The organism is Caulobacter sp. GW821-FHT12F03 (assembly GCF_058806855.1).
Genome location: NZ_JBXAQC010000004.1, coordinates 55,290 through 269,474 on the forward strand (window position 1 = coordinate 55,290; position 214,185 = coordinate 269,474).

Consider the following 214,185-nt stretch of genomic DNA (forward strand, 5'->3'; position numbering starts at 1 on the left):
GGACGGGTTCTGGCCCTGACCACCGTCAACGGCGTTCCGACTGTCCAGGCCGCCGTGTCGGACGGCCACCGGGCCCGGCGCGGCGCGTTCGCCCTCGACTTCAGTTCCCGGGCGGCGGTGCGGCTCACCCATGCGGCCTTGATCCCGGCCGGCACGAAGGCCGACGCCGCGCCGCGCGGCCTGGCGCCGGGCCGCCTGAGGGCCCTGTCGTTCGACGGCGCGCTCTACGAGACGGCGTCGGCGGCGCTCGCGCCCGACCTCGACCCGGCGCTGGCCGGCGCCCTGGGCACGGACCTGTGGTCGCGCTGGCGCGTCCGGCTCGACATCGGCCACGGGCGGCTGGTGCTGAGTCCCCAATGAAAAAGGCCCGGGATCGCTCCCGGGCCTTCGTCACTTGCGGTTCGGAGAGAGCCTAGTGGCTCTCGTTGCGCCACACCCGGCGATAGCTGGCGTAGAGCAGGCCCGAGAACAGAAGCAGGAAGATCATGACCGAGAAGCCCATCTTCTTGCGGTCTTCCATGTGCGGCTCGGCGGCCCACATCAGGAAGGCGGCGACGTCTTCGGCCTCCTGCTTGACGGTCGACTTGGTGCCGTCGTCGAAGCTGACCTTGTCCGGCGACAGCGGCGGCGCCATGCCGATCACGCCGCCGGGGAAGTACTTGTTGTAGTGCTGGCCCGGCGACAGCGTCACGCCGTGCGCCGGCGGGCCGAAGCCCTGCAGCAGGCTGGCGATGTATTCCGGGCCGCCTTCGCGCGCCTTGGCCATCAGCGACAGGTCGGGCGGCGCGAGGCCGCCGTTGCTGGCCTTGGCCGCGATCGCGTTGGGGAACGGCGACGGGAAACGGTCGGCCGGCGTGGCGGGGCGGGTGATGGCGTCGCCCGTTTCGCCGTCGATGTCCGGAACCTGGATGTCGGCGGCCAGGGCCTTCACCACGGGGTTGTCGTTCGCGTTCGGATACTTCGGATCGAAGAACGGACCGCCCGGGTCGCCAAGGTTGCGGAACGCGACCAGGTTCATGCTGTGGCAGGCCGAGCAGACCTCGCGATAGACCTTGTAGCCCCGTTGGAGCTGGGCCTGATCGAAGCGGCCGAACGGACCTTCGAAGCTGAAGGCGACAGCCATCGGCTCCTCGGCCTTGCTGTTGGCAAGGGCGGGTCCGCCGACGAGGAGCAGGGCCGCCGCGAGCAGAGTGACTTTGCGCAGCATCGGGGCTCAGTCCTTGTGTTCGCCGCCGAGAACCGGCGAGGAGATGGTTTCAGGCGTCGGCAGGGGCTTTTCGATCAGCCCGAGCAGCGGCGTCACCACCAGGAAGTAGGCGAAGTAGTAGAGGGTCGAGATCCGCGACAGCCAGACGAAGCTGTTGAGGTCCGAACCCAGGGGCGTGATGTTGGTCACCAGACCCGGGATCACCTGGTCGTCCGGCAGCTTGGCGCCGCAGAAGCCGAGGATCACGCAGACCACCAGGAAGATGAAGAAGTAGAGCTTGGCCTGGGGCCGGTAGCGCATCGACTTCACCTTGGAGGTGTCGAGCCACGGCAGCGCGAAGATGCAGACGATCGCGCCGAACATGGCGATCACGCCCATCAGCTTGTCCGGGACGGCGCGCAGGATCGCGTAGAACGGCAGGAAGTACCATTCGGGCACGATGTGCGTCGGGGTCACCAGCGGGTTGGCCGGGATGTAGTTGTCCGAGTGGCCGAGCGCGTCCGGCATGAAGAACACGAACGTGGCGAAGAGGATCAGGAAGACGCTCATCGCGAAGCCGTCCTTCACCGTCGCGTACGGGGTGAAGGGCAGGGTGTCGGACTTGGACTTGGGATCGATGCCGGTCGGGTTGTTCTGGCCGACCACGTGCAGCGCCCAGACGTGCAGGACGACGACGCCCGCGATCATGAACGGCAGCAGGTAGTGCAGCGAGAAGAAGCGCTTCAGCGTCGGCTCGTCGACGGCGAAGCCGCCCCAGAGCAGCGTCGTGATGGCGTCGCCGACCACCGGGAAAGCGCCCAGCAGGTTGGTGATGACCACCGCGCCGTGGAAGCTCATCTGGCCCCAGGGCAGGACGTAGCCCATGAAGGCCGTGGCCATCATCAGCCCGTAGATCACGCAGCCGAGGATCCACAGCACTTCGCGGGGCGCCTTGTAGGAGCCGTAGTAGAGGCCGCGCAGCATGTGGATGTAGACGGCGATGAAGAACATCGAGGCGCCGTTGGCGTGGGTGTAGCGCAGCAGCCAGCCGTAGTTCACGTCGCGCATGATGTGCTCGACGGAGGTGAAGGCGCCGGCCGAGCTGGCCGTGTAGTGCATCGCCAGCACGACGCCGGTGAGGATCTGAACGCCGAGGCACAGCGACAGGATGCCGCCGAAGGTCCACCAGTAGTTCAGGTTCCGCGGCGTCGGATAGTCGACGAAGCTGTCCCAGACGAGGCGGCCGACGGGCAAACGCGCGTCAAGCCAGCGAGAGAAACCGTTCTTCGGTTCGTAGGTCGAATGTCCGCTCATCTCTATCAGCCGATCTTGACCTTGGTGTCGGAGAGGAAGGCGTACTCGGGCACCACGAGGTTCTTCGGCGCGGGACCCTTACGGATCCGGCCGGAGGTGTCGTAGACCGAGCCGTGGCAAGGGCAGAACCAGCCGCCGTAGTCACCGCCGCCGACCGTGGGCACGCAGCCCAGGTGGGTGCAGGAGCCGACGAGGATCAGCCACTCGGGCTTGCCTTCCTTGTGGCGTTCCGCATCGGTCTGCGGATCCTTCATGGCGGCGTGGTCATCCTTCACCGCGGCGGCGATCTGTTCCGTCGTCCGGTTGCGGATGAACAGCGGCTTGCCGCGCCAGTTGATGACGACCTGCTGGGCCGGTTCGATCTTGGTCAGATCGTACTCGACGCTGGCGAGGGCCAGGGTGTCGGCGGAGGGATTCATCTGGGCGACAAACGGCCAGATCGCCGCGACCCCGCCGCCGGCGGCGGCGGTGATGGCGGCGATATGAATGAAGTCGCGCCGGGAGGGATCGTCTCCGGCGACGGGGTTGGTTGCGTCCGCGGCGGTGTGGGCCACCTTGAGATCACCCTTCGAAAAGGCCGCGACGACAGGCGCGGCTCGCAAATCCTTGCGGTGCATCGTGACCGGCGCGCTTGGCTTACCCCATAGTGGGTTATGCCCCGCCCCGTAGATGCCCCGTGGCAGGACCGATTAGTGCGCGCCTCGCCCAATTTCAACAGACCATCGCGAGAATATGGATATCCGCGCCGCATGGACGCACGCGGGAGAGGCTGTAAAAGCCGATTCATGACCGACAACGCCCTTCTGGAAGACCGCAAGGCCCGCGCCCGGGCCTGGTTCGAATCACTCCGCGACCAGATCCTCGACGCCTTCGAGACGCTCGAGGACGAAGCGCCCGCCGATCTCTACCCCGGCGCTCCGGGCCGCTTCGAGCGCAAGCCCTGGGTCCGCGAGGCGGGCGGCGGCGGCGTGATGTCGATGATGCACGGCCGTCTGTTCGAAAAGGTCGGCGTCCACACCTCGATGGTCTTCGGGACCTTCACCCCGGAAATGGCCGCCAATATGCCGGGCGCGAAGGAGGACCCCAGGTTCTTCGCCACCGGCGTCAGCCTGATCGCCCACATGGCCAGCCCGCGCGTGCCGGCTGTGCATATGAACACCCGCTTCATCTGCACCACCCAGGGCTGGTTCGGCGGCGGCGGCGACCTGACCCCGCTGCTCGAGGTCCAGCGCCGGCAGGACCACCCCGACACCCTCGCCTTCCACGCCGCCATGAAGGCCGCCTGCGACGCCCACGACCCGGCCTGGCACGCGAAGTACAAGGCCTGGTGCGACGAGTACTTCTATCTGGCGCACCGCAAGGAGCCGCGCGGCACCGGCGGCATCTTCTACGACCACCACGACAGCGGCGACTGGGATCGCGACTTCACCTTCACCCAGGACGTCGGCAAGGCGTTCCTCGACATCTATCCGAAGATCGTCCGCGGCCGCATGGCCGAGCCCTGGACGGCCGAGGAGCGCGAGGAACAGCTGGTCCGCCGCGGCCGGTACGTCGAGTTCAACCTGCTCTACGACCGCGGCACCACCTTCGGGCTGAAGACGGGCGGCAATGTCGAATCGATCCTCAGCTCGATGCCGCCGTCGGTGAAGTGGCCCTAGGGCCCGCCGCAACCCAACATTACAGGAGTTTATGTTGAACGCCGTTATCGCGGCGCATATTCGCGTTTTTCAAGTCCCCGCCAGGCCACAGGCGCGGGAGGAACATGAAAAATCGGTAAGAATATGAAACTCTACTCTGACTCCATGTCCACGGTCTGCCGTGGAATCCTGCTGTTCATTGCCGAACACCAGATCGATATTGAAGTGAACGAGGTTCGCCTGTTCATGGGCGAGCATCAGACGCCCGAATTCATGGCGATCAACCCGAACGGAACGGTGCCGGCGCTGGTCGACGGCGATCTGCGCCTGACCGAATCCTCGGCGATCCTGAAGTACCTGGCCGACCGCTTCGGCTCGACGGCCTATCCGGCGACCCTGGCCGAGCGCGCGCGGATCAACGCCGCCATGGACTGGTTCAACACCGGCTTCTACCACTGGTTCGGCTACGACGTGGTCTACTGCCGCGTGCTGCCCAAGTACGCCCTGGCCACGCCGGGCGCGATGGAGGAGTACACCGCCCGCGGCTACGAGATGGCCTCGCGCAAGCTGGCGGTGCTCAACGACCACATGCTGGCGGGCAACGCCTATGTCTGCGGCGACACGATCACCCTCGCCGACTATTTCGGCCTGCCGCTGGTCGCCCTGGGCGAACTGGTCGACTTCGACCTGTCGCCCTGGCCGAACGTGAAGGCCTGGGTCGCCCGCATGCAGGCCCGGCCCGACTGGCCGGCCATCGACGTCGCCTTCCAGGGCTGGAAGTCCGCCGTCGCCCAGGCCGCCTGACGGCGCGAGGCGGTGATGGACTTCTCCGATCCCGCGCCGCGAGGCGCGTTCGACCTCTATGGCCCGGTTCACAAGGGCCTGCGGATGGCGCACGCCAACCTGCTGATCCGGCTCGGCGCGGCCGAGCTGGAGGACGGGCGGGCGCTGCGCGGCCTGCTGGCGCACCTGCGCGAGCACCTCGATCTGTGCGCCGAGCATCTGAGGCATGAGGAATCGGTGATCCACACGGCGCTGGCGCAGCATGCGCCCGGCGCCGTGGCGGAGCTGGAGGGACTGCATCGCGCCCACCTGGCGAGCCTGCCGGACCTGGTCGCCCGCATCGACGCCCTGGAGCACGCGACCCCGGCGCAGCTGCGCAAGGCGGGCCGGGCGCTCTATCTGGCGTTCTCGCGCTTCGTCGCCTCGGACCTCGTCCAGATGGCGCACGAGGAGGAGGTGCTGCTGCCGCTTCTCCAGGCGCTGTTCGACGACGGCGCGCTGATCGCCCTGAAGACGCGCATCGTGCTGAGCATGACACCCCACGTCGGCGCCGGCATGCTGCGGATGATCATCCCGGCGGCGCGCCATCGCGAGCGGCTGTCGCTGCTGCGGGCCGTCGGAGCGTCGGCCCGACCGGACATCTTCGAGGCGCTGCTGCGGGAGGTGGTCCGTCCCAGCCTCGCCGATCGCGAATGGCGGCGGCTGGCCGACGAGCTGCTGACCGACGTGCTGGTCGAGGCCGCCTAGTAGGCCATGCCCTGGGCGACGGACTTCAGCCGTTCAACGGCGGCCATCCGGTCGTCGATGAAGTCGAGGTCGATCCACCAGTCCTCGATCTCGCGCAGCACCTGGCCGACCATCGGCCCGCGCGGCACGCCGGCGTTGACCACGTCCTCGCCGGTCAGCGGGAAGGCCGGCGGCGTCCAGGTCTCGGCCAGCGGGATCAGCGCCCGCCACTGGTTGGCGGTCGCCGGACGGTCGGACGCGGCCCAGGCCAGCCGGACGCGGTCGGCGAAGGTGCGGCCGCCGAGGCGGTAGACGGCGCGGCGCGTCTCGCGCGGGCTCATCCAGGAGACGATGCGCGGCTCGTGGCCGGCGGCGGCGACCAGCCGGTCCTTCAGGGCGTTCGACAGGCGCAGCCGCTCGGCCGTGTCCTGCGCCACCTTCGGATCGTCGGGCAGCAGGCTGGCCAGGCGCAGCTCGGGATCGATGTCGAAGAAATGCTCGGCCTCGTTGGCCACCAGGTTCTCGAACCGGGTCAGGGCCTTCACCTGCGGCAGCACCGCCGACAGCACGCTGGTCGCGGCCATCAGGCGCAGGGCGGCGCGGGGATCGGGGGCGGCCAGCAGCTTGAGCAGCTCCTTCTGCGTCCGCTCGGCGGCGCGGCCGGACAGCATGCCCTTGAGCGCCTTGCAGGCGGCCAGCGCGGCCTGGTCCGCGTCGCCCCGGCCATACCAGGCGTGGAAGCGGAAGAAGCGCAGGATGCGCAGGTAGTCCTCGCGGATGCGGGTCATCGCATCGCCGACGAAGACGATTCGCCCGGCCCGGGCGTCGGCGACGCCCTGGCCCGTCGGGTCGAAGATGCGGCCCTCGGCGTCGGCGTAGAGGGCGTTGAGCCGGAAGTCGCGACGCACCGCGTCCTCTTCCCAGCTCTGGGTGAAGGCGACCACGGCCCGGCGGCCGTCGGTCGAGACGTCGCGCCGCAGGGTGGTGATCTCGAACGGCCGCCCCTCGGCCACGGCCGTGACCGTGCCGTGGTCGACGCCGGTCGGCACGGCCTTGATCCCGGCCGTCTCAAGCGCCTCGGTGACCTGGTCGGGCGTCAGGGTGGTGGCGATGTCGATGTCGTCGATCGCCTGCCCGAGCAGGCTGTTGCGCACGCAGCCGCCGACGAACCGGGCGCAGCCGGCGTAGCCGCGGGCCTCCAGCGCGGCCATCACGGCGCGGGTCGCGGAATGCTCCATCCAGGGACGGACGCCGATACTTTCAGTCGAAACCATGCGGAGGACTTAGGGCGCCTGCCCGGCGCTGAAAAGCGGGACCTTGCCTTCATTTCAGGCGCCGGGTCCGATCAGGCGACGGCGGCTCCGTAAAGCCGGTCGTAAAGCGCCCGCAGCATGCCGGCCGTGGCGCCCCAGATCAGCTGGTTCTCCCAGGTCATGGCGTAGAAATGCCGCCGCTGGCCGTCGGGCATGTCGTAATGGCGACGCTCGTAGTTGGCCGGGTCCATCAGGAAGCCGAACGGGGTCTCGAAGATCTCCGCCACCTCGTGGGGGTTGGGCCTCAGCGGCAGGTCCGGCGGCACGAAGCCGACCACCGGCGTCACCAGATAGCCGGTGCCGGTGCGGTAGGGCGTCGACAGACCGGCCAGCGACACCTGGTCGCGCGCCAGCCCGATTTCCTCATGCGCCTCGCGCAGGGCCGCCTGCTGCACCGTTTCGCCGGGATCCAGGCGTCCGCCGGGAAAGGCGACCTGCCCCGTGTGATTGCGCAGCGTGTCCGACCGGCGCGTAAGCAGCACCGACAGGCCGGCCTTGCGCTCGACCAGGGCCACCAGCACGGCGGCCGGCTTGGGCGCGTCGAGCACGGCCGGGGCCATGTCCGGATTGAGATCGAAGTCCGAGCGGGGCGGATGGCGGTCGCCGGCGGGGTCGTCCAGCGGGTCGAGATGCTGTCCGATCCAGTCGCGCAACGCGGCCGGCGAGGCATGCGGGCTCACAGCCGGTGCGCCCCCGCCGGTCCAACGGCGAACCAGGCCCCGTTCGAGGTCACGCCCAGCGCCGGCCCCTCCGGCGTGTCGCGCTCGGTCGCCAGCTCGACCAGCTCGTAGAACACCGGCCGGGCGATCAGCGCCTCGAGCCCGCGGCGGACGTGCAGATAGGGGCGCGGCTCGCCGGTCTTCGGATCCATCTCGACGCGGATGGCGTTGTCGGGGCCGGCCTCGACGGTGTCGCCGACGTTGGTCTGGAACACCAGGGCCTCGCCCGCGCGGTCGACGCGGATGGCGATGAACGGCGCGTCCTCGACAACGATCTTCATCTTCTCGACCGGCGTCACCAGGTGGAAGCCGTCGGGGTCCTTGCGCAGCACGGTCGAGAACAGCCGCACCAGCGCCTCGCGGCCGATCGGCGTGCCCTCGTGGAACCAGACCCCGTCCTTGCGGATGCGGATGTCGATCTCGCCGCAGTGGGCCGGATTCCACAGATGCACGGGCGGCAGCCCGCGGCCGGGCGCCTGCTTCGCCGCGGCGATCACGCCGTCCAGTCCGGGTTTCACGTCAGTCATGTCGACAGTGTAGATGCGCCTCGCGCCGGGGAAAGCAACTGTCGGGGGACATGTACCGTCTCGGGTGCGGGTCCCTTCCCGCTTCCAAGCCTGTGGGGACACGCATTGAAGTCGCATGTCCCAAGCCGGAGCCTGTCCCCGGCTAGCGGGTCACAGGGCCCGCCAGTCCATCCGCCCCGCCCTCGCGCAGGGCCTTCAGCAGCACCCGGCGCTGGTCGACAGGACCGGGCATGCGTACGGCCCTGGCCGGGGCGGCGTCGAAGCCCACCCGGCTGAAATAGGGCGCGTCGCCGACCAGCAGCACGGCGGGCCAGCCGGCCCTGGCCGCGGCGTCGCAGGCCATCTCGACCAGCGTCTGTCCGATGCGGTGCTTGCGCAGCTCGGCCTCGACCGCGATCGGTCCGAGGAACACCACCGGCGCGCCGCCGATGGCCACCGGCCACAGCCGCACCGAGCCGACCAGCGTCTCGCCGTCCCAGGCGGTGAACGACAGCTCGGGGATCACCCGGTTGCCCTCGCGCAGGCGGTCGGCCGCCTTGGCGTGGCGGCCCGGGCCGAAGGCGCGGTCGATCAGGGCGTCGATGCGCGGCGCGTCAGCCGGCTGCTCGGGGCGATAGGTGATGGCGGTCATGGCAAGCTCGAAGCGGAAAGGCGGGAACGGCCCCGCGCCTCTCGGCCGGGGGACTAGACTCGCGCTGATCCAGCGCGGCGGATCGTTCGTCGGAGGCTGCGCATCGCGCCCTCGCCCTTCTCGCCATCAAGGGGCCGCGACTTAAGGGCCGCGCCCGGGCGCGTCAACGGCTGTTGCGGCCCCGGCCCGCGCGGGCGAATGTGCGACGACCCATGTCCGACTCCCCCGACCTCCCCGAACCCGACACCTCCCTGCGCGCGCTGCTGCGCCAGCGCGACTTCGTGCTGTTCTGGCTCTCGCGCTTCGTCGCCGTGCTCGGTGTGCAGATCCAGGGCGTGGCGCTGGGCTGGCACATCTACGCCGTGGCCCGCGACGATGTGCACATGGACGTCAAGCGCGCCGCCCTGACCGTCAGCATGATCGGCCTGGTGTCCTTCCTGCCGGTGCTGCTGCTGGCCCTGCCGGCGGGCGAGATGGCCGACCGGCACGACCGCCGCCGCATCCTGCTGCGCTGCTACCTCGCCGAGATCGTCGTGGCCGTCGGCCTGGCCGCGGTGACCTTCCTCGGCTGGGCCTCGATTCCGGTGCTGCTGAGCGCCGCGGCCCTGTTCGGCACGGCGCGGTCGTTCTTCTCGCCGGCCAGCACGGCGCTCGGGCCCATGCTGGTGCCCCGCCCCCTCCTCCCGCGCGCCATCGCCTGGCAGTCGCTGGCCTGGCAGACCGCCTCGATCGCCGGACCGGCGGTCGGCGGCATCCTGGTGGCCATCTCCCCGACCCTGTCCTACGGCGTGTCCGCCGCCCTCTATGTCGTCGCCGGCGCCTGTGTGCTGCTGGTGCGCGGCAACGCCCAGCCGGAAGTCCAGCCCGGCTCGCGCTGGGCGCTGATGAAGGAGGGGCTGGCCTATGTGTGGAACAACAAGATCGTCTTCGGGGCCATCTCGCTCGACCTGTTCGCGGTGATTCTCGGCGGCGCGACGCTGCTGCTGCCGGTGTTCGCCAAGGACGTGCTGCACGTGGGCGCGGAAGGCTTCGGCCTGCTGCGCGCGGGTCCGGCCATCGGCGCGGCGGCGGTCGCCCTGTGGCTGGCGAGCAACCCGATCCGCAAGAACGCCGGGGTGATCATGTTCTCGGCCGTGGCCCTGTTCGGGGTCGGCACACTGATCTTCGGCCTGTCGAAGATCATGTGGATCTCGATGGGCGGGCTGATCCTGCTCGGCGGGGCGGACATGATCAGCGTCTACGTCCGCCAGACGCTGGTCCAGCTGGCCACCCCCGATCACATGCGCGGTCGGGTGGCGACGGTCTCCTCGCTGTTCATCGGCGCCAGCAACGAACTGGGCGAGTTCGAGAGCGGCATCGTCGCCCGCTTCCTGGGCCCGGTGGGCGCGGCGGTGTTCGGCGGCGTCGGCGCGATCATCGTGACGGGCGTCTGGGCGAAGCTGTTCCCGGCCCTGCGCAAGGCCGACCGGCTGACGTGATGCAGGTTGCGTGGTTCGACACGCAGCCTGCGGCTGCTGCTCACCATGACGTAGACCAAATGCACGTCATCCTGAGCAGGCGCGAAGCGCCGTGTCGAAGGACGCAGCTTGCCTAACGCAGCGTCGCGCGCTTAGACGGCTGCCACACGGCAAAAATCATCCAAGGGAGACCCGCCATGGGCGTGCTTGAGGGCAAGGTTGTTCTGGTTACCGGCGCCGCCAACGGCATCGGCAAGGAGTGCGCCCTGCTGGCGGCCCGCGAGGGTGCGAAGGTGGTGGTCAACGATCTCGGCGGCGGGCTTTCGGGCGCCGACGCCGGCGACGCCGGCCCCGCGCAGCAGACGGCCAACGAGATCGTCGCCGCCGGCGGCGAGGCGGTGGCCAACTCCGACAGCGTCACCGACATGGCCGCGGTCCGCGGCATGGTCGAGCAGGCCATGGACACCTTCGGCGGCCTGCACGCGGTGATCAATCCGGCCGGCATCCTGCGCGACAAGATGTTCCACAAGATGGACGACGCCGACTGGGACGCGGTCATCGCCGTCCACCTCCGCGGCGCCTACAACGTCAGCCGGGCCAGCGTCGAACACTTCCGTGGCCAGGGCGAAGGCTCCTACATCCACTTCACCTCGACCACCGGCCTGATCGGCAACATCGGCCAGGCCAACTACGCCGCCGCCAAGCTCGGCGTGGCCGGCCTGTCGCGGATCATCGCCATGGAAGGCGCGCCCAAGGGCGTGCGCTCCAACGTCATCGCGCCGTTCGCCTGGACCCGCATGATCGCCTCGATCCCTGTCACCGACGAGGCCAGCGCCCTGCGCGTCGGCCGGATGCGCGACTCGATGCGCGCCGACCAGGTCGCCCAGCTGGCCATCGCCCTCGCCTCGCCAGAGGCGAAGGACGTCACCGGCCAGATCTTCGGCGTGCGCGGCAACGAGGTGGTGCTGTTCGACCAGCCCCGCCCGATCCGCTCGATGGCCAAGGTCGAGGGCTGGAGCCCGCGCTCGCTGCTCGACGTCGCCCTGCCGGCGATGAAGAACAGCTTCTTCGACACGGGCGCCTCGGCGTCGGTGTTCCCCTACGATCCGGTCTAGGACCGACTCGCAGCCGCCGAGGGTGGGGCGTCAACCCGCCTCACCGGCGCCACGCGGCCATCCCCAACCCGGCCCTTCGGGCCACCCTCCCCCTGAAGGGGAGGGAGACATCTCGGAGCCTCCCATGCGTCGCGTCGCCATCGTCAGCCCCATCCGCACCGCGGTCGGCAAGTTCCAGGGCGGGCTGTCCAGCCTGACCGCCGGCGAGCTCGGCGCGGTCATCCTGCGCGCCATCGTCGACCGCACGAAGCTCGATCCGGAACGGGTCGACGAGGTGATCTTCGCCCAGGGCTACGGCAACGGCGAGGCCCCCTGCATCGCCCGCTGGTCGCTGCTGGCCGCCGACTTCCCGATCAGCGTGCCGGGCTACCAGCTCGACCGCCGCTGCGGCTCGGGCCTGCAGGCGATCATCGACGCGGCGATGATGATCCAGACCGGCGCGGCCGACGTGGTCATCGCCGGCGGCGTCGAGAGCATGAGCAACACCGAGTACTACAGCCTCGAGATGCGCAACGGCGCCCGGGCCGGCTCGGTGACGATGCACGACCGTCTGGCCCGCGGCCGGGTGATGAGCCAGCCGATCAGCCGCTTCGGCGTGATCAGCGGCATGATCGAGACGGCCGACAACCTGGCCCGCGACTACAACATCACCCGCGAGCAGGCCGACGAATACGCGGTCATGAGCCATCAGCGGGCCACGAAGGCCTGGGCCGACGGCAAGTTCGACGACGAGCTGGTCAAGGTGGCCGTGCCGCAGAAGAAGGGTGACCCGGTCATCTTCGAGAAGGACGAGGGCTACCGCCCCGACGCGACGATGGAGTCGCTGGGCAAGCTGCGCGCCATCGAGAAGGACGGCGTGGTCACCGCCGGCAACGCCAGCCAGCAGAACGACGCCGCCGCCGCCTGCCTGGTGGTCGCCGAGGACAAGCTGGACGAGCTGGGCCTGGAGCCGATGGGCTGGTTCCACAGCTGGGCGGCCGCCGGCTGCGATCCCTCGCGCATGGGCATCGGCCCGGTGCCGGCCGTCGAGCGCCTGTTCAAGCGCAACGGCCTCGGCTGGAAGGACATGGATCTCGTCGAGCTGAACGAGGCCTTCGCGCCGCAGGTGCTGGCCGTGCTCAAGGGCTGGGGCTGGGACGACCGCGACAAGCTGAACGTCAATGGCAGCGGCATTTCGCTCGGCCACCCGATCGGCGCCACCGGCGGTCGCATCCTCGCCAACCTGCTGCGCGAGCTGCACCGTCGGGACGGCCGGTACGGCCTGGAGACCATGTGCATCGGCGGCGGCCAGGGCATCGCGGCGGTGTTCGAGCGGGCGTGAATAAGGGCGTAGGGGGTAGGGAGTAGGGCGTAGTTCGACCAGTTGATGCTGCCGGCGCCGCGCCTACCCTCTACTACTCCCTACTCCCTACTCCCTACTCCCTACTCCCTACTCCCTACTCCCTACTCCCCCACCGCTCCCGCCACTGATCGGCCGTCACCTCCCAGTAGAGCGATGTCCGCGTCGTCCCGTCCGGCCGGACCGCCTCGCGCGTGCCCATGCGCACGAACCCCGCCGCGTCGATCAGTTTCGCCGAGCGGACGTTGTCGACGGCGGCGGTCAGGCACATCATCCGCACCTTCAGCGCCCGGAAAATCCAGCCGAAGGTGTGCAGCGCCCCGGCGCCGCCCTGACCGCCGCTCTGGCGATCCGCGCGCAGCGCCCCGGCCAGCTCCGCGGCTGACCGCTCGGGCCAGATGCTGACGCAGCTGTAGCCCGCGATCTCGCCGCTTCCGTCGCGCGTCAGGATCAGCAGCCGCCGCCCCTCCCGCCGCAGGGCTTCGGACTCGGCGATCCAGCGGGCGACGTTGTCCAGGCTGAACGGCCGGGGCAGGTCGTAGATGGCGTCGGTGACGCGCGGGTCGGCGAGGAAGGCCGTCAGGTCGGCCGCGTCCTCCGGCCGGGCGAGCGACCGGCCCGGCCCCAGCCCGTCGAGGTCGGCCGCCAGCACCGCCGCCCGGATCGCCGCCGCCTCCGCGGGCGGGACCTCCAGCACGGTGTCCGGCGGCGCGCTCATGACGCGGCCAGGCGCTCCAGCGGCGCGCCGGTCAGCCGGCGCGTGGTCCAGCCGTCGAGCGTCTCGGCCCCCAGCGAGTCGTAGAAGGCGATTGACGGCGCGTTCCAGTCCAGCACCGCCCAGTCGAGGCGCGGCAGGTTCTCGTCCCGGCAGCGCCGCGCCAGGCCGGCCAGCAGCGCCTTGCCGGCCCCGACGCCGCGCGCGGCCGGCTCTACGAACAGGTCTTCCAGATAGATGCCGTGCCGGCCCCGGAAGGTGGAGTAGCTGTAGAACCAGACCGCGAAACCGACCGGCCGGCCGTCGAGTTCGGCGATGTCGCAGAACACCCGCGGCGCGACGCCGAAGAACGACAGCTCCACGTCCCACAGCGTCAGATCGGCTTCGTGGCGCAGCTTCTCGTACTCGGCCAGGGCCTGGACGAAGCCGAGGATGACCGGCGCGTCGCCGGGGTGAGCGGGTCGGATGTGGAGAGACTGGACCATGGCCACGAGTCTAGACCTCCCTCCCCTTCATGGGGAGGGTGGACGGACGAAGTCCGGACGGGTGGGGAAGCCGCCCGCCACCCCGCCCCCTCCGGCACGGCCCCTTACGCCCCACCCTGACCGCTTCGCGGTCTGTCCCTCCCAATGAGGGCGAGGGGGAGGGAACCCTCACCCCGCGCCGACCGTCTCCACCGACAAGGCCCACAGTCGCTCGGCGCTGTCCGGGTCCAGGGCGTGCGGCATGACGCCTTCCCACGGCGTCGCCTGGGACCAGGGCAGGGCCTGGTTGCAGTTCTCGAGATACAGCCCGCCGACGCCCTCGAGTTCGGGCCCCACGGCCGCCCAGACGCTGGTCGAGGCGCCCTGCTCCGGCGTCTTGAAGCCGTCGCGGATCTTGCCGGTCGCCTCGTCGATCCAGCCCAGGGCGACCATCTCCTCGTGCGGCAGGTGCCGCTGCAGCGGGGTCATGATGCCGCCCGGCATGACGGCGTTGGCGGTGATCCCGCGATCCTTGAACCGCCTGTGGAAGCCCACCGCGAACAGGGCGTTGGCCGTCTTGGCCTGGCCGTAGCTCTCCCACTTGTCGTAGGGCCGGGTGACGTAGTTGACGTCGTCCCAGTTGATGTCCGAGCGGCGGTGGCCGATCGACGACAGGCTGACCAGCCGCGAGGCCTTTCCCGCGCCCTTCGCGCCGGCTTCCAGCGCCGGGGCCAGCAGATTGCCCAGCAGGAAGTGACCGAAGTGGTTGGTGCCGATCTGCATCTCGAACCCGTCGTGCGTCCGGTCCAGCGGGCAGGCCATGACGGCGGCGTTGTTGATCAGGATATGCAGGGGCTTGTCGCCCCACCGCGCGCCGAACGCGCGGATCGAGGCCAGGTCCGACAGGTCGAGCATCTCGAACCGGGCGCCGGGGCCCTTCGCCGTCTTCGCGATGTCGCCGATGGCGGCGGCCGCCAGGTCGGGCTTGCGGGCGGCGATGACCACGTCGGCGCCGGCCTCGGCCAGGGCCCGGGCCGTCTCGATGCCGATGCCCGTGGCGGCGCCGGTGACGATGGCGGTCTTGCCGGTCAGGTCGTGGCCCGCCACGACCTCGCGCGCCGGCGTGAAGGCCCCGAAGGGCGAGGTGATGCGGTCGGTCATGGGTCAGTCCTCCCTGGAGAATTTGGCGGCGACGGCTTCCAGCCAGCGGGCGACGACGGCGGCGTCCCCCTCCGACAGGCCTTCGCTCAGGCGTTGGTTGAGATCATCGAGCAGGGCCACGGCCCGCTCCCGCGCCGACCAGCCCTGGGCGGTCAGGTACAGGCGCTGGCCGCGTCCGTCGGTCGGGTCCGGTCGCCGCTCCACATATCCGGCGCGGGTCATGCGATCGACCAGGCCGGTCATGGCCGACGGGGCCACGTCCAGCGCCTCGGCGGCGTCGCCGATGGCCGCGCCGTCCGATCGGCCGAGGAACAGCACCAGGCCCGCCTGGGCGGACGTGACCCCCTCGATCTGCGCGGCCTCGGCCTCCACCCAGCGCTCGACGCGTTTCTGGGCGGCTTTCAGCAGGGCGTAGAAGACGGGGCGTTCGGTCATCGAACGCCACTATATGCTTCACATGCGAAACATCAAGTTCACATGTGAAGCAGTCACCCCGCCCGGTACCAGATCACCCCGTCGGCGTCCGGCTCCGCCAGCGCCTTGCCGCGCTCGATCAGGCAGTTCAGGTGGGCCAGGCTCTCGCCGGTGGCCATGCCGACCAGTTCGGGACCGATCGGCCGGGCGAACAGGGCGCCGAACACGTCGACGGCGCGCTTCGGCTCGGCCAGCGACTTCTCCAGCCGGCCCAGCGACCGCTCATGGCCGGCGATCAGGTGATCGAGCCGGGCGTGCAGGCCGTGGAACGGGTCGTTGTGCGCCGGCAGAACCAGAACCTCGTCCGGCACGGCGGCCTTCACCTTGGCGCAGGACGTCATCCAGTCGGTCAGCGGATCGGCGTCCGGCTCGGTCGGAAACACCGACACGTTCGAGGAGATGCGCGGCAGCACCTGGTCGCCCGAAATCAGCAGCTTCAGCTCCGGGCAGTAGAGGCAGGCGTGGTCCGGCGAGTGGCCATTGCCGGTCACAATCCGCCAGGTCCGGCCGCCGATGTCGAATTCCTCCCCGTCGTTCAGCCGGCGATAGCTGTCGGGCAGTTGGTAGATCGCCTTGCCGAAGCCGCCGAAGCGCGCGCGATAGTTCTCCAGCGCGTCTTCGTCCCAGCCGGCGGCCTTGTAGAAGCGCATGCCGTCCTCGGGCGCCTCGCGGCCGGTGTCGGCCACCAGCATGCGGCACTGCAGGTACTCCAGCCGCGTCATCCACAGCCGGCACTGGAACTTGCGCGTCATCCAGCCGGCGAGGCCGATATGGTCGGGATGCAGGTGGGTCACGATCACCCGGGTGATCGGCTTGCCGCCCAGCGCGTCCTTGAACGCCGTCCGCCAGGCCTGGGAGGTGTCGCGGGTCTGCATGCCGGTATCGACCACGCACCAGCCCTCGCCGTCGGCGATGGCCCAGACGTTGATGAACTGCAGCGCGCCGCCCAGCGGCATGCGCAGCCACATGACGCCCGGAGCGACTTCCACGGCTTCACCCGTTCCGGGTGTGGGACCCGTTTCGAAGGGGTAGTCCAGTTTCGGACGCCGCACCTCGGCCGCCGTTTCCTCGATTCCGTCCCGCAACGCCCTGCACTCCCCATGAACGCGGCCATCATCGGCCGTTCAGCCCCGCGCCGCAATTCCGCCAGCGGGTTGCGTGACCTTGACCCCCGAAAAAAGCGCGCGTTTAAGTCCGCGCGAGGAATCTGCCAGGAGACAGAACAATGCGGAAAATCGGGATCGGCCTGGCGGCCGTTCTGGCCCTAGCCATCATGGCGCCCGCCACCATGGTGCTGGCCGCCAAGAAGCCGGCTGAAGCGGCCGGCGGCATCGACGCCAAGTCGCGCGAAAAGGGCATGGCCGAGGCTCCGGCCATTGTCGCCGCGGCCGGCCTGTCGTGCACCGTCGCCGACGCGCGCTGGATCGGCGCCGACCCGAAGACCAAGAGCGGCTACTACGAAATCGCCTGTAACCCCGGCCTCGGCGGCGTGCTCGTCGCCACCGCGGGCAACGCGACCCCGCCGCAGTTCTACTCCTGTCTCGAAACCGGCAAGCCGGGCGCGGACGGCAAGCCCGGTTCGCTGGCCTGCAAGCTGCCCGGCAACGCCGACCCGGTCCAGGCGCTCGCGCCGTTCGTGGCCAAGGCCAACGCCGGCTGCGACATCGACAAGGCCCGCTCGATCGGCTCCAGCGCGCACAACTCCTACTTCGAGGTCGCCTGCAAGAACGGCTCGGGCCTGATCATCGCCACGACCAACCCCGCTGACGCGACCAAGGAGGTCAAGGCCACCACCTGCCTCGCCTACGAGCCCGGCGCGAACCTGTCCTGCCAGCTGACCACCCGCGAAGCCCAGCTCGCCATGGTCGACTCCCTGGCCGCCGCCGCGGGCAAGAACTGCGTCGTCACCGACAAGCGCTACATCCTGGCCGCGGTGAACGGTTCGACCTACTTCGAAGTCGCCTGCCAGAACGGCAAGGGCTACGTGCTCGAACGCGCCGCCAACGGCTCGCTGGCCCGCGCCATCGACTGCGCCAACGCCCCCGGCGGCGCCGAATGCACCCTGACCGACTCGCGTCAGGCCATGACCGAACAGGCCGGCCTCTACACCCGCCTGGCGACCAAGGCCGGCTTCCCCTGCAAGGTCGAGAAGTACGCCCTGTTCCCGTCGCGCGGCAAACCCGAGGAAGTGGTCGAGCTGAAGTGCTCGGATCGTCCCGACGGCGGCGTCGGCGTGTTCGACGCCAACGGCGGCGGCAAGGTCTACAACTGCCTGATCGCCGAGCTGGACGGCTACGGCTGCAGCTTCACCCCGAAGGCGGCTTCGGTGGTCAAGATCAGCAGCGACCTGCGCGCGCTGGGCAAGGGCTCCTGCGTGGTGTCCGACGCCCGCGTGATCGGCAAGACCGCCACGGGCGACGGCTTCCTGGAAGTGGCCTGCTCCGACGGCCTGCCCGGCTGGGTGATCAACTATCCGGCCAAGTCGGACACGCCCAAGGAAGTGCTGAGCTGCAAGCAGGCTGCCGGCATCGGCGGCGGCTGCAAGCTGCCGACCAACAAGGTCAGCAACTGATCACACGGCTGATCTGAACAGACGAAGGCCCGCCGGAGCGATCCGGCGGGCCTTTTTCGTTGGCGGGTGGTCCTCCCCTCGCAGAGGGGAGGGGGACCCTGCGGAGCAGGGTGGAGGGGACAGCGCCGGGCTTGCCGGAAAGACAGGAATTCCGGATGGGGCCGCTGACGTTCGCGCCGCCCCTCCACCAGCCTCCGGCTGGTCCCCGTCCCCGCTACGCGGAGAGGAAGGCTAGCGCTACAGCGCGGCCTCGATGAAGCGCGGGCCGGTCTGGTTCATGGCGCGGGCGAAGGCGTCGTCGAATTCCTCGACCGTCGTGCAGCGCTCGGCGGGCAGGCCCAGGCCGCTCGCGAGGCTCACCCAGTCGATGCGCGGCGAGCCCAGGTCGAGCAGCTTCTTCGCCGCCGGGCCGGGGTTGCCTGCGCCTGTGCGGCCCATCTCGATGTTGAGGATGCGGTAGGCGTGGTTGGCGAACACCACCACGGTCACGTCGAGCTGCTCGCGGGCGATCGTCCACAGGCCCTGAACCGTGTACATCGCCGCGCCGTCACCGTTCAGGCTGAGGACCTTCTGGTCCGGACAGGCCACGGCCGCGCCGATGGCCAGCGGGATGCCCTGGCCGATGGCCCCGCCGGTCAGGCACAGCCAGTCGTGCGGCCGGGCCGTGCGGGTCGACTGGAACACCGGCAGGCCGGCGGTCACCGCGTCGTCGCTGATGATCGTGTTGTCCGGCATGTGCCGGGCGATCGAGGCGCCGATGGTGTAGGGGTTCTGGGCCCCGACCGGCATGTCGGGCAGCTTCAGGCCTTCGACCGGCGAGGATTCCGGCGCGTCCAGCGCATCGGCCAGCGCCTGCAGCGCGCCGATGCCGTCGGCGTCGCGGCCGCACAGGCTGGCCGTCTCGCAGCCCTCGGGCGTCAGCAGGCTGGGCCGGTCGGGATAGGCGAAGAAGGCCACCGGCTCGGTGGTCTCGACCAGCACCATCAGGTCGACGCCCTCAAGGTCGGCCAGGGCCATCTCGCCGAAGTACATCATCTTGTCCGGCGCGAACCGGCCGGCCCCGCGGGCGATGCGGGCGACGAAGGTGTCGGTCAGCACCCGCACGCCGGTGGCGGCGATGCGGCCGGCCTGGCGCACCCCGGCGTCGAGGCAGGTCGAGCCGCCCATCAGGATCACCGGCTTCTTCGCCGCCCTGATCCGCGCGGCGATGGCCGCGGTCGTCTCGGCCGAGACCTGCGCGCGCGGCGCGGGCGTCAGCACCGGCCCGACCACCGTGGTCTCGGTCCAGGCGCTGTCGGCCGGCAGGATCAGGCTGGCGCAGCCGCCCGGCGCGCCGAAGCTGGCCTTCACCGCCTCGGCGGTCAGCGGGCCCACGTCGTCGGCCGTCTCGGCCGACTTGACCCACAGGCTGTTGGGCGCGGCCCAGCCGGCGATGTCGGAGTTCAGCGGCGCATCGTACTGCCGGTGATAGGTGGCATGGTCGCCGATCACGTTGACCAGCGGCGTGCCGGCGCGGCGGGCGTTGTGCAGGTTGGCCCCGCCGTTGGCGTAGCCGGCGCCCAGGTGCAGCAGGGTGCAGGCGGGCCTGCCGGCCATCCGGCCGTAGCCGTCGGCGGCTCCGGTCGCCACGCCCTCGAACAGGCACAGCACCGACCGCATGCGCGGCTCGCGGTCCAGCGCCGAGACGAACTGCATCTCGCTGGTGCCCGGATTGGCGAAACAGGCGGTCACGCCGTTGTCGGCGAGCGTGGTGATCAGGGCGTCGGCGCCGTTCATGGTCTTCTCCGTTCGGGGCAGCAGGCCACCCATCCAACATTTCGCGCGCCACGCCAACGGGCGGGCGCCTCCTCCCGGGTCAGGCGAGGATCTTTCCGGGGTTGAGAAGGCCCAGCGGATCGAGCGCCGCCTTCAGCCGGCGCATCAGGGCGATCTCGGCCGGCGAGCGGGTCAGGTCGAGGTGACCGCGCTTCTGCAGGCCGACGCCGTGCTCGGCCGAGATCGACCCGCCGAGCGCCTTCAGCGGACGATAGACGATCATCTCCGCCATATGCCGGTGCCCGGGAGTCAGGGCCGGGACACGGGCGATGATGTGCAGGTTGCCGTCGCCCAGATGGCCGAACACCATCGGCGGCCCGAGGTCCGGCCAGCGCCCGGCAAGCGCCGCCTGCACCGCGCCGACATAAGCCTCCATCGCCGGGATCGGCAGGCTGACGTCGAAGGTCACGATCGGGCCGTTACGCGCGGTCTGGGCCACGTCGTCGCGCAGGGCCCACATCGCCTCCCGCTCGGCGTTCGAGCGGGCGAGGACGGCGTCGGCGATCTCGCCGTCCTCCAGCGCCGCGCCGAGGCAGGCCTCGAACCGCGCTGCGTCGACGGCCGGATCGGCGCCCAGGCTCTCGACCAGCACGTACCAGGGATAGCGACCTTCCAGCGGCGGCCGGCCCCGCGCCGGGGCGCTGGTGACCAGATCGTGGAAGTCGGCCCACATCACCTCGAAGGCCGACAGGTTGCCGCCCAGCCCCCGCTCCAGCCGGCGCAGCAGCCGCGGCAGGTCGTCGAAATGCTCGACCCCGATGAAGGCCGTGTCCTGGCTGACGGGCGCGGGCCGCAGCCGCAGCACCGCCCGGGTGACCACGCCCAGCGTGCCCTCCGAGCCGATGAACAGCGGCTTGAGATCATAGCCGGCGTTGTTCTTCAGCAGCGGGTTCATGGCGTCGATCACCGTGCCGTCGGCCAGCACCGCCTCCAGCCCCAGCACCATCTCGCGCATCATCCCGTAGCGCAGCACGCGGTTGCCGCCGGCGTTGGTGGCGATGTTGCCGCCGATCGTCGCCGAGCCGCGCGAGCCCAGATCCAGCGGCAGCAGCAGGCCCTCCTCCGCGGCGGCCTCGCAGGCCGTCTGCAGGATGCAGCCGGCCTGGACGGTCATCGTCCCGGCGCCCGGATCGACGCGCTCGATCGCCGCCATCCGGTCGAGCGACAGGGCGATGGCCCCGTCGGCCACGCAGCCGTCGACCAGGCCAGTGCGACCGCCCCAGGGCACGACGGGGACACCCGTCTCCGACGCCAGCCGCAGCACCGCGGCCACCTGCGCCGTCGAAGCCGGCCGCACCACCGCCAGCGGCTGGCCGAGACGCGTCCAGGGGCTCTGGAACCGGTCGGCGCCGTCCGCGCCGTCCAGCACTGCGTCGGGCGCCAGGACCTGCTGCAGCCTGTCGATAAGGGTTGTCATGCCCGGCGCCTCCCGTGTTTGGCGGCGACCCTAGGCGACCGTGTCGCGCGGCGGCTTGATCCAGACCAATTTCGGCTTTTGCCGCCGCGCCGAACCGGGCATGCAGGAAAAACGGGGGGAAACGACCATGACACCACGCGACACGGTGGCCCGCTGGGCGCTGATCGGCTCGATCCTCGGCGGGGTGAGCTACATCGCCGCCTGGGGCCTGCCCCTGCCCGCGCCGCTGGAGCTGGCGTGGAAGGGCACGGGCGTCGGCCTGCTGGCGGCATACGCGGCGCTGAAGGCGCGCGACCGCGACGGCTGGCTGCTGACGGCGGTGATGACGCTCGGCTTCCTCGGCGACGTGCTGCTGGGCATCCAGTTCATCGTCGGCGCCGTGGCCTTCCTGATCGGCCATCTGGTCGCCGTCCGCCTGTACCTGAGCAACCGCCGCCCGGCCCTGAGCCGCAGCCAGGCGGCGCTGGCTCTGCTGCTGGTCCCCGCCTCCGTGTTCATCGCCTTCATGCTGCCGGCCGACCGGGCCGCCGCGCCGGGCGTGGCCTTCTACACCGTCGGGCTCTCACTGATGGCGGCGACCGCCTGGACCAGCCGTTTCCCCCGCTTCACGGTCGGGATCGGGGCGCTGATGTTCCTCGTCAGCGACCTGGTGATCTTCGCCAAGATGGGCCCGCTGCCGCACAATTTCCTCACCGAGCTGGCGGTCTGGGTCCCCTACTACGGCGGCCAGCTGCTGATCTGCGCGGGGGTGGTCAACGCTCTACAATCTGAGACGTAGAGTCCTCCCCAGCTTTGCTGGGGAGGGGGACCGCCGGAGGCGGTGGAGGGGAGTCGGTGCACCGACGCCCCTCAGTCAGGCTCCGCCTGACAGCTCCCCACGTTGTGGGGAGCATCGACGTCGTTCAGAACGCCATCACCCCGTCATCGGGCGCCGCCGCGAACAGCCGCGCCAGCTCGGCCGGCCGGCGATCCCGCGCCAGGGCCTGGTTGATGTAGCCCTTGTCGGTCAGCTCGCCGCTTGCCGCGTCAGGCGCGCCGTCGAGGATCAGCGCCCGCCAGATCCGGCCGCCGCCGCCCTTCGCCGCCGCGTTCATCTTCTCCAGCCCGGCGCGGATTACCGCCCGCACCTCTGCCGGGTCCGGGTGGCGGGCATTGAAGCCGGGGTCGAGGAACAGCATCAGGCCGACGCCCTCCTGTCCCTCGCCGCAGACGATGGCGTCGCTGACGGCGCCGCCGATGGCCGAAACGGCCGTGACCCGCAGGGCGCCGGCGGCCACGAACGTCCCGCTGGCCAGCTTGAAGTTCTCCACCAGCCGGCCATCGAACATCAGCCCCGCTTCCGGATCGGCCGGGTCGATGGCCCGCGCCGCGTCGCCGAGGCGGTAGAATCCCTCCTCGTCGAAGGCCTCCGCAGACAGGCCGGGCTCGCCGAGGTAGCCGGGCGAAACCTGCGGCCCCTTCACGCGGATCTCGAACTTCTCGCCGGCCGGGACCAGCTTCACCGCCGTGCCCGGCACCGGCAGGCCGATCATCCCGCCCCGGCCGTTCAGCCAGTGGATGTTGCAGGCCGTCGGCCCGGTCTCGGTGGAGCCATAGCCCGTGGCGAAGGTCACCCGCTCGCCGATGGTGGCGATGGCCACGGCCTGGACCCGGTCGATGATGCTCTGGGCGATCGAGGCGCCGCCGTACTGCAGCACCCGCACCCGCTTGAAGAAGGTCCGCGCCAAGGCCGGGTCGGCCTCCAGCGCGCTGGCGAACAGGGCCCAGCCGGCCGGGACCATGTTGTGGTAGGTCGGCGAGACCTCGTTCAGATTGCGCACCGTTTCGGCGAACCGGCCGGGCGTCGGCTGGCCGGCGTCGATGTACAGCGTGCCGCCCCGGTGCAGCACCATATGCAGGATGGCGTTGGCCCCCAGGCTGTGGCTCCAGGGCGCGGCGTTGACCACCACCGGCGGGTCGGGATCGTCGAAACAGGCGGCGATCTGGGCGGCGTTGAAGGCGATGTTGCGGTGCAGGCCTATGACCGCCTTCGGCCGGCCCGTGGAGCCGGAGGTCAGCAGCAGCTTGGCCGTGTCGTCCGGCCGGGCGACGAAGGCGGTCGGCGACGAGTGCAGCAGGTCGGTGAAGGCGATGTCGGTCGGCCGGGCGTTGGCGCTGGCCACCACCGGCAGGCCCCTGAGGAAGTCCGCCTCCAGCGCCCCGGCGAAGGCCGCCGCGTCGTCGGCATAGACCGCGTCCGGACTCAGCACGCCGCAGGCGTAGGCCAGCCGCGACAGGTCGGCGCCGGCGAGGCCGTACTGCGGCGACACCGGCGCCACCGCCACGCCCAGCGCCATGGCCGCGTAACAGATCAGGGCGTGGTCGACCGTGTTGCGCGCGAGGATCAGCAGGCAGTCGGCGCGTTTGAGGCCCAGGCCCTTCAGCCCTCCGGCGAGGGCAGAGACCTGCTGCAGCGCCGTAGCGTAGTCGACCGTCCGCCAGCCGTCCCCGGCCCGCTCGGCCAGCCAGACCCGCTCCGGCGCCTCCGCGCTCCAGCGGACCAGCGCGTCGAGCGTGGTGGTGAAACGCCCGTCGACCGGCGTCGGATTGGCCAGCACCAGCGACCCGTCGGCCCGCCGCTCGACATCGAGCCGGCGCGGCGCATAGCGGGCGTCACGAAAGGGTGCGGTGGAGAGCGCGGTGTTTCCGTCCATGCGGCCGGTTATCGGGCGCCGTTCAGAGCGATTCAATCCTCCCCAGCAACGCTGGGGAGGGGGACCATGCGGAGCATGGTGGAGGGGAGTCGCTTCCCTTGCAATTCTCGATAATGCCCTTATTACTTGTATTTATGCCCGCCACCTCCCGAGCGATCACATTCGCCCGGCGTCTGCGCAAGTCGCTGACGCGGTCCGAAGTCGCCCTCTGGTCGGCGCTTCGTGGAAAGCGATTGGCCGGCCTGCGGTTCAGGCGCCAGCATCCCATCGGTCCGTACGTGGTCGACTTCTATTGCGCTCAGTACAGGCTGGTCGTCGAGGTAGACGGCGCGGTGCATGCGGAGGACAGCGTGGAAGAGCACGATGTCGACCGCGATCAGTGGATCGAGCGACAGGGGATGCGGATCGTCCGAATTCCCGCCGGTCTTGTGTTGTCGGACATCGGCGCGGCTTTGGCGCTGATCGCGCAAGTCGTGAAGGCGTCATCGGTGCGGTGCCCCCCCCTCCACCGCCTCCGGCGGTCCCCCTCCCCACTGCGTGGGGAGGATTTCCGGATATCAGCTAGCTTCCCAACGTCTCCCCGAACCGCACCGGCTTGCCCCGACCATGCGCCACGATCTCGTCGTCGCGCATGACGGTGATGCCGCGGACGATGGTCGCCACGGGCCAGCCCCTGGCCTCGAAGCCGTCGAACGGGGTCCAGCCGACGCGGCTGGCCTGGTCGGCGTGGCGGATGGTGCGGCGGGCCTTGAGGTCGACGATGGTCAGGTCGGCGTCGAAGCCCTCGGCGATGCGGCCCTTCTCGGCCAAGCCGAACACGCGGTTGGGGCCGTGGCTGGTCAGGTCGACGAACCGCTCCAGCGTCAGCCGGCCCTCGGCCACATGTGTCAGCATGATCGGCACCAGAGTCTGCACCCCCGGCATGCCGGACGGCGAGGCCGGATAGGGCCGCGCCTTCTCGTCGGCGGTGTGCGGCGCGTGGTCGGAGCCCATCACGTCGGCGACGCCGGTGGCGAGGCCCGCCCACAGGGCGTCGCGGTGATGCGCTTCGCGGATCGGCGGGTTCATCTGGGCGTAGCCCTTGAGCCGCTCATAGGCCTCGGGTCCGGCCAGGGTCAGGTGCTGCGGCGTCACCTCGACGCTGGCGACGTCCTTGTTGAGGGCGAGGAACTCCATCTCCTCGGCGGTGGTCACATGCAGCACATGGATGCGCTTGCCGGTCTTGCGGGCCAGGCCGACGAGGCGGCGGGTCGAGCGGATCGCGCTCTCGGCGTCGCGCACCTCCGGGTGGCTGGTCCAGTCGCCGGTGCGGGCCAGCGACCGGCGCTCCTCCAGCCGGTACTCGTCCTCGGAGTGGAAGGCCGCCCGGCGGTTGATGTGCTTGAGCACCTCCTCGACCCCGGCGTCGTCCTTGATCAGCAGGGTGCCGGTCGAGGCCCCCATGAACACCTTGATGCCGCAGCAACCCGGCAGCCGCTCCAGCTCGCCGAGGAAGCGCGCGTTCTCGTGCGTGCCGCCGACGTAGAAGGCGTGGTCGCAGCTCATCCGCCCGGACGCGCGGCGCAGCTTGTCGGCCAGGGCGTCCGGATCGGTGGTCGTCGGCTCGGTGTTGGGCATCTCGAACACGGCCGTGACCCCGCCCAGCACGGCGGCGTTGGCCCCGGTCTCGAGGTCTTCCTTCCATTCGAGGCCCGGCTCGCGGAAGTGCACCTGGCTGTCGATCACCCCCGGCAACACCGTCAGCCCGGTCGCGTCGATGACCTCGCCCGCCGAGGCCTGCGACAGGTCGCCGACGAAGGCGAACTTGCCGCCCCGGATGCCGATGTCGGCGATCCCGCGCCCCGCGTGGTTCACCACCTCGCCGCCGCGGATGATCAGGTCGTAGGTCTGGGTCATTTCAAAATCCGCTCGTCCCGGCGAAGGCCGGGACCCAGGTGTTTTAGCGTTTGGCGCCGCGCTTTCCAGAAAAAGCCTGGGTCCCGGCCTTCGCCGGGATGAGCGGCTCCTAAACGTCGTGCGCCCGCGCGGTCGCGTCCAGCAGCTCCCGGGCCGTCGCGACCACCTGGTCGACCGGCAGATCCATCATGTGGCCGATGGTCTGGTTGAGGCCGGGGTCGATGGCCTTGAACTGTTCGAACTCGCGCGGGCCGCGGACCACGCGGGTGTCGGGGCCCCACGGGGCGTAGAGCCGGTCGTCCGACGGGCCGAACAGGCCGATGGTCGGGGCGCCGGCGGCGGCGGCCAGATGCATCAGGCCCGAGTCGTTGCCGATGAACAGCCGCGCCCGCTTGAGCACCGCATAGGCCGTCAGCAGGTCGAGCTGGCCGGTCAGGTCGATGACCCGGTCGCGCGGCAGGGTGCGGGCCAGCGGCTCGACATAGCGCACGTCGTCCGGCCCGCCGAGAATCAGCAGACGCCCGCCGGCCATCGGCCCGCCTTCATCGAGCAGCTCGATGGCCACCCGGGCGAAGCGCTCGATCGGCCAGGTCTTGCCCAGCCAGTTGGCGGCCGGGCCCATGGCCAGGATCGGCCCGCCCTCGCCCAGCAGTTCGACGGCGCGGGCCTCGATCTCGGCGGAGGTGAACAGGAACGGCGGCGGCGGGTCGTCCTGCAGCGTCAGCAGGGCGGCGGCCTCGATGACCTTGTGCACCGGCTCGCCCGTGGCCTTGCGGTGCACGGCGCGGCGGTCGCGGCGCAGGAAGGTGCTGGTGGCCGAGCCGCGCATGTCGATGACCAAGGCCCAGTGGGTGTGGCGCACCTGGTTCCACAGCGACAGCCAGTGGCCCGAGCCCTTCTGCTTCTGCATCACGATCAACCGGTCGAGGCCGGGGACCTCGGCGAACAGCGGCGCGGCGGCGGGGCCCACGGCGATGGTGAACCGCGCGCCGGGCGCTTCATCGGCGAGCTTCTTGATCAGGCCGGACGCCAGCACGGCGTCGCCGATCCGCGAGGGGCCTATGAACAGAATCGGGAAGGGCTTGATCGCCATCGGGACACCTTAGACTGGCGAGCACTGGCGTTACAGCGTGCGAAAGGCCACATCGGGTCCATGAGCGAAACACCGAGCTACGCCCTGCTGCGCGACCGGGCCCTCGTGGCGGTCAGCGGACCCGACTGGCGATCCTTCCTGCAGGGCCAGCTGACCCAGGATGTCGAGACCCTGAAGGCGGGCGAGCTGCGCTTCGGCGCCCTACTCTCCCCCCAGGGCCGGCTGCTGTTCGACCTGTTCATTCTCGGCCGCGAGGACGGCTGCTGGCTGGAGGTCGCGGCCGACCGGCGCGAGGCGCTGATCGCCCGGCTGTCGATCTATCGCCTCCGGGCGAAGGTCGAGATCGTCCCGCAGCCGGGTCCGGTGGTGGCCCTCTGGCATACCGGGCGCGGCGAGCCGGGCTTCGCGCCCGATCCCCGCCTGCCGGCGCTGGGCCATCGCGGCCACGGCGACGTCGAGCCCCCCGGCGTGCGCGCCGACGCGGCGGCCTGGACCGCCCACCGTCTGGCCCTCGGCGTGCCGGACACGGCCGACTACGGCGACGACAAGACCTATCCGATCGAGGCCAACTTCGACCTGCTGCACGGCATCGACTTCAGGAAAGGCTGTTTCGTCGGCCAGGAAACCACCAGCCGGATGAAGCGGCGCGGCCAGATCAAGAGCCGCATGCTGCCGATCGCCTTCGCCGGTCCGCCGCCGGCCTTCGGCGCCGAGGTGCTGAACGGCGAGCTGCGCGCGGGCCAGGTGCTGTCGGGCGTCCCCGGCCGCGCCATGGCCCTGCTGCGGCTCGACCGCGTCGAGGACGGCGCATTGACGGTGGACGGCCGGCCGGTGACGGTCGAGCGGCCGGCCTGGACCTTGGCCTGACCGCTCACCCGCCCCGGGCGAAAATCTCCGGCAGCGCCGCCTGCAGCGTCGAATAGTGAGACAGACCCGGAAAGGTCCGCATTTGCGGCGCGCCCGGCAGCGCCGCCGCCAGCGCCCGCGCCATGGCCGGCGGGGTCCAGCTGTCGGCCTCACCCTGCCAGAGCGTGACAGGATGGGTCAGGCCGGACAGCCGCTCCGGCGTCCAGGCGACATAGCCGAGCACCTCCCGCCGATAGCCCTTCGCCCCGCCGGTCAGGCCGTGGGCAAGGATGCCCTTGATGATCGCCTGGAACGCCGGATCCCGCGCGAGACCGGCGTCGGCCCCCGCCGCGCCGGCGAAGATCTGGCTGAACAGCAGGCCCGGCGCGACCCGCGCGAGAGCGCCCTGCACCCCGGTCAGCAGGCCAAACAGGCCGGGGCCGCGCGCCGCCAGGCCGAACACCGCCCCGCCCGCCATGTCCGGCAGGAAGTCGCCCAGACCCAGCGGAGCGGCCGGCGACACGAGATCCAGCCGCACATCGCGGTCAACGATACGCAGCGCCACCTCGATCGCCACGACCGCCCCCAGCGAGAACCCGACCAGCCGGATCGGCCCGGCGGGATACCGGGCGAGCACGGTCGCCGTCAGATGGTCGAGATAGCCTCCCAGCGGCAGGTCCGGCCGGTCGGTCGCCCGGTCCGGCGCGAACAGCCCGCCCGGCACGCTCCCCGCCGCGACCAGCAACAGCTCGTCCGGCGACCCCGGCTGGCCGTGGAAATAGACACACTGTTCCGCCATTCGCCTGCCCCGACTCGCCCTTGCCCCACCGTAGCACCGCGGCCCCGATCAGACGCGCGAGCGGCCCTGTGTGTGACATCAATGCCGGCGATGCGATGCCCCGCGACAGCCGCTAGACTGCCCCCATGACCGACTCACTGCCCCGCTGCGCCTGGCCCGGTACGACCGATCAGCTCTACCTCGCCTATCACGATGAGGAATGGGGGGTGCCCGAGTACGACTCCCGCACCCTGTGGGAGAAGCTGGTGCTGGACGGGTTCCAGGCCGGGCTCGCCTGGATCACCATCCTGCGCAAGCGCGAAGCCTTCCGCGCGGCGTTCGACAACTTCGACCCGGAGAAGGTCGCCCGCTACGGCGAGGCCGACCGCGCCCGGCTGATGGCCGACGCCGGCATCGTCCGCTCCAACGCCAAGATCGACGCGGCCATCGGCGGTGCGAAGATCTGGCTCGACATGCGCGACCGCGGCGAGGACTTCTCCGACTTCCTGTGGGACTTCGTCGGCGGCCAGCCGATCCAGAACCACTGGCCGGACATGGCGGCGGTGCCGGTGAAGACGCCCGAGGCCGAAGCGATGGCGAAAGCGCTCAAGAAAAAGGGCTTCAAGTTCGTCGGCCCGGTGATCGTCTACGCCTTCATGCAGGCCACCGGCATGGTCAACGACCACATCGGCGACTGCTTCCGCCGTGAGCCCATCAGCCGTATGACGCGGCCATGAGCGCCCTGCCCGACCTGATGCTCGAACTGGCCTGTCCGGCGCCCGTCTGCGGCGTGGACGAGGCCGGGCGCGGGCCGCTGGCCGGGCCGGTCTGCGCCGCGGCGGTGATCCTCGACCACGCCCGCATCCCCGAGGGGCTCAACGACTCCAAGAAGCTGACGGCGAAGATGCGCGAGTCGCTCGACCTGGAGATCCGCCAGACCGCCGTGGCCTTCTGCGTCGCGTTCGCCAGCGTCGAGGAGATCGCCGAACTCAACATCCTGCACGCGACGGGCCTGGCCATGTGCCGCGCCATCGAGGGCCTTGCCGTCACGCCGGCCTTCGCGCTGATCGACGGCAACTACAAATTCAAGCTGCCCTGCGAGATCAAGACGGTGGTCGGCGGCGACGGCCTCAGCCTGTCGATCGCCGCCGCCTCGATCCTCGCCAAGACCGCCCGCGACCGGCTGATGGTCGAGATGGACGCCCTGCATCCCGGCTACGGCTTCGCCGGCCACAAGGGGTACGGAGCGCCGACGCACCTAGAGGCGTTGAAGCGGCTGGGACCCAGTCCGATCCATCGCATGAGCTGGGGCGCCCTGAAGGCGATGTTCGAGGAGGCCTGAGGCGTTGAACCGCCGTGAACTGCTCGCCCTGTCGTCCGCGGCCGTGCTGACGGGGGCCGCGGCGCCCGCGCCCTTCAGCCCCGACACCGTCATCCGCGCCGCCAGGACCCTGGCGCGCCATCCGTTCTCGCCGCAGCAGACCGTCCTGCCGCCCGCCCTGGCGGGGCTGGACTACGACGGCTACCGCCGCATCCGCTTCGTCGAGGACCACGCCCTGTGGCGCGGGCTGGGCCTGCCGTTCCAGGCGCACTTCTTCCATCGCGGCGGCCTGGCCACGGCCCGGGTCGAGCTGTTCGAGGTCGCCGACGGCCGCGCCTCGCCGATCCGCTATTCGCCGTCGCTCTACGCCTTCGGCGATCCGCCGCCCGAGGGGCTGGAGGCCTTCCCGGACCTCGGCTTCGCCGGCTTCCGGCTGCTGTCGCCGGTCAACACGCCCGACAAGTGGGACGAGATCGCCGCCTTCATCGGGGCCAGCTACTTCCGCGGCGTGGCGCGCGGCGGGTCCTACGGCCTGTCCGCCCGCGGCCTGGCCATCGGCGCCGGCGAGGCGGAGGAGTTCCCGGTGTTCCGCAGCTGGTGGCTGGAGCGCCCCGCCCTCGGCGCGACCGGCGTGGTGCTGCACGGCCTGCTCGACAGCCCGAGCCTGACGGGCGCCTACCGCTTCGTGGTCACGCCCGGCGAGACGACGATCATGGACGTCAGCGCCACCCTGTTCCCGCGCGGCGAGGTCGCGCGCGTGGGCCTCGCGCCGCTGACCAGCATGTTCCTGTTCGACCAGGAGAGCGCCCGCCGTTACGACGACTTCCGCCCGGCGGTGCACGACTCCGACGGCCTTGCCGTGGCCGACGCGGGCGGGCGGCGCATCTGGCGACCGCTGGCCAATCCGCCGGCCACCCGCGTCAGCACCTTCCCCGGCGCCGCCGGCTTCGGCCTGATCCAGCGCAAGACGGCCTTCGCCGACTACGAGGACCTGGAGGCCCGCTACGACCTGCGCCCCAGCCTGTGGGTCGAGCCGCTCGGGACCTGGCCGGCGGGCGCGGCCCGGCTGGTCGAGCTGCACGCGCGCAGCGAAGCCGAGGACAACATCGTCGCCGAATGGCGGTTGGACGGGGCGCTGGCGGCCCACACGCCGGTCGAGGTCGCCTACCGCCTGCACTGGGGTCCCGACGGGACCGACCCGGCGATGGCCCGGGCCCACGCCTGGCGCGCCGGCGCCGGCGACGCCGACGGCTGGACCCGGCTGCTGGTCGACTTCGGCCCGGTCCCCGGCGGCGCGGACGGACTGGAGGCCGCGATCGACCTCAGCCAGGGCGAGATGCGCGCGCCCGTGGTGCAGGCCAACCCGGTGACCGGCGGCGTGCGACTGGCGTTCAACTTCCGCCCCGGCGATGACGGGACGGCCGACATCCGCGCGCAGCTCACGCGCGGCGGCGTCGCGGCCTCGGAGCTGTGGGCCTATCCTTGGACGGGGTGAGCGGTCAGATCCCCATCTGCCGCGCCGCCAGGTCGCGCATGATTTCCTCGGACCCGCCGCCGATCGCGTTGACCCGCACCTCGCGGTAGATCCGCTCGACCCGGCTGCCGCGCATGTAGCCGGCGCCGCCCATGATCTGCATCGCCTCGCGGGCGCAGTATTCCATGGTCTCGGTGGCCTGGACCTTGAGCAGGGCGATCTCGGCGATCGGCGACTCACCCGCCTGGATCCGCCAGGCCAGCAGTTCCAGCCAGGCCTGGGTGGCGTTGATCCGCTTGTACATGTCGGCCAGCTTGTGGCGGATCACCTGGTGGTCGGCGAGGCGCTTGCCGAAGGTCTTGCGCTCGCGGGCCCAGTCGATGGCGTCCTCGAGGCAAACCTTCGAGAAGCCGATCGCCCCGGCGGTCATGCCGATCCGCTCGCCGTTGAAATTCTGCATGATGCCGGAGAAGCCCATGTTCTCCTGGCCGATCAGGTTTGCGGCCGGCACCCGCACGTCGTCGAAGAACAGCTGCGCCGTGTCGGACGCCCACCAGCCCTGTTTCTTCAGCGGCTGGCGGCTGAAGCCCTCGCGTTCCCGCTCGATCAGCAGCAGGGAGACGCCGCCCGCGCCCTCCCCGCCGGTGCGCACCGCGACGGTGTAGTAGTCGGCCCGCATGCCGCTGGTGATGTACATCTTGCTGCCGTTGACGACCCAGTCGTCGCCGTCGCGGCGGGCGGTGGTCTTCAGGTTGGCGACGTCGGAGCCGCCGGTCGGCTCGGTGATGGCCAGGGCCGAGATCTTCTCGCCGGACAGCACCTGCGGGATGATCCGGTCCTTCATCTCCTGGGAGCCCATGCGGCGGATCGGCGGCAGGCCGATGCCGTGACTCATCAGGCTGGCGTTGACCCCGCCGGCGCCGTGGCGGGCCATCTCCTGGCTGGTGATGATCGACATGAAGGGGTCGGTGGCGACGCCGCCGTATTCCTCGGGCCAGCCCAGCCGCAGCAGGCCGATCTCCGACGCCTTCCTGTACAGCTCGCGGGGAAACTCGCCGGCCTCGTCCCAGTCGTTGACGAACGGCATGATCTCCGCCTCGACCCAGCGCCGCAGCGTGTCGCGCCAGGCCTTGTGGTGCGGCTCGTAGAACGGGCTGGTGCGGCTGTCGTCGAGCGGGGCGAGCGGGCTGGTCATGACGTCTCCGGATCCTCCGGCGCGTCTGGTCGCGCGCCTTCGGCCGAAGGTGTCAGGCCTTCCGTTGCGGGAGTCGAGGGGCCGCGCGCCTACCGGCTGATGAAGCTCTCGAACCCGCCGTAGATCATCCGCTTGCCGTCGAAGGGCATGTCGGACTGCCACTGCTGCATGCGCGGGTCGGTCATGACCTTCGCGTTGATCTCGTCGCGCTTCTCGCGGGACTCATAGGTGATCCAGGAGAAGACCACGACCTCGTCGTCGGTCGCCTGCACCGCGCGCGGAAACGACGTCAGCTCGCCATAGGGCACGTCGTCGGCGAGGCACTCGACGTAATTGAGCGCGCCCAGCTCCATCCAGACCTCGGCGCCCAGCGCGGCCATCTTCCTGTAGTCATCGAGCCTGCTCCTGGGGACCGCGAGCACGAAACCGTCGACATAGGGCATCTGAGCCTCCTTGGGTTTGCCTGACTCAAAGGACGAACGACCGCCCGCGGATCCGACATGCCTGCCGATTAACTCCTCGCTAACCACGTCAGCGAACGCCCCCTTAACCGTAACGCCCCCAGATTCCTTGGACTCTCTTGTGTTCGGGAAATCAGACCATGGCGTTCGGCGCGGAAACCATCATCCAGGGCGATTGCATCGAGCAGCTGCGCAAGCTGCCGGACAAGTCGGTCGATCTGGTGTTCGCCGATCCCCCCTACAACCTGCAGCTCGGCGGCGATCTGCTGCGGCCGGACAACAGCAAGGTCGACGCGGTCGACGACCACTGGGACCAGTTCGCCAGCTTCAAGGCGTATGACGACTTCACCCGCGCCTGGATGGCCGAGTGCCAGCGCGTCCTGAAGGACGACGGCGCCCTGTGGGTCATCGGCAGCTATCACAACATCTTCCGCGTCGGCACGGTGCTGCAGGATCTCGGTTTCTGGATTCTCAACGATGTGGTCTGGCGCAAGACCAACCCAATGCCGAACTTCAAGGGCACCCGCTTCGCCAACGCCCACGAGACGCTGATCTGGGCCGCCAAGAGCCGCGGCGCCAAGCGCTACACCTTCAATTACGACGCCATGAAGATGGCCAACGACGACGTGCAGATGCGTTCGGACTGGACCCTGTCGCTGTGCACCGGCGAGGAGCGGATCAAGGGCGCCGACGGCCACAAGGCCCACCCGACCCAGAAGCCCGAAGCCCTGCTCTACCGCGTGATCCTCAGCTCGACCCGCCCCGGCGACGTGATCCTCGATCCGTTCTTCGGCGTCGGCACCACCGGCGCGGCGGCCAAGCGGCTCGGCCGCCGGTTCATCGGCATCGAGCGCGAGAGCGAATACATCGCCCATGCGAAGGAACGCATCCGCAAGGTCATCCCGGTCGCCCCGGCCGATCTCGAGGTCATGGGCAGCAAGAAGTCCGAGCCGCGCGTGCCGTTCGGCACCATTGTCGAGGCCGGCCTGCTGCGCGCGGGCGACACCGTCTGGTGCCCCAAGGGCCAACGCTCGGCCAAGGTCCGCGCCGACGGCTCCCTGGCCATCGGCGACCTGACCGGCTCGATCCACAAGGTCGGCGCCATGGTCCAGTCCCAGCCCGCCTGCAACGGCTGGACCTACTGGCACTTCAAGTCCGACAAGGGGTTGGCGCCGATTGATGTGCTGCGCAGCAAGGTCCGGGCGGAGATGGCGGCGTAGAGCCTGCGTGGTTCGAGACGCTCGGCTGAGGCCTCGCTCCTCACCATGACGAACGGAAGTGAAGCCCACCAAAGCCCGTCATCCTGAGGAGCGATCCCTCAGGATCGCGTCTCGAAGGACGCACGCGCTACCCCAGCCCCTTGCGCGCCGCCTTGAGGAACACGCTGGGCAGCGCGCCCAGCCCCTCGCGCGGCGTCCACTCGGCGTCCATCGCCCCCTCCGCCCGGAATACGCGGAGCGTCAGGGAAAAGTGCGTGAACACGTGCTCGATCTCGCCGGCGTCGCGCCAGAGCCCCGCCACCGGCGCGGCCGCCACCGCCTCATCATCCGTCCACGGACGATCCCGCCAGTCGCTGGTCGGCAGGCCGAGCATGCCGCCCAGCAACCCCTTCGGCGGCCGCCGCGTCAGCGCCACGTCGCCGTCCCGCGTCAGCAGATACGCCACCCCGTACCGCCGCGGCCGGTCGGCCTTCTTCGTCTTGCGCGGGAAGGTCTCCGGGTCGCCCCGCGCGAAGGCCGCGCAGAAGGCTGACACGGGGCATCGGTCGCACAGCGGCGCCTTGGGCCGGCAGACCGTCGCCCCCAGGTCCATCAGCGCCTGGGCCCAGTCGCCGGGGCGGTCGGCGGTAACCAGATCCCCCGCCAGCCGCTTGAGTTCCGGCTTGCTGTCGGGCATCGGCGCTTCGACCGCGAACAGCCGGGCCATGACGCGCTCGACATTGCCGTCGACCACATTGGCCTCGCGATCGAAGGCGATCGCGGCCACGGCGGCGGCAGTATAGGCGCCGACGCCTGGCAGGGCCCGCAGCCCTTCCTCCGTATCCGGAAACACCCCGCCGTGATCGGCCGCCACGGCGCGCGCGCAGGCCAGGAGATTGCGGGCGCGGGCGTAGTAGCCGAGCCCGGCCCAGGCGGCCATCACCTCGCCATCGGCCTCGGCGGCCAGGTCGCCGACCGTCGGCCAGCGGCGCGTGAACGTCAGGAAATAGGGCGTCGCATGCGGCACGGTGGTCTGCTGCAGCATCACCTCCGACAGCCACACCCGGTAGGGATCGGCCCGCGCCGCGCTGCCCGGCCCGGCCCGCCACGGCAGGTCGCGGGCGCCGGCGTCGTACCAGGCAAGCAGGGCGGCGCGGAGGGCGGGGATGTCGGGTGCGGTGGCGGTCATCGGGTTTGGAGACAGGGCGTAGGGCGTAGGGCGTAGGGCGTAGGGCGTAGGGAGTAGCCGACCGGTGACGCGGAGAGACAGCGAAATCCGCGCTGCAACTACTCCCTACTCCCTACTCCCTACGCCCTACGCCCTACGCCCTACGCCCTACTCCTTTCGCCCTGACCTAGTCCGGCCGCCCCGAACCCCCTACACTGCCCCCATGCCGCCCCGCCGCCCGCTCCCGACCGTGCAGGAAGCCGCCGAGATCCTCTCGCGCCGGCGTTCGCGGCCGATGCCCAGGCCGGCGCCGCCGGCCGGTCGGGCGCTGGGCCCGGTGCTCAAGGCGCTGGAGGAAAAGTTCGGTCAGGGTCCGGGCCAGCTTCAGCTGAAGTGGAAGGAAATCGTCGGCGAGACCCTGGCCCGGCACACCGAGCCGGTGAAGCTGGTCAAGGCGCGCGGCAACGCCCCCGGCGTGCTCGAACTGCGCGTCGCCGGCCCGGCGGCCGCCATCGTCCAGCACCAGGCCCCCGAGATCCTGCAGCGCGTGTCGCTGATCCTCGGCGAGGGCTCGATCAGCAAGCTGCGCATCATCCAGGGCGCGATCCGCGCCACGCCCGGCCGGACCCAGGCCCTGCGCCGCCGGCCGAAGGGCCCGCTCGACGCGGCTGCCGAACAGGCCCTGGCCGAGAGCCTGGCGGGCCAGCCCGAAGGTCCGCTGCGCGACGCCCTGATCCGGCTCGGGCGCGAGACACTCCGCGGTCGCGGCGGTTGACAAACACAAGTCCGGCGGGCTGTTGCGCCAAACAAACGCCGCCTTCTTGGAACCTGTGGAATCGGGCTCTAATCACAGTTTGAACTTCGGGGGATATCCCACCATGCGCAGCATCGCTCGCCGATCCGTCCTGGCCGCCGCCGCGGCCATCGCCACCCTCGCCCTGGCCGCCTGTGGCGGCGGCGGCGGCGCGGTCACCGCCGACGACATGAGCCTCGGCAAGGCCGACGCCCCGGTCACGGTGATCGAATACGCCTCGCTGGCCTGCACCCACTGCGGCCGCTGGGAAAACGACGTCTTCCCGGCCTTCAAGACCAAGTACATCGACACCGGCAAGGTGCACTACGTGTTCCGCGAGTTCTCGACCTCGCCGCCGGAACTGGCCGCCGCCGGCGCCATGCTGGCCCGCTGCACCGGCAAGGACAAATACTTCACCACCGTCCAGGCCGTGTTCCACGCTCAGGAAGAGATCTTCACCACCGGCGACATCCGCGGCCCGCTGCTGCGCATCGCCGAGACGGCCGGCATGACCGAGGCCGACTTCGACAAGTGCGTCGGCGACGAGAAGGCCCTGGCTGCCTTCAACGCCCGCGTCGAGAAGTACGCCAAGGAAGCCAAGATCGAGGGCACCCCGACCTTCTTCTTCAACGGCGACAAGTACGACAAGGGCGAGATGTCGATGGCCGAGATCGACGCCGCCTACGCCAAGGCCCTGGCGGCCAAGAAGAAGTAGGGAAGGTCCCCCCGGCCCGTGCACTTCCAGAGGCTTCGCCTTTCCGGGTTCAAGTCCTTCGTCGATCCGACCGAGTTCCGGATCGAGCCCGGACTCACGGGCATCGTCGGGCCGAACGGATGCGGCAAGTCGAACCTGCTGGAAGCCCTGCGCTGGGTGATGGGGGCCAACTCCGCCAAGGCCATGCGGGCCGGCGGCATGGACGAGGTGATCTTCAACGGCGCGGGCTCACGCCCGCCGCGCAACCACGCTGAAGTCACCCTGACCATCGACAACGGCGACCACACCGCGCCGGCGCAGTTCAACCAGCACGCCGTCATCGAGGTGGTTCGCCGCATCGACCGGGGCGAGGGCTCGACGTACCGGGTCAACGGCCGCGAGGTCCGCGCCCGTGACGTGCAGCTGCTGTTCGCCGACGCCTCGACCGGGGCCAACTCCCCGGCCCTGGTCCGTCAGGGCCAGATCAGCGAGCTGATCGCGGCCAAGCCGCAGAACCGCCGCCGCATCCTCGAAGAGGCCGGCGGCGTTTCCGGTCTGCACACCCGCCGCCACGAGGCCGAGCTGCGGCTGCGCGCGGCGGAGACCAACCTGAACCGCCTCGACGACGTCATTCGCGAGCTCGACGCCTCGCTGGCCCGCCTGCGCCGCGAGGCCCGCCAGGCCGAACGCTACAAGAAGCTCTCGGCCGAGATCCGCGCCGTCCAGGGGGCGGTGATGTTCGCCCGCTGGACCGAGGCCCGCGACACCCTGCTGCGGGTCGAGGAGGAGTCGACCAACTCCGGCCGCCTCGTCGAGGAGACCGCCCGCGCCGCCGCCGCCGCCACCATCGAGGCGCAGAAGGCCGAGGAGGCGATCCGCCCGCTGCGCGAGGAAGAAACGGTCGCCGCCGCCATCCTCAACCGCCTGGCCATCGAGAAGGACCGGCTGGAGCGCGAGCACGAGACGGCCGCCGCCGAGGTCGAGCGGCTGACCAATGAACTGGCCCGCATCGACGTCGACACGGCCCGCGAGACCCAGATCATCGAGGACGCCGCCGCCGCGCTGGAGCGTCTGGCGACCGAGCTGATCGTCGTCGAGTCCGAGGTGAAGTCGGCCCCCTCTCGCCTGCCGGAGCTGCAGGCGATCCTGAAGGCCGCCGAGGACGCCCGCGCCGCCGCCGACCGCGAGGTCGAGAACCTCGCCGCCGGGGTCGCCGCCGACGAGGCGCGCCGCAACGCCGCCCGGGCCCGGGTCGCCGACGCCGAGAGCCGCCTGAACCGCACGGTCCGGGCGCTGGAGCAGGCCAGGGCCGACCGCGCCGCCATCGGCCCGACCGTCGACCCCCGCGCCGCGGAGGCCGCCGCCGCCTTCGAGGCCGCCACCGCCGCCCTGGCCGCCGCCCGCACGAAGCTGGAGGCCGCCGAAACCGAACGCTCCGACGCCGCCCGCGCCGAGGGCGCCGCCCGCGACGCCGCCCGCCAGCTCGAGGACAAGCTCGGCCGGCTGAAAACCGAGGCCCGCGGCCTGGCCCAGCTGTCGGCCCCGCGCGGCAAGAGCGGCTTCGCCCCGGCGCTGGACACCGTCACCCCCGACCGCGGCTACGAGGCCGCCCTGGCCGCCGCGCTCGGCGATGATCTGGAAGCGGCGCTCGACGCCAAGGCCCCGTCCTACTGGGCCGGCCGCGACACCGAGGGTCCGAAGTGGCCCGAGGGCGCGACGCCGCTGGCCCCGCTGATCAAGGCCCCGCCGGAACTGGCCGCGCGCCTGGCCTACACCGCTCTGGTCGCCCGCGCGGACGGCGAGCGCCTGAGCAAGACGCTGCCCGCCGGCGCCCGGCTGGTCTCCCGCGAGGGCGACCTGTGGCGCTGGGACGGCTTCACCGCCCGCGCCGAGGCCCCGCGCCCGGCCGCCATCCGGCTGGAGCAGCGGACCCGGCTGGCCGAGGTCGAGGCCGAGATCGAGACTCTGACTCCCGCCGCCGACACGGCGACGGCGACGCTGAAGGCCGCCCAGGCCCGCTTCCGCGCCGCCGAGGAGGCCCTGCGCGACACCCGCCGCGCGCCGCAGGACGCCGAGCGCGCCCTGGCCACGGCCCGCGACACGGTCGAGCGACTGACCAACGAGGCGACCCGCCGCGACGCCCGCGCCCAGTCGCTGGACGAGACCATCGCCCGCTTCGACGCCGAGCGGCTCGAGGCCGAAACGGCGCTGGCCGCCGCCCGCGCCGACGCCTCGGAGGACGGCTCGTCCGCCAACCTGTCGCCGATGCTCGACGCCGCCCGGACCGCCGCCCAGGTTGCCCGGGAGGCTGCCTCCCAGGCCCGCGCCGCGGTGGACATCGAGACGCGCGAGCGCGACGGCCGCGCCCGACGACTGGAGACCCTGCAGCGCGACCGCGACGACTGGGCCCGCCGCCAGGCGGCCGCCCGAAAGCGCGTCGACGGCCTGATCGAGGCGCGCCAGGCCACCGACGCCGCCCTGCTGGCCGCCCGCGAGGCGCCGCGCACGCTGGAAACGCGCACCGAGAAGCTGCTCGACGAATACGCCATGGCCGAGGCCCGCCGCGCGAAGTCGAGCGACGCGCTGGAACAGGGCGAGGCCGCCCGCGCCGCCGCAGACCGCGCGGCCCGCGTCGCCGACGCCGCCGCCGCCGAGGCCCGCGAGCAGCGCGCCGGCCTGTCGGCCCGTCTCGACGCCGCCCGCGAACGGTTCGGCGAGATCGCCGGCAACATCCGCGAGTCGGCCAAGATGGAGCCCGAGGAACTGGGCCAACGCATCACCGAGGAGGCCATCGCCATTCCGGGCGACGCCGGCGGGGTCGAGGCTCACCTCTACGCCCTCGAGCGCGACCGCGACGCCATCGGCCTGGTCAACCTGCGCGCCGAGGAAGAGGCCACCGAACAAGGCGCCCGCGCCCTGACGCTGAAGACCGAGCGCGCCGACCTGACCGGCGCCGTGGCCAAGCTGCGCGAGGGCATCGAGGAGCTCAACGCCGAGGGCCGCACCCGTCTGCTGGCCGCGTTCGAGATCATCAACGGCCACTTCCAGGCCCTCTTCCAGGCCCTGTTCGGCGGCGGCGAAGCCGAGCTGCGGCTGATCGAGTCCGACGATCCGCTGGAAGCCGGCCTGGAGATCTTCGCCTGCCCGCCCGGCAAGCGGCTGTCGACCATGAGCCTGATGAGCGGCGGCGAGCAGGCCCTGACGGCCTCGGCGCTGATCTTCGGCGTGTTCCTCGCCAATCCCTCGCCGATCTGCGTGCTCGACGAAGTCGACGCCCCGCTCGACGACGCCAACGTCGACCGCTTCTGCGCCATGCTCGAGGAGATGCGCGCCCGCACCGCCACCCGCTTCATCACCATCACCCACAATCCGGTGACGATGAGCCGCATGGACCGCCTGTTCGGCGTGACCATGGCCGAACGCGGCGTGAGCCAGCTGGTGTCGGTGGACCTGCAGACGGCCGAAGCGCTGGTGGCTTAACCCCCTTCCTCTCCGCGAAGCGGGGAGGGGAACCATGCGAAGCATGGTGGAGGGGCGGCCCGAAACTGGCCGGAAAGTTCGGAATTCAGGATGGGGCCGCTGGCGTTCGCGCTGCCCCTCCACCGCCCTCCGGGCGGTCCCCCTCCCCACTTCGTGGAGAGGAAGGAACGCACCCCTACCCGACCGTCCTGAACACCCCTGCCCGCGCCACCGACGAGGCCGGCGGCTTGCCGATCAGGCCGCCGACCCACTGGGCGGTGTCGATGAGGGCGGCGATGTCGAGCCCGGTGTCGAAGCCGGCGCGGTCCAGCATGTAGGCCAGGTCCTCGGTGCCGATGTTGCCGGTCGCGGCGGGCGCGAAGGGGCAGCCGCCCAGGCCGCCGACGCTGGCGTCGAGAATGGTCACCCCGGCCTCGACGCTGGCGTAGGCGTTGGCGATGCCGGTGTTGCGCGTGTCGTGGAAATGCATGCGCAGCGGAATGTCGCCGATCACGGCCTGCACGGCCTCGACCCGCTTGCGCACGACCCAGGGGTCGGCCACGCCGATGGTGTCGGCCAGGGCGATCTCGTCCAGGCCGGCGGCGACCATCTCGCGGACGATAGCCACGACCTGGTCCTCGCCGACCTCGCCGTCGAACGGACAGCCGAAGGCCACCGAGACCGTGCCGGTGATCGGTGGGCCGCCCTCGGCGTGCTTGCGCGCGGCGATGGCGGCCATCGTCGCGATCTGCTCGGCGACCGAGGCGCCCTGGTTGCGGATGCCGAAGCCGTCGCTGGCGCAGACCACGACATTGGCCTCGTCGCACTGGCCGGCGACGCAGCGGTCCCAGCCGCGCATGTTCAGCACCAGGCCGATGCGCGAACGGGCCGCGTCATGCGGCAGGGCGGCCATGATTTCCTCGGCCCCGGCCATCTGAGGCACGCGGGCGGGATTGACGAAGCTGACCACCTCCTGGCGGCGCACGCCGGCGGCCTCAAGCCGGCCGATCAGGTCGAGCTTCTGGCCGACGTCGAGAACGGTCTTCTCGTTCTGCAGGCCGTCGCGGGCGCCGACCTCGACGATGTCGATGCGCCGGCCGCTCACGGTTGCACCGGCTGGACGGGGGCGGCCTGCGGCTCGCCGCGATAGAGGGTCAGGGTCATGTCGTCGCCATTGGAATAGTCCACGCCCGAGATGGTCCCTGCGGGGCGCGGGGACAAGCCGGCGGCCTTCAGCGCGGCCAGGAACGCGGGCTGTTCCTTCTTTTCAACGATCGCCGGACGCCCCGCGACGATGGCCGCGGCCGCCTCCTTCGCGCCGCCGAGGCCCGTGGTCGTGCCGAGCGCGAACACCAGGCTGGGCTCGGCGTAGCCGGCCACCTCCACCGGCCCCGGCACGACGCCGGCGCGCGGCGCGAGGCCGGTGCTTTCCATGGCCATGGCCAGCCGCTGCGACATCCACAGGGGCTCCAGTCGCGGGGCCAGCTGGCCGAAGAAGGCCGCGTGCGCCAGCAGGCCCATGGCGCAGACGGCGACCAGCGCCGTGCCGGCCGCCTTGCGGAAAATCAGCACCCCGCCGGTGATGGCGGTGGCGACGAACAGGGCGACGGTGATCGCGCCCCAGGTCAGGTCGGCGCTGTCGCCGTACTCGGCGAGGCCGGCGATGCTGAGGACGGAGAACACCAGACTGGCGAAGGCCAGCACGGCCACCCCGGCGATGCGCGTCCTGCGGCCGAGCGGTTCGCGCAGGGCGGCGGCCATCAGCATGAACAGCGCCCCCTGGGCCGGCAGGCTGTAATGGGCCAGCTTGGTCGGCAGCAGTTCGAACATCAGCCAGGTCGGGATCAGCCAGCACAGGGCGAAGCGCACCCCCGGCTCGGTGCGCGCCTTCCAGCCCAGCACCAGCCCGGCCGGCAGCAGCAGGCTGCCCGGGAAGGTCAGCATCGGCGAAAGGAAGGCATGGTAGCCGAACAGGCCGCCGTGCCGCTCATGCCCGCCGACCAGCTTGGGGGCCAGGTCGCCGCCGATCGCAGCGCCCCAGAAGGCCCCGTCGCTGGCCACGGTGATGGCCCAGGCCCAGGGCCCGACGATGGCCAGCACCAGCAGCGGGCCCCAGCTCCAGCCCATGGACTTCGCCCAGTCGATCTTCCGCTCCGAGCCCCACAGCGCCAGCCCGGCCATCAGCGCCACCAGCGGCCCCACCGGGCCCTTGACCAGCGTCGCCAGCCCGACGCCGAGCCAGAACAGCAGCTTCGTCCGCCAGCCGACCGGCGGCCCGCCGCGGTGCGAAAACCAGATCCGCCCCATCGCCGCGAGCGCGAGCGTCGTCGTCCCGGCCAGAACGGCGTCGGTCTTGGCGATGCCCGCCTCGGTCGACAGCAGGAAGCTGGCCCCGAACATCGCCCCGGCCAGCAGGCCCGTGCGGGCGCCGAAGAACACCGTCGCGCCCCAGGCGCAGGCGGCGGCCGCCAGCATCGCGCCGAGCAGCGACGGGATGCGGTAGGGCTGGATGTCGCGATCGGCCGCGTCCGACACCGCCGCGACGCTCAGCGCCTGCAGCCAGTGGATGCCGACCGGCTTCTTGTCCCGCGGCTGGTCCTGGTAGTTGATCGAGACGTAGTCGTCGGTCTCGAGCATCTGGGCCGTGGCCTGGGCGAAACGCGATTCATCGCGGTCGAGCGGCGGCACGGCCAGCAGGCCCGGCAGGCCGGCGACCAGCGCCACCAGGGCGGCCAGCAGCGGGCCGCGCCAGCCGCGGCTCCATTGGTCGAGAGGGGATCCGAGAGTCATGGAACTCTTGATAGCACGATCCTCCCCTCCGCCGTCTTTTCGGCTATAGGGAACCATGACCGAAAAGACTCCCGCGCCGCGCCGCAAGGCGCCTGCCGCCCCCAAAGCCCCCGCAACGGCCGCCGCGAAGGCCGCGCCGAAGACCGTGGCCAAAGCCGCCCCGGACACGCCCGACTTCTCCGTCGTGGTGCCGGTGTTCGACGAAGGCGGCGCGGCGCCGGCCCTGGCGCGCGAGATCGCCGGCGCCTTCGCGGGCACGAGCTTCGAGATGGTCTTCGTCAACGACGCCAGCCGCGACAACACCCTGGCGCTGCTGACCGAGCTGAAGCGGGAACTGCCGATGCTGCGGGTGCTGTCGCACCGCAAGAACGCCGGCCAGAGCCGCTCGATCCGCACCGGCATCATGGCCGCCCGCGCGCCGATCGTGATCACCCTCGACGGCGACGGCCAGAACGACCCCGCCGACGCCCCGCGGCTGGCCCAGGCCCTCAAGGCCGGCCCGCCGGACCTGGCGATGATCGGCGGCGAGCGCGTCAAGCGCCAGGACAGCGCGGCCAAGAAGATCGCCTCGCGCTTCGGCAACGGCGTGCGCAACTGGCTGCTCAAGGACGGCGCCACGGACACCGGCTGCGGCCTGAAGGCCTTCCGGCGCGAGGCCTTCCTGCGCCTGCCCTACTTCGATCACATCCACCGCTACCTGCCGGCCCTGATGATCCGCGAGGGCTACCAGATCGGCTTCCAGCCGGTGAATCACCGCCATCGCGAGACCGGGGTGTCGAAGTACACCAACTTCGGCCGGCTCAAGGCCTCGGTCAGCGACCTGCTCGGCGTCATGTGGCTGCAGTCTCGCGCGCGCAACCCGGGCGGTGCCGACGAGGTTTGACACTTTCCAGTTGTTCTGGTTATGTTCCGCCGAAAGGTGGCGCATGGCCTTCGCGGAATTTGATCGCCGCGCGCGGTGGACGTTCGCGCAAAGAATGAAGCTGGGCGTGCAAATGCTCACGACGTTCGCCTATGCCTCTCTGGGCATATCGGTTGCCGACCCGGTTCTGAAGGGCGCGGCGCTCAACGTGGGCAACCTGGCGGCATTCGCCTTCGGTCTGGTTTGCACGTTCCTCGCGCTGTATCTTGTGCCTCAGGGAGAACGCGATGGAGCCCTTTGATCTCTCGGACGCTGGCGTCCTGATCGGTTTGGTGGGCCTTTCGATCGGCGCCTACTGCCTGTACCTGAAGTACAGGATCGATGGCCTCGACCGCATCATCGCCGAGAAGGAAGCGGCGCTGAACGCGCCTGAGCAACCGGCCGCCACGCCCCACTGAGGCGAGCCCGCTTCACCCCACGGCCGAAAGGCGTTAACCGTTGCGAACCGGGGTTATCCGGGTTGGGGGAGATCTGCCCATGTTCGCCGCGTTTCCGCTGCTGGCCCTGCCGGTGCTGGTCTACAATCTGGTGGCCCTGACGCTGCAGGGCGGGTTCGGCTCGCAGGCCGCGAGCGCCCGGTTCACCGAGCCGCTGTTCACCGTGTCGATGACCTCGGGCTCGCCCTGGCCGGTGAGTCTTTCGGATCTGCTGCTGGCCGGCGCCCTGGTGGTGCTGTTCATCGAGCTGCTGAAGTCGACCACCAGCCGGCGGATCGCCATCATCAATCACTCGCTGTCGATGATCCTGTTCATCGTCTGCCTGGTCGAGTTCCTGCTCGCGCCGGCCTTCGCGACCTCGACCTTCTTCCTGATGACCCTGATGGTCCTGCTGGACGTCCTGGCCGGGTTCATCGTGACCATCGTTGCCGCCCGCCGGGACATCGACCTGGCCGGCGCGGGCATCGACGGCCACTGATCTCAGGTCAGGACGGTAAAGATCAGGGTCACGACGGCGACGTCCAGAAAGCGGATGGCGAACAGGGACACGGGAGCGCTCCAGCGTTGGATTCACTTCCGGTTAAGCAAGACCCGCGCCAGTTTGCCGCCTGATGGCCCTGTTCTTCGATCAGCTCTGGTTTGACGCCCGCCTCGCCGAGCGGGGCCTGACGCGCGGCGTTCTGGCCGCGGTCACCGGCATGAGCGAGGCGGATCTGGCGCTGGTGTGGAAAGACCAGCGCGAGCTGTCGGCCGCCGAGGTGGCCGCCCTTGCCGAGCTGTTGGGGGTCAGCGGGGCCGAACTGGCCGACCGGGCCGGGGTTTCCACGCCCACGCCGGGCGCGGACCCGCTGGCCCGCATCGCCGCGCTGGAACGACGGGTCGCGGCGCTTGAGGCCGAACTGGCCCGCCGGCGCGACTAGATTTCGGTCTTCCGCAGCAGGCCCTTGGGCGGGCGCCGGTCGTCCGGGCCGGAATATTCCGTCTCGAGATAGGCCGCCCGGGCCTGGTCGATGACCGGCTGGCCGCCGCGCAGGCCGCGCTTCTGCCCCGTCTGGCCGTAGACCTGGGCGGTGAAGATCGAGGCCCCGGCCGCCGGCGGCGGGTCGGCGATGTCCTCGGCATGGACGGATTCGATCACGACCGGCAGATTCGTCCCCCCGTCAGCGGATGCCGCGCGGGCGGCGTCCTCCACCCGACGGCGGGTCTGGCGGCGTTCAAACGGACGAACGGGATCGACGGCGTCGGTCATGGTCGAAACCTAACGCGGCGAGGGTAAAGAAGTTCTCAGCCCTTGGACGCCAGCTTCTCGAGCTGGGCCTGCATGGCCGCCATCTGGCGCTTGAGATCGGTCAGCGCCTCGTCGCTCCCGGCCGCGGGCGCCTCCGCTGGCTTGGCCGCGGCCTCGCCTTCCTCGGTGCGATTGCCGTAGCCGCCGAAGGGCGAGAACATCTTCATCGCCCGGTCGAACAGCACCATGTTCTGGCGCACCTGCTCCTCGTAGGCGCCCAGGCCCGTGGCGCTGAGGCCGGCGCCGGGGGTGATGACGCCGAACTGGCTGCGGAACTGCTCCTGCTGCTTGGCGAAGTTGGCCAGGCTCATCTCCAGGAAGCTCGGCACGAACGCCTGCATCTGGCCGCCGTAGAAGCCGATCAGCTGACGAAGGAACTGGATCGGCAGCAGGTTCTGGCCGCCGCCGCGGTTCTCTTCCTCGAAGATGATCTGGGTCAGGACCGGGCGGGTGATGTCCTCGCCGGTCTTGGCGTCATAGACGACGAAGTCGACGCCTTCCTTGACCATGTCGGACAGGTGCTCAAGCGTGACGTACGAGCTGGACGCGGTGTTGTAGAGGCGGCGGTTCGCGTACTTCTTGATGACCACGCGATCGGCGCCGTTTTTTTCTCCGGCGGCATTTTCGCCGGACTGGGGCTTCTCGGACATTTCCATTCCCTGAAGAGCGCTTTCCCGCGCCTTTTCGCACCGCACTATCGCGGAAGCAAAGGCATGACGGAAGTAGCGTTTTGCTGCGCAGCATATTGCGCTGCAAAATGATCAGGTGACGAACCCCGCCCGTCTATGCAAGGTGCGGCCCTACACAGAAAATTGAGCGTTCCGGGCTCGTACCGCCGGAGCGCCGCGCAGGGAACGACGGAGAAATTTCCATGAGCGACATCGTTATCGTTTCGGCCGCCCGCACCCCTGTCGGGTCGTTCAACGGGGCCCTGTCCAGCCTGCCCGCCCACGAGCTGGGCAAGATCGCCATCCAGGCCGCCGTCGAGCGCGCCGGCATCGCCGCCAGCGACGTCGACGAGGTCATCATGGGCCAGGTGCTGCAGGCCGGCGCCGGCCAGGGCCCCGCCCGTCAGGCCGCCATGAACGCCGGCATCCCCGCCGAAAGCCCGGCCTGGAGCCTCAACCAGCTGTGCGGCTCCGGCCTGCGCGCGGTCGCCCTCGGCGCCCAGCAGATCGCCGACGGTTCGGTCAACATCGTCGTCGTCGGCGGCCAGGAAAGCATGAGCCAGTCGCCGCACGCGGCCAACATCCGCAACGGCCAGAAGATGGGCGACCTGAGCTTCGTCGACACCATGATCAAGGACGGCCTGTGGGACGCCTTCCACGGCTACCACATGGGCCAGACGGCCGAGAACATCGCCGTCCGCTGGCAGATCACCCGCGAAGACCAGGACCGCTTCGCCGTCACCTCGCAGAACCGCGCCGAGGCCGCCCAGAAGGCCGGCAAGTTCGCCGGCGAGATCGCGCCGGTGACGATCAAGGGCCGCAAGGGCGACACCGTCGTCGACCAGGACGAATACATCCGTCACGGCGCGACCTACGAAAGCATGTCGGGCCTGCGCCCCGCCTTCACCAAGGACGGCACGGTCACCGCCGCCAACGCCTCGGGCCTCAATGACGGCGCCGCCGCCCTGGTGCTGATGAGCGCGGACGAGGCGAAGAAGCGCGGCCTGACCCCGCTGGCCCGCATCGCCAGCTGGGCCAGCGCCGGCGTCGAGCCGGAAATCATGGGCACCGGCCCGATCCCGGCGATGAAGAAAGCCCTCGACAAGGCCGGCTGGACCGTCGCCGACCTCGACCTCGTCGAGTCCAACGAGGCCTTCGCGGCCCAGTCGCTGTCGGTCGTCCGCGAGTTGGGCCTCGACCCGGCCAAGACCAACGTCAACGGCGGCGCCATCGCCATCGGCCACCCGATCGGCGCCTCCGGCGCGCGCATCCTCACCACCCTGCTCCACGAGATGAAGCGGTCCGGCGCGAAGAAGGGCGCCGCGACCCTCTGCGTCGGCGGCGGCATGGGCGTGGCGATGTGCGTCGAAGCCGTCTGAACCAATCAAGAAACTCAAAACACTATCTGCAGGGAATGAGCGCATGAGCAGGGTTGCATTCGTCACGGGCGGGACCCGGGGCATCGGCAAGGCGATCGTCGAGCGGCTGAAGGCCGACGGCATGAAGGTCGCCGCCGGCTATTCCGGTAACGAGGAAGCCGCGGCCGCCACGGCGAAAGAGCTGGGCGTGATGGTCGTCAAGGGCAACGTCGGCCACTTCGAGGACTGCGCCCGCGCCGTGAAGGAAGTCGAGGACGCCCTCGGCCCGATCGAGGTGCTGGTCAACAACGCCGGCATCACCCGCGACGGCTTCTTCCACAAGATGACCTACGAACAGTGGGGCGAGGTCATCCGCGTGAACATGGACAGCGCCTTCAACATGACCCGTCCGGTCATCGAGGGCATGCGCGAGCGCAACTGGGGCCGCGTGATCAACATCAGCTCGATCAACGGCCAGAAGGGCCAGGTCGGCCAGACCAACTACTCGGCCGCCAAGGCCGGCCTGATCGGCTTCACCAAGGCCCTGGCCCTCGAGAACGCCAAGAAGGGCATCACCGTCAACGTGATCTGCCCGGGCTATATCGACACCGACATGGTCGCCGGCGTGCCGGAAAACGTCCTGGCCGGCATCGTCGCGGGCATCCCCGTCGGCCGTCTCGGCAAGGGCGAGGAGATCGCCGACATGGTCTCCTACCTGGCCGGCGAACGCGCGGGCTTCGTCACCGGCGCGACCTTCACCCTGAACGGCGGCCAATACCTGGCCAGCTAAGGTCCACGCCTTTCGCGCGGGGACATGCACGTCAGCGCATGTCCCCGGCGCCCCGCTGGCCCCATCGCCTTGCCCTGCACCCCAAACCCGTCCAAGAATCGCCCCACTCGCCGTGCATGGCTGGGGGAATGACGAGTTCTGAATTCCGTTCGCGGGCTGTCGCGGCCTTTGTCGCCGCGATGCTGTCGCTGCTGTGCGCGGTCGCCCCGGCGGTCGCCCAGGACGGCTCGCTCAAGGACTTCCTGTTCGGCGACAAACGCGGCGAAAGCCAGCGCCAGGCTCCGCCGCCGCCGGTCGCCCGCTATGTCTCCGACTCCGGCGAGGGGTTCATTCTCGACCGCTCCAGCCCGCGCCCGCTGCTGCGGTTCGAGAACAGTCCCGAGATCTGGGTGCTGCAGCCGCAGATCGGGCCGCGCGGCGACGTCATCTACAAGAACGACATCGGCCAGGTGCTGCTGCGCGCCACGCGGGTCGGCGGCCTGACCCTGTTCACCGGAAAGCGGCCGGGCGGCGCCTCGGCCTCGCTGGCCGGCGCCTCGGCCCCGATCCGCCTCAAGGCCATCGGCCCGGTCGACCTCTACCGCATCCTCGTCGCCGCCAGCGTGCGCGCGACCCGCATCTCCAGCCACCGCATCAGCTTCGACGCCGAGGCCACCCCGGCCTCCTCGACCCTCATCGCCGATGCGGCCATCCTGTCGGTGGTCGCGCTTGAGCGGCTGGCGCAACGTCCGGACGGCGCGGCCCTGATGGCGCGGATCCAGCGGGTGGTGATCGTCGAGGGCGCCCGGCCGGCCGTGGCCCTGCGGGCCGGCACCCTGCTGATCGCTGTCGCGCCGACCCTCGGCGTCGCCGGCCGCCCGTCGTCCGAGCGGATCGCCTACGTCACGATGAAGTAGGCTCCGGCGCTGGCGGACCGGGCGATTTCCGCCGCCGTCATCCCTTGAAGCTGTCCTTGGCCGCCCGCACGGCGCCGAACGCCTCGGCCGGGTCGGCGATGTCGGGGCGCAGCAGCGGCGCGCGCAGGAAGGGGTTGGTCGCCTTTTCCAGGCCGATGGTGGTCGGGACGGTCCAGTCGCCGCGCTCGCGGGCGGCGAAGATCTGCTCGGCCCGCGCCGCCAGCGCCGGATCGGCGTCGACCGACAGGGCGAAGCGGGCGTTGGACGCCGTGTACTCATGGGCGCAGTAGACCGCCGTGGCGTCCGGCAGCGCGGTCAGCTTCGCCAGGCTGGCCCACATCTGCTGCGGCGTGCCCTCGAACAGCCGGCCGCAGCCCAGCGCGAAGAGGGTGTCGCCGACAAAAGCCACGTCATCGGCGGCGTCGACATAGCTGACATGCCCGAGGGTATGGCCGCCGGTGTCGAGCACCTCGAACCGGGTCTCGCCCAGCATCACCTCGTCGCCGTCGACGACCACCCGGTCCGGCGCGGTCCCGATCCGCTCGACCTCGGCCGGCCCGACCACGGTGCAGCCGGTGGCCGCCTTGATCTCGGCGTTGCCGCCGGCGTGGTCCGGGTGCCAGTGGGTGTTGAGGATATGGGTCAGGGTCCAGCCCAGCGTCTTGAGTTCGCGCAGGATGGCGGCCGCGTCCGGCGTGTCGATGCAGGCCGCCTGGCCCGTCGCGTCGTCGCGCACGAGGAAGCCGTAGTTGTCGGACAGGCAGGGGAACTGGTGGATGGTTAGGGTCATCGCGGCGCCTTGGTTGCGTCCTTCGACACGCCGGCTGCGCCGGCTGATCTGGATGACTACCTATATGGCTATTCACAAAACCAAGTCATCCTGAGCAGCGCCGCAAGGCGCGTGTCGAAGGACGCACGCCAACAACCACTTTGAACCGGGTCCCCATGCGCCGCGACGTTCTTGACCTCCGCGCCTTCTACGCCTCAGCCCGCGGCCGGGCGGCGCGGGAGATGGTCGGCCGCAAGGTTGTCGAGGCCTGGGGCGACCCGCGCGGGCTGGACATCCTCGGCGTCGGCTATCCCACCCCCTATCTCGAACGCTTCCGCGAGCGCGCCCGGCGGACCGTGGCGGTGATGCCGGCGACCCAGGGGGTCGAGGTCTGGCCGGCGAGCGGGCGCAACCTCGCCTGCCTCGGCGACGAGGCCGCCCTGCCCCTGCCCAACGCCCTGTTCGACCGGGTGCTGTGCGTCCACGCCCTGGAGGAGGCCGACGACGCTACGGCCCTGATGAGCGAAGTCTGCCGCGTGCTGGCCCCGTCCGGCCGGGTGATCGTCGCCGTGGCCGCCCGCAACGGCCTTTGGTCCAACGCCGAGGGGACGCCCTTCGGCCACGGCCGGCCGTGGAGCCGCAGCCAGCTGGAGCAGGTGCTGCGCGACGCCGACCTGGAGCCGTCCGGCTGGACCCGCGCCCTGTACGCCCCGCCCTTCACCTGGGCCGCCGGCTGGGCCGAGGGCTTCGAGCAGATCGGCGCCTGGCTCTGGCCGCCGCTGGGCGGGGTGATCCTGATGGAAGCGGTCAAGCAGACCTTCGCCCTCAAGCCCCGGAGCGTACGCGCCCGCGCCCGGGTGTTCGTGCCTGGAACGCTGGTCCCCGCGCCCCCGGCGCCTGCCGGACGGGCGCCTGATACCGCAATGCAGCAAGACCCCTTGGCGAGGGAACCCGTTTCGCCCTAGCTTGGCTCCGAAGCCATTTCGCCCGTGCGAACGGAGTTCTCGCCATGAAGATGATCGTCGCCGTGATCAAACCCTCCCGTCTGGACGCCGTGCTCGACGGCGTGACCGAAGCCGGGGCCTCCGGCCTGACGGTGACCGAAGTGCGGGGTTACGGCCGACAGAAGGGCAAGACCGAGGTCTACCGCGGCGCCGAATACGAGGTGAAGCTGCTGCCGAAGGTGAAGCTGGAGATCGCCGCCCCGGACGACGTGGTCCCGGCCGTGATCGACGCCATCGTGCGCACGGCCAACACCGGCAAGATCGGCGACGGCAAGATCTTCGTCATGGACCTGGAGCAGGTGCTGCGCATCCGCACCGGCGAGACCGGCGCGGCCGCGATCGCGGGCTGAATGCGCGCTCGTCACGCGGCCTGCGGCCGCTGCTCACCCTGACGGGCAAAGAGCTACGTCATCCTGAGCCGCCGCGAAGCGGCGTGTCGAAGAACGCCCTCTGGAGCCGCTTCCCGCCTTGTGCGTTGACCCCGTGAAGCCATGGGGTGAGACGGGGCGGCATGACGGAATTGCTTCGCGAAGACGACACCTGCTGGCGAACGTCCCGGGCCGACGCCCTGGCCTTCCTGGTCGACGGCGCCGAGTATTTCGCCGCCGTGAAGGCCGCCGTGCTGCGGGCCCGCCACTCCGTCTGGATCCTCGCCTGGGTGTTCGATCCGCTTACCCGACTTGAACCCGACCGGGTCGAGCGCAGCGGCGACCCGGCGACCGCCGACCGGCTTGGCCTGCTGCTGCGGCGGCTCGCGGCGCTGAACCCCGCTCTCGACGTGCGGGTTCTGGCCTGGGACATGCCCTTCCCGCTCAACGCCTCGCAGGCCTTCGCGCCGGAACGGTCGGTCGCCGAATTCATGGGGTCCCGGGTCAAGTTCCGGCTCGATAACAGCCTGCCCAACAGCGCCTGCCACCACCAGAAGCTGGTGGTCATCGACGGCCGCGTGGCCTTCGTCAGCGGCGGCGACCTCGGCGTCGACCGCTGGGACACCTGCGACCACGCCGACGGCGATCGCCGCCGCCGCCTGCCGAACCTGCGCCACTACAAGCCCCGGCACGACGTGGCGGTGATGATCGAGGGTCCGGCCGCCCTGACCTGCGCCGAACACTTCGCCGACCGCTGGGTCCGCTCCGAGGGCGGGCTGCTGGACGTGCCGCCGCCGGACCTGTCCGTCGAGTCGCCCTGGCCTCACGACGTGCCGCCGGACCTGGTCGGCCGGCCGGTCGCTCTGGTCCGCACCCAGCCCGCCTGGAAGACCACGCCCGAAGTCACCGAGGGCCTGAAGCTTCACCTTGCGGCCATCGCCTCGGCGCGGCGCTGCATCTACCTGGAGAACCAGTACCTCGCCGCCCCGACCATCGTCGCGGCGCTGGCGCGGCGGCTGGCGGAGCCGGACGGGCCGGAGGTGGTGACCATCGGTCCGTCGGCCAGCCCGAGCACCTTCGACCGCCTGACCATGGACAGCGCGCGCATGGCGGCGATCACCGCCCTGACGAAGGCCGATGTCCACGGCCGATTCCGCGCCTACTGCGCCCGCACGCCGGACGGCGCGCCGATCATCGTCCACTCGAAGGTGACCATCGTCGACGACCAGATCCTCCGCATCGGTTCGGCCAACCTCAACAACCGTTCGGCAGGGCTCGACACCGAACTGGACCTGGCGCTGGAGGCCGAGCCCGGCGAGGCCGGCGACGCGACCCGCGCCGCCATCGTCGGCTTCCGCGACGAACTGGTGGCCCACTTCCTCGGGCGGCCGCTGGCGGAAACCCAGGCCGCCATCGCCGCCGCGGGCGGCCTCGGCGCGGCGATCGAGGCGCTGGAGGCGCTCGATACGGCCCCCCGCCGGCTGCGGCCCGTGTCGGTGCGGCGGCTGGGTCCGTTCGAGACGATCGTCGTCGCCTGGAGCCTCGGCGACCCCACCGCGCCGTCGGACGCCTGGCGGCCGTGGCTGCGCCGACGCCGGCTCAGGGCGCAGCGGGCGCTGGTCGATCTGGCAGGGCCAGCGTCACCACCAGCGGCAGGTGATCCGACGCCGTCCGCGCCCGCGGATCAAAGGGTGATTCAACCGCAACCGTCCTGATCCCGCTCGACAGGAAGACGTGATCGATGCGCAGGATCGGAAAGCCCGACGGGAAAGTCGCCGTCGGCGGCCGGCCGAGGCTGTCCTGGGCGTCGCGCATCACCGCCGTCAGCATGCGATAGGTTTGCGAGAACGGCGTGGCGTTGAAGTCGCCGAGCAGCACGGCCGGACCGGTGAAGCCCTCCGACCCGAGCCAGCGCTGGCCGAGCAGTTCGGCCGCCTGCACCTGCTGTTCACGCGGCACCAGGCCCAGGTGGGTGTTGATCACCTGCAGCTCGACGCCCCCGACATCGACCGCCACCCACAGCGCCCCGCGCGGTTCGAGCCCGCGCAGCTTCGGCAGGCCGGGCAATGGACCGACCTTGACCAGCCGCTCGGGCAGGGCGGTCAGGATGGCGTCGCCGTAGCGCTCCTCCTCGACCGTCAGGGCGGCGTTGAAATGGGCCCGCATCTGCAGCAGCTCGGCCAGTCGGTGCGCCTGGTCGACGCCACCCGTGCGGCGACGTCCGACGTCCAGTTCCTGCAGGGCGACGATGTCCGGCCGGCAGGCGGCGATGACCTCGGCCACCCGCGCGACATCGAGCTTGCGGTCCGTGCCCACGCAGCGGTGGACATTCCAGGTCATGAGGCGAAGGGTCATCCGCCAAAGAGATCGCGCGGAACGTCTCCCGGTTCCACCTGTGCGGTCCCTCTTTTCGCCAGCAGGAACAGCGCCGCCTCGGCGCGCCAGTTCTCGATCACGCTGTCGGGGTTGATCGGCCTGGCCGGCTTGCCCTCGGACAGCGCCGCGCAGGCCTCGATGCGCACGTCCAGATCGGCCACCAGGGCGTTGAAGTCGGCCAGGGTGCAGAGGTGGATGTTCGGCGTCGACCACCAGGGCAGCGGCAGCGAGCGGGTTTCCGGCATACGGCCGCGGCTGAGCAGCGACCAGCGCACCCGCCAGTGGCCGAAGTTGGGAAAGCTGACCACGGCCCGGTCGGCGATGCGCAGCAGCTCGCTGAGCACCTGGCGCGGATTGCGGGTCGCCTGCAGGGTCTGGGACAGGATGGCGTAGTCGAAGGCGCCGGTCGGGAACTGGTCGAGGTCGCGGTCCGCGTCCCCCTGCATCACGGCCAGGCCGCGGGCGAGGCAGGCGGAGACGCCCTGCGGGCTGATCTCGACGCCCCGGCCGTCGGCCTGCTTCTCGCGGGCCAGCAGCTCGAGCAGCTCGCCGCCGCCGCAGCCGACGTCGAGCACCCGCGCGCCCGGCCGCACCAGCCGCAGGATCTCGCGGAAGTCCTCGCGCACGGCGGTCATTTCAGGCCCCGCGCGCTGTCGACGGAATCGAGGAAGCCGGCCAGGGCCGAGTCCATCACCGGCTCCTCCAGCAGGAAGGCGTCGTGACCCTTGTCGCTCTCGATCTCGACGAAGCTGGCCCGCGCGCCGGCGGCGTTGAGCGCCCGCACGATGCTGCGGCTCTCGGCGGTCGGATAGAGCCAGTCGGAGGTGAACGACAGCACGCAGAAGCGCACGTCGCGCGCGCCGCGGAAGGCCTCGGCCAGCACCCCGCCATGGGCGGCGCCGAGGTCGAAATAGTCCATCGCCCGGGTGATGTAGAGGTAGCTGTTGGCGTCGAACCGGTCGACGAACGACGCCCCCTGGTGGCGCAGGTAGCTCTCCACCTGGAAGTCGGCGTCGAAGCCCCAGCTCAGGCCGTCGCGCTGCAGTTCGCGGCCGAACTTCCGCTGCAGGGCCGTCTCCGACAGATAGGTGATGTGCGCGGCCATGCGGGCGACGGCCAGGCCCTTCTCGGGCCGGGTGCCGTGCAGGGCGTAGTCGCCGCCGCGCCAGTCGGGGTCGGCCATGATCGCCTGCCGGCCGACCTCGTGGAAGGCGATGTTCTGGGCCGTATGGCGCGGGGCCGAGGCGACGCAGACCGCGCTGAACATCCGCTCGGGATAGTCCGACGCCCATTGCAGCACCTGCATGCCGCCCATCGAGCCGCCGACGACGGAGACCAGGGTGTCGATGCCCATGGCCTCGACCAGCATCGCCTGGGCCCGGACCATGTCGGCGATGGTCACCACCGGGAAGGTCAGGCCCCAGTGACGGCCGGTCGCGGGGTTGATCGAGCCGGGTCCGGTCGTGCCCTGGCAGCCGCCGACGACGTTGGCGCAGAGGATGAAATGCCGGGTCGGGTCCAGCGGCTTGCCGGGTCCGACCAGACGGGTCCACCAGCCGGGCTTGCCGGTCACCGGATGGGTGGCCGCGACATGCTGGTCGAGGGTCAGGGCGTGGCAGACGAGGACGGCGTTCGACCGGTCGGCGTTGAGCCGGCCGTAGCTGGCCCAGGCGACTTCCAGATTGTCGATCCGGCCGCCGGAATCGAGCACCAGCGGCCGGCTGGCCGGAAAGCGCCAGATGCCGCCGTTCTGTTCAATCTCGCGGGTCGCCTCGAGGGTCATGTCGGCGTTGGACCGCCACGCGCGGCCAGTGTCAACCGGCGCCTTCCGGCGCAGGGCGTCGGCGGCTATGAGAGGCCCGATGAAACGCCTGATCCTCATGCGCCACGGCAAGGCCGAACGGTCCAGTCCCGCCGGCGACTTCGAACGCGCCCTGGCCGACCGCGGCCGGTCCGACGCCGCCCTGATGGGCCGGCTCCTGCTCGACGAGGGACTGATCCCCGACATCGGCCTGGTCTCGACCGCCCGCCGCACCCGGGAGACCTGGGCCCAGGTCTCGCTGTCCTTCCCCGAGGCCCTGACGAGCGCGCTGCCCGGCCTCTACAATGCCGAGGCGGGCCGCATCCTGTTCGAGGCCGAGTCGGCGGGCCTGGAGCACGACTGTGTCATGGTCGTCGGCCACAATCCCGGCATGCACGCCCTGACGGTCGGCCTGCTGCGCGAGGGCGGCGCCGGCGCGGCCCTGATCGCCCGCGCCGAGAGCCGCTTCCCGACCTCGACGGTCGCGGCCTTCACCTTCGACCCCGCCGGACGCCCGGTCTATGACGGCCTGTTCTACGCCGCCGACCACGGCGGGGGCGGCGGCGAGTGACGCGCGTCTACAAGCTGCTGACCCGGCCCGAGTGGCTGGCGGCCGCCGATGCCGGGGTGTTCACCGGCGCGCCCGTCGACGTCGCCGACGGCTTCATCCATTTCTCGACCGCCGCCCAGGTCCAGGAGACCGGCCGCAAGTACTTCTGCGGCGTCGAAAACCTGGTCGCCGTGGCCTTCGAGTCCGAGGCGCTCGGCGAGGGCCTCAAGTGGGAGCCGTCGCGCGGCGGCGACCTGTTCCCGCATCTCTACGGCCCCCTGCCGACGGCCCTGGCCGTCGAGGCCATGCCGGTCGATCTCGATGACGCCGGCATTCCCGTGCTGACCGGTCTGAAGCCGTGACCCTTCACGACACCCTCGCCCGCGCGCTGCACGCCCTCGATCCGGAGGACGCCCACAGCGCGACGATCCTCGGGCTGAAGCTCGGCCTGGGTCCCGTTGACCGCACGCCGGACGACCCGATTCTCGCAACGACCCTGGCCGGCATTCCGCTGGCCGCCCCGGTCGGCCTGGCCGCCGGGTTCGACAAGAACGCCGAGGTCCCGGCCGCCATGCTGCGGGCCGGCTTCGGCTTCGTCGAATGCGGCACGGTCACGCCGCTGCCCCAGCCTGGCAATCCGCGACCGCGCCTGTTCCGGCTGACCGAGGACCGCGGGGTGATCAACCGCCTGGGCTTCAACAACGGCGGCCTGGGCGCCTTCGCCGGCAATCTCGCCCGCCGTCGCCCGGCCGGACCGGTCGGGGCCAATATCGGGGCCAACAAGGACTCCGAAGACCGCATCGGCGACTATGTGCTGGGCCTCCAGCGGCTGTGGGGTCTGGCGGACTACTTCACCGTCAACATCTCCTCGCCCAACACGCCGGGCCTGCGCGCGCTGCAGACCCGCGCGGCGCTGGAGGAGCTGCTGGGCCGGCTGGCCGAGGCGCGCCAGGCGCAGGTCGGCGACTATCCGGTCTTCCTCAAGGTCGCCCCCGATCTCGAGGACGGCGAGGTCGAGACGATCGTCGGGACGGTCGCCGCCTTCGGCCTGCAGGGTATCATCGTCTCCAACACGACCATCAGCCGGCCGGACACCCTGCGCTCGCCGCTGAAGGGCGAGACCGGCGGCCTGTCGGGCCCGCCGCTGATGACGCTGTCGACAACCATGCTCGGCCGCTTCCACGCGGCCAACGACAAGGGTCTGGTCCTGATCGGCGCGGGCGGCGTCGCCTCGGGGGCCGACGCCCTGGCCAAGATCCGCGCCGGCGCCAACGCCGTGCAGTTCTATTCGGCCATGGTCTACGAGGGTCCGGGGCTGGTCACGCGGGTCAAACGCGAGCTGGCGGCGCTGCTTCGGGCCGAGGGCTTCGCGTCCGTCGGCGAGGCGGTCGGCGCCGGATGAGGCGCGATTTCCGACCAACCGCCCCCCGCAGCGCGTTCGAACCGCCACGCGACCTTGCTCTTTTCGCCCCCCGCGCGAATTCTCCTTTCGTTGCTCTGTCATCGGACGTGAAGTAACGCATGGCCATGGTCGACGCCCCGCCCCCCGAGACGGAGACGTCGGGACCGCACGCCCAGCCCTCGCGTCGCTGGCTGTGGCCCGGCGGCCTGTCCGCGCGCCTGCTGGTGCTGACGGCCCTGTTCGTGGCCGGGGCGGCGCTGTTCGTCTTCCCGGCGACCCTGGCGGCCTATGAGGAGCAGTGGCTGCTCGACCGCATCCGCGCCGCCGAACTGGCCTCGACCATCGCCGAGGCCGACCCCGCCCGCCGCGTCACCGCCCCGGTCCGCCAGCAGCTGCTCGAGCAGGCCGGCGTGGTGTCGGTGGCCATCCAGACCGACGGCATGCGCCGGCTGATCCTGGCCGCCCCCCGCGACCTGCGCACGCCCTACATGGTCGACATGCGCAACCAGAACCCGCTGGCCTGGATGATGGCGCCGTTCCAGACGCTGTTCGGCGGCCAGGGCCGCATGGTGCGGGTCATCGCCGAGCCGCGTTTCCGCTCGGGCGAGTTCGTCGAGATCGTCACGCCCGACGCGCCGCTGCGCGAGGCGCTGCTGGGCTATCTCGGCCGGCTGCTGGCGGTGACGCTGTTCGTCGCCCTGCTGGCGGGCCTGGCGGTCTATCTGGCGCTGAACGCCTTCCTCGTGCGGCCGATGCAGAAGATCACCCTGGCCATGGAGCGGTTCCGGGCCGACCCGGCCGACCCGGCCGCCCGGGTCAAGCCCTCCCGCCGCCGCGACGAGATCGGCCGCGCCGAGGTCGAACTGGAGCGGATGCAGGTCGACCTGCTCGCCGCGCTGTCGTCGCGCGCGAGACTGGCCGCGCTCGGCGAGGCCGTGGCCAAGATCAATCACGACCTGCGCAACATGCTGACCAGCGCCCAGATCGCCTCGGACCGGCTGGCGGCCATCGGCGACCCGAAGGTGGCCCAGGCCCTGCCGCGCCTCGAACGGGCGCTGGACCGGGCCGTGACCCTGGCCACGGACGTGCTGGCCTACGGCAAGTCGGCCGAGGCCGCGCCGGAAGCCCGGCCCACCCCGCTGCGCGCGGCGCTGGAAGCCGCCGCCGAGGACGCGGGCCTCAGCGAGGACGGCGTGCGGCTCGAGACCCAGATCAGCGACACCGACGCGGTGATGGCGGACCCGGACCAGTTGCACCGCCTGCTGGTCAACCTGTTCCGCAACGCCCGCGAGGCGATCCAGGACAAGGAGCCCGAGCGCCCGGGCAAGGTCCAGGCGGCCCTGACCCATCGTGACGGCATGAGCGTCGTCCGGCTGTCGGACGACGGCCCCGGTCTGCCCGAACGGGCGATGGTCAACCTGTTCCAGCCCTTCTCGGGCTCGGCCCGGCGCGGCGGCACGGGCCTCGGCCTGGCCATCTCCCGCGAGCTGGCCCAGGCGCACGGCGGCGACCTGACGCTGGTCAAGTCGACCGCCAGGGGCTCGGTGTTCGAGCTGACCCTGCCGGGCGACCTGAGCGCCGAAAAGCCCAAGCGCGCGCGCCGCAAGACGGCGGAAGCCTAGAACCCCTTCGCCACGCCCTCACGGCGGGAGTCGGCGGCCCCGACCAGGCCGTTCGGCGTCATCGCCACGCCGTGCAGGCCTGAGTTCTCGCCGGCGGTGTTGTTGAACAACAGCCCGCGCGCCGCCAGACCCTCGACGACGCCCGGCGGAAAGCGCGCCGGCTCGCTGGAGAAGCGTTCGCCCCTGGCCACCAGGTTCGGCAGCTCGAAGGCGTCCTTGAGGCTCAGCTTCCAGTCCAGATAGCCGACCAGCGCCTTGAGATTGTACGACAGGATGCTGGTGCCGCCGGGCGAGCCAAGCGCCACCACCAGCCGGCCCTGTCGGTCCAGCACGATGACCGGGGCCATCGACGAGCGGGGCCGCTTGCCGGGCGCCGGGGCGTTGGCGGCCGGCGCACCGTCCGGATCCTTCGGCGTGAAGCTGAAGTCGGTCAGCTGGTTGTTGAGGAAGAAGCCGGCGACCATCCGGCCATTGCCGAAGAAGCTCTCCACCGTGGTGGTCATCGAAACCACGTTGCCCTTCGCATCGACGATGACGAAGTGGGTCGTGCCGCCGGGCTCGGCCGTGCGGTCCGGGCCGCGCACGCCGGCGCCGTCGGGATCGCCGGCCGCCGGCGGCGGCCCGATCCGGTCGCCGATCAGCCTGGCCCGCGCGTCGACATAGGCGGGCTTGAGCAGGCCCTTCAGCGGCACGTCGACGAACGCGGGGTCGCCATAGAAGCGGTCGCGGTCGGCGTACATCACCCGCTCGGCCTCGGCGAGGCGCAGCCAGCCCAGCGGATCGCCGGGCCCGCGCGTGGCGATGTCGGTCCGCTCCAGCAGCATCAGCCCCTGCAGCAGGGCCCCGCCGCTCGACGCCGGACGGGTCGTGCAGACGACGTAGATCCGGTAGGGCGCGCACAGCGCCTTGTCGCGGTTCGGGTGGTAGGCCTTGAAGTCGGCGGTGCTCAGGGCGCCCGGCAGGTCACCCTCATGCACCCGGGCGACAATGGCCTCGGCGATCGGCCCCTCGTAGAGCGCCGACGGTCCCTCGGCGGCGAGCCGGCGCACCGTGGCGGCGTAAGCGGGATTGCGCAGCCTATCGCCGGCCTGGTAGCGCGCGCCGTCGGGTCTGGTGAAATAGCGCGCGGCGTCCGGGGCGGCGGCCTGCGGATAGGGGCCGTTGATCATCCCGGCCAGCCGCGGGCTGACGATGAAGCCGTCGGTCGCCAGCCGTTGCGCGTCGTCGAACAGCGCCGACCAGGCGAGGCTCCCGTGATCCCGGTGGGCCTGGGCCAGCATCGCCACGGCGCCGGGGACGCCGGTCGAGCGGCCGCTGAGCACGGCGGTGACGAAGGGCAGCGGCTTGCCGTCGGGGCCGAGGAACATGTCCGGCGACGCGCCCGCCGGGGCGGTCTCGCGGCCGTCATAGGCGGTGACCGCCTTCGAGGCGGCGTCGTAGTAGACCATGAAGGATCCGCCGCCGAGGCCCGAGCTCTGCGGCTCGACGAGACCCAGGACCGCCTGCACGGCGACGGCCGCGTCGATCGCCGACCCGCCCTGGCGCAGGACCTTCAGGCCCGCCTCGGTGGCCAGCGGATTGGCCGTGGCGACCATCACCGACGGCCCGGCCTGCGCCACGGGGGGTGACGGCGCGACGCTCTCGCGCGGCAGCAGCGAACACCCGGCCAGCAGCAGGGCGGCGAAGAGACTGAGAAGGCGCATGCGAACTCCGGACGACGCCTGTCACAATAGGGGCCGCGCGCCGGAGGGAAAGCCCCGCGCATGGACAAGTTCCGGAGGTCGTGCCACTCGAACGGCATGAGCAAGGCCGGCCCCGGACCCCGAAACCTGATCACCGACGTGCCCGGCCTGACGGTCGGACAGGCGCAGGACGAGACCGTCCGCACGGGCGTCACCGTCATCCTGCCGACCGAGCGGGCCGTCTGCGCCGTCGATGTGCGCGGCGGCGGACCCGGCACGCGCGAAACCGACGCCCTGAACCCCGAGAATCTCGTCGGCTCGGTCGACGCCGTGGTGCTGTCCGGCGGCTCGATGTACGGCCTGGCCGCCGGCGACGGCGTGGCTGCCTGGCTGGGCGCCCAGGGGCGCGGCTTCCGCGTCTCGCCGCTGCCGCAGGTGCCGCCCTCGCCGATCGTGCCGGCGGCCATCCTGTTCGACCTGGGCAACGGCGGCGACAAGCAGTGGGGGCTGGAGCCGCCCTACCGCCGGCTGGGCGTCGAAGCCGCCGGTGCCGCCGGCCTCGACATCGCCCTCGGCGTCGCCGGGGCCGGCTACGGGGCGAAGGCCGGCCAGCTGAAGGGCGGCACGGGCTCGGCCTCGGTGGTCACCCATGACGGCTACACCGTCGGGGCCCTGGCCTGCGTCAACAGCTTCGGCTCGGTGGTCGGCGGCGACGGCCGGACCTTCTGGGCCACGCCGTTCGAGATCGACGGCGAGTTCGGCGGCCGCTCGCCGGCCGGCCTCTCGATCGGCCCGGACGACTGGGGTCTGGCCAAGGGCAATCCCGCCGCCCGCGAGAACACCACCATCGCCTGCGTCGCCACCGACGCGGCCCTGACCCCGGCCCAGGCCAGACGCGTGGCCATCATGGCCCAGGCGGGCCTCGCCCAGGCCATCCGGCCGATCCACGCCCCCTTTGACGGCGACGTGGTCTTCGCCCTCTCCACGGGCCGTCTGGGACTCGGCGAGACCCCCGACAGGATGGTGGCGCGCCTGGGCGCGCTGGCCGCCGACTGCCTGGCCCGCGCGGTCGCCCGCGGGGTCTACGAAGCCGTCGCCTGGCCGGGCTGCGACGTGCGCGACTGGCGAAGTCTGACGAAGACTTAACGACCGTCGTTATCAGGCGCATGCTAGGGCCGCGCCCCCGGAGGTTGTCGCCTCCGGCCGGGCGCCGGTTGAGGGAGGTCAACGCCGATCCCCCGCCCGCCGTCCAGTCTGTGGCTCTGGCAAGGGAGATTTGCGCCATGACGGGTTCGATGAAGGTTTCAGGCCGCGTGCTGCTGGCCGGCGCGGCGATCCTCGGCGCGGGCGCCGCGGCCCCCGCCCCGGTCCGTCAGGTCGTCACCGGCCCGGTGGCCGTCTACTGGATGAGCGCCCAGACCAGCAGCGGCATGGCCCTGGGCGGCCAGGGCGCCGGCGGTCCCGGCGGCGGCCGTCCCTCGATGATGGCGATGATGGGCATGGGCCGCGGCGGCAACGTCTCGAAGAGCCTGCTGCTGCAGCTCGGCTCGTCCCAGCCCCCGGCCGGCGCGCCGACAGCCGAGCACCAGCCGCCGTCGGCCCTCGGCGCCGGCCCCAGCCTGCCGCTGCTGACGCCGCGCCAGGTCACGACGCCGGCGACGCGCGAGGAACCGGGCCTGCCGCAGTCCTACGAGAAGCCGCGCGGCCGCATGCTGATCTACTGGGGTTGCGGCGAGCACGCCCGCCCCGGCCAGCCGATGGTCATCGACTTCGCCAGGGTCGCCGCCGGCCAGGTCCCGCCCGAATTCACCCGGATGATGCAAGGGCTGCAGATCACCCCGATGCAGCCGCCTTCGCCGACCCGCAACAAGACCTACGGCGAATGGCCCAACGAGAAGACCCGCACCCAGGTCCCGGCCGGCGGCTCGCTGACCGGGGTGCATGTGGTGCGCGGCAACTACAGCCCGCCGATCCAGTTCTCGCTGACGCCCGCACAGGACTTCCTGCCGCCGGTGCAGATGACCACCAACAGTCGCAATCCGGGCGGCTCGATGCAGCTCGGCTGGCGGCCCGTGTCCGGGGCCACGGGCTACATCGCCTCGACCATGGGCGGCGACGGCGAGACGGTGGTGCTGTGGAGCTCCAGCGAGGTCTCCAGCCTGCTGTTCGCCCTGCCCGACTACCTCAAGCCATCGGACGTGACGCGGCTGCTGGCCAGCAAGGCGCTGATGCAGCCGACCCAGACCAGCTGCACCGTGCCGAAGGAGGTCGCCGACGCCGCGCCGCAGGCGATGTACCAGTTCGTCGCCTACGGCGACGAGGCCAACTTCAGCTATCCCGAGCGCCCGGCCGATCCGAAGCAGGCGTGGAATATCGCCTGGACGGTCAAGGTCCGTTACCGCTCGGCGACCGGCGGCCTGCTCGGCATGGAGATGCCCGGCGCCTATGGCGGCGAGGACGAGGGCGCGCCCGCCGGACCGGGCGGAAAGCCGAAACCGGCCAAGCCGCCCAAGCCCCGCGGGAGCGATATTCTGCGCGGCCTGGGCGTGCCCATTCCGGGCGGTCGCTGATTGTTTGAAAAAGGACCTCGCGGGCGCTTGCCATCCGGCGAATGCCCGACTAGGTTCCGCGCCCTTGCTGAAGGCCTAGACGGGCCCCGGCAAAGTGCGCGCCCGTAGCTCAGCTGGATAGAGCATCAGACTACGAATCTGAGGGTCGGACGTTCGAATCGTTCCGGGCGCGCCATTTTTCCTTCCGTGATTTCAACCGTGACGGCGCCAGGCCGAAGGCCGGCATGGCCGCGGGCGCGGGTCGGCAGATCTGATCACCGCGGCGACGCGGCGGCGGCGGCGGCGGAGCCGCAGTCCGACCGTTTCCATGCAGCGCGAGCCCGGGCTCGCGCGTTAGCACGCCATCGATCCCGGGGGACGGCGTGCACATCACACTTCAACAGAGCCTGGCGTTCGCCATCGTCGGCGGCGCGATCATCGCGTTTCTGGTCGGGCGCTGGCGCTATGACCTGATCGCGCTCATGGCGCTGCTCGCCGGCATCATGGTGGGCGTGGTCCCGGCCGCGTCCGCGTTCGACGGCTTCCGCAACGACGTCACGGTGATCATCGCCTGCGCGCTGGTGGTCAGCGCCGCGTTCGCCCGCTCCGGCGTGGTGGAATGGAGCCTGCAGGCGATCCTGCCCCATCTGAAGAGCGAGCGAAGCCAGGTCCCGGTGCTCACCCTGGTGGTCACGCTGCTGTCGATGTGCACCAAGAACGTCGGCGCCCTGGCGATCATGCTGCCGGTGGCGCAGCAGGTCAGCCGGCGCACCCGGTCGTCGCTGTCCCGGCTGCTGATGCCGATGTCCTTCGGGGCCATGATCGGCGGCACGGTGACGCTGGTGGGGACCGCGCCCAACATCATCGCCTCGGAGGTGCGCCAGGAGATCCTCGGCAAGCCGTTCGGGATGTTCGACTTCACCCCGGTCGGTCTGGTCCTGACCGGCTGCGCCCTGCTGTTCCTGACGTTCGCCTATCGCCTGTTGCCGGCCAACCGGGTGGCGGGACAGAGCATGGACGCGGCGCTCGAGGGGACAACCTATCTGACCGAGATCGTCGTTCCGGAGGGCTGGAAGCACGACGGCGAGCGGCTGGGGGCGATCCTCAAGCTGGGCGACGACGACCTCGCGGTGATGGGCATGGTGCGCGCCGGCAAGCGCAAGGCCAACCCGCACGCCAACACCGTGCTGCACGCCGGCGACGTCCTGCTGGTCGGCGGCGACCAGCAGTCGCTCGGCGACTTCGTGACCCGCACCCAGTTGCAGCTGACCCGCTCCGACAAGCCCCTGGTGATGGAGGAGCCCACCGAGGAGGTGCGCGCCGTCGAGGCCATCGTCAGCGCCGACTCTCCCCTCATCGGGGCCTCGGCCCAGACCACCCGGCTCCACGCCGAGCACGGCATCAACCTGCTGGGGGTCAGCCGAAGCGGCTATCGCCTGACCCAGCATCTGCGGAGCGTGCGCCTCAAGGCGGGGGACATGCTGCTGATGCAGGGGGCCGAGCGCAGCCTGCCCGGCGCGTTGCAGACCCTCGGCCTGATGCCCCTCGTCGAGCGCGAGGTGCGGCTGGGCGGCGTGCGCCAGCGCTTCACCGCCCTGGCCGTGCTGACCGCCGCCATGCTGCTGGTCGCCTTCGGTCTCGCGCCGGTCTCGGTGGCCTTCTTCGGCGCCGCCGTGATGATCGTCGCCCTGGGCGGGCTGCGCATGCGGGAAGCCTATCTCGCGCTCGACGGCCCCCTGCTGGTGCTGATCGCCTGCCTGATCCCGGTCAGCGACGCCATCCAGAAGACCGGCGGCGCCGACCTCATCGCCGGCGCGCTGTCAGGGGCCTTCCACGGCCTGCCGGGCGTGGTGGCGATCGGCGCGGTGATGCTCGGCTCGATGGCCGTGACGCCGTTCCTCAACAACGCCGCGACGGTGCTGATCATGGCCCCGATCGGGGCCAGCCTGGCCAAGACCCTGGGGTTCAACCCCGACACCTTCCTGATGGCGGTCGCCGTCGGGGCGGCGTGCGACTTCCTCACGCCCATCGGCCACCAGTGCAACACCCTGGTGATGGCGCCCGGCGGCTACCGGTTCATCGACTATCCCCGCCTCGGGGCGCCGCTCAGCCTGATCGTGCTGCTGGTCGGCCCGCCGGTGATCGCGCTGTTCTGGCCGCTGGGCTGAACCCCGGCCGGGCGACCCGGCCCTAGAAGCCTCGGGCCTCGAGCCATCCGGTCACCGCCGCGACCGCCTGCGGCAGCAGTTCGGGGCGGTCGATGTAGTAGTGGTCGGCGCCCTTGACCTCGACGAAGGTCTTGTCGGCCGAGCCCAGGGCCTCGTAGAGCCGCGCCGCGTGGCTGGGCGTGCAGGCAAGGTCGGCGGTGTTGCTGATGACCAGGGTCGGGCAGGTCACGTTGGCGGCGTTCTTCAGCCCGTGGGCGCGGCTCTCGTCGTAGCTCCACTGCGACAGCCAGGAGCGCAGGGTGGTGAAGCGGCCGAGGCCCACCGGCCCGTCGTTCACGATCCGCGGGTCGCCGAGGTAGCAGGTGTACGGCTTGCGGTCGGACGGGTCCTGGGTCGGGTCGGTCCAGCGCACGTCGCTCATGGTGCCGTAGACGACGAACGGCCGCTCCATGTCCGGGTCGGTCTTCTTCAGCTCGGCGAGCGTCGCCTTCACGCGGGCGGTGATGCGCCGGTTGCGGGCGATCTGGGCCTCGCGGAAGCGGGCGACGAATTCGGGGCTGTAGGGCGGCTGGTTGGGGCAGGCCGGGTCGTAGATGTTCAACTCGACGTCGCGCTCGAACGGCTTGTCCTCGTCGAGGATCGAGGGGTCCATCCACTCGGTCATGGTCACCGAGCGGCTGATGTGGGCGGCCAGCAGCATGATGCCGTCGGCCGGCTGCAGGTTGGCGGCGGCCAGGTCGACCGGGTCGCCGGCCGGGGTGTGGGTGATCGTCGGGTTGACCGCCTGCTCCTGGTAGAAGGTCGACAGCGAGCCGCCGCCCGACCAGCCGCCGAGGATGACCTTTTCATAGCCGAAGCGCTTCTTCAGGTCGGTGATGCAGGCGCCCAGGTCGGTGACGCACTTCTCGAGGATCAGGGCCGTGTCGTTCCCGCGGTAGCGCGGATTGCAGTAGATGACGTGCCGGCCCGCGTGGGCCAGGGCCGTGACCAGCGGCAGGAACGAGCCGCCGCCGATCGGGTGGCTGAACAGGATGACGGTCTTCGACTCGCCCTCGGCCGGCCGGATGCGCATGCACTCGACGAACACCCGCCCCTCGGGCCCGCCGTAGGTCTCCTTGAGCCGGCTCGCCTCGGCATAGGCAAAGCCGTAGGGCTCGCGAACGATGCTCATGGAATCCTCCCGGAGGGCGCCGCCGCTTGCCGCGGCCGGTCATTTCTGATTTCTAAGTCAGGAATTCGGACGAAGGAGTCAAGGCGCGTGACGGAGGCGGCGACGACAGTCCCGGTCGGCAAGGGCGGACGCACCGCCGCGCGGATCCGCGACGTGGCGCTGGAGATGTTCTCGCGGCTGGGCTTCGAGCGGGTGATGATGGCGGAAATCGCCGCCGGCGCGGGCGTCTCCCAGGCCACCCTGCACTACCACTTCCAGGACAAGGCCCAGCTGTGGCGAGCGGCGATGCTGCACCTCAGCGCGGTGATCGGGGCCGAGGAGCGGCGGCTGGAAGCGGCCGCCGACCTGTCGCCCGCGGCGCAGCTGCGCGAGGCCATGCGGCTGTTCCTGCGCATCAGTTGGGCCCACCCGGCGCTCGGCCGGATCATCGCGCTGGAGGGGATGGCCGGCGGCGATCGGCTGGCCTGGCTCGACTCGCACCTGACCGGCCCGCGCAACCGACGGCTGGTGGCGATCGCCCGCGCGGCCATCGCCGCCGGCGAGCTGAAGCCCTTCCCGGCCGAGCAGCTGGTGATCACCCTGCAGGCCGCCGGCGTGGGAGTGATCAACCTGGCCCCGATGATCCAGCAGAGCTTCGGCGTCGACCCCGCCAGCCCCGAGGCCCGGCAGGCCCACGAAACGATGATCCTGGACGCCCTGCTCGGCGGCCTGATGATCCAACAAGAACAGACCTGAACGAGGAAACCGCCATGACCCAGCAGCCGTCCGGCATTCACCACCTGGCCTTCATGGCCGGGGACATCAAGAAGCACATCGCCTTCTTCTCGGAGGTCATGGGCTGCCCGCTGGTGGCGCTGTTCGACATGCACGGCGTGCCGGGCGGGCTGCACGCCTTCCTCAAGATGAACGAGCACAGCTACTTCTCGATCGTCCAGCTGCCCGACGTCGACAAGATCCCGATCAAGCTGGGCGAAACCCACGCCGGCAGCGGGGCCCTGCCCAGCGCCGCGGGCACGCTGCAGCACCTGGCCTTCCGGGCCGACACTGAGGCGGACCTGATCGGCCTGCGCGACCGCATCCGCAGCCACGGCGTCAACGTCATCGGTCCGATCGACCACGGCATGTGCAAGTCGATCTATTTCGCCGGCCCCGACCACATGACGCTGGAGGTCGCGACCCCGTCCGCCGGCATCGACCCGGCCCTGTGGATCGACCCGGCGGTGCTGGCCAAGGCCGGCATCAACGACGCCGAGGCCGAGCGCTTCAAGGCCCCGGCCCCCTACACCGGACCCAGTCCCGTGCCGCAGCCGCCCTATGACGAGAGCAAGCCGCACATGGCCTATCCGAAGGAGGCCTATCTGAAGATGCTGCAGATTCCCGACGAGATGCTGACCGCCGGGGCGTCCTACACCGAGACGCCCGTGAAGGCGCACGCATGACCCGGATCAACGTCAGCGACCTGGCGGCGCGTCTCGCCGCCGGGGCCTCGCCCGGGGCGGTGCGGGTCGTCGGGCTGACCGGTTCGGTCGCGGCCGGCAAGAGCACGCTGGCGGCCGCGCTCAAGACGGCGCTTGAGCCGACGCTCACCGTCGAGGTGGTGTCGACCGACGGCTTCCTGTGGCCCAACGCGGTGCTGTCCGGGCGGGGGACACTGATGCGCAAGGGCTATCCGGAGACCTATGACCAGGACGGCCTGCGAACGGCGCTCACGGCGCTGCGCGCGGGGCCGGCGGTGTTCCCCGGCTATTCGCATGTGATCTATGACATCGACCCGGCGCTGAGCCGGACTGTCGCGCCGCCGGACATCCTGATCCTCGAAGGCCTGGGCCTGGCGGACAAGGCGGCCGGACTCGACCTGCTGGTCTATCTCGACGCCGACGAGGCGGATCTGGAAGACTGGTTCGCGCGGCGGTTCGTGGACTTCTGGCGGGCGGCCGAGCACGACCCGACGTCGTTCTACGCCCGCTTCCGCGGCATGACCGAGGCGGCGGCCGAGGCTTTCGCCCGAAGCGTGGTCTGGGGACAGATGAACCTGCCCAATCTGCGCGAGCACATCATCCAGGCGCGGGACGCGGCGGACGTGGTGGTGCGCAAGCAGGCCGATCACGGCCTGTGGCTGGAACGGTAGCTACTTCCCGCCGCTGACCGTGATTTCCTTGATCAGCGCCTGGACCTGGGCCTTGCCGCCGGCGGCCCAGACCACCTTGAGGTGGGCCAGGGTGCGCGCGGCCGCGTCGTCGAAGCGCCAGTCGCAGGAGTCGAAGCGGCAGTTGTCGAACACCGGCGGCTTACCGCCGCTGAAGACCATCCGGCATTCACGGAATTCGCAATCGGCGAAGACCTCTCCGTCCAGCGGAACGGTCTCGAGATTGAAGATGGTCGCGGTCTGCATGTCTGTCTCTATTCGTCGTCGTCAGCCGGCGCCGGCTCTTCCGGCTGGCCGGATTCGCGGGCGCGGCGCTTGGCTTCGGCCTTCTCGGCGGCTTTCACCGCCTTGAGGCGCTCGCGTTCACTGCGTTCGAAGTTGTAGTTGGGCTTGCGGGCCATGGCGGCGCACTCCGTCAGGGTCAGGGGCTATTGCCGGGCCTTGCGGGCGGCGTATTTGGCGTCGCGGGCGGCCTTCTGCTCGGCCTTGGTCAGGGCCTTGCGTTCCTTACGCTCGCCACGGCGGGCGTCGAGGTCGGCTTCGGCGCGGGCGGCTTCGGCGAGGCGCGCGGCCTCTTCGGCGTCGGCCACGGCCTGTCTGGCGGCGGCCTTGGCGGCGGCGCGTTCCTCGCGGACCCGTTCGAGTTCGGCCGCCTTCATGGCGGCGCGCTCGGCGAACAGGGGATCGGTGACGGCGGCCTTCGGCTTCATCTTGGCCAGAAGGGCCTGCTTGGCTTCAGCGGCGGTCTTGAGCCGATCCGCGAAGCCGGTCTTGAGAATATCGTTCATGTGTCTTTCGGACGTACGGGCGCGAGCAGCCGGACTATTCGGTCGGGGCAGGCTCGGGCGGCGTCTGGGGCTCGGTCGGCAGCGGGGAGTCGAGCGGCGGCTTGAAGGTGGCGGCGCAGATCGCTTCCAGATGCTTGCGGATCGAACGGGCCGCCAGCAGGGCGTCAACGGCGCGACAGCCTTCCGCCTTCAGCCGGTCCTTGAGGACATCGACATCACGGAACTGGCCGGACCGGGCCAGGGCATAGGCGCGTTGAACAGTGGACATGGTCTTGATCTGCTTGAGGACGCGCGGGCCCGGGTCAGGCGCTGCACGATCAAAATGTCGGAGAGGAACAAGGGAGGCCCGGAACCCGATCCGAAGACCAAGTGCAGTGAGCAACCGAACCAGAACGAAATTCGACTTTGCCGTCATACGCCAAAAGCCCGTTCAACGCCACAGAAATACCAGCGACGGGGTCCTCGCGGCTTGAGACGCCTGCCTGAAACACTCAGTTCCGTTGCGGCCTTCAGGCGGCGCGCGGTCGCGCGACGCCTGCGCCGATGCCGCGGCGGCGGGCTCCCACCGCCTATTTCCCGTCCCTGGCCTCGCGGTATTCGCCGTTGAATTCGAGGCTGATCTCGTCCCCGAGACCCGGCTGGGTGAGGAAGGCGGTCATGCCGAAATCGGAGCGCTTGAAACGGCCCGTGGCCTTCACCCCGATCGCGCCCCCGCCCATCGGATAACTGGCGGTCGAGCCGGTCAGGGTGGCGTCGAGGGTCACCGGCCGCGTCTGGCCCAGCAGGGTGAGATCGCCGGTGATCTTCGCCGTGGTCGGGCCCGTAACGACGACATGGGTCGACCGGAAACCGATGGTCTTGTGGACCCGGGCGTTGAGGAAATGCGGGTCTAGCGCGAGATACTGCTCCCAGCCTGTGTAGGGCGACGCCGGCATGACGGTCTTCCAGTCTTCGCGGAAGTCGGCGCCGAGCGAGGTCGGGTCGATCGTCGCGGTGACGCTGGAGGCCGCCGGGTTGGCGGGGTCGAGCGTCACGGTGCTGTCGATGGTGCGGAAGCGCGCGACATAGTCGCCCAGACCGATGTGGCGGATGCGGAAGAACAGCGTCGAGTGCTCGGGGTCGATCACGTAGCGGCCCGCCGGCGCGGCGATGGCGGCGGCCCCGGGCGCGGGCTTCACAGGCTCGGCGGGGCGGCCACAGGCGACGACGAACAGCAGCAGACCGATGACGGCGGCGCGGATGGGGGTCATGGGACCCTCCTCGGGTTCTGAGTGACGGGTAGTGTGACGAGCGACGACTAGGCGCGGGACCAGCCGCTGCCCTCGAGGTCCAGCCCCCTGGCGACCTCCTGCACTTCCGGGGAGAAGTCTTCCATCTCCTGGATGCGGCGGATCTCGATGACCTCGTTCTCCTGGGCCGGGCATTTGGCCGCCCAGGCCGTGGCCTCGTCGAGCGACGCGACCTCGATGATCCAGAACCCGCCAAGCGCCTCCTTGGACTCGGCGAACGGACCGTCGGTGATCAGGGGCTTGCCGCCCTTGAAGGAGACGCGCTTGCCCACCGCGGGCGGATGCAGGCCTTCGCAGCTGCGCAGGATGCCCGCGTCCACCAGCGACTGGTTGTAGGCCATCATCTTCTCGACCCCGTCGACGGGCAGGTCGAGCTCGGGGCCGGCCGACTCGTAGCCGCCGGGGATCATCAACAACATGAAGCGCATGGTCTGTCTCCTTGATGGGCGCGTCTCGACAGGATGACGAACGGCGGCGACGGCTCCCGACAATCGCACCGGCGACGCGCTAGCGGAGCTGGCGGCGGTACAGGGCCAGGATACGCTCCCAGTGCCGTTCGGCGGCGTCGCGGTTGTAGGCCGGGCGTTTGGGGAAGACGAAGCCGTGCTCCACGCCGGGGCAGAGTTCGACCTCGGCGCGCACGCCGTGAGCGGCCAGATCGTCGCGCAGCGGGGCGATGGACTCCTCGGGGAACCAGCGATCGATCTGGGCGCAGGCAAAGTAGAGTTCGGCGTCGGTCTGGCGGGCCAGCAGGTGCGGACTGTCCGGGGCGTCGGTCATCAGCGAGACGCCGTGGATCGAGGCGGCCGCCTTGACCCGGTCGCGGAAGCGGGCGGCGGCGGCGATCGCGTAGGGGCCGCTCATGCAGTAGCCGACGGTCCCGATCGATCCGGTCCAGGCGGCGGGGTCGGCATCGGCGAAGGTCAGCAGCGCGGCGGCGTCATCCATCACCAGCGGAATCGACAGACTGTTCATCAGCTCGAACATCCGCGCCCGGCCCGGATCGTTCGGGTCAGGCGACAGGACCCCCAGCTCCATCACGCCGGCGCGGTAATAGAGATTGGGCAGCATGACGTAATAGCCGCTGGTCGCCAGCCGCCGGGCCATGTCCCGCAGCTCCTCGCGGATCGCCGGGGCGTCCATGAAGAACAGGATCACCGGGTGCGGGCCTTCCCGCTCGGGATGGACGATGAAGGTGGTGGTCGCGCCATCCTTCGTGCGGATGTCGAGCTGGCGTTCGATCATGGATGAGTCCCCGACTGTTCGGCCGAGGCATAGCAGGGCCGGGAATTCCTGTCCCGTCAGCGCCGGCTGAAGCGCGCGCCGACGTCGGCCAGGGCGGCGGGGGCCAGGAACCAGGGCTCGACCAGATAGCGGAAGGCCAGGCGTTTGGGTTGCGACAGCAGCCGGTAGAGCCACTCGACGCCCAGCCGGCCGGTCCAGCGCGGCGCCGCGGTCTGTTCGCCGGCCTCGTAGTCGAACGCCGCCCCGACGGGGAAGAACACGCCGCGGCCGATCCGGTGGCGGTTGGCGGCGATCCAGTCCTCCTGGCGCGGCATGCCCATGCCGACGAGGATGATGTCCGGGTCGAAGGCGGCGATGTCCTTGCGCAGGGCGACGCTGTCGGCGCTGTCCGGCGCGATGTCGAAGAAGCCGTTGCGCACCGCGAGGTTCACCCCCGGATGACGCCGCCGGATCTCGGCGGCGGCCTTCTCGCCGACGCCCGGCGCGCCGCCGACGTGGAACACGCGCCAGCCGCGCTCGCGGGCCAGGGCCCAGAAATCCTCGCGCCAGTCGAGATAGGTCGAGCGATGCTCGCGACCGACCTTCAGCCCCATCAGCCGCCCCCACAGGATCATCGGCAGACTGTCGATCTGGGTCAGCTCCGCCTCCTCGAAGAAGGCGCGCAGGGCCGGCGTCCGCTGCAGCAGGAACAGGCTGTGGCTGTTGTGGTTGGCGATCACCGCGGTGCCGCCGCCCGCGACGAACACCTCGGTCGCCGCCAGCATTTCGGCGGGCGTGACGGGATCGACGTCTCCTCCGAGGAGGTGCAGGCGCAGGGCGGGGGCGAAGAAGTCCATGCGCACACGATGCACACGGGCGATGTAGGGACGGTTAGGAGGCGTGGTTAAGTCCGTCTGAATTTCCACTTGAGCCCCAGCACCACGCCGCTCAGCACCAGGCAGACGATATTCGACACCGTCACCGGCCAGCTGTGCAGCAAAACGCCGTAGGTGGTCCACAACGCGAAGCCGGTGACCGTCAGCAACCACATGCGCAGCGACACCGAGGACGCGTCACGCTCCTGCCAGATCTTGAGGATCTGCGGCGTGAAACTGGTCATCGAGCAGAGGGCCGCCGCCGTACCGATCGCGTTGACCCACAGCGGATTCACGCCGTGCGCGGCATGTCGTTGAGGCCCCAGCGGTCGGCCCAGGCCGGAGCCAGCTGCAGGCCGGCCGGCGGCAGTCCGGGCGCGTGTCCGACGCGCAGGCATGTGTCGAGATAGCGCAGCGCCATCTTCACGCCGTGCTCGGAATAGGGTTTGCCGATCACGCCACAGGCGCCGGCGAAGTCCTCGGGCAGGCGCTTGACGTTGGCGGTCATGAACAGGGCCACGCCGCCGCAATCGTTGGCGATAGCGCGGGCCACGTCGATGCCGGTCGGACCGTCGCGCAGGTGCACGTCGACCAGCGCCAGATCGGGCCGAAGCCGCGACGCCAGGGCGATCGCCTCGTCGGAGCTCATGGCGTGCCCCACGTCGCGGCAGCCGACCTCTTCGACGAGAAAGCTGAGCTCCACCGCGAGCAACACTTCGTCCTCGACGATGAGGACGTTCAGGGGATCGATCTTCTCCATAACACTAAGCTCAATGTTTCCCGTTCACGGGCAGTCGTATCACTGTCTTCACGCCAGGATTGGCGTCACTGGTCTCGCAGTCGGCGCGAAGCTGCTCGCAGAGCAGGGTCACGATAGTCTGGCCAAACCCCGGCCGGATGCCGGGAGTCCCCACACCAACGCCGTCATCGGCGATTTCGATCCGGAAATAGCCGTCCTCGCGCTTCACGGAGATGGCGATCCGGCCCGCGCGCCCGTTCGGGAAGGCGTGGCGGATCGAATTTCCCAGCAGTTCGCTGAACAGCAGCGCCAGCGGCGCGGCCTTGGCGGCGGGAATGTCGACCCGCTCCAGATCGAGATCGGCGGTGATGTCGAGACGACCCGACGCGCCGATGGCGTCGCTGACCAGGTCGCTGACGAAGGCGGCCACGTCGAACCGTTCGATGTCGTCGCTCTGGAACAGGCGGCGATGCACGGTGGCCACCGCGTTGATCCGTTCCAGCACGCCGCGCAACGTCGAGCGGACCATCGGATCCTCGGTGCGCCGGGTCTGCAGCAGCAGCATCGAGGAGATGAGCTGCAGGTTGTTCTTCACCCGGTGATCGACCTCGTGCAGCAGCGCGGTCTTCTGCTCGAGCGCCACCTGCAGGTCGTGGGTGCGGGCTTCGACCGCCGCCTGGAGGTCATCGCGCCGCTCGACCAGCGCCAGCTCGGTCGACTTGCGGCTGGTGACGTCCACCTGCGAGCCGAAGAAATAGATGATGGCGCCGTTGTGGTCGCGCACCGGGCTGACGAACAGGGCGTTCCAGAACGGAGTGCCGTCCTTGCGGTAGTTGAGCAGCTCGGCCGAGACGTCCTCCCCGGCCTTGACCGCCGCGCCGATCCGCTCAACCTCCTCGGCGCTGGTGCCCGCGCCCTGCAGGAAGCGGCAGTTGCGACCGATGATCTCGTCGCGATCGTAGCCTGTCAGCGCGAGGAAGGCGTCGTTGACGAAGATGATCGGGTGATCGGGCTGGCGCGCGTCGGTGACGAGCATCGACATCCGGGTGGCGCGAACCGCGGCGGCGAACGGATCATCCGGACCATGATTGGCGGATAGCTCTTCACCCGCGCGCAGCGACGCCAAATGCACTTCTCTCATCCAGACAGTCGCTCCGACGCCACGCCCTCGGGCTGCAAACGTCAAAAGCCACCGCCGGGTTCCCCCGACGGTGGCTCATGGCGCGTCCGGCGCGGTCGGCCGATCAGCCGCCGGGGCGGTAGATGCGGTCGAACACGCCGCCGTCGGCGAAGTGGGTCTTCTGGGCCTTGGTCCAGCCGCCGAAGGTGTCGTCGACGGTGACCAGCGGGATCTTCCTGAACTTGGAAGCGTACTTGGCGGCCGCCTGCGGGTTGCGCGGCCGGTAGTGGTTCTTGCCGATCAGGTCCTGGGCCAGCGGGCTGTAAAGGAAGTTCAGGTAGCCCTCGGCCACGGTGCGGGTCTTCTTGCGGTCGACGACCTTGTCGACCAGCGCCACCGGCGGCTCCGCGAGGATCGACACCGACGGATAGACGATATCGAACTTCGGACCGAACTCCTCGCTGGCGAGGAAGGCCTCGTTCTCCCACGCCAGCAACACGTCGCCGATGCCGCGCTGGGCGAAGGTCGTCGTCGAGCCGCGCGCGCCGGTGTCAAGCACCGGCACATGGCTGTAAAGCTGCTTGACGAAGGCTTCCGCCGTGGCCGGCGAGCCGCCCGGCTGGCGCAGCGCCCAGGCCCAGGCGGCCAGGTAGTTCCAGCGCGCGCCGCCCGAGGTCTTCGGGTTGGGCGTGATGACGTCGATGCCGGGTTTGATCAGGTCGCCCCAGTCGCGGATCTTCCACGGATTGCCCTTGCGGACGAGGAAGACGATCGTCGAGGTGTAGGGCGTGGAGTTGTTGGGCAGGCGCGACTGCCAGTTGGCCGGCAGGACCCTGGCGCGGGCGGCGATCTCGTCGATGTCATAGGCCAGCGCCAGGGTGACCACATCGGCCTGCAGCCCGTCGATCACCGCGCGGGCCTGCTTGCCCGACCCGCCGTGGCTTTGCTGGATGGTGATGACCTGGCCGGTCTTCGCCTTCCAGTAGGCGGCGTAGGCCGCGTTGATGTCCTTGTAGAGCTCCCGGGTCGGGTCATAGCTGACGTTGAGCAGGGTAAGCGGCTTGGCCTGGGCCTGGGCGGCCCCGACGCCGATCGCGGCCACGGCCGGGACCGACAGCCCTGCGGCGACGACGCCGCGGCGGGAAGGATTGTGAGGGGTGGTGGTCATGTCTGGAATCTCCAGCGTCGGCGGCTCTCGCCGCCTAACGCGTCAGAAGGCGTATTGGGTGCGGAAGGAGAAGATTTCGAGGTCCTGGCCGACCTGGGCGTTCAGCGCGGGCGTGGAGCCGGCCAGGAAGGCCGTTCCGCCCGGCGAGCGCCGGTCCACGGAGACGTTGCGGTAGGCGGCCTGCAACGTGACGCCGTTGTTGACGTACCAGTTCACGCCCACCGAGAAGATGTCCTGCTCGCCGCCACGGATCGAACCGGCCGCCGGCAGGGCGTTCTCCAGATAGTTCAGGTCCAGGGTCGAGTAGCGGACCGCCAGTTCCCAGGCGCCCCAGGTCCCTTCCTTCAGGTTGAAGGGCTTGAGGGGTTTGGGGCCGTCAAAGCCGGACGTGGCGGTGCTGTAGCGACGGCTTTCGCCGGTCAGGATCCAGCTGCCCTGGACATACCAGCCGTTGAACTCGGGGTCGGGTAGCGCGCTCTTGCGCCGCTCGATGCCGATGTCGAAGTACTCGGCCTGGACGTAGAAGTTCTTGTACAGGGCGCCGAATTCCGCGCCGAGCGAGGTCAGGCTGTCGGCGTCGATGTTGCCCGTATCGACCAGGCGCGTGCCGTCGACGCGCAGTTCCGGCCGGTCGCGCAGGCGCAGGTTGGACACCGCGCCGCCGGGAACGCCGGGCCCGCCCGCCGCGGGACTGAGCACCAGGGTGGTGTTCAGGCCGACATGGATCAGGGCGTCGGTGCGCTTGAACGGCACATAGGCGAAGCGGCCGACAAAGCCGACCTGCTCGTCGAAGGTCGTCGTTCCGATGACATTGCCGGTGACGGCGGCGCTGAAGTTCCAGCGCTCGCCGTTGCCGAGCAGGGCGACCGCGGTGCGGCCGTCGCCGCCGGCGATGCCGCGAACCGTTTCGGCGACCGAGGCGCGTTCCGCGAACAGGGCGCTGGCGTTGGAGGCGGCGTCTTCCAGGCCGGTGACCGGCGGGAAGGCGCCGACGCGGACTTTCACCGGGCCCAGGCCGTTGTACTGCAGCCAGGCGGAGGTGATCTTGCCGCCCTCCTCGACCCCGGAGCCGCCGAAGTCGTAGAGGAAGTTGTACTCGAAATCGCCGAACGCCTTGCCCTCGACGCCGATGCGCACGCGGCGGAAGTTGAAGCCGTCGTTGAGGTCGCGGGCGTGATCATTCTCGGTCGCGTCGCCGAACGAGCCGCGGCGGAGATCGGTCGCCAGCGGGCCCGGGTCGTCCTGGGAATAGAGGGCGCCATCGAGCTGGAACACGCCCCGGAACGAGGCGGTGAAGTTCCCGTCGCCGCTGGCGATGGTCGGGCGGCCGTTGGCGATGCTGACGGTCGTCGCCTGCTGCTGCTGGCGGACCTGGCCGACGCTGGCGGCGGTGGAGGCCTTCAGGTCGGCGAGCTGTTCCTGCAGTTCGGCGAGCGACGCCTCGAGGCGGGCGATGCGGGCCTCAGGCGATTCAGCCGCGTCCTGCGCGTGGGCGACGCCGCCCATGCAGGCGATCGCGACACTGGCCAGAAGCGCGGTGCGGAATATTCCACGGGTGGCGGTCATGATGTCCCCTCAGTCCGCCGGCGATCCCGGCGTGAACGATGGGCAATCAATCAGTTAAAACCTATCGGGCCAATAGAGTTTTAATTCCGGCCGCATCAGGGATTCTTACGCCACTGGGAAAGCTGTTTTGTTTCAGTGGATTGAACAGGATCGCGCCGCCGGACGCCGAGGGCGTCCGGCGGCTGCGTCCTAGAACATCATCCGGCCGGCGATCTGCAGGTTGTAGATGTCCTGCCCGTCGGTGGCTTCGTACTCGCCCTCGATCGCGACGTAGGACATCGGCGTGCCGGCCTTCAGCGAAAGACCGATGATCGCCGCGCCGTCACCCGCCGCGTCAGGCTGCAGGGCGACCCACTGACCGTTCTTGAAGCGGAACTGGGTCACACCGATCTCGCCGCCGAGACGCGCGCGATAGCCCAGGCGCAGCTCGGGACGCCACCACAGTTCGCGCCCGAAGGTGGCGCCGAAGGCGACTTCCGCCGTGCCCGAAAGACGGCTGCTGTCGCGGCCCTCGATGAACAGGTTGAAGGCGTCCTGGCCGCCGGTCTCCTGGCGCGAGCCTTCGCTCAGGTAGAGGTAGTCGACGCTGAGCAGCGGCCGCACGTACATCACGCCGATGTTGGCTTCGTAGGCGGCGCTGATGCTGGCGAGGCCCGTGAAGCCGTTCCAGCCGGCGTCGGCCTGACGGATCAGGCTGTCGGTCGGCGAGATGAACATGCGGTCGCTGTCGAACCAGGCGTAGCCGGCGCTGCCGCGCGCGCTGAACAGCCAGTTGTTCACCGACCGGCGCCAGTAGATGCCGGCTTCCAGCAGGGACGCGCTGGTGTGCTCGCCGATCTTGGCGATGTCGTCCTTTTCCTCGGACGTCACGAAGGCCAGGGTCGCGCCCAGGGCGCCGCCATCGGCGCCCATGCTTTCGTAGCCGCCGACAAAGCCGAAGGCCTGGGTGTTGGAGCCGACGCTGGCGCCGGCCTCACGCATCACGCCGACATTGATCTCCTGCATCCAGAAGCTGTCGGGGCCGTAGCGCTGCTTCGGATCGGGCCGGGTCGCCGTCAGACGCGAGATCGTGCTGGTGATCGAATCCAGCGACGAGAAGATGCCTTCGCCCTGGTCGGGCAGCATCTGGTCGTACAGGGCGAGGAACTCCTTGCGGGTCTCCGCGCCGAGGAAGGCGTTGAGCACGCCGCTGTCGTTGCTGATCGCGCTGTAGACCGCGTTCAGCGCGAGGGACTGGTTGGCGTTGAGGCTCATCTCCGCGGCCGTGCGGCGGCGCAGGACGAGATTGACCTCGCCGGCCGCGGCGTCCGTCTGGACGGAGGCCACCGCGACGTACGGAGCGCTGCCGAGAAGGGCGCCGTCGATCGTGCCCGCGGTCAGGCCGCCGGGCGTGTCGGTCTTGATGATGGTGAAGGACTGGGTGGTCGACCCGACCATGCTGGTCAGGTTCAGGCCGATCTTGGCGCCGGTCGCGATGTTGGCGGTCGCGACCGTAAGCTGGGTGGCCTTGACCGCTCCGGACGCGGCGGGATCCGCCGTGACGATCAGCGTGGCCTTGGACGACAGGTTCACGCTGGTCGCGTCGATCACGCCGGTGTTGTTCAGCTGCATCGCGCCGTTGACGACGTTGATCGACAGCTGGCCGTCGGAATCGCTGATCGAGCCCGCGTAGCCGGCGACCCACGAGCCCTGGCCGATCGTGAAGACGTCCGCGCCCGCGCCGAAGGAGATGTCGCCGTCGATCGTGCCGTTCTGCAGGTTGATCGTGTCGGCGCCCGACCCCAGCCGGATGTCGCCGCGGATGACAGCTTCCTGCGCGTCCGGCGCGCCGTCGCCATCGACGTCGAGATTGTTGACCGTGTCGGCGGTGTCGAGAATGCCGTCGTTGTCGTCGTCGGTGTCGTCGGCGTTGACGATGCCGTCGCCGTCGATGTCCTTGTCGACCGTATCGGCCACGCCGTCACCGTCGGAATCACCCGTCGGCGAGTACTGGACGATCGTCACGCCGGTGGTGTTGGCGCTGAGGTCGAGAGCGATCGTCTTGCCGAGGATGATTTCGTTCGAGGCGTCGGTGTCGGAATCGTCGGTGTCCGATTCGTCGTCCGTCGGAATGATGGCCGCGCTGATCACGCCGCTGTTGACCACGGAGGTGATCCCGCCGCTGCCGTCCCAGACCGCGACCGAATTGCTGTTCTCACCCGCGACCGAGGTCGAGATGGTGCCCGAGTTCGTCAGGCTGTTGATGGTCGCGCCCGGGTCGATCCGGACGCCGAAGACGTTGAAGGAGTCTTCGCCGGCGGGATGGGCGACGGTCGGCAGCGGCGCCGACGTCGCGGTCATGCCGGCGAAGATCACGCCCGCGTTGTTGATCGTCGCGACGTTCGCGCCATTGGCCAGGTGAACCGCCTGGAGCTGGGCGTTGTAACCGCTCGCGGTGACGCTGCCGTTGATCAGCATGCCGCCGGTCAGGACGGTCGCGAAACCGCCCGTACCGCCGATCCTGATGCCCGTGGCGGACATGTCGTCATAGACGCCGTTGCCGGCGACGTTGCCGGAGACGATCAGGCCGTAGTTGAGGCTGCCCGGTCCGACCGCGCCGATCGTGATGGCGCTGGTGTTGGAGCCGATCAGAAGCGCCGGCGCCGATCCGGCGACCGAGATGTTGCCGCTGCCTTCGGCCGAGTCGATGATTCCGTCGCCGTCCGTGTCGCCGTCGATCAGGCCGTCGCCGTTGTCGTCGGGATCGTCGGCGTCGAGGATGCCGTCGTTGTCGTCGTCGGTGTCGCTCGCGTTGGCGATGCCGTCGTTGTCGTAGTCGTCGTCCTTGATGCCGTCGCCGTTGGCGTCGGTATCGGTCGTGTCGAGGATGCCGTCGTTGTCGTCGTCCGTATCGGAGGAATCGACCCAGCCGTCATTGTCGTTGTCGACGTCCGCGACCGGCGCGGTCGCGACGTTGACGCCGCCCGTGACGCTGGCGGTGATGCGAACGGCCGAACCACCCTGGAGCAGGTCGTCGGCGTCCAGCCCGTCACGGGCGGTCGCGCTGGCGGGGCGGGAGGCGTAGCGGTAGCCGGTGCTGCTGATCGCGCCCTGGATCTGCAGGGGGCCGGTGACCGAGCCGTCGACGGCGACGCCCACGGCGTTCTGCCCCTGGGCGGTCACGCTGCCGGCGATCCGCACGTTGCCGGTCACAGGACCGGACAGCTGGATGCCGTAGGTGTTGTTGCCGACGATGCTGACGGAGCCGTTGTTGGTGAAATTGCCGACCAGGCCGCTCTGCAGGCTGATGCCCCAGGAGTCGTTGCCCTCGACCGTGATGAGGCCGCCGACGTCGTTGAGCATGTTGCCCGTGACGGTCGTTCCGGTGCTGCCGATCAGGACCCCGTAGCGGCCGGAGCCCGTGGCGAAGGCGCCGTCAATGTCGCCGTCCTTGTCGGTGTCATTGGCCGAGGCCGTCTGGTCCCACGAGTCGTTGACCGTGATCTGGCCGGTGTTGGTGAACGTCGTGGTGACGCCACCGTTGATCTGGACGCCGATCGAGCCGTTCACGTCCTTGGACGCGATCTCACCCTTGTTGTTCAGGGTGTTGTTCGAATTGACCGTGACGATCGGCCCGGCCGACGCCGTCGACGGAAGGATCACGCTGGCGCCGGCGGCGACAATGATGTTGTCGGCGGCCCCGCTGTTGATCGTCCCCGTCGCGACCGGCGCCGTGCGCTTGTCGGAAATCGTGGTGTCGGCCATCGCCTGGCCCGCGAGGAGCAACAGGGGGGCCACGGCGACGGTGGCGACCAAACGCTTGCGAAACATGAACAGAGAACCCCGGACCTTATACGGCGACACGTTCGTCCCCTCCCGATGCGGCGAAATTGCGTCAGCCGTCATGAACCATCCCCAGGAACCCCGCCTCGTCTATCGCAAGGCCTGCAAGGGCGCCATATCTCGCCGCACCTTAGACCGTTGAAAAAATTGAATCGAGGCTTTCGCGCCATGCCCCCCGAAGAAGAGGTCAGGATGCATCGGCCGACCTTGCTGGCGGGCGGCGTCGCCGCCGCCACGCCGCTGGTTCTGGCCGGTCTCGGCCAGGCGCAGCTGGGCCCGGCGGTCCTGGCGGCGGTGGTCGCGGGCGGGGCCGGACTGGCCCTGGCGCGGCGGTCCGTCCCGCCGTCCGCGCCGCTTCCGACGGTCGCGCCGGCCGGTGCGGCCGTCGATCCGATTCCCTACGCCGCGATCATCGAGTCACTCGAGGATCCGCTGATGGTCATCGCCGGCGGCGCGCCGGGCGACACCGCCGGACACCGGCTTGTGTTCGCCAACCTGGCCGCGCGGACCCTGTTCCGCATCCTGCGCCGCGACGCCCTGCTGATCACCGTGATCCGCAATCCGCAGGTCATCGAACTGGTGGACGAGGCGCTGATCGGCGGCATCTCGGGTCATACGGCGTTCGAGGCCGGTGGGGCCCACGACCGGACCTGGACCGTTGTGGCCCGACCGCTGGTCGCCGAGTCCGGCGGCGCGCCGCTGGCGCTCGTCGTGCTGCGCGACCAGACCGACCTGCGCCGGGCCGAACGCATGCGCGCCGACTTCCTGGCCAACGCCAGCCATGAACTGCGCACGCCGCTGGCCTCACTGACCGGCTTCATCGAGACCCTGCGCGGGCCGGCCCGCGACGACGTCGTCGCGCGCGACAAGTTCCTCGGCATCATGCACACCCAGGCCGAGCGGATGGCGCGGCTGATCGACGATCTGATGAGCCTGTCGCGCATCGAGCTGAACGAGCACATCGCGCCGCAGGGCCGGGTGGACCTGGCCCTGGCGGTCACGGACGTGGCGGACGCCATGACGCCCGTCGTCCGCGACAGGGGCGTGCGAATTGAATGGACCGCACAGCCCACCGGCCCGGCGATCGTCGAAGGCGACCGCGACCAGATCATCCAGGTGGTCCAGAACCTGATCGACAACGCGGTGAAGTACTCCGCGCGCGACGGGGCGGTGCGTGTCGAGGTGACGGCGCCCGTGTCCGGCGATCCGCCGCCGGCGCGTGATCCGGAGGCCGCCGCCCTGACGCTGCTCGCGCCCGATCATCGGCCGGGCGAACTCTACGCCCTGCTGCGGGTCGCCGATGCAGGCCCCGGCATGCCCCGCGACGCCCTGCCCCGGCTGACCGAGCGCTTCTATCGCGTCGAGGGCCAGAAGAGCGGCGACAAGACGGGCACGGGCCTCGGGCTCGCCATCGTCAAACACATCGTCAACCGCCATCGCGGCGGCGTCTCCGTGGAAAGCGCGCAGGGTCGCGGCGCCGCCTTTTCCGTCTGGCTTCCGCTGGCGGCGACCGCCGGGACCGTGGAGCCGGAGGCTGTCGCGAAACTGTCATAGAAGTGTCGCATAGGGGCAGCATCGGCCGGGCAGTTTCCGGCCGTTCCCCGCCGCCCCGCACTTCGGACCCGCGATGACCGTCTTGATCGCCCTGGCCCTGCTCGCCGCCTTCTCCGCCGGCGTGTACCTGATCGGCCGGCGCCGCGCCGTGGCGCTGTCCGGCGGCAAATCCGCCAGCCTGCACTCCCTGCCCGGCTATCACGGGACCTGGGTGGCCCTGTGGGCCGGCGTGCCGGCCGCGCTGATCGTCATCCTGTTCGCCATCTTCGGAAACCGGCTCGAGGACGCCGCGCTGCGCATCCATGTGCCGCCCGCCGTGGCCGCGCTGGACGCCGAACGTCAGGAAGTCTTCTGGAGCGACGCCGGCTCGGCCGCCCGCGGCCAGACCCGCAGCGAGATCACCTACGAGGGCGAGCTCAAGGCCGCCCTCGACGCCAAGGCCGCTGAAGGCCGCAGCATCGACGCCATCGGTCTGGCCAGCGTGCTCGGCCTGTCGGGCGTGCTGGCGCTGTGCGGCCTGCTGCTGGCCTATCCGCGGCTGTCGAAGGACTTCCGCGCCCGCAACCGGGTCGAGGGCTGGACCAACGTCCTGCTGATCGCCTGTTCGACGCTCGCGGTCCTGACCACGCTCGGCATCATCATGTCGCTGGCGCTGGAAAGCGTGCGCTTCTTCCAGGCTGTGTCGCCGCTGGAGTTCCTGACCGGAACCCACTGGGACCCGCACATGGCCCTTCGGCCCGACCAGGTCGCCTCGTCGGGCGGCTTCGGGGCCCTGCCGGTGTTCGCCGGCACCTTCCTGATCATGCTCATCGCCATGGTGGTCGCCGCGCCGATCGGCCTCTACTCGGCGATCTACCTGTCCGAATACGCCGGTCCCGCGGCCCGGGCGACGATCAAGCCGCTCCTGGAAGTTCTCGCCGGCGTGCCGACCGTGGTCTACGGCTTCTTCGCCGCCCTGACCGTCGGCCCGGTGTTCCGCGCCTTCTTCAACTGGATCGGATCCCTGCTCGTGGGCGGGCCGATGGACTCGCTCGGCCAGTACCTGGCCGGCGTCCAGAACCAGATGGCGCTGACCGCGGGCGTGGTCATGGGCATCATGCTGATCCCCTTCGTCTCCTCGCTGTCGGACGACATCATCAACGCCGTGCCGCAGACGCTGCGCGACGGCAGCTACGCGATGGGCGCCACCCGGTCCGAAACCGTGAAGCGGGTCATCCTGCCGGCCGCGCTGCCGGGCGTCGTCGCGGCGCTGATGCTGGCGGTGTCCCGCGCCATCGGCGAGACCATGATCGTCACCATGGCCGCCGGCGCCCAGGCCAACCTGACCGCCAATCCGCTGGAGACGGTCACCACCGTCACCTACCAGATCGTCTCGCTGCTGACCGGCGACTCGGCCTTCGACACCCCGACCACGCTGTCCGCCTTCGGTCTGGGCCTCACCCTCTTTGTCGTCACCCTGGCGCTGAACGTGATCGCGCTCGGCATCGTGCAGAAATATCGCGAACAGTATGACTGACGCCGCCACCACCCACCTGAAGAAGCGGCACGCCGCCGAGGCCCGCTTCCGGCTCTATGGCCAGATGGCCATCGTGGTCGCCCTCGCCTTCCTGTCGATCCTGCTCGTGCGGATCGGCATGCAGGGCTACTCGACCTTCACCACCAACACGGTTTCGCTGCCCGTCTATCTCGACCCGGCGCGCATCGACCGCGCCGACCTAGAGGGCTCCAACTACGACTACGTCGTGGCGCTCTCGCTGCTGAAGCGGATGGGCGAGACCGAGGACGAGTTCGGGACCAACTCCGGCGACGCCATGGCGCTGGTCAGCCGCGACCTGGGCTTCCAGATCCTCGACAGGGTCAAGGCCGACCCGAACCTGATCGGCAAGACCATCACCGTGACCGGCCCGGTCAAGGCCGACGCGGACCTCTACTACAAGGGCGAGCTCAAGCGCTCGATCGACGAGGCCGATCGCAAGCTCAACAATCGCCAGCTGGACTGGCTCGACCGGCTGAAGAAGAGCGGCGCCGTGACCAGCGGCTTCAACGTCGGCTTCTTCACCCACGCCGACTCCACCGAACCCGAACAGGCCGGCATCCTGGGGGCCGTGATCGGCTCGGCCATGATGCTGCTGGTGACCGCCCTGATCGCCGTGCCGATGGGCGTGATGGCCGCCGTCTGGCTCGAGGAGTTCGCGCCCCGCAACCGCTGGACCTACCTCATCGAGGTCAACATCAACAACCTCGCGGCCGTGCCGTCGATCGTCTACGGCCTGCTCGGCCTGGCGGTGTTCGTGAACTGGTTCGGCGCCCCCCGCGGCGCGCCGCTGACCGGCGGCCTGGTGCTGGCCCTGATGGCCCTGCCGACCGTGATCATCGCCACCCGCTCGGCGCTGAAAGCCGTGCCGCCCTCGATCCGCGAAGCGGCCTGGGGCGTGGGGGCCTCGCGCACCCAGACCGTGTTCCACCACGTCCTGCCCCAGGCCATGCCCGGCGTCATGACGGGGACCATCCTCTCCCTCGCCCACGCGCTGGGCGAGACCGCGCCCCTGCTGATGATCGGCATGATCGCCTTCAACCCCGGCCTGCCCCAGGGCTTCACCAGTTCCGCCAGCGTGCTGCCGGTCCAGGTCTACATCTGGGAAAACGCCTCCGAACGCGCTTTCCACGAGCGCACCGCCGCAGCCATCATCGTGCTGCTGGTCTTCATGATCGCGATGAACGCGGCCGCCGTGATCCTGCGCCGCCGCTTCGAGCGCAGATGGTAGCCCCCATGACCGCCCAACCGCCCCTGATCCGCACCGCCGCGCCGCACACGCACAACGCCGCGCCCGTCAATCCGCCCAAGATCCTGGTGCGGGACGTAAGCGTCTTCTACGGCCCCAAACAGGCCCTGTTCGACGTGACGCTCGACATCCCGGGCAAGGCCGTCACGGCCTTCATCGGTCCGTCCGGCTGCGGCAAGTCGACCTTCCTGCGCTGCATCAACCGGATGAACGACACCATCCCGGGCTGCCGCGTCGACGGCCGCATCGAGATGGACGGCGAGAACGTCAACGACAGCCACATCGACCCGGTGGTGCTGCGCGCCAAGGTCGGGATGGTGTTCCAGAAGCCCAACCCGTTCCCCAAGTCGATCTTCGAGAATGTCGCCTACGGCCCGCGCATCCACGGCATCGCCACCAGCAAGACCGACCTGGAAGGCATCGTCGAGGCGTCGCTGAAGAAGGCCGGCCTGTGGGCCGAGGTGTCCGACCGCCTGCACCAGCCGGGCACCGGCCTGTCGGGCGGCCAGCAGCAGCGTCTGGTCATCGCCCGCGCCATCGCCGTCAGCCCGGAAGTGATCCTGATGGACGAGCCCTGCTCGGCGCTCGACCCGATCGCCACGGCCAAGATCGAGGAACTGATCGACGAACTGCGGCAGCAGTACTGTATCGTCATCGTCACCCACTCGATGGCCCAGGCGGCCCGGGTCTCGCAGCGCACGGCCTTCTTCCACATGGGCAAGCTGATCGAGACCGGTTCGACCGAAGAGATCTTCACCAATCCGCGCGAGTCGCGGACCCAGGACTACATCACCGGCCGGATCGGCTGAGGCGCCCCATGAACGAACACATCGTCAGATCCTACGAAGACGAACTGAACCAGCTGGCCGCGGAGGTCGTCCGTATGGGCGGCCTGGCCGAGGCGCAGGTCAACGACTCGATCCAGGCCTTCGCCCGCCGCGACGTGCCGCTGGCCCAGGCGATGATCGGCCGCGACGGCAAGCTGGACGCGATGGAGGCCGAGATCGAGCGGGCCGCCATCCGCATGATCGCCCTGCGCCAGCCGATGGCCAACGACCTGCGCCGGACCATGGCGGCGATGAAGATCGCCATGAACCTGGAACGCTGCGGCGACCTGGCCAAGAACATCGGCAAGCGCACCCTGATCCTCGCCGAGGCCGAGCCCGCCGGGCCGGTCACCCGGTCGATCGAGCGGATGGGCAAGCTGGTCGCCTCGCGCCTGAAGGAAGTGATCGACGCGTACACCGCCTCGGAAGTCGATCGCGCGGTCTCCGTCTGGAGCCGCGACACCGAGGTCGACGAACACTACGAGAGCCTGTTCCGCGAACTGCTGACCTACATGATGGGCGACCCCCGCACGATCACGGCCGGGGCCCACCTGCTGTTCGTGGCCAAGAACCTCGAGCGGATCGGCGACCACGCGACCAACATCGCCGAGATCGTGCATTTCGAGATCACCGGCCAGGAAATCCTCTCCGAACGGCCGAAACTGGACACGCTGACGCCATGACGCCCACGGTTCTCGTGGTCGAGGACGAGGACGCCCTCGCCACCCTGCTGCAGTACAACCTCGAGAAGGAAGGCTATCGCGTGATCCACGCCGGCGACGGCGAGGAGGCGCTGATGCTGGTGCAGGAAGAGCTGCCCGACCTGGTGGTGCTCGACTGGATGCTGCCCAAGGTCTCGGGCATCGAGGTCTGCCGCCGCCTGCGCCAGCGTCCCGAGAGCCGCAACCTGCCGATCCTCATGCTGACCGCCCGGGGCGAGGAGAGCGACCGGGTGCGCGGCCTCGACACCGGCGCAGACGACTATGTCGTCAAACCCTTCGCCATGAGCGAGCTGACCGCCCGCATCCGCGCCGTGATGCGTCGCATCCGCCCCGGCCTGGCCGACGACCGCGTGACCTGCGGCGACATCGTCATGGACCGCGTCGCCCACCGGGTGAAGCGCGGCGGCGCCGAGGTGCACCTGGGGCCGACGGAGTTTCGCCTGCTCGACCATCTCATGCAGCACCCCGGCCGGGTGTTCAGCCGCGAACAGCTGCTCGACGCCGTCTGGGGCTCGGACGTCTATGTCGAGGCCCGCACGGTCGACGTGCACATCGGCCGCCTGCGCAAGGCGCTCAACGGCAAGGCCGACGCCGACCCGATCCGCACCGTGCGGTCGGCCGGCTACTCGCTGGATCTGGACGGGTAATGTCCGTCCCTCCCCTTCATGGGGAGGAAAGACCGCGAGGTCGTCAGGGCGGGGATGTGCAACGTAGGAACGGGCAGGTCCGGACAGTGTCCATCTCCCCCCACCCGGCCGGGGTTCGCCCGTCCACCCTCCCCATGAAGGGGAGGGAGGCATTCGCCAGCTTGACGCTGTTCTCCACCCGCGCATAACCCGGCCATGAACATTCTCCTCGTCGGATCGGGCGGGCGCGAACACGCGCTGGCCTGGAAGATCAAACAGTCGCCGCTGCTGACGCGGCTGGTCGCGGCGCCCGGCAACCCCGGCATCGCCGGCCTGTGCGAGACCCGTCCGGTGAAGGTCACCGATGTCGACGGACTGGTGGCCCTGGCGCAGGAGATCGCGGCGGACCTGGTGGTCGTGGGCCCCGAGTCGGCGCTGGAGGTCGGCCTCGCCGACCGGCTGAACGCGCTGGGCATTCCCTGCTTCGGCCCGACGGCCTCGGCCGCGCGGCTTGAGACGTCGAAGGCCTTCAGCAAGGACTTCCTCGCCCGCCACGCCATGCCGACGGCGGCCTATGGCGTGTTCGAGACACCCGACGCCGCCGCCGCCTTCCTCGACAGCCAGACCGCGCCATACGTGATCAAGGCCGACGGCCTGGCGGCCGGCAAGGGCGTGGTCATCGCCGAAACGCGGGCCGACGCCGACGCGGCCGTGGCCGACATGCTCGGCGGCCGCTTCGGCCAGGCCGGAGCCCGGGTGGTCATCGAGGAATTCATGCCGGGCGAAGAGGCGTCATTCTTCGCCCTGTGCGACGGCGAGACGGCCATTCCGTTCGGCTTCGCCCAGGACCACAAGCGCGCCTATGACGGCGACATGGGACCGAACACCGGCGGGATGGGCACCTATTCCCCCGCCCCGGTCCTGACAAACGATCTGGCGAAGCGGGCCTTTGACGAGTGCGTGCTGCCGGCGGTCCGGGGCATGGCGGCCGAGGGCAATCCCTATCGCGGCGTGCTGTACGCCGGCCTGATGCTGACCCCCACCGGTCCCCGGCTGGTCGAGTTCAACGCCCGGTTCGGCGATCCCGAGTGCCAGGTGCTGATGCTGCGGCTGGAGAGCGATCTTGTCCCCTACCTGCTGGCGGCCGCCACCGGGACGCTGGCCGACCAGCCGGCGCCGGCGTGGAAGACCGATCCGGCGATCTGCGTCGTGCTGGCCGCCGACGGCTATCCCGACAGTCCGGTCAGCGGCGCGGTCATCCGCGGCGCGGACGCCGCGCACGGCGACGCGGTGGTGTTTCACGCGGGCACGGTGCGGGACGCGGATGGAACGCTGCGCTCGTCCGGCGGACGGGTGCTCAACGTCTGCGCCACCGGGCCGACCCTGCAGGCCGCGCGGGACACGGCCTACGCCGCCGTCGACGCCATCGACTTCCCGGGCGGCTTCTGCCGCAGGGATATCGGCTGGCGGGCTCTGTAAGGCGCCGGCCCTATCGTTCTTGCGCCTGCCGCCGCAGACCCTAAACTCCCGGTCAAACAACTGTACGAAATTGGGGAGCCGCTTATGGCCGAGGCCGCCGCACCGACCGCTCAGGATCTGAACTCCGGGACCAAGCCGGTCGACGAGCGCCACCGGATCGACGAAGCGAAGCTGGCCGCCTGGCTGGAAGCCAACGTCGAGGGCTACGAGGGCCCGCTGGAGGTCCGTCAGTTCAAGGGCGGCCAGTCCAACCCGACCTACCAGCTGGTCACGCCGGCCAAACGTTACGTCCTGCGCCGCAAGCCGCCGGGCAAGCTGCTGCCGTCGGCCCACGCCGTCGACCGCGAGTTCAAGGTCATCTCGGCGCTCGGCAAGACCGGCTTCCCGGTGGCCCACGCCTACGCCCTGTGCACCGACGACGACGTCATCGGCACGATGTTCTACGTGATGGACAACGTCGAGGGGCGGATCCTCTGGGACCTGACCCTGCCCGACTACGCGCCAGCCGAACGCAACGCGATCTACAAGGCCAAGATCGGCACCCTGGCCGCCCTGCACAACACCGACTACGAGGCCATCGGCCTGGGCGACTACGGCCGGCCGGGCAACTATTTCGCCCGGCAGATCGACCGCTGGATCAAGCAGTACAAGGCCTCCGAGACGCAGGTCATCCCGGCGATGAACCGGCTGATGGAATTCCTGCCCACCACCACGCCCGGCGATGACCGGACCTCGATCGTCCATGGCGACTACCGCCTCGACAACATGGTGCTGCACCCGACCGAGCCGCGCGTCGTCGCCGTGCTGGACTGGGAGCTGTCGACCCTCGGCGACCCGATGGCCGACTTCTCCTACCTGCTGATGCACTGGGTCATGCCGGGCGCCGAGCGGGCGTCCCTGTCGGGTATCGCCGACCTCAAGGCCTGGGGCATCCCGACGGTCGAGGAGGCGGTCGAGCAATACTGCGGCCTGACCGGCCGCAGCGGCGTGCCGAACCTCGACTGGTACTTCGCCTACAACCTGTTCCGCCTGGCCGGGATCTGCCAGGGCATCGTCGGCCGGGTGCGCGACGGCACCGCCGCCAGCGCCCACGCCCAGACGATGGAAGCGCGCGTGCCGGCCCTGGCCGACGCGGCCCTGGCCTTCGCCATCAAGGCCGGCGCCTGATGCGCCGGGTCGGCGGACGGATCGTCGCCGGCGCCGTGCTGGCCGCGATCGCGGTCGGCGCGGGCCTGGGCCTGGCGCAGGCCCGCAGCACGCCGCCCCCGCCGCCGCTGACCTATGTCCAGGCCGGCCGGCTGCTGGCCGATCCGGCCACCGGCAAGGTCGAGACGCAACGCACCCTGGTCCTCCAGGAGGGAAAGGTGCTGCGGGTCGAGGACGGCTACACCACGGCCGAGGGCGCGAAGGTCATCGACCTGCGCGACAGCTTCGTCCTGCCGGGCCTGATCGACAGCCATGTCCACCTGACCAGCGAGCAGGGGCCCAATTCGCAGCTCGAGGACTACACCAAGAGCAAGTCCGACCTGGCGCTCGACGGCGCCTGGAACGGCCTGAAGACCCTGAAGGCCGGCTTCACCACGGTGGCCGATCTGGGCGCGCCGAACGAGTCGATCTTCGCCCTGCGCGCGGCCATCCGGACCGGCCGCATCCCGGGCCCGCGGATCATCGCCGCCGGCTCGCCGATCTCGGTCCACGGCGGTCACGGCGACCCGACCAACGGCATGCAGGAAGAGCTGGTCCATGTGTTCCGGCCGACCTCGGTCTGTTCGGGAGCCGACGACTGCCGCCGCGCGGTCCGCGAGCAGGTTCGCGCCGGCGCCGACATCATCAAGATCACCGCCACCGGCGGCGTGCTGTCCAACACCGCCGCGGGCCTCGGCCAGCAGTTCTCCGACGACGAGCTGAAGGCCATTGTCGAGACCGCCCATTCCATGGGCCGCAAGGTCACCGCCCACGCCCACGGGGTCGACGGCATCAACTCCTTCCTGCGGGCCGGCGGCGACTCGATCGAGCACGGCACCTATCTCGACGCGGAGTCGATCAAGCTGTTCAAGGCATCCGGCGCCTGGCTGGTCCCGACCCTGTCGGCCGGCGATTTCGCCGCGCGCGAGGCGGCGCGACCCAACACCTTCTTCACCCCCGCCCAGCGGGACAAGGCGCTGCTGGCCGGACCGCGCATGCTCGACATGGCCCGCCGGGCGCATGAGGGCGGCGTCAGGATCGCCTTCGGCACCGACACCGGCGTCTCGGCCCACGGCGACAACGCCGGCGAGTTCGCCCTGATGGTCAAGGCCGGTTTCACCCCGCTGGAGGCGATCCGCGCGGCGACCATCTGGGCCGCCGAGCACCTCGGCCTGCTGGACCAGATCGGCTCCCTGCTGCCGGGCAAACAGGCCGACCTGATCGCCGTGCGCGGCGACCCGCTGACCGACGTGACGTTGCTGACGAAGGTGTCCTTCGTGATGAAGGGCGGGGTCGTCTACAAGAGCGAGTAGTCCTCCCGAGGGGACATGCACTTCAGTGCGTGTCCCCCGCCGCTTCGGGGGCAAGCACGGGCGTGCGTGTCCCCAGCAGAGCGAGCACCTTCGCCTCATCCTCGAACCGCGCCCGCACCGGCCAGACCGCGGCCCGGTCGCGCCAGGCCGGCGGCAGGCGAACCCAGTCCTTCTCGGTGGTGACCAGACCCGCGCCATAGCGCGCGGCGACGTCATCCAGCAGGGCCAGGTCAGCGTCGCTGTAGGGATGGTGATCGGGGAAGCGGACGAAGTCCTTCAGGTCGCAGCCGGCCGCCTCCAGCGCGCGCTCGACCTTCCAGGGTTTGCCGATGCCGGCGAAGCCGACCTGCGGTCCGGCGGGCGGCGGGGCGGCGGGCTCCAGCCTGGCGATCAGCACCGGTCCCCCGGCGAAGAGGGCCATCAGCTCGGGGTCGGGCCGTTCCATGTCGGCCGGCAGCAGCATGATCACCGCGTCGGCCCGCGCCAGTCCGGCGGCCAGCGGCTCGCGCATCGGCCCGGCGGGAAATACCGCGCCGTCGCCGAACGGCCACTCGCCCTTGCGCGTCTCGCCGTCGACCACCACCAGCGACAGGGCCTTCTTCAGGCTGGGGTTCTGGTGGCCGTCGTCCATGACCAGCACCCGGGCGCCGCCCGCCCTGGCGGCGCGGGCGCCGGCGACCCGGTCGGGCGAGATCCACAGCGGGTAGTCGCGGGCCAGCATCAACGGCTCGTCGCCGACATCGGCGGCAGTGTGGACGGCGGGATCGACCCGCAGAGGACCCTTCAGCCGGCCGCCATAGCCGCGCGACAGGCCGTGGGCGGCGTCGCCCCGGTCGGTCAGCAGCCGCAGCAGCTCCCGCACCACCGGCGTCTTGCCCGTGCCGCCGACCGTGAGGTTGCCGACGCAGATGACCGGCAGGCCGGCGTCCTCGGGGACCGTGCGGGCGATGCGGCGGGCCGTGACGGCGGCCCAGATCCAGGACAGCGGCGTCAGCACAATGCGCGTCACCCGGCGCGGCGCGTCGGCCTTCACATACCACCAGCGCGGCGTCGACAGCTTCATGGCAGCAGCGGCTCCAGCTGCGCCCACAGGCGGTCGAGGACGCCGGCTTCCTTGTCCGCCGCGGCGCGGGCGGCCGCGCCTGTGCGCCGGCGGAGGTCCGCGTCGTCGAGCAGGCGGCCCAGCGCCGCGGTCAGCCCTGCCGGGTCGGCGCAGCTGACCCCGCCCTCGCCCAGCGCGGCGTAGACATCGAGCCAGTTGGCGTAGTGCTCGCCATGCACCACCGGCCGGTCGAGCCGCGCGGGCTCCAGCGGGTTGTGTCCGCCGATATCGGGCAGGAAGCTGCCGCCCAGCACGGCGATGTCGCCGAGCCGGAAGAACAGGCCCAGCTCCCCCAGGGTGTCGGCGATGTAGATGTCGGTCTCCGGCGTGAGCGGCTCGCCGGCCGACCGCAGGGCGATCGTCCGGTTGTGGGCCCGCAAGGCCGTGGCCAGCGCCGGGCCGCGCACAGGATGGCGCGGCACGATGACCAGCAGCGGGTAGCGACCGGTCGCCTCGACGGCGTCGGCGATCAGCGGGTCCTCGCCCGGATGGGTGCTGGCGGCCGTGACGATCAGCCGGTCGCCGGCCGCCGCCTTCAGCCGGGCCAGTTCGCCGTCATCGGCGGGCAGCGCCTCGCCGACCAGCTTGAGATTGACGTAGCCATCGACCCGCCCGCCGAGCGCCTTGAGCCGAAGGCCGGTGCGCACGTCCTGCGGCAGGATCAGGTCGAAGGCGCCCAGCATCGCGTGGGCCAGGCCGGGAAACCGCCGCCAGCCCCGGGCGCTCTGTTCGGTCATGCGCGCCGAGACCAGGGCCAGCCTGGCGCCGCGCGTCTTCGCCCCGAGCAGCAGGTTGGGCCACAGCTCGCTCTCGACGAACACCGCCAGATCGGGCTTCCAGTGATCAAGGAAGCCCGCGGCGGCGGCCGGTGTGTCAACCGGCACGTACTGGTGCAGCGCCCCGTCCGGCAGGCGCCGCGCCAGCAGGTCCGCGGAGGTCATGGTGCCGGAGGTCACCAGCACGGTGATGTCGGGCCTCTCCCGGCGCAGCCGCTCGACCACCGGCAGCAGCGAGACCGTCTCGCCGACGCTGGCGCCATGCAGCCAGACCAGCGGTCCGGCCGGACGGGCGCGCGGCGTGCGGCCCAGACGCTCGCCGAGACGGGCGGGGTCTTCCTTGCCGCGGCGGGCCCTTCCGCGAAGTATCGCGGGCACCGCGAGGCCCAGCACCGCCGTGGCGCCGCGATAGAGTTTCAGGGAGACCGCTCGCCGCACGCGCGCTCAGACCACGTCGGCAGGGGCGAGATGGCAGGCGTGACCGCCGGCGCCGGTCTCGATCTGAAGCGTCGCATGGCCGATGCGGAACCGGTCGTTCAGGGCGTCGGCCGTGTCGTGAAGGAAGCCGTCGGCGTCGGCGTTGTCCGGTCGGATCAGATGCACCGTCAGGGCCGTTTCCGTCGTGCTCATCGCCCAGATGTGCAGGTCGTGCACCTCGGTGACGCCCGGTCGCGCGGCCAGCCAGGCGCGGACGGCGTCCGGGTCAACCCCGCGCGGGGCCGCGTCGAGGGCCATGTCCAGCGAGTCGCCCAGCAGGCCCCAGGTTCCGGCGATGATCACCGCGGCGATGACCAGGCTGACGACGGGATCGATCCAGGTCCAGGCGGGCATGAACCAGATGACGGCCGCGGCCAGCACCACGCCCAGCGACACCGCCGCATCGGCGGCCATGTGCAGGAACGCGCCGCGCACGTTCAGGTCATGCTGGCCGCGCATGAACATCAGGGCCGTGGCCGTGTTGATGATCACCCCGACGATCGCCACCACCATGACTGGCCCGGGCGACAGCGGCTCGGGCGCGCCGAGGCGGCGGATGGCTTCCCAGAAGATCGCGCCCACCGCCACCAGCAGCAGGCCGGCGTTGGCCAGCGAGGCCAGGATGGTGCCCTTGCGCAGGCCGTAGCTGCGACGCGCCGTCGGCAGCTGCCTGGCCATCGCCGCCGCGCCCCAGGCCATCAGCAGGCCGAGCACGTCGGACAGGTTGTGGCCCGCGTCGGCCACCAGGGCGAGGGAATGGGTGATCAGGCCGGCCGCGGCCTCGACCACCACGAAGGCGATGTTCAGCCCGGCGCCGATGGCGAAGGCGCGGCCGAAATCGGCCGGCGCATGGCTGTGGCCGTGACCGTGCGCATGGCCGTGACCATGGCCATGATCGTGGCCATGATCATGGTCGTGGTGGTCGTGCTGATGACCGGGCGCGTCATGAGGCATGAGGGTCAGGGTCTCACTGCGCGCCGGCGCCGTCCACCAGCGCCTCGGCGCGGCGTTGCACGGCGGTCAGGCGGGCCGCCCACTGGGTGGTCATGACGTCGAGGTCGTCGCCCTTTCCGACCAGCGCCGGACCGTCCCAGACGATCACGCCGCGCGCGAAGGGCAGCGGGATGACCGTGCGGTCCCAGCTGCCGGCGCGCAGGCAGGGCCGGGTCGCCAGGCCGCAGAAAATCGCCGGCGCCCCGGTGATGCGAGCGACCGTCACGGCCCCGCCCTGCATGACCTCGGCCGGGCCGCGCGGGCCGTCCGGCGTGATGGCGATGCCGCCGCCGCCGCGCACCCACTTGGCCATTTCGCGCAGGGCCTGTTCGCCGTTCTTGTTCTTGTTCGGGTCCGAGGCCTTCTTCGACGAGCCGCGGATGGCGGGAAAGCCGATCTTCTGGACCGTCAGGGCGATGAATTCCCCGTCCGCCGACAGCGAGATCAGGGCGCGCATGTCCTGCCGGTTCGGGGCCTGCGGCCAGCACCGCGGCGCGAGCGGGATCTGGGCGTGCCAGAAGCAGAGGATCGCCCCGCCCCCGCTGGCCCAGACGGCCTCGGCCATCGCCCGGCCCTCGCTGGTCCAGCGGGTGGTGGCGTAGCAGAACCGCAACCAGGCGGCGAAGACGGTCGCCAGCGTCTGCTGCACGAAGGCGGAGCGGAAGAACGCCTTCACGCCTCGGTCTCCTCTGGGATGCTGTCGAGGTCCTGGGCCCGGGCCAGGCGCGCGTAGAGTCCGCGTTTGCGAACGAGGGTCGCGTGGGTTCCGGTCTCGACGACCTTGCCGCGCTCGATGACGTAGATGCGGTCGGCGTGCTTCACGGTCGACAGGCGGTGGGCGATGACGATCGTCGTGCGGCCGGCCATCAGGCGGTCGAGGGCCGCCTGCACCTGGGCTTCGCTCTCGGTGTCCAGTGCGCTGGTGGCCTCGTCGAGCAACAGGATCGGCGCGTTCTTGAGAAAGGCGCGGGCGATGGCGATGCGCTGGCGCTGGCCGCCGGACAGGCGCGTGGCGGCCTCGCCGACGACGGTGTCATAGCCGTCCGGCTGTTCGAGGATGAAGTCGTGGGCGGCGGCCCGGCGCGCGGCCTCCTCGATCTCGGCCTGGGTCGCCTCGGGCCGGGCGTAGGCGATGTTGGCCTTGATCGTGTCGTCGAACAGGAACGGCTCCTGGGTGACGAAGCCGATCCGCGCGCGCAGCGAGGCGACCGTCACGTCGCGGACGTCCGCCCCGTCGACAGTCACCCGCCCGCCGGTGGCGTCATAGAACCGCGGGATCAGCGACAGGACGGTGCTCTTGCCGCCGCCGGAAGGGCCGACCAGGGCGACCATCTCGCCGCGACGGGCCTCGAGGCTCACGTCGTCGAGGATGGGGCCCGTTTCGTCATAGGCGAAGGTCACGTGCTCAAGCCGGACCTCGCCGTCGCCGGTGGCCAGAACCCGTGCGCCCTCCGCCTCGCGGACCTCGGGCTCGACATCCAGGGCGGTGAACAGACGGCGGGCGGCCGTCATGCCCTCGGCGAACACGGTCTGCAGGTTGGCCAGCTGGCGCAGGTTCTGCCCGGCCATGCCCAGCAGGCCGAAGAAGGCCATGAAGTCGCCGGCGTTCATGTTGTGCCGCCAGCCGACGTAGACGAAGATTCCGGCGGTGACGAACACCGTCATGAGCTCGGTGACCGGCGCGGCCTGGGCCCGGGCGTTGGCCCCCTTGATGATGAACTTCTGACGCGCCGCGATGACTGCCGCGACCCGCGCCTCCTCGTAGGTTTCGCGGTTCTCCATCTTGACCACCCGGACCCCGTCCAGGCTTTCCATCAGGGCCGTCGAGAGATCGCTGGTCGCCGCCATGGCGCCCTTGGCCGCCTTCTTCGAGCGCTTGGAGAACCGCCGCATCAGACGGCCGGCGAACGGACCGACGAGGGCCACCAGGGCGGCCAGGATCGGGTCGCGCTCGATCATCGCGATCATGCAGCCGGTGACGATCAGGGCGCTCTGGGTCCAGTTGACCAGCCCGCTGGTGGCCGCCTCGCGGATCAGGGCCGCGTCGTACAGCACCTGCGAGACGAAGCTGCCCGAATGGGTCGCCCGCAGCCGCGCCAGGTCCGCCCGCATCATACGGCCGAACAGCTCCTGCTGGATGTCGCCGACCAGGCCATGGCCCATGGCGTTGACCAGCATCGCCTGGACGATCTGCGCCAGCGCCCGTCCGACGCCATAGGCGATGATGGTCAACGGGATGACGACGATCGCGCCGGGCTTGGGATACTTGCCGAGCAGGTCATTGACCGCCGGCTCGATCATCTGGGTCAGCAGCGTGCTGAGCACCGCGACGGCCGCGGCGCACAGCAGCGCGACGGTGACACCCTTCCAGCGGCGCTTGAGGTAGGCCTGCCAGACACGCCCCGCCAACTGGCGGTCGGTCATTTCAGCTGGCGCGGCGGCGGTCATGGAGTTGGGAATCGGCCTTGAAGACGTTTGCGTTCGGCGCGGAGAGCCCTACTTAGGACGCTCTTGCAGGGAGCGCCACTTGTCGCCGCGTTTCGACCTATCCACCGGCTGGGGCCGCTTCAAGGCCTACTGGCAATCCGTCTGGGGCGATCACGCCTTCCTGCGCGTGGGATTCTCCAACGCCCACTGGATCGGGCCGGACATGGTCCGGGCCGCCCAGCCCTGGCCGTTCCAGCTTCGCTGGTGGAAGCGCGACGGCATCAAGACGGTCATCAACCTGCGCGGCGGGTTCGACACCGGCTTCTATGTGCTTGAGCGCGAGGCCTGCGAACGGCTGGGCCTCAAGATGATCGACTTCACCATCACCTCGCGCGAGGTCCCTCGCCGCGAGACCGTGCTGGGCGCCCGCGACCTGTTCGCCAGCATCGAATACCCGGCGCTGATGCACTGCAAGTCGGGCGCGGACCGCGCTGGGATCATGAGCGTCTTCTACCGCCACTTCCACCTCGGCGAGCCGATTCGCGACGCGATGAGCGAGCTGGGCCTGCGCACCCTGCATGTGAAGCAGGGCAAGACCGGCGTGCTGGACTACGTCTTCGAGCGCTATCTGGAAGACGCCGAGCCCAAAGGCGTCAGCTTCATCGACTGGGTGCAGAGCGACGCCTACGACCGGGTGAAGATGAAGGAAGACTTCCAGGCCAGCTGGTGGGGCACGCTGCTGACCGACAAGCTGCTGCGCCGGGAATAATCAGTCCCAGTCGCCGCCGGCGACCAGCCGGGCGCGGGCGATGAAGACCACGGCCCCGACGAGGGCCGCGAGCAACGCATAGGCGAGGGTCTGGTACATGGGAGCCTCCCGTGGAGGCCCCCTCTCTAGCCGCGCCGCATGACGGTTCGGCGACGGCTAGTGCTGATGATCGTCGTCGTCGTTGGGATCCAGCAGCTTGTGGGCGTGGATGATGAAGTAGCGGGCGTGGGCGTTGTCCACGGTCGCCTGGGCCTTGGATTTCCAGGCCTTCCAGGCTTCGGCGTAGTTGGGGTAGGCGCCGACGAACTCGACCTTGCTGAGGTCGCGGAATTCGACGTCCTGGACGTCCTTCAGTTCGCCGCCAATCACGATGTGCAGCAGTTGTCTGTCCGGCATGTGCGGAGGGCCCTTCGGCGAGAGTCAGTTTGGCAGGTCGATATGCCGGACGCGCTCGAGGATCAACGGGTGCAACGCGGGCGCGGCGGAGATCAGGCTGGGCAACCGGGGATTGGGCTGGTTGTAGGCATAGCCGCGCCCCTTGTGATCGGTGCAGATGGCGCTGGCCTCGGCGCAGATCAGGTCGGCGGCCGCGAGGTCCCATTCGCTCTTGCCGCTGAGGGCCAGGGCCGCGTCGAAGCGGCCGTCGGCGACCAGGCACATGCGGTAGGCGATGGAGTTGCGCGTCTCGATATGCATCGGCGGCCACGGCTCGCGCCACGCCGGGTGGCGAAACATCGGAGCGTCGCCGAGCATGCGACAGTCCTCCACGCGGTCCTGCGCGCTGGCGGTGATGGCCGCATCGTTGAGGAAGGCCCCGCCACCGACGATGGCTGTGAAGGCCTCGTCCAGCTCAGGCGCGAAGACGACGCCGGCGACCGGTTTGCCGTCCTCGACCACGGCGATCGACACCGACCACCACGGCTTGTTCTTGAGAAAGGCCGCCGTGCCGTCGATGGGGTCGACGACGAACAGCCGCGACCGCTCGAGCCGCGAAGGGTCGTCCGCCGTCTCCTCCGAGAGCCAGCCGTAATCCGGCCGGGCGGCCTCGAGGCGCGCCTTGAGCAGTTCGTCGACGGCGATGTCCGCGTCGGTCACCGGCGAGCCGCCGTCCTTGGACCAGATCTTCAGGCCCTGGGCCTTCATCCGGCGGGCCAGGTCGCCCGCTTCGCGCGCCGTCTCAAGGATCAGGGCGAGGTCGGATTTCATCGGCCGGCGATCGCCAGACCGTCGACCAGCAGGGAGGGTGAATTGGCCGCGCCGCGCATTTCCAGGTCGGCGCCCGGGACCACCCGGCCCCAGATGTCGATCAGGTTGCCGGCCACGGTGATCTCGTTGACCGGATAGGCGAGCTGCCCCTTCTCGAACCAGAAGCCCGAGCAGCCGACCGACCAGTCGCCGGTGTTGGCGTTGAGCTGGGGGCCGAACATCGAGGTGATCAGCAGGCCGTCGCCGGCGTCGGCCATCAGCCCGGCCAGGTCGCGGTCGCCGGGCTCTAAGGTCAGGTTGCTTGTCGAGACGCCGGGCGCGCCGGCCAGACCGCGCGACGCGTGGCCCGTGGTCTGAAGACCCAGCTGCTTCGCCGAGGCGGTGTTCAGCAGCCAGCTGGTCAGGACGCCGTCCTCGATCAGGGCCAGGCGGCCGTTGGCCACGCCCTCGTCGTCGAACGGCGAAGAGCCGAGACCACGCACCTTGTGCGGGTCGTCGATGATGTTGACACCCTTGCTGAACAGCGGCTGGCCGAGGCGGTCCTTGAGGAAGCTGACGCCGCGCGCGACGGCCGGGCCGGATACGGCGCCGATCAGCGGGCCGATCAGCGAGGTGGCCAGGCGGTTCTCGAAGATCACCGGGGCGGTGGTCGAGTCGATCTTGCGCGCGCCGAGGCGCTGGACCGCGCGCCGGCCGGCCTCGGCGCCGATGGCGCTGGCCGACGGCAGGTCGGCGCCGTGGCGGACCGAACGGCCCTCGCCGCCCCGCTCCATCCTAGAGCCCTCGCCCGCGACCGCCGAGGCGGACAGCGAGAAGCCCGAGGCCTGGTGCAGGCCGGAGAAGCCGTCGCTGGTGACCAGCCGCCAGCGGGCGGAGGACCAGGCGGAGGAGCCGCCGTCGGAATTGGTCACGCCCTCGATGCCGCGCGCGCCGGCTTCGGCCTCGCGCGCCTGGGCTTCCAGCGACTCCGGCGTCGGCTCGGTCGGGTCGAACAGGTCGAGGTCGGGGAACGGCCCCTTCGCCAGGCGGTCGCGCGGCGCGAAGCCGGCGTAAGGGTCTTCCGGGGCGAGGCGGGCCATGGCCACGACCCGCTCGATCAGCTTGCGGCGGCCTTCGTCGGAGACGTCCGAGCCGGACACCACGGCCGCCCGCTGGCCGACGAACACGCGCAGGCCGAGATCGCGGGCCTCCTCGCGCTCGACTTCTTCCAGCTCGCCCATCCGGACATTGACCGACAGCGACTGGCGCTCGGCGAAGACGGCTTCGGCCGCGTCGGCGCCGGCCTTCAGCGCGGCGGCGACCGTCTCATGCAACAGGGTTTCATCCATGTCGGGGTTATGGGGACCGGACGCGCCCGGAGCAAGGCGGCCGCCCTAGACGATCGCCGAAATCAGCAGCGCCGCGACGAGGAACACATAGGCGCACCAGGTCATGGTCATGCCCAGGGCGCGGGGGATCGAGGTGCCGACGCTGTTGTACAGTCCGACCGCATGGGTGATCCGCCCGGCCAGCAGGATGAAGCCGGCGATATGGATCAGCAGCGGCGTGGCGCCCGACAGGTCGAGCACGATGAGGCCCGCGACGCCCGTCGGCACATACTCGGCGGCGTTGCCGAAGGCGCGGATGGCCTGGGCCAGCTCCGGTATGCCCTCGTCGCCGAGGAACACCTTGTGCTTGTTGCGCAGCCGCACGACGAGCAGCGACAGCACGAGCATCAGGAGAACGTGCAGCCCGACCCACAGGGCCGAGGCATGTCCCGGATTGACCACGTCCATGCTGCGCCTTCTCCCGACAACCGCCGTTTTCGCGGCGCGCGATTAACCGTGCTTTCCCTGCCGAGGGCAAGACCGGTCAGCGCGCGACTTCACGGCCTACCGGATAGAGCAGGTAACGGTCGTCGAAATAGGGCGTGCGCTCGTAGAACCAGCCCAGTCGCGCGTCCGGATCGGCGGCGAAGGCCGGGTCGGCGGCCAGCTTCGCCTCGAACGCGGCCTTCAGCGCCGGGTCGGCGGCCAGCATCCGGTCGGCCAGCGGCGCGATCGCGTAGCCCTCGATGTACTCGACGCGGTTCAGCACCTCCGGGATCATGCCCCAGGCGAAGAAGCTCTCCGACGACTGCGGCTCCAGCAGCAGCACGACCACATCGCCGAGCGGCTGGTCGGTCGGCACTCGCACCGAGCCCGGCGGGAAGACCCAGTCGCGCGGTTCCGGGGTGACGGTCTCGACCGAGATCGCGACGTGGCCCTCGTTGGTGGCGGCCGCCACCCTGGGCGCTTGCAGGCGAAGCATCTCGACCGGAACGGTCCGCGCCGCGGCCAGGGTTTCCATGACCACGCCATGGATGCGCAGACGCTCGATCAGGTCCTTTCGGTAACCGGGCATCCAGTAGGCGACAGGCCGCTTCAGCTGGAGCGTCGGGCGCGAACGGTAGAAGGGCATCATCCACGGCTGCGGGTCCGGCTTGCCGAGCCAGCGAATTTCCGACCCGCCCGAGGCCGGGCTGTCATACCGTTCGAACAGGATGCCCTTGAAGGCGCGGGTCGACACCGGCTGGTCGGTCGAGACGAAGTTGGCCGGGATCTCCGCCGGCCGCAGGGCGCTGTCCCGGCCGATGGCGGCGCGCAGTTCGCCGCCCTGCGCGGCCAGCAGACGCAGCGCTTCCTCGATGAACACATAGGTCCCCAGCACCCGCTGCTCGTGCGGCTTGAGGCTGTGGTTCTCGATCAGGATGGTCGGGACATGGGCCGCCGAGCCCCAGCCGTTGGAGAACCGTTCGCCGAGACCGCCGTCGCTGAGCCCCTTCTTCGGGTCGCGGTCGTCGATGGCGAAGACCAGTTCGCCGGGGATGTGTCCCTGGGCCTCCAACGCCGCGTTGACGGCCGGCTTGAAGGTCGCGTCCAGCCAGGCCGCGATGGCCGGCGAGCGGGACCAGGCCCCGTTCTCGCCGTTGTAGCCGTAGGTGACGTCGTACTGGTAGTCGATGCCGTCGGTCACATGGACGTCGACGTAGAGGTCGGGCCGGTACTTCACGATCAGCGCCCGCACCGCCTGCATCTCCGGCTGGTCGAGCTTCATGTAGTCGCGGTTGAGGTTCTGGTTGGTCGCCGTGTTGCGCCAGCCCTGGATGCGCGGCCCGCGCTGGTTGGGGCGGGAGTACGGACCAGACCGCTCGTGCCCGTCGACCGACAGGATCGGGATCAGGATCAGGTTGACCCGGTCGAGCAGCCCGTCCTTGCCGTAAAAGGCGATGTCGCGCAGCAGCATCATGCCCGCGTCCTTGCCGTCGATCTCGCCGGGGTGGATGCCGGCCTGGACCATCAGCACGGGCTTCTTCGGATCGAAGGTCTTGCCGTCCTTGCTGGCGATGACGGCGTAGATCGGCCGGCCCTGCGGCGAGACGCCGAACTGTTCGATCCGGATCAGCGTCGAGGCCTTGTCCAGCCGGTCGAACCAGGCGCGGGTGTCGGCGTAGTCCGGGCTGAAGTCGTGCGCCGGGTCCTGCTCGAAGGCGCTGGCCCAGGGGTCGTCGGCCGGCCGCAGCAGGGCCCGGCTGGCGCCGTTCCACTCGGGCGCGGGCGGCAGGAACGGCTGGTCCCACGGGCGGGCGTTGGGGAGGGCGGACGGCGATTGGGCCATGGCGGCGTTTCCCAGAAACAACAGGGTGATCACGGCGAGCAGCGGGCGCATGAGTCCTCGAGGCGGCGAACCTCCAGAGCTACCCCCGATCCGGCCCGGCGGAAACCGTCAGCGCGGCCGGACGGTTGCGGACGTCGTCGAGGAAGGCGTCTGCCCGCCGTCGCCGGCGTCCGCCCTCGGGGCGACGGCGGAATAGACCGCGAGCACCAGATAGATCGCCGTGTGAAGGCCGATCAGGGCGCCGAAGACCCAACGCTTCCGGGTCAGGGCGGATGGAACGACCAGCACGACGTACAGTAGCATCGTCACGGCCATGCCGTAGACCGTGGTCAGGCCGCCGTCCCGGGCCAGCCAGAACGGCGTGGACACCGCCACCATCAGCCCGTTGGCCAGGGTGGTCAGCAGCAGGACCAGCCGCTTGTCGGCCCAGAAGTGGTCGTCCAGCGAAACGTCGTCCTCGATCTGGTACGGAAAAACCAGCGACGCGGCGAGGAAGTAGATCAGGGCGATGACCAGCCCGGCGATCAGCAGGCCATAGCTGAACGGGGCGTCGCGAAACGTATTCCACGCCGCGTCCCAGAAGCTGGCGATGTCCAGCATCACGAAGACGGCCAGCAGGGGCGTCAGCCAGCCGATTCGCACGCGGCGACGGTTCTGGATGGCGATGGCCATGCCCGTGGCGATGGCCGCCAGCGAAAGGCCAAGCAGCAGGCCGTAGAAGCTGAAGAAGAACTCGAACGCGCTCATGCGCCCCCCGGCGGCTGTTGATCAGGCAGGCTTACTTCCAGATCGGCTTGCCGTCGCCCGGCAGGCCCAGCCGGCCCCACATGTCGCTGACCCGGTCGACGACGTCCTGGTCCATGCGGATCTGCTCGCCCCATTCGCGGTGGGTTTCGGGCGGCAGCTTGTTGGTGGCGTCGAGGCCGATCTTGCTGCCGAGGCCACTCTCGGGACTGGCGAAGTCGAGGTAGTCGATCGGCGTGTTCTCGATCACGGTGATGTCGCGCGCCGGGTCCATACGGGTCGACATGGCCCACATCACGTCCTTCCAGTCGCGGGCGTTGATGTCGTCGTCCACGACGATCACCCACTTGGTGTACATGAACTGGCGCAGGTAGCTCCACACGCCGAGCATCACGCGCTTGGCGTGGCCCGGGTAGGCCTTCTTCATCGACACCACGGCGATGCGGTAGCTGCAGCCCTCGGGCGGCAGCCAGAAGTCGACCACCTCCGGGAACTGCTGCTGGAACAGCGGGATGAACACCTCGTTGAGCGCCTCGCCCAGCACGCTGGGCTCGTCCGGCGGCCGGCCGGTGAAGGTGGTGTGATAGATGGCGTCCTTGCGCATGGTGATGGCGCTGACCCGGAACACCGGGAACTTCTCGACGCTGTTGTAGTAGCCGGTGTGGTCGCCGTAGGGCCCCTCGTCCTCGAACTCATCGAGCATGACGTGACCCTCGATGACGATCTCGGCCTGGGCCGGGACCATCAGCGGCACGGTCTTGGCGGGAACCAGATCGACCTTGGACCCACGGAGCAGGCCGGCGAACTGGTACTCCGACAGGGTGTCCGGCACGGGCGTGACGGCGGCGAGGATTACGCCCGGATCGGCGCCGATCACCGCGCAGGCGGGCAGCGGGTCGCGGCGGCCGGCCTTCTTGTGGCGGCCGTAGTGCTGGGCCCCGCCGCGGTGGGCCAGCCAGCGCATGATCGCCCGGTCCTTGCCCAGCACCTGCATGCGGTAGATGCCAAGGTTGAAGTCGTCCTCCTTGGAGTCCGACGGCCCCTTCGTCACGATCAGCGGCCAGGTGATCAGCGGCGCGGGCTCGCCCGGCCAGCAGGTCTGGACCGGCAGTTTCGTCAGGTCGATCTGGTCGCCCTTGAGGACGATGTCCTGCACCGGCGCCTTTTTCACCGTCTTCGGCCGCATCGACATCACGGTCTGGGCCAGCGGCAGCAGCTCCATGGCGTCCTTGATGCCGCGCGGCGGTTCGGGCTGACGCAGGAAGGCCAGCAGTTCGCCGACCTCCCGCAGCTCGCCGGCCGTGGTGCGCGGCTCGCCGCCGAGGGTCACGCCCAGCGCCACCCGCTTCACCGTGCCGAACAGGTTGGCGAGGCACGGCATCGGCGAGATCGTGCCGTCTTCCATCACCGGCTTTTCGAACAGCACCGCCGGGCCGCCGGTGGCCAGCAGCCGGGTGCAGATCTCGGTCATCTCGAGCACGGTCGAGACCGGCTCGCTGACCCGCACCAGTTCGCCGTCCGCTTCCAGCTTGGCGATGAAGTCCCGCAGCGACCGATAGGCCAAGGTGTTGCTCCTGTTACGCGCGGCGGAAGCTAGGGCGACGACCCCGCCCTGTCACGCCGTCTGCGTTCGATTTCGCGCCAGCCGGCCGTCGAGCGCCACCAGGAGCAGTCCGGGCAGATAGAAGCCCAGCACCAGACCGACCATGTTCGCGAGGACGACGGGGTAGCCCAGCTTGCTCACGTCCATGAAGGGATAGGGGTAAAAACCGCTGAACGCGCCATGGACCAGCGTCCAGAAGCCGTAGGCGGCCGGCACGCCCAGCCACACCGCCGCATCCCGCCAGCGCAGGCCGCCGCGCGGCGTAAAGGCCAGCCAGTCGACCAGCATCGCCAGGGGCATGACGTAGTGCAGCATGTAGTCGTTGATCAGCTGCAGGCCCTGGGGATGCCAGAGCGACCGCAGCAGCAGGTGGTAGATGATCATCACCACCAGCGCGAACACCGTCACCGCGCCGCGCGGGCTGGCGGCCGACCACCACTGTCCTGCCGGGGACTTTGGCGCCAGCGCCGGTGCGGAGAAGGCGAGCGCGATCAGGAAATTGGTCACGATGGTGAAATAGCTGACGTACTCGACCGACCGGTCGAGGATCGCCGCCAGCGTGAAGGCCTTGAGGAACAGGCCGTACTGGATGCCCAGGGTCACCCAGGCCAGCACGGCGAAGATCCGTCGATACAGTGTCATGCGCCCCCCGGCGTTTCAGCCGCCTCAGCCGGCGGCGTCTCTGGCCTTGACCATGGCTCGCGTCGCCGCCTTGCGCCAGCGGCGTTCGAGGAAGCCCTTCAGCTGCTCGGGATGCAGCGTCTCCAGCCGCGCCAGCACACAGGGATAGTCCTTGTAGTGGGCGGTAAAATGGAAGGTCTCCGGCTCCACCTCCAGCAGCAGGTCCCGCTCGTCGAACGGCACCTCGACGATCACCGCGCTGGCGTCCTCCTTACGGACGCGGGTGAAGAACTTGCCGTTGATCTTGTAGCCGGGCTGGCCATAGCTCGGCGCCTCCTCGACGCCGGGAAAGGCCATGACGATGGCGTGGAAGTCGTCGCGGGTCATGGGCTCCTCGGTCAGTACGCCAGCGCCACGCCGTCCTTGCGCATTTCCGTGGCGGCGGCGTAGCGGCCGGGCCAGCGCTCGATGGCCTGGTAGCCGCCGAAACCGCCGTCGGAAGCGCCGAGCGGCCAGCCCAGGGCGGCCAGGGTCTTTTTCGTCGCCTCGGGTACGCCGGTCTCAAGCCGCAGCAGGCCGGGGTGGCCCAGCTGCTCCCCGGTTGGCTCGCTGCCGCCCTCGTGGTGCCAGCGCGGGCTGTCGCCGGCGGCCTGAAGGTCGAGGCCGAAGTCGACCATGTTGCTGATGATCTGTGCCTGGCCCTGCGGCTGCATGTCGCCGCCCATGACGCCGAAGCTGAGCCAGGGCGCGCCGTCCTTCACGGCGAAGCCCGGGATGATGGTCTGGAACGGCCGCTTGCCGGGCGCATAGACGTTCGGATGGCCGTCGGTCAGGGAGAACAGCTCGCCCCGGTCCTGGAACATGAAGCCGAGGCCGTCCGGCGACAGGCCGCTGCCCATGCCGCGGTAGTTGGACTGGATGATCGAGACCATCATCCCGTCGGCGTCGGCGGTGGTGAAATAGGTGGTGTCGCCATGGCTCGGCGCCTGGCCCGGATAGACCGGGTTGAGGATCGCGTCCGGCTTGATCAGCTTCGCGCGCTCGGCGGCGTAGGCCTTGGAGTTGAGCCACTCGACGGGGATCCTGCCGAAGTCCGGGTCGGCGAAGAAGCGGGCGCGGTCCTCGTAGGCCAGGCGCTTGGCCTCCACCGCATGGTGGATCGCCTGGGCCGACTGGAAGCCCATCGCCTTGACGTCGAAGGTCTCGAGGATGTTTAGCAGCTGCAGGGTCGACAGGCCCTGGCTGTTGGGCGCCAGGCCATAGACGTCGACGCCGCGATAGCCGGTGACCAGCGGCGTGGTCCATTCGCTGTGGTGGGCGGCGAGGTCGGCGCGGGTCATCCAGCCGCCGATGCGCTTGAAGTAGCGCTCGATCCGGTCGGCGATCTCGCCGTCGTAGAAGGCGTCGCGGCCGCCGGCGGCGATCTTGCGATAGGTCTCCGCCAGACCGGGATTGCGGAACAGCTCGCCCTCCAGCGGCGTGCGGCCGTTCGGCGCCCAGGTGGCGTTGAAGTTGGCGACCTCCTCGATGTTGGAGGTCGGGTTGTTGAACCGGCGGAACGAGGCCCCGTAGTAGTAGGCGACGTTCTGGGTGACCGGCGCCCCCTCTTCCGCATAGGCGATGGCCGGGTCGAACAGGCTCTTCCAGGGCAGCTTTCCGAACCGCTGGTGCAGATCCCACCAGGCCTGGACCGCGCCCGGCACGCTCACCGAAATGGCCCCGAAGCTGGCGATGCGGCCGTTCTTCGAGCGGGCGCGCTGGGTCGCCAGGGTCAGGGCGCGCGGCGAGCGGCCCGAGCCGTTGAGGCCAACGACCTTCTTCGTCTTGGGATCCCACAGCATGACGAAGCAGTCGCCGCCGACGCCGCAGCTGATCGGTTCGAGGAAGCCCAGGCAGGCGTTGGCGGCGATGGCCGCGTCAACGGCCGAGCCGCCGCGCCGCAGGGTGTCGATCGCCGCCAGGGTCGCCAGCGGGTGGGCCGTGGCCGCCGCGCCGTGCGCGCCCCAGGCGGCCGAACGGCTGGCGAACGTGGCCCCGTCGATGCGGTCGCCGCCATGGACGTCCGGCCGGTTCAGGTTGGGATTGCCGGCCCGGCTCTGGGCCAGGGCCGATCCCGCGAAGGCGACCGCCGGCAGGGCGGCGAGGAAGGTGCGGCGACGCATGGACGGGGTCCCTCGGTACTGTGTGACGCGGACTATAGGCCGGTGGCCGGGAGGAGCTAGGGGCCAGGGGCTAGGGGCTAGGGGCTAGGGGCTAGGGGCTAGTGATGAGATGCCTCCGCCCCTCAGACTAATCCCTAATCCCTAATCCCTAATCCCTCGCCCTTGGTCCCTCCCGGCTCCACATCGCTCAGCACCATCGCGTACGGCGTGCGCTGGCCCTCGACCATGGCGAAGCCGGTGACGATCTTGTGGTCGGGATTGATGACGCCGAGGTCGACGTCCTCGTGCGGGAAGATGACGAAGCGGCGGTCGCCGACGGCGACGACCAGCTCGTAGCCCTCTTCCGTGCGCGCGCTCATGGCCTTGATGCGCCGATAGTAGGCGTCCTTGCGCCAGGCCATCGGTTCGGCCGGGTCGACGACGATGTTCAGCCGCCGGCCGTCCTGGTCGGTGAACATGACGAACTTCGCCCGGTTGGGCTTCCAACTGTCGTCGAGCCGCTCTGAGCTGAGCCACAGGCAGGTGAAATCGCGGCAGGCCGACGGCCGGTCGGCGTAGATGCCGCAGCCGCCTACGCCCTTGCGGAAGTGACCGCACCACGCGCCGGGCCGCTTGTCGATCTCCGCGATGCCCAGCAGCTTGCAGCACAGGCCGCAATCGCCGCAGCTCTTCCCGCTCTCGCTCACGCCCGCCTCGCTGGTTGGTCAGGGGCGGACGGTAGCGGCCGGATGTGACGGTTTTTCACGATGCCTCACTCCCCTTGAAGGGGAGGGAGAAGATCAGGTCTCCGACCACACACCGAGCTCATTCCCCGACGGATCGGTGAAGTGGAACCGCCGGCCGCCCGGGAAGGGGAAGATCGGCCGGGTGATCACGCCGCCGGCGGCCTCGACCTTCGCGACCATGGCCTCGATATCGTGGGCGTAGAGCACCACCAGCGCCTGCTTCGCGCCGTTCTCGTCGCTGGCGTCGCCGTTGAAGCCGCCGTCCACCCCGGCGTTGTCGACCGCCGCGTAGTCCGGGCCGTAGTCGACCCAGGTCCAGCCGAAGGCCGCGGAATAGAAGGCCTTCACCGCCGGAATGGCCGTCGCGGGGAATTCCACATAGTCGATCTTGCCGTCTTCGCGCATCGGGCGAACTCCTGATGTTCCGTCTTTGTTCTATAACGCGGGCGTCAGGGCAGAGTCCAGACGCTGGTCTTCTTGACCTCGAAATCCTCGAGCTCGCGGGTGGTGGCGACCTGGTATTCCGCCAGCTTGATCAGGCCGGTCTTCGGAAAATAGGTGCGGCCGGGGTCGCCGATCAGCACCGTGGCGCCGCCGGCGCGGGCGGCCGTCAGCCAGGCCATGACCCGCCCGGCCAGCGGCTTCTCGTAGCAGATGTCGCCGGCCAGGAAGACGTCGGCCGCCGGCGGCGGGGCGTCGAGCAGGTCGAGGTCGGTGAAGTCGACGCTCACCCCGTTGGCCGCCGCGTTCAGGCCGATGGCCGCGCCGCAGTAGCCGTCGATATCGGCCGCCAGCACCGAGGCCGCGCCGGCCCGTTTGGCGGCGATGGCGACGATGCCCGACCCCGAGGCGAAGTCGACCACCCGCCGACCCGCGACCACGTCCGGGTTGTCGAGCACATAGCGCGCAAGCGCCTGGCCGCCGGCCCAGGCGAAGGCCCAGAACGGCGGCGGCAGCCCGATCTTCGCCAGGTCTTCCTCGGTCAGCTTCCAGATCGGCGTGATCTCGTCGGCCAGATGCAGCGTCAGCTCCGGCGCATGCGGCGGCGCCTGCAGGCGGGTGTTCTCGAGGATGAAGGCGCGGCGATCGGTGATCATGACGGCGTCATGGACCGGAAGCCGCGCGGGGACCATGTGTAATTCTTCCGTGCCGCCGAGGCGGCTTGACCATCAGGCGGAATGCGGGCCCATTCCATAGACGGCGTGGTTGCAGGACATCGCCAACATGTTGGAGGGTTGATGATCAAGTTTCAGGCGCGCGCGTTGTCGGTCTTCACCGCTGCAGCCCTGTCCGCGGCGTTGGCTGCCTGCGCCACGGCGCCCGAGGACATCAGTCCGACCTATGTCTCGCCCCTTCAGTATAGCGTCTACGGATGCGAGCAGATTCGGATGGAGTTGTTCCGGGTGTCCAGCCGGGTTCGCGAGGTGTCCGGCATGCAACGAAGGGGTCGGAACGCCGACACCGCCACTGTCGTGGCGACAGCCCTGATCTTCCCCCCGGCGGCGTTGTTCGCCTCCCGCGGCGGCGGACATGAAGAGGAAATTGCGAACCTCAAGGGCCAATACGATGCCCTGTCGATTGCCGCAGTGGAGAAAAACTGCCCGGTCGTCGAGGAGCTCAACGCGGCGGGAGCTGCGCCGGCCAGACTGAACTAGGCCGCCTTCGCCGACGCCATCCTGAGCACGCTGACGTAGCCCGGCGCCGTCAGCATCCTGTCCATCACGCCCTTCTGCTTCAGCAGCCGGTGGACCCTTGGCAGGTTCCAGCACGGCACGTGCATGAACATGTGATGTTCGCAGTGATAGTTGACGTAGTAGGGCGCCATCATCAGCCGGGCTACGGGGCCGGCGTGGGTGGTGCGGGCGTGGCGCAGGGGGTCGGGCTGGTCCTTTCCAACCAGGGCGTGCTCGGCGATGTTCCGCAGGCGGGTGATCAGCGGATACCAGGTCGCCATCGGCAGCAGCCACAGCACCGGCCAGGCCCACCACAGGCCGACCGCTGACAGCACGATGATCAGCGGAATGTGGAACACCAGGAACGGCTTCCAGAAGGTCAGCACGCCCTTCAGCGTCTTGCGGAAGGGGATCCCCTTCTTCGCGCCGGTGCGGAAGGCGTCGATCGTCGGCTGGATGCGCTGCTTGTAGAAGGTCTGGCCGGTCAGATCGCGGACCGCCTTGCGCCACAGCGACTTGCGGGTGATCGGGAACGGCGCCGAGAGGCCGAGGTCCGGGTCCTCATCCTGCTGGGCGAACTTGTGGTGCTGCAGGTGATAGTCGCGATAGCGCTGCAGGTCGCCGTTGGTCGGGGCGCCGCAGAGCCAGTGGCCGACCCAGTCGTTGACCGTCTGGTTGGGGTGCAGGCACCCGTGGGCCCCGTCATGCATCAGGATCGCCAGGCCCAGCTGCCGGCCGCCGATGATCATCACCGCCAGGACCAGCGTCAGCGGATTGGGCCAGACGACGAACAGCGCGCCGGCCGCCACGATCGTCAGCCAGGCGTGGGCGATCAGCCACAACCCCTTCCACGACGAGCGGGCGGCCAGCGGCGCCCACTCCGCGTCGGTGAAGAAGTCCTTTGGTTTCACACGTGCTGCAACGGCCATGGTTCGATTATCTCACTTCGGCGTTGGGATGTGTAGGATGACGAAACGTCACTTTCCGGAGGCTCTTCCATGCGTGTTCGCCTGTTCGCCGCGGTCCTCGCGGCCGGCTTCCTCGGCGCCGGCGCGGCCAGCGCCGCGAGCTTCGACTGCAGCAAGGCGCGCGCGCCCGACGAGAAGGCCATCTGCGCCGACCGGGCCCTGAACGACCAGGACGTGCGGATGGCCCAGCTGTACGACATCGTCCGCCATCTGGTGCCGATGGGCACGCGCGGCGCGATCATGGACGAGCAGTCCGTGTGGCTGCGCCAGCGCCGGACCTGCGGCGCCAACCGCGCCTGCATCGGCCGGGCCTACGCCAAACGCATCGCCCAGCTGAACCGTGTGCTGGAAGAGCGGGTCTATGTGAACGGCCCGTTCTGACTGCGATTCCGGACGGCCATTCAGGGGACAGCTTACCTATTTCGGTCGGAGCTGGGTCGCCCCCCGCAGAGGCGGGCGAAATAGGTAAGCTGTCCCCTGAATTGCCTGCCCTAGAACACCCCGCCGGGCTTCCACATCCCCAGCGCCAGGGCGACGGCCAGCAGCAGACCGGCGGCGCTGTTGGACTTGAACAGCGCCAGGGCGCCGGCCGGATCGGCGATGTCGAGCCTGGAGGCCTGCCGCGACAGCAGCAGGGCGAACAGCGCCGCCGGCGGCAGGAACAGCGGACCCAGTCCGCCGATCCAGGCGCCGGCGATGACCAGCATGAAACAGATCGCGTAGAACAGCAGCACCGCCCGCGGCGCCTGGTCGCCGAGCGCCCGGGCCGAGGATTTCACCCCGGCCAGGGCGTCATCCTCGAGATCCTGCACCGCGTAGATGGTGTCGTAGCCGAGGGTCCAGAAGACGAGCCCCGCGTAGACGAGGACCGCCGGCCAGCCCGGCGCGCCGGCGACGGCCGTGAAGCCCATCAGCGCGCCCCAGTTGAAGGTCAGGCCCAGCCAGGCCTGCGGCCACCAGGTGATCCGCTTCATGAACGGATAGGCCGCCACCAGCGCCAGCGAGGCGACGCCGAGGCCGATGGTCCACCCGTTCATGGCGAGCAGGATCACCAGGCTCACAAGGCAGCAGCCGATGACGAAGGCCCAGGCCTGTCTGACGCTGATCTGGCCCGACGGGATCGGCCGCCCGGCCGTGCGGGCGACCCTGGCGTCGATGTCGCGGTCGACGATGTCGTTGTAGGCGCAGCCCGCCGCGCGCATCAGCGCCGCGCCGAGGAAGAACAGCGCCATCAGCACGATGTCCGGCGCCTTGCCGCGCATGGCGGCGGCGAGGCCGAGACCCATCCAGCCCGGCAGCATCAGCAGCCAGATGCCGGTCGGACGGTCGAACCGTCCGAGCTTCAGCCACGGCCGCAGCGGCACGGGCGCGTAACGGTCCACCCAGTTGGTCGGCGCGGCGTCGGGCAGGATCGAGGTCATGGGGCTTTGGTGAACCAAGCTTCGGCGAGCCGCAACAGAATCTGCCGGACCATCCGCGTCAGGTCCTGAAGCACGGTGCTCATGGATCGTCGGAACAAGTCCGACGATGAGGGGCGTCGGGTGCGACTGTGGCGTCAAGGCGCCGGTCCTGCAAATCCTGCCCCGGCCCTCTCCCGCGAACCGGCGTTCGCGCCTAAACACAACCGCACATGAGCGAACAGTACGAAGACGAGGCGGTCACCCGGGGACGGGTGCTGTCCAACGGCCAGGTCATGGCCTTTGTCGCCGGCTTCTGGCTGCGGCGGCGATGGCTGCTGCTCGGCTCGATCGTCGGCATGCTGGCGGCCATGGGCTGCGAGATCGCCCTGCCGTGGGCGGCGCGCGGCCTGGTCAACGCGGTGACCGCGCCGGCCGCGGCCGCCAGCGGCGTGTGGATCGCCTGGGGCCTGTTCGTCGGCGCCTTCCTCGGCTTCTCGCTGCTGCGCAACGTCGCCTTCCGCATGTGGAACCCGCTGGCCGCCCGCAACATGGAAGAGATGACCAACGAGGGCTTCCGGCGCGTGCAGGGCTTCTCGGCCGACTGGCACGCCGACACGTTCGCCGGGGCGACCGTGCGGCGGCTGTCGCGCGGCATGTGGGGCTATGACCAGGTGTCGGACGCGGTGGTGCTGTGGCTGGCCCCGGCGCTCCTGCTGCTGGTTGGCCAGTCGGTGCTGATCGCCATGAAGTGGCCGCTCATCGGCGGGGTCGCGCTGCTGGTGATCTTCGGCTTCCTGTGGCTGAACCTGTGGCTGGTGAAGGTCTATGTGCGTCCGGCCAACCTGCGGTCCAACGCGCTGGATTCGCGCATCGGCGGCGCGCTGGCCGACGCCCTGAGCGCCAATCCGACGGTCAAGAGCTTCGGCGCCGAGGCGCGCGAGGAGGCCCGGTTCGGCCGGCTGACCGCCGACTGGCGTGCGGCGGTGCAGGTGACCTGGGGCCGGTTCATGGACATCTGGCTGACCCAGAACCTGCTGACCATGCTGCTGCAGGCGGTGATGACCGGGACCCTGGTCTGGCTGTGGACGAAGGGCCGGGCGACGCCGGGCGACATCGCCTTCGGCATCACCACCTTCATGCAGATGAACGGTTACCTGCGGAACATCGGCGAGAATGTGCGCATGTTCCAGAAGGGCGTCGACGACGTCGAGGACGTGGCCAACTACGCCCGCATGGACGCCCAGGTTGCCGACCCGGCCAAACCGCAGCCGTTCCGCGGGGCCGAGGGCGAGATCGTCTTCGACGCGGTGACCTTCCGCTACAAGAGCGCCGACACGCCGCTGTACGACGCCTTCTCCCTGCGCATCGCGCCGGGCGAGCGGGTGGCGCTGGTCGGGCCGACGGGGGCGGGCAAGTCGACCTTCGTCAAGCTGATCCAGCGGCTCTACGACCTGAACGCGGGCGCCATCCGCATCGACGGCCAGGACATCGCGGCCGTGGCCCAGGGCGAGCTGCGCCGGGCCATCGCCGTGGTGCCGCAGGACCCGGCCCTGTTCCACCGCAGCATCGCCGAGAACATCGGCTACGCCCGGCCGGACGCCACGCTGGACGAAATCCGGCTGGCGGCCAGGCGAGCACGGGCCGACGAGTTCATCGCCAAGCTGCCGAAGGGCTACGACACCCTGGTCGGCGAGCGGGGCGTCAAGCTGAGCGGCGGCGAGCGCCAGCGCGTGGCCATCGCGCGGGCCTTCCTGGCCGACGCGCCGATCCTGGTGTTCGACGAGGCGACCAGTTCGCTCGACGTGGAGACGGAGCTGTCGGTGCAGGCGGCGATGGAGGAACTGATGGCCGGGCGGACGACCATCGTCATCGCCCACCGCCTGTCGACCATCCGCCACGCCGACCGCATCCTGGTGTTCGAGCGCGGCCGGATCGTCGAGGAAGGCAGGCACGCCGAGCTGAAGGCGCGCGGCGGAGCGTACGCGCGGCTGGCGGCCGTGGCCGAGGGGACGGCCCAGGCGACCCGCCGAACGACGAATGAGCCGGGCGAGTTTGACCGCTTGTAACTTTCCCCTCGCCGTCCGGCCCGATACCCTTCCGGCGACAGGCGTTGGGGGGAGTCACCATGCGTATTCTGAAGGTTCTCGGTCTTGCGGCCGGGCTGGCGCTCGGCGCCCTCGGCGCGGCCCACGCCGCCGACAAGCCGGCCGACGCCGCGGCCGGCAAGGCGCCGGACAGCGACCTGCCGCCCTTCCCCGCCGACGCCACCGTCAAGCAGGTGACCCACGTCGCCGGCAAGACGCTGAACTACACCGTCACCGTCGGCTCGCTGCCGGTGCGCGACGACAAGGGCAAGATCACCGCCGAAGTCGTGTTCACGGCCTACGTGCTCGACGGCCCGCGCAATCCGAACCGGCCGGTGACCTTCGCCTTCAACGGCGGCCCGGGCGCGGCCAGCGTCTATCTCAACCTCGGGGCCATCGGGCCCAAGCGGGTGCAGTTCGGGGCCCAGGGCGACGCGCCCTCGGACTCGGCCGTGCTGCAGGACAACCCCTACACCTGGCTGGACTTCACCGACCTGGTGTTCATCGACCCGGTCGGCACCGGCTTCTCGCGCTCCCGGGTGACCCCCGAGGAAGCCAAGAAGGCCTTCTTCGGCGTCAAGCAGGACATCGCCTACCTCTCGCGCATCGTCTACGACTGGCTGCTCAAGAACGGTCGCATGACCTCGCCCAAGTACATCACCGGTGAGAGCTACGGCGGCTTCCGAGGCCCGCGGCTGACCCACTATCTGCAGACCGAGCTGGGCGTCGGCATCAACGGCGTGGTGCTGGTCTCACCGTTCTTCGACGGGACCAGCTGGTCGGGCGGCGACTTCTCACCGATGCCCTGGGTAGTGACCCTGCCCTCGATGACGGCCGCCAACTATGAGCGCCAGGGCAAGACCCTGTCGCCGGAGCTGATGGCCGACGTGGAGGGCTATGTCCGCACCGAATTTCTGACCGATTTCATGGCCGGCCGGACCAACCCGGCGGCGCTCGAGCGGATCATCAAGCGGGTCACAGCCTACACCGGCCTCGACGAGGCGGTGGTGCGGCAGATGGGCGGCCGCATCGACAGCCGGGCCTTCCTGCGCGAGCTCTACCGCAAGGAAGGCCGCATCGGCAGCTGGTACGATTCCAACGTCACGGCCTGGGACCCCTACCCCTTCTCGCCGGACCAGCGCAGCGGCGACCCGATCCTCGACGCCCTGATCGCCCCGACCACCAGCGCCATGGTGGACTTCGTCACCCGCGTCGTCGGCTGGAAGGTCGAGGCCCGCTACAACGCCCTCAGCAGCGACGTGAACGAGGCCTGGGAGGACGAGCTGCCGACCATCGAGGCGGTGTCCGCCTTCCGCAAGGCGCTGGCCAACGACCCGAAGATGAAGGTGCTGATCGTCCACGGCTACGACGACCTCAGCTGCCCCTATTTCGCCTCGCGCATCGTCATCGACCAACTGCCGCCGATGGGCAATCCCGGCCGGGTGCAGCTCAAGGTCTATCCCGGCGGCCACATGTTCTACAGCCGCCCGGACAGCGGCGCGGCCATGCGGCGCGACGTGATGGCCATGTACGGGGCGGGGTAGTCCGGATCGGGGACATGCCCGCCAGTGCGGGTCCCTGACGGTCGTCAGGCCCCTGCGAACAGCAGCCGGCCGCCGTCCATGTCGGGGCGCAGGGCGTTCAGGTCGGCCTGGGAAACGGCGAAACAGCCGAACGAGCGGCCGAGCTTGCCGGTCGCCGCCAGATAGGCCGGCTCGCAGTAGTCGGCGGCGTGCACGATGATCGCCCGGTCGCGGACCTCGGAATTGGTCGGGTCGAGCCCGTCCAGCAGGACATTGGGACCATGCTTGGAGCCCCAGGCCTGTCCGGCGGTGCGATAGGCCCCGACCGACGAGGCGTTGGAGTCCGGGATGTTGGAAAAGCGTTCGGCGAAGCCGGTGTGGGCCGGATCGGAGCCCCGGCCGTGGGCCGTGCGGAACGCCTTGGCCTCGCCGGTGGTCAGGTCGAGGCGGAACAGGCGCGGTTTGCTGGAATGGGCCTGGAAGTCGACGATGTAGACACGGTCCTCATGCTCGATCTGGCCGCGGTGACGCTTGAGGGCGTCCATCGCCGCGTACAGCAGCGGTCGGCGGATCAGGCCTTGCGGGTCGAGCTCCGGCCCGAGCGCCAGGGGCGGCGGCGGCGGAACCGCCAGCGGCTGGGGACTGACGGGAACGGGACTGAAAGTCTGTGAAACCAGCGACGGCTTCGGCGTGGATGTGGCGCAGGAGGCGGTCAGGGCCGCCAGACCGACGATGAGGCCGCGTCGCGACAGACGCTGATCCAGCTCTCTCAAGATGGCTACTCCGCTTGGCGCCCCCGCGCGGTCGACGGGGGTGGATAGCCCATCATCTCGCAGTTGCGAACCCGACCCGGTGTCGCACCCGCTCACTTTCTCGCTAGTGATCAGATCGCGGGCGCCGACAGGGCCGACTGCAAACGGCCGGCCAGATCGCCCTTGCCGGCCACCTCGACCCGCTCCAGGCCGAGCCAGCCGGCCATGCGCGTCAGCTCGGCGGCGAGGGCGGCGGGCGTCCCGGCGCCCGCTTCGGGATCGGCGTGGGCGGCCTGGACGCGCAGCGTCTTCGCCTGGCGATCGGCCTTCAGATCGACCCGCGCGGTGATCGCCTCGCCCTCGAGGAACGGCAGGACGTAGTAGCCGTGCACCCGCTTTTCGGCCGGGGTGTAGATCTCCAGCCGGACCTTCAGGCCGAACAGGCGCTCGGTGCGGTCGCGGAACCAGATCAGGTTGTCGAACGGCGACAGCAGGGCGTGGGCGCTGATCCGCCTCGGCTTCGCGTCAGGGTGCAGGTAGGCGGGCTTGTCCCAGCCCTGCACCTTTACCGGCGTCAGGTCGCCGGCCTCGACCAGCTCGCGCAGCGCCCGCCGGGCGCCGTCGAGCGGCAGGCGGTAGTAGTCGCGCAGGTCGGCCTCGGTCGCCACGCCCATGGCCCGCGCCGAGCGCAGCACCAGCGCGCGCATCGCGTCGGCCTCGTCCGGCGTCGGCAGGTCGATGATCGCCGCCGGCAGGGCCCGTTCGGTCAGGTCATAGACCCGCTCGAAACCCCGCCGCGTCGCGGTGGTCAGGTATCCCGCCCAGAACAGCCACTCGAGCGCGCGCTTGCCCTCCGACCACGACCACCAGCCGGGCTGGCCGCGCGGGCCGGTGGCGAAGTCGCCGCCGGTGACCGGTCCGCGCTGTTCGATCTCGGCGAGGATATTGTCGATGTAGTCGCGCCGTTCGCGCCCGAAGCGGGCCAGCCCGCCCCAGGTCTCGCCGGCCTCGGCGCGGGCCATGCGCCAGCGCAGCAGCGGCTGCAGCTCCAGCGGCAGCAGCGACGCCTCATGGCCCCAGTATTCGAACAGGGTGCGCTTTTTCCCCCAGGCCTCGGACTCCAGAACGCCCTGCGGATAGTCGCCCAGCCGCGAGAAGGCCGGCAGGTAGTGGGTGCGGGTCAGGACGTTGACGCTGTCGATCTGGATCACGCCCAGCCGCTCGGCGACCTTGCCGAAGTGGCGTTTGCCCGGCGCGGCGTGGCGGCGCGACTCGGCGAAGCCCTGGGCCGTCAGGGCGATGCGGCGGGCCTGCCTGAGGGAGAGGTCGTAGGGCTTCACGCGTGATCCAGCACCGGCTTGGGCTTGTAGGGCTTCTCCAGCGTCGCGACCTCGTCGCCGCCCAGCGCCACGTCGAGCGCCGACAGGGCGTCGGTCAGGTGGTGCAGCTTCGAGGCGCCGATGATCGGGGCGGTGACGGCCGGGTTGCGCAGCACCCAGGCCAGGGCGACCTGCATGTTCGACAGGCCGCGCGCCGTGGCGATGGCCTCGACCGCGTCGACCACCGCGAAGTCGGCCTCCTGGTAGTAGAGGCGCGGCGCGAACTCGTCGGTGCGGGCGCGCTCGGTGTTTCCCTCGCCGACCTTGCTGCGGCCTCCGGCGAGGAACCCGCGCGCCAGCGGCGACCAGGGGATCACGCCGATGCCTTCCGCCTTGCACAGCGGCAGCATCTCCCGTTCTTCCTCGCGGTAGACCAGATTGTACTGCGGCTGCATCGAGACGAACCTCGTCCAGCCGTTCCGTTCGCTGACGCTGAGCATCTTCGCGAACTGCCAGGCGTACATCGACGAGGCGCCGATGTAGCGGGCCTTGCCGGCCTTCACGACGTCATGCAGCGCCTCGAGCGTCTCCTCGATCGGCGTGTCGTAGTCGAAGCGGTGAATCTGGAACAGGTCGACGTGGTCGACGCCCAGCCGCGTCAGGCTGGCGTCGATCGAGCTCATGATGTGCTTGCGCGACAGGCCCTTGTCGTTGGGGCCGGGGCTCATCGGGAAATGCACCTTGGTGGCGATCACCACCTCGTCGCGACTGGCCGCGAATTCCTTCAGCAGCTTGCCGGTGACCACCTCGCTCTGGCCGAGCGAGTACATGTTGGCGGTGTCGAAGAAATTGATCCCGCCCTCGACGGCCGCCCTGAAGAACGGCCGGGCCGCCTCCTCCTCCAGAACCCAGGGCCGCCAGCTGCTTGAGCCGTAGGTCATGCAGCCGAGGCAGAGGCGCGACACCTTCAGGCCGGTCTTGCCGAGTCGGACGTATTCCATGGGCTTCCCCTGCGGCTGTCGTGACAGGCTGCCGTTTCCTGTCGCATAAACGCGAGGGGGCGGCCGTTGAACAGGCTGACGGGGGGAGAGTGACGCTGTTGACGACTTTGACAAGAAGCCACGTGCCGGAAATCCAGCGCGGCGGCGAGGCTGCTGACAGGGCGTTTCGCCTGCACTGCTTCAACCGCGACAACACCAACGGCGCGCTGCTGAAATACCGCGACTGGCAGGGCTACATGGTCACCGGCCAGCACTCGGGCACCCACTGGATCAAATGGATGCTGAGCCACGCCATCGCCCACCGCTATGGCGTCGAGCCGCCGCGCTACTTCAACAACTCTTCGTCCAACGAGATCATCGGTCACCCCAAGCACAAGCGCATCCATGCCGCGCTGCCGCGAATCGCCAGCTCGCACTCGATCCCGCCGCTGGCGCTGGACTGGGCCTGGCTCCGCTCGGTGGCGCCGCTGCCGCCCTATGCCGTGGTGGTGCGCGACATCCGCGACGTGTTGATCTCGAACTACGAGAAGTGGCGCGACACCTACGACGTGCCCTTCTCGCGCTACGTCGCGGGCGATCCGACCAGCAAGGCCTATGTCTGCGACGTGTGGTGGTACATCCACTTCCTCAACCGCTGGGGCGACGTGGCCAGCCGCTATCCGGCCGAGACGCTGGTGCTGCGCTACGAGGATTTCCGCGCCGACCGCCGCACCGCGCTGGAAACCCTGGCCCGGCACCTGGGCCTGGATCTGGGCGCGGCGTCGCTGGATGTCGGCGCCGAGGCCGGCGCCAAGGAAGTCATGGCCCGTCACCAGGACCCGGAGGTCGACGAAAAGCCGCTGCGCATGGACGGCGCGCCGGCCGCGACCTTCTCCGCGGACGACGAGGCCCTGCTGAAGGCCATCCTTGACCGGAACCTGAAGCACGACTTCGGCTACGGCTACTGTGGCGCTCCGCGCGGGTTCCAGGGGTAGCCGGCGCAATTCGGCAATGCCGGACCAGGCCGCCGCCTTACCTGTGCAGGCGGCCGTCGGTCAGGGCGTCCGGGTCGAAGCGGAAGATCACCGAGGGGTCGGGCTTCTTCACGGTCTTGAGCACCTTGTGCGGGGCCATGGACGCCAGCATCCAGCGCAGGATGTTGAGCCGGGCCGCCTTCTTGTGGTCCGCGCGCACGCAGACCCACGGCGCCTGGTCGCAGTCCGTGCGCCGGAGCATCTCGTCGCGGGCGGTCGTGTAGTCGGACCACTTTTCCTCGGCGACGTCGTCGAGCGGGCTGGTCTTGAACACCTTGAGCGGATCGGTCCTGCGGGCCTTCAGCCGCTTGGCCTGTTCCTCGGGGCTGATGTCGAGCCAGAACTTGATCACCTTCACGCCGCCGGCCACCAGCATGCGCTCGAAATTGGGCGCCTCGCGGAGGAATTCCTCGTGCTGCTCGGCGGTGCAGAAGCCCATCACCGGCTCGACCCCGGCGCGGTTGTACCAGGAGCGGTTGAACAGCACGAACTCGCCGGCCGCCGGCAGGTGGGCGACATAGCGCTGGAAGTACCACTGGCTGCGTTCGCGGTCGGACGGCTTGGGCAGCGCCACCACGCGCGTCTCGCGACGCGCCAGCGGGCCGGTGACCCGGGCGATCGCGCCGTCCTTGCCGGCGGCGTCGCGTCCCTCGAAGATCGTCAGGATCTTCCAGCCTTCGCTGATCGCCTGCTGCTGCGTGCGGATCATGGCGATCTGCAGATCACGGAGTTCGTCGTCGTAGGCGTCGTTTTCCATCCGCGGACCCTACCGCCGGAAGGCCGTCCGCGGCTAGAAGAGTCGCGATGATCCGCCTCTATGTCCCCGATGACCTGTCCGCCGGCGCCGATGTCAGCCCCTCGCCCGAGCAGGGCCGCTATCTGACGGCCGTCATGCGGCTGGCGGTCGGGGCCGAGGTGCTGCTGTTCAACGGCCGCGACGGCGAGTGGCGGGCGACCCTCGTCGAGGCGGGCAAGCGCGTCTGCAGGCTGGCGGTGGGGGCCCGGATGCGGGCGCAGACCCCGGGGCCGGACCTCGACCTGGTGGTGGCCCTGGTCAAGCGCGCCCGGCTGGAGACGATCATCGAAAAGGCCGCCGAACTGGGCGCGCGCCGCGTGCGCCTGGCCATCACGCGGCGGACGAACGCCGATCACACCAATGTCGCGCGGCTGCAGGCGATCGCCGTCGAGGCCGCCGAACAGACCGGCCGGCTGGACGCGCCGCTGATCGTCGCCCCGGAGAAGCTGGACCGCATGCTCGACGGCTGGGACGCCGGCCGGGCGCTGATGTTCTGCGACGAAGGCGGCGGGGTCCCGCCGGCGCTGGAGGCGCTCCGGGCGGCCGTCGCCGGACCGGGCGCCGTGCTGATCGGGCCGGAAGGCGGTTTCGCGCCCGAGGAAGGCGAGCGGCTGCGCGCCCTGCCCTTCGTCACCGCCGTGTCGCTGGGGCCGCGCATCCTGCGGGCCGACACCGCCGCGATCGCCGCCCTGACGCTGTGGCAGGCGGCGCTCGGGGACTGGCGATAACGCCCGCCGTCACGAAGCCTTGCATCGAGTGTGATTGTCTCCCACCTGCACTTGAGCGTATTGATCGCGCCCGGTCGGGGAAGGGGCCTCCCTAACCACTGCAAAATGCCTGGGGAGGCACAACGATATGGCCACGACCGTCCGTGACGACAGGCCCCTGACACTCGATGACCTGACCGGCTGGTTCGCCTCCGGCAGCAAGCCCGCGAGCGAATGGCGCGTCGGCGCCGAACACGAGAAGTTCGGCTTCCACCTGAAAGACCACACGCCCGTCCAGTATGGCGGGCCCGACGGCATCGAAGCGATGCTCAAGGGTCTGATGCGGTTCGGCTGGGAAGGCGTCTACGAGGACCGCGCCGACGGCGGTCAGACACTGATCGCGCTGGAGCGCAACGGCGCGAGCGTCAGCCTCGAGCCCGGCGGCCAGTTCGAACTCAGCGGCGCGCCGCTGAACTCGATGCACGAGATCTGCGAGGAGACCGGCAGCCACCTGCAGGAGGTCAAGCAGGTCGCCGACGAGCTCGGCCTCGGCTTCCTCGGCCTGGGCTTCCACCCGACCCTGCGGCGCGAGGACGCCGCCATCATGCCCAAGGGCCGCTATGTGATCATGCGGCGCTACATGCCGCAGGTCGGGTCCATGGGCCTGGACATGATGTTCCGCACCTGCACGGTGCAGGCCAACCTCGACTTCAGCTCCGAAGCCGACATGGCGGCCAAGTTCCGCACCAGCCTGGCGCTGCAGCCGATCGCCACGGCCCTGTTCGCCAACTCGCCGTTCACGGAAGGGCGGCCCAACGGCTTCTTGTCGGCCCGGGCCAACGTCTGGACAGACACCGATCCTGACCGCACCGGCATGCTGAACTTCGTCTTCGAGGACGGTTTCGATTTCGAGCGCTACGCGCGCTACGCCCTCGACGTGCCGATGTATTTCGCCAAGCGGAAGGGTCTGTACGTCGATGTCGCGGGCAAGTCGTTCCGCGACTTCATCGACGGCAAGCTGGACGCGCTGCCCGGCGACCGGGCGACGCTCAAGGACTGGGTCGACCACACCAGCACCATCTTCCCGGAGGTGCGGCTGAAGACCTATCTGGAAATGCGCGGCGCCGACGGCGGCCCGTGGAGCCGGCTGTGCGCCCTGCCCGCCCTGTGGACCGGCATCTTCTATGACGGCGCCGCCCTCGCCGCGGCCTGGGACCTGTGCAAGCACTGGACGCCGGAAGACCGCGAGACCGTCCGCCGCGACGTGAACCGGCTGGGCCTCAAGGCCGTGGTCGCCGGCCGCACGGTGCAGGACGTGGCGAAGGACATGATCGCCATCAGCCGCGAGGGCCTCAAGCGCCGCGCCCGGCTGGACGGCGGCTTCATCGACGAGACGACCTACCTCGGCGAACTCGAAGCCATCGCCGACAGCGGCCTGACGCCCGCCGAGCGCCTGCTGGAAAAATACCACGGCGAATGGCACGGCGACATCAGCCGGATCTTCGTGGACTGCGCATACTGATACGCTCGGGGACATGCACGTCAGTGCGTGTCCCCGTCAGCTCGAAAGCGTCGCTCCCTCCCCGGTTATCCTCGGGCTTTCGGGGATGTCCCCGATCGCATCCGTCACACGTAGGGCGGATCGTGCGCGTCCACGTGGGGAACGGGGGCGGGCTCGTCGAACTGGATGTCGACGTGTTCCGGCGCGAAGGCGATGTAGCCGGCGAAGGCCGCGCCGTCGTCGAACGGCTGGTCGAAGGACCAGGCGACGTTCTCCACGATCTTGCCGTCGCGGGTGATGGTGTACCAGTTCGCCACCCCGAACCACGGGCTGGTGGTGACGCGGTCATTCCGGCGCAGGAAGGCCGTCTCCACGTCCTCGGCCGGAAAATAGGCGGTCCGGGCGCCGCCCGGCTCGGTCACAAGCAAGGCGCGGGCGCTGTCGGCCAGCTCGTGCCCTTCGAACAGCGCGCGGGCGCGGCCCCCGACGGCGACCAGACCCGGCCGCCCTCCCTGAACATCGTTCACCATGGCGTCGTCCTCCTGCGAAGGATAACGCCGGGGCCACAGGTCGGCTCCCGAATGAAGCTCTCGGCAAGGCGTTGCTTGTGAAACGCGTCCGCGCGTGATTTTCTCGCGCTCAAATCGCGCGGGTTCGGGGGAATCTTGCCGTTTTCGGTCCGCGCGGACCATAGAGTCACAGGGTAGGCAGTATGAATATCGTTATCGCGCTGGGGATCCTCGTGACCCTGGCCACGGGCATCCCGGTGCTTCTGCAGATGCGGAACCACCCGAAGGGGCTCTTCATCCTCTTCTTCGCGGAGATGTGGGAGCGCTTCTCGTATTACGGGATGCGCGGCATCCTGATCTTCTATCTGACGCAACATTTCCTGTTCAAGGATGACTACGCCAGCGGCCTGTATGGCTCGTACACCTCGCTGGTTTATCTCCTGCCCCTGCTGGGCGGCATCCTGGCCGACCGGTTCATCGGCACGCGCAAGGCCATCGCCTTCGGCGCGCTGCTGCTGGTGGCCGGTCACGGCATGATGGCCGTGGAAGGCAAGCCGGCCGAGCAGACCCTGAACTATCAGGGCCAGGCCTATGAAATGCAGGTCACCGGCCGGGGCTCCGACCGCAAGGTCTGCATCAAGGTCGGCGAGGGCTGCCACAGCTTCGGGGCCGGCGAGAACGGCGCGCTGAAGATCAACGACCTGCCCGCCGCTTCGCCGCTGCCCGCCAGTCTCGCCCACGGCTCCTACGAGATGAAGGAGACGCGGAATTCGACCTACGTGAACATCTTCTTCCTGGCCATTTCGCTGATCATCATGGGCGTGGGCTTCCTGAAGCCGAACATCTCCACGATCGTCGGCCAGCTCTACCCCGAAGGCGATCCGCGCCGCGATCCGGGCTTCACCCTCTACTACTACGGCATCAACATGGGGGCCTTCTGGGCCTCGGTGCTGTGCGGCTATCTCGGCCAGACCTTCGGCTGGGGCTGGGGCTTCGGCCTGGCCGGCGCCGGCATGCTGCTGGGCTATCTGGCCTTCGTGCTGGGCAAGCCGCTGCTCGAGGGCAAGGGCGAACCGCCCCATCCGGAGAAGCTGGCCAAGCCGATCGTCGGGCCGCTGAACCAGGAGAACCTGATCTACATCGCCGGCATCCTCGGCGTCGGCGTGGTCTGGGTTCTGGTCCAGAGCAACGCCTTCGTCGGCCTGGTGCTGAGCCTCAGCATCGTCGCCTCGCTGGTCGCGATCGCCCTGATCATCGCCTTCGTCTGCAAGACCTGGGTCCAACGCCAGCGCATGATGCTGGCCATGATCCTGATCTTCGGCGCGGTGGTGTTCTTCACCCTGTTCGAACAGGCCGGCACCTCGCTCAACCTGTTCGCCGACCGCAACGTCGACCTGTCGCTGATCAGTTCGCCGTTCACGATCGACCTGTTCGGCCAGTCGTTCTTCTTCGGCACCCGGGACATGGTCCTGGCCGCCGGCGTGCCGGACAACGTGCGCTGGATCGACATGGGCATCACCGCCGCCCAGACGCAGTCGTTCAACGCCGGCTTCATCCTGATCTTCGCGCCGATCTTCGCGGCGCTGTGGCTGTTCCTCGGCAAGCACAATCGTGATCCGAACCCGGTGATGAAGTTCGGACTGGGCCTGCTTCAGGTGGGCCTCGGCTTCATGATCGTGGTCTGGGCCGGCGGAATGCACAATTCGGCCTTCCAGATGCCGCTGTTCATCCTCGGCGCCCTCTACCTGCTGCACACCACCGGCGAGCTGTTCCTGTCGCCCGTGGGTCTGTCGGAGATCACCAAGCTGTCGATGCCCTCGGTGGTGTCGTTCATGATGGCGGTCTGGTTCCTGTCGAGCTCCATCGCCCAGTACGTCGGCGGCATCATCGCCGGCGCCATGGGCACGGAGACGGTCGGCGGCCAGGTCCTCGACCCCGCCGGCGCCCTGGCCACCTCGCTGGACGGCTTCCAGAAGCTCGGCCTGGCCGGGATCGGCGTGGGCGTGTTCTTCATCGCCATCAGCTTCCTGGTGAAGTCCTGGGGCCATGTCGGCGTGGATGGAACGCCGCACGCAGAACTCGACGGCGACCGGCAGTCCATGCCGCACTGATCGTCCGATCAGCGCCGAAACGACAAAGGGCCCCGGGAGCAATCCCGGGGCCCTTCTTCTTCGGCCGTCGTGCTTCGGGGCAGGGGATCGACGGCCGGAGAGGGCGTGGCCTCAGCCGAAGGTGTGGCGGATGCGGAAATAGATGAACGGGTCGAAGGTCAGCGGCCGCCGGTCGACGAAGGCGAGCGCGGCGGTGTCGCGCGGACCGCTGTAGACGTCCCGGATGCGGGTGAAGTCGCGCGCGGCGAGGTTCTGCACCTCGACGCGGAAGCTCAGGTCCGGCCGGGGCTTGTACTCGGCGTAGAGCTGGACCCAGGTCCCGAGCTTGACCCGCTCGATCTGGTCGAAGCGGTAGAAGCGCTGCTCCCAGCCGAGCTGCGTGTTGACGCCCCACTGGGTGTGGTAGCGCGGCAGGTCCTGCGAGAAGTTGATCTCCCCGGTGAACGGCCGCTGGCCGCTGATCCGGCGGGACTCGCCGGTCACCGGGTCGGTGACCTCCGACTTGCGCCAGTCGCCCGACGCCTTCAGCAACCCGCCCGGCACGCCGAAGCGGGTCAGCGGCAGGTTCAGCGCGACCGACAGGGTGTCGCTCCTGCCGTCGCCGATGTTGCCCGGCGCGTCGAAGGCGTAGCCCGGGCCGATGATCGGCACCCGGTCGGTGGCGTCGGTGATCTCTTCGTGGATCCCGGTGATGACCAGGGCGCCGTCCTTCCAGAACTTGCGCTCCCAGGCCGCCTCGACGACCCACGACTTGGACGGCTCAAGCTCGGCGTTGCCGGCGGTGCCTGAACCCGTGGAGAAGGCCACCGACGAGACGAAGTCGCCGAAATCCAGCTGGCCGACCTCGCGCTCGACCCGCAGGCGAAGCTGGTCGACCGGGGTCGGCGACCAGGTCACCGCCACGCGCGGCTTCAGATAGGTGAACGACCGTTCCAGCTCGGTGTCGCCCGTCTGGGAGATGGTCGAGACCTCGACCCGCAGGCCGCCCTCGACCGACAGCGCCGGCGACAGCCGCCAGGTGGACGAGCCGAACACCTCGCCGCGCCGCTCCTCGACGCGGACATTCGCGGCCGGCAGGACCACGGGCGCGCCGTTCTCGACATAGTCGACGGCGCTGTCGAGGAAGTTGAACGCCGCCTCCCCGCCGCCCTCAATCGACCAGGTCGGGCTGAGGGTGTAGCGCACCACGCCGCGCGCGATGCTCTCGCCCGACTCGTTGTGCTGGCTGAACAGGGCCTCATCGGTTCCGTCGTCGAAGCCCGAGGCATAGTCGACGTAGGACCGCTGCATCAGGCCGGTGAACTCGAACCGGGCCTTCGGGCCCAGCGCCCGCTCCCAGTTGGCGCCGACCTCGCCCTTGTTCTCCACCTGGTCGTCGTTGACCGAGAGGCGGCCGGTCGTCGGCGCGATGTACATGTCGTTGAGCGACCACTCGTAGTGATCGCGGTCGAGCTTGGCGTTGACCGCCAGCCGGCCGCCCAGCAGCGGCGTCTTGAGGCCGCTCTTGAGGGTGTAGCCGCTGCCGCCGCCGGTCTCGTCGGACAGGCTGCGGCGGATCGGCGTCCCGCTGGCGTCGTCCCGCCGGCGAGGCCCCGAGCCCGCGCCGTCGTCGACATAGGTGAAGGCCAGCGCCGACCAGTCGAAGGTCCTGTCGCCGTCGAATTTCTGCGTGCCCTCGAAGCGGGTCGCCGGGGCCGTGCGCCCGTCCTGGAAGAAGATGTCGGCCACGGCGAACAGCCACTGGCCCGACTGGTCCTTGCGCAGCACGACGTTGGCGATGACCGTCTTGCCCTGCATGTCGATGCCGGGGGCCCCGCCGCGGATGATGTCGATGCGTTCGACCTGGCCGGCCTGGATGCGCCGCAGGGCGTCCTCGAGCGACTCGCTCTTGGTCGCCGGACGCTGGCCGTCGATCAGCACATTGCCCGCCGCGCCGCCGTAGCCGCGCACGCCGCTGCCGCCGTCAAAGGCGAAGCCCGGCACGCGGTTGATCATGTCCATCGCCGAGTTCGGCTGGGAGTCGGCGAAGAAGGCCGCGACATAGGGCGTCACGCCGGTCGCCTCGGACGGCTGGACCACGCCCGCCTCGGGCGTCGCGGCGGCCAGGACGGCGAGAAGCAGCGGATAACTCATCGAAAGACGTCCCCTCTGGCCCCCCGGCCGGATTGAAGGGGACCCTGAACGGCGACGTCCGCCGGGGCACGTTACAAGCCCGAAATGTGGATTAATTCGGCGAAAGGTTGGGGGTCATCCGTCCGCCGACGGACGTCAGACCGCCGTGCCGCCGACCGTCAGGCCGGTGATCTTCAGCGAGGGCTGGGCCACGCCTACCGGCACGCCCTGGCCGCCCTTCCCGCAGACGCCGATGCCCGGGTCCATGGCGAAGTCGTCGCCGATCATGGTGATGCGGGTCAGGGCGCTGGGGCCGTCGCCGATCAGGCTGGCGCCCTTGACCGGGGTGGTCAGCCTGCCGTCCTCAATCAGCCAGGCTTCGGTGCACTGGAAGACGAACTTGCCGTTGGTGATGTCGACCTGGCCGCCGCCGAGGTGGGTGCAGAAGATGCCCCGCTTCGTTGAGGCGATCATCTCGGCCTGGGTGTCCTTGCCGCCGAGCATGCCGGTGTTGGTCATGCGCGGCATGGGCATGTGGGCGTAGGACTCGCGGCGGGCGTTGCCGGTGGGCGTCAGGCCCATCAGCCGCGCGCTCATGCGGTCGTGCATGTAGCCGACGAGGATGCCGTCCTCGATGAGGATGGTGCGCTCTGTCGGCGTACCCTCGTCGTCGACGGTCAGCGAGCCGCGGCGGCCGGGAATGGTGCCGTCGTCGAACACGGTGACGCCCGGGGCGGCCACGCGCTCGCCGATGCGGCCGGAGAAGGCGCTGAGGCCCTTGCGGTTGAAGTCGCCTTCCAGCCCGTGGCCGACGGCCTCGTGCAGCAGAACGCCGTTCCAGCCGGGACCGAGCACGACATCCATCTCGCCAGCCGGACAGTCGACGGCGTCGAGGTTGGTCACGGCCTGGGCGAGGGCGAACTCGACCTGCTCCTGCCACTTGTCGGGCGAGATCCAGGCCTCGAAGCCGGCGCGGCCGCCGGCGCCGGACATGCCGGTCTCGCGGCGGCCGTCGCGCTCGACGGTGACCTGCACGTTCACGCGGACCAGCGGGCGGACGTCGCGAATCAGCCGGCCGTCGGCGCGCAGGATTTCCACCGTGCGGCGCTCGCCGGCCATCGAAGCCATGACCTGCACCACGCGCGGGTCGCGGCCGCGGGCGTAGGCGTCGATCTCCTGCAACAGGGCGACCTTGTCGGAGAAGCCCGGCGAGGCGACCGGATCGTCCTCGCCGTAGAGTTTGGTGTTGGTCGCGCGCGGAGCCTCGGCGGCGACGCCGGAATAGCCGCGCCGGGCCAGCCGGGCCGAATCGCCGGCGCGGCGGATGGCGGCTTCCGAAATCTCGCTGGCATGGGCGTAGCCGGCTGTCTCGCCGGCCACCACGCGCAGACCGAAGCCTTCGTTGGTGTCGTAGCTGGCGGTCTTGAGCCGGCCGTCATCGAACACGAAGGCCTCGCTCTCGCTGCGTTCGAGGAACAGCTCTCCGTCGTCGGCGCCGGCGAGGGCGTCGCCGAGGATGGCGCGGGCGCGATCGGGATCGACGCCGGCGGAGTCGAGGAGCGAGGGAGCGAGAACAGAAGCGGTCATGCCCTACAGGTAGGGCGTTCGACCGCTTCCGTCATCCTCAAGGCAGGTGAAGTTCGCCCGAACCGTCAATATTGCTGGTCAGACTGGCCGGTTTGGTCGTCAGGGTGACCTCGCCGCTGCCGGCGATCGCCACCTGGACCGCGCCGCTGGCGTTGACATCGGCTTCGCCGCTGCCGCTGACGCTGACGCCGGCGTCGCGGGCCTGAAGGTCGGCAAGGCGGGCCTGGCCCGATCCGGCGATCGACAGGTTGAGCGACTGGGTCTTGCCGGCTCCGGTCACGTCCCCGGAGCCGTTGATCTCGATCGCCAGCTCGGGCTGGTCGTAGCCCGTCAGGCTGAGCGAGGGCGAGCCGTTGAGGACGAACTTCGTCACGGCCGGCGCGACCACGGTGACCTTCAGGCCCTCCCGGACGGTGTCGATGTTGAACCCGTGGCCATCGACCGTGACGCGGGACTCGATGCCGTCCGGCTTGAAGCGCAGGCCGCCGTCAACGATCGTGACGCGGTCGACGAGGGCCTTGGGACCGGTGACGGTGACCTTCGGCGTCGGGCCCTGTTCGTAGGCGACCTCGGCGGGCAGGTTGATGCTCAGGCTGGCGCCGCCCGCCCAGGGGATGTCGCGCGTGGTCTGGGGACCAGACTCGTCCTGGCCGCCGACCGTGATGTGCACGTCATCGCCGCGATCGCCCTCGGAGACGCGGATGTTGGCGGGGAAGGTCCAGCCGTGCTGCATCAGGTCGCGCCCGCCGAGGGCGACCACGCCGGCGGCGCAGATGACCGTGAGCACGAAGCTCGCCACGGCGATGACAATCAGATTGCGGATCATGGCGAGCCCCTCACCCCTGCGGATCAATGGCCGGCTTCAGAAGCCGGTAGTGGAGACGGCCGTACCAGACCATCAGGTTCATCAGCCCGATGGTGATCAGCGTCGTGATGGCGCCGAGCGAGGTCGAGCCGGCCATCAGGCCCAGGCCGGCGAGAATCGCGGTCAGCGGTCCGCCGGGCGGATCGAAGAACGGTCCCGCCGCCATGATCACCGCGCCGCTGATCACCCCGGCGATCACGGTGATGAACATCGCCAGCAGCGTGCCGAGCACGCTCATCAGGATCGGCAGCAGGATGATGATGTCGATCGCGCCGAGGCCCAGCACCGCGAAGACGGCGGCGGCGGCGGCGGACGGGTTCTTCTGCTCTTCCCACTTCTTCAGCCCGGCTTCGGCGCGCAGCTCGCGGGCCAGCCGGTCGGGGTTGCCGAGCGCGGCCGCCACCTCCTGCTCGCTGCGGCCGGCCGCAAGACCGTCGGCAAAATGGGTGTCGTAGTCGGCGGCGATATCGTCGATCGCGGCCGCGGGCGCGCCCGCCAGGCCACGGCGAAGCCTCGCCATGAAGTCGTCGCGGGTCATGCCCCTGCTCCCAGAATGTCGTCGACGGCGCGGGTGAAGGCGGCCCACTCGCTTTTCTGCTGCGTGAAACTGCCGCGGCCGGCGTCGGTCAGCCGGTAGTATTTGCGCGGCGGCCCGCTCTGCGATTCCACCAGATAGGTCTCAACCAGCCCGTCCGCCTGCAACCGGCGCATGAGCGGGTAGATGGTGCCTTCCCCCATGTCGATGTCCTTCGCGAGCCGGCTGGCGATCTCGTAGGCGTAGCTGTCAGCGCGTGACAGCAAGGCCAGAACGCAGAGCGCCAGCACCCCCTTTTTCAGTTGAATTTCGATAGCTTCGGTCACGTGTTCCATTCCCAAATCTGCGACCTGTGTACCGCATGATACTGACTAATGCAAGATACCTGTCGACGCAGGATAGCGGGGTCAGATCAATGACAACGGTTGGCCCATGCCGGGTCAGGCCTTGAGCCGCTTGGCAATCCCGGTTCCAGCGCGTATGCACCGGGCCTGAAATGGCGAAAGGGACGGGGGATCGAAGGCGCGCGCGAGCGGGCCGGGCCCTCCGCCGAGTAGCTCCTGACTGCCGGCGAACTTCAAGGACCGGCGAAACGGACGTGAGGCGCATGAACGCGAAGGTGAAGGGGATGCGGGGGCTGTTTGCAGCTTTCGCCGCCGTCGTAATGACGGCGATGGCCGCGGGTGGGGTCCGCGCCGAGACAATGTTGACGGGGCAGCCCACGCCCGGTGGCATGAGCCTTCAGCCGGCGGCCTCGCCCCTGAAGCATCAGGTCATCTTCTTCCACGACATGATCCTGCTGCCGATCATCACGGTGATCAGCCTGTTCGTGCTGGCGCTGCTGCTGTGGATCGTCGTGCGCTACAACAAGAAGGCCAATCCTGTGCCTTCGAAGTGGAGCCACAACACCACGATCGAAGTGATCTGGACGCTCGTCCCGGTCCTGATCCTGATGTTCATCGCGATCTTCTCGTTCCGGCTGCTGTTCGACTATCACAACATGCCCAAGCCGGACCTGACGGTTAAGGCCGTCGGCTACCAGTGGAACTGGGGTTACGAGTACCCCGACCAGAAGGTGCCGGAGTTCATCTCGGCCATGCTGCCCGAGGAAGAGGTCGCCGCGCGCGGCCTGCCTCACAGCCTCTACCGCCTGGCCGCGACCGAACCGATGGTCGTGCCGGTGGGCAAGGTGGTGCGGGTCCAGGTGACCGGCGCCGACGTGATCCACTCGTTCGCCCTGCCTGCCTTCGGCCTCAAGACCGACGCCATTCCTGGCCGTCTCAACGAGACCTGGTTCAAGGCTGAGAAGGTCGGCACCTACTACGGCCAGTGCTCGGAACTGTGCGGCGTCGACCACGCCTTCATGCCGATCGAGATCAAGGTTGTGAGCCAGGCCGACTTTGACGCCTGGGTGGCCACCAAGGCTCCCGCCGCCGCGCCTGCGCCGGCTGCTGTCGCTCCCGCGACGGCCGCCGCGCCCGCCGCAGCGCCCGCTCCGACCGCCCCGGCGGCTCCCGCCGCCCCCGTCGCCGGCCCCGCGCCGGCGGCCGCGCACTGAATTCAGGATAAAGACCGATGGCTCACGCCGCCGCTCATGACGACTCCGAAGCCGAGCACATCCCCGGCTTCTTCACCCGCTGGTTCTTCTCCACGAACCACAAGGATATCGGCACGCTCTACATCATCTTCGCCATCATGGCGGGACTGGTGGGCGGCGCGCTGTCCGGCCTGATCCGCTGGGAGCTCGCCGCTCCCGGCATCCAGATCTTCGGCCCCAACTCCTCGGTCAGCCTGCTGGGCCTGATCGACCAGAGCCACCACGGCTACAACGCCGTGGTCACCGCCCACGCCCTGATCATGATCTTCTTCATGGTCATGCCGGCGATGATCGGCGGCTTCGGCAACTGGTTCGTGCCGATCATGATCGGCGCGCCGGACATGGCCTTCCCGCGCATGAACAACATCTCGTTCTGGCTGCTGGTCGCCGCCTGGGTCCTGCTGCTGACGTCGATGTTCGTCGACGGCGGTCCGGGCCACGGCTTCGGCGGCGGCTGGACGATCTATCCGCCGCTCTCGACCTCCGGCCACACCGGCCCGTCGATGGACCTGGCGATCTTCTCGCTCCACCTCGCGGGGGCCAGCTCGATCCTCGGCGCGATCAACTTCATCACCACGATCTTCAACATGCGCGCGCCGGGCATGACCCTGCACCGCATGCCGCTGTTCGTGTGGTCGATCCTGGTCACCGTCTTCCTGCTGCTGCTGTCGCTGCCGGTTCTGGCGGGCGCCATCACCATGCTGCTGACGGACCGCAACTTCGGCACCCACTTCTTCGATCCCGCCGGCGGCGGCGATCCGGTCATGTTCCAGCACCTGTTCTGGTTCTTCGGCCACCCGGAAGTGTACATCCTGATCCTGCCGGGCTTCGGCATGATCAGCCACATCGTCTCGACCTTCTCGAGGAAGCCCGTGTTCGGCTACCTCGCCATGGCCTACGCCATGGTCGCCATCGGCTTCGTCGGCTTCATCGTCTGGGCCCACCACATGTACACCGTGGGCATGGGCATCAACCTGCGGGCCTACTTCGTGGCCGCCACCATGGTCATCGCGGTGCCCACGGGCGTGAAGATCTTCAGCTGGATCGCCACGATGTGGGGCGGTTCGGTGAGCTTCAAGACCCCGATGCTCTGGGCGATGGGCTTCATCTTCCTGTTCACCGTCGGCGGCGTCACCGGCGTCGTGCTGGCCAACGCCGGCATCGACTATAGCCTGCACGACACCTACTACGTCGTCGCCCACTTCCACTACGTGCTCAGCCTGGGCGCGGTGTTCGCGATCTTCGCCGGCTTCTTCTACTGGTTCGAGAAGATGTGGGGCGTGAAGTACAACGAGTTCCTTGGCTGCGTGCAGTTCTGGATCATGTTCGTCGGCGTGAACCTCGTGTTCTTCCCGCAGCACTTCCTGGGCCTGCAGGGCATGCCGCGCCGCTACATCGACTATCCGGACGCGTTCGCGCTGTGGAACCAGGTCTCCTCGTTCGGCTACCTGATCACCGCGGCTGGCGTCGGCGTCTTCCTGATCATCCTGATCGAAGCCGCCATCCGTCGCCGTCCGGCGGAAGCCAACCCGTGGGGCGAAGGCGCCACGACGCTGGAGTGGACCCTGTCCTCGCCGCCGCCGTTCCACCAGTTCAACGAACCGCCGGTCATCGAGGCGGACCACCACTAGGTCCGCGACCATCGGAAGCACAACGGGGGCGCGTCAGGGTTGGACCCGGACGCGCCCTTCGCTTATGAAGCCATCACCCATGACCCAGCCCACCACCCTCAGCACCCGCGCCGCCGTTCCGGCGCTGTGGTCGGATTATCTGCAGCTGCTCAAGCCGCGGGTGATGTCGCTGGTGGTGTTCACCGCCCTGACCGGCTTCGTCTGCGCCGGCGTGGAGACCAATCCGCTGCTGGCGGCCATCGCCATCCTGTGCATCGCCATCGGCGCCGGGGCTTCGGGCGCGCTGAACATGTGGTTCGACGCCGATATCGACGGCCGCATGCGCCGTACGCGCGGCCGGCCCGTGCCGATGGGCAAGGTTCAGGGCGTCGAGGCCGCGACCATGGGCGTGGTGCTGTCGCTGTTCTCGATCATGCTGCTGGGCATGACCACCAACTGGCTGGCGGCCGGCATGCTGGCCTTCACGATCTTCTTCTACGTCGTGGTCTACACGATGTGGCTCAAGCGCTGGACGCCGCAGAACATCGTCATCGGCGGCCTCGCGGGCGCCCTGCCCCCGGCCATCGGCTGGGCGGCGGCCACCGGCTCGGCGCCGCTGAACGCCTGGCTGATGGTGCTGATCATCTTCATGTGGACGCCGCCGCACGCCTGGGCGCTGTCGCTCTACACCTCCGAGGACTACGCCAAGGTCGGCGTGCCGATGATGCCTGTGGCCCGGGGCGCGGCCTCGACCCGCCGGCAGATCTTCATCTACTCGCTGCTGTTCACGCCGATCTGCCTGATCCCGGCCTTCACCGGCCTGGGCGGCCCGGCCTATCTGGCCGTCGCGGCCCTCGGCGGCGCGGTGTTCCTGCTCCTGGCCTGGCGGGTGTTCCGCTCGAAGGCCGGCGACGTCCATGACGAGCGCCTCGAGGGCGAGGACCGGCTCTACGCCGTCCGCGCCGGCGCCAAGGACGCGCGCAACCTGTTCGCCTTCTCGATCCTGTACCTGACCCTGCTGTTCGCCGCCCTGCTGGGCGAGCATCTGCTGGGCGTCGCGCCGCTGGAGCTGCTCCAATGATGCCTGAACCGATTGAACGGCCGACCTATGACGTGGAGGCGTTCCGCAAGGCGCGCTCCGGTCGCAACGTCGCCCTGGGCCTGGGTCTGCTGGCCTTCGTGGTGATCGTGTTCATCGTCACCGTGATCCGGATGGGGGCCAATGCCCAACCCCACTTCTAGGCCCGACAGGAAGACGCTCAGCCGCAACGCGCGGCTCGGCCTCATCTGCGGCGTGGTGTTCGCCGGCATGGTCGGGGCGGCCTACGCCTCGGTGCCGCTGTACCGCGCCTTCTGCAACCTGACGGGCTTCGACGGCACCGTCAGCCGCGCGACCAAGGCGCCCGACCGGGTGCTGGCCCGCACGCTGACCATCCGCTTCGACGCCAACGTCCGCGACCTGCCCTGGACCTTCACCCCGAACCAGGTGAGCCAGGAACTGAAAATCGGCGACACGGGGCTGGCCTTCTACAAGGTGACCAACAACGGCAAGACGCCGCTGACCGGTCGCGCGGCCTACAACGTCATCCCCGAATCAGCCGGTCCCTACTTCCAGAAGCTCGAATGCTTCTGCTTCACCGACCAGACCATCGCGCCCGGCGCGACGGTCGAATTCCCGGTGGTCTATTTCGTGGATCCCAAGTTCGCCGAGGATTTCGAGAGCCGCGGCGCCCAGGAAGTCACACTTTCGTACACGTTCTTCCCCTCAACAGAGAAGAAAACCCAAGCGGCTCTTGGCGGAAACGCCGGGGCGAGGCTATAGCACCCTGAAAGTTGGAGCGGCTCGCCGCTCCGGGGGAACAAGAGGTTCAGGCACGATCATGGCCCACGGCGCCGTCAAACACGACTACCACCTGGTCAATCCCAGCCCCTGGCCGTTCGTCGGCTCCTTCGCCGCGATGGTGATGATGATGGGCGTTGTCGCAGGCCTGAAGGGTCTGTTCTGGGTCGAGAAGGGCAACTGGCTGTACGCGGCCGTTGGTTTCGCCCTCGTCCTGTTCACCATGGCCGGCTGGTGGGTCGATGTGACCAAGGAAGCCAACGCCGGCGATCACACCCCGGTGGTGTCGATCGGCCTGCGCTACGGCATGATCCTGTTCATCGCCTCGGAAGTGATGTTCTTCGTCGCCTGGTTCTGGATCTTCTTCGAGATGGTCCTGTTCCACGGACACCGCACCCTGACCCCCGAGATCGGCAATTTCGAGGGCGTGGCCGAGGCCTGGAAGACGTGGCCGCCCAAGGGCGTCGAACTGGTCCCCGCCTTCCACCTGCCGCTGGTCAACACCCTGACCCTGCTGCTGTCGGGCACCACGGTCACCTGGGCGCACCACGCGCTGCAGCAGGGCGATCGCAAGGCCGCCAAGATCGGCCTGTTCCTGACCATCGTGCTGGGCGTGCTGTTCACCTCGATCCAGGCGTTCGAGTACAACCACATCCTGCATGAGAAGCTGTTCTATTCCGAGGAAGCGGCCAACGCCGGCCTGTACGGCTCGTCGTTCTTCATGGCCACGGGCTTCCACGGCTTCCACGTGCTGATCGGCACCCTGTTCCTGATCGTCTGCTTCTTCCGTCTGCTGGGCGGCGGCTTCACGCCCAAGCAGCACTTCGGCTTCGAGGCGGCCGCCTGGTACTGGCACTTCGTCGACGTGGTGTGGCTGTTCCTGTTCGCCTTCATCTACGTGATCTTCGGGACGGCCTGACGTGGTCAATCCTTACGCGGCGGGGGCGGCGGGTCGCTGCCCCAACTGCGGCGAAGGTCATCTGTTCGAGGGCTTCCTCAAGATCGCCCCGACCTGCGAAGCCTGTGGCTTCGACCTGAAGACGGCCGATACCGGAGACGGTCCGGCCGTCTTCGTGATTCTGATCGGCGGCTTCATCGTCGCCTTCGGCGCGGTGTTCACCGAAATCGCCTGGAGCCCGCCGATCTGGCTGCAGCTGATCGTCTGGCTGCCGCTGACGGCGCTGGTCTGCGGCGCGCTGCTGCGGCCGTTCAAGGGCCTGCTGATCGCCGCCCAGTTCACCAACAAGGCCCGGGAGGCCGGTCGGGATGACACCTAGGCGCTTTCCGATCGGACTGACGATCGCCACGGCGATCTCGCTGGCGATCCTCTGCGGCCTGGGCGTCTGGCAGCTGAAGCGGCTGGCCTGGAAGACCGAGCTGCTGGCCAGCATCGCCGCGGCCCAGGCGCAGCCCCCCAAGCCCATCAGCGTTGTGCCGCTGACCAGCGCCTACCGCTTCCGGCGCGTGACGCTGGACTGTCCGGGCCTGGCCAGCGCGCCGTTCATCGAGCTCTACGCCATCAACACCGACGGCGAGCCCGGCCACCGCCTGGTATCGCTGTGCAGCCCGGTCGGCGCGCGCGCCGACATCATGGTCGACCGCGGCTTTGTCGCCGACACCATCTCCGCCCGCCCGGCCGTGAAGCCGTCGACCGCGGTGGTCCACCTGACCGGCGTGCTGCGCGAGGGCGAGAAGCCCGGCGCCTTCACCCCGCCGACGCTGCACAACCTGTTCTATGCGCGCGACATCGACCAGATGGCGCTGGCGCTCGGCGCCCGGCGCCATCCCGACGTGATGATCCTGGCCGAAACGGCGACCAATCCGGAGTTTCCGGCTCTGGTGCCCACGCCCCTGCCGCCGGACATTCCCAACCGCCACCTGGAATACGCCCTTACCTGGTTCGGCCTTGCGGGGGCCCTGGTCGCCGTTTATGCGGCGCTGGTCCGTCGCACGATGAAAGCAGCATGAAGTACGTCTCCACCCGCTCGGGCTCCGGGCCCGAGTCGCCGTCCGTCGGCTTTCTCGAAGCGGTTCTGTCCGGCCTCGCCCCCGACGGCGGCCTCTATGTGCCGGACGTCTGGCCCGAGATGACCCCGGCGGAGATCGCGGCGCTGGCCGGCCAGCCCTATCACCGCGTCGCCGCCGAGATCCTCAGCCGGTTCACCGGCCACGACATCCCCCGCGATGCGCTGGAGGAGATGTGCGAGGAGGCCTACGCCACCTTCACCCACGCGGCGGCCTGCCCGGTGAAGCAGCTGACGCCCGGCCTGTTCCTGGTCGAGCTGTTCCACGGCCCTTCGCTGGCCTTCAAGGACGTGGCGATGCAGCTGCTGGGGCGGCTGTACGACTACGCCCTGGCCCGCCACGGGCGGACCATGACCGTGGTCTGCGCCACCTCGGGCGACACCGGCGGCGCGGCCGTCGAGGCGTTCCGCGGCCGGGCCCACGCCCGTATCGTCGCCCTGTTCCCCGAAGGCCGGATCAGCGAGGTCCAGCGCCGCTTCATGACCACCGCCGGCGACTCCAATGTCGCCTGCGTCTCGGTCGAGGGCACCTTCGACGACTGCCAGGCGATCGTGAAGGCGATGTTCGGCGATGACCAGTTCCGCAACGCCGTGGACCTGTCGGGCGTCAACTCGATCAACTTCGCCCGCATCGCCGCCCAGGCCGTCTACTACTTCACTGCCGCCGTGGCGCTGGGGGCGCCGCACCGTCCCGTGGCCTTTGCGGTGCCGACCGGCAACTTCGGCGACGCCTTCGCCGGCTGGGTCGCCCGGCGCATGGGCCTGCCGATCGCGCACATCCTGGTGGCCACCAACAGCAACGACATCGTCGCGCGCGCCTTCGAGACCGGCCGCTACGCCCGCGGCGTGGTCGCCCCGACCCAGTCGCCGGCCATGGACATCCAGGTCGCCTCCAATTTCGAGCGGCTGTATTTCGAGAGCGTCCGCCGCGACGGCGTCGAGACCGGCCGCGCCTTCCGGGCGTTCAACGAGACCGGCGTCATCGACCTGCCGCCCCAGGCGCTGGCCGCCATGCGCGAGACCTTCTCGGGCGCCTCGGTGACCGAGGACGACACGGCCCGCAGCATGCTGTCGACGCTGAACGAGACCGGCGAACTGCTCGACCCGCACACCGCCGTGGCCATGGCCGCAGCGCGCCGCGCCAGCCTGCCCGACCCGACGACGCCGATGGCCATCCTGTCGACGGCCCATCCGGCGAAGTTCCCCGAGGCGGTCAGCGCCGCCACCGGGGTCACGCCCGACGTGCCGGCGGCCGCCCGCGGCCTGACCACCCAGACCGAGCGCTACGACCGCCTGCCCGCCGACGCCGAGGCCATCAAGGCCTACGTTCGCGCCTTCGCAGCCAAGTGACGGGACGCCTCCACACCCTGTCCAACGGCGTGCGGGTGGTCTTCGACCCCATGCCCGGCCTGCAGACCCTGGCCCTGACCGTCGTCGCCGGACGGGGGGCCCGCTACGAGGACGAGTCCCGCAGCGGCTGGTCCCATCTGCTGGAGCACATGGTGTTCAAGGGCGCCGGCGGCCGCACGGCCCGCGCCATCGTCGAGGACATCGAGTCGGCCGGCGGTCACCTGAACGCCGCCACCGGCTATGAGCGGACCAGCTTCCAGACCCGCAGTCTCGCCGGCGGCCTGCCGCTGGCCATGCGCATCACCGCCGACCTGGTGCTGCGCCCGACCATGGACGCCGGCGATCTGGTCCGCGAGAAGCAGGTCGTCGGCCAGGAGATCGCCGAGGCGGCCGACACGCCCGACGACCTGGTGTTCGAACTGGCCCAGGAGAAGGCCTTCACAGGACAGCCGCTCGGCCGGCCGATCCTCGGCACCGTCAAGTCGCTGAAGAGCGCGACGCCGCAGGCCCTGTCCGACTGGCGGGCCGCGCTCTACGCCACGGACCGGCTGGTGATCAGCGCCGCCGGCGCGGTCGACGAGGACGACCTGCTGAAACTGGCCGAGGAGTCGTTCGGACACCTGCCGCCGGTTTCCGGCGCCGCCCTGCCCCCCTCGCCCACCTTCACCGGCGGCGTGGCGGCGAAGCTGCGCAGGCTGGAGCAGGCGCATCTGGTGCTCATGCTTCCGGCCGTGGGCGCGATGGACGACGACTATTTCGTGCTGCGGCTGTTCGCCGAGGCGCTGGGGGGCGGCATGTCCTCGCGGCTGTTCCAGGAGGCGCGCGAGAAGCGCGGCCTGGCCTACGCCATCGATTCCTACGCCGACACCTACGCCGACGTCGGCATGCTGGGCGTCTACGCCGGCTGCGCGGCGGACAACGCCGTCGACCTGGCCAAGATCACCGCCGCCGAAACCCTGGCGCTGGCCGGGTCCGTCACGGACACCGAACTGGCCCGCGCCAAGGCGCAGCTGAAGGGCAGCCTGTTCATGGGCCGCGAGCAGCCTCTGAACCGCGCCGAACAGGCCGCCGGCCAGACCCTGATGTTCGGCCACCTCTACACGCCGGACGCCATCGCCGAGGCCATCGACAAGGTCACCCCGACCGATTTCGCCCGGCTCGGCGAGCGGCTGGTGGCGGACAGGCGGTGCGTGGTGTCGGTACTGGGCTCGAAAGCCGCACAGGCGGCGCCCGAGGCGTTCGCACGGGCGGCGTTCGGCTAGGCCGGGGCTGGGGCCATCCGCCGGTCAGGCGACCCAGATCACCTGACCGTACACGCCATCGCGCGTTACCTTGAGGCGCAAGAAGCTCGCCCTTGATCCTTTCGCCGGCATCACGGCGCTTCCCGGGTTGAGCGCCGAGCCGGCGCCAAAGCGCGCCTCATCGGGGCGATGGGTGCCCCCATGAAGCAGAACATCGACAGCGCCGCCGAAGAGATTCTCGCAAAGACGCCGCGCCCCTGTCATCGCGACAAAGGGATCGACGAATTCGGCCAGTCCAGCCCCCCTCGCGTCAAACACGCAGCCGATGCGGTAGCCGTCGCCTTCGAGTGTCAGGACGGTGCGTCGGGTTCGGAGGTCGTCTTCATCATCCGCGCCACGAACGCCCAGAACCGGGGCGATCTCCTCAAGCTGGTCGAGGCCGGATCGTTCGCCCATGTCGCCCAGGGTCACAATAAGGTCAGCACCCTGAAGACGGGGGAAGAGCGCGGCGGGAAACGTCGATCGGCCCTTGTGAATGTGGCAGTCGGCAAGGACCGCGATGTTCGTTCCTTCGAACGGGAGCCTCCACACCGAGTCCGACATTCCCTCCTCCAGGCGATCGGCGCGAAGTTCACCAAGGAAGCCTGCCCGACGCAACCCTGGGGATCATGCGTCCGCGCCGCATCGTCGACCGAATTGGATCGACCGCAGGCTGGCCGCGCGACCGCCTGCGCTGCGGTCAGGCGACGCCGAGCTTCCCGCGCTCGCCGTCTCGCGGCGTCGCCAGTTCCTCGGGCGTGATGAACTCCGCCAGGTCCTCCGCCTCGTAGAACGGCCGGATTTCCATCTCGCCCTTCTGGCCCGGGATGACCGGCGCACGCAGGGCCCAGTCCATGGCCTCGTCCATGTCCCTGACCTGCCAGATCGAGAAGCCGACGATCACCTCGCGGGTCTCGGCGAACGGTCCGTCGATGACCGTGCGACCGGCCCCGTCAAGGAGGATGCGCTTCGCCGAGGCGTCCGCCTTAAGTCCCGCCGCTGCGACGAAGACGCCCGCCGCGACGAGCTCTTCGGTAAACCGGTCCATCGCCGCGAACGCCTCGAGCATCTCGGCCGAGGGCGGCCCGTCCATCCGGGCGCCGTCGAAGGCCTTCGAGAACACCATCACGCGCATCGCCTGTCTCCCTGTTTGAGCCGGCCCCATTGGCGTCTCGACGGAACGACGAACGAGCCGTCCGGAAGCCGACTTTGGTCCGCGATTTTCCCCGCGGGCAGAGGACTCTTGCTCCCCTGGTCAATGCGCGCCACGCTTCGCCCATGTCGCTGCTCGAATGGATCTCGCCGGAGAACGGACCCACCCTGCAGGGGGACGGCGTGGTTCTGCGTCCGCCGCGCAAGCGGGATTATCCGGAGTGGCAGGCGCTGCGGCAGACCTCACGGCCGTTCCTGCAGCCGTGGGAGCCGGTCTGGTCGCCGGACGAGCTCAGCCCGGCCGCCTACGCCCGGCGGCTGGCGGCCTGGCGCAACGGACGGGACATGGACCAGATGTACGCCTTCTTCGTCTTCCGGGAGCGCGACGACGCCCTGGTCGGCGGCATCACCCTGAACAACGTGCGGCGCGGCGTCGCACAGACCGGCACGGTCGGCTACTGGTCGGGACAGCCTCATGCGCGACAGGGTCACACCCTGGCCGCCCTGCGCGCGGTGATCCGCTTCGCCTTCGGCCCGCTGGCCCTGCATCGGCTGGAGGCCGCCTGCCTCCCGACCAACGACGCCTCGGCCGCCCTGCTGCTGAAAGCGGGGTTCACGGAAGAAGGCTACGCCAAGGCTTATCTGAAAATTAACGGCGATTGGCGAGATCATCGCCTGTTCGGGCTGGTCTCACGCGAAGGCGCGTACAGCCGCCCGTAAGGAGAAGCCGGCGTGAACCGGTCATGAGGCTGCAGGCTCAGGATCGACGGGTATGGGACGCGGCGGCCACGCTTGAGGCGCTCGGCGGCGCCCATGTGGCCCTGTGGGTCTGGGAACCCGAGGACGACCGCTTCCGCGTCTACGGCGCCGCGCGCCAGCTTGGCCTGGGCCCCCTCGCCCCCGAATGCTCGTCCGCCGCCTTCCGCGCCCTGGCCGTGCCCCAGGACCGCGCCAGCGCCGAGGACCTGCTGCGCGTCCAGGCGCCCGGCTCCGAAATCACCCTGCGTATTCGCATGCGCGGCGGCGAAACCTGCCTGTGGCGCGGTGTCTGGCTTGAGGAAGGCGTACGCGCCTCGGGCGTGGTCGCGCCGGAGACCCGCTTCGCCGCCTCGGAATTCGACGCCCTGACGGGCCTGCTCGACCGGCGCAGTTTCGTCGCCCGCTGCCGCGAGCGGCTGACCCAGCCCTGCCGTCAGACCCTTGTGGTGGCCGATCTCGATCGTCTGCGCCGGCTCAACGAGGCCCTCGGCCATGACCGCGCCGACCTTGTTCTGGCGGCGCTGGGCTCGCGTCTGGCCGCCGCCTTCGGCGCGGAGGCCATCATGGCCCGCGTCGGCGAGGACGAATTCGCCATAATGACCTCCGGCGACCGCGACCCGGTCGAACGCTTGCGCAAGGCGCTGGAGCAGCCGCTGCGCATCGCCGGCTTCGACATCCTGCCGACCCTGGCCATCGGGGCCGTGGAGGCCGAAGGCGGCGAGGACGCGCCCGAGGCTTCGGAACTGCTGCGCCGCGCCGAGCTGGCGGTGGAAGCGGCCAAGAGCGCCGGTCGCGGCGGCGGCGCCGCCTACGGCCGCTCGATGGAAAGCGACGGCCTGTCGCAGCTGGCCCTCGAGTCCGACCTGCGCGGGGCCATCGGTCGCGGCGAGGTCGTGCCCTACTACCAGCCGGTCGTGCGGCTGTCGGACGGCGCCCTGTCAGGCTTCGAGGCGCTGTGTCGCTGGCGTCACCCGCGGCGCGGCCTGATCCCGCCGGACGACTTCCTGCCGCTGGTCGAGGAACTCGGCATGATGGTCGAGCTGGGCGCGCACATGCTCAAGACCTCGGCCCGGCAACTGGCCGCCTGGCGCCAGAGCCACCCGGCCGCCGGCAACCTGACCGTCAGCGTCAACCTGTCGACTGGCGAGATCGACCGGCCGGGCCTGATCGACGACGTCACCGGCCTGATCGTCAAGCACCGCCTGCCGGCCGGCTCGCTGAAGCTGGAGATCACCGAGAGCGACATCATGCGCGACCCGGACGGCGCGGCGAAGATCCTGCGCGCCTTGCGGGCCGGCGGCGCGGGCCTGGCGCTGGACGACTTCGGCACCGGCTTCTCGTCGCTGAGCTACCTGACGCGTCTGCCGTTCGACACCCTGAAGATCGACCGTTACTTCGTGCGCACCATGGGCGCCAACGAGGGCTCGGCCAAGATCGTGCGATCGGTGATCAAGCTTGGTCAGGACCTGAACCTCGAGGTCGTCGCCGAGGGCGTCGAGAACGCCATCATGGCCCGCCAGCTGATGGAGCTGGGCTGCGACTACGGCCAGGGCTTCGGCTACGCCCCGGCGCTGTCGCCGCAGGAGGCCGAGGTCTATCTGAACGAAAGCTACGTCGACGGAACGGCGCCGGTCCGCCGCCAGGGCTAGGCTCTGCCGCCCACGTCCGACAGCATCGCGGCCGACACGCCCAGCTTCTCAAGCGCCCGCGACCATTTGTGGTCGAAGTCGTCGCCGAAGATCAGCGCCTCGTCCGGGTCGCAGACCAGCCAGATGTTCTGGCGCACTTCCTGTTCCAGCTGGCCGGGCCCCCAGCCGGCGTAGCCGAGCGCCAGCAGCGCGCGGCGCGGGGCCGTCTCGCCGCCGAGGGCTTCGAGCACGTCGCGGGTGGTGGTCAGCGCGAGGCCGTCCTTGACCGGCAGGCTGACGCCCTCAAGCAGATAGTCGTCGGTGTGAAGCACGAAGCCGCGCTCGCGCTCCACCGGCCCGCCCATCAGCACCGCCTCGTCGGCGACCCGGCGCACCGGGGGATCGATGCCGATCTTCTCGAACAGCGATTCCAGCGTCATGCCGTCGAGCGGCCGGTTCACGGCCAGGCCGATGGCGTGCTCGGCGTCGTGGGCGCAGAGAAACACCACCGCCCGCTCGAAGCGGGTGTCGCCGATGCCGGGCATGGCGATCAGGAGACGTCCGGAGAGAAAGTCTGCGTCCGATGGCTCGGTCATGCGTTGATGATTGGCCTTCAAGGCGGCGGATTCAAGGTCGCCTGCTTGGCGAACCGCCCCGCCGCCTCTATTTGCACCATCGAGCGCCGTTCGGCGACAAGGGAGAGATCACATGACCATCAAAGCCGGCGACAAGCTGCCCGACGCCACCTTCATGACGTCCGGTCCGGAAGGCCCGCGCCCGATCACCACTGACGAGCTGTTCAAGGGCAAGACCGTCGCGGTCCTGGCCCTGCCGGGCGCCTTCACCCCGACCTGCTCGGCCAAGCACCTGCCGGGCTTCAAGGAGCACGCCGCCGAATTCCGCGCCAAGGGCGTGGACACCATCGCCTGCATCTCGGTCAACGACGTGTTCGTGATGAAGGCCTGGGGCGCCGACCAGGGCGTGGGCGACGACATCATCATGCTGGCCGACGGCAACGGCGACTTCACCAAGGCCATCGGCCTGGAGATGGACGGCAGCAAGTTCGGCATGGGCCTGCGCTCGCAGCGCTACTCCATGCTGGTCAAGGACGGCGTCGTCCAGACGCTGAACGTCGAAGCCGGCGGCGAGTTCAAGGTCTCGTCGGCGGACTACATGCTGGCGCAGCTGTAATCCGATCAGGGTTATGCGGGGACATGTACCGAAGGTACGTGTCCCCTAAACCTGGCCGCTCGATTGGGGGACACGTACCTTCGGTACATGTCCCCTTTTGCTATTCCACTTCCAGCACCGCGGCGCCCTGGACCACCCCGGCCACCTGGCCCGGAACCGTCGCCAGGATCTGTTCGGCGTAGAAGCGCCAGACGGCGGCGTAGGCCGCGTCCGCCGCCGCCATCTTCGCCAGCATCCAGCCCCCCGTCACATCGCCCGCCAGCTTGAGGAACGCCGTCGCGCCGGCCAGCGCGTCGGGCGTGCCCCTGCGCGCCGACAGCCAGGCCGCGGCCTCTTCCAGCGCGTCGACGCCGGCCGCCAGCCGGGGTTCGCCCGTCGCGGCCTCGCGGATGTCGGCCAGCAGCGAGGCCAGGGCCGCGCCGCCGCCGAGCGTGAGCTTGCGGCCGACCAGGTCGATGGCCTGGATGCCGTTGGTGCCCTCGTAGATCGGCAGGATGCGGGCGTCGCGGTAGTGCTGCGCCGCGCCGGTCTCCTCGATGAAGCCCATGCCGCCGTGAATCTGCACGCCGAGGCTGGCGGCCTCGACGCCGAGGTCGGTCGACCAGCCCTTGGCGATCGGGGTCAGCAGTTCCTCGCGCAGCTTGGCCGCCGTGCGGTCGGCCTCGCTCGCCGCATGGCGCGACAGGTCGGCCGCCACCGCCGTCGACAGGCAGATGGCCCGGGCCGCGAGGATCTTCGCCCGCATGAGCATCAGCATGCGGCGCACGTCGGGATGGTCGTGGATCGGGGCGTTGTTCTCGCCGGTCCAGGCCGAGCGGCCCTGGCGGCGCTCCAGCGCGAAGGCCAGCGCCTGCTGGTAGGCGCGTTCGGCGATGCCGACGCCCTGGGCGCCGACCTGCAGCCGCGCGGCGTTCATCATCGTGAACATCGCCGCCAGGCCCTGGTGCTCGACCCCGACCAGTTCAGCCTTCGCGCCCTCGAACGCCATCACGCAGGTGGGAGAGCCGTGGATGCCGAGCTTGTGCTCGACGCCCGCCGGCCGCACGGCGTTGGGGTCGCCCGCCGTCCCATCCGCGTTGAGCAGCCGCTTGGGACAGACGAACAGCGAGATGCCGCGGCTGCCCTCCGGCGCATCGGGCAGGCGGGCCAGCACCAGGTGGACGATGTTGTCGGCCGCGTCGTGGTCGCCCCAGGTGATGAAGATCTTCTGGCCGGTCAGGCGATAGCCGCCCGCCCCGTCGGGCTCGGCGCGGGTGGTCAGGGCGGCGAGGTCCGAGCCGGCCTGCGGCTCGGTCAGGTTCATGGTGCCGGTCCATTCGCCGCTGACCAGCCGGGGCAGGAAGCGGGCCTTCTGGCTTTCCGTCCCGTGCGCGGCGAGCGCCTCGATCGCGCCCTGGGTCAGCATCGGGCACAGGCCGAAGGCCAGGCTGGCGGCCTGGATCATCTCGAACACGGCGATCTCAAGCGTCTTGGGCAGACCCTGGCCGCCGAATTCCGGTTCGGCCGAGAGGCTGTTCCAGCCGCCTTGGGCAAACTGGCGATAGGCGTCGGCGAAGCCCGGCGCCGCGGTGACCTTGCCGTTGGCGTAGACCGCGCCGGTCCTGTCGCCCTGACGGTTCAGCGGCGCGATGACGCCCGAGGCGAACTCGCCCGCCGCTTCCAGAACGGCCCAGGCGGTCTCGGCGTCGGCATCCGGAAAGGCCTCACCCAGGCGGTCGAAACCGGCCGCCTTCAGTGCTGCTGTCATATCCCGGAGCGGCGCGGTGTAGGTCATGGAACATCTCCCTGTCGGCGGGGGTTTTAGGCCGGACGCCGCCCGTTCGTGAAGCCCGCGCCTTTCCGCCGCCACATCCGCGCCCTATGTCATTTGCAACCTGATCAGTCACAGTCGAGGTCGCCATGTTCCGCCCGTTCGCCGCCGCCCTGGCCCTCCTGCTGCTGACCGCGCCGATGGCGTCGGCCGCCCCCTCGACCGATCCGTCCGCCATGCCCGCCGGGACCTGGGCCGTCGACAAGACCCACGCCAGTCTGATCGCCCGGGTCAAGCACATGGGCCTGTCGGCCTACACGGTGCGCTTCACCGGGTTCGAGGCGTCCTACACCTGGGACCCGAAGTCCCCCCAAACTGCCCGGGTCGAGGCCGTCATTCAGGCCGCTTCGCTGGACACCGGCGAACCGAAGTTCAACGGCGAGTTCGCCGAGAAGTTTCTCGACGCCAAGGCCAACCCGGCGATCAGGTTCGTCTCGACCTCGATCGTCCAGACCAGCCCGGGCAAGGGAACCATGACCGGCGACCTGACCTTTCGCGGCGTGACCAGGCCGGTGACCCTCGACGTGGTGTTCGACGGCTACGCCTCCGGCCTGGGCGGCCAGCGCTCCGGCTTCTCGGCCAGGGGCGTGATCAAGCGGTCGGAGTTCGGCTCCACCTTCCTGCTCAACCCGCCGCTGGCGATGGTCGGCGACGATGTCGAGTTGATCCTCGAACTGGAGTTCGTGAAGCAGTAGGTTCAGGCAAAGACAGGAGCCGTCATGACCAGAACCCGCTATTCGACCGCCGCCATCCTTCTGCACTGGCTGACCGCCGGGCTTCTGGTCTGGACGGTGCTGCTCGCCTGGCAGTCCGAAGACCTGAAGGGCGCGGCCAAGATCGCCGTGCTCCAGCTGCACAAGCCGCTGGGCATCACGATCATGCTGCTGACCCTGCTGCGCATCGGCCTGCGCTTCGTCTATCCCGCCCCGCCGATGGGCGAGCACCTGAAGCCGTGGGAGATGAAGCTGGCCAGGTCGGTCTACGGCCTGTTCTACCTGCTGTTGCTGGTCCTGCCGCTGTCGGGATGGGCGATGGTCTCCGCCAGCGCCCTGATCCACCAGTATCCGATCAACATGTTCGGCCTGTTCAACTGGCCGGCCATCGAGCCGCTGTACGCCCTGCCCGGCGAGCTGCGCCACGCACGGCACGAGCAGCTGGAGACGATCCATGGCCTGGTGGCCAAGGTGATCATCTACGGCCTCGTTCCGCTGCATATCCTCGGCGCGCTGAAGCACCAGTTCATCGACAAGGACAATGAGCTGGCCAAGATGATCCCGTTCCTGGCCAAAAAGGACGCCACCGCATGAAACCCTTCGCGCCCCTGTTCGCCGTCGCGGCCATCGCCGCGGCGTCCCAGGCCTGGGCGGCCCCCGCGCCGGCCTGGACCGTGGACAAGGGCGCCTCGAAGGTGGCGTTCAGCTCCAGCTTCGACGGCGGCGCCTTCAGCGGATCGTTCCGTCGCTGGGACGCGGCGATCCGCTTTGATCCGGCGAATCTGACCGGCTCCTCCGCCATCGTGACCTTCGACATGACCTCGGCCGTCACCGGCGATTCCAGTCGCGACGGGGCCCTGCCGCAGGACGACTGGTTCGCCGCCGGCAAGTTCCCGAAAGCGACGTTCAGGGCCACGACCTTCAAGGCTCTCGGCGGCAATCGCTACCAGGCGGTCGGCGACCTGACGCTCCGCGGCGTCACGAAGCCGTTGACCCTGCCCTTCACCCTCGTCATCACCGGCGGCGTAGCGAAGATGAACGCCAGCGTGGGCCTGAACCGTCTGGCCTTCGGCGTGGGACAGGGCGAGTGGAAGACGACCGAGGTCGTGCCGGGAACGGTGACGGTCAACATCAGCCTGACAGCGAAGCGCGCCGGCTAGACCGCGCGGTCGCGGCCCTGCGCGCCGGCGGCCTCGTCATCCTTCCCACCGAGACGGTCTATGGCCTGGCCGCCGACGCGGCCAATCCGCGCGCCGTCGCCGCCGTCTACGCGGCCAAGGGCCGGCCGGGCTTCAACCCCCTGATCGCCCATGTCGCCGACCTCGCGGCCGCGCGGCGGATCGCCTTGCTCGACGACCGGGCCGAGCGGCTGGCGCGGGCCTTCTGGCCGGGGCCGCTGACGATCGTCGCGCCGGTGGCGGACGCCGCCGCCGTCTGCGACCTTGCCCGGGCCGGGCTCGACACCGTCGCCGTGCGCGTACCGGGGCACCCGGTCGCCCGCGCCCTGCTGGAGGCCTTCGGCGGGCCGGTGGTGGCGCCGTCGGCCAACCGCTCGGGCCGTCCGAGCCCGACGACCTTCGCCGACGCCGTCGAGGAGACCGGCCCGTCCGCCGCCGAGGCGCTCGATGGCGGCCCCTGTACGGTGGGTCTGGAGTCGACCGTGGTCGCCGTGCTGCCGGACGGCCCGGCGCGGCTGCTGCGGCCCGGCGCCGTGACGCGGGCGCAGATCGAGGCGCTGATCGGCCCGCTGGCCGAGGCGGACGACGACGCCAAACGCTCGCCCGGCCGGCTGGCGCTGCACTACGCGCCGGACGCGCCGGTAAGGATCAACGTGACCCGGCCCGGGCCCGGTGAGGCGTTCCTCGCCTTCGGACCGGGCGACAGCGCCTTTAACCTGAGCCCGACGGGCGATCTGGTCGAGGCGGCGGCGAACCTGTTCGCGATGCTGCGCGCCGCCGACCGGACCCGGCCCACCGCCATCGCCGTCGCCCCGATCCCGTCCGAAGGGCTTGGCGAAGCGATCAACGACCGCCTGAAGCGCGCCGCCGGCTTCGTCGGCTGACGACCGGCGCGCGGCGGGCTATGCTGGCCGCATGACCATCTCCGTCCCCGCTGACGTCATCTCCCGCCTGAAGGCCGTGCTCGGCGAGGGCGGCTGGAGCCAGGACCCCGAGCGCATCGCGCCGAAACTCGTCGAATGGCGCGGCCGCTGGACCGGCGCCACGCCGCTGCTGGTGCTCCCGAAGACCACCGCCGAGGTCGCGGCCGTGGTCGGCATCTGCGCCGAGTCGGGCACGGCGATCACGCCGCAGGGCGGCAACACCGGCCTGGTGTCCGGCCAGATCCCGCAGGGCGAGATCCTGCTGTCGACCGAACGGCTGAACCGCATTCGCGATATCGACGGCTTCGACGACGTGATCGTGGCCGAGGCCGGGGTGACGCTGGCGGCCGTGCATGAGGCGGCGGCAAAGCTGTCGCGCCGGTTCCCGCTGGGCCTAGCGTCCGAAGGCTCGGCGACGGTTGGCGGCGTCATCTCGACCAACGCCGGCGGCACCCAGGTGCTGCGCTACGGCACGACCCGCAATCTGGTGCTGGGCCTCGAGGCCGTGCTGCCCAACGGCGAGATCTGGAACGGTCTCAAGCGGCTGCGCAAGGATAACACGGGCTACGACCTCAAGCAGTTGCTGATCGGGGCCGAGGGCACGCTCGGGGTGATCACCGCCGCCAGCCTGAAGCTTTTCCCGGTGCTCAATTCCCGGGCCACCGCCGTGGTCGGGCTGGCGTCGCCGGCCGACGCCATCCGGCTGCTGGCCCGCGCCAAGGAAGAGACCGGCGGCGCCGTCGAGGCGTTCGAGCTGATGAGCCGGCTGGGCGTGCAGTTCGCGGTCGACCACATCCCCGGGATCCGCGAGCCGCTGGACGCCGTGCATCCCTGGTACCTGCTGGTCGAGACGGCCAGCGGCGAGCCGGGCGCCGCCGAGGGCGCGATGGAGCGGCTGCTGGGCCGGGCGCTGGAGGACGGCCTGATCCAGGACGCCGCCATTGCCCAGACCCAGGCCCAGGCGAAGGCCTTCTGGGCCGTGCGCGAGAACCAGTCCGGCGCCCAGAAGCCCGAGGGCGCGGCCTGGAAGCACGACGTCTCCGTGCCCGTCTCGCGCATCGCCGACTTCATCGAACAGGCCACGGCGGCGGTGCTGAAGCATGATCCGCGTGTGCGCGTGGTGGCGTTCGGCCATGTCGGCGACGGCAACGTCCACTACGACGTGCTTCGGCCGGCCGGCGGCTCGGACGAGGCGCACAACGAGGGTCGCGACGCCGGCTCGCGCATCGTCCACGACATTGTCGACGCCATGGAGGGCTCGATCAGCGCCGAGCACGGCCTGGGCGCGGCCAAGACCGCCGATGCCCTGCGCTACAAGCCGGCAATCGAGGTCGAGGCGCTGCGGGCGATCCGGAGCGCGCTGGACCCGAAGCGGATCATGAACCCGCGGGTGCTGTTCTAGGTCGTCTGCGGCGGCTTGGTGACCGTCACCGCCGGCGGCGGGGCGTCATTCACCGGCCCTTCGAACGTCACGTGGAAGCCGGTGATCTGCCAGGCGCCGCCCTTGCCCTTGGCCAGCACCGTCTGGGCCAGCACCGTCTGCGAGGGATAGCTGTAGGCGTGCACCAGCACGGCGTTGGTTCCGCCCGTGCCGGCGTTGATCGACCAGCTGCGGTTGGCGGCGGCGGTCGGCGCGCCCTCGGGCAGCGCGCCCTTTACCGCCGCCAGCTCGGCCAGGGCCTGCGGCGTACGCAGGGCGGGGGCCAGGTCGGTGTTCTGGCTCAGATCCGCGCCGGTGCGGATCTGCTCATAGAGCGCCCGGGCCTCGGCGTCGGCGGCCTTGTCCACCGTGGGCAGGCTGCAGGCCGTTACCGCGAGGCAGGCCGTGATCATCGCCAGAAACGTCCGCATGGCCGTCGCTCTCCATTCTGAACCGGCCGGGAGGATGACCCCGCCCGCGTGACCGGGGCAAGCGCGACGTCAGACGTCCGGGCCGGCGCTGGCGATGAGGGCGTTCAACGCCGCCAGATGGCCCTTGAGCGCCTGGCGCCCCGCGGCGGACAGCGTCAGCCAGGTGCGCACCCGCCCCCCCGACGGCGCCTTGCGGACGGTCAGGTAACCGGCCTCCTCCAGCAGCTTCACATGCTTGCTGAGCACGGATTCACTGACGTCGAGCGCCTCGCGGATGGTGGCGAAGTCGATGGTGGTGGCCGCCGCCAGCATGCAGCAGATCTGCAGCCGGTTGGGCGCATGAATGACGGGGTCGAGGGCGCCGCTCACAGAGGCTTCCCGTCCCGCAGGTCGCGACGATAGGCCATTTCCCAGACAAAGCCGCCGGCGGTGGTGAGGAGTGCGACCAGCACGCCGCCGATGACCGGGGCGATCGCCAGGCCCCGCTCCCGTGAAAGCCAGACGCTGCCCAGCATGATGGCCGTGACCAGCGCCGCGAGTCCGACCGCGACAACCATCGTGCGCCCCTTGCGGTAGCCGTTGATCCAGACCCCGGTGTGAGCCCGGTAGGCGTGCACCAGGCCCATGAGTCCGAGCAGGAAGACGGCGTAGTAGGGGCCGACGATCCACAGGGACTGGCCCTGAACGGCGACGAGGCCGCCGACCAACAGGCCCAGGGCCGGGTGATACCAGACCGGCGCGACGGCGCGGCGCGCCATGTCGGTTCTGGCGGCGTTGACCTCGGCCAGCATGCGGGCGGCGTCGTCGGGTGAAGGCGGGGCCATCGGCGTTTCCTGAGTTTCCATATTGGAAAGCTACCAATCACTTTCCACATCGTCAAGTTATAACTTTCCAACTCGGAAAGCTGCGTTGAGACTCATGCGAACGGGGCTGGCCTTCCCCGCCCGCGCGCTCTATCTCCGCCCCCATGCTGATGGTCATCTCGCCCGCCAAGGCCATGAATTTCGAGGCCCCGGAGCGGGTCCTGCCGCTGACCACGCCGGCGCTGAAGGACGACATCGCCGAACTGGACACGGTGACCCGCAAGCTGCGGCCGCGCGACCTGCGCCAGCTGATGGACATCTCCGAGAAGCTGGCCGACCTGAACCATGCCCGGTTCCAGGCCTTCGACCCGTCGGTCGAGGACGGGCTCCAGGCGGCCGTGGCCTTCAACGGCGATGTCTACGCCGGGCTGAACGCGCGTTCGCTCGATGCGAAGGCGTTCGCCTGGGCGCAGGACCACCTGCGCATCCTGTCGGGCCTGTACGGGGTGCTGCGCCCGGCCGACGCCATCCAGCCCTACCGGCTGGAGATGGGCGTCCAGCTGAAGACGAAGCGCGGCAAAAGCCTCTACCAGTTCTGGGGCGACCGCATCGCCCGCGCGCTCAACGAGGCCGCCGAGGGCCACAGGGACCGGCGGCTGGTGAACCTGGCCAGCCAGGAATACTTCGGGGCCGTCGACCTGAAGGCCCTGACCCTGCCGGTGATCACCTGCCGGTTCTTCGAGGACCGCGGGGACGTGACCAAGCAGATCAGCTTCATGGCCAAGAAGGCCCGCGGCATGATGGCCCGCTACGCCATCGACGGCCGCATCGACCGGGTCGAGGGGCTCAAGGACTTCGACCGCGAGGGCTACGCCTGGCGACCTGACCTCTCGACCGACGTCGACTGGGTCTTCCTGCGCAAGTCAGGCTGAATTGCCGCTCGCTCTCACGGGCCTGAACGTTTATGTTGCACCGCAACAAAAACTGGCGGGAGCTATCGCCCATGACCTCCGAACTTCGGGGACAGGTCGCCATCATCACGGGCTCGACGAGCGGAATCGGGCACGGACTGGCTGACGCGCTGGGCGCGGCCGGCGTCAATCTGGTGATCAACGGCCTCGGCGATCCGGCCGCCATCGAAGCCACGCGCGCCGATCTGGCGGCGCGCCACGGTGTCGAGGTGCGCTACCACGGCGCTGACATGACGAAGCCGGACGAGATCGCCGACATGGTCGCCTCGACCGTCGCCGCCTTCGGTCGCCTCGACATTCTGATCAACAACGCCGGGGTGCAGCACGTTTCGCCGATCGAGGACTTCCCGATCGACTGGTGGGACCGCATCCTGGCCATCAACCTGTCGTCGGTGTTCCACGCCACGCGGGCCGCGATCCCGGCGATGAAGGCGGCGAAGCGCGGGCGCATCGTCAACATCGCCTCGGCCCACGCCCTCGTCGCCTCGCCGTTCAAGAGCGCCTACGTCGCCGCCAAGCACGGCGTCGCCGGCTTCACCAAGACCGCCGCGCTCGAGCTGGCCACCAGCGGCGTGACGGTCAACGCCATCTGCCCCGGCTATGTGAAGACGCCGCTCGTCGAGGCCCAGATCGCTGACCAGGCCAGGACCCGCGGCATCAGCGAGGAAGCCGTCATGCGCGACGTCATCCTCGCCGCCCAGCCGACCAAGCAGTTCGTCACCGTCGAGCAGCTGGCCGGGATGCTGCTGTACCTGTGCGCCGATGTGGGGGCGTCGGTGAACGGGGCCATCCTTTCCGTCGACGGCGGATGGACCGCCGCGTGAAGCCCCCGGCCAGCCGCGCGCCCCGCCCGATCAGCCTGGCGCTGCAGGGCGGCGGATCGCACGGGGCCTTCGAGTGGGGCGTGATCGAGCGCCTGCTCGAGGAAGAAACCCTGGAGATCGCCGCCGTCACCGCCGCGTCGGCCGGGGCGATGAACGCCGCGGCCCTCGCCACGGGCCTGGCGGCGGGCGGCCGCGAGGGGGCGAAGGCCAGCCTGGCCGCGCTGTGGCGGGCCTCGAGCAACGCCGACAGCCGCAACGGCACGGTCTTCGGCGACTCCAGCGTCTGGACCTCGGTGCTTCGGCCCGACTGGCTGAAGGACAGCCCGGCCTGGCGCTGGGCCGGCAGCCTCGGCACGACGCTCAGTCCCTACGAGTTCAACCCCTTCAACCTGAACCCGCTGAAAGCGGTGCTCGAGAAGGTCATCGACTTCGAGGCCATCCGCGCGCCCACGGCGCTTCAGCTCTACGTGTCCGCCACCGGCGTGCGCTCGGGCAAGGCGCGGATTTTCCGCAATGAAGAGCTGACGGTCGATCACCTCCTCGCCTCGGCCTGTCTGCCGACGCTGTTCCACGCGGTCGAGATTGAGGGCGAGCCCTACTGGGACGGCGGCTACCTGGCCAATCCGGCGCTCTGGCCGCTGCTCTACGCCGACACCCCGGACGACGTGCTGGTGGTCAGTCTCAATCCGTTCGAGCGCAAGGAACTGCCCAGAAGCCCGGCGGAAATCATGGACCGGCTCAACGAGATCACCTTCAACGCCAGCCTGTCGGCCGAGCTTCGGGCGATCGCCTTCGTGCGGAAGTTGCTCGACGAGGGCTTGCTCAAGGAGAGCGCCCGGAGCCATTACCGGCATATGTTTGTGCATGCGATCACCGCCGACGGCTACCTGGGCGACCTGTCCATGGCCTCGAAGTTCAGCACCGAATGGTCCTTCCTGACCGACCTGCGCGGGCGCGGGCGGGCGGCCGCCGACGCCTGGCTGGCGGCCAATCTCGACAAGGTCGGAGTCGCCTCCACCGTCGACCTGAGGGCCGAATTCCTGTGAGCGGACAGCATCCCCGGCCGACGGCCGGCGTCGTCTGCTTCCGCGACTCGGAGATCCTGCTGATCAAGCGCGGCACCGCCCCCCGGCTGGGCCAGTGGAGCCTGCCCGGCGGCCGGATCGAGTGGGGCGAGAGCTCGGCCGACGCCGCCCTGCGCGAACTGATCGAAGAAACCGGCGTCACCGCCGAGCTTCTGGGCCTGATCGACGCCGTCGACGGAATCATGACCTCGCGCGAAACCGGCGAGGTCACCCGCCACTATGTGATGGTCGACTACGCCGCCCGCTGGGTGTCGGGCGAGCCGGTCGCCGGGGACGACGCGGCCGACGCCCGGTTCTTTTCGCGCGAGACGGCGCTTGATCTGATCGAGTGGGATGTCACCCGTCGGGTGGTCGAGGAGGCCTTCGACCGTTTCGGCGCTTGACCGCCGCCGCGTCACCCGCCTTTTGTGCGCCTCAAACAGATGTTCACGGGGAGTGACGCACCATGGCCTACAAGCCCTTTGACCTGACCGGCAAGGTCGCGCTCGTCACCGGCGGCAACGGCGGCATTGGCCTCGGCATGGCCGAGGCGATGGCCCAGGCCGGCGCCGACATCGTCATCTGGGGGTCCAACCCCGACAAGACGCTGGCCGCCGAAGGCAAGCTGACCAGCTACGGCGTGCGGGTGAAGGCCCAGATCGTCGACTGCGCCGACGAGGCCCAGGTGGTCGCGGGCATGCAGGAAGCCGTGACGGCCATGGGCCGGGTCGACACCGTGATCGCCAACGCCGGCCGCGGCCGGGGCGCGGCGTCCTTCTCCGAGATGTCCACCGACGTGTGGAACTTCAACATGGCGCTGAACCTCGACGGCGTGTTCTGGACCCTGCGGGAAGCGGCCAAGCACATGGTCGAGCGCGCCAAGACCGGCGATCCCGGCGGTTCGCTGATCGGCGTCGCCTCGCTGGCCGCCATCGAGGGCGCGGCCCGCAACGAGGCCTATGCCGCGACCAAGGGCGCGGTGGTCTCGCTGATGAAGTCGATCGCCGTCGAGCACGCCCGCTACGGCGTGCGCGCCAACTCCATCCTGCCCGGCTGGATCGCCACCGACATGACCGCCGGCGCCCAGGGCAACGACAAGTTCACCACCAACGTCATCAGCCGCGTGCCGATGCGTCGCTGGGGCACGCCCGAGGACTTCGGCGGCATGGCCGTCTACCTGGCGTCCGACGCCTCCCGTTTCCACACCGGCGATTCCTTCCTGATCGACGGCGGCTACGCGATCTTCTGAGAAAGCAGCGACAGATGTCCCTCCGCACCCCCCTCTGCGACATGCTCGGCATCGAGCATCCGATCATGCTGGCCGGCATGGGCGGCGTTTCCTACGCCGAACTCGCGGCCGCGGTCAGCAACGCGGGCGGCTACGGCGTGCTCGGCATGGCCGGCACCAGCCCGGAGTTCATCCGCGAACAGATGCGCAAGGTCCGCGCGCTGACCGACAAGCCGTTCGGCGTCGACCTGCTGGCCGCCTCGCCGGAAAGCCTGACGGCCGCCGTCGAGATCATCATCGAGGAAGGGGCCAGCTCCTTCATCGCGGGCCTGGGCGTTCCGATGCCGATCATGGAGAAGCTGAAGAAGGCCGGCCTGAAGGTCATGGTCGTCTGCGGCGCGGTGAAGCACGCGGTGAAGGCCGAGCAGGCCGGCTGCGACGCGGTCATCTGCCAGGGCGGCGAAGGCGGCGGGCACACGGGTCTGGTCGGCACCCTGCCGCTGCTGGCCCAGGCCGTCGAGGCGGTGAAGATTCCCGTGGTCGGCGCCGGCGGCCTGTATGACGGCCGCGGCCTTGCGGCCTGTCTGGCGCTGGGCGCCCAGGGCGTCTGGATGGGCACCCGCTTCATCGCCAGCGTCGAGGCCCATGCCGGCGACCTCTATCGCGAGACCATCCTGCAGGCGTCCGACGAGGACACTGTCCGCACCCGCTGCTACAGCGGCAAGCCGATGCGCGTGCAGAAGAACCCCTATGTCGCCGACTGGGAAAGCCGGCCGGCCGACATCCAGCCCTTCCCGATCCAGGCGGGTATCAGCATCAGGAACAACGCCATGGGCGGCATCGGCGGGCAGGTCGAGGGTCTCGACCCCGACAAGTCCTGCTTCGCCATGGGCCAGAGCGCCGGCGGCGTGCACGATGTCCTCCCGGCCGCCGAGATCGTTCGCCGCCTGATGGCCGAGGCGCACGCCGCCATCGGCCGGCTGACGGCGCTGAACGCCGCCAGCCCGGCCGTGGCCCGCGAGACGGCGGCCTAGATCTGCGGAACCGCCATGCCCCGCTGCACGGCGGGGCGGGCGGCGACGGCGTCGAGCCAGCGATGGACGCCGGTCATGCCGTCCCAGCCGGCGATCAGGGGCGTGGTCTTGAGCAGGGGCGCCATGGCCGCGATCCACGGATAGCAGGCCATGTCGGCGATCGAGTAGTCGCCGCCCAGGTAGTCGGCCTCCTTCAGGCGGCGATCCATCACGCCGAGCAGCCGGGTCGATTCCACGGCGAAGCGGTCAATGGTGGACTGCACGGGCTCGGTCGCCCTGAGAAAATAGCCCAGCTGGCCGAGCATCGGCCCCAGTCCGCCGACCTGCCAGGCCAGCCACTCCAGCGCCTTCCAGCGGGCCGCGCCCGAGGCCGGCAGGAACCGACCGTACTTGTCGGCCAGGTAGACCAGGATGGCGGCGCTTTCGAAGATCGGCAGCTCGCCGCCCTCGGCGTCGTGGTCGACGATGGCCGGAATCTTGTTGTTCGGGGAAATGGCGAGGAAGGCGGGCGAGAACTGCTCGTCCTTGCCGATATTGACCGGCTTCACCGCATAGGGGACGCCCAGTTCCTCCAGCAGGATGGAGACCTTGCGGCCGTTCGGCGTCGTCCAGGTATAGAGATCGATCATCTGCGTATCCGTGTTCTTGAAGCGGCCCGCGCCCTAGGTAGGGAGTTGACGGGCCATCGGTAAGCCCGGCCAATGACACGGCTGAATCGAGGGGGGCGGGATGAGCGGCGCGAGCGATGATCGGGATGACGGCCACCTGCTGCATCGGCTGGTGTTCTTCTCGGACGCGGTGTTCGCCATCGTCCTGACGCTGCTGGTGCTGGAGTTGCGCCCGCCGCAACTGCACAGCGCCGACGGCCTGATCGCGGCCCTGGGCGGAATGACCCCGCACTTCGTCGCCTTTTTCGCCAGTTTCGGCGTGATAAGCATCTTCTGGGTCGGCCACATGGCGATGTTCCGGCCGATGAAGATCTTCGACTGGCCGGTGACCTGTCTGAACCTGCTGTTCCTGTTCACCATCGCCCTGATGCCGTTCGCCTCGGCGATCCTCGGGGAATACGGCACGCGGGGAGAGGCCTGGCGCATCTACTCGGTCGTGCTGATCTCGGCCGCCGTGGCCCAGTGCCTGCTGGTGCTGGCGCTTTACCGGGACAAGGGACGACTGGTCGGCGGCGCAACGACGCGCGAGGTCGCCTATCGGCTCTCGCGGGCGGCGTCGCCGGGCATCGTGTTCGGCGCAGGACTGTGGCTCAGCCTGATCGGCGAGCCGCGGCTGTCGTCGATGTGCTGGCTGCTGTTTCCGCCGGTGCTGATCCTCGCGCGGCTGCTGTTCGGCCCACGCAAGGCGAGACCGGCGAAAGGCCCCGCCGAGGCGGCCGAGGCCTAGACGCCCTCGACGATCATCACCCGGTACTCGGCCCCCGCCAGACGGTGCTTCAGGGCTTCCTGGTAGGCCGGACTACGGTACCAGGCCTGGGCCTCGGCGAAGCTCGGGAAGGTCAGGATCACCGCGCCCTCGACCGGCGGACCTTCCAGCACCTCGTGCCGGCCGTAGAAGGCCAGCGGCGTGACGGCGTGCCCCTCCCGCGCGGCGCGGGCCTTCTGGCCGTAGGTCGCGAATTCGTCCGCGTCGACCATGCGATCGCGGATCAGGATGACATAGGCGGGCTTGGCGGCGGCGTCGGTCACAGGCGGGTCCTTACGGTGAATCTGTCTCGCCGCAGACGGAACAGCGGAAACAGGACGAACGCAACCTGGGTCGCGAGGCCCATGATGGCCGGAATGTTCCGATAGGACGCCAGCGTCTCGCCAAAGGTCTGGCCGGCCAGAAACCGGGCCAGGGCGAGTTCCGCGATGACGATCAGCACCAGCGCCGTGGCGCTCATCAGACTCCGATCGCCTCGTTCCGCGCCGATGTCGAACCGCGTCAGGACGCCGCCGCAGATGATCCAGGAGGCGATCAGCATGATCGGCAACTCCACCGCCATGGCGCCGGCCACCCCCAGCCGGGCCGCGACCACCGTCACCCTGAGCACGCCCAGGATCACGCCGAGGGAGAAGACGAGGCCGAAATAGACCCCGCCCGCGGTCAGGGACTTGCCCATGGAGGAACCTCGCTATCCGCACAGGTTGTAAGTCTAGGGCCAGCGAGGGGCCTGCCTGTTGATTCAGGTCACGGTCGGCCACGACGACGGAGGCTACCGGTGCGACTTCCCTTCCTGGAGCAGCCCGTCATGACCGATACCCCCCTCGTCCTCGGCCAGGTCAGCCGCCATGCCGACACCGTCCAGGTGGTCATGACGCGGACCTTCGACCATGCGCTCGCCACCGTCTGGGCCGCGCTGACAGAGCCCGCCCGGCTGGGCCAGTGGCTGGCGCCGGGCGAGATCGAGCTGCATCAGGGCGGTCGTGCGCGGCTCGACTTCATCGACTCCGGCACGACGATCGACAGCCTGGTCAGCGCCTTCAAGCCCGGCGCCCTGCTGGAATACAGCTGGAGCGAGCCGGGCGAACCGCTGCGGCCCGTGCGGTGGGAGTTGCAGGCCGACGGCCCGGCGGCGACGCGCCTCGTGCTCACCCTGACCATCCCCGCCGGCGAGGACGCCGGCCGGGCCGCCGCCGGATGGGAAGCCCACCTCGAAATGCTCGCCGCCGCCCTTGAGGACGTGCCGATCAAGTTTCCGTTCGAGCATTTCAAGGCGGCCCGCGAGGCCTACCGCGCGCTGCTGGCCTGACGGTCAGCCGGCAACGAGGATCCAGACCCCGATCGCCGCGAAGGCCGCCGCCGCCGCCCAGCGGATGTATTTCATCGGCAGGCGGGTAGCCGCCGTCTCGCCGAGCCAGACCGCAGGGCCGTTGGCCAGCATCATGCCGACCGTCGTGCCGGCCGCGACCAGCAGGATCGAGTGGAACCGCGCGGCCAGCGCCACGGTCGCGATCTGGGTCTTGTCGCCCATCTCGACGAAGAAGAAGGCGATGGCGGTGGTCAGGAAAACCGAGCCGGCCTTCACGGCTGACGGCGCCTCGTCGTCCTCGAACTTGTCGGGGATCAGGGCCCAGACGCCGAAGGCTATGAACAGCAGGCCCAGCACCCAGTGAACCCAGACGCCGTGCAGGGCGTGGCCGGCGACCGACCCGACCGTCGCGGCCAGGCCGTGGTTGGCCAGGGTTGCGACGAGAATACCGGCCAGGATCGGCCAGGGCTTTCGGAACCGCGCCGCCAGCACGATGGCCAGCAGCATGGTCTTGTCGCCGATTTCGGCGATGGCCACGAGGCCGGCGGAGACGAGGAAGGCTTCCATAATCTTGTCCTGGCGGGACCGGTTAGACAGACCAATGGCGTTCCGCGCCCCGGTCCCGCTCGACCGCACGCGAAAGCCAAAGGTCTCGCCAGGCCTTTCCAGGCTGGATGCGCCATGGAGCCGCGGCTCCAAGTTTGTTGACGCACCCGCTGCTGAATGCGCAGCCGGCTACTCCCCAGTGACGACGGGGCTGATACGGCGCGAGGGGGCGGAACGCAAGCCTAGAGGCTGCCGTCCGCCTTCGCCGCGGCGGTCAGCTCGTCGCGGAACTTCGGGTGGGCGATGCGGATCAGGGCCTTGGCCCGCTCGGCCGTCGACAGCCCCTTGAGATCGACATGACCGAACTCGGTGACGACGATGTGGGTGTCGTTGCGCGGCGTGGTGACCGGGCCGTCCAGCCGCGTTGTGATGCGCGAAAGCGTCCCCTCCTTCGCCGTCGAATGACAGGCGATGATCGACCGGCCGCCCTTCGAGGCGTAGGCCCCGCGGACGAAGTCCAGCTGGCCGCCGGCGGCGCTGAACTGCCGGCCGGCGAGGTGCTCGGAGTTGCAGGCGCCGGACAGGTCGATCTGCAGGGTGGCGTTGACCGAGACCACGCGGTCATTGCGGGCGATCACCGCCGGGTCGTTGACGTACGCCACCGGCCGGCTCTCGACGGCGGCGTTGTCGTCGATGAAATCGTAGAGCGACTGGTCGCCGAGCGCGAAGGTGAAGATCGACAGGCCCGGGTCGGTGACCTTGCGGCTGTTGGTGACCGCGCCGGCCTTCATCAGGGCGACCAGGCCGGGCGAGAGCAGCTCGGTGTGGATGCCCAGGTCCCTGTGGCCGCCGAGGGCCGCGCAGACGGCGTCCGGCAGGGCGCCGATGCCCATCTGCAGGCAGGACCCGTCCTCGACCAGCCCGGCGATGATCCGGCCGATGGCGGCGTCCTCGGCGGCCGGCGGCCGGCAGAGGTTCTCGAACAGCGGCAGGTCGTTCTCGACGATGCCGGCGACCTCGCTGACGTGGATCATGCCGCCGCGCACGCGCGGGGTGTGTTTGTTGACCTCGACGATGGTCTGGCGGGCGCAGCGCGCGACGGTCGAGCCGTAGTCGTTGCTGGGGCCGAAGCTGAAGTACCCGTGCTTGTCCATCGGCGAGACGGCGGTCACGTGGAAGTCGATCGGCGCCGGGTCGCACATGAGCCGCGGGGCCTGGCTGAAGGCGCCCGGCACGAAATCAATCGTTCGACGGCCGTCGGCCGCGCCGCGCTCCATGAGCGACCGTTCGATGGGCCCGAGGAAAAAGCAGTGCGGGCGGATCCGGTCCATCAGCTCGTAGCGCAGCACCGTCATGCCGGCGTGCGGCGTCGAATGGAAGTAGAAGACCTTGATCTCGTCGATCTCGTTCGCCTCGGCCCGGGCGGCGATGGCGGCGAGGATGGCCGGCGGCTCGGCGAGAGCCATGCCCATCGATATGCGGGCCCCGGACTCGATGCGGGCGGCGGCCTCGGTCGCGGTGATGCGCTTTTCAGCGTAGATTTGTTCGGGGGTCATCGGCGACATCATGCCACGCATCAGGCCCCGCCGACGAGGGGGAGACGCAGGTGTCTGAAAAGGTTGTCGAACCCTTGCGGAACGATGGTCTACGGATGGCTTCTCAACAGTTTGTTAACGAAAAAGTCGCCTCCGAGGCGTTTCTCCCCGTTGACGAGTCATTAGCCCTCGTGGCCCCATATAGTGGGTTCAGGGGGCGTCATGCCCACAAGATGTAGCGTCTTCAGGGCGGGCTGTTCGTTTGTGAAGCCGCTGTTTGGTCACGGGTTTTAGGACATGATGGGCGAAGCGGCACGGCAAATTCCCCTCGGTGAGGCGGCAGGTGATTCCGCCTGGTTGTCCGGCGACAAGCCGCAGTTGGCGCTGGTGAAGAAGGTCGAGGTCGACCGTAGCCGCGACGCGCTGCTGACCGACTTCGGCCGCACGACGCTCGAGGACCGCTATCTGCTGCCGGGCGAGTCCTACCAGGACATGTTCGCGCGGGTCGCCACGGCCTTCGCCGACGACGCCGACCACGCCCAGCGCGTCTATGACTACATGAGCAAGCTGTGGTTCATGCCCTCGACGCCGGTGCTGTCGAACGGCGGCGCGAACCGCGGCCTGCCGATCAGCTGCTTCCTCAACGCGGTCGGCGACAGCCTCGACGGCATCGTCGGCACCTGGAACGAGAACGTCTGGCTGGCCGCCAACGGCGGCGGCATCGGCACCTACTGGGGCGGCGTCCGGTCGATCGGCGAGAAGGTCAAGGGCGCCGGCCAGACCAGCGGCATCATCCCCTTCATCCGCGTGATGGACTCCCTGACGCTGGCCATCAGCCAGGGCAGCCTGCGCCGCGGCTCGGCGGCGGTGTACCTCGACATCCACCACCCCGAGATCGACGAGTTCCTCGAGATCCGCAAGCCGTCGGGCGACTTCAACCGCAAGTCCCTGAACCTGCACCACGGGATCTCGATCACCGACGAGTTCATGCACGCGGTGCGGGACGGCACGAAGTTCGGCCTGCGCTCGCCCAAGACCGGCGAAGTGCTGCGCGAGGTCGACGCCCGCGCCCTTTGGCAGAAGGTGCTGGAGCTGCGGCTGCAGACCGGCGAGCCCTACCTGATCTTCTCCGACGCGGTGAACCGCGCCCTGCCGAAGCACCAGCAGGAGCTGGGCTTCAAGGTCCGCCAGTCGAACTTGTGCAGCGAGATCATGCTGCACACCGGCAAGGACCACCTGGGCGTCGAGCGGACCGCCGTCTGCTGCCTCTCCTCGGTCAACGCGGAGTCGTTCCTCGAATGGCGCGACGAGCCGATGTTCATCGAGGACGTCATGCGCTTCCTCGACAACGTGCTGGAAGACTTCATCAAGCGCGCCCCGGTCGACGCCAAGCATGCTGTCTACGCCGCGATGCGCGAACGCTCGGTGGGCCTGGGCCTGATGGGCTTCCACAGCTTCCTGCAGGCCCAGAACGTGCCGTTCGAGAGCGCGCTGGCCAAGTCGTGGAACATGCGGCTGTTCAAGCACCTGCGCCGCGAGGCCGACAAGGCCAGCGTCAAGCTGGCCGAGGAAAAGGGGCCCTGCCCCGACGCCGCCGAGCGGGGCGTGATGGAGCGGTTCAGCCACAAGCTGGCCATCGCCCCGACCGCCAGCATCAGCATCATCTGCGGCGGCACCAGCGCCGGCATCGAGCCGATCCCGGCCAACATCTACAGCCACAAGACGCTGTCGGGCACCTTCGCGGTGCGCAACCCCTACCTTGAGCGCCTGCTTGAAGCCAAGGGCGCCAACACGCCCGCGGTGTGGGACAGCATCCTGGCCAACGAAGGCTCGGTGCAGCACCTCGACTGCCTCAGCCAGGACGACAAGGACGTCTACAAGACGGCCTTCGAGATCGATCAGCGCTGGGTCATCGAACTGGCCGCCGACCGCACGCCCGACATCTGCCAGAGCCAGTCGGTCAACGTCTTCCTGCCGGGCGACGTCGACAAGTGGGACCTGCACATGCTGCACTGGCAGGCCTGGGAACGCGGCATGAAGAGCCTCTACTACCTGCGCTCCAAGTCCGTGCAGCGCGCCAGCCACGCCGGCGCCGACACCGTCGACACCTACAGCTTCGAAGACGCCGAAAAGACTGACTACGACGAGTGCCTCGCCTGTCAGTGACCTGATCCCGGAAGGGAAAGACGGAACGCCGGCGCGACCCTGTCGCGCCGGCGTTTCCATGTCCGGACCGCGGCTGTCAGGGCGCAATCGGCCGTTGGGTCCCGGGCCCCGAATGCTGTAGAAGACCCCATCACCGCCGGCAGACCCTCGCCCGGCGTTTTGCAGGGCCCCGGGCGCCGCTTACCGGAGACGGTCATGGCCAAGGGTCAGAAGAAGTCCAACAAGGAAGTCCGCAAACCCAAGGCGGACAAGAAGCCCGCCGCCGCGCCGACGAGCCGGTTCATCGAGGTCGCCGGCAAGAAGTAGGGGGCTTGGGGCCGGGCGCGCGGATCCAGCGCGTCCCGCCCGTCAGGCCGACCCCGCCCGTCCGAACCGCTGGCGGTATTCGCCCGGCGTCGCGCCGAGGCGCTTCTGGAAGGCGCGGTGCAGGCCGTCGAGGCTGCCGAAGCCGGCGCGCTCGGCGACGCGGGCCAGCGGCCAGTCGGACGATTCCAGCAGCGCCTTGGCGCGGTCGAGGCGCGCCGCCTCGACGAAGGCGGCGGGGGTGACGCCCGTCTCGCGGTGGAACACGCGCGAGAAGGTCCGCTCGGTCATGCCGGCGCGGGCCGCGAGGGTCGGCAGGCTGAGGTCGCCGACGGGATCTTCGGTGATGTCGAGCACCAGCCGCCGCAGCCGGGGGCTGGCCGCAGCCTGGACGTTGAGGCCGGCGCTGAACTGCGTCTGGCCGCCCGGCCGGCGCATGAACAGCACCAGATTGCGGGCCACCGCCAGGGCGATGTCGGGGCCGCAGTCGGCCTCGACCAGGGCCAGGCACAGGTCAATGCCTGCGGTGACCCCGGCCGAGGTGAAGAACGGCGGATCGGCGACGAAGATGGCGTCCGGGTCGACCTGAACGTCCGGATGGCGGGTCTGCAGCAGACCGCAGACGCCCCAGTGGGTGGTCGCCCGCCGACCGTCGAGCAGGCCCGTGGCGGCCAGCACCAGGGCGCCCGAGCAGACGCTGCCGATACGGCGTGTCGTGTCGCGGCGCGCAACCAGCCAGTCGATCAGCGGCCCGCCTTCCTGTCCCCGCAGCCCGGCGTCCGATCCGCCGGCGACGAGGATGGTGTCCAGCCCGTCCGGCAGGTCCGCCAGCGCCGTCGCTCCGGCCAGGAGCAGACCCGAGTTGCAGCGGATGTCGCCGCCCTCCGCGGAGGCGAGGATCGGCCGGTAGCGGTCGCCGCCACCGTAGTTGTTGGCCATGGAAAACACCTCCAGCGGGCCGACGAGGTCGAGCGACTGGACGCCGGGATAGCCGACGAGGGCGATGGAGCGGGGGCGGGCGTCAGGACGGGTCATTGGCGCAATATGCGATATCAATGACATTTCCGCCAGCCCTGTCTTTCGTCAGGATTGTCCCATCGCCGGATCCCCCGGCCGAGATGGAGACAAGACCATGACCGACCAATGCCCCTGCAACCCCTGCACCTGCCCGGCCTGCGACTGCGGCCCGTCCTGCCAGTGCGGCTCGGCCTGCGCCTGCGTCGCCCCGTGCGCCGCGCCCCAGACCGTCGCCTGACCATCGACCCTCGACCCCCGGTCCCGCCGAGCGGCGCCGGGGGTCCCTGTCCGAGAGAGATTTCCGCCATGCGCGTTCCCCTGCTGATCATCACCGGCTTTCTCGCCCTGCCCCTCGTCGCCGCCGAGGCCGCCGACCGGCTGGCCGTCGAGACGCCCGTCGTGGCCGCGGGACGCGGCGCCGCCGACCGCCTGACCCTGCCCGCGCCCAAGGCCGGCCGTACGCGGCCGCTGGTCGTGGTCGTCGGCGAGAACGTCGGCGCCGAAGTGACCGACTTCATCATCCCCTACGGCGTGCTGAAGGACTCCGGCGTCGCCGAGGTGCGCAGCCTGTCGACCGGCGAAGGCCCGATCCAGCTGCGCATGGCGCTGAAGATCCGCGCCGACCAGACGCTGGCGCAGTTCGACCTGGCCGAGCCGGCAGGCGCGGACATCGTCATCGTGCCGGCGCAGATGTCGCCCAAGGACAAGGCCCTGACCGCCTGGGTCCGGGATCAGGCCGCGCGCGGCGCGGTGATCGTTTCCGTCTGCGAGGGCGCGCGGGTGCTGGCCAATGCCGGGCTGCTGCATGGCCGCCGCGCGACCACCCACTGGGGCGCGATGAAGGCGCTGGAGAAGGCGTATCCGGAAACCGTCTGGGTGCGCGACCGGCGCTATATTCAGGACGGACCGGTCATCTCCACGACCGGCGTGAGCGCCTCGATCCCGATGTCGCTGGCGCTGGTCGAGGCGATCGGCGGGCGTGAGGCGGCCGAGGCGACCGCCGGGCGGCTGGGCGTCCGCGACTGGAGCGCCATGCACCGCACGGCCGACTTCCACCTGTCGAAGGGCGACTACGCCCATGCGATCGGCGTGCTGGCGGCGGTATGGTCGCACGAGACGGTGGAAGCCCCCGTGGCCGACGGCGTCGACGAGGTGGCCCTGGCCCTGCGCGCCGACGCCTGGCAGCGGAGCTTCCGCGCCCGGGTGGTGACCACCCGGCCCGGCCGGGCGTCGGTGGTGTCGCGCCACGGCCTGACCATCGTGCCCGATGCCGAGCCGGTGGACGGTCGCTACCGGATTCCGGGCGACGCAGGACCCGCCGCGCCCCAACTCGACCAGGCTCTGGACGCCATGGGCCGGCGCTACGGCCCGTTCGCGGTGAAGCTTGCGAAGCAGGGGCTGGAGTACGACCCGCCCGCGCCCTGAACCGACGGCCGTAGCCCTAGTCTCCTGATCTGGCGGTCTTGTCGGCGTTGGTGACGCCGAAATCCTTCGACTTCTGCTTGCCGTCGGATTCGGCGAAGCCCTCGGCCGCCAGGCCGCGCTTGAGCAACTCCCGGATCGCTGCGGCCCGACTGGGCATGCGGCGGGAAAAGCGCCAGTCGTCGAGGGCCGACAGCTCCTCGTCCGTCAGCATGATCTGCAGCCGTTCTCCACGGTTGAGGTCTGACACGCTGTTTGCCTCCTTGCCGGGGGAACTCCCCCGCGGCCTCATCGCCTCAACACCAAAACCATCAAAGGCGCAAAAGGTTTCAAGATCTGTTTCTACTCACTTTCCGCGGATGGCGGGGATTGAGCCGAAGACACGAATAATACAAAGTTATACAAATACACGAATAACTCCAATTACTGTTCTTTATTTACATATTTGAATATTGGCCGAAATTTTGCTACTGTTCCTGAGGCGTCGGGATTGCCGAACAGGAAACATCATGGCGCACAACGTTGTCCTCGCGACATTCGGATCGCACAGGCCCAGCCACGACGGCGGCGCCGACGTCTGGCTTCAGGAAGCCAATCACCGGATCGCCAACAACCTGAGCCTCGTCGCGGGCCTGCTGCAACTGCAGGCGGCCGAGCTGGACCCCTCCGCCACCCTGACCGCCGCACAGGCGTCGGACTTCCTGCGGGAGGCGGCCGACCGCGTGCAGATGGTGGCGCGACTGCACCGCCTGCTGGCGCGAGCCGGCGACGACGGGCCGCCCGACCTGTCGGACTATCTGCGCGAGATCGCCGAGGCGACCCGGTCCCTGCTTCCTCCCCAGAAGGGTCTGTCGATCCGCTATACCGGAGACGGGGCCTGCGCCCTGGCGGCCGAACGGGCGTTGCCGGTCGGCCTGATCGTCGGCGAATTGCTGACCAACAGCCTGAAGTACGCCCATCCGGCCGGCGTGGCCGGACGGATCGCCCTGTCCTGCCGCCGCGGCCGAGGCGGCGATATCCTGGTCACCGTCGAGGATGACGGCGTCGGCCTGCCGGAAGGCATGGACCCGGCCACCGCCACGACGCTGGGCATGCGCCTGGTCAACTCCCTCGCCCGGCAGGTCGGCGCGAATCTGGATTTCGATCAGACCGGCATCGGCCTGACGGCCCGCCTGACGATCCCCGTCCAGGCCCTTTCGCAGGACTAGCGCTCCCAGCCGGGCGCGAACGGGAAGCGCTCGGCCCAGAAGGTCGCCAGGCGCGGATCGGCGTCGACGCGGCGGACCACCGGCGTCAGGCCCGGCGCTTCGCGATAGAAGCGGTTGCGGCCCGGCCCCCAGCGACTGACCACGGCGACATAGAGGTCGAGCACCGACAGATCGTCGCCGAGCAGGAAATCGCCGGCGGGAGTGATCTGCCGGTCCATCATGCGCCAGCAGTCGGCGATGCGCTCGGCCGTGGCCGCCTTGATCCGCTCGCCCTGGGCCGGATCGGGACCGCCGAGGCGCGAAGGCTCGTCCCGCACCCAGAACAGCGAATAGATCGCTGCCGGGATGTAGGTCATCCAGCGCAGGAACTGGCCACGGCGCGGATCGCCGACCGGGGGCCCGAGGTGCGCGTCCGGGTGGGCGTCGGCCAGCCAGGTCAGGATCGCCCCGCTTTCGGTGAGGATTTCGCCCGACGGCAGGACCAGGGCCGGAATCTGCTTGAGCGGATTGACCTTTTCCACCGTGGCGAGGACCTGCGGATCAAGTTCCCAGGTCGCCGCCTCGACGACCGTGTAGGGCAGTCCGATCAGCCTCAGGGCCGCCTCGACCGGCACGCTGCCGGATCCCAGGGCGCCGTAGACGGTCAACGATTGGTTCATCATCTTATCCACAATCTCACAACATCTTGTGGGTTGCGTCAGCATGGCCACTAGATGTGTCGCGGCGGTTTGATACGGTGTGAGCCTATCGTACCGCTTCGATTCCCGCCCGCCCCCGTCCGGAGTTCGTCACCGTGACCGCCTCGTCCAAGCTCATCCTGCCCGGCCTGCTCACCCCGTCGGCGGCCTACAAGCCGTTCCGCTACCCGTGGGCCTATGACATGTGGAAGCGTCAGCAGCAGGTCCACTGGATGCCGGAAGAGGTGCCGCTGGGCGAGGACTGCAAGGACTGGGCGGCGAACCTGAACGATCGCGAGCGCAATCTGCTGACGCAGATTTTCCGCTTCTTCACCCAGGGCGATATCGAGGTCCAGGACAACTACATGGACCGTTACGGCCGCGTGTTCCGGCCGACGGAAGTGAAGATGATGCTGGCGAGCTTCGCCAACATGGAGACCATCCATATCGCGGCCTACGCCCTGCTGCTCGAAACGATCGGCATGCCGGAGAGCGAGTTCGGCGCGTTCATGGAATACGAGGCCATGAAGGCCAAGCACGACTACATGCAGCAGTTCGGGGTCGAGACGAACGCCGACATCGCCCGCACCCTGGCCATGTTCGGCGGCTTCACCGAAGGCCTGCAGTTGTTCGCCTCGTTCGCCATGCTGATGAACTTCCCGCGCTTCAACAAGATGAAGGGCATGGGCCAGATCGTCAGCTGGTCGGTGCGTGACGAGAGCCTGCACTGCGAGGGCATCATCAAGCTGTACCACGCCTTCAACAAGGAGACCGGCGCGGTCACCAAGGACGTGGCGGACGACATCGTCGAATGCTGCCGCCACGTGGTGGATCTCGAGGACCGCTTCATCGACCTCGCCTTCGAGGCCGGCGACGTCCAGGGCATGAACCCCGAGGACATCAAGCACTACATCCGCTTCATCGCCGACTGGCGCCTGCGCCAACTGAAGCTGCCCGAGCTGTACGGCGTGAAGGAAAACCCGCTGCCCTGGCTGCAGTCGATGCTCAGCGGCGTGGAGCACGCCAATTTCTTCGAGGCCCGCTCGACCGAGTATTCCAAGGCCGCCACGCGCGGCCAGTGGCACGGCGACACCGGCGTCTGGGGCGAGTTCGACAGGCTCATGTCGCGCCGCAACGAGAACCTTCTGCCGGCGGAATAGGCTGTCAGACGGCGGTGGCGGTCGGGCAGAGGGACCTGAGCGCCGCCACGGCCGGCGGGCAGTCGGCCAGCAGGTCGTGGCGCTGCTCGAACGCCAGCCCGCAGGTCGCGCCGCGACGCCAGGCCAGCCGGGCTTCGTAGGCTACCGCGCTCCCCGGCAGCAGCAGGCGGAAGTCCGTCGGCAGGATCGTCGGGGCCGGCCGCAGGCGGACACGGGCCCCCTTCGCATCGAGGTCAATGATGTCGCAGTCCAGGACCGCATTGCGCGATCCATGGACAACGAGACCAGCCAGGCCGCTGCCGGAGCGTCTGCGTTCGCGGCGCTCCACGGGGAGGCCGATATCATGAGGCTTCTGCGTCATGGGCGGCAGCCTACCCCGCCATCCCTTTCAAACCGTTGACCGGCCGGATTCCAGCTAACGCCGTAGCCCCGAAATGGGGCGCGGCGCCTATGCCGGCGAACGCCGCCCTGTCAGTGAACGCCCACCGGGGGGCGGAATTTGGCGCGAGCGACAACCAATCGAGGCGTGCGCAGCCTTGAACACCTGATGACGGCGCAGTCGTCGTCCCGCGTCCTCAACCTGATACGCGCCGCGCAGCGGGCCGAGCAGTCCGGCGCCCCGCTGTCCCCGACGCTGTTCCAGAGCCAGGTGTTGAACCGGAGCTTCATCGTCAAGCACCGGCTGCGTCAGGGCGAGCTCGACGCCTTCGACGACGAACGGGTGACCGCGACCAAGATCATCTTTCCGATCGACCCCGGAAACCTGGGACTGGGCGGGAAGTTCGTCTTCATCGGCCAGCGCGGGTTCGAGCCGATGCTGGCCGACGTCGTGGGCATTCGCACCTTCAGCGGCTCGCGCGATGTCCAGCTGCTGCGCGAACTGGACCGCATTCCCTCGTTCGACCCGTTCATGTTCAGCGAGTGGATGACGCGCATCGGGCGGACCGTCGATCCGCGCTACTTCGACCTGATGCCCAGCCTGATCAGCGGCATGGAAGGCTTCGTCCTCGAGGAGATCAACCTGCTGGTCTCGATGTCGCTGTCGGGGGCGGCCGACAACAAGGCGGTGCTGCGCCTCGCCCGCAAGATGCTGGCGAGCAACTACGACGAGGACCTGACGCCGCTGCAGACCACCCTGCGCCTGTCGCGGGAGGACTTCCAGGACGGCATGTTCGGCTGGAAGGGTCTGCTCTATTACAAGTGGCTGTCGCGGCGGAACGGCGCAGAGCTGCCGTCGATGCTCAAGGGCCTGACCGCCATCCGCCCGCGCACCCACTTCAGCGCCGAACAATCGGAGACGGCGGCGTCGATGATCCGCCAGATCGCGGCCGCCGTGTCCGGCTACCACCAGTCGATCCAGGCCCACATCGCGCTGTACGACGGCTCCTACAACAAGCTGACCCGGCAACAGGACCCGGCCGGCTTTCGCGAATTCCTGATGCGCGCCCCCCGCCTGTTCATCGAGATGGGCGACCTGGTCAGCATGCTCGAACACACCACGGGGTTCTGGGCCTTCCGGTCGAAGCAGATCAGCCCGCAGCGGTTCATGGGCGAGGACTATCTCGAACTTCTGGGCGACCTGCGCGACGGACTCGGAGTGGGAACCGAGTCCGGCATCCTGCACAGCCAGGGCTAGATTCGCCGGTCCACGCCAAAATCCGTACCCGGCCGGCGAATAAGGGCTCCTCCCACCGCCTCGGGTGAGAAGTGGCTAACCATTATGGCATAGGGCTCGGGTCATGACGCCTGGCATAAAGAAGCAGTTCTCGACCGGACGGGCCGCGGGCAGCCTGGAAAGCCTGATGGCCGCGCGGTCGTCCTCGCGGATTCTCAATCTCGTTCAGGCGCACAGGATCGCCGAGCGGTCGGGCGCCCCGATGGATCCGCCGCTGTTCCAGAGCCCCGCCCTGGCGCGCTGTTTCATCATCAAGCACCGCCTGCGGCCCGAGGAACGGCTGAACTTCCCGGGCTTCCGGCCGACGGCGACCAAGGTCATCATCCCGATGGACCCGAGCAACCTGGCGCTGGGCGGCAAGTCGGTGTTCGTCACCGAGGGCTGGTTCAGCCAGCTGATGACCGACGCCACCGGCGTCCCGGACTTCCTGAACTCGCCAGACGGCGAGCTGATGCGCGAGTTCGACCAGATCCCGTCGTTCGATCCGTTCCTGATGCGGGAATGGCTGAGCCGGATCGGCCGGACCGCCGATTCCCGCTATTTCGATCTGACCCCGTCGGTCATCGAGGGGATGGAAGCCTTCGTGCTGGAAGAGATCAGCCTGCTGGTCTCCATGGCCCTCTCGGGCGTGCCGGCCAACGCCGCGGTGCTGCGGCTGGCGCGCAAGATGCTGTCGAGCCAGTACGACGACGACCTGCGGCCGCTGCAACAGGTGCTGCGCATGTCGCAGGAGGACTTCCGGGACGGCATGTTCGGCTGGAAGGGCCTGCTCTATTACAAGTGGCTGTTCAGGAAGGTCGACGGCAAGGTGCCGGGCCTGATCCGCGGCCTGACCGAAATCCGGCCCAAGCGCCATATCTCGCGCGACCAGATCGACGAGGCCAACGGCATGATCCGGTCGATCTCCTCGGCGGTCGGCGCCTGCGCCCGGTCGGTGCAGGTCAGCCTGCTGGCCTATGACAACGCCTATCGCGGCCTGACCCAGACCCAGGACCCCGTCGGCTTCCGCAACTTCCTGCTGCGGGCGCCGCAGATGTTCATCGACCTGGGCGAGGCCGTGGGCCTGCTCGAGCATTCGGTCGAATTCTGGGACTACCGCTCGCGGATGATCGAGCCGCGCCGCTTCACCGGCGACGACTATCTGTCGCTCGTCGCCGAGCTGAAGGACGGCCTCGGCGCCTGACCTGGCGCCGCTGTGCCGGTGTGAGACACGCCGGCGTTCCTTTCCGTGCCAACCCGGGTTCCCGATCCGGAACCGGGCCGCCCGTCGCCCCGACGCCACGGCGCGCGACGCGCCTCGTCCTGAACGCTCCCGCGCCGACGATTCGCCCCAGTGGGGAATCGCCGGAGCCCGACTCGCCCGCAGGCCATCGTCAGCGCCCGATCGTGATTTACGAAAGAATAACGGGCGATTTCAAACGTTTACGCGGGTTAATACTACTGAATTCCTAAACGATCTGGCACAGGCGTTGCTGATGTTCTCCTGCCGAATGACCGGCGAAATGGAGAACTCAAATGAAGAAAATCGTGTATTTCGCCGCCGCCGCGGCTCTCTTTGTTTCCGGCGCCGCCCAGGCTGCTGAAAGCAACGTGTCGACCAGCCAGAACAACAGCGCCAACATCAAGTCGACGCTCAACGCGACTGTCGAGCATGTTCAGGACGCCGTGTCGCTGACTTCGGCGGCCATCGGCAATACCCTGACCGTCGACGGCGGCCAGGCCGGCTACGTCAGCAACAACCAGTTCTTCCGCGGCGACGCCGTGGCCCAGCTGAACGGCACGCTGAGCGACATCGACGGCACGGTCGAGGCGACCGCCGCCGCGATCGCCAACAGCGCCACGATCAACGTCAAGTACGCCGGCTCGATCAACAGCACCCAGACCGCCAACTACGACCCGACCGCGACCCTCAACGCCAAGATCACCGGCGTGGGCGACGACGTCAGCGCGACCGCCGCGGCGATCAGCAACTCGCTGACCATCAACGGCGACTTCGGCTACGCCGGCTCCTACCAGGGCAACGGCGCGGCCGTGGCGTCCGCGGCCAACCTGTCGGTCAGCAACGTCTCGGGCGTCGTCTCGGCCACCTCGGCGGCCATCGGCAACACCCTGACCGTCAAGGGCTTCTAGGACTCTACCCCGGGGGCGCCCGCCATCACCCCGGCGGGCGCCCTCCCCTCCACCGTCAGGATTCCGACCATGACCCGCGCCCTTCTCGTCGCCGCCTTCGTCACCGCCACGGCCGCCTCCCCGGCTCTTGGCCAGTCCGCGCCGCGCGCGCTGCCGACCGCGTCGTCGATGGGCGGCGGCGTGACGGGGACCATGAACGGCCAGCCGACCGACTTCTCCCTGCGCGACGCCAGCGGCAACCTGGTGATCGTCAACGGCGTGCTGCGGCCGGCCGGCTCGACGGCCCAGACCGGCGGCATCGCCGACAGCCCCCTGCCCACGGCCGGCGGCATGACCGCCACCGCCGTCGCCAACCAGCTGATCGTGCTGGCGACCGGCTCCTGGAACACGATCATCGTCGATTCGGTGCAGACCAACACCGGCGACGTCACCGCCACGGCCGGCGCCGCCGGCCAGAAGGATCACTGATGACCCGCGCCCTCGTCCGCACGCTCGCGACCCTTCTCGCCGCCGCCGGCCTGACCGCCTGCGCCACCACGCCGCCCAAGGTCGACACCGCCGGCTACTATGCGCGACCGATCGGCTCGGCGCCCGCGACGGCCAACGCCACGCCCTATTCCAACGGCCTCGTCTGCCTGGCCCAGGCCGCGCGCAACGCCGGCCGGCGCTCGCCGATCATCGCGGTGGGCCGCATCGCCGACTACACCGGCAAGCAGGAGGACGGCCTGGCCGGCCCGCGCCTGACCCAGGGCGGCTCGCTGATGGCCATCACGGCGCTGGCCAAGGCCGGCGCGGAGATGGTCGAGCGCGTGGACACCTCGGTGCCCGAGCTGGAGCTGCGCTACGCCAACAACAAGCTGCTGTCCGACACCGGCCAGCCGACGGGCGGCTATCGCCCGATCCTGGCCGGCCAGTACGCCGGGTCCGACTATGTCATCGCCGGCGGCATCACCGAGCTGAACTACAACATCCGGTCCGGCAGCGTCGAAGCCTCGGTCGGCGGCTCGAGCACGACCTCGGCCAAGGGTGTGGTCAGCGGCAAGACCTATGTGATGAACATCGGCATCGACCTGCGCCTGATCGACACCCGCACCATGCGCATCGTCGATGTGATCAGCTACCAGAAGCAGATCATCGGCCGCGAGGTCGGCGGCGGCGCGTTCAGCTTCCTCGGCTCGAACATCATCGACATCTCCGCCGGCCGTGGCGAGATGGAGCCGCTGCAACTGGGCGTGCGCACCCTCATCGAGCGGGCTTCGCTGGAGTTCATGGCCAACCTCTACGCCGTGCCGGTCCAGACCTGCCTGCCGGCCAACGACCCGGTGGCGCTGTAATCGGACTGGAGGCGCGGCCCGGGCGGGTCTAGGCTCGGGCGTCCGAAACGGAGACCGACATCGATGCTGCTCGTCCGGCTTGTCCTGCGCACCCTGTTCGGCATGGCCGGGCTGTGGCTGGCGCAGAAGTTCGTCCCCGGCGTCCATTTCGCCGACACCCAGAGCCTGGTGATCGCCGCCCTGGTGCTGGGCGTGGTCAACGCCATCGTGCGGCCGGTGGTGATCTTCTTCACCCTGCCCCTGACCCTGGTGACGCTGGGCCTGTTCCTGCTGGTGGTGAACGCCGGGATGATCGCCCTGACCGCCTGGCTGATGGACGGCTTCACCGTCGCCGGCTTCTGGCCCGCCCTGTTCGCGGCCATCGTCGTCGGCGTGACCAGCTGGTTCGGCCACATGCTGATCGGGCCAAGGGAAGAGGGACAGTAGGGTTGCACCTACGACAGCTAGGCTAGCTTGCTCTTTTCGCCATTCTCTTTCGAAGATCCGCTTCTCCAAACGTGAAAACGTACGCGAAGAGAGATCGCTGCATCGCCGAAAGGGGGATCAGTTTGTCTGACGAAACGCCTCTGGCACTACATTCATCATTTTGCGCCCGAAGATCGATCAATCGCCGCTCCGTTGGCTCTCTTATTTCTAGCCGAATTCTAGCCGCCGCCGCGCGTCGCAAATTTTCATCTGTGGCGGGCCATTCAGCGACCATGGCCGCCAATTCCGAGAATTCCTTGCACAGCTCATCATGCAATCGAGCCTTCTGGGAAAAGCGGAATACAAGATCTAGTGTGGCTGCAATTGCAACAATGCCCGTGAGAACTTGCGCTAACCCTAGGCTCCCTTGTTTTGGAAGAAGAACTAGGAAGGCGCTAGCACCTGTAATTGCTTGAGCTGCTAGAACCCAATCGCTCGTGCGCTGATAAAATTCTCGCATGAATGCGTGATATCGGCGCGATTTTCCGATGCCGAAGGCCGCTTCGTAGAAGCCATCATCATCCCAAGTGGCGGTCACTTCTTCGTCGGGCGCTCGGGCTTTACCCAATCGGTGGTTTTCTGAACCTGCCCGCCTTGATTAAAGTTGCCTCTTTCCTCTTTTCGCGGAGGAGGCGGTTGGGGCGGTTGGGGCGAAGCTGGCTTCTTTTCGGACATAGATAATCTCCCTTTGGATGAGCAGAAGCGATTCTCGACCATAAAGTCAACAAAACCCCCGGCCGTTTCCGACCGGGGGTTCATTTCGCTCAGCGTTCGTTTGACGTGGACTAGAAGTCCATGTCGCCCATGCCGCCCATGCCGCCGCCCGGCATGCCGCCGGCGCCGCCGGCCGAGGCCTTCTTCGGGGCTTCGACGATGGCCGCTTCGGTGGTGATCAGCAGGCCGGCGACCGAGGCCGCGTCCTGCAGCGCCGTGCGGACGACCTTGGCGGGGTCGATGACGCCCATCTTCACCAGGTCGCCGTAGACTTCCGTCTGGGCGTTGAAGCCGAAGGCGGCGTCCGTGCTTTCCAGCACCTTGCCGACGACGATCGAGCCTTCAACGCCGGCGTTTTCGGCGATCTGACGGATCGGGGCCTGCAGGGCGCGGCGCACGATGGCGATACCCGCGGTCTGGTCGGCGTTGTCGCCGGTCATGCCGTCGAGGATCTTCGAGGCCTTGAGCAGCGCGATGCCGCCGCCGGGGACGATGCCTTCTTCCACGGCCGCGCGGGTCGCGTTGAGGGCGTCGTCGACGCGGTCCTTCTTTTCCTTCACTTCGACTTCCGTCACGCCGCCGACGCGGACCACGGCAACGCCGCCGGCCAGCTTGGCCAGGCGTTCCTGCAGCTTTTCCTTGTCGTAGTCGGACGTGGTGTCTTCGATCTGGCGCTTGATCTGCGCGATGCGGGCTTCAATGCCGTCCTTGTCGCCAGCGCCGTCGACGATCGTGGTGTCGTCCTTGGTGATGGTGACCTTCTTGGCCTTGCCGAGCATGTCGAGGGTGACGTTCTCGAGCTTGATGCCCAGGTCTTCGCTGATCACCTGACCGCCGGTCAGGATGGCGAGGTCTTCCAGCATCGCCTTGCGGCGATCGCCGAAGCCCGGCGCCTTGACCGCCGCGACCCGCAGGCCGCCGCGCAGCTTGTTGACCACCAGGGTGGCCAGGGCTTCGCCTTCGATGTCCTCGGCGATGATCAGCAGGGGACGACCCGACTGCACCACGGCTTCCAGCACCGGCAGCAGCGGCTGCAGGCCCGAGAGCTTCTTTTCGAACAGCAGGATGAGCGGCTCTTCGAGCTGCACTTCCATCTTCTCGGCGTTGGTCACGAAGTAGGGCGACAGGTAGCCGCGGTCGAACTGCATGCCTTCGACGACGTCGAGTTCGGTTTCGGCGGTCTTGGCTTCTTCAACCGTGATGACGCCTTCGTTGCCGACCTTTTCCATGGCCCGGGCGATCATCTCGCCGACTTCGGCGTCGCCGTTGGCCGAGATGGTGCCGACCTGGGCGATCTCGCTGTTGGCCGAGACCTTCTTGGAGGTCGACTTGATCTCCTCGACGACCTTGATCACGGCCTTGTCGATGCCGCGCTTCAGATCCATCGGGTTCATGCCGGCCGCGACCGACTTCAGGCCTTCGACCACGATGGCCTGGGCCAGAACGGTGGCGGTCGTCGTGCCGTCGCCGGCCTTGTCGTTGGTCTTGGAGGCGACTTCGCGGATCAGCTGGGCGCCGAGGTTCTCGAAACGATCAGACAGTTCGATTTCCTTGGCGACCGAGACGCCGTCCTTGGTCGAGCGCGGGGCGCCGAAGGACTTTTCGATCACGACATTGCGGCCCTTGGGGCCGAGGGTCACCTTCACCGCGTTGGCGAGGATGTTGACGCCGCGCAGCATGCGATCGCGCGCGTCGGAAGAGAAATAGACGTCTTTGGCGGCCATTTCGGAGCTCTCTTTCTATCAGTTGGGGGAGGAAGCGCAGGCGGTGGGAGAAGGTTACTTCTCGACCACGCCCAGAACGTCGCTTTCCTTCATGATCAGCAGGTCTTCGCCGTCCACCTTCACTTCGGTGCCGGACCACTTGCCGAACAGGATGCGGTCGCCGGGCTTCACGTCGAGGGCGTGAACCTTGCCCGCGTCGTCGCGGGCGCCGGGCCCGACGGCGATGACTTCGCCTTCCTGGGGCTTTTCCTTGACCGTGTCGGGGATGATGATCCCGCCCTTGGTCTTCTGTTCTTCCTCGACGCGCTTCACAAGGACGCGGTCGCCAAGAGGACGAAACTTCATCGGGTCGTCTCCGTGTGCGTAATACTGGGTTTGAATGGTCTTCGCCGACCATCGGGGGCGCTGCTGTTAGCAGTCACGAACCCCGAGTGCCAACGACGCTGCGCAGTTAGGGTCGGAGGCTCCGGGAGTCAAGGGAACGGGGGCCGATTGAGCCTCTCCCGGCGGCGGTTTTAAACGCGTAGGATCGGGCCACGGCGAAGGAGTTCATCATGCTCGATCATGTCGGCGCGACCGTCAGCGACCTGGCCCGGTCCCGCGCCTTCTACGACGCGGCCCTGGCGCCGCTGGGCATCGCGGTGATCATGGAGGTCACCCCGGAGCAGACCGGCGGCAGCGGCCACCTGGGCTACGGCTCCGGCGGACGGCCCTGGTTCTGGATCGGCAACGCGGGCGCCCCGACCGCCAGCCTGCACGTCGCCCTCGCGGCGCCCGACCGCAAGGCGGTCGACGCCTTCTACGCGGCGGCGATGGCGGCCGGCGGACGCGACAACGGCGCGCCGGGACTGCGGCCTCACTATCACCCCAACTATTACGGAGCCTTCGTGCTCGACCCCGACGGCCTCAACATCGAAGCCGTCTGCCACGCGCCGGAGTGACGCCTTGATTCCCTATGTCCTGGCCGTGTTCGCCTGCTGTCTCGCCGGGGGTCTGGGTGGATTCGCCCTGGCCCGGCCGCATGAGGCGCTGCAGCTGCGCGGCCTCACGGCGCTGGAAGCCGCGCCCGGCGGCCTGGCCATGGCGCGTGGCTTCGGGGCGATGATGCTGCTGGCCCATGCCGGCACGGCCAGCCTGCTCGGCTACTATCCCAGCCTGGGCGCGACGATGGCGCTGGCCCTGTCGCTGCTGTGGGCGGGCTCGGCGATCGGCCGCGTCGCCTCCAGCGTCATCGACAGGCAGACCGACCCGCGCGGCGTGCAGCTGGTCGTGCTCGAGGTGCTCATGGGCCTGACCCTGTCCCTGCCCTTCTGGGAAAGCCGTCAGCTGACGGACGGGCCGGTGTTCAACATCTAGGCTGATTTCCCTCCCCTTCATGGGGAGAGTGGCGCTGCGAAGCAGAGCCGGGTGGGGTTGCGGCGCGCTGCCCCGATCTTTCCGGCACGGCTCGATCGACTGCCACCCTGACGGCTTCGCCGTTTGTCCCTCCCCATGAAGGGGAGGGAGAGGCTGAGATGACGAAATCGTAACGTGACGGCAATGCACTTTGCTTTATAAAGTTCATTGTCTCAACAAGAGGAGCGACCCCGATGAAACGAACTGTCCTGAGCCTGACGGCGCTGATGATCGGCGCGGGCCTGGCGAGCGCGGCCATGGCCGCGGACGTGACCGTCAACCTGACGGGCGTTCAGCCCAAGGGCGGCCGCGTGCTGGTGTCCCTGCAGACCGCCGCCGAGTTCATGAAGCCCGAGGGCCACTACGGCTCGATCGCCGCCGGCGACGTCACGGGCGACGAAACCGTCGTCGTGCACAACGTGCCGGCCGGCGAGTACGCGGTGATGGTGCTGCACGACGCCGACAGCGACCTGAAGATGGCCCGCGAGAGCGACGGCAAGCCGAAGGAAGGCTGGGGCATGAGCGGCCAGTGGACGCGCGGCCACCGTCCGACCTTCAGCGAAGTGAAGATCACCGTGCCCGACGCCGGGACGGCGGTGACGGTGCCGATGGTTTACCCCTGAGCCAGGCGCCCTGGGGACATGCGCCTCGGCGCGTGTCCCTGTTCGCAGAAGCGGCAGGCGGCTCGGGGACATGCACTTCAGTGCGTGTCCCCGAAGGCCTGAAGCGGCAGGGGGACGCGTTCCTGCGGCTCATGCCCCTCCCGTGTTACCGGGAATTAAGCGGCGGGGACCGTCGCGTTGTGGTGTTTTCCGGCGGATCAATCGCTGGAGGGCTGTCCATGCGTCCGTCGTTTACCGCCGCTCTTTTCTGTTCCCTGACCCTGGCCGGGTCGGCCCTGGCGCAGACCGCGCCGTCGCCGGCGTCCGTCCGGACCTTTCCCCACGCGCCGCTGCACATCTATCCGCTCGACAGCACGCGAGGCGTCCAGAGCCTGCTGCTGCCCAACGCCGCCGTGGTCAACACCGGCGGCGCGCCGATCACGGTCGATTCCCTGCTGTTCGAGGTGATGCGCGGCGGCGAGGTCATGGAGACCCGCACGCTGCACGCCGCCGATCTGGAGCGCTCGGCCAGGGGCGGGGCCGGCGTGCAGGCCTCCGGCATGATGGGTCAGCTCGGCTTCCTGTTCGGCGATGTCCTGGGCGCGCCCGGCGCGAAGCTGGCCGCCAGTCCGGCTCTTGGCGCCGGCGAGGGCCTGCTGGTGACGAACCAGATGTTCGCCTGGACCGGCGCGCGCGACAGCCTGCGCATCACCGCGCGCGCCGCCGATGGAACGGTGCTGGGCCAGTCGACGGTCGCCATCGACAGCGCCCCGCCGCAGCCGCGCTATCTCTTTCCGCTGACCGGCCGGCTCTACGTCCAGGCTGGACCCAGCCCGCACACCCATCACCGCTGGGCCCCGCCCGAGGCGTTCGCCTATGACATCGTCAGACTGGCGGACGGCGGCTCGACCCACAGCGGCGACGGCATGAAATTCACCGACTACGCCGTGTACGGCGCGAGCATTCGGGCCGCCGCAGACGGCGAGGTGGTCGCCGTGGTTTCCGACCAGGTCGAGGATCCGGCCCAGTTCCGCCGCCCCGGCGAAACGACCGAGGCCTACTTCGGACGCATCCAGGCCTGGCAGGCCGAGGGCATGGCCAGGGGCGGGTCGTTCCTGGCCGGCAACTACGTCGTCATTCGCCATCCGTGGGGTGAGTACAGCGTCTACGTTCACATGAAGCCGGGCTCGGCGCGGGTGAAGCCGGGCCAGACGGTCAAGGCCGGCGCGGTGATCGGCCAGGTGGGGAGCTCCGGCTCCTCGACCGAGCCGCACCTGCATTTCCAGGTCTGCGACAGCCCCGGCCCGCTGGACTGCGCGGGCCTTCCGGTCGCCTTCACCGGCGCGGAGGTCCCGTTCGCCCTGCTGCCCGGCGCGATCCAGAGCGGCGATATCGTCGAGGCAAAATAGGCGCGGGGACATGTCCCGAAGGTACGTGTCCCCCAATCAAGCCGACGCGGGTTTGCAGGGGACACGAAAAACCCCGCCGGCGTTTCCACCGGCGGGGCTGATCAGGTCGGGGGCAGGCGATTCAGTGCGTGTCCCCGTCGGCTTGAAGCGGCAGGGGACACGCACCGAAGGCGGTATATGTCCCCGTGTCCGCTAGCGGATGCCGGCGACTTCCAGCGAACGATCGCGTTCGTTCTTCTGCTGCATCTTCAGATCGCCGTACTTGCCGAATTCATCGCGGGCGATGGTGCGGCAGTGGACTTCGTCCGGGCCGTCGGCCAGGCGCAGGGTGCGCTGGCCGGCGTACATCTTGGCCAGACCAAAGTCGGTGGTCACGCCGGCGCCGCCGTGGGCCTGGATGGCGTCGTCGATGATCTTCAGGGCGATGCGGGGCGCCGCCACCTTGATCATGGCGATCTCCAGACGGGCCGACTTGTTGCCGGCCTTGTCCATCATGTCGGCCGCCTTGAGGCAGAGCAGGCGGCACATCTCGATGTCGATGCGGGCCTCGGCGACGCGCTGTTCCCAGACCGAGTGGTCGCTGAGGTACTTGCCGAACGCCTTGCGGCTCATCAGCCGCTTGCACATCTTCTCGAGCGCCATTTCCGCGGTGCCGATGGTGCGCATGCAGTGGTGGATACGGCCCGGGCCGAGGCGGCCCTGGGCGATCTCGAAGCCGCGACCCTCGCCGAGCAGCAGGGCGTCCTCGACCTTGACGCGGACGTTCTTCAGCAGGACCTCGGCGTGGCCGTGCGGGGCGTCATCGTAGCCGAACACCGGCAGCATGCGGACGATCTCGATGCCCGGCGCGTCGAGCGGCACAAGCACCTGCGACTGCTGCTGGTGGCGGCTGGGGTTGTCCGGGTCGGTCTTGCCCATGACGATGGCCACCTTGCAGCGGGGATCGCCCACGCCCGAGGACCACCACTTGCGGCCGTTGATGACGTACTCGTCGCCCTCGCGGCGGATCTCGGTCTCGATGTTGGTGGCGTCGGAACTGGCGACGTCCGGCTCGGTCATCAGGAAGGCCGAACGGATCTCGCCGTTCATCAGCGGCCGCAGCCACTTTTCCTTTTGCTCCAGCGTGCCGTAACGCATCAGCACTTCCATGTTGCCGGTGTCCGGCGCGGAGCAGTTGAACACCTCGGACGCGAAGCCGATCTTGCCCATCTGCTCGGCGATCATGCTGTATTCGAGGTTGGTCAGCTGGATGCCTTCGAACTGGAAGGTGTCATCGACATGCACCTGGCCGCTGTGCGGCGGCATGAAGAAGTTCCACAGGCCGGCGGCCTTGGCCTTTTCCTTCAGCTCCTCGACGACCTGGACGACCTTCCAGCGCGCGTCGCCGATCACGTTCATTTCCTCGTTGTAGCGCGGCACGGCGGGCGCGATGTGCTCGTCCATGAACGCGACCACGCGGTCGAGGAACTGGCGCTGCTTGGGGGAGATATCGAAGTCCATGGATCGGCCCTGCCCTTTTCAAACGGTTGTTTGACCGGAAGGTATCACCGAGCTCGCGTGGAGGGCAAGCGACCTCGCGAGACTCTTCCGCGCGCATTGTGAGGTGATGCACTTGTGAATTGATCTCGTCGCGCGCGAGTGAATTCATGGCCCGGCGTCAGTCCGACGCAAGGGAGGACCCTGGGATGCGCCTGCTGAAAATCGCCGCCGCGGCGGCCACGCTGTTCGCCGCCTCGACCACATCGCCCGCCGTGGCCGTGGCCGACACGCCCTACTGCGAGTGCCTGCTCCGCTGCAGCCACCTCTACACCCCGGGAACCTGGTCGTATCAGCTCTGCGTGACGAACTGCGAGACCGACTATGGCCCGGGCATCTGCTCTGACTGACGGACCGCCGGCCTAGACGTCGCCGGTGTCGGGCGCGGCCGTCAGGTCGGCCGCGTCATACCGGTAGTCCAGCAACTCCCCCGGCGTGCACTCCAGCACCGCGCAGAGTTTAGACAGGGTGTCGAACCGCATGCCCCGCACCTTGCCGGTGCGCAGCAGGCTGAGCTGGGTCTCGGATAGTCCGATGCGCTGGGCCAGATCGCGCGCCTTCATCTTGCGGCGGGCCAGCATGATGTCGAGGGTGACGATGACCGGCACGCTCAGATGATCTCGTTAAGTTCTGCCTGCAGCCGGCCCGCCTGGGCCATCATCTTGCCGAGGATCAGGATCGCCCCGCCGATCACGGCGATGACCCAGGTCTCGGACTCCAGCCGGATACCGCCGAACCCGTATTCGCCGTCGAGCCAGCTCTTGATCCAGGGCACGATCACCGAACTGGCGGCGGCGCCCCAAAGCAGGGACGAACCGACCTCGGCGAGTCCCTCTGAATTGGCGCGCGAGAACAGGTCGCCCCTGGCGACGCGGCCGAAGATCCTCGCCGCCGCGAACACGCCGCCGATATAGATCAGCGCCGGAAGGACATCGACCAGCCGGTAGAGGACGGGCCGCAGGGCCTCGCCCAGCCCGCGCGTGTCGCCCAGGCGGATGGCCTCACCGATCGGTCCGATCAGGGTCAGCAACTTCAGCAACACCAGGAACTGTACCGACAGGACCGCCACCGCGATCCAGGCGATGACTTCGAAGGTCTTGGCCTGGTCAACCAGGCGCGCGTTCGTGGACATGGTTCATTCCCCCGGAAATGATCGGGCGAGGCCCGCTTCGATTCCTCTTCACCGCCGCCCGAAATCTGTCTCTCACAGCGACTATTTTATATAAGACATAAATTTTCCGGCGCGCCACACAAATTTTCCGCGGGCGGTTTGCAATCGCCCGGCGGTTGGGCAAGCTGGTCGGCATGAACCTGAAAGCCAAAGTCCTCAAGGGCCGCCATGTGCGGCTGGAACCGATCACCGCCGACCTGCGCGACGAGATGCGCGGGGCCATCGACTGCGATCCCGAGGCCTGGGAGATCATGTCGACCAACGGCTGCGGCGAGGGCTTCACCGACTGGTGGGGCGCGCTGCAGGGCGAGACCGAGCGCGGCGAGCGGATCGGCTACGCCATCCGCCGGCTGTCCGACAAACGGGTGGTCGGCACCTCGAGCTTCCTGAACATCCGGCGAATCCACAAGGGCGTCGAGATCGGCGCGACCTTCCTGCATCCGGATGTCCGGTCAGGCCCGGTCAATCCGGAGTCCAAGCGTCTGATGCTGGCCCAGGCGTTCGACGCCGGGGCGATCCGCGTGGAGTTCATGATCGACGAGCGCAACGCCCGCAGCGAGGCGGCCGTGCTGAAGCTCGGCGCGACCAAGGAAGGCACGCTGCGCAACCACAAGATCACCTGGACCGGCCACGTCCGCGACACGGCGGTGCTGTCCATCTGCGACTACGACTGGCCGGCGGTGAAGGAACGGCTCGACTTCCGCCTCGACCTGACCTTCGCCAGCTAGGGCAGGCGCCGGTAGCGCCAGTCCATGCCCTCGACCGCGCCGTCGATCATTCCCTCGATCCGGGCGCAAAGGTCCTTGCCGCATCGGCGATAGATGACCCGCTGCGGGAAGTCGTGATCCAGGTTCTCGAACACCGCCTCGCCGGGCGCGCCAGGCTTCAGCACAAACGGCGTCGGCGACTGACCGGCGAACATCGCCGTGAAGACGACGCCGGTCGGCCCGTCGGTGATGGTGTTGAACTCGGTGCTCACCGGCTTGCCCGGGCGATGCGTCTGGGACAGCCCGGCCATCGCGCCCTGATGCGGCGGCAGCCAGACCTCCCGCACCGTCTGACCCGGCGTTTCCTGGATCCATGCGCCGGACATCCAGGCGAGGTCGGCGACAGCGGCAGTCTCACCCGCGAGCACGGGCGTCGCGGTCAGAAGCAGGACGATGAGCGCAAGACGTTTCACGGCGGAGGCTCCCAGGCCAGGCGCACAACCTGCCCCAGGTTCGCGCCGGCGTCACTTCCCCCGCCGCGCCCGGAAGAATCCACGCAGCAGGTCGGCGCTCTCGTCGGCCAGCACCCCGCCCGTAACCTCCGGCCGCCAGTGGCAGGTCGGCTGTTCGAAGAAGCGCGGGCCGTGGATCACCGCCCCGCCCTTGGGATCGTCGGCGCCGAACACCACCCGGCCGAGGCGGGCGTGGCTGATGGCCCCGGCGCACATCGCGCAGGGCTCCAGCGTCACCACCAGCGTCAGGCCGGTCAGCCGGTAGTTGCCGAGCGCGGCGGCGGCCAGTCGCATCGCGGCGATCTCGGCATGGGCGGTGGGATCGTGGGCGCCGATCGGACCGTTGCCGGCCCGGGCGATGACCGCGCCCGTCGCCGGATCGAGGATTGCCGCGCCGACGGGCGTCTCGCCGCGCGCGGCCGCGTCCCGGGCCTCGTCCAGGGCGATCCGCATGGCGTCGATGTCGCTGAGGGCGCTCACGTGGCGGGAACCGTCATTCCGTGCTTAAAGGGGCCGGTATCGCCGGGAGGCGACACAGCCTTCTAATGGAGCCGGTCCCATGACTGCAGAAGATTCTTCCCAACAGAACGACCGCGTCGCCAAGGTCCTCGCCCGGGCCGGGGTCGCCTCGCGCCGCGAGGTCGAGCGGCTGATCGGCGAAGGCCGGGTGGCGATCAACGGCGAGACCCTGACCACGCCGGGCGTGAAGGTCGAGCCGGGCGACATCGTCACGGTCGACGGCGAGGTGGTCGGCGGGGCCGAGCCCACCCGCCTGTTCCGCTATCACAAGCCGGTCGGGCTGCTGACCAGCCACAACGATCCGGCAGGCCGCCCGACGGTGTTCGAGACCCTGCCCGACGGCCTGCCGCGGGTCATCTCGATCGGCCGGCTGGACATCAACTCCGAGGGCCTGCTGCTGCTGACCAACGACGGGGCGTTGTCGCGGGCGCTGGAGCTGCCGTCGAGCGGCTGGGTCCGCCGCTATCGCGCCCGGGCCTTCGGCTACACGACCCAGGAGAAGCTCGACAAACTGAAGGACGGCATCATCGTCGAGGGCGTGAAGTACGGCGCCATCGACGCCCACCTCGACAAGGCCACCGGCGACCGCGATGGCGCGCGAAACGTCTGGATCACCGTCACCCTGACCGAAGGCAAGAACCGCGAAGTGCGCCGCGTGCTGGAAGCCATCGGGCTGAAGGTCAACCGGCTGCTGCGCCTGAGCTATGGGCCGTTCTCACTCGGCACGCTCGCGCCGGGCGAGGTCGAGGAAGTCGGCCCCCGCGTGATCCGCGAGCTGCTGGTTGATTTCGTCCCCGCCGCCAACATGCCGACCGGCAACGCCGTGCAGTTCAAGCCGGCCCTGTCCGCCGGCCGTCGCAGCGGCGCCGAGGACGGCGTCGGCGGCGCGGCCCCGGCGGCCAGGCCGCACCGCAACGTGCTGCGCCCCGGCCAGGAGTCGGGGGAAGCGCGCGGCGAGCGGCAGCCCAAGAAGCCCGGCTGGGCCAAGGCCAGGCCGAAGAAGCCCGGCGGCCTGCGCACACCGAAGAAGGCCGCGCCGGCCGGCAAGGCGAAGGCCCACTGGTCGGAGACGCCGAAGGGCGCCCGGCCGACGGGGGCCGCGCGGCCGGAGCGGACGGCGCGACCGGAGGAGCCCGCAAGGCCCCGGACGTTCGCCAAACCTTCGGGCGGCAAACCCTCAGGCGCGCCGAAGCCGGCGGGTCCGCGCGGTCTGCGTCCGGCGACGGGGCCGAAAGGCCCACGCTCCGGCGGTCCGGGGAAGCGGAAATAGCACCCCGATCCGCCCGTCCCGGCCTTCGCCCGGATGACCGGCGTTATTTCGCCCGTTCCTGCTCGCTCCGCTGCGTTTCCAGCCGCAGGGCCAGGGTCCGCGTGCGGCGGAACAACGTCCAGACCGTCCCCAGGGTGATCACCGTGAGTCCGATCATCAGCACCTGGCCATGGCCGTTCCACAGCGGCTCGACCGCCGAGACCAGGCAGGTGACCGTCAGGGCGAACATCCGGTGCGGCTTGGCCATCGGGCCGGCGAAGTCGGCGGGGAAGCCGAGGCCCCGGCCGAGTTCGCGGACATAGGCCGTCAGCACCGCCAGCAGGGCGGCCGTCCAGCCCAGCCAGGAGCCGGCCGTCAGGCCCATGCCCCAGGCGGCGTAACCCGCGCCGACGAGGAACAGCGCATCGGCGATCCGGTCGGGCAGCTCGTTCCAGATCGGCCCGGCGCTGGAGCCGAGGCCATGCTCCACCGCCACCATGCCGTCGAGCATGTTGGCCAGCAGCCGCAGCTGCACGCAGACCGCCGCCCCGACCAGCATCGCCGCGCGCAGGCCGCCGTGTTCCTCCAGGCCGCTGATCAGCAACAGGGCCGCGCCGATCACGGCGAAGACGATCGAGAACAGCGAGATGATGTCCGGGCTGATCCTCGCCTTGCCCAGCCGGGCGGCCAGCGCCCCGGCCCAGGCTTTCGAGCGGGTCTTCAGCGGTCGGCGGTTTTCGGGGGTCTCGGTCATGCGGCGCTCCGTCGGGCCCGGACGAGGCCTGCGTTGTAGATGAAGGCGTAGAGCGTCGAGACGCTCCACGGGAAGGCGATGGTGGCGACCAGTTCCGGCGTGCCGATCAGGCGGTGGACCAGGACCAGCAGCGCCAGGATCGACCCGGCGGTGATCGTCGGCGGAACGACGAAGGCCAGCGGGCCGGCGATCTTGCCGTCCAGCGCCTCGAGGGTCTTCTTCAGCGCGCCGGTCAGGGCGCCCGACAGGACCCCCTGCGCCAGGGCGGGCAGCCAGGCGGCCGCGAGGCCGTGACCGCGATTGGCGAACAACGCCCAGCCGCCCATCAGCAGGAAGCCGAAGGCGACATGGACCAGGCTCGATTTCATCAACCTCTGCATGCACGAAGCCTTGACCGGATCGCTGCGCGCGGCAAGGTCCCTGCTGTTGCGTGGTGCGTGGTTCGACACGCGCCTTCGGCGCTGCTCACCATGACGTGCAGAGAGCTAAGTCATCCTGAGCAGGCCCGAAGGGCCGTGTCGAAGGACGCAAGGTGCTCGGCCCCGCCTGATCAGGATCTGTGAATGGACATCATCAGCCGGATCACCGCCTTCTTCGCCGCGCAGCCGCCGGCCTTGCTGTGGGGCCTGGGCGGGATCGCCGGCCTGCTGGTGCTGGGCAGTGTGGTCGCCGCCGGGCTGACCCTGGCGCGGCCCGGCAAGGACTACCGCGAACTGCGCGAGCGCATGTCGAGCTGGTGGGTGATGATCGGCCTGCTGGCCGGCGCCCTGCTGCTGGGGTGGCAGGCGACGCTGGGCCTGTTCGCGGTGGTCAGCTTCATCGCCCTGCGCGAGTTCCTGTCGCTGGCGCCGACCCGGCGCGAGGACCGGCTGATCATCCTCGCCTGCTACCTCGCCATCCCGGTCAGCTACGCCTTCGTCGCGGCCGACATCTACGGCATCTACCTGGTCATCATCCCGGTCTACGCCTTCCTGATCCTGCCCTGGCTGATGGCGGTGATCGGCCAGACGAAGGGCTACCTGTCGAGCGTCGCCCTGTTCCACTGGGGGCTGATGACCTGTGTCTACAACATCGGCTACGCCGCCTTCCTGATGCGGACCCCCGCGGCCGAGGCGCCGGCGGGCGCCGCGGGGCTGGTGTTCTTCCTGCTGGTGGCCACCGAGTTCAACGACGTGGCGCAGTACGTCTGGGGCAAGCTGCTGGGCCGCCGCAAGATCATCCCGAAAGTCAGCCCCAACAAGACCTGGGAGGGCTTCCTCGGCGGCTGGGCGACGACGGCGGCGCTGATCTGGTTCGTCGGACCGCTGTTCACGCCGCTGCACGGCATCGGCCTGGCGACCATGGCCTTCGTCCTGCCGGTGGCGGGGTTCGCCGGCGACGTGACGATGAGCGCGATCAAGCGCGACATCGGGGTCAAGGACACCTCGCACCTGATCCCGGGCCACGGCGGCATCCTCGACCGGATTGATAGCCTTACCTTCACCGCCCCGCTGTACTTCCATCTCCTCGCCTGGTTCGCGCTGGCGAAATTCTGAGGGGACGTCCGATGAGCTGGATTCGCTGGCTGCTGCTGCTGCTGATCGTCCGGCCGATCGCCCGGTTCATGACCGGCGCCGACGTAACCGGCCGCGAGCACCTGCCGCTCAAGGGGCCGGCCATCGTCGCGGCCAACCACAACAGCCACATGGACACGCTGTTGCTGCTGAGCATCTTTCCCAGCCGCGCGGTCCTGCGGGTGCGGCCGGCGGCGGCGGCCGACTACTTCCTGCGCGACCCGGTGATCGGCTGGTTCTCGCGCAATCTGATCGGCATCGTGCCCGTGGCCCGCGGCAAGGCCGGCACGGGCGAGGACGTGCTGGCTCCGGCCCGCGAGGCGCTGGCCGCCGGCGACATCATCGTGGTGTTTCCCGAGGGCACGCGCGGCGACGCTTCCGACACCATGGCCGCCCTGAAGAGCGGCGTGGCGCGGCTGGCCGAGGCCTTTCCGGGCGCGCCCGTGACGCCGGTGTGGATCCAGGGCGCCGGCCGGGTCCTGCCCAAGGGCGAGGTGATCCCCGTGCCGATGAACTGCGCGGTGCTGATCGGCGAGCCGGTCCACTGGCAGGGACAGCGCGGCGCGTTTATGGAGGAGCTCCGCGGAGCGCTCCTCAAGCTGAAGGACCAGGCCCCGCCGCTTCGCTGGAGCTGAAGGTCTTGCGCATCGTGTCCGGCGCCCATCGCGGGCGCACCCTGAAGACCCCGCCGGGCGACGCCACCCGCCCGACCAGCGACCGGGCGCGGCAGGCGGTGTTCAACATCCTCGAGCACGCCCCCTGGGCCCCGGAGTTGCACGGCGCGCGGGCCATCGACCTGTTCGCCGGCTCGGGCGCGCTGGGCTTCGAGGCGTTGTCGCGCGGAGCCGGCTTCTGCCTGTTCGTTGAGACCGATGACGCGGCGCGCGGCGCGATTCGCGAGAACATCGACGCGCTGGGCCTGTTCGGCCAGACGCGTATCCACCGCCGCGACGCCACCGACCTGGGCTTGCGCCCCGCGGCCATGGGCGAGCCATTCGACCTAGCCTTCCTCGACCCGCCCTATCGCAAGGGCCTGGGCGAAAAGGCGCTGGACGGCCTGGCCGCCGGCGGCTGGCTGAAGCCCGGCGCGGTGGTGATGTTCGAGCGGGCCAGCGACGAGCCGGACGTCGCCCCGACCGCCTATGAGGCGCTGGACGCCCGCGACTACGGCGCCGCGCGCGTCCAGTTCCTGCGGTTCAGATAGGGGACACGTACCTGCGGTACATGTCCCCGTTCGGCTACCAGCCCTTCGTCGTCACCCGGTTGTCGAGCTGGGCTCGCAGACTGAGAAGGCCCGCCCGGGTGATGCGATAGGGGCCGCCGTCCTGGCTGGCGATCAGCCGGCGTTTCTTCAGGCTCTTGAAGACCGCGAGCGTGCAGTCGCTGAGCAGCCAGCCGTCGCGATTGAGGCATTCGGCGGCGACGGGTGCGCCCCGGTCGTCGCGCACGAGGGTGATCGCGCCGCCCTGGGCGAGCGCGTGCAGCGTGCGCTGCTGCGGTTTGGAGATGTTCACTTGAATGTCCGTGTCGAGGCATGAGACGTCGCGCCCCGGCGGTGGCCGGAGCGGGCGGATCAGCGGGTCGCCGACGGACTCAGTGAGCCGTCAGGCCCGCGCCTCGATCGCAAGGGGAGACATGGTCGCCTCAGGTTGAACCCGGTTACTCTAACAGGGGCCGCAACCCACCGCAACTCAGTGTTAATTCAGGCGCTAAACTGCATATAATCTGCGCTTTACATGTTACGCGTGCCGCTCGTCATAAATCTGTCATCCCGTATTTGTCCTTGTGCGGAATAACATCGATTTCCGACGCAATCGCATTTACGATTACTTATCCCGCACCGTGCTGTCTGGCTTCGCCACAGGGGGACGGCATGCGACACGATCTGGCCAGCCTTGCGATTCCGACGCCGCCGATTCCAGCCGGCACGTCGGGCGCGGAGGTCTACAATCGCTTCCAGCGCGAGCCCGATCTGATCGCCATCGCGGTCATCGACGAGGCCGGCCGGCCGGTCGGCATCATCGACCGCAACAGCTTCATCCTGTGCATGGCGGCCGAGTATGGCCGGGCGCTCTACGCCCACCGGCCGATCTCGCTGCTGATGAACACGACGCCGCTGATCGCCGAGGCGGCGACGCCGGCGGCGGACTTTTCCAGCGAAGCGCTGGCCGACCGCCCGTCCGAGCTGCTGCAGGGGTTCATCGTCGTCCAGGACGGCGTCTATGTCGGCGTCGGCAGCCTGCTGTCGCTGCTGCAGGCCACCAGCGCCGCCAACCGGGCCCACGCCGAGGAGATGACCCGGCTGGCCGAGCGGCTGACGGTGGCCAAGACCGAGGCCCAGGCCGCCCTGACCGCCAAGTCCCAGTTCCTCGCCGTCATGAGCCACGAAATCCGCACGCCCCTGAACGGCGTGCTGGCCATCGCCGACATCCTGGATCGGAAGCTTACCCAGTCCGAGCTCAGGCCGTTCGTGCACACCATCATGGAGTCGGGCGAGACCCTGTTGCGGTTGCTGACCGACGCCCTCGACATCTCCCGCGCCGAGTTCGGCCAGCTCGACCTGGCCGAGGACGGCTTCGCGGTGGCGGGCATCCTTGACGACCTCGACAACCTCTGGCGGCCGCGCGCCGAACAGAAGGGCCTGACCCTGACGCTGTCCTATCGCGGGCCGTCGGGCCTGTGGGCGCTGGGCGACGCGATCCGGCTCAAGCAGGTGTTCAACAACCTGATCGGCAACGCCCTGAAGTTCACCGACACCGGCCTTGTGGAAGTCGTCCTGACGGCCGAGGCGGTCGAGGGCCACATCACCCTGACCGGGGAGGTCCGCGACAGCGGCATGGGCATTCCCGAAGACCGGTTGGCCAGCATCTTCAAGCCGTTCGCCCAGACCGAGGCCGGCCGGGCGCATGGCGGGGCGGGGCTGGGCCTGTCGATCTGCCGCGAGATCATCACCCGGATGGGCGGCGAGATCGCCGCCCGCAACAACGACACGCGCGGCTCGACGGTCCACTTCTCCATCGTCCTGTTCGACGTGCCGGCGGGCGCCGACGAGGCGCCGGACGGCGGAAGCGAGGTCGCCCTCGCCGGCCCGTCGCTGCATGTGCTGATCGCCGACGACAACGCGACCAACCGGCTGGTCGCCGGGACCCTGGTCGAGATGTTCGGCTGCACCTTCGAGACGGTCGACGATGGCGAGGCGGCCGTCGCAGCCGCGTCTGCCGGCCGGTTCGACCTGATCCTGATGGACATCCGCATGCCGCGCATGGACGGCGTCGAGGCCACCCGCGCGATCCGCAAGCTGTCCGGAGAGCGGGGCGGCGTGCCGATCCTCGCCCTGACCGCCAACGCCGATCCCTGGGACGCTGTCCACTACGTCGCCCAGGGCATGAACGGGGTGGTCGAGAAGCCGATCAAGGCCGAGCTGCTGGCCGCGGCCATGGAGGCGGCGATGGCGACCTCGGAGCGCCGCGCCGCCGCGTGACCCGTGAACGAGGGAGGACGCCGACGCCGGCGCCTGTCACCCCGCGGTGATGGTCACCGCGTCGGTCGATCGCGTCGCGGGGCCGTGGTGGACCGCCTCGATGTTGTTGCCGTCGGGATCGAGCAGGAAGGCGGCGTAGTAGCCGGGGTGATAGCCCCGCTCGCCCGGCGCGCCGTTGTCGCGGCCGCCGGCCCTGAGCCCCGCCTCGTACCAGCGGTCGACCGTGGCCCGGTCCGGCGCCTGGAAGGCGACATGCACACGGCTGGCCTGCTCGCCGACATCGACCCACAACTCGTCGGCGAAGAAGTGGTCGACGCCGTCGGTGACCGGGACGCCGAGCACCTTGAGCACCGCGGTATAGAATGTCCGGCTGGCGACGAGGTCGCGGGTCCGCAGATGCAGGTGGTCGATCAGGCGACCGCGTTTGAGGTCCATGGCAGGCTCCCTTTCAAGGCGAAACGCCGACCGTCGCCGCCGGGTTTCGGCGGCTCTTGACCCTCACGCGCCGTGAGGCCTGATACCCCTGTCCATCGGCGAGGACGGCATGAGCAGGTACACGGTCAAACAGCTGGCGACGATGTCGGGCGTCTCGGTCCGCACGCTGCACCACTATGACCAGATCGGCCTGCTCAGACCAGCCAGCGTCGGAGAGAACGGCTACCGCTACTATGGTCGCGAGGAACTGCTGCGCCTGCAGCAGATCCTGTTCCATCGGGAGCTCGAGTTCCCGCTGGAGGCCATCGCCGCGGTGCTGGCCGCGCCGGACTTCGACCGCACGGCGGCCCTGCGTCGCCACCGGTCGACTCTCGACGCCGAGGCCAGGCGCTATCGCCGTCTTCTCCGCACGCTGGACGACACCCTCGCCGCCCTCGAAGGAGCGACGGACATGAAGGACAAGGACCTCTACCAGGGCTTCGCGCCCGAAAAGCAGGCCGAATACGAGGCCTGGGTAGTCGACCGGCACGGCGAGACCGCCAGGGCCGACATTGAGCACGGCAAGGCGATGATGAAGGGCTGGAGCGCCAGCGACGCGGCCGGCCACCAGGCCGAGGTCGAGGCCATCGAAGCCGGGCTGGCCCGGGCGATGGCCGACGGTCTGCCGCCGGACAGCGCCGCCGTGGGCGACCTCATGCAGCGTCATCATGCCTGGGTTGCCCGCAGCTGGAAGGCCCCGCCAACGCGCGAGGCCTATCTCGGGCTGGCGGCGATGTACGGCGACCACCCCGACTTCCGGGCGCGCTACGAGGATCGGGCGGCCGGCCTGCTGGAGTATCTCCAGGCGTCCATGTCGGCCTTCGCGGAAGCGGCCCTGTAGAGGCAGGGACAGGCGCCGACGTCGGCGCCCGCTCCACCGCTATACCCAAACCGGGGGTAAAGAATTGACGGACCGTACGATTGACTTGGATCAATCGTCGGCGGACCATCTCCCTAACGAGGGTGTGGTCTTAATACGCCCCGCGAGGAAACGACCCACAAGGATGCCGCCATGGCCAAGACCGTTCCCGTGCCCGATTTCATTCCCGCCGAACCGGACCTGCTGCCGCCCGTGGCCAAGGGTCTGCTGATGCTGGTCATGGCCGCCGGCAGCGCCATCATGCTCGTCGCCTTCGTGGTCGTCGCGGCGCTCGCGATCTTCTGAACCGGCCTATCGCCGGCCGAACAGCCGCTCGATATCGGCCAGCTTGAGCTCGACGTAGGTCGGCCGGCCGTGGTTGCATTGCCCTGAGTGGGGCGTGGCCTCCATCTCGCGCAACAGGGCGTTCATCTCCGCCGCCGTCAGCCGACGGCCCGCGCGCACCGATCCATGGCAGGCCATGGTCGAACAGACCTCCTCCAGCCGTTCGCGCAGGGCCAGGGCCTGGCCGTTCTCGGCCAGATCGTCGGCGATATCGCGGATCAGGCCCGCCGCGTCCGTGTCGCCGAGCAGCGCCGGCGTCTCGCGCACCAGCACCGCCCCCGGGCCGAACGACTCGATCACCAGCCCCAGCGCCGCCAGCTCGTCGGCCTTGGCCATCACCCGGTCGGCCTCGGCCGGATCGAGGTCGACCACCTCGGGCAGCAGCAGGGTCTGACGGACCACGCCGCCGGACTCCATTTCCCGCTTCATCCGCTCATAGACCAGCCGCTCATGGGCGGCGTGCTGATCGACGATGACGATGCCGTCGCGGGTCTGGGCCACGACATAGGTCTCGTGCACCTGGGCGCGGGCGGCCCCGAGCGGATAGTCGACCGGGTCGATGATCGGGGCGGCGTCGCCGTAGGTCTGCGGCTGCGGGGTCCAGTCGCCCGTCGGCTCGACGCGAGCGGTGGCCTCGGCCAGACCGGGCAGGCTCGGGGCCGGCGCGCGCGGCGTCCAGCCGCCCTGCTGCCAGGCCGAGAAGCCGGCGGCTGACGGACCGGGCTGGTAGCCCGCGCCGGGAAAGCTCTGGGCCCGGAAGCCCGCCAGCGCCGCCGAGGCGACCGTGGTCGAGGCGCGGTGCCCGGCCCCCGCGAGGGCGTGGCGCAGGGCCCCGATGATCAGGCCGCGCACCAGGGCGGGGTCGCGGAAACGCACCTCGGCCTTGGCCGGGTGCACATTGACGTCGACGAAAGTCGGATCGAGTTCGACGTACAGCGCCGCCGTCGGATGCCGGTCGCGCGCCAGATAGTCGGCGTAGGCGCCGCGGAGGGCGCCCTGCAGGAGGCGGTCGCGCACCGGCCGGCCATTGACGAACAGGTACTGGTGGGCGGCGTTGCCGCGCGAATAGGTCGGCAGGCCGGCGAAGCCGGTCAGACGGATGCCCTCGCGCTCCTGATCGATGGCCAGAGCGTTGTCCTGGAACTCGCGGCCGAGCACGGCCGACAGGCGGGCGAGACGGCCGTCCGGCCCGGGGTGCTCGGCGGTCAGGCGCAGGGCGCGGCGGCCGTCGAGGTCCAGCGTGAACCCGACGGCCTCGTGGGCCATGGCCTGGCGCTTGAGCTCCTCGGCGATGGCCATCTGCTCGGCGCGGGCCGATTTCATGAACTTGAGGCGGGCGGGCGTGGCGTAGAACAGGTCGCGCACCTCGACCCGCGCGCCGTGAGGGCCGGCGAAGGCGGCGGGACCGACGTCGCCGGTGGCGCCGCCCTCGACGAGGATGGCGTGGGCGTCGGACGCGCCGCGCGCGCGGCTCGCGATCGACAGGCGGGCGACCGAACCGATCGACGGCAGGGCCTCGCCGCGGAATCCGAGCGTGGAGATGTGCAGCAGGTCCCAGGCGCCCTCCGCGTCGGGGAACAGTTTGGAGGTGCAGTGCCGCTCAACGGCCAGGAGCAGTTCCTCGGGCGACAGGCCCGAACCGTCGTCCGCCACGAGGATCCGCGTCAGCCCGCCGCCGTCGGCCTCGACCGCGACCCGCGTGGCCCCGGCGTCGAGGGCGTTCTCGACCAGCTCCTTGACCGCGCTGGCCGGCCGCTCGACCACCTCGCCGGCGGCGATGCGGTTGACGGTCTCCGGAGGCAGGCGACGGATGGGCATGGAACCACCCTACCCGATTCCGGCGGAGGGATGTTGCGTGGTTCGAGCCCCGGACCTGATCCGGGGGGACCTGAGGGTCCGCTCCTCAGCATGACGAAGAAGGTCGTCGCCCACCGCGCCCGTCATCCTGGGGCGCGAGCCCCCAGGCGAGCGTCTCGAAGGACGCGCCAACGAAAAGGGGACACGCACTGACGTGCATGTCCCCGTTCGTTTCGTCCGATAGCGAAAAAGCCCTACAGGCCCGGCAGCTTCACCCAGCTGGCCTTTTCGCGGGAGATGATCACCGTCTTGCCGCCGGTGATGGCCTTCAGACGGGCTTCCTCGGCGGCGGCGTCGACCAGCACGGGCGGAGCCGAACCGTCGGCGGCGGCGGCCGGAGCGGCCGGCGCGTCCTTGCGCCAGAACATCACGCGGTCGGCGAAGGTCTTGTCCTTGTGGGCGATGTCGCCGAATTCGTCGTCGACGACATAGCGGATCAGCGGATCGGCCTTTTCGACGCCGGCGCGGGCGACCAGCAGGCGCTCGCCGTCGGTGCGTTGCGCGGCCGCGGCCTGGCCGGCCAGGGCGGTGCGGGCGGCGCTTTCCGGCTGCAGCTCCTGCGGGCGGGGTTCACCCGGCGCCGGCGGACGCAGCGAATAGTCGGGCGGCACCACCAGCGGGGCCTTGGTCACGACGCGGAATTCGTCCGGCGTCACCTTGGCGATGCCAAGGGCCTTGGACGTCGACTGGCAACCGGCGAGGCCGGCGGACGCGATCAGCGCAACGGCGCACAGGACGCGGGTAGAGATCATCGAGCCTTGCTCCTCAGGGCCGGTCGGCCAATTGGCCGCCCCCGGCCGCAACAGGCGCTCTCGATACGCCAAAAGTGAGGCGAACAGCAACTGCGTTACGGCTTCGCATCCCGACGCAGGCTGTCGATCAGCAGAAGGACGACGCCGACGGTGATGGCGCTGTCGGCGATGTTGAACACCCAGGGGAAGCTGAGCGCCTTGAAATCGATGAAGTCGGCCACCGCGCCGAAGCGTACGCGGTCGATCAGATTGCCGATCGCGCCGCCCATGACCAGGCCGATGGCGACGCCGAGCAGCGGCCGCTCGACGCGCCGCGCCCAGACCGCGAGGAAGCCCGCAACGCCCAGCGAGAAGGCCGCCAGCGCCCAGCGCACCCACTCGGCCTCGCCGCGGAACAGGCCAAAGCTGACGCCCTGGTTCCAGACCATGGTCAGGTGGAACGGGCCCAGCACCTGGACGCCCTCCTGGCCGTAGAGCGGCAAGCGGAAGCCATAGAGGATCCACTGCTTGACCAGCTGGTCGGCGAGGATGATGGCCAGGCCGATGGCGTAGGCGGTCGGTCCCTGCAGACGCGGCGGCGCGGCGGGTTCGACGGCGACCTCCGTCGCCTCGGTCAGGACGACGGACTCGGCGACCGGCGATTCGGAAACGTCGGAACTCATCAGGATTCCCAGGAAAGCCAACCCAACACCGTCATCGTCGGACTTGTTCCGACGCCCCATGAACACCGTCAAGCGTGGGTGTGCAGGGGTGGTCGGGGCGAGCCCGACCATGACGGCGATTTTCCGGCCGCAGCCGCGCCGTCATGATCGGCCAAGTCGTATCAGCCCGCGTGGGTCTTGTCCCACGCCGCGACGGCGTCGTCGCACCGCAGGCAGAGGCGGCTGGCTTCGGTGACCTCCGGCAGCACCCGCCAGCAGCGGGCGCATTTGCCGCCGTCCGCCGGGACCGGATCGACGGCCACGGCCTTCATGTCGGTCATGCGGAAGCTGGCCTGGCCGCCCTCGCCCGCCGCCAGCGTCACACCGCTGGTGCGGAAGATCTCGGCCGCGTCGAGGCCTTCGAACGCCGCCAGCAGGTCGGCGTCGGCGACGTACACCGAGGGCGAGGCCTCCAGCGACGAACCGATGCGCTTCTCGCGCCGCTCGATCTCCAGCGCGCCGGTGACCACGCCGGTGACCTGCTCGACCTTGCCCCAGCGCGCCGCCTCGGCGTCGTTGCGCCAGTCGGCCGGCGTCTCCGGGAGGACGCGCAGGCTGTTGGAGCCGGCGTCGGGGAAACGGGTCGTCCAGGCTTCCTCGGTGGTGAACGGGATCAGCGGCGAGAGCCAGATGGTCAGCCGTTCGAACACCGCCTCCATCACCGTGCGGCAGGCGCGGCGGCGGATGCTGTCGGCGCGGTCGCAGTAGAGCGCGTCCTTGCGGATATCGAAGAAGAAGGTCGACAGGTCGCCCTGGCAGAACTCGAGCAGCGGCCGGACCACGTCGCTGAAGCGGTAGGTCTCGAACGCGGCGCGCACCTCGCCATCGAGCTGCCACAGGCGGTGCAGGATGTAGCGTTCCAGCGGCGGCATCTCGGCCACCGGCAGGCGTTCGGCGTCGTCGAGGCCGGCCACCGCGCCCAGCAGGTAGCGCAGGGTGTTGCGCAGCTTGCGGTAGGAGTCGGTGACCGTGGCGAGGATCGTCTTTCCGATCCGCTGGTCCTCCCGGTAGTCGACCATGGCGACCCACAGGCGGAGGATCTCGGCGCCGCTCTCGCGGAAGATCACCTCAGGGTCGATGACGTTGCCCTTCGACTTGCTCATCTTTTCGCCGTTCTCGTCCATGGTGAAGCCATGGGTGAGGACGGTGTCGTAGGGCGCGCGGCCGCGGGTGCCGCTGCTTTCCAGCAGGGACGACTGGAACCAGCCACGGTGCTGGTCGGAACCCTCGAGATAGAGGTCCGCCGGCCAGTGCGTGTTGGCGCGGCCCTCGAGCGCGAAGGCATGGGTCGAGCCGCTGTCGAACCAGACGTCGAGGATGTCCTCGACCTTTTCGTAGCGGGCCGGGTCATGGTCGCCGAGGAAGTCGGCCGCCGGGCGCCTGAACCAGGCGTCGGCGCCTTCGGCCTCGATCGCCGCGATGATCCGGGCGTTGACCGCCGCATCGCAGAGCGGCTCGGCCGTGTCCTTGTCGACGAACATGGCCAGTGGGGCGCCCCAGGCGCGCTGGCGGCTGATCAGCCAGTCCGGCCGGCTCTCGACCATGGAGCGGATGCGGTTTCGGCCGCCCTCGGGCACGAAGGTGGTGGCGTCGATGGCGGCGAGCGCGGTCTCGCGCAGGGTCGGCCCGCCGTTGATCGGCGCGTCCATGCGGATGAACCACTGCGGCGTGTTGCGGAAGATCACCGGCGCCTTGGAGCGCCAGCTCATCGGATAGCTGTGCTCCAGCCGGCCGCGGGCCAGCAGGTTGCCGGCCTCGATCAGCTTCTCCATCACCGCGCCGTTGGCGGGACCGAACTTGCCGACCTTCTTGCCCTCGGTCTCCAGCACCTTGAGGCCGGCGAACAGCGGCACGTCGTCGTAGTAGGCGCCGTCCGGGCCGACCGTTTCGGGGATGGTCGCGTCGATGCCTGCAGCGTCGAGCTGCGCCTTGCTCTTGAGCCAGATCAGGTAGTCGTCCGCGCCGTGGCCGGGCGCGGTGTGCACGAAGCCGGTGCCGGCGTCGTCGGTGACGTGGTCGCCGGCGAGCATCGGGACCTTGAAGTCGTAGCCGACGTCCAGCTTCACCAGCGGGTGGGCCAGCATGAGGGCCGCGCAGTCAGCCGTCTCGACGCGCGTCCACCGGGCCACCTTGGCGGCCTTGAAAACGTCCTCGGCCAGCTTGTCGGCCAGGATCAGCTTGTCGCCCGGCGCCGCCCACGGCGCGAACTCCAGGCCCTCCTCGAGCGCCTCGACGCGATAGACGCCGTAGGCGATGCGCGGGCTGTAGCTGACAGCCCGGTTGGCCGGGATGGTCCAGGGCGTGGTCGTCCAGATGACGACGGAGGCGTCGCCGCCGACGACCGGGAACTTCACCCAGACCGTCGGGCTCACGTGGTCGTGGTACTCGACCTCGGCGTCGGCCAGGGCTGTCTGTTCCACCGGGCTCCACATCACCGGCTTGGAGCCGCGATAGAGCTGGCCGCTCATCATGAACTTGTGGAACTCGGCGACGATCACCGCCTCGCTCGAGAAATCCATTGTGGCGTAGCGGTTCTCCCAGTCGCCCAGGATGCCGAGACGCCGGAAGCCGGCCATCTGCACGCCGATCCAGTGTTCGGCGTAGGTGCGGCAGCGTTCACGGAACTCGCTGGCGGGCACGTCGCCCTTGCGGCGGCCGGCGGCCCGCAGCTCCTCCTCGACCTTCCATTCGATCGGCAGGCCGTGGCAGTCCCAGCCCGGCAGGTAGTCGACATCGTAGCCGAGCGCGAAGCGCGAGCGGACGGTGATGTCCTTCAGCGTCTTCTGCAGCACATGGCCGATGTGGATGGCGCCGTTGGCGTAGGGCGGGCCGTCGTGCAGCACGAACAGCGGCGCGCCCGCCGCCTGCCGCGTCTTGCGAACGGTGTTGTAGAGGTCCTGCGAGGCCCAGGACTCGAGGATTTTCGGCTCGAGGGTCGGCAGGCCCGCCCGCATGGGGAAGGCGGTCTCGGGAAGGAATACGGTTTCGCGGTAGTCGCGCTGGGAAGCGGCGTCGTCGGTCATGGAGAATTACTCGGAAGGAGTCAGGGGGTGCGGGTGGGCGTTCCCGGCATGCGCGACCGTTCCCGGCGGCGTCACGCCGGGCGGATAATTCGCGGAGCCTTCCGAACCGTAGTCATGGGCGGGGCTGTAGCAGACGTATCCCCCCACTGTCATCCCGGCCGTAGCGCAGCGAAGAGCCGGGACCCAGATTCGGCATCGACGGCGGGGGTGGGATTTGTTCTGGGTCCCGGATCGGCCTCCGGCCGTCCGGGATGACAGTCAATTGGATCAGCTCTTCTTGCGCGCCTTCGGCGTGACCGTGACCTTCATCCGCACGCCCGCGCGGACGATGTCGAGCACCAGCGGCCTGTCGATGCTCGCCGGGCCGAGGGCGCGGAGCAGGTCGTCGAGGCCGGTGATCAGCCGACCGTCGGCGGCGACGATCAGGTCGCCGGCCGCGATGCCGGCCTTCTCCGCCGGGCCGCCGGCGTCCACGGAGGCGACCCAGACCGCGTAGGGCTGGGTGACGCCGGCCGACCTGGCGATGGCCGGCGGGATCGGGGTCTGCTGGGCCACCACGCCGATCGTCCCGCGCCGCACGTGACCGTGTTTGGCGATTTCGGCCATGACGAAGGAGGCCGTGTTCGAGGCGACCGCGAAACACAGGCCCTGGGCGCCCATGATGACGGCGGTGTTGATGCCGATCACCTCGCCGTTGGAGCTGACCAGCGGCCCGCCCGAGTTGCCCGGATTGAGCGCCGCGTCGGTCTGGATCAGGTCCTCGATCAGCCGGCCCTTCTCGGCGCGCAGCGAGCGGCCCAGCGCCGAGACCACGCCGGTGGTCACCGTGGCCTCGAAGCCCAGCGGCGCGCCGATGGCGATGACCAGCTGGCCGCGACGCAGCTTCTTGGAGTCGCCGAGCCGGGCGAACGGCGCCTTGACCGGCTGTTCGACCTTGAGCACGGCGATGTCGGTGTCGGGGTCGTCGCCGATCGGCCGGGCGGTCAGGGCGCGGCCCTCGGCGGTGATCACCGCCAGGCGCGAGAAGCCGCCGACCACATGGCTGTTGGTGACGATCAGGCCGTCGGCCGAGACGAAGAAGCCCGAGCCCTCGCCGGCGAAGCTGCCGTCGGTGGTGATCGGCGCCACGCGCACGACGGCCGGGCCGACGGTTTCCACCGCCTTCACCACCGCGTCGGAATAGGCGTCGAGCAGGTCGAGCTCGCTGCGCACCAGACGCGGTTCGACCCGGGTGTCGAGCACGAAGGAGGCGTCGGGGGGAAAGGCGAACGATTCGGGCGTCACCCGGGTCGCCGCCGGGCGCCGCGCCCTGGCGAACGTTTCGTACTTGCGTGACTTGAACATCGGGCCCCCACCGGAATGGTTAACAGGGAACACGGTGAAGGGCGCGGCGCCAAGAGGGGATCGCCCGGAGGGGGAATTGCGTGGTTCGAGACGCTCGGCTGATGCCTCGCTCCTCACCATGACGAAAAGAAGCGCAAGCACCCCTTCCCGTCATCCTGAGGAGCGGACCCTCCGGTCCGCGTCTCGAAAGACGCACGCCGCCTACGCCTGCAGAATCGCCCGCGCCTCCGCCTCGTCGACGCGAATCTGCACGACCATCTCGTCGATCGAGGTGAACTTCTCTTCGGGGCGCAGGAAGGCGATCAGTTCGGTTTCGATGACCTGGCCGTAGAGGTCCTCGTCGAAATCGAACAGCCAGACCTCCAGCCGCGTGTCGACCTCGCCGGTGGTCGGGTTGTTGCCGATGTTGGCCACGCCCGCATAGACCCGGCCGTCCGGCAGCCGCGTGCGGGTGGCGTAGACGCCCAGCTTCGGCACGACGTAGTCGGCCATGAACACATTGGCGGTCGGGAAGCCCAGGGTGCGGCCCAGCTGCTGGCCGCGACGGACCACGCCCTCGATGGCGAACGGCCGGCCGAGGATCGCCGCGGCCTCCTGCGGCTGGCCCGCGCGCAGGGCCTCGCGCACGCCGGTGGAGCTGTACTTCTCGGCCCCCTCGCCGACCGCCTCGGCGACCGAGACGGTGAAGCCCATCTCCGCGCCGTAGACCTTCATGGCCTCCGGACTGCCGGTGCGGCCCTTGCCGAAGGAGATGTCGAACCCGACCGCCACGTGACGCACGCCCAGCCCCTCGTGGAGCACGTGCTCGACGAAGTCCCGGTCGCTGAAGTTGGCCATCTCGAAGTCGAAGTTCAGCACATAGAGCAGGTCGACGCCGAGCGCCTTGAGCGCCCGGGCCTGCTGGTCGACGGTCATCAGCCGGAAGGCCGGCTCGCCGGGCTGGAACAGGCGGCGCGGATGCGGGTCGAAGGTGATCACGGCCAGCGGCGCGCCGGTGGCCTTCGCGGCCGCCGCCGCCCCGGCGATGACCTGCTGGTGGCCCTTGTGCACGCCGTCGAAATTTCCGAGCGCCACCGCCGCCCCGCGATCGGCGGGCGCGAGGGCCTTCCAGCCGTGAACAATCCGCAGGGTCATCAGGCGGGCCGGCGCGGAACCATGATGGTCGCTTCGCCGTCGAGCACCGCCTTGCCGCCGACGGTGCAGACCGTCGACAGGGTGGCGCGGGCCTTTTCGGCGTCCAGGCTGGTGATCGTGGCGGTGACGGTCACCTCGTCGCCGATCTTCACCGGACGTTTGAAGGTCAGGGTCTGGCCCAGGTAGATGGCGCCCGGCCCCGGCAGCTTGCCGGCGATCAGGGCCGAGATGTAGGCGGCCGACAGCATGCCGTGGGCGATACGCCCCTTGAACTGCGTGGTCGCGGCGAAGGCCTCGTCCAGATGGACCGGGTTGTGGTCGCCGCTGACGTCGGCGAAGGCCTGGATGGCCTTCTCGTCGACGATGCGGGTCAGGTCCGCCGACTGGCCGACCGTCAGATCCTCGAAATACAGGGCCGACATCGCGTGTTTCCTCGTTCTCTTTGTGTGACTACCAGACCAGGTCGGCCATGGCGTAGCGGGCCTTGACGCCCTCGGCTGCCAGCAGGGCGGCGACGGCCGGCGCCGACAGACGCCCGTCCGGGCCCATGGCGGCGTCGCCGTGGATACCCTTGGCGATGAACAGGCAGTCCAGGCCCTGGTCCTCGGCGCCCTGGACGTCGGTGTGGACCCCGTCGCCGATGCACAGCACCCGCGCCGGCGCCGGCGCCTGGCCCAGCAGCCGCTCGGCCTCGGCCATGGCCAGGTCATAGATCGCCGGCCAGGGCTTGCCGGCCATCTGCACCGGGCCGCCCATCTCGCGGTAGAGGTCGGCCAGCGCGCCGCCACAATAGATCAGCTTGCTGCCGCGCTGCACGACCCGGTCGGGGTTGGCGCAGATCATCGTCAGCTTGCGCGAGGCCGGCTCGACGAACCGGGCGCGGTAGTCCTCGGGCGTCTCGACCTCGTCGTCGAACGGGCCGGTGACGGCGATGAAGGCGGCCTTGTCCGGCTCGGCGGTGGCCAGGCCGAGCCCCTCGTAGAGGATGCCGTCGCGTTCGGGACCGATGATCCAGGCAGGGCCCGGCGCGCGTTCGGCCAGAAGCATGCGGGTCGCGTCGCCCGAGGTGACCAGGGTGCTCCAGGCCTCGCGCGGCACGCCCAGTTCGTCGAGCTGCGGGATCACGTCGTGGGCCGGGCGCGGCGAGTTGGAGATCAGCACCACCGGCCCGCGCTCGGCGCGATAGCGAGCCAGGGCGGCGCAGGCGTCCGCGAAGCTCTCGCGGCCATTGTGGATCACGCCCCAGACGTCGCTGAGCAGGACGTCATAGTGATCGGCGAGATCGGCGAGGCCGGCGGGCAGAGCGGTCATGGGTGTCCGGCTAACGAACCGGCGGCGCCGGGTCAATGTTGCGTGGTTCGAGACGCCCGGCAGACGCCTCGCTCCTCAGGATGACGAAGAGGGATGGATCGCCACTCTGCTCGTCATGGTGAGGAGCGGTCCCTCAGGATCGCGTCTCGAACCGCGCACGTTTGGCATGCTCGTGGAGAATCAGACGGACACCCGCGTCCGCCGGCAGACTACCAGCCGGACGCGCGGCGCAGGCTGGTGCGCATGAAGTCGGCGGGGGGATCGGCCTCGGCGAGGATCGCGTCGCGGATCGCCCGGGGCTCGCCGAACAGGTGACCCTGGCCGAAGGCCATGTCGAGTTCGAGGATGTCGACGATCTGCCGCTCGCTCTCGACCTTCTCGATGATCACCTCGACGCCGTAGCGGCGCGTCAGGCGGGCGAAGTCCGAGGCGTGCAGGTCCGGCAGCGAGCGGATGACCAGGCGGCCTTCGCTCTCCTCCAGCTGGTCCAGCAGCATCTGCGCGCCGACCTTGATGAACTTGATGTCCGCGCGGGCCAGGTCCTGGAAGTCGAGGTCGAGGTCGGTGACCTTGTCGAGGCTGAAGCGGAAACCGAGATCGGCCAGCCGCGCCATGTGGCGGGCCTCGACCGCGCCGCGCCGCTCGAACGCCGCCTGGCCCAGTTCGAAGATCAGGGCCCCGGCCATGTCCTTGTTGGCCGACAGGAAGTCGAGGAACTGCGGGAAGAACTGCTCGTCCGACAGGCTGGCCAGCGAGATGTTGCAGAATATGCCGACCTTGCGGTCCTGCTTGGCCAGGCGTCGGACGATCTGCACGCAGCGGAACAGCAGCAGGTTGTCGATCGCCGCGACCAGACCCTCGGGCTCGGCCACCGACAGGTACTCGGCGGGCATCATCACCCGGCCGGTCTCGTCGCGCAGGCGCGAGAAGCTTTCGTAGAAGACGGTGCGGCGCTGCGGCAGCGACACGACCGGCTGCAGGTAGAGGTCGACGCGGTTGCCGGCGAGGGCGTCCTTGACGGTGTCGAGCAGGGCCTGCGACTGCGGGCCGCGGCCGAGCGCGCCCGGCGGGGCGGCGGCGACGCGGCTGGACAGCTGCGCCTCCATCTTCTCGGCCATCTTCTGGACGACGTCCTCGAGGGAGTGGACCTCGCTGGTCAGTTCCTCGGACCGGCGCAGCGCGTCGGTGGTGACGGTCTCGACGACCTCGTTGAGCCGGGTGTCGATCTTCTCGATCTGGCGGGCGAGGATCAGGTGCGCCTCACGGATGTTGGACAGGTCGTCCTTCATGCGCGTGGTGTTGATGGCCGCCTCGATCAGCGAATGGAAGGCGAAGGCCAGCGCCAGGCCGCCGACGAGGGCCGCGACACCCGCACCCCAGCCGCCGCCGTTACGCCAGATGCCCAGCGCAACGATCAAGGACAGACAAAGATAGGCGCCGCACAGCAGCGCAAGGGTAAGCCGTCTCATCGTCCCGCCTGCACGAATCGTTCGGAGTATCCCGCGCCTCTCATCATGGTGTCCAAGGTATTAACGTCGCCCTGCCGTCCGCGATTGATTCAGATCATCGACAGCCCTCCGGCGAAATGATAATCATTCGCAATCACCTTCGGGATTGCCATGTCTGAAGCCGCCGTTCTCGAACCGCTCGCCCCGCCGACCATCGGCGGCATCGTGTCCGACGCGGAGGTCATCAATCTCGGCGCCCTGAGCCTGGCCTCGGTCGGCGACAAGGGCGTGATCGCCCGGGTCTCGGCCTTCGAGGGCGCCCTGCCCGCCGCCGAACTGGAACGTCGCCTGCTGGAACTGGGCTTCGTAGAGGGCGCGACCATCGAGGTGCTGCAGGAAGGGCTGTTCGGCCGCGACCCCATCGCCGTGAAGCTTGACGACATGCGCGTGGCCATTCGCCGCCGCGAGGCCGCCGCCATCCAGATCCGTTTCGATCCAAAGGCCGACGCTTGACCGACACGGCCCTCGCCCCGACGCGCATGGCGCTGGTGGGCAATCCCAACACCGGCAAGACCGCCCTGTTCAACGCCCTGACCGGCAGCCGCCAGAAGGTCGCCAACTACGCCGGCGTGACCGTCGAGCGGAAGGAAGGCGTGCTGACCACGCCCGCCGGCCGGGTGATCAACGTCATCGACCTCCCGGGCACCTACTCCCTGCGCGCGCGCAGCCCGGACGAGGCGGTCACCCGCGACGCGGTGCTCGGCCGGCTGGCCGGCGAGACGCCCCCGGACGTGATCGTCTGCGTGGCCGATGCGACCAACCTGCGGCTGGTGCTGCGGCTGGCGCTGGAGCTGAAGCAGGTCGGCCGGCCGTTCGTGCTGGCGCTCAACATGTTCGACATCGCCCAGCGGCAGGGCCTGCGCATCGATCTGGAGGGCCTGTCCCGCGAGCTCGGCGCGCCGATCGTCACCACGGTGGCCACGCGCAAGCGCGGCATCGAGGAGCTGGTGGCCCAGGCCGAGACCTTGGCCGACACCATGCCGGTCGGCGAGAACGTCTGGCATGAGCCGTCGGCCGAGGAGATCCGCCAGGCGCACAGCGAGTCGCAGCGCATCCTGAAGACCTACGTCCGGCCGCCGGAGCGGCCCGACACCCTGACCTCGAAGATCGACAACGTGCTGCTGCATCCGGTGGCCGGGCTGCTGATCCTGTCGGCGATCATGTTCGTGATGTTCCAGGCGGTGTTCGCCTGGGCGACGCCCGTCGCCGACGCGATCGACGCTGGGTTCGTGCTGCTGGGCGAGCTGGTCAGCCGCGTGGTGACCAACGATCTGCTGCGCAGTCTGCTGGTCGACGGCCTGATCGCCGGGGTCGGCAGCGTGCTGGTGTTCCTGCCGCAGATCGTCACGGTGTTCTTCTTCATCCTGATGCTGGAGGATTCCGGCTACATGGCCCGCGCGGCCTTCCTGCTGGACAGGCTGATGGGGGTGGCGGGCCTGCACGGCCGCGCCTTCATCCCGCTGCTGTCGAGCCACGCCTGCGCCATTCCCGGCATCATGTCGGCCCGGGTCATCGACCAGAAGCACGACCGGCTGACGACCATCCTGATCGCCCCGCTGATGACCTGCTCGGCGCGCCTGCCGGTCTACACCCTGATCATCTCGGCCCTGATCCCGAGCCGCACCGTCGCCGGCTTCATGAACCTTCAGGGCCTGGTGATGTTCGGGCTCTATGCGTCCGGCCTGATCTCCGGACTGGTGGTGGCCTTCGTCATCCGCAAGCTGTTCTGGCGCACGGCGTCCGAGCCCTTCATGATGGAGATGCCGACCTACAAGGCGCCCGAGGCCCGCAACGTGCTGCTGAACCTGTGGCAGCGGGTGGTCATCTTCATGAACCGCGCCGGGCGCATCATCCTGCCGCTGATGATCCTAGTGTGGGCCCTGTCGACCTTCCCCTACCCGCCCGAGGGCGCCACCGGGCCGGCCATCGACTACAGCTTCGCCGGCATGCTCGGCCACCTGATCCAGCCGCTGCTCGCGCCGATCGGCTTCAACTGGCAGATGTCGATCGCCCTGATCCCGGGCATGGCCGCCCGCGAGGTGGCCGTGGCGACCCTCGGCACGATCTACTCCGTCGGCGACGTCGACGGGGCCGGCGGCGCCATGCTGCAGCACATCGTGGCCAGCCAGTGGAGCCTGGCCACCGGCCTGTCGTTCCTGGCCTGGTACGTGTTCGCGCCGCAGTGCGTGGCGACCCTGGGCGTGGTCAAGCGCGAGACCAACAGCTGGCTCTGGCCGACGGTGATGTTCGCCTACATGTTCGCGCTGGCCTACATGGCCTCGCTGGCGACCTACTGGGGCGCGGTGGCGCTGGGCTGGGGCTAGGCCTCTAGCGGGTCGGAACCGGCGTCTCGCCGCGGTAGTCGTAGAAGCCGCGGCCGACCTTCTTGCCCAGCCAGCCGGCCTCGACGTACTTCACCAGCAGCGGGCACGGGCGGTACTTGCTGTCCGCCAGACCCTCGTGCAGCACGTTCATGATCGACAGGACCGTGTCCAGGCCGATGAAGTCGCCCAGTTCAAGCGGGCCCATCGGATGGTTGGCGCCAAGCTTCATCGCCGTGTCGATCGAGTCGACCGTGCCGACGCCCTCGTACAGCGTGTAGATCGCCTCGTTGATCATCGGCACCAGCACGCGGTTGACGATGAAGGCCGGGAAGTCCTCGGCGTTGGTCGTGGTCTTGCCCAGCGACTGGGCGAAGGTCACGGCCGTCTCGTAGGTGGCGATGTCGGTGGCGATGCCGCGGATGACCTCGACCAGCTTCATCAGCGGGACAGGGTTCATGAAGTGCAGGCCGATGAACCGCTCCGGGCGGTCGGTCGTCGAAGCCAGCCGGGTGATCGAGATCGACGAGGTGTTCGACGCCAGCAGGGTGTTGGGGCCCAGGTGCGGCAGCAGCGAGCGGAAGATGGCCTTCTTGGTCTCTTCGTTCTCGGTGGCCGCCTCGATGGCGATGTCAGCGCCGGCGACGACCTCGATCGAGGCCGGCTTGATCCGCGCGAGGGCCGCCTTCATGGCCGCGTCGTCGATCAGGCCGCGGCCGACCTGGCGGGCCATGTTGTGTTCGATCTGGCCGAGGCCGGCGGTGATCCGGTCCGCGTCGACGTCATTGAGGAAGACGTCGTAACCGGCGAGCGCGCTGACGTGCGCGATGCCCGATCCCATCTGGCCCGCGCCGATGACGCCGACCGACCTGATAACCGCCATGAAGTTTCGCCCTTGACGGCGGCGCGGTGACTTTGGGGAGGTCCGCGCCGCAAACTTTTGTGGCGGCTTTCTAGCACGAGAGTCTTAACCGAGGCCAAGGCTTTGCTGCGATGCAGCGCGGAGACGGATCAGGCCGGGGCGTAGAGCGCCGCCGCTTCGGCCAGCAGCCAGTCGCGCAAGGCGGCGATCCGCGGCAGCCGGGTGGAATCGTCGCGCCAGACGACGTGGTAGCCGACATCGGCGCCCACCTCGCCGCTGACAGGCCGCACCAGGCGGCCCGACAGCAGGTCCTGTTCCACCAGGCCATTGCGGGCCAGCGCCACGCCGAGCCCCTGGATCGCCGCCTCCACCAGCATGGCGGAGTCGTCGAACATCAACCCTCCGCCCTCGGTCGGCGCCTCGATGCCCATCACCGAGAACCACAGGCTCCAGCGCCAGACCGTATGCCGGAGGAGCGGGACGCGCCGCAGGTCGGCCGGCTCGCGGATCGGATGCCGCTCGAGAAACGCGGGGCTGCAGACGGGAAACAGGGTCTCGGGAAACAGCGGCGCCGAGCACAGGCCCGGCCAGGGCCCCAAGCCATGCCGCAGCCCTATGTCGACGCCGTCGGTGGTCAGGTCGGCCATCCGCTCCTCGACCCGCAGCTGCAGGTCGCCGACGGAAGCCGGCAGGCGGCCGAGGCGCGGGGCCAGCCAGCGGGCGGCGAACGCAGGCACCGTGCTCAGCACCAGAGGGCCGCAGCTGGCGTCCGAGGTCAGGGTCGCGACGCCGTCGCGCAGGATGTTCACGGCCTCGGCCACGCGAGCCGCGAGCGCCGCGGCGGCCGGGGTCGGCTCCATCAGGTTGCCCCGGCGGATAAACAGGCGGACTCCGAACGTCTCTTCCAGGCGGCGGATCTGCTGGCTGACGGCGCCGTGGGTCACCGCCAGCTCGTCGGCCGCGCGGCTGTAGCTGCGATGTCGGGCGGCGGCCTCGAGGGCGCGCAGCGCGATGAAGGGCGGCAGGCGGCTCATGCCGGGTTGTTAGCAAGCCTCACAACCCCGGGCAAAAGCTATCGTTCGTAATCGGCCCGCTGATCGCCCAGATTTCGGGAGCGACGCCGCTTCCTCCCAACCCCGAACGTCACGAGACATGACCATGAAGACCGAGCTTATCGCGCTCGCGGCCGGCGCCCTGCTGTCCGCCGCGACCCTGACCCTCGCCCACGCCTCGCCGGCCGGCGACCAGTGGCTGGCGGACGCCCGCGCCACGCTGGAGACCCGTCTGGCCGCCGACGCCGTGCCCGACGCCGGCCGCGGCATCGTCGTCAGGCTGAACGCCACCACCGAGCCGCGGGCCTACAATCTGCGGGTCGTGCGCACCAGCGGCTCGCCCGAGTACGACGACGCCGCCCGGCGGGCGCTCAGCGGCGTCCGGCTGAAAGCCCCGCCGGAAGAGCTGCGCGGGCGCAGCGTGACCTTCACCCTGGGCGACGCGACGGCCGGCCCCTCGGCCGCCCCGACCGCCCGGTGATCGCCGGGGGCGGGACTGGACGCCCGCCCCCGGATTTTCCATCGACGCCAAGAAAAAAGGCCCGGCGCGAAACGCCGGGCCTTCTGTCTGCCGGGGACATGCACCGCGGGGACATGTCTCCCAGGCCGATGCTGGGTCTCTGATGGGGGACACGCACCTTCGGCACATGTCCCCGTGATCACTAGCCCAGAGCGGCCATCAGTTCCGGAACGGCGGTCTTGTAGTCCGCCACCAGACCGTAGTCGGCGACCTGGAAGATCGGCGCGTCGGCGTCCTTGTTGATCGCGACGATCACCTTGGAGTCCTTCATGCCGGCCAGGTGCTGGATGGCGCCCGAGATGCCGATGGCGATGTAGAGCGCCGGCGCGACGACCTTGCCGGTCTGGCCGACCTGGTAGTCGTTCGGGGCGTAGCCCGCGTCGACCGCGGCGCGCGAGGCGCCGACAGCGGCGCCGAGCTTGTCGGCCAGCGGCTCGATGACCCGCTGGAACTCCTCGGCCGAACCCATGGCGCGACCGCCGGAGACGACGATCTTGGCGGCCGTCAGTTCCGGACGGTCCGACTTGACCATCTCTTCCGAGACGAAGCGGGCGCCCGAACCAGCGGCGGCGGCGACCTTCTCGACCGGGGCCGAGCCGCCTTCAGCGGCGGCCTTGAAGGCCGTCGGGCGCACCGTCAGGACCTTCTTGGCGTCGCCCGTCTGGACGGTTTCCAGCGCGTTGCCGGCATAGATCGGACGCACGAAGGTGTCGGCGCTGACCACTTCGATGACGTCGGAGATCGGCGAGGCGTCGAGCTTGGCCGCCACGCGGGGGGCGAAGTTCTTGCCGGCCGAGGTGGCCGGGACCAGCACGGCGTCATAGCCGGCCATCAGGCCGGCGATGGTGTCGGCGATGGCTTCCGCCAGGCCGTGACCCACGTCCGCGCCCTCGGCGAGGATGACCTTGCGCACGCCGGCGATCTTGGCGGCGGCGGCGGCCACGGCGTCAGCGCCCTGGCCCAGGACCAGAACGTCCACGTCGCCCGAGATCTGCAGGGCCGCGGTGACGGTCTTGTGGGTGGTGTCGCGCAGGTGCGCGTTGTCGTTATCGGCGACGACGAGAACGGCCATCAGAGCACCCCCGCTTCAGTCTTCAGCTTGCTCACCAGATCGGCGGCGGTTTCGACCTTGATGCCGGCCGAGCGCTTGGCGGGCTCGGTGACCTTCAGGACCTTCAGGCGCGGCGCGACGTCGACGCCGTAGTCGCCGGTCGTCTTGGTCGCGATTTCCTTCTTCTTCGCCTTCATGATGTTCGGCAGCGAAGCGTAGCGCGGCTCGTTGAGGCGCAGGTCGGCGGTGATCACCGCCGGCAGCGTGACTTCCAGAACCTGCAGACCACCGTCGACCTCACGGGTCACGGTCGCCTTGCCGCCGGAGATCTCGACCTTCGAGGCGAAGGTCGCCTGCGGCCAGCCGAGCAGCTGCGACAGCATCTGGCCGACGGCGTTGTTGTCGCCGTCGATGGCCTGCTTGCCCATCAGGACGACATCGGCGCCTTCTTCCTTCGCCACGGCGGCGAGGAGCTTGGCGACCGCCAGCGGCTCAACGTCGACGTCCGACTGGATCAGGATGCCGCGGTCGGCGCCCATGGCCAGGGCCGTGCGGATGGTTTCCT

At 69.5% G+C, this 214,185-nt stretch carries 227 protein-coding genes, 1 tRNA gene and 1 riboswitch (2 of these 229 running past the window's edge); of the genes, 112 read left to right on the top strand and 116 right to left on the bottom strand.

Annotated elements, in window-relative coordinates; all coding sequences use genetic code 11:
- Nucleotides 1–360, top strand: partial view of a hypothetical protein gene (locus tag AC1RN0_RS11460; protein WP_492787563.1) — the final stretch only. 420 nt of this gene lie to the left of the window's left edge; 360 of the gene's 780 nt are visible here — the last part of the coding sequence; the start codon falls outside the window, past its left edge; the stop codon is at nucleotides 358–360.
- A 52-nt stretch (nucleotides 361–412) separates the two neighbouring features.
- On the opposite strand, the gene AC1RN0_RS11465 is transcribed toward AC1RN0_RS11460, so the two are convergent.
- From AC1RN0_RS11465 to petA, 3 genes are read right to left on the bottom strand one after another with little or no spacing between them, the layout of a single operon-like run.
- Nucleotides 413–1,207, bottom strand: coding sequence for a cytochrome c1 (locus AC1RN0_RS11465; RefSeq protein ID WP_492787564.1), 795 nt, complete (start codon nucleotides 1,205–1,207; stop codon nucleotides 413–415).
- 6 nt (nucleotides 1,208–1,213) lie between these two features.
- On the bottom strand, nucleotides 1,214–2,500 hold the full coding sequence (locus AC1RN0_RS11470; RefSeq protein ID WP_492787565.1) for a cytochrome b: 1,287 nt from the start codon (nucleotides 2,498–2,500) through the stop codon (nucleotides 1,214–1,216).
- Nucleotides 2,501–2,505: 5 nt separating this feature from the next.
- Nucleotides 2,506–3,054: a ubiquinol-cytochrome c reductase iron-sulfur subunit gene (gene petA, locus AC1RN0_RS11475; protein ID WP_492787566.1), complete on the bottom strand. Its 549-nt coding sequence runs from the start codon at nucleotides 3,052–3,054 to the stop codon at nucleotides 2,506–2,508.
- A gap of 231 nt (nucleotides 3,055–3,285) precedes the next feature.
- On the opposite strand from petA, the gene hemF reads away from it, so the two are divergent.
- The 3 genes from hemF (at nucleotide 3,286) to AC1RN0_RS11490 (ending at nucleotide 5,667) form a co-directional block, all read left to right on the top strand.
- Nucleotides 3,286–4,158, top strand: a complete 873-nt coding sequence (hemF, locus tag AC1RN0_RS11480; protein ID WP_492787567.1) for an oxygen-dependent coproporphyrinogen oxidase — start codon at nucleotides 3,286–3,288, stop codon at nucleotides 4,156–4,158.
- 123 nt (nucleotides 4,159–4,281) lie between these two features.
- Nucleotides 4,282–4,941, top strand: a complete 660-nt coding sequence (locus AC1RN0_RS11485) for a glutathione S-transferase family protein (protein ID WP_492787568.1) — start codon at nucleotides 4,282–4,284, stop codon at nucleotides 4,939–4,941.
- A gap of 15 nt (nucleotides 4,942–4,956) precedes the next feature.
- The gene (locus tag AC1RN0_RS11490) at nucleotides 4,957–5,667 is read left to right on the top strand and encodes a hemerythrin domain-containing protein (RefSeq protein WP_492787569.1); all 711 of its coding nucleotides are present in this window, start codon (nucleotides 4,957–4,959) and stop codon (nucleotides 5,665–5,667) included.
- Here the strand turns inward: AC1RN0_RS11490 and AC1RN0_RS11495 are convergent.
- From AC1RN0_RS11495 to AC1RN0_RS11510, 4 genes are all read right to left on the bottom strand, one after another.
- Complete coding sequence (locus AC1RN0_RS11495) at nucleotides 5,664–6,920, bottom strand: CCA tRNA nucleotidyltransferase (protein ID WP_492787570.1); 1,257 nt, start codon at nucleotides 6,918–6,920, stop codon at nucleotides 5,664–5,666. The genes AC1RN0_RS11490 and AC1RN0_RS11495 overlap by 4 nt on opposite strands.
- 71 nt (nucleotides 6,921–6,991) lie before the next feature.
- On the bottom strand, nucleotides 6,992–7,639 hold the full coding sequence (locus tag AC1RN0_RS11500; protein WP_492787571.1) for a CoA pyrophosphatase: 648 nt from the start codon (nucleotides 7,637–7,639) through the stop codon (nucleotides 6,992–6,994).
- Nucleotides 7,636–8,205: a DUF1285 domain-containing protein gene (locus AC1RN0_RS11505; protein WP_492787572.1), complete on the bottom strand. Its 570-nt coding sequence runs from the start codon at nucleotides 8,203–8,205 to the stop codon at nucleotides 7,636–7,638. Before AC1RN0_RS11505 ends, AC1RN0_RS11500 begins: the two co-directional genes overlap by 4 nt.
- 142 nt (nucleotides 8,206–8,347) lie before the next feature.
- Complete coding sequence (locus AC1RN0_RS11510; protein ID WP_492787573.1) at nucleotides 8,348–8,836, bottom strand: GNAT family N-acetyltransferase; 489 nt, start codon at nucleotides 8,834–8,836, stop codon at nucleotides 8,348–8,350.
- 212 nt (nucleotides 8,837–9,048) lie between these two features.
- On the opposite strand from AC1RN0_RS11510, the gene AC1RN0_RS11515 reads away from it, so the two are divergent.
- The 3 genes from AC1RN0_RS11515 to AC1RN0_RS11525 all read left to right on the top strand — a co-directional run bounded on the left by AC1RN0_RS11515 (nucleotide 9,049) and on the right by AC1RN0_RS11525 (nucleotide 12,729).
- Nucleotides 9,049–10,314 carry an MFS transporter gene (locus AC1RN0_RS11515; protein ID WP_492787574.1) on the top strand — a complete coding sequence of 422 codons (1,266 nt, stop codon included), beginning with the start codon at nucleotides 9,049–9,051 and terminating at the stop codon, nucleotides 10,312–10,314.
- Nucleotides 10,315–10,490: 176 nt separating this feature from the next.
- Entirely contained in the window at nucleotides 10,491–11,408 is a 918-nt protein-coding gene (locus tag AC1RN0_RS11520; protein WP_492787575.1) for an SDR family NAD(P)-dependent oxidoreductase, read from the top strand.
- Between the two features lie 124 nt (nucleotides 11,409–11,532).
- Nucleotides 11,533–12,729, top strand: coding sequence for an acetyl-CoA C-acetyltransferase (locus AC1RN0_RS11525; RefSeq protein ID WP_492787576.1), 1,197 nt, complete (start codon nucleotides 11,533–11,535; stop codon nucleotides 12,727–12,729).
- 115 nt (nucleotides 12,730–12,844) lie between these two features.
- Here AC1RN0_RS11525 and AC1RN0_RS11530 read toward each other — a convergent pair whose 3' ends face one another.
- The 5 genes from AC1RN0_RS11530 to AC1RN0_RS11550 form a co-directional block, all read right to left on the bottom strand.
- Nucleotides 12,845–13,465: a GNAT family N-acetyltransferase gene (locus tag AC1RN0_RS11530; protein WP_492787577.1), complete on the bottom strand. Its 621-nt coding sequence runs from the start codon at nucleotides 13,463–13,465 to the stop codon at nucleotides 12,845–12,847.
- The gene (locus AC1RN0_RS11535; protein ID WP_492787578.1) at nucleotides 13,462–13,947 is read right to left on the bottom strand and encodes a GNAT family N-acetyltransferase; all 486 of its coding nucleotides are present in this window, start codon (nucleotides 13,945–13,947) and stop codon (nucleotides 13,462–13,464) included. Before AC1RN0_RS11535 ends, AC1RN0_RS11530 begins: the two co-directional genes overlap by 4 nt.
- 168 nt (nucleotides 13,948–14,115) lie before the next feature.
- A complete protein-coding gene (locus tag AC1RN0_RS11540; RefSeq protein WP_492787579.1) occupies nucleotides 14,116–15,087 on the bottom strand; it encodes an SDR family NAD(P)-dependent oxidoreductase in 972 nt (323 codons plus the stop codon).
- 3 nt (nucleotides 15,088–15,090) lie between these two features.
- Nucleotides 15,091–15,522 carry a MarR family winged helix-turn-helix transcriptional regulator gene (locus AC1RN0_RS11545; protein WP_492787580.1) on the bottom strand — a complete coding sequence of 144 codons (432 nt, stop codon included), beginning with the start codon at nucleotides 15,520–15,522 and terminating at the stop codon, nucleotides 15,091–15,093.
- A gap of 53 nt (nucleotides 15,523–15,575) precedes the next feature.
- A complete protein-coding gene (locus AC1RN0_RS11550; protein WP_492787581.1) occupies nucleotides 15,576–16,646 on the bottom strand; it encodes an MBL fold metallo-hydrolase in 1,071 nt (356 codons plus the stop codon).
- Nucleotides 16,647–16,786: 140 nt separating this feature from the next.
- On the opposite strand from AC1RN0_RS11550, the gene AC1RN0_RS11555 reads away from it, so the two are divergent.
- On the top strand, nucleotides 16,787–18,133 hold the full coding sequence (locus AC1RN0_RS11555) for a hypothetical protein (protein ID WP_492787582.1): 1,347 nt from the start codon (nucleotides 16,787–16,789) through the stop codon (nucleotides 18,131–18,133).
- A 237-nt stretch (nucleotides 18,134–18,370) separates the two neighbouring features.
- Here the strand turns inward: AC1RN0_RS11555 and AC1RN0_RS11560 are convergent, their stop codons facing one another.
- Together AC1RN0_RS11560 and AC1RN0_RS11565 are read right to left on the bottom strand one after the other, a co-directional pair.
- Nucleotides 18,371–19,909, bottom strand: a complete 1,539-nt coding sequence (locus tag AC1RN0_RS11560) for an acetolactate synthase large subunit (RefSeq protein ID WP_492787583.1) — start codon at nucleotides 19,907–19,909, stop codon at nucleotides 18,371–18,373.
- A 79-nt stretch (nucleotides 19,910–19,988) separates the two neighbouring features.
- On the bottom strand, nucleotides 19,989–21,365 hold the full coding sequence (locus tag AC1RN0_RS11565) for an FAD-binding oxidoreductase (RefSeq protein WP_492787584.1): 1,377 nt from the start codon (nucleotides 21,363–21,365) through the stop codon (nucleotides 19,989–19,991).
- A 127-nt stretch (nucleotides 21,366–21,492) separates the two neighbouring features.
- On the opposite strand from AC1RN0_RS11565, the gene AC1RN0_RS11570 reads away from it, so the two are divergent.
- A complete protein-coding gene (locus tag AC1RN0_RS11570) occupies nucleotides 21,493–22,143 on the top strand; it encodes a lysoplasmalogenase family protein (RefSeq protein WP_492787585.1) in 651 nt (216 codons plus the stop codon).
- 124 nt (nucleotides 22,144–22,267) lie between these two features.
- Here AC1RN0_RS11570 and AC1RN0_RS11575 read toward each other — a convergent pair whose 3' ends face one another.
- The gene (locus tag AC1RN0_RS11575; RefSeq protein WP_492787586.1) at nucleotides 22,268–24,058 is read right to left on the bottom strand and encodes an AMP-binding protein; all 1,791 of its coding nucleotides are present in this window, start codon (nucleotides 24,056–24,058) and stop codon (nucleotides 22,268–22,270) included.
- Nucleotides 24,059–24,192: 134 nt separating this feature from the next.
- On the opposite strand from AC1RN0_RS11575, the gene AC1RN0_RS11580 reads away from it, so the two are divergent.
- Nucleotides 24,193–24,693 carry an endonuclease domain-containing protein gene (locus AC1RN0_RS11580; RefSeq protein WP_492787814.1) on the top strand — a complete coding sequence of 167 codons (501 nt, stop codon included), beginning with the start codon at nucleotides 24,193–24,195 and terminating at the stop codon, nucleotides 24,691–24,693.
- On the opposite strand, the gene AC1RN0_RS11585 is transcribed toward AC1RN0_RS11580, so the two are convergent.
- Both AC1RN0_RS11585 and AC1RN0_RS11590 read right to left on the bottom strand, forming a co-directional pair.
- Complete coding sequence (locus AC1RN0_RS11585) at nucleotides 24,620–25,954, bottom strand: dihydroorotase (RefSeq protein WP_492787587.1); 1,335 nt, start codon at nucleotides 25,952–25,954, stop codon at nucleotides 24,620–24,622. The genes AC1RN0_RS11580 and AC1RN0_RS11585 overlap by 74 nt on opposite strands.
- Before the next feature lie 109 nt (nucleotides 25,955–26,063).
- Complete coding sequence (locus AC1RN0_RS11590; RefSeq protein ID WP_492787588.1) at nucleotides 26,064–27,047, bottom strand: glycosyltransferase family 9 protein; 984 nt, start codon at nucleotides 27,045–27,047, stop codon at nucleotides 26,064–26,066.
- A 60-nt stretch (nucleotides 27,048–27,107) separates the two neighbouring features.
- On the opposite strand from AC1RN0_RS11590, the gene ygfZ reads away from it, so the two are divergent.
- Nucleotides 27,108–27,914: a CAF17-like 4Fe-4S cluster assembly/insertion protein YgfZ gene (gene ygfZ, locus AC1RN0_RS11595; RefSeq protein ID WP_492787589.1), complete on the top strand. Its 807-nt coding sequence runs from the start codon at nucleotides 27,108–27,110 to the stop codon at nucleotides 27,912–27,914.
- A gap of 4 nt (nucleotides 27,915–27,918) precedes the next feature.
- Here ygfZ and AC1RN0_RS11600 read toward each other — a convergent pair whose 3' ends face one another.
- On the bottom strand, nucleotides 27,919–28,692 hold the full coding sequence (locus tag AC1RN0_RS11600; RefSeq protein ID WP_492787590.1) for an alpha/beta fold hydrolase: 774 nt from the start codon (nucleotides 28,690–28,692) through the stop codon (nucleotides 27,919–27,921).
- Nucleotides 28,693–28,817: 125 nt separating this feature from the next.
- Here AC1RN0_RS11600 and AC1RN0_RS11605 point away from each other — a divergent pair, with 125 nt between their 5' ends.
- From AC1RN0_RS11605 to AC1RN0_RS11615, 3 genes are read left to right on the top strand one after another with little or no spacing between them, the layout of a single operon-like run.
- On the top strand, nucleotides 28,818–29,408 hold the full coding sequence (locus tag AC1RN0_RS11605) for a DNA-3-methyladenine glycosylase I (protein WP_492787591.1): 591 nt from the start codon (nucleotides 28,818–28,820) through the stop codon (nucleotides 29,406–29,408).
- A complete protein-coding gene (gene rnhB, locus AC1RN0_RS11610) occupies nucleotides 29,405–30,013 on the top strand; it encodes a ribonuclease HII (RefSeq protein WP_492787592.1) in 609 nt (202 codons plus the stop codon). Before AC1RN0_RS11605 ends, rnhB begins: the two co-directional genes overlap by 4 nt.
- A 4-nt stretch (nucleotides 30,014–30,017) precedes the next feature.
- Nucleotides 30,018–31,487, top strand: coding sequence for a glucan biosynthesis protein G (locus AC1RN0_RS11615; RefSeq protein WP_492787593.1), 1,470 nt, complete (start codon nucleotides 30,018–30,020; stop codon nucleotides 31,485–31,487).
- A gap of 4 nt (nucleotides 31,488–31,491) precedes the next feature.
- Here AC1RN0_RS11615 and AC1RN0_RS11620 read toward each other — a convergent pair whose 3' ends face one another.
- Complete coding sequence (locus AC1RN0_RS11620) at nucleotides 31,492–32,661, bottom strand: acyl-CoA dehydrogenase family protein (RefSeq protein WP_492787594.1); 1,170 nt, start codon at nucleotides 32,659–32,661, stop codon at nucleotides 31,492–31,494.
- An 89-nt stretch (nucleotides 32,662–32,750) separates the two neighbouring features.
- Entirely contained in the window at nucleotides 32,751–33,104 is a 354-nt protein-coding gene (locus tag AC1RN0_RS11625) for a DUF1428 domain-containing protein (protein WP_492787595.1), read from the bottom strand.
- A gap of 158 nt (nucleotides 33,105–33,262) precedes the next feature.
- Here AC1RN0_RS11625 and AC1RN0_RS11630 point away from each other — a divergent pair, with 158 nt between their 5' ends.
- Nucleotides 33,263–34,342, top strand: coding sequence for a site-specific DNA-methyltransferase (locus tag AC1RN0_RS11630; RefSeq protein ID WP_492787596.1), 1,080 nt, complete (start codon nucleotides 33,263–33,265; stop codon nucleotides 34,340–34,342).
- 127 nt (nucleotides 34,343–34,469) lie between these two features.
- Here AC1RN0_RS11630 and mutY read toward each other — a convergent pair whose 3' ends face one another.
- The gene (mutY, locus tag AC1RN0_RS11635) at nucleotides 34,470–35,510 is read right to left on the bottom strand and encodes an A/G-specific adenine glycosylase (RefSeq protein ID WP_492787597.1); all 1,041 of its coding nucleotides are present in this window, start codon (nucleotides 35,508–35,510) and stop codon (nucleotides 34,470–34,472) included.
- Nucleotides 35,511–35,712: 202 nt separating this feature from the next.
- On the opposite strand from mutY, the gene AC1RN0_RS11640 reads away from it, so the two are divergent.
- The 3 genes from AC1RN0_RS11640 (at nucleotide 35,713) to smc (ending at nucleotide 40,456) form a co-directional block, all read left to right on the top strand.
- Nucleotides 35,713–36,264, top strand: a complete 552-nt coding sequence (locus AC1RN0_RS11640; protein ID WP_492787598.1) for a DUF721 domain-containing protein — start codon at nucleotides 35,713–35,715, stop codon at nucleotides 36,262–36,264.
- A 103-nt stretch (nucleotides 36,265–36,367) separates the two neighbouring features.
- A complete protein-coding gene (locus AC1RN0_RS11645) occupies nucleotides 36,368–36,997 on the top strand; it encodes a thioredoxin domain-containing protein (protein ID WP_492787599.1) in 630 nt (209 codons plus the stop codon).
- Nucleotides 36,998–37,015: 18 nt separating this feature from the next.
- Nucleotides 37,016–40,456, top strand: a complete 3,441-nt coding sequence (gene smc, locus AC1RN0_RS11650) for a chromosome segregation protein SMC (RefSeq protein ID WP_492787600.1) — start codon at nucleotides 37,016–37,018, stop codon at nucleotides 40,454–40,456.
- Nucleotides 40,457–40,631: 175 nt separating this feature from the next.
- On the opposite strand, the gene AC1RN0_RS11655 is transcribed toward smc, so the two are convergent.
- Together AC1RN0_RS11655 and AC1RN0_RS11660 are read right to left on the bottom strand one after the other, a co-directional pair.
- Nucleotides 40,632–41,540 (bottom strand): hydroxymethylglutaryl-CoA lyase, encoded by a 909-nt coding sequence (locus AC1RN0_RS11655; protein WP_492787601.1) that lies wholly within the window; start codon nucleotides 41,538–41,540, stop codon nucleotides 40,632–40,634.
- Nucleotides 41,537–43,225: an ArnT family glycosyltransferase gene (locus AC1RN0_RS11660; protein WP_492787602.1), complete on the bottom strand. Its 1,689-nt coding sequence runs from the start codon at nucleotides 43,223–43,225 to the stop codon at nucleotides 41,537–41,539. Before AC1RN0_RS11660 ends, AC1RN0_RS11655 begins: the two co-directional genes overlap by 4 nt.
- A gap of 55 nt (nucleotides 43,226–43,280) precedes the next feature.
- Between AC1RN0_RS11660 and AC1RN0_RS11665 the strand changes: the two genes are divergently transcribed.
- From AC1RN0_RS11665 to AC1RN0_RS11685, 5 genes are all read left to right on the top strand, one after another.
- Nucleotides 43,281–44,108, top strand: coding sequence for a glycosyltransferase family 2 protein (locus AC1RN0_RS11665; protein ID WP_492787603.1), 828 nt, complete (start codon nucleotides 43,281–43,283; stop codon nucleotides 44,106–44,108).
- A 43-nt stretch (nucleotides 44,109–44,151) separates the two neighbouring features.
- Nucleotides 44,152–44,388, top strand: coding sequence for a hypothetical protein (locus AC1RN0_RS11670; RefSeq protein ID WP_492787604.1), 237 nt, complete (start codon nucleotides 44,152–44,154; stop codon nucleotides 44,386–44,388).
- On the top strand, nucleotides 44,375–44,545 hold the full coding sequence (locus AC1RN0_RS11675) for a hypothetical protein (RefSeq protein ID WP_492787605.1): 171 nt from the start codon (nucleotides 44,375–44,377) through the stop codon (nucleotides 44,543–44,545). The genes AC1RN0_RS11670 and AC1RN0_RS11675 overlap by 14 nt, the downstream gene beginning before the upstream one ends.
- A gap of 79 nt (nucleotides 44,546–44,624) precedes the next feature.
- Nucleotides 44,625–45,062, top strand: coding sequence for a hypothetical protein (locus tag AC1RN0_RS11680; RefSeq protein ID WP_492787606.1), 438 nt, complete (start codon nucleotides 44,625–44,627; stop codon nucleotides 45,060–45,062).
- A gap of 133 nt (nucleotides 45,063–45,195) precedes the next feature.
- Complete coding sequence (locus AC1RN0_RS11685) at nucleotides 45,196–45,504, top strand: helix-turn-helix domain-containing protein (RefSeq protein WP_492787607.1); 309 nt, start codon at nucleotides 45,196–45,198, stop codon at nucleotides 45,502–45,504.
- On the opposite strand, the gene AC1RN0_RS11690 is transcribed toward AC1RN0_RS11685, so the two are convergent.
- Together AC1RN0_RS11690 and phaR are read right to left on the bottom strand one after the other, a co-directional pair.
- The gene (locus AC1RN0_RS11690; RefSeq protein WP_492787608.1) at nucleotides 45,501–45,833 is read right to left on the bottom strand and encodes a hypothetical protein; all 333 of its coding nucleotides are present in this window, start codon (nucleotides 45,831–45,833) and stop codon (nucleotides 45,501–45,503) included. The genes AC1RN0_RS11685 and AC1RN0_RS11690 overlap by 4 nt on opposite strands.
- Nucleotides 45,834–45,868: 35 nt before the next feature.
- Nucleotides 45,869–46,522, bottom strand: coding sequence for a polyhydroxyalkanoate synthesis repressor PhaR (gene phaR, locus AC1RN0_RS11695; RefSeq protein ID WP_492787609.1), 654 nt, complete (start codon nucleotides 46,520–46,522; stop codon nucleotides 45,869–45,871).
- A 221-nt stretch (nucleotides 46,523–46,743) separates the two neighbouring features.
- On the opposite strand from phaR, the gene AC1RN0_RS11700 reads away from it, so the two are divergent.
- The 3 genes from AC1RN0_RS11700 (at nucleotide 46,744) to AC1RN0_RS11710 (ending at nucleotide 49,584) form a co-directional block, all read left to right on the top strand.
- The gene (locus AC1RN0_RS11700; protein ID WP_492787610.1) at nucleotides 46,744–47,919 is read left to right on the top strand and encodes an acetyl-CoA C-acetyltransferase; all 1,176 of its coding nucleotides are present in this window, start codon (nucleotides 46,744–46,746) and stop codon (nucleotides 47,917–47,919) included.
- A gap of 43 nt (nucleotides 47,920–47,962) precedes the next feature.
- The gene (phbB, locus tag AC1RN0_RS11705) at nucleotides 47,963–48,688 is read left to right on the top strand and encodes an acetoacetyl-CoA reductase (RefSeq protein WP_492787611.1); all 726 of its coding nucleotides are present in this window, start codon (nucleotides 47,963–47,965) and stop codon (nucleotides 48,686–48,688) included.
- A gap of 128 nt (nucleotides 48,689–48,816) precedes the next feature.
- Nucleotides 48,817–49,584, top strand: coding sequence for a DUF4908 domain-containing protein (locus tag AC1RN0_RS11710; RefSeq protein WP_492787612.1), 768 nt, complete (start codon nucleotides 48,817–48,819; stop codon nucleotides 49,582–49,584).
- A 37-nt stretch (nucleotides 49,585–49,621) separates the two neighbouring features.
- On the opposite strand, the gene gloB is transcribed toward AC1RN0_RS11710, so the two are convergent.
- Complete coding sequence (gene gloB / locus AC1RN0_RS11715) at nucleotides 49,622–50,374, bottom strand: hydroxyacylglutathione hydrolase (protein ID WP_492787613.1); 753 nt, start codon at nucleotides 50,372–50,374, stop codon at nucleotides 49,622–49,624.
- A 155-nt stretch (nucleotides 50,375–50,529) separates the two neighbouring features.
- Between gloB and AC1RN0_RS11720 the strand changes: the two genes are divergently transcribed.
- From AC1RN0_RS11720 to AC1RN0_RS11730, 3 genes are all read left to right on the top strand, one after another.
- Nucleotides 50,530–51,318 (top strand): class I SAM-dependent methyltransferase, encoded by a 789-nt coding sequence (locus tag AC1RN0_RS11720; RefSeq protein ID WP_492787614.1) that lies wholly within the window; start codon nucleotides 50,530–50,532, stop codon nucleotides 51,316–51,318.
- Nucleotides 51,319–51,362: 44 nt separating this feature from the next.
- Nucleotides 51,363–51,707 carry a P-II family nitrogen regulator gene (locus AC1RN0_RS11725; RefSeq protein WP_492787615.1) on the top strand — a complete coding sequence of 115 codons (345 nt, stop codon included), beginning with the start codon at nucleotides 51,363–51,365 and terminating at the stop codon, nucleotides 51,705–51,707.
- Between the two features lie 161 nt (nucleotides 51,708–51,868).
- Nucleotides 51,869–53,440, top strand: coding sequence for a phospholipase D-like domain-containing protein (locus tag AC1RN0_RS11730; RefSeq protein ID WP_492787616.1), 1,572 nt, complete (start codon nucleotides 51,869–51,871; stop codon nucleotides 53,438–53,440).
- On the opposite strand, the gene AC1RN0_RS11735 is transcribed toward AC1RN0_RS11730, so the two are convergent.
- From AC1RN0_RS11735 to metX, 3 genes are read right to left on the bottom strand one after another with little or no spacing between them, the layout of a single operon-like run.
- A complete protein-coding gene (locus AC1RN0_RS11735) occupies nucleotides 53,325–54,080 on the bottom strand; it encodes an endonuclease/exonuclease/phosphatase family protein (RefSeq protein WP_492787617.1) in 756 nt (251 codons plus the stop codon). The two genes, AC1RN0_RS11730 and AC1RN0_RS11735, sit on opposite strands and share 116 nt — an antisense overlap.
- Nucleotides 54,077–54,736 carry a methionine biosynthesis protein MetW gene (metW, locus tag AC1RN0_RS11740; protein ID WP_492787618.1) on the bottom strand — a complete coding sequence of 220 codons (660 nt, stop codon included), beginning with the start codon at nucleotides 54,734–54,736 and terminating at the stop codon, nucleotides 54,077–54,079. The genes AC1RN0_RS11735 and metW overlap by 4 nt, the downstream gene beginning before the upstream one ends.
- A complete protein-coding gene (gene metX / locus AC1RN0_RS11745) occupies nucleotides 54,733–55,884 on the bottom strand; it encodes a homoserine O-acetyltransferase MetX (RefSeq protein WP_492787619.1) in 1,152 nt (383 codons plus the stop codon). The genes metW and metX overlap by 4 nt, the downstream gene beginning before the upstream one ends.
- A 79-nt stretch (nucleotides 55,885–55,963) precedes the next feature.
- Between metX and AC1RN0_RS11750 the strand changes: the two genes are divergently transcribed.
- The 4 genes from AC1RN0_RS11750 (at nucleotide 55,964) to AC1RN0_RS11765 (ending at nucleotide 59,476) form a co-directional block, all read left to right on the top strand.
- Nucleotides 55,964–56,473, top strand: a complete 510-nt coding sequence (locus tag AC1RN0_RS11750; protein WP_492787620.1) for a SixA phosphatase family protein — start codon at nucleotides 55,964–55,966, stop codon at nucleotides 56,471–56,473.
- On the top strand, nucleotides 56,470–56,814 hold the full coding sequence (locus AC1RN0_RS11755; protein ID WP_492787621.1) for a DUF952 domain-containing protein: 345 nt from the start codon (nucleotides 56,470–56,472) through the stop codon (nucleotides 56,812–56,814). The genes AC1RN0_RS11750 and AC1RN0_RS11755 overlap by 4 nt, the downstream gene beginning before the upstream one ends.
- Nucleotides 56,811–57,854, top strand: a complete 1,044-nt coding sequence (locus tag AC1RN0_RS11760; protein WP_492787622.1) for a quinone-dependent dihydroorotate dehydrogenase — start codon at nucleotides 56,811–56,813, stop codon at nucleotides 57,852–57,854. The genes AC1RN0_RS11755 and AC1RN0_RS11760 overlap by 4 nt, the downstream gene beginning before the upstream one ends.
- A gap of 125 nt (nucleotides 57,855–57,979) precedes the next feature.
- The gene (locus AC1RN0_RS11765) at nucleotides 57,980–59,476 is read left to right on the top strand and encodes a sensor histidine kinase (protein ID WP_492787815.1); all 1,497 of its coding nucleotides are present in this window, start codon (nucleotides 57,980–57,982) and stop codon (nucleotides 59,474–59,476) included.
- Here AC1RN0_RS11765 and ggt (AC1RN0_RS11770) read toward each other — a convergent pair.
- A complete protein-coding gene (gene ggt, locus AC1RN0_RS11770) occupies nucleotides 59,473–61,179 on the bottom strand; it encodes a gamma-glutamyltransferase (RefSeq protein ID WP_492787623.1) in 1,707 nt (568 codons plus the stop codon). The two genes, AC1RN0_RS11765 and ggt (AC1RN0_RS11770), sit on opposite strands and share 4 nt — an antisense overlap.
- Nucleotides 61,180–61,239: 60 nt before the next feature.
- On the opposite strand from ggt (AC1RN0_RS11770), the gene AC1RN0_RS11775 reads away from it, so the two are divergent.
- The 4 genes from AC1RN0_RS11775 (at nucleotide 61,240) to AC1RN0_RS11790 (ending at nucleotide 65,875) form a co-directional block, all read left to right on the top strand.
- Nucleotides 61,240–62,304, top strand: a complete 1,065-nt coding sequence (locus tag AC1RN0_RS11775) for a P1 family peptidase (RefSeq protein WP_492787624.1) — start codon at nucleotides 61,240–61,242, stop codon at nucleotides 62,302–62,304.
- 137 nt (nucleotides 62,305–62,441) lie between these two features.
- On the top strand, nucleotides 62,442–63,728 hold the full coding sequence (locus AC1RN0_RS11780) for a hypothetical protein (protein WP_492787625.1): 1,287 nt from the start codon (nucleotides 62,442–62,444) through the stop codon (nucleotides 63,726–63,728).
- A gap of 98 nt (nucleotides 63,729–63,826) precedes the next feature.
- A tRNA-Arg gene (locus AC1RN0_RS11785) sits at nucleotides 63,827–63,903 on the top strand.
- A 187-nt stretch (nucleotides 63,904–64,090) separates the two neighbouring features.
- On the top strand, nucleotides 64,091–65,875 hold the full coding sequence (locus tag AC1RN0_RS11790) for an SLC13 family permease (protein ID WP_492787626.1): 1,785 nt from the start codon (nucleotides 64,091–64,093) through the stop codon (nucleotides 65,873–65,875).
- A gap of 22 nt (nucleotides 65,876–65,897) precedes the next feature.
- Here the strand turns inward: AC1RN0_RS11790 and AC1RN0_RS11795 are convergent, their stop codons facing one another.
- The gene (locus AC1RN0_RS11795; protein WP_492787627.1) at nucleotides 65,898–67,046 is read right to left on the bottom strand and encodes an alpha/beta hydrolase family protein; all 1,149 of its coding nucleotides are present in this window, start codon (nucleotides 67,044–67,046) and stop codon (nucleotides 65,898–65,900) included.
- Nucleotides 67,047–67,133: 87 nt separating this feature from the next.
- On the opposite strand from AC1RN0_RS11795, the gene AC1RN0_RS11800 reads away from it, so the two are divergent.
- The 3 genes from AC1RN0_RS11800 to AC1RN0_RS11810 are packed head-to-tail and all read left to right on the top strand — an operon-like array spanning nucleotide 67,134 to nucleotide 69,174.
- Complete coding sequence (locus AC1RN0_RS11800; protein ID WP_492787628.1) at nucleotides 67,134–67,781, top strand: TetR/AcrR family transcriptional regulator; 648 nt, start codon at nucleotides 67,134–67,136, stop codon at nucleotides 67,779–67,781.
- A gap of 14 nt (nucleotides 67,782–67,795) precedes the next feature.
- Nucleotides 67,796–68,485 carry a VOC family protein gene (locus AC1RN0_RS11805; protein WP_492787629.1) on the top strand — a complete coding sequence of 230 codons (690 nt, stop codon included), beginning with the start codon at nucleotides 67,796–67,798 and terminating at the stop codon, nucleotides 68,483–68,485.
- Nucleotides 68,482–69,174, top strand: coding sequence for a type I pantothenate kinase (locus AC1RN0_RS11810; RefSeq protein WP_492787630.1), 693 nt, complete (start codon nucleotides 68,482–68,484; stop codon nucleotides 69,172–69,174). The genes AC1RN0_RS11805 and AC1RN0_RS11810 overlap by 4 nt, the downstream gene beginning before the upstream one ends.
- Here the strand turns inward: AC1RN0_RS11810 and AC1RN0_RS11815 are convergent, their stop codons facing one another.
- The 14 genes from AC1RN0_RS11815 to AC1RN0_RS11880 form a co-directional block, all read right to left on the bottom strand.
- Nucleotides 69,175–69,438, bottom strand: a complete 264-nt coding sequence (locus AC1RN0_RS11815) for a hypothetical protein (RefSeq protein WP_492787631.1) — start codon at nucleotides 69,436–69,438, stop codon at nucleotides 69,175–69,177.
- Nucleotides 69,439–69,446: 8 nt separating this feature from the next.
- Entirely contained in the window at nucleotides 69,447–69,593 is a 147-nt protein-coding gene (locus AC1RN0_RS11820; protein ID WP_492787632.1) for a hypothetical protein, read from the bottom strand.
- Nucleotides 69,594–69,620: 27 nt separating this feature from the next.
- Nucleotides 69,621–69,980 (bottom strand): DUF6481 family protein, encoded by a 360-nt coding sequence (locus tag AC1RN0_RS11825; protein WP_492787633.1) that lies wholly within the window; start codon nucleotides 69,978–69,980, stop codon nucleotides 69,621–69,623.
- Nucleotides 69,981–70,014: 34 nt separating this feature from the next.
- Entirely contained in the window at nucleotides 70,015–70,248 is a 234-nt protein-coding gene (locus tag AC1RN0_RS11830) for a hypothetical protein (RefSeq protein ID WP_492787634.1), read from the bottom strand.
- A 301-nt stretch (nucleotides 70,249–70,549) separates the two neighbouring features.
- Entirely contained in the window at nucleotides 70,550–71,230 is a 681-nt protein-coding gene (locus AC1RN0_RS11835; RefSeq protein ID WP_492787635.1) for a YceI family protein, read from the bottom strand.
- Nucleotides 71,231–71,277: 47 nt separating this feature from the next.
- Entirely contained in the window at nucleotides 71,278–71,697 is a 420-nt protein-coding gene (locus AC1RN0_RS11840) for a YciI family protein (protein WP_492787636.1), read from the bottom strand.
- Nucleotides 71,698–71,776: 79 nt separating this feature from the next.
- Complete coding sequence (locus AC1RN0_RS11845) at nucleotides 71,777–72,514, bottom strand: dienelactone hydrolase family protein (RefSeq protein ID WP_492787637.1); 738 nt, start codon at nucleotides 72,512–72,514, stop codon at nucleotides 71,777–71,779.
- 56 nt (nucleotides 72,515–72,570) lie between these two features.
- Nucleotides 72,571–73,350 carry a WecB/TagA/CpsF family glycosyltransferase gene (locus AC1RN0_RS11850; protein WP_492787638.1) on the bottom strand — a complete coding sequence of 260 codons (780 nt, stop codon included), beginning with the start codon at nucleotides 73,348–73,350 and terminating at the stop codon, nucleotides 72,571–72,573.
- A 47-nt stretch (nucleotides 73,351–73,397) separates the two neighbouring features.
- On the bottom strand, nucleotides 73,398–73,664 hold the full coding sequence (locus tag AC1RN0_RS11855) for a SemiSWEET family sugar transporter (RefSeq protein WP_492787639.1): 267 nt from the start codon (nucleotides 73,662–73,664) through the stop codon (nucleotides 73,398–73,400).
- Nucleotides 73,661–74,128 (bottom strand): response regulator, encoded by a 468-nt coding sequence (locus AC1RN0_RS11860; protein ID WP_492787640.1) that lies wholly within the window; start codon nucleotides 74,126–74,128, stop codon nucleotides 73,661–73,663. Before AC1RN0_RS11860 ends, AC1RN0_RS11855 begins: the two co-directional genes overlap by 4 nt.
- Nucleotides 74,129–74,138: 10 nt before the next feature.
- On the bottom strand, nucleotides 74,139–75,239 hold the full coding sequence (locus tag AC1RN0_RS11865; protein WP_492787816.1) for a PAS domain-containing protein: 1,101 nt from the start codon (nucleotides 75,237–75,239) through the stop codon (nucleotides 74,139–74,141).
- Nucleotides 75,240–75,351: 112 nt separating this feature from the next.
- Nucleotides 75,352–76,395 (bottom strand): sulfate ABC transporter substrate-binding protein, encoded by a 1,044-nt coding sequence (locus tag AC1RN0_RS11870; protein WP_492787641.1) that lies wholly within the window; start codon nucleotides 76,393–76,395, stop codon nucleotides 75,352–75,354.
- Nucleotides 76,396–76,437: 42 nt separating this feature from the next.
- Nucleotides 76,438–77,961 (bottom strand): porin, encoded by a 1,524-nt coding sequence (locus AC1RN0_RS11875; RefSeq protein WP_492787642.1) that lies wholly within the window; start codon nucleotides 77,959–77,961, stop codon nucleotides 76,438–76,440.
- Nucleotides 77,962–78,150: 189 nt separating this feature from the next.
- Nucleotides 78,151–81,771 carry an autotransporter domain-containing protein gene (locus tag AC1RN0_RS11880; RefSeq protein WP_492787643.1) on the bottom strand — a complete coding sequence of 1,207 codons (3,621 nt, stop codon included), beginning with the start codon at nucleotides 81,769–81,771 and terminating at the stop codon, nucleotides 78,151–78,153.
- A 204-nt stretch (nucleotides 81,772–81,975) separates the two neighbouring features.
- On the opposite strand from AC1RN0_RS11880, the gene AC1RN0_RS11885 reads away from it, so the two are divergent.
- The 9 genes from AC1RN0_RS11885 (at nucleotide 81,976) to AC1RN0_RS11925 (ending at nucleotide 92,272) form a co-directional block, all read left to right on the top strand.
- Nucleotides 81,976–83,337, top strand: a complete 1,362-nt coding sequence (locus tag AC1RN0_RS11885) for a sensor histidine kinase (RefSeq protein ID WP_492787644.1) — start codon at nucleotides 81,976–81,978, stop codon at nucleotides 83,335–83,337.
- A gap of 73 nt (nucleotides 83,338–83,410) precedes the next feature.
- Nucleotides 83,411–84,853, top strand: coding sequence for a phosphate ABC transporter permease subunit PstC (gene pstC, locus AC1RN0_RS11890; RefSeq protein ID WP_492787645.1), 1,443 nt, complete (start codon nucleotides 83,411–83,413; stop codon nucleotides 84,851–84,853).
- On the top strand, nucleotides 84,846–86,102 hold the full coding sequence (gene pstA / locus AC1RN0_RS11895) for a phosphate ABC transporter permease PstA (RefSeq protein ID WP_492787646.1): 1,257 nt from the start codon (nucleotides 84,846–84,848) through the stop codon (nucleotides 86,100–86,102). The genes pstC and pstA overlap by 8 nt, the downstream gene beginning before the upstream one ends.
- A gap of 5 nt (nucleotides 86,103–86,107) precedes the next feature.
- Complete coding sequence (gene pstB, locus AC1RN0_RS11900) at nucleotides 86,108–86,929, top strand: phosphate ABC transporter ATP-binding protein PstB (protein ID WP_492787647.1); 822 nt, start codon at nucleotides 86,108–86,110, stop codon at nucleotides 86,927–86,929.
- Nucleotides 86,930–86,937: 8 nt separating this feature from the next.
- Entirely contained in the window at nucleotides 86,938–87,630 is a 693-nt protein-coding gene (phoU, locus tag AC1RN0_RS11905) for a phosphate signaling complex protein PhoU (protein ID WP_492787648.1), read from the top strand.
- Nucleotides 87,627–88,316 carry a phosphate regulon transcriptional regulator PhoB gene (phoB, locus tag AC1RN0_RS11910; RefSeq protein ID WP_492787649.1) on the top strand — a complete coding sequence of 230 codons (690 nt, stop codon included), beginning with the start codon at nucleotides 87,627–87,629 and terminating at the stop codon, nucleotides 88,314–88,316. The genes phoU and phoB overlap by 4 nt, the downstream gene beginning before the upstream one ends.
- A 195-nt stretch (nucleotides 88,317–88,511) precedes the next feature.
- Nucleotides 88,512–89,774 (top strand): phosphoribosylamine--glycine ligase, encoded by a 1,263-nt coding sequence (gene purD / locus AC1RN0_RS11915; RefSeq protein ID WP_492787650.1) that lies wholly within the window; start codon nucleotides 88,512–88,514, stop codon nucleotides 89,772–89,774.
- Nucleotides 89,775–89,858: 84 nt separating this feature from the next.
- Nucleotides 89,859–90,941, top strand: a complete 1,083-nt coding sequence (locus tag AC1RN0_RS11920) for a phosphotransferase (protein WP_492787651.1) — start codon at nucleotides 89,859–89,861, stop codon at nucleotides 90,939–90,941.
- Nucleotides 90,941–92,272, top strand: coding sequence for a metal-dependent hydrolase family protein (locus AC1RN0_RS11925; RefSeq protein ID WP_492787652.1), 1,332 nt, complete (start codon nucleotides 90,941–90,943; stop codon nucleotides 92,270–92,272). The genes AC1RN0_RS11920 and AC1RN0_RS11925 overlap by 1 nt, the downstream gene beginning before the upstream one ends.
- A gap of 22 nt (nucleotides 92,273–92,294) precedes the next feature.
- On the opposite strand, the gene lpxK is transcribed toward AC1RN0_RS11925, so the two are convergent.
- Genes lpxK through AC1RN0_RS11950 form a run of 5 tightly spaced genes read right to left on the bottom strand, consistent with a single transcriptional unit; the run spans nucleotide 92,295 to nucleotide 98,068 of the window.
- Nucleotides 92,295–93,335 carry a tetraacyldisaccharide 4'-kinase gene (gene lpxK / locus AC1RN0_RS11930; RefSeq protein WP_492787653.1) on the bottom strand — a complete coding sequence of 347 codons (1,041 nt, stop codon included), beginning with the start codon at nucleotides 93,333–93,335 and terminating at the stop codon, nucleotides 92,295–92,297.
- Nucleotides 93,332–94,588, bottom strand: a complete 1,257-nt coding sequence (locus AC1RN0_RS11935) for a 3-deoxy-D-manno-octulosonic acid transferase (protein ID WP_492787654.1) — start codon at nucleotides 94,586–94,588, stop codon at nucleotides 93,332–93,334. Before AC1RN0_RS11935 ends, lpxK begins: the two co-directional genes overlap by 4 nt.
- Nucleotides 94,589–94,594: 6 nt before the next feature.
- Nucleotides 94,595–95,581: a cation diffusion facilitator family transporter gene (locus AC1RN0_RS11940; protein WP_492787655.1), complete on the bottom strand. Its 987-nt coding sequence runs from the start codon at nucleotides 95,579–95,581 to the stop codon at nucleotides 94,595–94,597.
- A gap of 13 nt (nucleotides 95,582–95,594) precedes the next feature.
- On the bottom strand, nucleotides 95,595–96,296 hold the full coding sequence (locus tag AC1RN0_RS11945) for a lysophospholipid acyltransferase family protein (RefSeq protein ID WP_492787656.1): 702 nt from the start codon (nucleotides 96,294–96,296) through the stop codon (nucleotides 95,595–95,597).
- Nucleotides 96,293–98,068, bottom strand: a complete 1,776-nt coding sequence (locus AC1RN0_RS11950; protein WP_492787657.1) for an ABC transporter ATP-binding protein — start codon at nucleotides 98,066–98,068, stop codon at nucleotides 96,293–96,295. Before AC1RN0_RS11950 ends, AC1RN0_RS11945 begins: the two co-directional genes overlap by 4 nt.
- Before the next feature lie 79 nt (nucleotides 98,069–98,147).
- Between AC1RN0_RS11950 and AC1RN0_RS11955 the strand changes: the two genes are divergently transcribed.
- Nucleotides 98,148–98,816, top strand: coding sequence for a fused DSP-PTPase phosphatase/NAD kinase-like protein (locus AC1RN0_RS11955; RefSeq protein ID WP_492787658.1), 669 nt, complete (start codon nucleotides 98,148–98,150; stop codon nucleotides 98,814–98,816).
- Between the two features lie 156 nt (nucleotides 98,817–98,972).
- Here AC1RN0_RS11955 and AC1RN0_RS11960 read toward each other — a convergent pair whose 3' ends face one another.
- The 13 genes from AC1RN0_RS11960 to AC1RN0_RS12020 form a co-directional block, all read right to left on the bottom strand.
- On the bottom strand, nucleotides 98,973–99,212 hold the full coding sequence (locus tag AC1RN0_RS11960; RefSeq protein ID WP_492787659.1) for a DUF4170 domain-containing protein: 240 nt from the start codon (nucleotides 99,210–99,212) through the stop codon (nucleotides 98,973–98,975).
- 24 nt (nucleotides 99,213–99,236) lie between these two features.
- A complete protein-coding gene (locus tag AC1RN0_RS11965) occupies nucleotides 99,237–100,022 on the bottom strand; it encodes a 3'(2'),5'-bisphosphate nucleotidase CysQ (RefSeq protein ID WP_492787660.1) in 786 nt (261 codons plus the stop codon).
- Nucleotides 100,019–101,350: a TldD/PmbA family protein gene (locus tag AC1RN0_RS11970; RefSeq protein WP_492787661.1), complete on the bottom strand. Its 1,332-nt coding sequence runs from the start codon at nucleotides 101,348–101,350 to the stop codon at nucleotides 100,019–100,021. Before AC1RN0_RS11970 ends, AC1RN0_RS11965 begins: the two co-directional genes overlap by 4 nt.
- A gap of 45 nt (nucleotides 101,351–101,395) precedes the next feature.
- A complete protein-coding gene (locus tag AC1RN0_RS11975; RefSeq protein WP_492787662.1) occupies nucleotides 101,396–101,797 on the bottom strand; it encodes an MAPEG family protein in 402 nt (133 codons plus the stop codon).
- 76 nt (nucleotides 101,798–101,873) lie between these two features.
- Nucleotides 101,874–103,709 (bottom strand): M14 family metallopeptidase, encoded by a 1,836-nt coding sequence (locus AC1RN0_RS11980; RefSeq protein ID WP_492787663.1) that lies wholly within the window; start codon nucleotides 103,707–103,709, stop codon nucleotides 101,874–101,876.
- A 57-nt stretch (nucleotides 103,710–103,766) separates the two neighbouring features.
- On the bottom strand, nucleotides 103,767–104,405 hold the full coding sequence (locus AC1RN0_RS11985; protein ID WP_492787664.1) for a hypothetical protein: 639 nt from the start codon (nucleotides 104,403–104,405) through the stop codon (nucleotides 103,767–103,769).
- Nucleotides 104,406–104,436: 31 nt separating this feature from the next.
- Entirely contained in the window at nucleotides 104,437–105,966 is a 1,530-nt protein-coding gene (locus AC1RN0_RS11990) for a UbiD family decarboxylase (protein WP_492787665.1), read from the bottom strand.
- A 51-nt stretch (nucleotides 105,967–106,017) separates the two neighbouring features.
- Nucleotides 106,018–106,647 (bottom strand): Pr6Pr family membrane protein, encoded by a 630-nt coding sequence (locus tag AC1RN0_RS11995; RefSeq protein WP_492787666.1) that lies wholly within the window; start codon nucleotides 106,645–106,647, stop codon nucleotides 106,018–106,020.
- A 24-nt stretch (nucleotides 106,648–106,671) separates the two neighbouring features.
- Nucleotides 106,672–107,013, bottom strand: coding sequence for an MmcQ/YjbR family DNA-binding protein (locus tag AC1RN0_RS12000; protein ID WP_492787667.1), 342 nt, complete (start codon nucleotides 107,011–107,013; stop codon nucleotides 106,672–106,674).
- Nucleotides 107,014–107,024: 11 nt separating this feature from the next.
- Nucleotides 107,025–108,788, bottom strand: a complete 1,764-nt coding sequence (gene ggt / locus AC1RN0_RS12005) for a gamma-glutamyltransferase (RefSeq protein WP_492787668.1) — start codon at nucleotides 108,786–108,788, stop codon at nucleotides 107,025–107,027.
- A 134-nt stretch (nucleotides 108,789–108,922) separates the two neighbouring features.
- Nucleotides 108,923–109,474, bottom strand: a complete 552-nt coding sequence (locus AC1RN0_RS12010) for a YkgJ family cysteine cluster protein (protein ID WP_492787669.1) — start codon at nucleotides 109,472–109,474, stop codon at nucleotides 108,923–108,925.
- A 93-nt stretch (nucleotides 109,475–109,567) separates the two neighbouring features.
- The gene (locus AC1RN0_RS12015; protein WP_492787670.1) at nucleotides 109,568–109,918 is read right to left on the bottom strand and encodes a VOC family protein; all 351 of its coding nucleotides are present in this window, start codon (nucleotides 109,916–109,918) and stop codon (nucleotides 109,568–109,570) included.
- A 44-nt stretch (nucleotides 109,919–109,962) separates the two neighbouring features.
- Nucleotides 109,963–110,610, bottom strand: a complete 648-nt coding sequence (locus AC1RN0_RS12020; protein WP_492787671.1) for a class I SAM-dependent methyltransferase — start codon at nucleotides 110,608–110,610, stop codon at nucleotides 109,963–109,965.
- A 141-nt stretch (nucleotides 110,611–110,751) separates the two neighbouring features.
- On the opposite strand from AC1RN0_RS12020, the gene AC1RN0_RS12025 reads away from it, so the two are divergent.
- A complete protein-coding gene (locus AC1RN0_RS12025; protein ID WP_492787672.1) occupies nucleotides 110,752–111,168 on the top strand; it encodes a hypothetical protein in 417 nt (138 codons plus the stop codon).
- Here the strand turns inward: AC1RN0_RS12025 and AC1RN0_RS12030 are convergent.
- Nucleotides 111,165–112,115: a fatty acid desaturase family protein gene (locus tag AC1RN0_RS12030; RefSeq protein ID WP_492787673.1), complete on the bottom strand. Its 951-nt coding sequence runs from the start codon at nucleotides 112,113–112,115 to the stop codon at nucleotides 111,165–111,167. The genes AC1RN0_RS12025 and AC1RN0_RS12030 overlap by 4 nt on opposite strands.
- 69 nt (nucleotides 112,116–112,184) lie before the next feature.
- Between AC1RN0_RS12030 and AC1RN0_RS12035 the strand changes: the two genes are divergently transcribed.
- On the top strand, nucleotides 112,185–112,535 hold the full coding sequence (locus AC1RN0_RS12035) for a lysozyme inhibitor LprI family protein (RefSeq protein ID WP_492787674.1): 351 nt from the start codon (nucleotides 112,185–112,187) through the stop codon (nucleotides 112,533–112,535).
- Nucleotides 112,536–112,645: 110 nt separating this feature from the next.
- On the opposite strand, the gene ubiA is transcribed toward AC1RN0_RS12035, so the two are convergent.
- Nucleotides 112,646–113,575 carry a 4-hydroxybenzoate octaprenyltransferase gene (gene ubiA, locus AC1RN0_RS12040; protein WP_492787675.1) on the bottom strand — a complete coding sequence of 310 codons (930 nt, stop codon included), beginning with the start codon at nucleotides 113,573–113,575 and terminating at the stop codon, nucleotides 112,646–112,648.
- 209 nt (nucleotides 113,576–113,784) lie between these two features.
- On the opposite strand from ubiA, the gene AC1RN0_RS12045 reads away from it, so the two are divergent.
- Together AC1RN0_RS12045 and AC1RN0_RS12050 are read left to right on the top strand one after the other, a co-directional pair.
- Complete coding sequence (locus AC1RN0_RS12045; RefSeq protein ID WP_492787676.1) at nucleotides 113,785–115,620, top strand: ABC transporter ATP-binding protein; 1,836 nt, start codon at nucleotides 113,785–113,787, stop codon at nucleotides 115,618–115,620.
- A 59-nt stretch (nucleotides 115,621–115,679) separates the two neighbouring features.
- Nucleotides 115,680–117,182 (top strand): S10 family peptidase, encoded by a 1,503-nt coding sequence (locus AC1RN0_RS12050; RefSeq protein WP_492787677.1) that lies wholly within the window; start codon nucleotides 115,680–115,682, stop codon nucleotides 117,180–117,182.
- Between the two features lie 44 nt (nucleotides 117,183–117,226).
- On the opposite strand, the gene AC1RN0_RS12055 is transcribed toward AC1RN0_RS12050, so the two are convergent.
- The 3 genes from AC1RN0_RS12055 to AC1RN0_RS12065 all read right to left on the bottom strand — a co-directional run bounded on the left by AC1RN0_RS12055 (nucleotide 117,227) and on the right by AC1RN0_RS12065 (nucleotide 120,233).
- A complete protein-coding gene (locus tag AC1RN0_RS12055; RefSeq protein ID WP_492787678.1) occupies nucleotides 117,227–117,934 on the bottom strand; it encodes a murein L,D-transpeptidase catalytic domain-containing protein in 708 nt (235 codons plus the stop codon).
- Nucleotides 117,935–118,044: 110 nt separating this feature from the next.
- The gene (locus AC1RN0_RS12060; RefSeq protein ID WP_492787679.1) at nucleotides 118,045–119,253 is read right to left on the bottom strand and encodes a winged helix-turn-helix domain-containing protein; all 1,209 of its coding nucleotides are present in this window, start codon (nucleotides 119,251–119,253) and stop codon (nucleotides 118,045–118,047) included.
- Nucleotides 119,250–120,233: an aldo/keto reductase gene (locus AC1RN0_RS12065; protein ID WP_492787680.1), complete on the bottom strand. Its 984-nt coding sequence runs from the start codon at nucleotides 120,231–120,233 to the stop codon at nucleotides 119,250–119,252. The genes AC1RN0_RS12060 and AC1RN0_RS12065 overlap by 4 nt, the downstream gene beginning before the upstream one ends.
- A gap of 98 nt (nucleotides 120,234–120,331) precedes the next feature.
- Here AC1RN0_RS12065 and AC1RN0_RS12070 point away from each other — a divergent pair, with 98 nt between their 5' ends.
- Nucleotides 120,332–121,207, top strand: a complete 876-nt coding sequence (locus tag AC1RN0_RS12070; protein ID WP_492787681.1) for a sulfotransferase domain-containing protein — start codon at nucleotides 120,332–120,334, stop codon at nucleotides 121,205–121,207.
- A 37-nt stretch (nucleotides 121,208–121,244) separates the two neighbouring features.
- Here the strand turns inward: AC1RN0_RS12070 and ppk2 are convergent, their stop codons facing one another.
- Nucleotides 121,245–122,003, bottom strand: coding sequence for a polyphosphate kinase 2 (gene ppk2 / locus AC1RN0_RS12075; RefSeq protein WP_492787682.1), 759 nt, complete (start codon nucleotides 122,001–122,003; stop codon nucleotides 121,245–121,247).
- A gap of 47 nt (nucleotides 122,004–122,050) precedes the next feature.
- Between ppk2 and AC1RN0_RS12080 the strand changes: the two genes are divergently transcribed.
- Nucleotides 122,051–122,770: a 16S rRNA (uracil(1498)-N(3))-methyltransferase gene (locus tag AC1RN0_RS12080; protein WP_492787683.1), complete on the top strand. Its 720-nt coding sequence runs from the start codon at nucleotides 122,051–122,053 to the stop codon at nucleotides 122,768–122,770.
- 127 nt (nucleotides 122,771–122,897) lie between these two features.
- A complete protein-coding gene (locus AC1RN0_RS12085; protein WP_492787684.1) occupies nucleotides 122,898–124,271 on the top strand; it encodes a glutamate--cysteine ligase in 1,374 nt (457 codons plus the stop codon).
- Between the two features lie 104 nt (nucleotides 124,272–124,375).
- Here the strand turns inward: AC1RN0_RS12085 and AC1RN0_RS12090 are convergent, their stop codons facing one another.
- The gene (locus tag AC1RN0_RS12090) at nucleotides 124,376–124,780 is read right to left on the bottom strand and encodes a DUF427 domain-containing protein (RefSeq protein ID WP_492787685.1); all 405 of its coding nucleotides are present in this window, start codon (nucleotides 124,778–124,780) and stop codon (nucleotides 124,376–124,378) included.
- Nucleotides 124,781–124,962: 182 nt separating this feature from the next.
- Here AC1RN0_RS12090 and AC1RN0_RS12095 point away from each other — a divergent pair, with 182 nt between their 5' ends.
- The gene (locus AC1RN0_RS12095) at nucleotides 124,963–126,870 is read left to right on the top strand and encodes a peptide MFS transporter (RefSeq protein ID WP_492787686.1); all 1,908 of its coding nucleotides are present in this window, start codon (nucleotides 124,963–124,965) and stop codon (nucleotides 126,868–126,870) included.
- Between the two features lie 111 nt (nucleotides 126,871–126,981).
- On the opposite strand, the gene AC1RN0_RS12100 is transcribed toward AC1RN0_RS12095, so the two are convergent.
- The 5 genes from AC1RN0_RS12100 to AC1RN0_RS12120 form a co-directional block, all read right to left on the bottom strand.
- On the bottom strand, nucleotides 126,982–129,003 hold the full coding sequence (locus tag AC1RN0_RS12100; protein ID WP_492787687.1) for a TonB-dependent receptor plug domain-containing protein: 2,022 nt from the start codon (nucleotides 129,001–129,003) through the stop codon (nucleotides 126,982–126,984).
- 135 nt (nucleotides 129,004–129,138) lie between these two features.
- Nucleotides 129,139–130,569: a metalloprotease TldD gene (gene tldD, locus AC1RN0_RS12105; protein WP_492787688.1), complete on the bottom strand. Its 1,431-nt coding sequence runs from the start codon at nucleotides 130,567–130,569 to the stop codon at nucleotides 129,139–129,141.
- A 37-nt stretch (nucleotides 130,570–130,606) separates the two neighbouring features.
- Complete coding sequence (locus AC1RN0_RS12110) at nucleotides 130,607–131,395, bottom strand: GIN domain-containing protein (RefSeq protein WP_492787689.1); 789 nt, start codon at nucleotides 131,393–131,395, stop codon at nucleotides 130,607–130,609.
- A 10-nt stretch (nucleotides 131,396–131,405) separates the two neighbouring features.
- Nucleotides 131,406–131,972, bottom strand: coding sequence for a DUF1700 domain-containing protein (locus AC1RN0_RS12115; protein WP_492787690.1), 567 nt, complete (start codon nucleotides 131,970–131,972; stop codon nucleotides 131,406–131,408).
- Nucleotides 131,969–132,295 carry a PadR family transcriptional regulator gene (locus AC1RN0_RS12120; protein WP_492787691.1) on the bottom strand — a complete coding sequence of 109 codons (327 nt, stop codon included), beginning with the start codon at nucleotides 132,293–132,295 and terminating at the stop codon, nucleotides 131,969–131,971. Before AC1RN0_RS12120 ends, AC1RN0_RS12115 begins: the two co-directional genes overlap by 4 nt.
- Nucleotides 132,296–132,576: 281 nt before the next feature.
- Here AC1RN0_RS12120 and coxB point away from each other — a divergent pair, with 281 nt between their 5' ends.
- The 10 genes from coxB to AC1RN0_RS12170 all read left to right on the top strand — a co-directional run bounded on the left by coxB (nucleotide 132,577) and on the right by AC1RN0_RS12170 (nucleotide 141,652).
- Nucleotides 132,577–133,527: a cytochrome c oxidase subunit II gene (gene coxB / locus AC1RN0_RS12125; protein WP_492787692.1), complete on the top strand. Its 951-nt coding sequence runs from the start codon at nucleotides 132,577–132,579 to the stop codon at nucleotides 133,525–133,527.
- 17 nt (nucleotides 133,528–133,544) lie between these two features.
- Entirely contained in the window at nucleotides 133,545–135,197 is a 1,653-nt protein-coding gene (ctaD, locus tag AC1RN0_RS12130; RefSeq protein ID WP_492787693.1) for a cytochrome c oxidase subunit I, read from the top strand.
- A 64-nt stretch (nucleotides 135,198–135,261) separates the two neighbouring features.
- Entirely contained in the window at nucleotides 135,262–136,257 is a 996-nt protein-coding gene (cyoE, locus tag AC1RN0_RS12135; RefSeq protein ID WP_492787694.1) for a heme o synthase, read from the top strand.
- Nucleotides 136,254–136,418, top strand: coding sequence for a cytochrome c oxidase system small membrane protein (locus AC1RN0_RS12140; RefSeq protein ID WP_492787695.1), 165 nt, complete (start codon nucleotides 136,254–136,256; stop codon nucleotides 136,416–136,418). Before cyoE ends, AC1RN0_RS12140 begins: the two co-directional genes overlap by 4 nt.
- Complete coding sequence (locus AC1RN0_RS12145; protein ID WP_492787696.1) at nucleotides 136,399–136,998, top strand: cytochrome c oxidase assembly protein; 600 nt, start codon at nucleotides 136,399–136,401, stop codon at nucleotides 136,996–136,998. Before AC1RN0_RS12140 ends, AC1RN0_RS12145 begins: the two co-directional genes overlap by 20 nt.
- A gap of 58 nt (nucleotides 136,999–137,056) precedes the next feature.
- Entirely contained in the window at nucleotides 137,057–137,935 is an 879-nt protein-coding gene (locus AC1RN0_RS12150; RefSeq protein ID WP_492787697.1) for a cytochrome c oxidase subunit 3, read from the top strand.
- Nucleotide 137,936: 1 nt separating this feature from the next.
- Nucleotides 137,937–138,293, top strand: a complete 357-nt coding sequence (locus tag AC1RN0_RS12155; RefSeq protein ID WP_492787698.1) for a DUF983 domain-containing protein — start codon at nucleotides 137,937–137,939, stop codon at nucleotides 138,291–138,293.
- Nucleotides 138,283–138,984: an SURF1 family protein gene (locus AC1RN0_RS12160; RefSeq protein ID WP_492787699.1), complete on the top strand. Its 702-nt coding sequence runs from the start codon at nucleotides 138,283–138,285 to the stop codon at nucleotides 138,982–138,984. Before AC1RN0_RS12155 ends, AC1RN0_RS12160 begins: the two co-directional genes overlap by 11 nt.
- Nucleotides 138,981–140,390, top strand: coding sequence for a threonine synthase (thrC, locus tag AC1RN0_RS12165; protein WP_492787700.1), 1,410 nt, complete (start codon nucleotides 138,981–138,983; stop codon nucleotides 140,388–140,390). The genes AC1RN0_RS12160 and thrC overlap by 4 nt, the downstream gene beginning before the upstream one ends.
- Nucleotides 140,387–141,652, top strand: a complete 1,266-nt coding sequence (locus AC1RN0_RS12170) for a M16 family metallopeptidase (RefSeq protein ID WP_492787701.1) — start codon at nucleotides 140,387–140,389, stop codon at nucleotides 141,650–141,652. Before thrC ends, AC1RN0_RS12170 begins: the two co-directional genes overlap by 4 nt.
- A gap of 24 nt (nucleotides 141,653–141,676) precedes the next feature.
- Here AC1RN0_RS12170 and AC1RN0_RS12175 read toward each other — a convergent pair whose 3' ends face one another.
- A complete protein-coding gene (locus tag AC1RN0_RS12175; protein WP_492787702.1) occupies nucleotides 141,677–142,234 on the bottom strand; it encodes a metallophosphoesterase family protein in 558 nt (185 codons plus the stop codon).
- Nucleotides 142,235–142,370: 136 nt separating this feature from the next.
- Nucleotides 142,371–142,805: a YciI family protein gene (locus AC1RN0_RS12180; protein ID WP_492787703.1), complete on the bottom strand. Its 435-nt coding sequence runs from the start codon at nucleotides 142,803–142,805 to the stop codon at nucleotides 142,371–142,373.
- 143 nt (nucleotides 142,806–142,948) lie between these two features.
- On the opposite strand from AC1RN0_RS12180, the gene AC1RN0_RS12185 reads away from it, so the two are divergent.
- Both AC1RN0_RS12185 and AC1RN0_RS12190 read left to right on the top strand, forming a co-directional pair.
- Nucleotides 142,949–143,542, top strand: a complete 594-nt coding sequence (locus tag AC1RN0_RS12185; RefSeq protein ID WP_492787704.1) for a GNAT family N-acetyltransferase — start codon at nucleotides 142,949–142,951, stop codon at nucleotides 143,540–143,542.
- A gap of 23 nt (nucleotides 143,543–143,565) precedes the next feature.
- The gene (locus tag AC1RN0_RS12190; protein ID WP_492787705.1) at nucleotides 143,566–145,230 is read left to right on the top strand and encodes a putative bifunctional diguanylate cyclase/phosphodiesterase; all 1,665 of its coding nucleotides are present in this window, start codon (nucleotides 143,566–143,568) and stop codon (nucleotides 145,228–145,230) included.
- On the opposite strand, the gene AC1RN0_RS12195 is transcribed toward AC1RN0_RS12190, so the two are convergent.
- Nucleotides 145,227–145,805, bottom strand: a complete 579-nt coding sequence (locus AC1RN0_RS12195) for a YqgE/AlgH family protein (protein ID WP_492787706.1) — start codon at nucleotides 145,803–145,805, stop codon at nucleotides 145,227–145,229. The genes AC1RN0_RS12190 and AC1RN0_RS12195 overlap by 4 nt on opposite strands.
- 112 nt (nucleotides 145,806–145,917) lie before the next feature.
- Here AC1RN0_RS12195 and AC1RN0_RS12200 point away from each other — a divergent pair, with 112 nt between their 5' ends.
- On the top strand, nucleotides 145,918–146,400 hold the full coding sequence (locus AC1RN0_RS12200) for a peroxiredoxin (RefSeq protein WP_492787707.1): 483 nt from the start codon (nucleotides 145,918–145,920) through the stop codon (nucleotides 146,398–146,400).
- 100 nt (nucleotides 146,401–146,500) lie between these two features.
- Here the strand turns inward: AC1RN0_RS12200 and AC1RN0_RS12205 are convergent, their stop codons facing one another.
- Entirely contained in the window at nucleotides 146,501–148,174 is a 1,674-nt protein-coding gene (locus AC1RN0_RS12205; RefSeq protein ID WP_492787708.1) for an acyl-CoA dehydrogenase family protein, read from the bottom strand.
- A 125-nt stretch (nucleotides 148,175–148,299) separates the two neighbouring features.
- On the opposite strand from AC1RN0_RS12205, the gene AC1RN0_RS12210 reads away from it, so the two are divergent.
- The 5 genes from AC1RN0_RS12210 to AC1RN0_RS12230 are packed head-to-tail and all read left to right on the top strand — an operon-like array spanning nucleotide 148,300 to nucleotide 152,426.
- Nucleotides 148,300–148,905 (top strand): YceI family protein, encoded by a 606-nt coding sequence (locus tag AC1RN0_RS12210; protein ID WP_492787709.1) that lies wholly within the window; start codon nucleotides 148,300–148,302, stop codon nucleotides 148,903–148,905.
- A gap of 24 nt (nucleotides 148,906–148,929) precedes the next feature.
- Nucleotides 148,930–149,517, top strand: a complete 588-nt coding sequence (locus tag AC1RN0_RS12215) for a cytochrome b (RefSeq protein ID WP_492787710.1) — start codon at nucleotides 148,930–148,932, stop codon at nucleotides 149,515–149,517.
- Nucleotides 149,514–150,083, top strand: coding sequence for a YceI family protein (locus AC1RN0_RS12220; RefSeq protein WP_492787711.1), 570 nt, complete (start codon nucleotides 149,514–149,516; stop codon nucleotides 150,081–150,083). The genes AC1RN0_RS12215 and AC1RN0_RS12220 overlap by 4 nt, the downstream gene beginning before the upstream one ends.
- On the top strand, nucleotides 150,011–150,985 hold the full coding sequence (locus AC1RN0_RS12225) for an L-threonylcarbamoyladenylate synthase (protein WP_492787712.1): 975 nt from the start codon (nucleotides 150,011–150,013) through the stop codon (nucleotides 150,983–150,985). Before AC1RN0_RS12220 ends, AC1RN0_RS12225 begins: the two co-directional genes overlap by 73 nt.
- Nucleotides 150,986–151,016: 31 nt before the next feature.
- Nucleotides 151,017–152,426 (top strand): FAD-binding oxidoreductase, encoded by a 1,410-nt coding sequence (locus tag AC1RN0_RS12230; protein WP_492787713.1) that lies wholly within the window; start codon nucleotides 151,017–151,019, stop codon nucleotides 152,424–152,426.
- On the opposite strand, the gene AC1RN0_RS12235 is transcribed toward AC1RN0_RS12230, so the two are convergent.
- The 3 genes from AC1RN0_RS12235 to AC1RN0_RS12245 form a co-directional block, all read right to left on the bottom strand.
- Nucleotides 152,423–152,875: a hypothetical protein gene (locus tag AC1RN0_RS12235; protein WP_492787714.1), complete on the bottom strand. Its 453-nt coding sequence runs from the start codon at nucleotides 152,873–152,875 to the stop codon at nucleotides 152,423–152,425. The two genes, AC1RN0_RS12230 and AC1RN0_RS12235, sit on opposite strands and share 4 nt — an antisense overlap.
- Nucleotides 152,876–152,944: 69 nt before the next feature.
- Nucleotides 152,945–153,244, bottom strand: a complete 300-nt coding sequence (locus tag AC1RN0_RS12240) for a transcriptional regulator (protein WP_492787715.1) — start codon at nucleotides 153,242–153,244, stop codon at nucleotides 152,945–152,947.
- Entirely contained in the window at nucleotides 153,241–153,699 is a 459-nt protein-coding gene (locus AC1RN0_RS12245) for a hypothetical protein (protein ID WP_492787716.1), read from the bottom strand. Before AC1RN0_RS12245 ends, AC1RN0_RS12240 begins: the two co-directional genes overlap by 4 nt.
- A gap of 143 nt (nucleotides 153,700–153,842) precedes the next feature.
- Here AC1RN0_RS12245 and yaaA point away from each other — a divergent pair, with 143 nt between their 5' ends.
- The 6 genes from yaaA (at nucleotide 153,843) to AC1RN0_RS12275 (ending at nucleotide 158,799) form a co-directional block, all read left to right on the top strand.
- Nucleotides 153,843–154,610, top strand: a complete 768-nt coding sequence (yaaA, locus tag AC1RN0_RS12250; protein ID WP_492787717.1) for a peroxide stress protein YaaA — start codon at nucleotides 153,843–153,845, stop codon at nucleotides 154,608–154,610.
- Nucleotides 154,611–154,681: 71 nt separating this feature from the next.
- Complete coding sequence (locus AC1RN0_RS12255; protein ID WP_492787718.1) at nucleotides 154,682–155,473, top strand: 3-hydroxybutyrate dehydrogenase; 792 nt, start codon at nucleotides 154,682–154,684, stop codon at nucleotides 155,471–155,473.
- Complete coding sequence (locus tag AC1RN0_RS12260) at nucleotides 155,458–156,519, top strand: patatin-like phospholipase family protein (RefSeq protein WP_492787719.1); 1,062 nt, start codon at nucleotides 155,458–155,460, stop codon at nucleotides 156,517–156,519. The genes AC1RN0_RS12255 and AC1RN0_RS12260 overlap by 16 nt, the downstream gene beginning before the upstream one ends.
- Nucleotides 156,516–156,941, top strand: coding sequence for an NUDIX hydrolase (locus tag AC1RN0_RS12265; RefSeq protein ID WP_492787720.1), 426 nt, complete (start codon nucleotides 156,516–156,518; stop codon nucleotides 156,939–156,941). Before AC1RN0_RS12260 ends, AC1RN0_RS12265 begins: the two co-directional genes overlap by 4 nt.
- A gap of 62 nt (nucleotides 156,942–157,003) precedes the next feature.
- Nucleotides 157,004–157,786 carry an SDR family NAD(P)-dependent oxidoreductase gene (locus AC1RN0_RS12270; RefSeq protein WP_492787721.1) on the top strand — a complete coding sequence of 261 codons (783 nt, stop codon included), beginning with the start codon at nucleotides 157,004–157,006 and terminating at the stop codon, nucleotides 157,784–157,786.
- Nucleotides 157,787–157,800: 14 nt separating this feature from the next.
- Nucleotides 157,801–158,799, top strand: coding sequence for an NAD(P)H-dependent flavin oxidoreductase (locus tag AC1RN0_RS12275; protein ID WP_492787722.1), 999 nt, complete (start codon nucleotides 157,801–157,803; stop codon nucleotides 158,797–158,799).
- Here the strand turns inward: AC1RN0_RS12275 and AC1RN0_RS12280 are convergent.
- Nucleotides 158,796–159,428, bottom strand: a complete 633-nt coding sequence (locus tag AC1RN0_RS12280; RefSeq protein ID WP_492787723.1) for a glutathione S-transferase N-terminal domain-containing protein — start codon at nucleotides 159,426–159,428, stop codon at nucleotides 158,796–158,798. The two genes, AC1RN0_RS12275 and AC1RN0_RS12280, sit on opposite strands and share 4 nt — an antisense overlap.
- Nucleotides 159,429–159,528: 100 nt before the next feature.
- On the opposite strand from AC1RN0_RS12280, the gene AC1RN0_RS12285 reads away from it, so the two are divergent.
- Nucleotides 159,529–160,194, top strand: coding sequence for a TMEM175 family protein (locus tag AC1RN0_RS12285; protein ID WP_492787724.1), 666 nt, complete (start codon nucleotides 159,529–159,531; stop codon nucleotides 160,192–160,194).
- On the opposite strand, the gene AC1RN0_RS12290 is transcribed toward AC1RN0_RS12285, so the two are convergent.
- On the bottom strand, nucleotides 160,191–160,496 hold the full coding sequence (locus tag AC1RN0_RS12290; RefSeq protein ID WP_492787725.1) for a DUF1330 domain-containing protein: 306 nt from the start codon (nucleotides 160,494–160,496) through the stop codon (nucleotides 160,191–160,193). The two genes, AC1RN0_RS12285 and AC1RN0_RS12290, sit on opposite strands and share 4 nt — an antisense overlap.
- Nucleotides 160,493–160,912 carry a hypothetical protein gene (locus tag AC1RN0_RS12295; RefSeq protein WP_492787726.1) on the bottom strand — a complete coding sequence of 140 codons (420 nt, stop codon included), beginning with the start codon at nucleotides 160,910–160,912 and terminating at the stop codon, nucleotides 160,493–160,495. The genes AC1RN0_RS12290 and AC1RN0_RS12295 overlap by 4 nt, the downstream gene beginning before the upstream one ends.
- A gap of 129 nt (nucleotides 160,913–161,041) precedes the next feature.
- On the opposite strand from AC1RN0_RS12295, the gene AC1RN0_RS12300 reads away from it, so the two are divergent.
- Entirely contained in the window at nucleotides 161,042–161,542 is a 501-nt protein-coding gene (locus AC1RN0_RS12300) for an SRPBCC family protein (protein ID WP_492787727.1), read from the top strand.
- Between the two features lie 3 nt (nucleotides 161,543–161,545).
- Here AC1RN0_RS12300 and AC1RN0_RS12305 read toward each other — a convergent pair whose 3' ends face one another.
- Nucleotides 161,546–162,109: a TMEM165/GDT1 family protein gene (locus AC1RN0_RS12305; RefSeq protein WP_492787728.1), complete on the bottom strand. Its 564-nt coding sequence runs from the start codon at nucleotides 162,107–162,109 to the stop codon at nucleotides 161,546–161,548.
- Between the two features lie 6 nt (nucleotides 162,110–162,115).
- A riboswitch (yybP-ykoY riboswitch) is annotated at nucleotides 162,116–162,298 on the bottom strand.
- Between the two features lie 32 nt (nucleotides 162,299–162,330).
- Nucleotides 162,331–163,644 carry an acetyl-CoA hydrolase/transferase family protein gene (locus AC1RN0_RS12310; RefSeq protein WP_492787729.1) on the bottom strand — a complete coding sequence of 438 codons (1,314 nt, stop codon included), beginning with the start codon at nucleotides 163,642–163,644 and terminating at the stop codon, nucleotides 162,331–162,333.
- Nucleotides 163,645–163,920: 276 nt separating this feature from the next.
- On the opposite strand from AC1RN0_RS12310, the gene AC1RN0_RS12315 reads away from it, so the two are divergent.
- Nucleotides 163,921–165,789: a ribonucleoside-diphosphate reductase subunit alpha gene (locus AC1RN0_RS12315; protein ID WP_492787730.1), complete on the top strand. Its 1,869-nt coding sequence runs from the start codon at nucleotides 163,921–163,923 to the stop codon at nucleotides 165,787–165,789.
- 195 nt (nucleotides 165,790–165,984) lie between these two features.
- Complete coding sequence (locus tag AC1RN0_RS12320) at nucleotides 165,985–166,095, top strand: hypothetical protein (RefSeq protein ID WP_492787731.1); 111 nt, start codon at nucleotides 165,985–165,987, stop codon at nucleotides 166,093–166,095.
- A 42-nt stretch (nucleotides 166,096–166,137) separates the two neighbouring features.
- On the opposite strand, the gene AC1RN0_RS12325 is transcribed toward AC1RN0_RS12320, so the two are convergent.
- Complete coding sequence (locus AC1RN0_RS12325; protein WP_492787732.1) at nucleotides 166,138–167,127, bottom strand: GlxA family transcriptional regulator; 990 nt, start codon at nucleotides 167,125–167,127, stop codon at nucleotides 166,138–166,140.
- Between the two features lie 97 nt (nucleotides 167,128–167,224).
- Between AC1RN0_RS12325 and AC1RN0_RS12330 the strand changes: the two genes are divergently transcribed.
- Together AC1RN0_RS12330 and AC1RN0_RS12335 are read left to right on the top strand one after the other, a co-directional pair.
- Nucleotides 167,225–167,347, top strand: coding sequence for a hypothetical protein (locus AC1RN0_RS12330; protein WP_492787733.1), 123 nt, complete (start codon nucleotides 167,225–167,227; stop codon nucleotides 167,345–167,347).
- Between the two features lie 68 nt (nucleotides 167,348–167,415).
- The gene (locus AC1RN0_RS12335; protein WP_492787734.1) at nucleotides 167,416–168,534 is read left to right on the top strand and encodes a DJ-1/PfpI family protein; all 1,119 of its coding nucleotides are present in this window, start codon (nucleotides 167,416–167,418) and stop codon (nucleotides 168,532–168,534) included.
- Nucleotides 168,535–168,550: 16 nt separating this feature from the next.
- On the opposite strand, the gene AC1RN0_RS12340 is transcribed toward AC1RN0_RS12335, so the two are convergent.
- Nucleotides 168,551–168,781, bottom strand: a complete 231-nt coding sequence (locus tag AC1RN0_RS12340) for a hypothetical protein (protein WP_492787735.1) — start codon at nucleotides 168,779–168,781, stop codon at nucleotides 168,551–168,553.
- Between the two features lie 259 nt (nucleotides 168,782–169,040).
- Here AC1RN0_RS12340 and AC1RN0_RS12345 point away from each other — a divergent pair, with 259 nt between their 5' ends.
- On the top strand, nucleotides 169,041–169,739 hold the full coding sequence (locus AC1RN0_RS12345; RefSeq protein WP_492787736.1) for a sensor histidine kinase: 699 nt from the start codon (nucleotides 169,041–169,043) through the stop codon (nucleotides 169,737–169,739).
- On the opposite strand, the gene AC1RN0_RS12350 is transcribed toward AC1RN0_RS12345, so the two are convergent.
- On the bottom strand, nucleotides 169,736–170,398 hold the full coding sequence (locus AC1RN0_RS12350) for a glutathione S-transferase family protein (protein WP_492787737.1): 663 nt from the start codon (nucleotides 170,396–170,398) through the stop codon (nucleotides 169,736–169,738). The two genes, AC1RN0_RS12345 and AC1RN0_RS12350, sit on opposite strands and share 4 nt — an antisense overlap.
- 134 nt (nucleotides 170,399–170,532) lie before the next feature.
- Between AC1RN0_RS12350 and AC1RN0_RS12355 the strand changes: the two genes are divergently transcribed.
- Nucleotides 170,533–171,576, top strand: coding sequence for a ribonucleotide-diphosphate reductase subunit beta (locus tag AC1RN0_RS12355; RefSeq protein WP_492787738.1), 1,044 nt, complete (start codon nucleotides 170,533–170,535; stop codon nucleotides 171,574–171,576).
- 4 nt (nucleotides 171,577–171,580) lie between these two features.
- Here AC1RN0_RS12355 and AC1RN0_RS12360 read toward each other — a convergent pair whose 3' ends face one another.
- Nucleotides 171,581–171,937: a hypothetical protein gene (locus AC1RN0_RS12360; protein WP_492787739.1), complete on the bottom strand. Its 357-nt coding sequence runs from the start codon at nucleotides 171,935–171,937 to the stop codon at nucleotides 171,581–171,583.
- Between the two features lie 186 nt (nucleotides 171,938–172,123).
- On the opposite strand from AC1RN0_RS12360, the gene AC1RN0_RS12365 reads away from it, so the two are divergent.
- From AC1RN0_RS12365 to AC1RN0_RS12390, 6 genes are all read left to right on the top strand, one after another.
- Complete coding sequence (locus AC1RN0_RS12365) at nucleotides 172,124–173,212, top strand: hypothetical protein (protein WP_492787740.1); 1,089 nt, start codon at nucleotides 172,124–172,126, stop codon at nucleotides 173,210–173,212.
- Nucleotides 173,213–173,315: 103 nt separating this feature from the next.
- Nucleotides 173,316–174,434 (top strand): hypothetical protein, encoded by a 1,119-nt coding sequence (locus AC1RN0_RS12370; protein ID WP_492787741.1) that lies wholly within the window; start codon nucleotides 173,316–173,318, stop codon nucleotides 174,432–174,434.
- 332 nt (nucleotides 174,435–174,766) lie between these two features.
- Nucleotides 174,767–175,381 carry a hypothetical protein gene (locus AC1RN0_RS12375; RefSeq protein ID WP_492787742.1) on the top strand — a complete coding sequence of 205 codons (615 nt, stop codon included), beginning with the start codon at nucleotides 174,767–174,769 and terminating at the stop codon, nucleotides 175,379–175,381.
- 69 nt (nucleotides 175,382–175,450) lie between these two features.
- Nucleotides 175,451–175,849: a holdfast anchoring protein HfaA gene (gene hfaA / locus AC1RN0_RS12380; RefSeq protein WP_492787743.1), complete on the top strand. Its 399-nt coding sequence runs from the start codon at nucleotides 175,451–175,453 to the stop codon at nucleotides 175,847–175,849.
- Nucleotides 175,849–176,715, top strand: a complete 867-nt coding sequence (gene hfaB, locus AC1RN0_RS12385) for a holdfast anchoring protein HfaB (protein ID WP_492787744.1) — start codon at nucleotides 175,849–175,851, stop codon at nucleotides 176,713–176,715. The genes hfaA and hfaB overlap by 1 nt, the downstream gene beginning before the upstream one ends.
- A gap of 63 nt (nucleotides 176,716–176,778) precedes the next feature.
- Nucleotides 176,779–177,141 (top strand): phage holin family protein, encoded by a 363-nt coding sequence (locus tag AC1RN0_RS12390; RefSeq protein ID WP_492787745.1) that lies wholly within the window; start codon nucleotides 176,779–176,781, stop codon nucleotides 177,139–177,141.
- A 22-nt stretch (nucleotides 177,142–177,163) separates the two neighbouring features.
- On the opposite strand, the gene AC1RN0_RS12395 is transcribed toward AC1RN0_RS12390, so the two are convergent.
- The 3 genes from AC1RN0_RS12395 to groES form a co-directional block, all read right to left on the bottom strand.
- Complete coding sequence (locus AC1RN0_RS12395; protein ID WP_492787746.1) at nucleotides 177,164–177,748, bottom strand: hypothetical protein; 585 nt, start codon at nucleotides 177,746–177,748, stop codon at nucleotides 177,164–177,166.
- A gap of 217 nt (nucleotides 177,749–177,965) precedes the next feature.
- Nucleotides 177,966–179,618, bottom strand: coding sequence for a chaperonin GroEL (gene groL, locus AC1RN0_RS12400; RefSeq protein ID WP_492787747.1), 1,653 nt, complete (start codon nucleotides 179,616–179,618; stop codon nucleotides 177,966–177,968).
- A 54-nt stretch (nucleotides 179,619–179,672) separates the two neighbouring features.
- Nucleotides 179,673–179,963, bottom strand: a complete 291-nt coding sequence (gene groES / locus AC1RN0_RS12405) for a co-chaperone GroES (protein ID WP_492787748.1) — start codon at nucleotides 179,961–179,963, stop codon at nucleotides 179,673–179,675.
- A 209-nt stretch (nucleotides 179,964–180,172) separates the two neighbouring features.
- Here groES and AC1RN0_RS12410 point away from each other — a divergent pair, with 209 nt between their 5' ends.
- The 4 genes from AC1RN0_RS12410 (at nucleotide 180,173) to AC1RN0_RS12425 (ending at nucleotide 183,024) form a co-directional block, all read left to right on the top strand.
- Entirely contained in the window at nucleotides 180,173–180,559 is a 387-nt protein-coding gene (locus tag AC1RN0_RS12410) for a VOC family protein (RefSeq protein ID WP_492787749.1), read from the top strand.
- Between the two features lie 4 nt (nucleotides 180,560–180,563).
- Nucleotides 180,564–180,974, top strand: a complete 411-nt coding sequence (locus tag AC1RN0_RS12415; protein WP_492787750.1) for a DUF4345 family protein — start codon at nucleotides 180,564–180,566, stop codon at nucleotides 180,972–180,974.
- A 233-nt stretch (nucleotides 180,975–181,207) separates the two neighbouring features.
- Nucleotides 181,208–181,636 (top strand): DUF2141 domain-containing protein, encoded by a 429-nt coding sequence (locus AC1RN0_RS12420; RefSeq protein WP_492787751.1) that lies wholly within the window; start codon nucleotides 181,208–181,210, stop codon nucleotides 181,634–181,636.
- A 218-nt stretch (nucleotides 181,637–181,854) separates the two neighbouring features.
- Nucleotides 181,855–183,024 carry a M23 family metallopeptidase gene (locus AC1RN0_RS12425; RefSeq protein WP_492787752.1) on the top strand — a complete coding sequence of 390 codons (1,170 nt, stop codon included), beginning with the start codon at nucleotides 181,855–181,857 and terminating at the stop codon, nucleotides 183,022–183,024.
- A 192-nt stretch (nucleotides 183,025–183,216) separates the two neighbouring features.
- On the opposite strand, the gene AC1RN0_RS12430 is transcribed toward AC1RN0_RS12425, so the two are convergent.
- Complete coding sequence (locus tag AC1RN0_RS12430; RefSeq protein ID WP_492787753.1) at nucleotides 183,217–184,524, bottom strand: acyl-CoA dehydrogenase family protein; 1,308 nt, start codon at nucleotides 184,522–184,524, stop codon at nucleotides 183,217–183,219.
- A 185-nt stretch (nucleotides 184,525–184,709) separates the two neighbouring features.
- Here AC1RN0_RS12430 and AC1RN0_RS12435 point away from each other — a divergent pair, with 185 nt between their 5' ends.
- Complete coding sequence (locus tag AC1RN0_RS12435) at nucleotides 184,710–184,910, top strand: hypothetical protein (protein ID WP_492787754.1); 201 nt, start codon at nucleotides 184,710–184,712, stop codon at nucleotides 184,908–184,910.
- Nucleotides 184,911–184,922: 12 nt separating this feature from the next.
- Here the strand turns inward: AC1RN0_RS12435 and AC1RN0_RS12440 are convergent, their stop codons facing one another.
- Nucleotides 184,923–185,168 (bottom strand): helix-turn-helix domain-containing protein, encoded by a 246-nt coding sequence (locus AC1RN0_RS12440; protein ID WP_492787755.1) that lies wholly within the window; start codon nucleotides 185,166–185,168, stop codon nucleotides 184,923–184,925.
- Nucleotides 185,169–185,170: 2 nt separating this feature from the next.
- A complete protein-coding gene (locus AC1RN0_RS12445; protein WP_492787756.1) occupies nucleotides 185,171–185,692 on the bottom strand; it encodes a DUF2975 domain-containing protein in 522 nt (173 codons plus the stop codon).
- A 173-nt stretch (nucleotides 185,693–185,865) separates the two neighbouring features.
- On the opposite strand from AC1RN0_RS12445, the gene AC1RN0_RS12450 reads away from it, so the two are divergent.
- Nucleotides 185,866–186,459: a GNAT family N-acetyltransferase gene (locus tag AC1RN0_RS12450; protein ID WP_492787757.1), complete on the top strand. Its 594-nt coding sequence runs from the start codon at nucleotides 185,866–185,868 to the stop codon at nucleotides 186,457–186,459.
- Here AC1RN0_RS12450 and AC1RN0_RS12455 read toward each other — a convergent pair.
- Together AC1RN0_RS12455 and AC1RN0_RS12460 are read right to left on the bottom strand one after the other, a co-directional pair.
- Nucleotides 186,456–186,911: a DUF6265 family protein gene (locus AC1RN0_RS12455; RefSeq protein ID WP_492787758.1), complete on the bottom strand. Its 456-nt coding sequence runs from the start codon at nucleotides 186,909–186,911 to the stop codon at nucleotides 186,456–186,458. The genes AC1RN0_RS12450 and AC1RN0_RS12455 overlap by 4 nt on opposite strands.
- A 51-nt stretch (nucleotides 186,912–186,962) precedes the next feature.
- On the bottom strand, nucleotides 186,963–187,403 hold the full coding sequence (locus AC1RN0_RS12460; RefSeq protein ID WP_492787817.1) for a nucleoside deaminase: 441 nt from the start codon (nucleotides 187,401–187,403) through the stop codon (nucleotides 186,963–186,965).
- Nucleotides 187,404–187,509: 106 nt separating this feature from the next.
- Between AC1RN0_RS12460 and AC1RN0_RS12465 the strand changes: the two genes are divergently transcribed.
- Nucleotides 187,510–188,739 carry a pseudouridine synthase gene (locus AC1RN0_RS12465; protein ID WP_492787759.1) on the top strand — a complete coding sequence of 410 codons (1,230 nt, stop codon included), beginning with the start codon at nucleotides 187,510–187,512 and terminating at the stop codon, nucleotides 188,737–188,739.
- A 43-nt stretch (nucleotides 188,740–188,782) separates the two neighbouring features.
- Here the strand turns inward: AC1RN0_RS12465 and AC1RN0_RS12470 are convergent, their stop codons facing one another.
- Entirely contained in the window at nucleotides 188,783–189,472 is a 690-nt protein-coding gene (locus AC1RN0_RS12470) for a CDP-alcohol phosphatidyltransferase family protein (protein WP_492787760.1), read from the bottom strand.
- Nucleotides 189,469–189,840: a hypothetical protein gene (locus tag AC1RN0_RS12475; protein WP_492787761.1), complete on the bottom strand. Its 372-nt coding sequence runs from the start codon at nucleotides 189,838–189,840 to the stop codon at nucleotides 189,469–189,471. Before AC1RN0_RS12475 ends, AC1RN0_RS12470 begins: the two co-directional genes overlap by 4 nt.
- A 195-nt stretch (nucleotides 189,841–190,035) precedes the next feature.
- Here AC1RN0_RS12475 and AC1RN0_RS12480 point away from each other — a divergent pair, with 195 nt between their 5' ends.
- From AC1RN0_RS12480 to rsmD, 3 genes are read left to right on the top strand one after another with little or no spacing between them, the layout of a single operon-like run.
- Complete coding sequence (locus tag AC1RN0_RS12480; protein ID WP_492787762.1) at nucleotides 190,036–191,007, top strand: phosphatidate cytidylyltransferase; 972 nt, start codon at nucleotides 190,036–190,038, stop codon at nucleotides 191,005–191,007.
- Nucleotides 191,008–191,018: 11 nt separating this feature from the next.
- A complete protein-coding gene (locus AC1RN0_RS12485) occupies nucleotides 191,019–191,660 on the top strand; it encodes a lysophospholipid acyltransferase family protein (RefSeq protein ID WP_492787763.1) in 642 nt (213 codons plus the stop codon).
- Between the two features lie 5 nt (nucleotides 191,661–191,665).
- Nucleotides 191,666–192,229 carry a 16S rRNA (guanine(966)-N(2))-methyltransferase RsmD gene (rsmD, locus tag AC1RN0_RS12490; protein ID WP_492787764.1) on the top strand — a complete coding sequence of 188 codons (564 nt, stop codon included), beginning with the start codon at nucleotides 191,666–191,668 and terminating at the stop codon, nucleotides 192,227–192,229.
- A gap of 34 nt (nucleotides 192,230–192,263) precedes the next feature.
- Here the strand turns inward: rsmD and AC1RN0_RS12495 are convergent, their stop codons facing one another.
- The gene (locus AC1RN0_RS12495; RefSeq protein ID WP_492787765.1) at nucleotides 192,264–192,539 is read right to left on the bottom strand and encodes a YjhX family toxin; all 276 of its coding nucleotides are present in this window, start codon (nucleotides 192,537–192,539) and stop codon (nucleotides 192,264–192,266) included.
- A gap of 359 nt (nucleotides 192,540–192,898) precedes the next feature.
- Between AC1RN0_RS12495 and AC1RN0_RS12500 the strand changes: the two genes are divergently transcribed.
- Complete coding sequence (locus AC1RN0_RS12500; protein WP_492787766.1) at nucleotides 192,899–194,506, top strand: ATP-binding protein; 1,608 nt, start codon at nucleotides 192,899–192,901, stop codon at nucleotides 194,504–194,506.
- A gap of 36 nt (nucleotides 194,507–194,542) precedes the next feature.
- Here AC1RN0_RS12500 and AC1RN0_RS12505 read toward each other — a convergent pair whose 3' ends face one another.
- A complete protein-coding gene (locus tag AC1RN0_RS12505) occupies nucleotides 194,543–194,941 on the bottom strand; it encodes a VOC family protein (protein ID WP_492787767.1) in 399 nt (132 codons plus the stop codon).
- 109 nt (nucleotides 194,942–195,050) lie between these two features.
- Here AC1RN0_RS12505 and AC1RN0_RS12510 point away from each other — a divergent pair, with 109 nt between their 5' ends.
- Both AC1RN0_RS12510 and AC1RN0_RS12515 read left to right on the top strand, forming a co-directional pair.
- Entirely contained in the window at nucleotides 195,051–195,821 is a 771-nt protein-coding gene (locus AC1RN0_RS12510; protein WP_492787768.1) for a MerR family transcriptional regulator, read from the top strand.
- A gap of 171 nt (nucleotides 195,822–195,992) precedes the next feature.
- The gene (locus AC1RN0_RS12515) at nucleotides 195,993–196,145 is read left to right on the top strand and encodes a hypothetical protein (RefSeq protein ID WP_492787769.1); all 153 of its coding nucleotides are present in this window, start codon (nucleotides 195,993–195,995) and stop codon (nucleotides 196,143–196,145) included.
- Between the two features lie 6 nt (nucleotides 196,146–196,151).
- Here AC1RN0_RS12515 and mutL read toward each other — a convergent pair whose 3' ends face one another.
- From mutL to tipF, 9 genes are all read right to left on the bottom strand, one after another.
- Nucleotides 196,152–198,002, bottom strand: coding sequence for a DNA mismatch repair endonuclease MutL (mutL, locus tag AC1RN0_RS12520; protein WP_492787770.1), 1,851 nt, complete (start codon nucleotides 198,000–198,002; stop codon nucleotides 196,152–196,154).
- 233 nt (nucleotides 198,003–198,235) lie between these two features.
- Nucleotides 198,236–198,793, bottom strand: coding sequence for a DUF3035 domain-containing protein (locus tag AC1RN0_RS12525; protein ID WP_492787771.1), 558 nt, complete (start codon nucleotides 198,791–198,793; stop codon nucleotides 198,236–198,238).
- Between the two features lie 95 nt (nucleotides 198,794–198,888).
- Nucleotides 198,889–199,455, bottom strand: a complete 567-nt coding sequence (gene lspA, locus AC1RN0_RS12530; RefSeq protein ID WP_492787772.1) for a signal peptidase II — start codon at nucleotides 199,453–199,455, stop codon at nucleotides 198,889–198,891.
- Nucleotides 199,456–199,616: 161 nt separating this feature from the next.
- On the bottom strand, nucleotides 199,617–202,517 hold the full coding sequence (gene ileS, locus AC1RN0_RS12535; RefSeq protein ID WP_492787773.1) for an isoleucine--tRNA ligase: 2,901 nt from the start codon (nucleotides 202,515–202,517) through the stop codon (nucleotides 199,617–199,619).
- Nucleotides 202,518–202,784: 267 nt separating this feature from the next.
- Entirely contained in the window at nucleotides 202,785–203,861 is a 1,077-nt protein-coding gene (locus AC1RN0_RS12540) for a S1C family serine protease (protein WP_492787774.1), read from the bottom strand.
- Between the two features lie 201 nt (nucleotides 203,862–204,062).
- Nucleotides 204,063–204,995, bottom strand: coding sequence for a bifunctional riboflavin kinase/FAD synthetase (locus AC1RN0_RS12545; RefSeq protein ID WP_492787775.1), 933 nt, complete (start codon nucleotides 204,993–204,995; stop codon nucleotides 204,063–204,065).
- The gene (locus AC1RN0_RS12550) at nucleotides 204,995–205,417 is read right to left on the bottom strand and encodes a MaoC family dehydratase (RefSeq protein ID WP_492787776.1); all 423 of its coding nucleotides are present in this window, start codon (nucleotides 205,415–205,417) and stop codon (nucleotides 204,995–204,997) included. Before AC1RN0_RS12550 ends, AC1RN0_RS12545 begins: the two co-directional genes overlap by 1 nt.
- A 28-nt stretch (nucleotides 205,418–205,445) precedes the next feature.
- Entirely contained in the window at nucleotides 205,446–206,306 is an 861-nt protein-coding gene (locus AC1RN0_RS12555) for a TIGR01459 family HAD-type hydrolase (protein ID WP_492787777.1), read from the bottom strand.
- Nucleotides 206,307–206,515: 209 nt separating this feature from the next.
- Nucleotides 206,516–207,775 (bottom strand): flagella assembly cyclic-di-GMP phosphodiesterase TipF, encoded by a 1,260-nt coding sequence (gene tipF / locus AC1RN0_RS12560; protein ID WP_492787778.1) that lies wholly within the window; start codon nucleotides 207,773–207,775, stop codon nucleotides 206,516–206,518.
- A 150-nt stretch (nucleotides 207,776–207,925) separates the two neighbouring features.
- Here tipF and AC1RN0_RS12565 point away from each other — a divergent pair, with 150 nt between their 5' ends.
- Complete coding sequence (locus tag AC1RN0_RS12565; RefSeq protein ID WP_492787779.1) at nucleotides 207,926–208,267, top strand: FeoA family protein; 342 nt, start codon at nucleotides 207,926–207,928, stop codon at nucleotides 208,265–208,267.
- Nucleotides 208,268–208,293: 26 nt separating this feature from the next.
- Entirely contained in the window at nucleotides 208,294–210,138 is a 1,845-nt protein-coding gene (feoB, locus tag AC1RN0_RS12570; protein WP_492787818.1) for a ferrous iron transport protein B, read from the top strand.
- Between the two features lie 4 nt (nucleotides 210,139–210,142).
- Here feoB and AC1RN0_RS12575 read toward each other — a convergent pair whose 3' ends face one another.
- Nucleotides 210,143–211,018: a 3-hydroxybutyryl-CoA dehydrogenase gene (locus AC1RN0_RS12575; protein WP_492787780.1), complete on the bottom strand. Its 876-nt coding sequence runs from the start codon at nucleotides 211,016–211,018 to the stop codon at nucleotides 210,143–210,145.
- A gap of 128 nt (nucleotides 211,019–211,146) precedes the next feature.
- Nucleotides 211,147–212,031, bottom strand: a complete 885-nt coding sequence (locus tag AC1RN0_RS12580; RefSeq protein ID WP_492787781.1) for a LysR substrate-binding domain-containing protein — start codon at nucleotides 212,029–212,031, stop codon at nucleotides 211,147–211,149.
- A gap of 124 nt (nucleotides 212,032–212,155) precedes the next feature.
- Here AC1RN0_RS12580 and AC1RN0_RS12585 point away from each other — a divergent pair, with 124 nt between their 5' ends.
- A complete protein-coding gene (locus tag AC1RN0_RS12585) occupies nucleotides 212,156–212,530 on the top strand; it encodes a hypothetical protein (RefSeq protein ID WP_492787782.1) in 375 nt (124 codons plus the stop codon).
- A 181-nt stretch (nucleotides 212,531–212,711) separates the two neighbouring features.
- Here the strand turns inward: AC1RN0_RS12585 and AC1RN0_RS12590 are convergent, their stop codons facing one another.
- Both AC1RN0_RS12590 and AC1RN0_RS12595 read right to left on the bottom strand, forming a co-directional pair.
- The gene (locus tag AC1RN0_RS12590) at nucleotides 212,712–213,641 is read right to left on the bottom strand and encodes an electron transfer flavoprotein subunit alpha/FixB family protein (RefSeq protein ID WP_492787783.1); all 930 of its coding nucleotides are present in this window, start codon (nucleotides 213,639–213,641) and stop codon (nucleotides 212,712–212,714) included.
- Nucleotides 213,641–214,185, bottom strand: partial view of an electron transfer flavoprotein subunit beta/FixA family protein gene (locus AC1RN0_RS12595; RefSeq protein WP_492787784.1) — the 3' portion only. 205 nt of this gene lie beyond the right edge of the window; 545 of the gene's 750 nt are visible here — the last part of the coding sequence; its start codon lies off the right edge, out of view; it ends in the stop codon at nucleotides 213,641–213,643. Before AC1RN0_RS12595 ends, AC1RN0_RS12590 begins: the two co-directional genes overlap by 1 nt.

What these genes read in the sequence shown, in the direction of transcription:
- AC1RN0_RS11570 (WP_492787585.1), top strand. Translation starts at nt 21,493, where the DNA reads ATGACACCACGCGACACGGTGGCCCGCTGGGCGCTGATCGGCTCGATC.
- hfaB (WP_492787744.1), top strand. Translation starts at nt 175,849, where the DNA reads ATGACCCGCGCCCTCGTCCGCACGCTCGCGACCCTTCTCGCCGCCGCC.
- groES (WP_492787748.1), bottom strand. Translation starts at nt 179,963, where the DNA reads ATGAAGTTTCGTCCTCTTGGCGACCGCGTCCTTGTGAAGCGCGTCGAG.
- AC1RN0_RS12305 (WP_492787728.1), bottom strand. Translation starts at nt 162,109, where the DNA reads ATGGAAGCCTTCCTCGTCTCCGCCGGCCTCGTGGCCATCGCCGAAATC.
- AC1RN0_RS12080 (WP_492787683.1), top strand. Translation starts at nt 122,051, where the DNA reads ATGATCCGCCTCTATGTCCCCGATGACCTGTCCGCCGGCGCCGATGTC.
- phbB (WP_492787611.1), top strand. Translation starts at nt 47,963, where the DNA reads ATGAGCAGGGTTGCATTCGTCACGGGCGGGACCCGGGGCATCGGCAAG.
- AC1RN0_RS11690 (WP_492787608.1), bottom strand. Translation starts at nt 45,833, where the DNA reads ATGACCGACGCCGTCGATCCCGTTCGTCCGTTTGAACGCCGCCAGACC.
- AC1RN0_RS11580 (WP_492787814.1), top strand. Translation starts at nt 24,193, where the DNA reads ATGCCCGCCACCTCCCGAGCGATCACATTCGCCCGGCGTCTGCGCAAG.
- AC1RN0_RS11805 (WP_492787629.1), top strand. Translation starts at nt 67,796, where the DNA reads ATGACCCAGCAGCCGTCCGGCATTCACCACCTGGCCTTCATGGCCGGG.
- AC1RN0_RS11825 (WP_492787633.1), bottom strand. Translation starts at nt 69,980, where the DNA reads ATGAACGATATTCTCAAGACCGGCTTCGCGGATCGGCTCAAGACCGCC.
- AC1RN0_RS12260 (WP_492787719.1), top strand. Translation starts at nt 155,458, where the DNA reads ATGGACCGCCGCGTGAAGCCCCCGGCCAGCCGCGCGCCCCGCCCGATC.
- AC1RN0_RS12030 (WP_492787673.1), bottom strand. Translation starts at nt 112,115, where the DNA reads ATGGCCGTTGCAGCACGTGTGAAACCAAAGGACTTCTTCACCGACGCG.
- AC1RN0_RS12300 (WP_492787727.1), top strand. Translation starts at nt 161,042, where the DNA reads ATGACCGATACCCCCCTCGTCCTCGGCCAGGTCAGCCGCCATGCCGAC.
- AC1RN0_RS12360 (WP_492787739.1), bottom strand. Translation starts at nt 171,937, where the DNA reads ATGACGCAGAAGCCTCATGATATCGGCCTCCCCGTGGAGCGCCGCGAA.
- AC1RN0_RS12175 (WP_492787702.1), bottom strand. Translation starts at nt 142,234, where the DNA reads ATGTCGGACTCGGTGTGGAGGCTCCCGTTCGAAGGAACGAACATCGCG.
- ctaD (WP_492787693.1), top strand. Translation starts at nt 133,545, where the DNA reads ATGGCTCACGCCGCCGCTCATGACGACTCCGAAGCCGAGCACATCCCC.
- ubiA (WP_492787675.1), bottom strand. Translation starts at nt 113,575, where the DNA reads ATGACCTCGATCCTGCCCGACGCCGCGCCGACCAACTGGGTGGACCGT.
- AC1RN0_RS11630 (WP_492787596.1), top strand. Translation starts at nt 33,263, where the DNA reads ATGGCGTTCGGCGCGGAAACCATCATCCAGGGCGATTGCATCGAGCAG.
- AC1RN0_RS12235 (WP_492787714.1), bottom strand. Translation starts at nt 152,875, where the DNA reads ATGCGGACGTTTCTGGCGATGATCACGGCCTGCCTCGCGGTAACGGCC.
- AC1RN0_RS11540 (WP_492787579.1), bottom strand. Translation starts at nt 15,087, where the DNA reads ATGACCGACCGCATCACCTCGCCCTTCGGGGCCTTCACGCCGGCGCGC.
- AC1RN0_RS11775 (WP_492787624.1), top strand. Translation starts at nt 61,240, where the DNA reads ATGGACAAGTTCCGGAGGTCGTGCCACTCGAACGGCATGAGCAAGGCC.
- pstB (WP_492787647.1), top strand. Translation starts at nt 86,108, where the DNA reads ATGACCGCCCAACCGCCCCTGATCCGCACCGCCGCGCCGCACACGCAC.
- cyoE (WP_492787694.1), top strand. Translation starts at nt 135,262, where the DNA reads ATGAAGCCATCACCCATGACCCAGCCCACCACCCTCAGCACCCGCGCC.
- AC1RN0_RS12345 (WP_492787736.1), top strand. Translation starts at nt 169,041, where the DNA reads ATGGCGCACAACGTTGTCCTCGCGACATTCGGATCGCACAGGCCCAGC.
- AC1RN0_RS12045 (WP_492787676.1), top strand. Translation starts at nt 113,785, where the DNA reads ATGAGCGAACAGTACGAAGACGAGGCGGTCACCCGGGGACGGGTGCTG.
- ggt (WP_492787668.1), bottom strand. Translation starts at nt 108,788, where the DNA reads ATGCGTCGCCGCACCTTCCTCGCCGCCCTGCCGGCGGTCGCCTTCGCG.
- AC1RN0_RS12150 (WP_492787697.1), top strand. Translation starts at nt 137,057, where the DNA reads ATGGCCCACGGCGCCGTCAAACACGACTACCACCTGGTCAATCCCAGC.
- feoB (WP_492787818.1), top strand. Translation starts at nt 208,294, where the DNA reads ATGGCGCTGGTGGGCAATCCCAACACCGGCAAGACCGCCCTGTTCAAC.
- AC1RN0_RS12065 (WP_492787680.1), bottom strand. Translation starts at nt 120,233, where the DNA reads ATGGAATACGTCCGACTCGGCAAGACCGGCCTGAAGGTGTCGCGCCTC.
- AC1RN0_RS12100 (WP_492787687.1), bottom strand. Translation starts at nt 129,003, where the DNA reads ATGAGTTATCCGCTGCTTCTCGCCGTCCTGGCCGCCGCGACGCCCGAG.
- AC1RN0_RS12205 (WP_492787708.1), bottom strand. Translation starts at nt 148,174, where the DNA reads ATGACCTACACCGCGCCGCTCCGGGATATGACAGCAGCACTGAAGGCG.
- ygfZ (WP_492787589.1), top strand. Translation starts at nt 27,108, where the DNA reads ATGAGCGAAACACCGAGCTACGCCCTGCTGCGCGACCGGGCCCTCGTG.
- AC1RN0_RS11585 (WP_492787587.1), bottom strand. Translation starts at nt 25,954, where the DNA reads ATGACCCAGACCTACGACCTGATCATCCGCGGCGGCGAGGTGGTGAAC.
- AC1RN0_RS11670 (WP_492787604.1), top strand. Translation starts at nt 44,152, where the DNA reads ATGGCCTTCGCGGAATTTGATCGCCGCGCGCGGTGGACGTTCGCGCAA.
- AC1RN0_RS12025 (WP_492787672.1), top strand. Translation starts at nt 110,752, where the DNA reads ATGATCAAGTTTCAGGCGCGCGCGTTGTCGGTCTTCACCGCTGCAGCC.
- ileS (WP_492787773.1), bottom strand. Translation starts at nt 202,517, where the DNA reads ATGACCGACGACGCCGCTTCCCAGCGCGACTACCGCGAAACCGTATTC.
- AC1RN0_RS12035 (WP_492787674.1), top strand. Translation starts at nt 112,185, where the DNA reads ATGCGTGTTCGCCTGTTCGCCGCGGTCCTCGCGGCCGGCTTCCTCGGC.
- AC1RN0_RS11780 (WP_492787625.1), top strand. Translation starts at nt 62,442, where the DNA reads ATGACGGGTTCGATGAAGGTTTCAGGCCGCGTGCTGCTGGCCGGCGCG.
- purD (WP_492787650.1), top strand. Translation starts at nt 88,512, where the DNA reads ATGAACATTCTCCTCGTCGGATCGGGCGGGCGCGAACACGCGCTGGCC.
- AC1RN0_RS11950 (WP_492787657.1), bottom strand. Translation starts at nt 98,068, where the DNA reads ATGACCGCCGCCGCGCCAGCTGAAATGACCGACCGCCAGTTGGCGGGG.
- AC1RN0_RS11980 (WP_492787663.1), bottom strand. Translation starts at nt 103,709, where the DNA reads ATGCGCCCGCTGCTCGCCGTGATCACCCTGTTGTTTCTGGGAAACGCC.
- metX (WP_492787619.1), bottom strand. Translation starts at nt 55,884, where the DNA reads ATGACCCTCGAGGCGACCCGCGAGATTGAACAGAACGGCGGCATCTGG.
- AC1RN0_RS12245 (WP_492787716.1), bottom strand. Translation starts at nt 153,699, where the DNA reads ATGGCCCCGCCTTCACCCGACGACGCCGCCCGCATGCTGGCCGAGGTC.
- AC1RN0_RS11620 (WP_492787594.1), bottom strand. Translation starts at nt 32,661, where the DNA reads ATGACCAGCCCGCTCGCCCCGCTCGACGACAGCCGCACCAGCCCGTTC.
- AC1RN0_RS12310 (WP_492787729.1), bottom strand. Translation starts at nt 163,644, where the DNA reads ATGACCCCCGAACAAATCTACGCTGAAAAGCGCATCACCGCGACCGAG.
- AC1RN0_RS12460 (WP_492787817.1), bottom strand. Translation starts at nt 187,403, where the DNA reads ATGCGGATCGCCCTGGACGAGGCCCGGGACGCGGCCGCGCGCGGCGAG.
- AC1RN0_RS11795 (WP_492787627.1), bottom strand. Translation starts at nt 67,046, where the DNA reads ATGAGCATCGTTCGCGAGCCCTACGGCTTTGCCTATGCCGAGGCGAGC.
- lspA (WP_492787772.1), bottom strand. Translation starts at nt 199,455, where the DNA reads ATGAGTTCCGACGTTTCCGAATCGCCGGTCGCCGAGTCCGTCGTCCTG.
- AC1RN0_RS11665 (WP_492787603.1), top strand. Translation starts at nt 43,281, where the DNA reads ATGACCGAAAAGACTCCCGCGCCGCGCCGCAAGGCGCCTGCCGCCCCC.
- AC1RN0_RS11605 (WP_492787591.1), top strand. Translation starts at nt 28,818, where the DNA reads ATGACCGACTCACTGCCCCGCTGCGCCTGGCCCGGTACGACCGATCAG.
- rnhB (WP_492787592.1), top strand. Translation starts at nt 29,405, where the DNA reads ATGAGCGCCCTGCCCGACCTGATGCTCGAACTGGCCTGTCCGGCGCCC.
- AC1RN0_RS11765 (WP_492787815.1), top strand. Translation starts at nt 57,980, where the DNA reads ATGGTCGACGCCCCGCCCCCCGAGACGGAGACGTCGGGACCGCACGCC.
- thrC (WP_492787700.1), top strand. Translation starts at nt 138,981, where the DNA reads ATGAAGTACGTCTCCACCCGCTCGGGCTCCGGGCCCGAGTCGCCGTCC.
- AC1RN0_RS11625 (WP_492787595.1), bottom strand. Translation starts at nt 33,104, where the DNA reads ATGCCCTATGTCGACGGTTTCGTGCTCGCGGTCCCCAGGAGCAGGCTC.
- mutL (WP_492787770.1), bottom strand. Translation starts at nt 198,002, where the DNA reads ATGCCCATCCGTCGCCTGCCTCCGGAGACCGTCAACCGCATCGCCGCC.
- AC1RN0_RS11730 (WP_492787616.1), top strand. Translation starts at nt 51,869, where the DNA reads ATGACGGAATTGCTTCGCGAAGACGACACCTGCTGGCGAACGTCCCGG.
- AC1RN0_RS11870 (WP_492787641.1), bottom strand. Translation starts at nt 76,395, where the DNA reads ATGACCACCACCCCTCACAATCCTTCCCGCCGCGGCGTCGTCGCCGCA.
- AC1RN0_RS12195 (WP_492787706.1), bottom strand. Translation starts at nt 145,805, where the DNA reads ATGACCGAGCCATCGGACGCAGACTTTCTCTCCGGACGTCTCCTGATC.
- AC1RN0_RS12275 (WP_492787722.1), top strand. Translation starts at nt 157,801, where the DNA reads ATGTCCCTCCGCACCCCCCTCTGCGACATGCTCGGCATCGAGCATCCG.
- AC1RN0_RS12145 (WP_492787696.1), top strand. Translation starts at nt 136,399, where the DNA reads ATGCCCAACCCCACTTCTAGGCCCGACAGGAAGACGCTCAGCCGCAAC.
- AC1RN0_RS11725 (WP_492787615.1), top strand. Translation starts at nt 51,363, where the DNA reads ATGAAGATGATCGTCGCCGTGATCAAACCCTCCCGTCTGGACGCCGTG.
- AC1RN0_RS12315 (WP_492787730.1), top strand. Translation starts at nt 163,921, where the DNA reads ATGATGGGCGAAGCGGCACGGCAAATTCCCCTCGGTGAGGCGGCAGGT.
- AC1RN0_RS11660 (WP_492787602.1), bottom strand. Translation starts at nt 43,225, where the DNA reads ATGACTCTCGGATCCCCTCTCGACCAATGGAGCCGCGGCTGGCGCGGC.
- AC1RN0_RS12435 (WP_492787754.1), top strand. Translation starts at nt 184,710, where the DNA reads ATGCGCCTGCTGAAAATCGCCGCCGCGGCGGCCACGCTGTTCGCCGCC.
- AC1RN0_RS12210 (WP_492787709.1), top strand. Translation starts at nt 148,300, where the DNA reads ATGTTCCGCCCGTTCGCCGCCGCCCTGGCCCTCCTGCTGCTGACCGCG.
- AC1RN0_RS12110 (WP_492787689.1), bottom strand. Translation starts at nt 131,395, where the DNA reads ATGATCCGCAATCTGATTGTCATCGCCGTGGCGAGCTTCGTGCTCACG.
- AC1RN0_RS12295 (WP_492787726.1), bottom strand. Translation starts at nt 160,912, where the DNA reads ATGGGCAAGTCCCTGACCGCGGGCGGGGTCTATTTCGGCCTCGTCTTC.
- AC1RN0_RS12580 (WP_492787781.1), bottom strand. Translation starts at nt 212,031, where the DNA reads ATGAGCCGCCTGCCGCCCTTCATCGCGCTGCGCGCCCTCGAGGCCGCC.
- AC1RN0_RS12540 (WP_492787774.1), bottom strand. Translation starts at nt 203,861, where the DNA reads ATGTTCAAGTCACGCAAGTACGAAACGTTCGCCAGGGCGCGGCGCCCG.
- AC1RN0_RS11850 (WP_492787638.1), bottom strand. Translation starts at nt 73,350, where the DNA reads ATGGACTTCTTCGCCCCCGCCCTGCGCCTGCACCTCCTCGGAGGAGAC.
- AC1RN0_RS12020 (WP_492787671.1), bottom strand. Translation starts at nt 110,610, where the DNA reads ATGATCACCGATCGCCGCGCCTTCATCCTCGAGAACACCCGCCTGCAG.
- pstA (WP_492787646.1), top strand. Translation starts at nt 84,846, where the DNA reads ATGACTGACGCCGCCACCACCCACCTGAAGAAGCGGCACGCCGCCGAG.
- AC1RN0_RS12200 (WP_492787707.1), top strand. Translation starts at nt 145,918, where the DNA reads ATGACCATCAAAGCCGGCGACAAGCTGCCCGACGCCACCTTCATGACG.
- ppk2 (WP_492787682.1), bottom strand. Translation starts at nt 122,003, where the DNA reads ATGGAAAACGACGCCTACGACGACGAACTCCGTGATCTGCAGATCGCC.
- AC1RN0_RS12000 (WP_492787667.1), bottom strand. Translation starts at nt 107,013, where the DNA reads ATGACCCGCGACGACTTCCACGCCATCGTCATGGCCTTTCCCGGCGTC.
- gloB (WP_492787613.1), bottom strand. Translation starts at nt 50,374, where the DNA reads ATGACCCTAACCATCCACCAGTTCCCCTGCCTGTCCGACAACTACGGC.
- AC1RN0_RS12220 (WP_492787711.1), top strand. Translation starts at nt 149,514, where the DNA reads ATGAAACCCTTCGCGCCCCTGTTCGCCGTCGCGGCCATCGCCGCGGCG.
- AC1RN0_RS11520 (WP_492787575.1), top strand. Translation starts at nt 10,491, where the DNA reads ATGGGCGTGCTTGAGGGCAAGGTTGTTCTGGTTACCGGCGCCGCCAAC.
- AC1RN0_RS12185 (WP_492787704.1), top strand. Translation starts at nt 142,949, where the DNA reads ATGTCGCTGCTCGAATGGATCTCGCCGGAGAACGGACCCACCCTGCAG.
- AC1RN0_RS11845 (WP_492787637.1), bottom strand. Translation starts at nt 72,514, where the DNA reads ATGATCGAACGCCAGCTCGACATCCGCACGAAGGATGGCGCGACCACC.
- AC1RN0_RS12335 (WP_492787734.1), top strand. Translation starts at nt 167,416, where the DNA reads ATGCGCGTTCCCCTGCTGATCATCACCGGCTTTCTCGCCCTGCCCCTC.
- AC1RN0_RS11815 (WP_492787631.1), bottom strand. Translation starts at nt 69,438, where the DNA reads ATGCAGACCGCGACCATCTTCAATCTCGAGACCGTTCCGCTGGACGGA.
- AC1RN0_RS12370 (WP_492787741.1), top strand. Translation starts at nt 173,316, where the DNA reads ATGACGCCTGGCATAAAGAAGCAGTTCTCGACCGGACGGGCCGCGGGC.
- AC1RN0_RS11640 (WP_492787598.1), top strand. Translation starts at nt 35,713, where the DNA reads ATGCCGCCCCGCCGCCCGCTCCCGACCGTGCAGGAAGCCGCCGAGATC.
- AC1RN0_RS12320 (WP_492787731.1), top strand. Translation starts at nt 165,985, where the DNA reads ATGGCCAAGGGTCAGAAGAAGTCCAACAAGGAAGTCCGCAAACCCAAG.
- AC1RN0_RS11555 (WP_492787582.1), top strand. Translation starts at nt 16,787, where the DNA reads ATGCGGAAAATCGGGATCGGCCTGGCGGCCGTTCTGGCCCTAGCCATC.
- AC1RN0_RS11880 (WP_492787643.1), bottom strand. Translation starts at nt 81,771, where the DNA reads ATGTTTCGCAAGCGTTTGGTCGCCACCGTCGCCGTGGCCCCCCTGTTG.
- AC1RN0_RS12115 (WP_492787690.1), bottom strand. Translation starts at nt 131,972, where the DNA reads ATGACCCGCGACGACTTCATGGCGAGGCTTCGCCGTGGCCTGGCGGGC.
- mutY (WP_492787597.1), bottom strand. Translation starts at nt 35,510, where the DNA reads ATGACCGCCACCGCACCCGACATCCCCGCCCTCCGCGCCGCCCTGCTT.
- phoB (WP_492787649.1), top strand. Translation starts at nt 87,627, where the DNA reads ATGACGCCCACGGTTCTCGTGGTCGAGGACGAGGACGCCCTCGCCACC.
- AC1RN0_RS12510 (WP_492787768.1), top strand. Translation starts at nt 195,051, where the DNA reads ATGAGCAGGTACACGGTCAAACAGCTGGCGACGATGTCGGGCGTCTCG.
- AC1RN0_RS12555 (WP_492787777.1), bottom strand. Translation starts at nt 206,306, where the DNA reads ATGACCGCTCTGCCCGCCGGCCTCGCCGATCTCGCCGATCACTATGAC.
- AC1RN0_RS12350 (WP_492787737.1), bottom strand. Translation starts at nt 170,398, where the DNA reads ATGAACCAATCGTTGACCGTCTACGGCGCCCTGGGATCCGGCAGCGTG.
- AC1RN0_RS12500 (WP_492787766.1), top strand. Translation starts at nt 192,899, where the DNA reads ATGCGACACGATCTGGCCAGCCTTGCGATTCCGACGCCGCCGATTCCA.
- AC1RN0_RS11750 (WP_492787620.1), top strand. Translation starts at nt 55,964, where the DNA reads ATGAAACGCCTGATCCTCATGCGCCACGGCAAGGCCGAACGGTCCAGT.
- AC1RN0_RS12515 (WP_492787769.1), top strand. Translation starts at nt 195,993, where the DNA reads ATGGCCAAGACCGTTCCCGTGCCCGATTTCATTCCCGCCGAACCGGAC.
- AC1RN0_RS12270 (WP_492787721.1), top strand. Translation starts at nt 157,004, where the DNA reads ATGGCCTACAAGCCCTTTGACCTGACCGGCAAGGTCGCGCTCGTCACC.
- AC1RN0_RS12465 (WP_492787759.1), top strand. Translation starts at nt 187,510, where the DNA reads ATGACTGCAGAAGATTCTTCCCAACAGAACGACCGCGTCGCCAAGGTC.
- AC1RN0_RS12190 (WP_492787705.1), top strand. Translation starts at nt 143,566, where the DNA reads ATGAGGCTGCAGGCTCAGGATCGACGGGTATGGGACGCGGCGGCCACG.
- AC1RN0_RS11830 (WP_492787634.1), bottom strand. Translation starts at nt 70,248, where the DNA reads ATGTCCACTGTTCAACGCGCCTATGCCCTGGCCCGGTCCGGCCAGTTC.
- AC1RN0_RS12480 (WP_492787762.1), top strand. Translation starts at nt 190,036, where the DNA reads ATGGACATCATCAGCCGGATCACCGCCTTCTTCGCCGCGCAGCCGCCG.
- AC1RN0_RS12375 (WP_492787742.1), top strand. Translation starts at nt 174,767, where the DNA reads ATGAAGAAAATCGTGTATTTCGCCGCCGCCGCGGCTCTCTTTGTTTCC.
- phoU (WP_492787648.1), top strand. Translation starts at nt 86,938, where the DNA reads ATGAACGAACACATCGTCAGATCCTACGAAGACGAACTGAACCAGCTG.
- AC1RN0_RS12215 (WP_492787710.1), top strand. Translation starts at nt 148,930, where the DNA reads ATGACCAGAACCCGCTATTCGACCGCCGCCATCCTTCTGCACTGGCTG.
- AC1RN0_RS11810 (WP_492787630.1), top strand. Translation starts at nt 68,482, where the DNA reads ATGACCCGGATCAACGTCAGCGACCTGGCGGCGCGTCTCGCCGCCGGG.
- AC1RN0_RS11470 (WP_492787565.1), bottom strand. Translation starts at nt 2,500, where the DNA reads ATGAGCGGACATTCGACCTACGAACCGAAGAACGGTTTCTCTCGCTGG.
- AC1RN0_RS11840 (WP_492787636.1), bottom strand. Translation starts at nt 71,697, where the DNA reads ATGCGCTTCATGTTGTTGATGATCCCCGGCGGCTACGAGTCGGCCGGC.
- AC1RN0_RS11835 (WP_492787635.1), bottom strand. Translation starts at nt 71,230, where the DNA reads ATGACCCCCATCCGCGCCGCCGTCATCGGTCTGCTGCTGTTCGTCGTC.
- AC1RN0_RS12450 (WP_492787757.1), top strand. Translation starts at nt 185,866, where the DNA reads ATGAACCTGAAAGCCAAAGTCCTCAAGGGCCGCCATGTGCGGCTGGAA.
- AC1RN0_RS11510 (WP_492787573.1), bottom strand. Translation starts at nt 8,836, where the DNA reads ATGACCGCCATCACCTATCGCCCCGAGCAGCCGGCTGACGCGCCGCGC.
- AC1RN0_RS11995 (WP_492787666.1), bottom strand. Translation starts at nt 106,647, where the DNA reads ATGACACTGTATCGACGGATCTTCGCCGTGCTGGCCTGGGTGACCCTG.
- AC1RN0_RS11925 (WP_492787652.1), top strand. Translation starts at nt 90,941, where the DNA reads ATGCGCCGGGTCGGCGGACGGATCGTCGCCGGCGCCGTGCTGGCCGCG.
- AC1RN0_RS12050 (WP_492787677.1), top strand. Translation starts at nt 115,680, where the DNA reads ATGCGTATTCTGAAGGTTCTCGGTCTTGCGGCCGGGCTGGCGCTCGGC.
- AC1RN0_RS12550 (WP_492787776.1), bottom strand. Translation starts at nt 205,417, where the DNA reads ATGTCGGCCCTGTATTTCGAGGATCTGACGGTCGGCCAGTCGGCGGAC.
- AC1RN0_RS11530 (WP_492787577.1), bottom strand. Translation starts at nt 13,465, where the DNA reads ATGAGCGCGCCGCCGGACACCGTGCTGGAGGTCCCGCCCGCGGAGGCG.
- AC1RN0_RS12330 (WP_492787733.1), top strand. Translation starts at nt 167,225, where the DNA reads ATGACCGACCAATGCCCCTGCAACCCCTGCACCTGCCCGGCCTGCGAC.
- AC1RN0_RS11535 (WP_492787578.1), bottom strand. Translation starts at nt 13,947, where the DNA reads ATGGTCCAGTCTCTCCACATCCGACCCGCTCACCCCGGCGACGCGCCG.
- AC1RN0_RS12475 (WP_492787761.1), bottom strand. Translation starts at nt 189,840, where the DNA reads ATGAAATCGAGCCTGGTCCATGTCGCCTTCGGCTTCCTGCTGATGGGC.
- AC1RN0_RS11545 (WP_492787580.1), bottom strand. Translation starts at nt 15,522, where the DNA reads ATGACCGAACGCCCCGTCTTCTACGCCCTGCTGAAAGCCGCCCAGAAA.
- AC1RN0_RS12425 (WP_492787752.1), top strand. Translation starts at nt 181,855, where the DNA reads ATGCGTCCGTCGTTTACCGCCGCTCTTTTCTGTTCCCTGACCCTGGCC.
- AC1RN0_RS11490 (WP_492787569.1), top strand. Translation starts at nt 4,957, where the DNA reads ATGGACTTCTCCGATCCCGCGCCGCGAGGCGCGTTCGACCTCTATGGC.
- AC1RN0_RS11885 (WP_492787644.1), top strand. Translation starts at nt 81,976, where the DNA reads ATGCATCGGCCGACCTTGCTGGCGGGCGGCGTCGCCGCCGCCACGCCG.
- AC1RN0_RS11565 (WP_492787584.1), bottom strand. Translation starts at nt 21,365, where the DNA reads ATGACAACCCTTATCGACAGGCTGCAGCAGGTCCTGGCGCCCGACGCA.
- AC1RN0_RS11495 (WP_492787570.1), bottom strand. Translation starts at nt 6,920, where the DNA reads ATGGTTTCGACTGAAAGTATCGGCGTCCGTCCCTGGATGGAGCATTCC.
- AC1RN0_RS12565 (WP_492787779.1), top strand. Translation starts at nt 207,926, where the DNA reads ATGTCTGAAGCCGCCGTTCTCGAACCGCTCGCCCCGCCGACCATCGGC.
- AC1RN0_RS12505 (WP_492787767.1), bottom strand. Translation starts at nt 194,941, where the DNA reads ATGGACCTCAAACGCGGTCGCCTGATCGACCACCTGCATCTGCGGACC.
- AC1RN0_RS12255 (WP_492787718.1), top strand. Translation starts at nt 154,682, where the DNA reads ATGACCTCCGAACTTCGGGGACAGGTCGCCATCATCACGGGCTCGACG.
- AC1RN0_RS12390 (WP_492787745.1), top strand. Translation starts at nt 176,779, where the DNA reads ATGCTGCTCGTCCGGCTTGTCCTGCGCACCCTGTTCGGCATGGCCGGG.
- coxB (WP_492787692.1), top strand. Translation starts at nt 132,577, where the DNA reads ATGAACGCGAAGGTGAAGGGGATGCGGGGGCTGTTTGCAGCTTTCGCC.
- AC1RN0_RS12545 (WP_492787775.1), bottom strand. Translation starts at nt 204,995, where the DNA reads ATGACCCTGCGGATTGTTCACGGCTGGAAGGCCCTCGCGCCCGCCGAT.
- AC1RN0_RS12485 (WP_492787763.1), top strand. Translation starts at nt 191,019, where the DNA reads ATGAGCTGGATTCGCTGGCTGCTGCTGCTGCTGATCGTCCGGCCGATC.
- ggt (WP_492787623.1), bottom strand. Translation starts at nt 61,179, where the DNA reads ATGCGCCTTCTCAGTCTCTTCGCCGCCCTGCTGCTGGCCGGGTGTTCG.
- AC1RN0_RS12420 (WP_492787751.1), top strand. Translation starts at nt 181,208, where the DNA reads ATGAAACGAACTGTCCTGAGCCTGACGGCGCTGATGATCGGCGCGGGC.
- AC1RN0_RS11515 (WP_492787574.1), top strand. Translation starts at nt 9,049, where the DNA reads ATGTCCGACTCCCCCGACCTCCCCGAACCCGACACCTCCCTGCGCGCG.
- AC1RN0_RS11485 (WP_492787568.1), top strand. Translation starts at nt 4,282, where the DNA reads ATGAAACTCTACTCTGACTCCATGTCCACGGTCTGCCGTGGAATCCTG.
- AC1RN0_RS11505 (WP_492787572.1), bottom strand. Translation starts at nt 8,205, where the DNA reads ATGACTGACGTGAAACCCGGACTGGACGGCGTGATCGCCGCGGCGAAG.
- AC1RN0_RS12280 (WP_492787723.1), bottom strand. Translation starts at nt 159,428, where the DNA reads ATGATCGATCTCTATACCTGGACGACGCCGAACGGCCGCAAGGTCTCC.
- hfaA (WP_492787743.1), top strand. Translation starts at nt 175,451, where the DNA reads ATGACCCGCGCCCTTCTCGTCGCCGCCTTCGTCACCGCCACGGCCGCC.
- AC1RN0_RS12525 (WP_492787771.1), bottom strand. Translation starts at nt 198,793, where the DNA reads ATGATCTCTACCCGCGTCCTGTGCGCCGTTGCGCTGATCGCGTCCGCC.
- AC1RN0_RS11600 (WP_492787590.1), bottom strand. Translation starts at nt 28,692, where the DNA reads ATGGCGGAACAGTGTGTCTATTTCCACGGCCAGCCGGGGTCGCCGGAC.
- AC1RN0_RS11675 (WP_492787605.1), top strand. Translation starts at nt 44,375, where the DNA reads ATGGAGCCCTTTGATCTCTCGGACGCTGGCGTCCTGATCGGTTTGGTG.
- AC1RN0_RS12410 (WP_492787749.1), top strand. Translation starts at nt 180,173, where the DNA reads ATGCTCGATCATGTCGGCGCGACCGTCAGCGACCTGGCCCGGTCCCGC.
- tldD (WP_492787688.1), bottom strand. Translation starts at nt 130,569, where the DNA reads ATGACCGCTTCTGTTCTCGCTCCCTCGCTCCTCGACTCCGCCGGCGTC.
- AC1RN0_RS11970 (WP_492787661.1), bottom strand. Translation starts at nt 101,350, where the DNA reads ATGGATGAAACCCTGTTGCATGAGACGGTCGCCGCCGCGCTGAAGGCC.
- AC1RN0_RS11965 (WP_492787660.1), bottom strand. Translation starts at nt 100,022, where the DNA reads ATGAAATCCGACCTCGCCCTGATCCTTGAGACGGCGCGCGAAGCGGGC.
- AC1RN0_RS12575 (WP_492787780.1), bottom strand. Translation starts at nt 211,018, where the DNA reads ATGGCGGTTATCAGGTCGGTCGGCGTCATCGGCGCGGGCCAGATGGGA.
- AC1RN0_RS12090 (WP_492787685.1), bottom strand. Translation starts at nt 124,780, where the DNA reads ATGGTGAACGATGTTCAGGGAGGGCGGCCGGGTCTGGTCGCCGTCGGG.
- AC1RN0_RS12470 (WP_492787760.1), bottom strand. Translation starts at nt 189,472, where the DNA reads ATGACCGAGACCCCCGAAAACCGCCGACCGCTGAAGACCCGCTCGAAA.
- AC1RN0_RS11960 (WP_492787659.1), bottom strand. Translation starts at nt 99,212, where the DNA reads ATGCCGGACAGACAACTGCTGCACATCGTGATTGGCGGCGAACTGAAG.
- AC1RN0_RS11820 (WP_492787632.1), bottom strand. Translation starts at nt 69,593, where the DNA reads ATGGCCCGCAAGCCCAACTACAACTTCGAACGCAGTGAACGCGAGCGC.
- AC1RN0_RS11735 (WP_492787617.1), bottom strand. Translation starts at nt 54,080, where the DNA reads ATGACCCTTCGCCTCATGACCTGGAATGTCCACCGCTGCGTGGGCACG.
- AC1RN0_RS11975 (WP_492787662.1), bottom strand. Translation starts at nt 101,797, where the DNA reads ATGGACGTGGTCAATCCGGGACATGCCTCGGCCCTGTGGGTCGGGCTG.
- AC1RN0_RS12140 (WP_492787695.1), top strand. Translation starts at nt 136,254, where the DNA reads ATGATGCCTGAACCGATTGAACGGCCGACCTATGACGTGGAGGCGTTC.
- AC1RN0_RS11465 (WP_492787564.1), bottom strand. Translation starts at nt 1,207, where the DNA reads ATGCTGCGCAAAGTCACTCTGCTCGCGGCGGCCCTGCTCCTCGTCGGC.
- AC1RN0_RS11720 (WP_492787614.1), top strand. Translation starts at nt 50,530, where the DNA reads ATGCGCCGCGACGTTCTTGACCTCCGCGCCTTCTACGCCTCAGCCCGC.
- AC1RN0_RS11685 (WP_492787607.1), top strand. Translation starts at nt 45,196, where the DNA reads ATGGCCCTGTTCTTCGATCAGCTCTGGTTTGACGCCCGCCTCGCCGAG.
- hemF (WP_492787567.1), top strand. Translation starts at nt 3,286, where the DNA reads ATGACCGACAACGCCCTTCTGGAAGACCGCAAGGCCCGCGCCCGGGCC.
- AC1RN0_RS12445 (WP_492787756.1), bottom strand. Translation starts at nt 185,692, where the DNA reads ATGTCCACGAACGCGCGCCTGGTTGACCAGGCCAAGACCTTCGAAGTC.
- phaR (WP_492787609.1), bottom strand. Translation starts at nt 46,522, where the DNA reads ATGTCCGAGAAGCCCCAGTCCGGCGAAAATGCCGCCGGAGAAAAAAAC.
- AC1RN0_RS11875 (WP_492787642.1), bottom strand. Translation starts at nt 77,961, where the DNA reads ATGACCGCCACCCGTGGAATATTCCGCACCGCGCTTCTGGCCAGTGTC.
- AC1RN0_RS12430 (WP_492787753.1), bottom strand. Translation starts at nt 184,524, where the DNA reads ATGGACTTCGATATCTCCCCCAAGCAGCGCCAGTTCCTCGACCGCGTG.
- lpxK (WP_492787653.1), bottom strand. Translation starts at nt 93,335, where the DNA reads ATGAAGCTGTCGACGCCGCGCTGGTGGTATGTGAAGGCCGACGCGCCG.
- AC1RN0_RS12085 (WP_492787684.1), top strand. Translation starts at nt 122,898, where the DNA reads ATGGCCACGACCGTCCGTGACGACAGGCCCCTGACACTCGATGACCTG.
- AC1RN0_RS11525 (WP_492787576.1), top strand. Translation starts at nt 11,533, where the DNA reads ATGCGTCGCGTCGCCATCGTCAGCCCCATCCGCACCGCGGTCGGCAAG.
- groL (WP_492787747.1), bottom strand. Translation starts at nt 179,618, where the DNA reads ATGGCCGCCAAAGACGTCTATTTCTCTTCCGACGCGCGCGATCGCATG.
- AC1RN0_RS12365 (WP_492787740.1), top strand. Translation starts at nt 172,124, where the DNA reads ATGACGGCGCAGTCGTCGTCCCGCGTCCTCAACCTGATACGCGCCGCG.
- AC1RN0_RS11575 (WP_492787586.1), bottom strand. Translation starts at nt 24,058, where the DNA reads ATGGACGGAAACACCGCGCTCTCCACCGCACCCTTTCGTGACGCCCGC.
- AC1RN0_RS11860 (WP_492787640.1), bottom strand. Translation starts at nt 74,128, where the DNA reads ATGGAGAAGATCGATCCCCTGAACGTCCTCATCGTCGAGGACGAAGTG.
- AC1RN0_RS12585 (WP_492787782.1), top strand. Translation starts at nt 212,156, where the DNA reads ATGAAGACCGAGCTTATCGCGCTCGCGGCCGGCGCCCTGCTGTCCGCC.
- AC1RN0_RS12180 (WP_492787703.1), bottom strand. Translation starts at nt 142,805, where the DNA reads ATGCGCGTGATGGTGTTCTCGAAGGCCTTCGACGGCGCCCGGATGGAC.
- AC1RN0_RS11920 (WP_492787651.1), top strand. Translation starts at nt 89,859, where the DNA reads ATGGCCGAGGCCGCCGCACCGACCGCTCAGGATCTGAACTCCGGGACC.
- AC1RN0_RS12325 (WP_492787732.1), bottom strand. Translation starts at nt 167,127, where the DNA reads ATGACCCGTCCTGACGCCCGCCCCCGCTCCATCGCCCTCGTCGGCTAT.
- AC1RN0_RS12160 (WP_492787699.1), top strand. Translation starts at nt 138,283, where the DNA reads ATGACACCTAGGCGCTTTCCGATCGGACTGACGATCGCCACGGCGATC.
- AC1RN0_RS11645 (WP_492787599.1), top strand. Translation starts at nt 36,368, where the DNA reads ATGCGCAGCATCGCTCGCCGATCCGTCCTGGCCGCCGCCGCGGCCATC.
- tipF (WP_492787778.1), bottom strand. Translation starts at nt 207,775, where the DNA reads ATGAGACGGCTTACCCTTGCGCTGCTGTGCGGCGCCTATCTTTGTCTG.
- yaaA (WP_492787717.1), top strand. Translation starts at nt 153,843, where the DNA reads ATGCTGATGGTCATCTCGCCCGCCAAGGCCATGAATTTCGAGGCCCCG.
- AC1RN0_RS11940 (WP_492787655.1), bottom strand. Translation starts at nt 95,581, where the DNA reads ATGCCTCATGACGCGCCCGGTCATCAGCACGACCACCACGACCATGAT.
- AC1RN0_RS11710 (WP_492787612.1), top strand. Translation starts at nt 48,817, where the DNA reads ATGACGAGTTCTGAATTCCGTTCGCGGGCTGTCGCGGCCTTTGTCGCC.
- AC1RN0_RS12285 (WP_492787724.1), top strand. Translation starts at nt 159,529, where the DNA reads ATGAGCGGCGCGAGCGATGATCGGGATGACGGCCACCTGCTGCATCGG.
- AC1RN0_RS12015 (WP_492787670.1), bottom strand. Translation starts at nt 109,918, where the DNA reads ATGCGCGAAGACGGCAAGATCGACTATGTGGAATTCCCCGCGACGGCC.
- AC1RN0_RS11590 (WP_492787588.1), bottom strand. Translation starts at nt 27,047, where the DNA reads ATGGCGATCAAGCCCTTCCCGATTCTGTTCATAGGCCCCTCGCGGATC.
- AC1RN0_RS11560 (WP_492787583.1), bottom strand. Translation starts at nt 19,909, where the DNA reads ATGAACGGCGCCGACGCCCTGATCACCACGCTCGCCGACAACGGCGTG.
- AC1RN0_RS12095 (WP_492787686.1), top strand. Translation starts at nt 124,963, where the DNA reads ATGAATATCGTTATCGCGCTGGGGATCCTCGTGACCCTGGCCACGGGC.
- pstC (WP_492787645.1), top strand. Translation starts at nt 83,411, where the DNA reads ATGACCGTCTTGATCGCCCTGGCCCTGCTCGCCGCCTTCTCCGCCGGC.
- AC1RN0_RS12590 (WP_492787783.1), bottom strand. Translation starts at nt 213,641, where the DNA reads ATGGCCGTTCTCGTCGTCGCCGATAACGACAACGCGCACCTGCGCGAC.
- metW (WP_492787618.1), bottom strand. Translation starts at nt 54,736, where the DNA reads ATGACCGCCGTGCGCGAGGACTTCCGCGAGATCCTGCGGCTGGTGCGG.
- AC1RN0_RS11680 (WP_492787606.1), top strand. Translation starts at nt 44,625, where the DNA reads ATGTTCGCCGCGTTTCCGCTGCTGGCCCTGCCGGTGCTGGTCTACAAT.
- AC1RN0_RS12230 (WP_492787713.1), top strand. Translation starts at nt 151,017, where the DNA reads ATGACCATCTCCGTCCCCGCTGACGTCATCTCCCGCCTGAAGGCCGTG.
- AC1RN0_RS11985 (WP_492787664.1), bottom strand. Translation starts at nt 104,405, where the DNA reads ATGAGCGCGTTCGAGTTCTTCTTCAGCTTCTACGGCCTGCTGCTTGGC.
- AC1RN0_RS11700 (WP_492787610.1), top strand. Translation starts at nt 46,744, where the DNA reads ATGAGCGACATCGTTATCGTTTCGGCCGCCCGCACCCCTGTCGGGTCG.